The organism is Bradyrhizobium sp. WYCCWR 12699 (assembly GCF_032144035.1).
Classification (GTDB): domain Bacteria; phylum Pseudomonadota; class Alphaproteobacteria; order Rhizobiales; family Xanthobacteraceae; genus Bradyrhizobium.
The window spans coordinates 553,501-784,186 of sequence record NZ_JAVTJN010000039.1 but is presented as its reverse complement, the minus strand read 5'-3'; the positions used below and the strand labels follow the sequence as shown (position 1 = coordinate 784,186).

The following is a 230,686-nucleotide window of genomic DNA, read 5'->3' as shown; positions in this document are numbered from 1 at the left end:
GCAGTAGATCGGCTCCAGCGTGACGCGATCGTCGGCCGTGGTGTTGCCAAGCGACACGCCGAGCTTTGCTTCTGCGCGCGCGGCCAGCGCATCGCCGCCCGCGGCCTGGCAGGCCTCCGCGCGGCACAGCTTCAGCACGCGGCGGCCGGCCGGCTTGTGGCGGAAGTCGTGGTAGAACGTGAACACGCCATGCACTTCGGCGCGCGACAGATTGAGCGCCTGCGCCACCATCGGGATAGCGGCCTCCGGCACATAGCCGAAGGCTTCCTGCAACGCATGCAGGATGACGAGCGTCGCGCCCTCTTGGTTGGCATGTTCGGCGATGATCTCGCCGCCGCGCGTCTCGTTCCAAGGCTCAAAAAGCGCTGTCATTCTTCGTTCTCAACCTGAGCGTTTCCTCAGCGCAAACTAGTTGGAATCATTCGAAGATCAATAAAGCCGTCCCGTGCTGCGATTGCGAATTCAGATCGATTTGCAACCGCAATCGATCGATACGAATTGGTAATGAAAACTGGATCGGCTGCCGGTTTTCGCGTGTTGGTGCAGGCCAGGCGTGCTAGCTTGCATGCCACGATGGATCCGAGGGGACTGGCGGTTGATCGACAAGCTTGAACTATTGCTGGCGCTGGCGAAGGAGCGGCATTTCGGACGCGCAGCGGAGGTTTGCGGCGTGACGCAGCCGACGATGTCGACCGGGCTGAAACAGCTCGAGGAGATCCTCGGCGTGATGCTGGTCCAGCGCGGGTCGCGCTTCCAGGGCTTTACGCCGGAAGGCGAGCGGGCGCTCGACTGGGCGCGGCGGATCGTGGGCGATGCCCGCGCGATGCGCGAGGAGATCAACGGGCTGAAGCACCAGCTCTCCGGCGAGATCCGCATCGCGGCGATCCCGACCGTGCTCGGCATGGTGGCCGCGCTGACGACGCCGTTCCGTGCCAAGCATCCGGAAGTGCGCTTCCGCATCCAGTCCACCACCTCGTCCGAGGTGCTCGGGCTGCTGGAAAATCTCGAGGTCGATGCAGGGCTGACCTATATCGAGAACGAGCCGATCGGAAAGGTGCGGACCATTCCGCTCTACAACGAGAGCTATCGTCTTCTGACTGCGCCGGATGCGATGTTCGGCGACCGCGAGACGGTGACCTGGACCGAGGTCGGGCAGGTGCCGCTCTGCCTGCTGACGCCCGACATGCAGAACCGCCGCATCATCGACCGCGCGCTACGTTCCGTCGGCGCGGAGGCGACGCCGACGCTGACCTCGAACTCGCTGCTGGTGCTGTTCACGCATGTCAAGACGGGGCGCTGGGCGAGCGTGATGCCGGCCAAGCTCGCCGAGACGCTCGGTCTGTCCGACACGGTGCGCTCGATCCCGATCGTCGATCCCGACGTCAATTACAGCATCGGCATGGTCATCCCGCAGCGCGATCCGATGACGCCGCTGATCGCGGCGCTCGTCAATGTCGCACGGGAAGTGGCGCCGTCGCTGCAATTGTAGAGCAGAGTGCAGTTGAGTTGAATTAAGCGGCCGCGCGCTCGGTGCACCTCTCCCGCTTGCGGGAGAGGTCGGCGCAACGCGCCGGGTGAGGGTTCTCTCCTCTTGGGGGTTCTCGATTGCGGAGATACCCTCTCCCCAACCCTCCCCCGCAAGCGGGGGAGGGAGCGCACTTCCCTCGTTGCAGCTGTAGGGCCTCAGGCCGCGGCCGATATCCCGGACGCCGCCTTGATCGCGTCGCGCGGCAGGGTCACGCGCACGACGGTGCCGACCTCGAGCTTGGAGCGCAGCCGCATCGAGCCGCCGTGGAGCTGGGCCAGCGAGCGGGCGATCGCAAGGCCGAGGCCCGAGCCGTGATAGGTCTTGGTGAGCTGGCTCTCCACCTGCTCGAACGGGCGGCCGAGCCGTGCCAGCGAATGTGGCGCGATGCCGATGCCGGTGTCGGCGATCATCAGCACGATCCGGTCGTCGAGCTGCCGGCTGCGCACCACGACGCGCCCGCCGTCGGGCGTGAACTTCACCGCATTGGAGAGCAGGTTGACGATGATCTGCTTGGTGGCGCGGCGGTCGGCGACGACGGCGATGGATTTGGCGATGTCGGCGTCGAGGGTGATGTGCTTGTCCTGGGCCCGGCCGGTAACCACCCGCAGGGATTCCGCCAGCGTCCGCGACAGGTCGAGCTGTTCCATGTCGAGCTTCATGCGGCCGGCCTCGATCTTCGACATGTCGAGGATGTCGTTGATGACCTCGAGCAGATAGTGGCCGCTGGTCAGGATGTCCTGGCAATATTCCTGGTACTTCTCGCTGCCGAGCTCGCCGAACATGCCCGAGCCCATGATCTCGGAGAAGCCGATGATGGCGTTGAGCGGCGTGCGCAGCTCGTGGCTCATATTGGCGAGGAATTTCGACTTGGTCTGGTTGGCTTCCTCGGCGCGGGTCTTTTCGCGCTGGTATTTCTCGGCGAGGTCGGCGAGCTCGACCGCCTGGCGCTCCAGCGCGGCCTGCGAACGCTTCAGGTCGATGACGGTGGCGCGCAGGCGCAGGTCGTTGTCGACCAGCTTCTGTTCGTGCTCCTTGATGCGGGTGATGTCGGTGCCGACCGAGACGTAGCCGCCGTCCTTGGTGCGGCGCTCGCTGATGTGCAGCCAGCTGCCGTCGTCGAGCTGCGCCTCGAAGGTGCGCGCGCCGGGCCCTTGGGCGGCGGTCTCGTTGTGGCGGGTGCGCACCTCCGGCATGCGGCCGACCTCCAGCACGGTCTCGTAGGAGGTGCCGGGAATGACGGCGGTCTCGGGCAGCTTGTGCAGGCGCTGGAAGTGCGAGTTGCAGAGCACGAGGCGGTCGCTCGCGTCCCAAAGCACGAAGGCTTCCGGGATCGTCTCGATGGCGTCGCGCAGGCGAAGGTCGGCTTCCACCGTCTTCTCGGCGAGGCTCTTCTGCTCGGTGATGTCGACGGCGATCCCGATCAGGTGCACGCTGGAATCGGTGGCGCCGCGGGTCTTCTCGCAGCGGACGCGTAGCCAGATCCAGTGGCCGTCGACGTGCTGCATGCGGAAGGTCTGGTCGATGTGGTCGATCTTCTCGGAGATGAGCTGGTCGGCGATCGCGAACAGGTCGATGTCGTCGGACTTCACCAGCGCGTTGACCTCGCCGAAGGTGAGCAGCTCGTTGCGGCCGTCGAGGCCGAGCATCGAGAACATCGACTGCGACCAGAAGATTCGGCCGCGCGACAGGTCCCAGTCCCACAGCCCGCAGCGGCCGCGGTTGAGCGCGGTGTCGATACGTCCGCGCACGGCGTCGTTGATGAGGTCGCCCTCGCGGGCGCGGGTGGACTGCCAGTGGAAGGCGAAGCCGAGGATCAGGACGACGAATCCGGTCGTTGCCGACAGCGTCACCGAGAGCGCGGCGTCCGAGCCCCAGATCGGCTCGTTGCGCTCCTGGATCACGGTGACGAAACCGGGCATCGACTTGATCTGCCGCGAGGTCGCCATCGCGGCGTTGCCGTTCGGCAGCGTCATGTCGGAGATGTTGCCGTCGCGCGTCGGCGCCGCGAGCAATTGGGCCGTCGTGATGGCATCGAGCAGACGGTCGTTGCCCGAGGGGTCGCTGTCGACCGGAACGCGGGCGAGGACGCGGCGGTCGATGCCGGCCGAGGTGACGATGACGTGGCGACCCGAGGCCGTGCCCCAGGACGGGATCAGGTCCGGCAGCAGCGTCGGCAGGCTCTCGATGTTCTTCAGCCGCTCCTGGCGCACGGAGGTGAGGCGGTCGATGCGTTCGGCCAGCAGATCGGCGAGCGCCGAGATGTCGTGGCGTATCACCAGCCGCTTCTGGCGCGTCTGGTCGACGACCTGAACGAACGCGCCGAGACAGATCGTGATCAGGAAAGCGATGATCAGCGTCGGCACGGCGCGACGAAGCGCCGGCTCCGCGATCAAGAGCCGATGATAGGCAGGTTTCGCGATCGATTGCGCCAATCCTTTGATCGAATCGGATTGGACGCACGCGTTCGCGGCGTCTGCACGCGACATGCCTTCGGCCCCCTGAAAACCAGCTTGCAACTGAAGTCCGGAAGCAGCCCCACATCGCTTCCGAATCACAGCGATTTGAATCCAGTTTTCGCGGGCTGTCGAGAGTCAACGAATCGTTAACGCGAAATTATTCTTATCCAACGCGAGATTTGTGCATCGCGCGTCCGCAAACTCACGGGCGGGAGGAGTCCGAAACGGGAACGTGTGACTCCTCGCACATTCTTCGTGTCGTGCGCCTCGTCACGCGCGCGGCGGTTCGGCGTGACTGATGACGCGCTTGACGCTCGGGAACGCGCGCCGCAACGCGCGCTCGATCGCATCGACCTGCTCGTGCACCTTGATCACGCTCATCGAGGGTGTCGCGCGGCAGTGGAAGTTGACGATCTCGCCGGCATCGGTGTTGCGGACACGGACATTGTGGATGTCGTGGATCTCGCCGCCGGCGGCATAGTCCGCCAGCGCGGCGGCGATCGTCCGCACCCGCTCCGGCGCGGCATCGATGCCGAACGGAAGTTCCGGTTCCAGCGGCTCGATATGGACGTCGACCTCGACGTCCTCGCCGAACTCCACCTGAATGTTGCGCTCCAGCGTGTTGGCGATGTCGTGGGCGGCGTCGAGCTGCATGCCGCCATCGACCTCGAGGTCGATGCTGACGATCAGCTTGCCGCCGAGATCGTGCACCGTGACGTGGTGGATGGCGAGCCCCGAATTGCGCGCGATGACCATGATGCGGTCGCGCACGGTCTCGTTGTCGCGCGCCACGGGCACCGCAGCGAAAGTGAGGTCGGCATCACCGAAGGTCTTGGTGACGGCGGCCTGCGCGTTGCGCTTGATGTCCTCGACACGGTCGATCGGATAGGTCCGCGGCACCTTGGCGATGGTGTCGATGAAGGTCGTCGCCCCGACCATGCGTACGCGCAGGCGCTCGACGGCGATCACCCCGGGCACGCCGCAGATCGCGGCCGTGGCCTTTTCCTGCGCACCCTCGGGAGCGCGGTCGACCAGCGTCTGCACGGTCGAGCCGGCCATGCGCAGGCCGAGAGCCGCGATCATCACGGCGACCGCCGCCGCCGCCGCGGCATCGCCCCACCAGAAGCCGAGGGCGGCGAGGATCAGGCCCACGATCACGGCGAACGAGCCCATCACGTCGGATGCAAAGTGCAGCGCGTCGGCCGCGAGCGCCTGGCTCCGCGTCGCGCGCGCGGCGCGGTGCAGGGCTCGGGCGCGCCAGAGATTGACGATGATGTCGATCACCAGCACGACGAACGGCACGGCCGAAATGGTTGGCGGCGGCGCCCCCTCGCGGAGCCGGCTATACGCCTCGACCAGGATGCCGCCGGCGAGCACGTAGAGCAGGGCGGTGACGCCGAGCGCGGAGATGCTCTCCAGCTTGCCATGGCCGTAATGGTGCTCATCGTCCGCCGGCTTGTCGGACACCCGCACCACCGCCCAGGTGATGATGGTCGCGACCAGGTCGATCGAGGAATGCAGGGCCTCGGAGATCAGCGCGAGCGAGCCGATCGCGATTCCGACCACGAACTTGGCCGCCGCCATGGCGCCGCTGGCAAAGATCGAGATCGCCGCGACCGAGGTCTTGTCGTGCTGGGAGGTCATGGCGGGGGATTTAGCAGCCCGGGGCCGAACATCAAGCGGCGATCCACAGGAGTAGTCGCGAGTGAGTTGCAGGAGCGGGGCGATGTCATTCCGGGTTCGGTCCCGCGGACCGCCCCGGAATGACTTTCCTCACACCGTCACCACGATCTTCCCCAGATGCCTGTTCGCCTCCATGTGCTCGAACGCCCGGTCGATGTCGTCGAAGGAAAATACCTTGTCGATCGGCAGCTGCAGCTTTCGCGACTCCACCGCGCCCCAGATGTCCTTGCGGACCTCCGCGAAGATCTCGCGGACCTCCTCGATGGTGCGGGTGCGGAAGGTGACGCCGACATAGTCGATGCGGCGCGCCGCATGCAGGTCGAAGTTGAAATCGGCATGGGTGCCGCCGAGCCGGCCGACATTGACGATGCGGCCCTTCACCCTGGTCGCGGCGAGGTTCTGGTTGGCGACCTTGCCGGAGACCTGGTCGACGATGAGATCGACGCCTTCGCCGTTCGTCGCCTTCAGCACTTCGTCTACCCATTTGGGATCGGATGAGTCGACCGCGAGGTCGGCGCCATAGTCCTTCAGCCGGCCGCGCCGGATGGCATCGGTGGAGGAGCCGATCACGAGCTTTGCGCCCTTGAGCCTGGCGATCTGCATCGCCATCAGGCCGACGCCGGAGCTGGCGCCCTGGATCAGCACGCTCTGGCCTGGCTTGACCCCGCCGACAGTGACCACGGCGTTGTGCATGGTCGCGAGCGCGACGGGCAGGCTGGCTGCCTCCTCGAAATTCATGTTCGAGGGTGCGTGGAACAACCGGCCGTGATCGGCCAGCGTGTATTCGGCGAAGGCCGCGCCGCCCGAGCCCATGACGCGGTCGCCGATCTTGACGCCCTTCGCATCCGGCCCGAGCTCGGCGACCTCGCCCGCCCATTCCATCCCGAGCACGGTGCCGACGCCGCCGGCCGCGCCATGGGCGTGGCCCTTGCGCATGCCGGTGTCGGCGCGGTTGAGGCCGCAGGCGCGGACCTTGACGAGAACCTGCGTGCCTTTCGGCTTGGGTTGAGCGACGTCGGAAATCCGAGCGCCTTCAGGACCGTAGACATAGGCTTTCATGAAATCCTCTCGCCTCCTGAAGTGATTATTCCGCCGCTTCGCGTTGCGGCTGAACGATCATGCCTTCGAGCCGGCTGCGAATGATCGCCTCCGCCTCGCGCACGATGCGGGAGATGAGCTCGGCGCAGCTCGGGATGTCCTGGATCAGGCCCTGAACCTGGCCGGCCGACCAGATGCCTTCATCGGAATTGCCCGTCGCATAGACCATCTTGCCGCGGGCACCGGCGACGAGCTCGCGGATGTCCTCGAATTTTGCGCCTTCCTTCTCCATCGCGACCACCCTGGTCGAGATCTCGTTCTTGGCGACGCGCGAGGTGTTGCGCATGGTGCGGAAGATCAGCTCGGTCTCGCGCTCGTCATTGGCGACGATCTTCTCCTTGATGAGCTGGTGGATCGGGCTTTCCTTGGTGGCCATGAAACGCGTGCCCATGTTGATGCCGTCGGCGCCCAGCGCCAGCGCGGCGACGAGGCCGCGGGCATCGGCAAAGCCGCCGGAGGCGATCATCGGGATCTTGATCTTGTTGGCGGCGGCCGGGATCAGGATCAGGCCGGGGGTGTCGTCCTCGCCGGGATGGCCGGCGCATTCGAAACCGTCGATCGAGATGGCATCGACGCCCATGCGTTCGACCGAGAGCGCATGACGCACGCTGGTGCATTTGTGCACGACCTTGACGCCGTGCTTCCTGAACTCGTCGACATGCTCCTGCGGCTTGTTGCCGGCAGTCTCGACCACCTTGATGCCGCTCTCGATGATGGCGGCGCGGTACTCGGCATAGGGCGGCGGCTTGATCGCCGGCAGGATGGTGAGGTTGACGCCGAACGGCTTGTCGGTGAGGTCGCGGCAGCGCGCGATCTCCTTCCTGAGGTCCTCCGGCGTCGGCTGGGTCAGCGCCGTGATGAAGCCGAGCGCGCCGGCATTGGCAACGGCGGCGACCAGCTCGGCACGCCCGACCCACTGCATGCCGCCCTGGACGATCGGGTGCTCGACCCCGACGAGTTCAGTGAACCGTGTCTGCAGCATGATAAGTTTCCCCCAGCGATGGCCCGCAGGCTCTGTTGTCGGTTGATGCCGCAAGGATGCCGCCGGGGGTGGGAAAAGTCTATCAGCCGAGCGTGCGGTGGGGGCGGGGCGGCATGCGGGGGACGAGGAGATTCCGCGAGGCGGATAATTGGGGTGTGCCGCCTTTGCAGGAGCGTCCGCCAAGGCGACGCTGAGGCTGCTTTCTGGATTGCTTCGTCGCTACGCTCCTCGCAATGAGGGGAAAGCTACTCCGCCGACAGCCGCACCATCTGGCGGCCGCCGTTCATTTCCTTGAGGCGGTTGACGAAGTTTTCCGGGCGCTGCCAGCGGTTGGGGACCTCGAGGCCCATGAACTCGGCGATGTCGCCGATGAAGCCGGTGCAGTTGGCGGTCTCGGCGTTCCAGACCGGCGAGTTCGTCTGCAATTTCTTGATATAGGCGAACACGCGCTTGGCGTCGGCCTCGTTCAGATAGACGCGGTAGCTGGCGGTCAGATATTCCGGATCGAGATCGCCATAGCTCGCGCCGGTTTCCGACGGCACGAAGGTGATGTGGCCGAGCACGTAAGCGAGCGTGTCGCCGGCGGGCGTCAGCCCTGCGACCTCGACGGCCTTCTCGCTGGTCTTGCCGTACCAGACGAAGGCATGGCCCCAGCTCGCGGCCGTGCGGGCGCGGAAGTCAACGTAATAGGGACCTTTCTCCGCGCGCGCGAGCGAGCGCCGCGTCGATTGCGGCGCCGGCCGTGACGTGGAGTCGGTCGTGGCAAGCGCATTGGCCTCTGCAGTGCGCTTGTTGGCTTCGTGGGCCGAAGCCGAGGGCATCAGGCAGGCGATCATCGCCGCGAGAGCGAGCCCGGCAAGAATGCAGGATCCCGATCGATCAGGTTTGTTCGTCACGCTGTGCCCCTCGACTGTCGGCCGCTTACGCTGGTCTTGCGCGCTAACGCGTCAGTAGCGCGCCGCAACCGGGCCCGGCGCCTTGCCGATCGGGGCCTTTCCAACCGGGCTCTTGCCAATCGGCATCTTGCCGATCGGCGCCTGCTCGGAATAGACCGGCACGGGCTGGCGGCGCGGCAGATCCGCAGCGTTCGCGGCCGTCACCAGAGCAAGCGTGGCACCCAGAGCAATTACAATCTTCTTCACAGTGATACCCCTAGAAGGTTTGGCCCAAACACGGCCATGCCGTGCCCCCAGACACGCCTCACAAAAGGGCGTCCGAATGCGACCAAGTTGCGGCGCGCGCAGGGCGTGTCAGCGGCATATGTCTGACGCGCAAAGATGTGATGTGTCTGGATGTTTCGGAACGGCGTGAAGCGCCTCACCCGATCCGATTGAGGCCATTCCTGATCGTCGCGAAGATGCCGCCGATGTCCTTGCGCAGGGCGTCGAGCGCGTTGAAATTGTCGAAGATGCGGGCGAGGCGGTCTTCGACCTCGCGCTTGCTCCGGGTCAGGGTCTCGACGCGCGAGGCCAGCGTCACGTCGCCGTTGGCCTCGATCTCGCTGACGGTCTTGGCGAGGAGATCGCGGGTGGCGCCGACCTCCGCGATCATGGCCTCGATGCCGAACACCGGCGCCTTGAGCGGGACGAGGTCGGCCTGCGACTTCGACAGCTCCGTCTTGAACGCGTTCAGCGTCGCCAGTGTCTCCTGCAAGGCAGCCAGACGCTGGCGTGACTGGAGGACGAATTCGTTCAGCGCGTTCTGGCGGTCTGCGAGGGTCTTGCCGTCGGAATCGGTTTCGACGTCGGCGAGCGCGCGTTCGAGCTGGGCCTGGCGCTGGCCGAGCTCCTCGAAATCGAGCCGGATGCTTTTCAGGATGTCGAAGCTGTCGTCGATGCGGGCGAGGCGCTGCTCGATCTCGATCTTGTTCTTCGAGAGTGTTTCGACGCGCGTCGCGAGCGGCGTCTCGCCGCCGGTCTCAAGCTCGTCGATGGTCTTGGCGAGACGGTCGTGGCTGAGGCTGAGCTCGCCGATCAAGGCGTTGATGCCGGCATCCGAGGATCGCAGCGGCGCCAGCTCGGCGTGGGATCTTGCCAGATCCTCCTTGTGCCGGTTGAGGGTCGCGAATGTGTCCTGGACCGCGTTCACCCGCCCCAGAAGCGCCGACACGTCGCGCGCGATGTCCCGCTGCCGGTCGGCGAGGTTGTTCTTGCGGTCGTCGGTCTCGAGGTCGTGCAGCGAGCGTTCCAGCTGGTTCTGGCGGTCGCGGATCTCGGTGAAGACGGGCTCGACCGCGCGGCGCTGATCGGCGACCTTGCCGACCATCTCGCGCAGTGCCTGCTGGCGGCGGCGGATTTCGGCGAGCTGGTCGTGCATGTCGGTGGATTCGTTGCGGCCCTGCTGCAGCAGCGCGCGCCGCTCGGTCTCGCCGAGCTTGTCGTGGAGGGCGGAGACCGCTTCCCGGGGATCGTTCTCGATCAAATGCTGGACGGTGGCGTCGAGATGGTTCTGCAGGGCGTGGGCGACGACGACGTCCTCGCGGGTCTTCTTGAGACGGTCACGTAGCGTCTTCAGCCTGCGGTCCTGGCGTGACAGCCGCCAGGCAGACGCGCCGATCAGGCCCAGCGTCCCCGCCAGGATCGCGCCGACAGTGATGCGTTGCGGCATGGGAAGCCCCGCGAACCAGGCGGGCAGATGGGCAAAGTCGTAACCAAACGTCTGCTGGGCGAGAAACGCGATGACGGCCAGCAGCACCAACCAGGCAATCAGGAAAAACAGCCACATCGTGAATTCCTCACGCCGGCACACATTTTCGCCATGATTGCTATTGGAGAGCCGAACACCGCGCAAGGGGCTGTCGGAGGAGCATGATGCCTCGGGACGCGCGATCCACCGCTGATTGAGGGAAGGACGGCACGGCGGGGTGCCCCGGGTCTTCCCGCAGCGGTGGGGGCTCCGCCCCGGAATGACGGAGCGGGCATTTCTGTAGCCCGGATGGGCGCATGCGGGAGCATCGCGCGCGGGACGCGGACTACGCTACATTCCACGCAGATTTCGTTACTCGCCTAAGCCGCCGACGCGACGCGGCGCGCTCATTTGCCGAGGAAGCTCGCGCGTATCTTGTCGGCGAACCAGACGACGAAGATCGCGCCGAATGCGAGCGCAAAGTACAGAGCCGTCCACAAAAGTGCATTATTGGCATTTGTCATGGCGTCCTCCCTGGCATGAGACATCGATCTCTTGCCGGAAAGGATAGTGGCGGCCGGGACGGCGCGATTTGCGCAGGATCAATTTTGCCGCGCTGCGGCGACGATGGCGATAGCCTGTAGCCCGGATGGAGCGAAGCGCAATCCGGGACCTGTGCATGACGATGGACTGCCCCGGATTACGCTTCGCTCCATCCGGGCTACTCCATCCGGGCTACGGCATCGCAGCTACAGCCGAAACTCGTTGGTGAGCTCGCCGATGCCGTCGATCGCGACGGTCACAATGTTCACCTCCTCCTTCATCACCCCAACGCCGACCGAGGTGCCGACGGCGATGAGGTCGCCCGGGAGCAGGGTCATGTCATGGGAGATTTTGCTGACCAGCTCCTGCGCCGAGAAGATCATGTCGGAGATCGGATAGTTCTGCCGCTCCGCGCCATTGAGGATGGTACGCACCGTGAGCTTCGCCGGATCAAGGCCGGTTGCGATCACGGGGCCGAACGGGCCGTAATCGTCGATGCCCTTGGCGCGGGCCCATTGCGGGAAGGTGGGATCGCTGGTCAGGATGTCGTTGGCGGTGATATCGTTGACGCAGGTGTAGCCGAAGATGAAGCTGTCGGCTTCTGCCGGCGAGACGCGCGCGCAGGTCTTGCCGATGACGATGCCGAGCTCGCCCTCATAGGTGGTCTTGCCGTCGTAATAAGAGGGACGGCGGATCACGGCGCCCGGCGTCGTGATGCTCGTGGTTGCCTTGAGGAGATAGAGCGGCTCCGGCGGCTCGGGTTGGTTCAGCTTGGCGGCGAGCGCGTGGAAATTATTCCAGAGCGCGACGATCTTGCTGGGCGCGCAAGGCGCGAGCAGCTCGACCTCCGACAGCGCCAGTGTCCTGGCCGTGGCGGCATTGCGGCCGAACATCTCGCCCTCATGCACGCTGATGCCCGATGAGGTCAGGGTGCCGAAACCGGTCGTGCCATTATTCCGGAAGCGCAGCCACTTCTTGATCTCGCCAGCCATCATGCCACCGCCAGTGCGCGGGGATCTGCCGGCGTCGAGACGCCGTCATAGAGCCCGGCGATGCGGGCGCGCTGGGTCACCATCGCCAGCACCGAGTCGAGTGCGGGCGTCTGGATGCCGGTGAGGCGGCCCATCTCCTGCACGACGGTGACGAGCGGGTCGATCTCCATCGGGCGGCCGCGCTCGAGATCCTGGAGCATCGAGGTCTTGTGGGCGCCGACCTTGCGGGCGCCCTCGATGCGGCGCTCGACGTCGACGCGGAACTTGACCCCGAAGGTCTCGGCGATCGCCTGCGTCTCCACCATGATCGCGCGCGACAGCGCACGCGTGGACGGATCGGTGCAGATCACGTCGAGCGTTGCGTGCGTGAGCGCGCTGATCGGGTTGAAGCAGACATTGCCCCAGAGCTTCAGCCAGATCTCGTCGCGGATGCGGTCGAGCACCGGGGCCTTCAGCCCGGCGGCGACGAACAGATCGGCGAGGCGCTGCACGTCTGGTGTGACCTCGCCGGAGGGCTCGCCGAGCGGGAAGTTGTTGCCGTAGACGTGACGGATCACGCCGGGCGCCTCGAGCTCGGTGGCGGGATAGACGATGCAGCCGATGGCGCGCTCGGCGCCCAGCTCGCGCCACTGCCGCCCGCCGGGATCGATGCTCTCCAGCGTCGAGTTCTCGTATTGGCCGCCGTGCTTGTGGAAGTACCAATAGGGAATGCCGTTGACGGCGGTGACGATGCGGGTGTGCGGCCCGAGCAGCGGCTGCATCTTCTCGATCACGCCCGTGATCGAATGCGCCTTCAGCGTGATGATGATGTAGTCCTGCACGCCGAGCTCATTGGGGTCGTCGGTACAGCGCGGATGCACGGTGTGCTTCTCCTCGCCCGCGAGCAGCGTCAGGCCGTGCTCGCGCATGGCGGCGAGGTGCGCGCCGCGTGCGATGAGGCTGACATCGGCGCCTGCGCGTGCGAGCTGAACCCCGAGATATCCGCCGATCGCGCCGGCGCCGTAGATACAGATCTTCATGAAATCCTCGCGGAGGGAGCCGAAGTCGGATTTTTGGGACGAAAGATCCGGTCCGGCTCGGAAGGATCCGAGCCGGGGCCGGCAGTCGCAGGGGAAGGGTCGTATCGTTTAGGCGGCCGCTTGCGGCGTGCCGTTGAGGGCCTCGTCGATGGCAGCTGCGATGTCGCGCATGCTGATGACGGAGACGAGGCTGTAATCGTCGATCACCGGCAGGTGGCGGATGTGGTGCCGGTTCATCAGGTGGCGGACGTCATCGATCGTGTCGCTCGAGGTGCAGGACACCAGCTGCTGCACCGAGACGAGCTGCGAGACCTTGACGTTGACGGCGTTCGTGCCGTGCTCGGCGACGGCGCGCACCACGTCGCGCTCGGTGAACATGCCGACCGCGGTGTTACCCTCGGAGCGGACCACGTCCTTGACCACCAGTGCGCTGATGTTGTTGGCGCGCATCAGCTTGGCGGCGATACCCACCGTTTCGTTCATCCGCACCGTGACAACGCGCGGCGTCTTCTTGCGCAGAATGTCTCCGACCAGCATTGCAACCTCCCTGGGTGAATGTTGGGAGAAGTGTGGTATACATAATGCCAACCGTCAAGCATTGGATTTGGCCGATCCGAAAAATCTTGCGACAGCGATACTGACGTTTGCCGTCGAGACAAAAAGAAAAGGGGCGCATCGCTGCGCCCCTTCTCGTTGTCGCGAATGTGCGGCGGCTACGCCGTCTCGGTCTTTGCACTTGTCTTGGCACTGCCGGTGGCGGTCTCGGTGCTCTCGGCTTCCTTGCCGAGGATGAAGGAGCGGCGCAGCGGCTTGATCACGAACAGCGCCATCAGCGCCGCCGTCGCATTCAAGGCCACTGCGACCACGAACACGGCCTTCCAGCCATAGGCCGCCGAGATCACGCTTGCGAGCGGAACGAGCAGGGAGGCGGTGCCCTTCGCGGTGTAGAGCATGCCGTTGTTGGTGGTTGCGAATTTCGAGCCGAAGGTGTCGCCGCAGGTCGCGGGGAACAGCGAGTAGATCTCGCCGAACACGCCGAAGTAAACCGCGGTTGCCAGCACGAAGACGAGCGGGATGTGACCGTAGGCCGACAGCGTCAGCAGCATCAAGGCGGCGGTGCCGAAGGCGATGAACATGGTGTGCTCGCGGCCGATCGTGTCGGAGACGAAGCCGAAGAACGGGCGGCCGAAACCGTCGAAGATGCGGTCGAGCGAGATCGCGAAGGTCAGTGCCGCCATCTGGAAGCCGGCGAGCGTGACTGGCGTGCTCGCGATCTTGAAGTCGTGCGCGATCGGGGCGATCTGCGCCGCGGTCATCAGGCCGCCCGAGGCGACCATGACGAAGACGAGATACATCACCCAGAAAATAGGCGTCCGCAGCACTTGCGGCGGGGTGAAGTCGATCTTGGTCTGCGGCAAATTGAGCTGCTTCTTCTTCGGCGGGATCGAGAGCCGCGGCGGCTGGATGAAGAAGGCGAGCACGAACACGATCACGCCCTGGCCGATGCCGAAGGTGAGGAAGGCGTGCTGATAGCCGCTGGATGCGATCATGGCTGCGATCGGCACCACGGTGAGCGCAGCGCCCGCACCGAAGCCCGCGGCCGTCGCGCCGGCGGCAAGGCCGCGGCGATCGGGAAACCATTTCAGCGCGTTGCCGACGCAGGTGCCGTACACCGCGCCCGCACCCATGCCGCCGATGACCGCTGCCGCGTAGAGCAGCGTGAGCGAGTCGGCATAGGAGTTGAGGATCCAGGACAGCGCGATCATCACGCCGCCGAACATGATGACGATGCGCGGGCCGTATTTGTCGACGAACCACGCCTCGACCGGCACCAGCCAGGTCTCGGTGACGACGAAGATGGTGAAAGCGAGCTGGATCGCGGCGCGTCCCCAATGATGGGCGGCATCGATCGGATCGACGAACAGCGTCCAGCCATATTGCAGATTGGCGATCATCGCCATGCAGACGATGCCCATGGCGAGCTGGAACCAACGGAAACCGGTGCGAAGAGGCGCGGCCGTGACGGCGCCATCCGTGCTGGAAATCATCAAGAACCTCCCAACGCGCCTGATTGACTACGACTTGGGATTGCAAGATGACCCAGTGTCGCAAATGTTGTGGCTTATCGTCGCAAGCGCGGGGGAGAGCTTGGTATACCATATTCCAGAAAGCAAGTGCTAACTGCGGCGGATTGTCACAAATATTCGGTTCCAGCGGGGAGCGGGCGCCGCAAGCTTTCCCCAAACGAAAACGCCCGGCCGCAAGGCCGGGCGTCTGCTCGATGAAGCTGTGGTGGGGCGTCAGGCGACCGTCGATTTTGCGACGACGACCTTGCGCCAGGGCTTGAGCACCGCGATCGCCAGCAGCGAGGCCAGGATGTTGGCGCCGGCTGCGATGATGAACACGCTGTCCCAGGTGCCCGACGATTGCTGCATGTAGTTTGCGATCGGTACCAGCAGCGCGGCAGTGCCCTTGGCGGTGTAGAGCAGGCCGGCGTTGGTGGTCGCGAACTTGGCGCCGAATGTGTCGGTGCAGGTCGAGGGGAACAGCGAGTAGATCTCACCCCAGGCGAAGAACACGAAGCCCGAGAGCAGCACGAACCAGATCGGATCGTGACCCCAGAGGTAGAGCATCCAGATGCCGAAGCCTTCCATGCCGAAGGCGATGAACATCGTGTTCTCGCGGCCGATCATGTCGGAGATCCAGCCGAAGAACGGACGCGTCAGGCCGTTGAGCACGCGGTCGATCGTGGCCGCGAAGGTCACTGCCGTCATCGTCACCGCCATCAGCGTGACCGGCACGTTGTCGACCTTCCAGTCGGCCGCGATCGGCTTCAGGTTGGCCGTCACCATCAGGCCGCCGGCGCCGACGATCACGAACATGAAGTACATCAGCCAGAAGATCGGCTGACGCAGAACTTCGGTCGGCTGGTAGTTGCGGCGGGTCTGCAGCAGATTGGCGTTCGCCACCACGTTCGGCACCTGGCCCGCCTTCGGCGACAGCAGGAAGAAGGCGAGGATGCAGATGATGATGCCTTGGCCGAGGCCGAAATAGAGGAAGGTGGTCTGGAAGCCACTGTCCTTGATCATGGCCTGGATCGGCGCGACCGTCAGCGCAGAGCCTGCACCGAAACCTGCCGCCGTGATGCCCGCGGCGAGGCCGCGCTTGTCCGGAAACCACTTCAGCGCGTTGCCGACGCAGGTGCCGTAGACGCCGCCGGCCCCGATGCCCGCGACGATCATGCCGAGGTAATAGCCGTTGAGCGTGGTGGCCTGTGCGTTGATCGCCCAGCCGATGGCGCAGAGCACGCCGCCGACCAGCACGACGATTCGCGGACCGTATTTATCGACGAACCATCCTTCGATCGGCACCAGCCAGGTCTCGAACAGCACGAAGAGGGTAAAGGCCCATTGGATCGACGCGCGATCCCAGCCGAACTTCTTCTGGATGTCGGGGACGAAGAACGTCCAGCCGTATTGATAGTTGGCGATCATCACCATCGCGCCTACACCGATCGCCAGTTGCGCCCAGCGATACGTGTCGCTAACGCGCGCGGTAGTAGGGGCGGTTGCCTGCACCATGTCCGTCATAAAGCCTCCCGTGGCGCCTCTAATTTTTCTGCGAGCGCTGGAGAGGCATTCTTGTATGCATTATGCCAAGCTTCAAGCGCTGGTCCGGCCACCGTGCGCAAATGTCGCAGCCTTGTTCAGCGGCAACTGTGACTCGGAACAGCACAAGTAGAAATGGCCCCGTCGTGCGGGGCCATTCATCAAAAGTAGCATGTGGATCGTTCTGAAACCGTCGCGCTGCGTGGCAGCGCGGGAAAGTAACGGCTTACAGGCCGAAGCGCGGCAGGTCGCCGTTGTGGTTCGAGATCTCGGCGCTCGCCATCAGGAAGCTGTCGATCGCGGCCATCAGGCGGGCGAACAGCGAGGCGGAGGGGGCGAAAGCAACGGAAGCGGTCTTGGACATTGGAATTTCCTTTCTTGAGACGGTCAGTCTTGCGTCTCATGTCTGGGAACAATCTATGTATACCAGATGCCACTGTCCATGCGTTTGTTTGCATGGCAGCATGTAATACGCCGCATTGCAGCATAACGCCGGGTTAATGCGGCCGGTTCGGGCAAGAAATTGCCCATCTCAAGCCGCTGAGCGGGCCCTGCCATTGCCGAAAGGCGCGAAAGCCCGGGCGGAATCCCGGAATCTCGTCGCGGCGGGCGCCAGGCTCCGGCCGCACTGCAGCGGACGGGCTTGGCAGGACAAGTCAAAGCGGCTAGTGGTCCGCCCCCTTATCCAATCAACCGTCAGAGTGGTTCATGTCGAGCGCTTCGCCCGCCGTCTCGATCGGCATCGATTTTGGGACCAGCAATACGGTCGTCGCGCTCGCGGCGGACGACCGTCGGGTCGAGGCCATCCGGTTCGACCATGGCGGCCAGCGCCACAGCACCTATGTCTCGGCGCTGTGCTTCTGGGAGGACCGGCCGGGCGCCGGGGCCCAGGCCGAGGGCGGCCCGTGGGCGATCGAGACGTTCCTCGAAGGCCGCCACGTCTACCGGTTCCTCCAGTCGTTCAAGACTTTTGCCGCCAGCAGCAGCTTCCAAACCACCCAGGTGTTCCGGCAGCGCTTCAAGTTCGAGGACATCCTGGCGGCATTCCTGCGCACGCTGGCACGCCATGGCGGTGAGAAGTTCGGCTTCGAGGCGTCCAACATCACGGTCGGCCGGCCCGTGCGCTTTGCCGGCGGCAATCCGGATGAGGCGCTGGCCATGCAGCGCTACCGTGCCGCCTTCGAGCGCCTCGGCGCCGGCCACGCGCGCTATGTTTACGAGCCGGTCGGCGCCGCGTTCTCCTTCGCCCGAAAGCTCGAGCGCGATGCCACCGTGCTGGTTGCGGATTTCGGCGGCGGCACCAGCGATTTCTCCGTGATGCGCTTTTCGCGCAAAGGCGGTGCCCTTCGCGCCGAGCCGCTCGGCCATGCCGGCATCGGGATTGCCGGCGACACGTTCGACTACCGCATCGTCGATCACGTGGTCTCGCCGCGCCTGGGCAAGGGCTCCAGCTTCCGCTCCTTCGACAAGGTGCTGCCGATCCCCAGCGGTCATTATACCAACCTGGCCCGCTGGCATCAGCTGGCGATGATGAAGAGCAATGGCGATCTGCGCGAGCTCCGGGAGCTTGCGCGCACCGCGCTGAAGCCTGAACTGCTCGAGGATTTCATCACCATCGTCGATCTCGACCTCGGCTTTGCGCTGTACCGCGCAGTGTCCGACGCCAAGGTTGCGCTCTCAGCGCAGGACGAGGTGGATTTCCGTTTCAGAGGCGGCGGCGTCGATATCGGATCGACCGTCACGCGAAAGAATTTCGAATCCTGGATCGCCGACGACATCGCTCGCCTCGGCGCCACCGTCGACAAGGTGCTGGGCGAAGCCGGCATCACCGCGCGCGAGGTCGAGAAGGTGTTCCTGACCGGCGGCACCTCGTTCGTGCCGGCGGTGCGAAAATTGTTCGCCGAACGCTTCGGCAACGAACGGCTGATGTCGGGCGACCAGTTCGAGTCGATCGCCTACGGGCTCGCGCTGATCGGGCACAGTCCCGAGCCGGATCGCTGGACCGCCGATGGCGGGATCGGGAAGAAGGCGGGCGCATAGCGCTCGCTCCCATTCTCCGCCATTGCGGGCGCAGCGCCGTAGGGTGGGCAATGCGAAGCGTGCCCACGTCCTGTACGCGACCAGAGACGAATGGCGGGCGCGGCGCCAGTGCGCCTTGCCCGCCCTACCATACTGATGTCGCCGCTACTGATTGATCTCGGGCTCGACGAGCTTCGCCAGATTGCGCAGCGATTCCTGCCAGCCGAGATAGCAGGCCTCCGGCGGGATGACGTCGGGAATGCCGGCCTGCGTGATGTCGATCTCGGTGCCGACCGAAACTTTCTTCAGGATCACGGTGACCTGGATTTCGCCGGGCAGGTTGGGATCGTCGAACTTGTCCGTGTAGCGCAGGCGCTCGCCGGGCACGAGCTCGAGATATTCGCCGCCGAACGAGTGGCTGTTGCCCGTCGTGAAGTTCCGGAACGACATCTTGAACGTGCCGCCCACCTTGGGCTCGAAATGATGCACGGTGCAGGTGAAGCCGTTCGGCGGCAGCCATTTCGCCATAGCATCCGCTTCCAGGAAGGCGCGATAGACCTTCTGCGGGCTGGTGGCGAGAACGCGATGCAGGCGGATCGTGCTGGGCATGGTTGGCATCCTCATTGATTGATGGGCCCGAGATTGGCGTCTATGGCCCCTTCATGTCACGAGGACGAACGGGACACCGCCGATCCGACACGAGGTCTCGCGTTTTTTGGCGGGTGACCGGCCGCCGGCAATCTGCATCCGCTTCAAAACCGAAGCCACAATTCCGCTGTCCTTCTTCGTTCAACTCTAGCGCGAAACTAGGGGACTTCCGTTGCGCAGGATGCTTTGGGTTTTTGCCGTCATCTTCTGCTGTTTCACGTCGACCGCGGAGGCTGCGGGCATTCAGCTCCTTGAATCCGGCCCGGCGCTGTCAGGCGCGATCTGGTATCCGTGCGCGGCCGAGACGGCGCATGTGGCGTTGGGCAGCCTTGCGGTCGGTGCCGATTTCGACCTGAAGGGGGCGAGGGATTGTCCCGTCACAGGCGCGAAACTCCCGCTCATCATCTTTTCGCACGGTCGTGGCGGCTGGTTCGGCCAGCATCACGACACCGCGGAGGCGCTGGCTGATGCGGGCTTCGTCGTTGCGGCCATCAACCATCCCGGTGACACCGCAAACGATTCCTCGCGGCGCGATACGCTGTCCCTCTGGGGCTCGCGTCCGGCGGATATCGTTCGTTTGCTCGATTTCATGCTGAAGAACTGGAAGGACCGGGCGGTGATCGATCCCGCCCAGGTTGGGTTCTTTGGTTTCTCGAGTGGCGGTGCGACCGGCTTCGTGCTGATGGGGACCAAGCCGGATTTCGCGAGGATCGCCAGCTTCTGCAAGGAGACGAGCGGCGCTTGCGCGCAGCTTCACAATGGCGAGACGCCGCCCGAGCCGATCCAGGATGCGCGCATCCGCACCGCTGTCATCGTTGATCCCGCGCCAGGCACCCTGACGCGGGAGAATCTCGCCGTTGTCAAGGTGCCGTTCCAGTTCTGGCGCTCGCAGTTCGGCGGCCCCGGCGTCGGCGACGGCTCGGGCACGGAGCGCGTCGCGCAGGGATTGCCGGGCAAGCCGGAGATTCATGTCGTTCCAGCTGGCCACTTTGCGTTCCTCGCGCCGTGTTCGGCCGAGCTCGCGGCAGCCGTCCCCCGCATCTGTACCGACACGCCGGCCGGGTTCGACCGGGTGGGCTTTCATCGCGAGTTCAATGCAGCGGTGGTGAAGTATTTCCGCGATCAGCTCGGAGAGCACTAAGCTCGAAATCGGGATCAAACAAAAAGGCCGCCGAAACCGGCGGCCTTCGTCATTCGCTGTTGTGTCCGCTTACTCCGCGGCCTGCTTCTGCGGCGGGTCGAGTGCGCCGGACTTGTGGATCTCGGCGACCTGGTGGTCGCTGAAGCCGAGCACCGAGCGCAGGATCTCGTCGGTGTGCTCGCCGAGCAGCGGGGAGCGCTCCACCTCGCTCGGTGAATCCGACAGCTTGATCGGGTTGCCGACCGAGATGTACTTGCCGCGGGTGGGGTGATCGACCTCGACCACGGTCCCGGTCGCGCGAAGCGACTGGTCTTCGGCGATTTCCTTCATCGACAGGATCGGGCCGCAGGGGATGTCGTCCTTGTTGAGGATTTCCATCGCCTCGAACTTGGTCTTGGTCATCGTCCACTGCTCGATGCGGGCGAAGATCTCGTTGAGGCGCGGCAGGCGGGCCGCAGGCTTCGCGTAGTTCGGATCGGTCTTCCAGGTGGGCTCGCCGATCACGTCGCAGATCTTCTCCCAGACCGGAGCCTGGGTGATGAAGTAGATGTAGGCGTTGGGATCGGTCTCCCAGCCCTTGCACTTCAGGATGCGGCCGGGCTGGCCACCGCCCGAGTCGTTGCCGGCGCGCGGCACGGCATCGCCGAACGGAATGCCTTCGCCGAACTGGCTGTATTCCTTGAGCGGGCCGTGGGCAAGGCGCTGCTGGTCGCGCAGCTTGACGCGGGCGAGGTTGAGCACGCCGTCCTGCATCGCGGCGGTGACGCGCTGGCCCTTGCCCGAATGCGTGCGCTGATAGAGCGCGGTGACGATGCCCAGCGCCAGGTGCAGGCCGGTGCCGGAATCGCCGATCTGCGCGCCGGTGACGAGCGGCAGGCCGTCGCGGAAGCCCGTGGTCGAGGCGGCGCCGCCGGTGCACTGCGCGACGTTCTCATAGACCTTGCAGTCTTCGTACGGTCCGGGGCCAAAACCCTTGATCGAGGCGACGATCATCTTCGGGTTGATCGCCTGGATCTTCTCCCAGGGGAAGCCCATGCGGTCGAGCACGCCGGGGCCGAAATTCTCGACCAGCACGTCGCACTTCTTGATCAACTCGGTGAGGACTTCCTTGCCCTTGGGGTTCTTGGTGTCGAGCGTGATCGAGCGCTTGTTGTGGTTGAGCATGGTGAAATACAGGCTGTCCACGTTCGGGATGTCCTGCAGCTGGCCGCGGGTGATGTCACCCACGCCCGGACGTTCCACCTTGATCACGTCGGCGCCGAACCACGCCAGGAGCTGCGTGCAGGTCGGCCCGGACTGGACGTGAGTGAAATCGAGAATGCGAACGCCCGTGAGCGCTTTGGTCATCTTGTTGCTCCGTACTCTGTGTCTGCCCCTGCACCCGGCAGGGAATAAAGGGTTGAGGGGTGGACTTACTTCTTCTTCTGCAGAACGCTCTGCGGATTGAGGTTGCCGATGCGGCCGCTTTCCGAGCCGGCGGCCGGATCGATCACCGCGTTGATGAGCGTCGGCTTGCCGGACTTCATGGCCTCGTTGACGGCGCGCTTCAGCTCGTCGGGCGAGGTCGCGTTGACGCCGACGCCGCCAAAGGCTTCCATCATCTTGTCGTAGCGCGCGCCCTTGACGAACACTGTGGTCGCCGGATCGGAATTGGCGCCGTTGACGTCGGTGCCGCGATAGATGCCGTCATTGTTGAAGATGACGACGCAGATCGGCAGGTTGTAGCGGCAGATGGTCTCGACCTCCATGCCGGAGAAGCCGAACGCCGAGTCGCCTTCCACGGCCAGCACGGGATGGCCGGTCTCGAGCGCGGCCGCGATCGCCTGGCCCATGCCGATGCCCATCACGCCCCATGTGCCGACGTCGAGACGCTTGCGCGGCCGGTACATGTCGATGACGCCGCGGGCGAGATCGAGCGTGTTGGCGCCCTCGTTGACGAGGATCGCCTCGGGGTGCTCCTTGATGACGTTCTTCAGCACGCCGAGCGCGCCGTGATAGTCCATCGGCGATTTGTTGTTCATGAGCTTCGGCGCCATCTTGGCGACGTTCTCTTCGCGCTTGGACGAGATGGCCTTGGTCCAGTCGGCGGGAGGGGCGGTCCAGCCCGTTCCCATCGCCTGGTTGAAGGCGGAGACGACCGAGCCGATGTCGCCGACCACGGGCGCGACGATCTCGACGTTGGAGTCCATCTCACGCGGCTCGATGTCGACCTGGATGAACTTCTTCGGGGATTCGCCCCAGCTCTTGCCCTTGCCGTGCGAGAGCAGCCAGTTCAGCCGCGCGCCGATCAGCATGACGACGTCGGATTCCTTCAGCACCGTCGAGCGGGCCGCGCCGGCGCACTGCGGATGGGTGTCTGGGAGCAGGCCCTTGGCCATGCTCATGGGGAGGAACGGCACGCCGCTCTTCTCGACGAAATTCTTGATCTCTTCGTCGGCCTGCGCGTAAGCCGCGCCCTTGCCGAGGATGATGAGCGGACGCTTGGCGCTCTTGAGCACGTCGAGCGCACGCTTGACCGAAGCGGGCGAGGGGATCTGCGCGGGCGCCGCGTCGATCACCTTGACCAGCGACTTCTGGCCGGCATCGGCGCTCATGACCTGGCCGAACAGTTTTGCGGGGAGGTCGAGATAGACGCCGCCCGGACGGCCCGAGACCGCGGCGCGGATCGCGCGGGCGAAACCGATGCCGATGTCCTGGGCGTGCAGCACGCGATAGGCCGCCTTGCACAACGGCTTGGCGATCGCGAGCTGGTCCATTTCCTCGTAGTCGCCCTGCTGCAGGTCGACGATCTCGCGCTCGGAGGAGCCCGAGACCAGGATCATCGGGTAGCAGTTGGTGGTGGCGTGCGCGAGTGCGGTCAGACCGTTGAGGAAGCCGGGCGCGGAGACCGTGAGGCACACGCCGGGCTTCTTGGTGAGATAGCCGGCGATGCCTGCGGCGTAACCGGCGTTCTGCTCGTGGCGGAAGGAAATCACGCGAATGCCTTCGGCTTGCGCCATGCGGCCCAAATCCGTGATCGGGATGCCCGGCACATTATAGATAGTGTTGATGCCGTTCAGCTTGAGCGCGTCGATGACGAGATGGAAGCCATCCGTCAGTTCCTGCTCGGTGCCCGGTGCCTCGGACTTGGTCGCGGTATTCAGCATGGGCCTTCTCTCCCTGGTCTCAAGTAGCGGGGCGAATTGTTCGCCCTTCTGGTGAACGTTGCTAGGTGAACAGTTACGTGAACAATTCCTGGCCATGCGCTTCGACGTAAGCGGCAAGGCCGAGGGTGTGGTCGCGGGCGCGCTTCTCCGCAAGTTCGGTATCGCGCGCTTCGAGTGCTTCGATCATCGCGAGATGCTCGGGCAGCGAGGTCGCGGTGCGGTCCTTGCGTCCGATGGTCAGCTGGCGATAGCCGCGCACGTGCAGCAGCAGGTCATTGGTGAGATCGACCAGCACCGGCGATTCCGACAGCGAGATCAGCGCCTGATGGAAGGCGATGTTGGCGCGCGAATATTCCTCGACATGATCCTCGGGCAGGCGGTCCTTGCCGAAGTCCTTGAAATAGTCGCGCAGCGCCGTGATGTCCTTCTTGCGCGCGGTGGTGGTGATGAGGCGCGCGGCCATGCTCTCCAGCGCCGCCCAGGCGCGGATCATGTCGACGATCTCGCTCTTGGTCCGGCGCACCACCATGATGCCGCGGCGCGGAACCGTCTTCACGAAACCGTCCTGCTCGAGCATCGCGATGGCTTCGCGGATCGGGGTGCGGCTGACACCCAGGCGTTCGGACAGCGCGCGCTCGTCCAGCATCACCGGCTCGGGCGTCGAATAGATGTCCATCTTGAGGATGGCTTCCTTCAAGGCGTCATACGCCTTGTTCTTGAAGCTGCTCTCCGGGGCAATACGAACGATTGCGATGTCTGCCTCGGCCATGTTCGGCAACGCCTTGGTTGGTTTCCGTAGTGACACGACGAATCTCCTCCAGTGGGAGTCGTCTTTTACAGGAATATTAACGGGAAAGTTTTTGGCATACCACATGCCAGAATGTCAAGGCGGCTATTTTTTGCGGCGTTCTAAGCCATGCTGCAGCTTGACAAGTTGGCTTCTGGCATACCAAATGCCATCGCCAGCCATTTTTGATCCAAAGCGGCGGAGTAGTCTTGGGCTTTATGCCGCTCCGGCCCGCGACATGGAGCACAGCGCGGCGAATGGCAAGCATCACGGGCAGTCGCAAATACGCGCGCGCTTTGAAAAGAACGAACTGAGGTCAAGGGAGAAGCCACATGTCCAATTCCAAAGAAGCCGTCCGCAAGGTGCTTGACCAGGTCAAGGCGGACAACCGCACCAGCCTGACGGCCCCGGAAGGCAAGCTGGTCTGCGACGCCTACGGCATTCCGGTTCCGAAGGAGGGCGTGGCCAAGTCGGCGGGCGAGGCCGGCAAGATGGCCTCCTCGATGGGCTTCCCGGTCGTGATGAAGATCGTCTCGCCGGACATTCTCCACAAGACCGAAGCCGGCGGCGTCATCGTCGGCCTCAAGACGGCTGAGGACGCCGAAAAGGCCTACGAGACCATTCTGTCCAACGCCAGGAAGTACAAGGCTGACGCCAAGATCGAGGGCGTCCAGGTGCAGCAGATGCTGGCCGGCGGCACCGAAGTCATCGTCGGCTCGATCACCGACGGCTCGTTCGGCAAGCTGGTCGCCTTCGGCCTCGGCGGCGTGTTGGTCGAGGTGCTCAAGGACATCACCTTCCGCCTCGCGCCCGCGACCAAGGAAGACGCGCTGTCGATGCTCGACGGCATCCAGGCCCACGAGATTTTGAAGGGCGTGCGCGGTGGCGAAGCGGTGAACCGTACGGCGCTCGCCGACGTCATCGTCAAAGTTTCGCAGCTCGTCACCGATTTCCCCGAGATCGTCGAGCTCGACCTCAACCCGGTGTTCGCGACGGCGAAGAGCGCGATCGCGGCCGACGTCCGTATCGTCGTCGACTTCGCCTATGTTCCGAAGCCGAAGCCGCGGCCGACCGAAGAGATCGTCGCGGCGATGAGCCGCATCATGCAGCCGAAGGCCGTCGCCGTGGTCGGCGCCTCCGCCGAGGACGGCAAGATCGGCAACTCCGTGATGAAGAACCTCATCAACGGCGGCTACAAGGGCGACATCTATCCGATCCACCCCAAGGCCGCCGAGATCCTCGGCTACAAGGCCTACAAGAGCGTCAAGGACGTGCCCGGCGTGATCGACACCGCCGTGTTCGCGATCCCTGCCAAGTTCGTCGCGGCGGCGCTGACCGAATGCGGCGAGAAGAAAATCCCGGGCGCGGTGCTGATCCCGTCGGGCTTCGCGGAAGCCGGCGCGCCGGAGCTGCAGGCCGAGATCGTCGAGGTCGGCAAGAAGTACGACATCCGCCTGATGGGGCCGAATATCTACGGCTTCTATTATACGCCGGCCAATCTCTGCGCGACTTTCTGCACGGCCTACGACGTCAAGGGCCACGCGGCGCTGTCGTCGCAGTCGGGCGGCATCGGCATGGCCATCATCGGCTTCTCGCGTTCGGCGAAGATGGGCGTTTCGGCCATCGTCGGCCTCGGCAACAAGTCCGATATCGACGAGGACGATCTGCTCGCCTTCTTCGAGCAGGATCCGAACACGAACCTGATCGCGCAGCACTGCGAAGACCTCAAGGACGGTCGCGCCTTTGCGGAAGCGGCAAAGCGCGTCTCCAAGAAGAAGCCGGTCGTCGTGCTCAAGGCCGGCCGCACGTCGGCCGGCGCCAAGGCGGCCTCGTCGCACACCGGCGCGCTTGCCGGCAACGACAAGATCTACGAGGACGTGCTGGCGCAGTCGGGCGTGATCCGGGCCCGCAGCTTGCGGCAATTGCTCGAATTCGCCCGCGGCGTGCCGGTGCTGCCGACGCCGAAGGGCGAGAACGTGCTGATCATCACCGGTGCCGGCGGCTCGGGCGTGCTGCTGTCGGACTCCTGCGTCGACAACGGCCTGTCGCTGATGTCGATGCCGTCGGATCTCGATGCGGCCTTCCGCAAGTTCATCCCGCCGTTCGGCGCGGCCGGAAATCCTGTGGATATCACCGGCGGCGAGCCGCCGATCACCTACGTCAACACGGTCAAGCTCGGCCTCTCCGATGAGCGCATCCACTCGCTGATCCTCGGCTACTGGCACACTATCGTCACCCCGCCGATGGTGTTCGCCCGCAATATGGTCGAGGTGAAGAAGGAGATGGAGGCCAAGGGCTTCGTGAAGCCGATCGTCGCCTCGCTCGCGGGCGACGTCGAGGTCGAGGAAGCCGCCGAATATCTCTACCAGAACGGCATCCCGGCCTATGCCTATTCGACCGAGCTGCCGGTCGAGGTCCTCGGCGCCAAGTACAAGTGGGCGCGCGGGGCAGGGCTGCTCTGACGATCTTCGCCTCTCCCCGCTTGCGGGGAGAGGCCGGAATTTGCGCAGCAAATTCCAGGTGAGGGGTACTCTCCGCGAGTTTATCTGCCACTGTCCTTGCGGAGACTCCCTCACCCTGACCCTCTCTGAGCGAGCGAAGCTCGTCTCGGCCCCACAAGCGGGAAGAGGGGAAAGAAGAGATGCAGGTCGCGATGAGCAAGAACGTGATCCGGCGCAAATCACTTGAGCCTCGATCGTCATCGGAGGCTGACCATGACGCACGCGACGGCGGCGTGCAGTCGGTCGACCGCGCACTGTCGATCCTGGAAACACTGGCCGAGGACGACGAAGGCTACCGCCTCAGCGATCTCGCCATCCGCACCGGCCTGTCGGCCTCGACCGTGCACCGCTTGCTGGCGACACTGGAAAGCCGCCGCTTCGTCCAGTTCGACCGTGCAGCATCCAAATGGCACGTCGGCTCGCGCGCCTTCACGGTCGGCGCAAGCTTTGCGCGGCGGCGCAATTTCTCCACGCAGGCAATTCCCTACTTGCGCAAGCTGCGCGATCTCACCCGCGAGACCGCCAATCTCGCCGTCGTCGACGACGAATTCATCATCGTGCTGACCCGGATGGAGAGCCGCGAGATCATGCGCTCGCTGACCCAGGTCGGCGGCCGCGTCGCCATGGTGACATCAGGTGTCGGCAAGGCGGTGCTCGCGACCTATTCGGACGAGGACGTCGGCGCCGTCATCCGCCATCACGGCATGCCCCGCCTGACCGAGAAATCGATCGTGCGCCCGAGTGACCTGTTCAAGGAGCTCGAAAAGATCCGCAAGCAGGGGTTTGCGCTCGACGATGAAGAGGCCTGCATGGGCCTGCGCTGCATTGCTGCGGTGGTATACAACGACTGCGCCGAGCCGCTGGCGGCGATTTCGGTCTCAGGCATGACCAGCCGCCTGACCGACGACAGATTGCCGGAAGTGGGCCAAATCGTGCGCGACGTCGCCGGCGAGCTGACCCTTGCGCTCGGCGGGGTGATGCCGACGCCCCGCTAATTGGAAAATCCGGGCACTGTCGCTGGACAGCATCGGTCGTTTTGGCTGATATGCGACCAAACGACACAATGCGGCAAACGTCCGCATGAGCCTGGAGATGCCCAATGTTTCGATTTTCCACGCGCCTTGTCGGCGCAGCCGTCGCGCTGACCCTTGCGGCAGCGACGCCTTCTCTTGCCCAGCAGCTCGAACTTAAGCTGATGGCGCCGGCGGCTCCCGGCGGCGGCTGGGACCAGACCGCGCGCTCGATGCAGCAGGCGCTGGTGGCTTCGGGCGTCGCGCGCAGTGTGCAGGTCACCAATGTTCCCGGTGCGGGCGGCAGCGTCGGCATCGCCCAGTTCGTCAATGGCGCCAAGGGCGACGGCAACCAGATGATGGTCAACGGCTTCGTCATGGTGGGCGCGCTCGCCATGAACAAGTCGCCGGTGACGCTGGAACAGGTAACGCCGATCGCGCGTCTCACCGAAGAAATCCAGGTGATCGTGGTGCCCGCGAATTCGCCGATCAAGACCGCGCAGGATCTCGCTGCCGCGGTGAAGGCCGATATCGCCAAGGTGACCTTCGCCGGCGGCTCTGCCGGCGGCGTCGATCATGTGATGGCGGCACTGTTCGCCGGGGCCGTCGGCGCCGACGCCAAGAAGATCAACTACATCCCGTTCTCCGGCGGCGGCGAGTCGCTCGCTGCGATCCTCGGCGGCAAGGTCACCGCGGGCATTTCGGGCCTCAGCGAATATGAAGGTCAGATCAAGTCCGGCAAGTTGCGCGCGATCGGCGTGACCTCGGAGAAGCGCATCCCGGGCAGCGACATCCCGACCTTCAAGGAGCAGGGCATCGACCTCGTGATTGCCAATTGGCGCTCGGTGGTCGCGCCTCCCGGCATCACGCCGGAGCAGAAGAAGACCTTGAGCGACGCAGTCGAGAAGATGGTGAAGTCGGATGCCTGGAAGGAGATCCTCAAGCAGAAGGGCTGGGAGGATGCCTATCTCGGCGGCGACGCCTTCGCCGACTTCCTGAAGAAGGAAACCGTGCGGGTCACCGACGTGCTGAAATCGGTCGGCCTGGTCAAGTCATGACCTCGGGCGGTCCCACCCAGCCGCCGCGGCGCGTCGATCGCGCCGGTATCGTCATCGCTGCGCTGCTCGCCGTGCTCGCCGCGGTGCTGGTCTGGGACGCGCGCGGCCTGTCATCCACCGCGATGTACGGCATGGGGCCGGAGGCGATGCCGGTCGTGATCGCCAGCGGCCTTGCGCTGCTCGCGATCGGCAATTTCATCGACGCGGTGCGCGGCAATCTGCCGGCGCGCGAGAGCACCGATCCGGTTCCCGTGTTTCTGATCCTCGTCGGCCTGGCGCTGTTGATCGCCATCATCGGCTTCGGCGGCGGCTTTATCCTTGCGACCTCGGCGCTGTTCGTGACGACGTCGGCGGCCTTCGGACGCCGGGCCATCCTCGTCGACAGCATCATCGCCGTGGTGATGTCGACGCTCATCTATCTCGCGTTCGACCGATTGTTGACGTTGAGCCTTCCGACCGGCCCGCTGGAGCGACTGCTGTGATGGACACTTTTGCGGCGCTGGGGCACGGCATGGTCGTCGCCATTCAGCCGATCAACCTGCTCTATGCGCTGATCGGCGTGTTCCTCGGCACGGCAGTCGGCGTGCTGCCCGGCATCGGCCCCGCGCTGACGGTCGCGCTGTTGCTGCCGGTGACCTACAAGCTCGATCCCGGCGGCTCGCTGATCATGTTCGCGGGCATCTATTACGGCGGCATGTATGGCGGCTCGACCACCGCGATCCTGATCAACACGCCCGGCGAGAGCGCTTCCATGGCGACCGCGCTCGAAGGCAACAAGATGGCCAAGGCCGGCCGCGGCGGGCCGGCGCTCGCGACCTCCGCGATCGGCTCCTTTGTAGCCGGAACCATTGCCACCATCGGTCTTGCCTTCCTCGCGCCGTGGCTGGTCGATTTCGCCGTGCGCTTCGGCCCCGAGGATTATTTCGCGCTGATGTGCGTCGCTTTCGTCACGGTGTCGGCCACCTTCGGCGATTCCCCGATCCGCGGCCTGACCAGCCTGTTCATCGGTCTGACGCTCGGCCTCGTCGGCATCGACAAGCTGACGGGACAGGCGCGGCTCGCGTTCGGCGTCCCTGAATTGCTCGACGGCGTCGAGGTGACGACGCTGGCGGTCGGGCTGTTCGCGGTCGGCGAGGCGCTCTATGTCGCGTCGCGCCGCCACCACAGCGAGGAGAAGCTGGAGGCGGTGCGTGGCTCGCTGTGGATGACAAAGGAAGATTGGAAGCGCTCGTGGAAGCCCTGGCTGCGCGGCACCATGTTCGGCTTCCCGATCGGCGCGCTGCCCGCGGGCGGCGCGGAAATCCCGACCTTCATGTCCTATTCGACCGAGAAGCGCCTCACGAAGTACCCCGAAGAATTCGGCAAGGGGGCGATCGAAGGCGTCGCGGGGCCGGAAGCCGCCAACAACGCCTCCGCGGCCGGCACGCTGGTTCCGCTCTTGACGTTGGGGCTGCCGACCTCGGCGACGGCCGCGATGATGCTGGCGGGCTTCCAGCAATACGGCCTCAACCCGGGCCCGCTGCTGTTCGCCGAGCGGCCGGACCTCGTGTGGGGCCTGATCGCCAGCCTGTTCATCGCCAACCTGATGCTGCTGGTGCTGAATCTGCCGCTGGTCGGGCTCTGGGTGCGGTTGCTCGCAATCCCGCAGCCCTCGCTTTATGCCGGCATCCTCGTGTTCGCGACCATGGGCACCATCGCGGCAAAGCCGTCGGTGGTGGAATTGTCGATGCTATCAGGCTTCGGCGTGCTCGGCTTCTTGATGCGCCGGTTCGATTTTCCGATCGCTCCCGTCGTGGTCGGCCTGATCCTCGGCCCGATCGCTGAGAGCCAGCTGCGTCGCGCGCTCGCGATCAGCCTCGGCGATCCCATGACGCTGCTGCAGAGCCCGATCTCGGCGACGCTGCTCGGCGTCGCGCTGGTTGCGCTGCTGGCCCCATTCGTGCTGAAGGGGCTGGGGCGGTTCAAGGCGAACGAGGACTGACCGTCCTGGCGCACTTGTCGTCTCGTGTCGCGGCCATTCGTGGAGAACTGTCATGCCTTCCGAGCTCCGCTCGCCGCGTCTTGCGGTTCTGATCGACGCCGACAATGCCTCCGCGAAGATCGCGGACGGATTGTTCGAGGAGATTGCCAAGATCGGCGAGGCCAGCGTTCGCCGTATCTACGGCGACTTCTCCAATGCACGATCCAGGGGCTGGGCCGACATCCTGTCGAAGCACGCCATCATCCCACAGCAGCAGTTCGCCTATACGACAGGAAAGAACGCCTCCGACATCACGCTGGTCATCGACGCGATGGACCTGCTTCACAGCGGCCGGTTCGACGGCTTCTGCCTGGTGTCATCCGATAGCGACTTTACCCGCCTCGCGGCCCGCATCCGGGAGCAGGGCGTCGATGTCTTTGGGTTCGGCGAACAGAAGACACCGGAGAGCTTCAGACAGGCCTGCCGAAGGTTCGTCTACACCGAGAACCTCCTTGCCGGCACCGCGACCACCCAGGACGCAGCCTCGAAGTCTGCGCCGCTTCTGCCGCCCGATGCGGCCACGCCCATCATCAAGAAGGTCATCACCCAGATGGAAAGCGAGGACGGCTGGGTCGCGCTCCGTGAACTCGGGCAGCGGCTTGCCAACCTGGCTTCCGATTTCGATCCGAGAACGTTCGGTTTTCGCAAGCTGAGCGACCTCGTCCGGAAGACCAATTCGTTCGAGATCGATGAGACAAACGGGCGGTCGGTGCGGATCAGGGTCAAGGTTGCCGCGCCACCGCCGACAGCACAGAAGTCGCGCAGGCGTCCAAGGTCGAGGGCGGCAGGCGGTTCGGCGCCCAAGGCGTAAGCAGGGCGTGCCGTTATATTTGAGTTTGCCCGGTTTGGCGTAGGGCGTAACTATCGTTCGGCCGTAACGCCAAGCGAGGGTGCCCATGACCAAACTCACGCGCTTTTCCGTCGCGCCGCTGCACAGCATGACCCGGCGTCTGGCCGATGTGGCCTCGGCGCGCGTCGCGCCTAATCTCGTCGTCACCGGTGCGCAGGTGCTCTCGACTTATTCGGAGCGCATCCATGGGAACCGCGAGGTCTGGATATCAGGCGGCCGCATTGCGGCGGTGAAGCCGGCCGGCGCGGCGAAGAAGATCTGGAGCGGCGCTGCGACTTATGACGCCGCCGGCGGCATCGTCGCGCCGGGTCTGGTCGATCCGCACATCCATATCGAGTCCTCGATGGTGACGGCTTGTGCCTACGCCGAAGCGGCGCTGCTGAACGGCACCACCACGATCTTCTGCGACAGCCACGAGATCGGCAACGTCATGGATGTCGCCGGCGTCGAGGGGATGCTGGAGGACGCGCGGCAGGCGCCGCTCTCGATCTTCCTGACGGTGCCTTCGACTGTCCCTGCGACCTCGGCCGAGCTGGAGACCGCTGGCGGCGATCTCACACCGGACAAGATCGCCGGCCTGTTCGATCGCTGGCCGGAGGCCGTGGCGCTCGGCGAGAAGATGGATTTTGTGCCTGTTACGATGGGCGACGAGCGCAGCCACGCCATCCTCGCGGCCGCTTTGAAGCGTGGCCGTCCCGTCTCTGGCCACGTCTACGGCCGCGAATTCGTCGCGGCTTATGCGGCGTCAGGCGTCACCGACACCCACGAAGCGATCGACCGCGACATCGCTGACGATCTGCTCGACGCCGGCGTCTGGGTATTTTTGCGCGGCGGCCCGCCGACGACGCCCTGGCATTCGCTGCCGCAGGCGATCCGCACCGTCACCGAGCTCGGAGCCTCGCACAAGCGCACGGCGGTGTGCACCGACGACCGCGACGCCGACGATCTCCTGCTGTTCGGCCTCGACTGGGTGGTGCGCGAAGCGGTGAAGGCGGGGATGTCGCCGGAGCAGGCCTGGTCGATGGGCTCGCTGCATGGCGCGACGCGCTTCGCCATGGATGGCGACATCGGCGGGCTCGGTGGCGGGCGCCGCGCCGATCTCGTGCTGATGGACGATCAGCTCAAGCCGCAATGCACCTGGTACGGCGGCGAGCTCGTGGTCGAGCATGGCAAGATCACCGATAGCCTCGATCGGGCGCTGTCGCAGCGCTATCAATATCCCAAGGCGGCTTACGCGACCGTGAAGCTGCCGGAGAAGGTCAAGCTGACGCCGGAGCTGCCGGCGAAAGCCTGTACGGTCAACGCGATCAAGACCGCGCTGCCCGGCATCACGTTGATCCACGAGAAGGTCAAGATCGAGCCGGCCAAGGACTGGCCGGCGCTGTTTGAGCGCCATGGCCTCTGCTTCGTCGCGGTGGTCGAGCGCCACGGCAAGTCGGCTGGCAACGTCGCGCACGGCCTCTTGAAGGATTTTGGCCTGAAGCGCGGCGCGGTGGCCTCCAGCGTCGGCCACGACAGCCACAACATCATCGTCGCCGGCACCAACGAGCCGGATATGCAGGCGGCGATCGCCGCCATCAAGGCGCAGCAGGGCGGCGTCTGCGTCGTCGCCGACGGCGAGGTGAGGGCGCTGGTCGCGCTGCCGATCGCGGGCCTCCTGTCCGACAAGCGCGTCACGGAAGTGGCCGAAGACGTTAAGGCCCTGAAGAAAGAGTGGGCCAAGGCCGGCTGCACCATCCCCTACATGGGCTTCAATTTGATTCCGCTATCGGTCATTCCGGAAATTCGCATCACCGACAAGGGCCTCGTGCTGGTGCCGCAAATGGAGCTGGCGCCGCTGTTCGAGTGATGGCTTTCACGCGTGCCTCAGCCTAACTGACTGAAGCTGCCGCGATTTTTCCACGGCTGCCGCATCGTGGAAAATAAAATCGATCTCGTTGAGATCGTATGCTGCGCGCCCGATGATCTCGCTCGCTGACGCAACTCGAGCGAGGTCCGATATGGCGAAGATGCGAGCTATCGATGCTGCCGTGCGAATTCTGGAAAAGGAGGGCGTCTCCACCGCCTTCGGAGTTCCCGGGGCTGCGATCAATCCGCTTTACTCGGCGCTGAAGAAGCGCGGCTCGATCCGCCACATCCTGGCGCGGCATGTCGAGGGTGCCTCGCACATGGCCGAGGGCTACACGCGCGCCAAGGCCGGCAATATCGGGGTCTGCATCGGAACCTCGGGCCCGGCGGGCACCGACATGATCACCGGGCTTTATTCCGCGATCGCCGATTCCATCCCGATCCTCTGCATCACCGGGCAGGCACCGCGCGCGCGGCTCTACAAAGAGGATTTCCAGGCCGTCGACATCGAGTCGATCGCCAAGCCCGTGACCAAATGGGCGGTGACCGTGCGCGAGCCGGCGCTGGTGCCGCGGGTGTTCAGCCAGGCGTTTCATGTGATGCGCTCGGGCCGGCCGGGGCCGGTGCTGATCGACATGCCGCTCGACGTGCAACTCGCCGAAATCGAGTTCGACGATGAGACCTATGAGCCGCTGCCGGTCTACAAGCCCACCGCGACCCGCAAGCAGGTCGAGAAGGCACTGGAGATGCTCAACGCCGCCGAGCGGCCGTTGATCGTCGCGGGCGGCGGCATCATCAATGCCGACGCGTCGGATCTCCTGGTCGAATTCGCCGAGATCGCCAACGTGCCTGTGGTTCCGACCCTGATGGGGTGGGGCGCGATCCCCGACGATCACGTGCTGATGGCCGGCATGGTGGGGCTTCAGACCAGCCATCGCTACGGCAATGCCACGATGCTGGAGTCCGATTTCGTGCTCGGCATCGGCAACCGCTGGGCCAACCGCCACACCGGCTCGGTCGAAACCTACACCAAAGGCCGCACCTTCGTGCATGTCGACATCGAGCCGACGCAGATCGGGCGCGTGTTCAATCCCGATCTCGGCATCGTCTCGGACGCGAAGGCCGCGCTCGAGCTGTTCGTCACCGTCGCCAGGGAGTGGCGCCGGGTAGGCAGGCTTCGCGAGCGCCAGGCGTGGCCCGCTGCCTGCCGCGACCGCAAGAAGACCATGCTGCGCAAGAGTCATTTCGACAATGTCCCGATCAAGCCGCAGCGCGTCTATGAGGAGATGACCAAGGCCTTTGGTCGCGACACCTGCTACGTCACCGTGATCGGCCTGTCGCAGATCGCTGGCGCCCAGTTCCTCGGCGTCTATCGCCCACGTAACTGGATCAATGCCGGGCAGGCGGGGCCGCTCGGCTGGACCTTGCCCGCCGCCCTCGGCGTGCGTGCCGCGTGCCCGGATCGCGACATCGTCGCGCTATCGGGCGACTACGACTTCCAATTCCTGATCGAGGAGCTCGCGGTCGGGGCGCAGTTCAATCTGCCCTACATCCACGTCGTCGTGAACAACTCCTATCTCGGCCTGATCCGTCAGGCCCAGCGCGGCTTCGACATGGACTATCACGTCCAGCTCTCCTTCGAGAACGTCAATGCGCCGGAGCTCAACGGCTACGGCGTCGACCATGTCGCGGTCGCCGAGGGCCTCGGCTGCAAGGCGATCCGCGTCGCCGATCCGAAGGACGCACAGGCGGCATTTACGACCGCGCGCGAATTGATGGCCAAGCACCGCGTGCCTGTCGTGGTCGAGTTCATCCTCGAACGCGTCACCAACATCGCGATGGGCACCGAGATCGACAACATCGTCGAGTTCGAGGAGGTGCTGGATCTACCGCTCGACGAGGTCGGGACCGTCAGGCCCGGCGTGTTGCAGCCGGCTGAATAAGGGGAGAAGCATCATGCCGAAGTTTGCCGCCAACCTCACCATGCTCTTCAACGAGATGCCGTTCCTCGACCGCTTCGCAGCGGCGAAGGCGGCGGGCTTCTCGGGGGTCGAATATCTCTTCCCCTATGATTTCGACAAGGCGCAGCTGCGCGAGCAGCTCGAGGCCCACGAGTTGACGCAGGTGCTGCACAATCTGCCGGCGGGTAACTGGGCAGGCGGCGAGCGCGGCATTGCGATCCTGCCCGATCGCACTGCTGAATTCCGTGACGGCGTATTTCGTGCCATCGACTATGCCAAGGCGCTCGATTGCGAGCAGCTCAACTGCCTCGTGGGTATTGCGCCTGCCGACGCCGATCCGCGCGAGCTGAACGAGACGCTGGTCGGAAACCTGCGCTTTGCCGCCTCGACGCTGGCAAGGGAAAACATCAAGCTGCTGGTCGAGCCGATCAATACGCTCGACATTCCCGGCTTCTTCCTCAACGGCACCGAGCAGGCGATACAGCTGATCTCGGAGGTGCGGTCGAACAATCTGTTCGCCCAGTACGACATCTATCACATGCAGATCATGGAGGGCGATCTCGCCCGCACCATGCAGGAATATCTGCCGCAAATCGCCCATATCCAGCTCGCCGACAATCCCGGCCGGCACGAGCCCGGCACCGGCGAGATCAACTATCCCTTCCTGTTCCGCCATCTCGACGCGATCGGCTATCGCGGCTGGATCGGCTGCGAATACAAGCCGCGCACTACGACGCTGGAAGGGCTTTCGTGGCACGCCGCGCAGACGTTTGAGACGTAGGAGCTCGGGCTCAGATGCAGCTGCGATGACGGTGCGCTCCCGCGCCCGCAAGCGGGGGAGGTGTACCGAGCCAGTGGATACGACTTCGCCCAAATCGAGAGGAAACCCAGACATGATCGACATCGGCTTCATCGGACTTGGCACCATGGGACGGCCGATGGCCGGCCACCTCCTGAGCGCAGGCCATCGCGTTCTCCTGCACGACGTCGCGCCGGTTTCGCCGGAGCTGATTGCCGCGGGCGGCGTTGCGTGCAAGTCGGCCAAGGAGGTCGCGGAAGGGGCGGATGCCGTCATCATCATGGTGCCTGATACGCCGCATGTTGAGGCGGTGCTGTTCGGCAAGGACGGGGTTGCGAGCGGCATCTCCAAGGGCAAGATCGTCGTCGACATGAGCTCGATCTCGCCGTTGGCGACGAAAGAGTTCGCGAAGAAGATCGAGGCGCTCGGCGCGGACTATCTCGACGCGCCGGTCTCGGGCGGAGAGGTCGGCGCCAAGGCGGCGAGCCTCACCATCATGGTCGGCGGGCCGGAACGGGCCTTCAACACCATGGAGCCGGCTTTCGACAAGATGGGGAAGAACGTCACCCGCGTCGGCGCCAATGGCGACGGGCAGACGACCAAGGTCGCCAACCAGATCATCGTCGCGCTGACGATCGAGGCGGTGAGCGAGGCACTGCTGTTTGCATCGAAGGCCGGGGCCGATCCGGCGCTGGTGCGGCAAGCGCTGATGGGCGGATTCGCCTCCTCGCGGATCCTCGAAGTGCACGGCGAGCGCATGGTGAAGCGCAATTTCGATCCCGGCTTCCGCATCGAGCTGCACCAGAAGGACCTCAACCTCGCGCTGGAAGGCGCGCGCGCGCTCGGCCTGTCGCTGCCGAGCACGGCGGTCGCGCAGCAATTGTTCTCGGCCTGCGCCGCGCATGGCGGCAAGGGCTGGGACCATTCGGCGATGGTGCGGGCTCTGGAACTTATGGCGAGCCACGAGATCGCCGCAGCCTGAACTGTTACGCGGTAACAGTCTTCGTGTTTGCTGCGTCTTTCGCCACGGGGAACCGGAACAATGCTCCGGCCCCGCGGTTGAAGGCGCAGGACAATCACCGGAGACAAAACAACATGAAAACCCGTCTTGCGATTACGTTGGCTGCCGCGTCGCTGCTGGCGTCGAGCGCAGCCTTTGCCCAGTCGACGACCGAGCAGGGCGCCAGGGATGGCGCGCGTGCGGGCGGCGACATCGGCGGTCCGATCGGAGCGATGGTCGGCGGCACCGTCGGCGCGGCCGTCGGCGCCGGTCTTGAAATTCCAAATGCGGTCCTCGGCGGAATTCCTCGCAGCGACTCCGTCGTGGTCGAGGAGCGCGTCGTGGTCGGCGAGCCGCTGCCACCCACCGTCGTGCTGCGGCCCGTGCCGAACTACACCGAGTATCGCTATGCGGTCGTGAACGATCGCCGCGTGATCGTGGAGCCACGCACGCGCCGCGTCGTCAAGATCATCGACTGATCGGCAATTCCATATGTTGAAAGACGGGCCCTGCGGAGTGTCACTCCGCGGGGCCTTCGCTTGTGACGGCGGGGCCAGCGCGAAAGCGCGTCAGCAGCCAATCGGCCACGGCCGCGAGCGAAAAGCCGATGCAGGCGGTGAGCGCGTCGACCAGAAAATCCTCCAGCCGGGCATGGCGTCCGGGTGCCCAAAACTGCATCAGCTCGAGCACCCCGATCAGGACGATCGCGGCCGCTGTACTGAGCAGGCGCCGGCGCGGATAGGCGAGGCCGAAGGCCAGCCCCACCAGGATGAATGCGACTGCATGTTCGCCGTCCTGGCCGAGGTCGGAATGAGGCCGCAGGCCGGGGGGACCGAGGGTCGCGAAGGTCACGGCGGCCGCGAGCAGCCAGGCAAAGGAACGTATCAAAATGGACATCCGTTTCGCTTAGCACAGATCTGCGGCGGGCCGGTACAGTCCCTCCATCAGATCGCTGTGTAGTTAATGACGAAACGTTAAAGTGGCTCGCGCACGCCGAGCCCATGCATGAACCGCTCCCGGATCTGCACGGGATCACGCCTCGTGGCGCCGACGCCGGGCTTGTCGTCGATCCGGACCGCGATCAGGTGTGGCTCTGCGGCGGACATGGCCGCGTCAACCAGGCGTTCGAAATCCTCCTCGTCCGCAGCCCACGCGCTATTGGCAAGGCCGGAGCCGATCGCGATGGCAACGATGTCCGCGACGCCCGCCGCAGGTGTCGGCTGTGCGCCGGTAATCTGGTAGATGCCGTTGTCCATCACGATCATGATGAGGTTCTTCGGCTTCAACGCCGCAATGGTCGAGAGCGCGCCGAGCTGCATCAGCAGCGAGCCGTCGCCTTCGAGCGCGAAGACGCGGCGGTCGGGCTGCGCCAGCGCCACGCCGAGCGCGATCGGAAAGGCGAGCCCCATGCTGCCCAGCATGTAGAAATTCTGCGGGCGGTGGCCGGCGGCCCAGAGGTCGAAATTGGTGTTGCCGATGCCGCCGATCACAGCTTCCTCGTGCTTGAGCTTTGCGATCAACCGCGAGGTGACGTCGAAGCGGTTCATGACCTTGGTGTTGCGGGTATCCATCGCCAAACTCATTTGTCGAAGGTCTTGCCGCCGGTGAGCAGCGGGTTGAGGATCAGGGCCACCGGCGCCTGCGTCGTGACGGCCTGCTTGATCGAGCGGTCGGCGATGAATTCGAGCTCGTCGAGTCGCGTGATGGTGTGGTGCTCCAGCGCGAGCGAATCCAGCACCGGGCGCATGGTGCGGCAGACCAGCGACTGCCCGTAGTTGAACTCGCCGAGCGTGCCTCGTTCGGAGACGAACATGATCAGGGGAATCTGGTAGGGCACTGCGAGCGAGGCGAGCACGTTGGCGAGCGTCGCAAAGCCCGAGGTCTGCATAAGCACCGCGCCGCGCCGACCGCCCATCCAGGCGCCCGAGACGATGCCGACCGCCTCCTCCTCGCGAGCCGTGGCGAAGGTGGTGAAGAAGGGATCGGCGTGCAGATTCTTGATAAGCGGGGTCAGCACGCGGTCGGGCACGTAGGGGACAAGGCTGATCTCGTTCCGCTTCAGGGTTTGCAGGACGATGCCGTGCCAGCTTCGGTCGCTGGACCCTTGGGTCGCCTCGGGCGAAGTCTGCCGTTCCGCAATCGCCATTTGCGTTCTCCCTTGCGCCGCGCATGCTTCTTCCTTGGCCGCCGCGGCTGTCAGCCGAACTTGACGGAGCGGGCGGGATTGTCAACATGTCCGAGCCGGCACCGTGATCTGCGCCAGACGGCCTGCCATGGCCGGCACCGCCGTGTCATAAGCGGCGACAATTACAAAATGGGAGGGAGGCACGGACGGGCGCGGATCGCGCTGACCTTGCGGCCCCTCAAGAGAGCCGGAAGGGTCCTGATGTCCGTCAACAGCAAGCGCGTCTTCTACGTCAAATACCTGGCCAATCCGATCTATGTCGACATCCTGAAGGCGCGGCCCGACGTCCGGCTCGATCGGATCGAGAACGAGAGCCCTGAAGATTTCTACGCGCCGATCATGAGCGCGGCGCATGTCTACCAGATCGGCGCGGCCCGCGACGAACTCGCCCCGCATTTCCATGTCGATGCCGCCTTGCTGAAGCGCACGCCGAACCTGCTGCTTGTCTCCAGCAATGGCGCCGGCTTCGATCCCGTCGACGTTGAGGCCTGCACGGAGGCGGGCGTCCTGGTCGTCAACCAGTCCGGCGGCAACGCCCATTCGGTGGCCGAGCACGCGCTGGCGATGATGCTGACGCTGTCCAAGCGCATCATCCAGTCCGATCGCAAGCTGCGCCGGGAAGCCAACGTCAACCGCAACGAGCTGGTCGGCAACGAGGTCGAGCACAAGACCGTCGGCATCATCGGCCTCGGCAATGTCGGCCGCCGCATCGCCGCTTTGTGCAAGGGCCTGCTCGGCATGAAGGTGCTGGCCTATGACCCGTATCTGTCGGCCGAGGTGATGGCCGAGCGGGGCGGGGAGAAGGTCGAGCTCGACGAGCTCTTGCGCCGGTCTGAGTTCGTCTCGATCTCCTGTCCGCTCGACAAGGGCAGCCGCAACATGATCAGCACGCGCGAGTTTGCGCTGATGCAGCCGCATGCCTACTTCATTACCACGGCGCGCGGCTTCATTCACGACGAGGATGCGTTGCTCCAGGCGCTGCGCGACAAGCGCATCGCCGGTGCCGGCCTCGACGTCTGGTCCAAGGAGCCCCCGCCGCCGGAGCATCCGCTGCTCCAGTTCGACAACGTTCTGGCGAGCCCGCACACCGCCGGCGTCACCATCGAGGCGCGCCAGAACATGGGCCGGATCGCGGCCGAGCAGGTGCTGGACACGCTCGACGGCAAGCGCCCGCCACGCATCATCAATCCCGAGGTCTGGCCGCGCTATGCGGAGCGCTTCAAGCAGGCGTTCGGCGTGACGCCGGGATAGGAGCGCGAAGGGTCAGCGCGCTCCGATCATTGGTTACCGCGACGGAAAGGCAGGCGGCCACGGGCAGTTCGGGCATCGCTCCGACGTTTCCCGCAGCTTACGTGCCGTTGCGCGTTGACCAGGTCGACCAATCGAGCGGCTCGGCGCCGGGCGGCACGGTCGCGACGGTGTCGACGGTATCACCGAGCAACATCGCACAATCCGACCCAAGCGCTCCCTTCGCCAACCAGGATGGCCTGGTCGCCGCGCCGAATGTCGATATCGCCAGCGAATTCGTTCAACTGGCGGCCGCAAAGTACAGCTTCATTGCCAACGCAAAGGTCATTCAGGCCTACGCGGAAACGGAAAAGTCGCTGCTCGACATCACCACATGAGGGCGGATTGCTGCCCGAATGGGCGGCGGGAACTTTGCCAAGCCTTGATCCGCGTCAAAATCTCCTTTCCCCATCCGGCCTAAATGGGACTAGAGTGTCGCCGGGGCAGCAGGGAGGTCCCATGTCAACCTATGTCGTCAAGTTCATGAAGAATGTGCTCGGCGAGTACGGCCGGCAGAGCGAGATTTGCCAGGGTACACTGGAGATCGACGCCGCCGACGAGGACGAGGCCAAGGAGCGGGCGAAAGCGAGATTCTGCAAGGATCAGGCGCTGCATCACTGGTCGCTGCATGCCGACCGCATCCATGTGAGACCGGCCGATTATCCGTCGTGAGGCTCGTTGTTCGAGCAAGCAGGGCGCACCCTCAAGTGATTTGAGCCGCGGTCGACGCAGCTAGCGCTTGGCTTCGCCGAACACCACGATCGGCACCGCGCGGTTGACGATTTCGCGCAACGCGAAGCTCGACTGCACCCGCGCGACGCGCGGGAGGCGCGATAGTTCTGTGCGGTGGATACGCTCGAAATCCTGGATGTCGCGGGCCAGCACGATGAGGATGTAATCGTCGGTGCCCGACATCAGGAAGCAGCGCACGACGGAAGGGCATTTCACCACCTCCGCCTCGAAGGCCTTCAGCGCGTCGTCGCTCTGGCTCTCCAGCGCGATCCGGACCAGCACCGTGGTGGTGAGGCCGAACTGGGTGAGGTCGAGCGCGGCCTGGTAGGCCTGGATGTAGCCGTCGTCCTCGAGCGTCTTCTGCCGCCGGGCCAGCGCGGTGCTCGACAAGCCGATCTTGTTGGCGAGCTCGGTATGACTGGCGCGCGCATTGGTCGTGAGTTCCGCGAGGATCGCGAGGTCTTTCCGGTCGAGGGCCAAGGTTTGGTTTCCAGCGTGAAAGGACATTTCGGCGCCGGAAACCGGCGCGGGCTCAATGAAACTAGCGGATATTTGCACGAAACCAAACCTGCCCCGTCGCTACGATGAAGAGCGGAATCAATGCGTTGGCCAGGGAGAGCAAGATGCGCGTCGGTGTTCCCAAGGAGATCAAGGTGCAGGAATATCGCGTCGGGCTCACCCCGGGCGCCGTCCGTGAATATGTCGCGGCGGGTCATCAGGTAGAGGTCGAGACCGGCGCTGGCGCCGGCATCGGCGCGTCCGACGAGGTGTATCGGCGGGCGGGGGCCAGCATTGCCGACAGCGCCCGCGACATCTTTACCAGGTCCGACATGATCGTGAAGGTGAAAGAGCCGCAAAAAAGCGAGTGGGCCCAGCTCCGAGAAGGCCAGATTCTGTTTACCTATCTTCATCTTGCACCGGATCCGGAGCAGGCCAAGGGGCTGCTTGCCTCCGGCTGCACGGCGGTCGCCTATGAAACCGTCACGGACGCGAACGGCCACCTCCCGCTGCTCGCCCCGATGAGCGAAGTCGCCGGCCGCCTCGCCATCGAGGCCGCCGGCGCCGCGCTCAGGCGCTCGGCCGGCGGCCGTGGCCTGCTGCTGGGCGGCGTGCCCGGCGTGCAGCCGGCGCGCGTCGTCGTGCTTGGCGGTGGCGTGGTCGGAACGCAGGCGGCCCGCATGGCCGCAGGCCTCGGTGCCGAAGTCACCTTGATCGACCGCTCGATTCCACGCTTGCGCGAATTGGACGATCTCTTTGCCGGACGCGTGCGCACCCGCTTCTCGACCATCGAATCGGTCGAGGAGGAAGTGTTCGCCGCCGACGTCGTGATCGGCGCCGTTCTGGTGCCGGGCGCCAGCGCACCCAAGCTGGTGACGCGCGACATGCTGAAGTCGATGCGGCCCGGTGCCGTGCTGGTCGACGTCGCGATCGACCAGGGCGGCTGTTTCGAGACCTCGCATCCGACCACGCATGCCGATCCGACCTATGAGGTGGACGGCATCGTGCACTATTGCGTCGCCAACATGCCGGGCGCCGTGCCGGTGACCTCGAGCCAGGCCCTGAACAACGCGACGTTGCCGTTCGGCCTGACGCTGGCGAACAGGGGCTTTGCTGCGGTGCTGGAAAAACCGCATTTGCGCGACGGTCTGAACGTACATCGCGGCCGCATTACCAACAGGGCGGTGGCGGAGAGTCTCGGGCTGGATTTCGCGCCGGTGGAGAGCGGGCTGGCGGCATAAGAGTACACCTGTAGCTCCGCGGAGCCGGCGTCTTCTTATCCCTTCGTCACCCTGTATTGCCGCAGATCCGGATCGTGCGTCATGCGCCAATAGTCCACGAAGCGCCACGGCATCGCCGAGAACACACGGCCGCTCGAGTTGCGGTAATAGGTGCTCATGCCCGGATGCGTCCAGATCATCGCCTCGTGCTCGGCGTCGACCTTGCGGACATAGTCGTCGAGCACGTCCTGGCGGACGTCGATCGCGGCGACGTCTTGCTCGATCATGCTGGCGAGACAAGCGGCGATGTAGCGGCTCTGGCATTCGGACTGGAAGATGACGCTGCCACCATGGGCCGGGCCGGAGTTCGGCCCGAGCATGCAGAAGAAGTTCGGAAAGTCGGGCACGGTGAGGCCGAGAAACGCGGTCGGATTGTCGTTGGCCCAAGCCTCGCGCAAATCCTTGCCGTCGCGGCCGCTGATGTTGAGGCGGGCCGCCATTTCCGTCACCTTGAAGCCGGTCGCGACCACGATGATGTCCGCGGGACGATGCTTGCCGTCGGCGGTGACGATGCCGGTCTCGTCGAAATGGTCGATCGTGTCGGTGACGAGCTCGACATTGTCGCGCGTGAGCGTCTTGAACCAGTTGTTGTCGAGCAGGATGCGCTTGCCGTAGGGCGGATAGGTCGGCACGCATTTTTCAATCAGGTCGGGACGGCCTTGTAGCTCCGACAGGATAAGGTCCGTCAGCTCCTGGCGGTGCCGATCGTTGCCCTTGTTGACGGCGCGCTCGGGATGCGGCCAGGCCGGATCCTTGCGCAGGAAAGGCAAGAGGCCGTCGCCGTAGCGCCAGAACATGTTGAAGCGGTACCACTGCACATAGAACGGCAGATGCGCCAGCAGCCAGCGCGCGCCTTCGCTGATCGGATCGGCATAGCCCTTCACCGGCCGCGCCCATTGCGCGCTGCGCTGATAGACCGCGATCGAGGCGACGCGGCCGGCGACCGACGGCACCAGCTGCATCGACGTCGCGCCGGTGCCGATCACCGCGACATGCTTGCCGTCGAGCGTGATGTCGTCGGACCACAGCGCCGAATGCAGGATTTTTCCCTTGAAATGCTCCTCGCCCTCGAAATGCGCGCGAGAAGGATCGTTGAGCTGGCCAATCGCACTGACCAGCGCGGTGGATTCAAAGGTCTCTTCGCCGTTGCCCGTCTTGAGCGTCGAGATCCAGCGCTTCCTGCCCTCGTCCCAGCGCGACGAGGTCAGTTCGGTGTTGACGCGTAGATGTTTTCGGATGCCGTATTCGTCAGCGACCTTCAGCAGATAACCGAGCAGTTCCTCGCGCTGGCAGAAATAACGAGTCCATGCATTGGCCGAGCCGAACGAGTAGGAATAGGAATGGTTTGGCGTGTCGACGCCGCAGCCTGGATAGCGGTTGATCCACCAGGTGCCGCCAAGCTCGGCGTTCTTCTCGACGATGGTGTAGGGGATGCCGAGGTGGCCGAGCGCCACGCCGAGCGCGATGGCGCAGACGCCGGCGCCGACGATCAATACATGCTGCCCGGCGAGCTTGTCGTTCGACGGCTGCTTGGTCCAACGCGGCTCACGCGAGACAAAGCCCATCTCCTCGCGCATCAGCGGCGCATATTCCGGCGCGACGTTTTCGCCGAGACAGGCGCGCATCATCTTCAGCAGCAGCTCCTCGCCGGGGTCGGCGATGACGGGTTTTGGCGTGCCATTGACGAACAGCTCGACCACTGCGGCGCGGATTTCGTCCTGGATCTCCCGCGGCACCCCGGCCTCGGGATCGGGAATGAGGCGGATATCGCGCTTCGGCAAGTACGGCGGTGCGAGCCATTTCTCGTCCCCGGTCATGTGCACCAGCACCATCAGGAGACAGCGGATGTCGCCTTCCGCGATTGTCGAGGCAAGGTCGAGCCTGTGCGGAGATTCGATGTTCATGGCGTGTCTCCGAATCCGGTGAAGAGGCCGCGCGTCATCAGCTTGCGATAGGCGGAGATGACGTGCTCGGGCACGGCGGTGACGCCGTCTTGCGAATAGGAATAGCGGCGGCTGAGATAGCCGCGCGCGCCCATCAGCATGTGGACGATTGCCTCGAATTCCTCATCGCTATAATCGTGAATCGCGCCTGACGCGCGCGCCCGGCGCAGGATTCGGACATAGGCGACCGAAATGTTGTCGAGATGCTTCTGATAGCCGATGGGTGCGAAGAACTCGGCCTCGTTGAGGATGCGCAGGAATTCCGGCACCTCGCGGATGAAGTCGAAGAAGGCTGAGAAGCGCTCGATCTCCTGGCGCGCTGCATCCGCCGTGCCGGTGCGGGCGCGGATGAACTGGACCATGTCGAGGCCGATCTTCGGCAGCAGCTGGTCGAGCAGCTCCTGGCGGTTCTCGAAATGATTATAGAAGGTGCCTTGTGCGACGCCGGCCTGTTCCGTGATGCGGGCGACGGAGGCCTCCGCATAGCCATGCTTGCCGACGACCTTGGTGGCGGCCTCAAAGATCTTCTGCTTGGTCCAGGCGTTGCGCTCGACGCGGTTCAGCTTGGTCACCTTGGCGGTCGCTTGCCTCATTCAGACGTCTCCAACTCGGCGCGCAGCACGCGCTTGAGGATCTTGCCACTGGGATTGCGCGGAAGGCCGTCGCGGATCACCAGCTGCTTCGGCACCTTGAAGCTCGCCAGCCGCGCGCGGCAGTGCTCGGTGAGAGCAGGGAGCTCCAGTGCGGCACCTTCCGCCAAAACGACCACGGCGACCGGCCGCTCGCCCCAGCGTGTGTCGCGGAGGCCAATCACCGCGACTTCGCGCACCGCAGGCAATTCATAGATGACGCGCTCGACCTCGGAGGAGGCGATGTTCTCGCCGCCGGAGATGATCATGTCCTTCTTGCGGTCGGTCAGGTAGAGGAAGCCTTCCCCGTCGAGATAGCCGACGTCGCCGCTGCGGAACCAGTCGCCGAAGAAGGCGGACGCCGTCTTCTCCGGATCCTTCCAATAGCCGCGCGTAATCTTGGGACCGCGCAGGCAGATCTCGCCGGTGACGTTCGGCGGCAACGTCTTGCCGTCCTCGTCGCGGATTTCGATCTCGACATGGGCGATGGCGCGTCCGGTCGAGCCGATCTTCTCGATCTCGCGGCCGGCCTCCATGAAGGTGTCGCCGCCAACCGTTTCGGTGAGGCCATAGGCATCGATATAGCGCGCGTTCCGGAAATATTCGGAGAAGGCGCGGATGCGCATCTCCGGCGTCTTCTCGCCGCCGCCGATCGCCCATTTCAGGCTGGAGACGTCATAACAGTCACGCCTCGGGCAGGTCAGCATCGCCGTGGTCATCACGGGGGCGAACCAGGCGGCGTTGAGCTTGTCCTCGGCGATCGCCGCAAGTGTGCTCTCCGGTTCGAAATTGCGCTCGATGCGAATGAAGCCGCCATGCCAGAGCACGGCGATGCCGGGCAAATCGAGCGCGCCGACATGATAGAGCGGACCCACGACGAGCAGCCGCGTCTCGGCGCCAAGGCCGAGCGCGATCGTCTGGTCCGCGCACTTCCAGTAGAAATTGTCGTAAGAGAGCATCACGCCCTTGGGGCGGTCGGTGGTGCCCGAGGTGTACATCAGCCGCATCAGGTCGGATGGCGCGCAGCGATGCATCGGCGCGGGCGGCGCGTCGCCTGCGAGATGCGTGATGCTCTGCTGCGCGGTCTCGTCGAGCACGACCGTCCTTGTGCCCGCGGCGTTAGCGGCCAGTTCCTCGTCGACGATCAGAAGCCTCACGCCAGCATGGCTGGCGATGTAGCCGATCTCGTCGCGGGAGAGGCGGAAGTTGATCGGTAGGAACACCGCGCCGAGATGGCTGGTGGCGAAGACGAGCTCCAGGAACGCCGCGCTGTTCTTCATGAGCACGGCGACGACGTCGCCGGCGCCGATGCCTCGCGCAGCGAGCCAGCCTGCCACTGTTCGGACGCGCGCATCGAACGCCGCGTAGGAAATCTCCTCGCCGCGATATTTCAGCGCGGGCCGGTCCGGCGTGCGCCGGGCATGAAAGGCGATGAAGCTCGAAAGATTGATCATTTTGCGGATGTTGGGCCGGTTGCCGGCCTCGATTCCTCCCTCGATGAATTCTGACTCGTAATTCATCTTTGGCTTGACGTCACCCCCCGCCCTCTGAAATCCTTGAGAGCACGGAGACGAGACGATCTCCGGCAAGGGATCAGGAAAACGCCGACCCGAAAGAGGGAGGGGAAAATGACGAGAACCCGCAGTCCGGGGATCAGCCGCCGTTCAACACTGGCGCTGATGGGCGCCGGAGCGATGACGTTTGCCGCGCCCTGGGTGGCGCGCGCCCAAGCCAAGACCGTCAAGATCGGAATGCCGACGATCCTGTCGGGCCGCGTGGCGCAGCTCGGCACGTCCTCGCGCAATGCGGTGATGCTCGAGGTCGAGAAGGTCAACGCCGCCGGCGGCCTTGCCGGCCGGCAGATCGAGATGGTGATCCGCGACTCCAAGGGCCAGCCGCAGGAAGCCGCGCGCGTTGCGCGGGAGCTCGTCAACACCGACGGCTGCGAATTGCTGCTCGACGGCGAGGCGTCGTCCGGATCGTTCGCGGTGCACGAGGTCGCGCGCGATCTTGGCGTGCTCTGCATCCACACCTGCTCGGAAGCATCCTCGCTCACGGCCGATCCAAAGCAGCACATCCCCAACGCGTTCCGCTGCGTCCGTCAGGGCATTCACGATTCCATCGTGGGCGGCAGCTACGCCGCCTCGATCGCCAAAACCAAGGGCTTGAAGAAATGGGCGACCTGTTCCCCCGACTACGCCTATGGCCGCGACACCACCGGCGAGTTCACGCTGTACCTGAAGCGCTTTGCGCCTGACGTCGAGATCATCAGCGAGTCCTGGCCGAAGCTGTTCCAGCCCGACTACACCGAGGTGGTGACGAAGATTTTGCAGGCCAAGCCGCAGGCGCTGTACTCCTGCCTGTGGGGCGGCGATCTCACCTCCTACATCGACCAAGCCAACATCTACGCGATGTTCAATCAAATGGAGGTGTTCGCGGTCAACATGGCCGATTACACCGCGCTCACAGTGGTGAAGAACCTGCCCAAGGGCATCCATTCCGGCAATCGCTACATCAAGACGTTCCCGACCACGCCGGAGAACGCCGCCTGGGGCGATGCCTACAAGGCCAAGTACAACGAATACCCGACCAATTGGTCGTGGCAGAACGCGACCGCGGTGATGTTCCTGGCCGAAGCCGCCAAGAAGGCGAACTCCGCCGACGGCAAGAAGCTCGCGGAAGTGCTGAAGGGCCTCACCATCAAGTGCCCGTTCGGCGCGGACGGCACCGTGACGATGCGCGGCGACGACCACACCTTGGTCGGCTACGCCATCGGCTGGGGCACCACGATCCCGCAGGAGCCCTATGTGCCCGAGGTCAAGGCCGGCGACTGGAAGACGATTTTTGAGCTCGAGGCCGAGTGGAAGAAGAGCAAGGGCTACACCTGATCCGATGCGCGGCGGGGGCGGGTGACCGTCTCCGCCGTTTTCGTTTGTTCCTCCGCGCCGTCTTGGGCGCGCGACAATGAAAGTGCTTCCGTGGACATCGACGCGCTCGCCGGCTGCCTCGCCAGCTCCGCCTGCCTGGTGACGCAGACCACCAGCGGCCTCATCATCGGCATGCTGCTGTTCCTGGTCGCGGTCGGGCTGACCCTGATTTTCGGCGTGCTCAAGGTGGTCAATTTCAGCCACGGCGCCTTCTACATGTTCGGCGCCTATTTCGCGATGACGACGTATCAGCTCACGGGGAGCTTTGCCCTTGCGATGCTGGCCGGCGCAGCCGGCACGGCGATCCTCGGCCTGATCTTCGAGCGCGTGTTCATGAGCCGGGTCTATGGCGCCGACGTGTTGATGCAGCTCCTCGTCTGCTATGCCTTCGTGCTGATCTTCGACGATATCGTGCGCATCATCTGGGGACCCGAATTCAAGTCGATGGGCATGCCCTCGGCGTTCCAGGTGATGCCGCTGTTCATCGCCGGCGGCGTGGTGCCGCCTTATTATCTGCTGCTGATCGGCGTCGCGCTCGTCGCGGCGATCGTGCTCGGCATCGGGCTCTCGCGCAGCCGCATCGGCAAGGTGATCCGCGCCGCCGCGCATAATCCCGGCATGGTCTCCGCGCTCGGCATCAACACCGGCCTGATCTATGGCGGCGTGTTCGCGCTCGGCGGCATGCTGGCGGGCCTTGCCGGCGCGCTCGCAGCACCGGTGCGCTCGCTGACGCCGGGAATGGGATTTTCGGTGCTGATCGAATCCTTCATCGTCACCGTGATCGGCGGCATGGGCTCGATCCTGGGCGCGTTGATCGGCGCGCTGCTGCTGGGCCTCATCCGCTCGTTCGGCTCGCTGGGCTTTCCCTTGTTCACGGAAGGACTGATGTATCTGTTCATGGTGATCGTGCTGGTCTCAAAACCCACCGGCCTGTTCGGCAAGGAGGCGGCATGACCGAGCTCGAGGCCGGGCGTGCCGAGAGGTTGGTGCCAGTGCGCGGTGGCATCGCGCTTGGGCGCTATCGCGACGTCCTGATTGCGCTGCTCGCCTTCACGGTGCTGGCGAGCCTTCCGCTGTTGACGGGCAGCAAGGCGCTGCTCGATTTCGTGATCCGCTGCTCGGCTTACGGCCTGTTCGCGACGTCGCTCAATCTCCTGGTCGGCTACACCGGGTTGACCTCGTTCGGCCACGGCATGTTCTTCGGCCTTGGCGCCTACGGCTTCGGCCTGATCATGCAGAAGCTCGCCGTGCCCATTCCGGTCGCTTTCGTCGCGACGCTCGCGATCACGGCGATGGTCGCCGCTGTGATCGGCGCGATCTGCGTGCGGCTGAAGGAGATCTATTTCGCCTTCGTCACGCTCGCCTTCCAGATGCTGATCCACTCGACCATCCTGTCCTGGGCGTCCTTCACCGGCGGCGATCAGGGCCTGCGTGGCGGCATTCCGAGGCCTGCGTTTCTCGGCATCGACCTGTCCAACCACGTCCATCTGTATGTCACGAGCTGCGCGCTTTTGATCCTCGGCCTGCTGGCGATGCGGCAGATCGCGCAATCGCCGTTCGGATACACCTTGCGCATGATCCGCGACAATGCCGCGCGCGCGAGCTTCCTCGGCATCGACGTCTGGCGCGCCAAGCTCACCGTCTTCGTGCTGGCGGCGCTGTTCGCGTCCATGGGTGGCATAGTGATGGCGCTGTTCGTCTCGGGTGCCTATCCCGAGTTTGCCTACTGGACCATCTCGGGCGAAGGCATTTTCATCAACATGCTCGGTGGCGTCTCGACCTTCCTCGGCCCGATGGTCGGCACCGTGCTGCTTCTGCTGCTCAACGACACCGTCACGCGCGTCACCGAGTATCACGGCATCGTGCTCGGCGTGGTCATCCTGTTCTTCGCGCTGGGCCTGCGCAAGGGCCTGCTCGATTTCGTCGCCGAATGGGTGGCGCGCCGGCGCGAGACGGGCGAGGGGCGCTAGCCATGCTCGAGATCCGCAACCTCGCAAAGTCCTTCGGCGGCGTGAAGGCGACCAACGACGTCTCGCTCGACTTCCCTGACGGCTCGCTGACGGCGGTGATCGGCCCGAACGGCGCCGGCAAGAGCACGTTCTTCAACCTGATCACCGGCGCGCTCAAGCCTGACACCGGACAAGTGCTGCTCGACGGCGTCGATCTCGCCGGCCGCTCGCCGCCGGAGATCGTGCGGCACGGCATCGGTCGTGCCTTCCAGGTCGCCAGCATCTTCAAATCGCTGACGGTGCAGGAGACCATGCTCGCTGCTGTCAGCGCGGACCAGCGTTCATCCGCGGTGCTGCATAAACGCTTTCCGTTGCCGGAGACGCGGGACCGCGCCGAGCATGTCATGGAGCTGCTGGGGCTCGCAAGCAAACGCAATCGCACCGCGGCGACGCTGTCGCACGGCGACCAGAAGCTCCTCGACATTGCCCTTGCGCTGGTGCTCGAGCCGAAAGTGCTGCTGCTGGACGAGCCGACAGCCGGCATGGGACCGGAAGAGCGCTGGCGCATGATCGACAAGGTGCGGGAGCTCTGGGAGATCCAGAAGATCACGGTCGTCTTCATCGAGCACGACATGGACATCGTGTTCAAGATCGCGCCCAAAATCGTCGTGCTCTGCTACGGCCGCATCCTGGCAACGGGCACGCCCGACGAGATTCGCAACAACAGCGCCGTGATCGACGCTTATCTCGGCACCGAGCATGCGGGAGCGGCCGCATGAGTGCTGTCGTCATCGAAGTCGCCGATCTCGACGTCTATTACGGCACCAGCCAGATCCTGTTCGGTGTCGGCCTGACGGTGCGGCAGGGCGAGACCATGGCGCTGCTCGGCCGCAACGGCGCCGGCAAGTCGACGACGATGAAGGCGATCATGGGGCTGGCGCCACCACGGCGCGGCCGGGTGAGCCTGCACGGCGCGGTGATTTCCGGCCGCAAGCCGCACCACATCGCACGTGCCGGGCTCGGCTTCGTGCCGGAGGATCGTCAGATCTTCCCGGAGCACAGCGTCGAGGACAATCTGGTCATCGGGAAGAAGCGCGGGCCCGAGGGCCAGGACGAATGGCCGATCAAGCGCATCTACGACGTCTTCCCGCTGCTGGAGCCGCTGCGCCATCGCATCGCCGGGCGCCTCTCGGGCGGCGAGCAGCAGATGCTGGCGATCGCGCGCACGCTGATGGGCAATCCGGCGCTGCTGCTGCTGGACGAGCCGAGCGAGGGGCTCGCGCCGATCATCGTGCAGCGGATCGGCGAGCTGCTGCGGCAGCTCCGTTCACTGGGATCGACCGTGCTGATTGCCGAGCAGAACATGCATTTCTGCTTGGGCCTTGCGAGCCACGCCACGGTCATCGACAAGGGCCAGATCGTCTATGCCGCCGGAATCGACGAGCTCAAGGCCAACGATACCATCCGGCGGCGTTATCTGGCGCTGTAACGGGCGGACCGGTGCCCAAATAGGGCATCAGAAGAAAACTATTGTCTCAGGGGCCTCCGGCGGAAGGAGTTTCCCCTCCGGGAGGCAAAAACGCCAATCGCTTCCATTGCCGTTTTCGGCCGAAACGACGACATTCCCATCACGATTTGATGGATTGACGGTCATGGAACTCACCGGATTTGAGCCCTTCGGCGAGCAGCTGGTGTCCGCAACGGACACTCAGCCGAAGTCGCGTGCCTCCAAGCTCCTGCTGCGGGCCGGCACGACGGTGTTCTGGTCGCTGGTCGCGGGCATCGTGCTGGCGCGGGCGGCCTTCTTCGAGCCGGGTATCTATGACGGCTTCAGCCGGGTCGCTTCGCTGGCCAAGAGCCTGATCTTCTAAGGCCGCCTGATCTTCTCAGCCGCTTATTCCGGGCTGACGGCAGAACTTCCCTCGGCCCTGATATGCCGAAAACTTATTCCCCAATCGGATCGCCGTGCGTATAAATCTTTCTCCTCTGGGAGAGATTTGTGTCGCAGAATCAAGCATCCAGCCCGGCCGACGCCAAGCCGACCACTGCCATTAGCCGCGTCGTCGCGCTGATTCCCGGCATCCTCCTCTGCGTTGCCGTCGCTGGTGTCTCGGCCCTGCTCGAGCACCTGGAACTGGGCTTCTTCGAGCATCCATATGTCGAAGCGCTGGTGATGGCGATCCTGCTCGGCATGGCGCTTCGCAGCTTCTGGAAGCCCGCGCCGCGCTGGCAGGCCGGGATCGCCTTCAGCGCCAAACAACTCCTCGAAGTCGCTGTGATGCTGCTGGGGGCGTCGATCAGCTTCGCGGCCATCGCCGCCTCGGGTATCGCGCTTTTGGCCTCGATCGCCGCGGTCGTCGTGATCGCGCTCTGCGTCTCCTTCGGCCTCAGCCGCATGCTTGGCCTGTCGACACGTTTGTCGATCCTGATCGCCTGCGGCAACTCGATCTGCGGCAATTCCGCGATCGCGGCGGTGGCGCCGATCATCGGCGCCAACAACGACGAGATCGCGTCCTCGATCTCCTTCACCGCGATCCTCGGCGTGATGATGGTGCTGGGCCTGCCGCTGCTGATCCCGCTGCTGCATTTGTCCGCCACACAATACGGCATCCTTGCAGGCCTCACGGTTTATGCGGTCCCGCAAGTGCTCGCAGCGACGGTGCCGGCCGGGCTCGTCTCGACCCAGATCGGCACGCTCGTCAAGCTGATGCGCGTCCTGATGCTCGGGCCCGTGGTCGTCGGCCTGTCGCTCGTCGCCTCGCGCTGGCAGGCCGACGCCAAGAAGACCAATGTCGGCTTCTTCCGCCTGGTCCCCTGGTTCATCCTCGGCTTCCTTGCGCTGGCGACGCTGCGCTCGCTGGAGATCGTGCCGAGCACAGTGGTGGCGCCGATCACGAAGATCACTGGCTTCCTTACCGTGGTGTCCATGGCTGCACTGGGTCTCGGCGTCGACGTCCGCGTGCTCGCCAATGTCGGGGGCAGGGTGACGGCCGCCGTGACGCTGTCGCTGATGCTGCTGCTCGGCATCAGCATCGCGCTGGTCCACTGGTTCAAGTGATAGACGGGAAGCTGCCGTAGGATGGGCAATGGTGCGAAAGCGCCGTGCCCACGATCTCTCTGGTATCGCGACGGGTGGTGGGCAGGCTTTGCTCTGCCTGCCCTAAGAGACTGTCATCGTCGTACGCGGGAGAGCTAAATCAGAGCACATCCGCCAGCGAGTGCCCGTGCAGCTCGATGTTGAGCCCCTGCATGCCCATGTCGTTGATCTCACCGCCCATCGCCTTGAGGCTTTCCTCGCGGATCAGCGACATGAGGCCACGGCGGAGCGCCAGAAACTCCGACGACATCATCATGGATTGCTGGCGGGGCCGCTCCAGCGGGATCGGGATCTCCGCCTTGATCGAGCCGGGGCGCGCGGTCATGCAGTAAACGCGGTCGGACAGGAAGATCGCCTCGTCGATGTCGTGGGTGACGAACAGTACCGAGATCTTCAGCCGCTGCCACATATTGGTGAGGATCTGCTGCATGATGACACGAGTTTGCGCGTCGAGCGCGCCGAACGGCTCGTCCAGCAGTAGCACTTTCGGACCGGTGGCGAGCGCGCGGACGATGCCGACGCGCTGCTTCATGCCGCCGGAGAGTTTTTCCGGATAATGCTTCTCGAATGCCTCGAGCCCGGCGAGGCCGAGCAGCGTGCGTGCCGCCCGCTCGCGCTGCGAGCGCGGCATGCCGCGCATCTTCAGGCCGAACTCGACGTTCTCGCGCACCGTCTTCCAGGGAAACAGCGAATATTGCTGGAACACCATGCCGCGCTCGGCGCTGGGGCCGTTCACGCGCTCGCCGTCGACGGTGACGATGCCGGTGGTGGGCTTGAGGAAGCCGGCGACTGCGTTGAGCAGCGTCGACTTTCCGCAACCGGAGGGGCCGACGATCGAGACGAACTCGCCGGGCTTCACATGGATTTGCGTATCGGTGACCGCCTGTACCGGTCCCTCGATGGACTCATAGGCGAGGGAGAAGTTCTTGACCTCGATATGGCCCTTCGGCGTGGCCGCAATGATCTCGTTCACGTCGTCCTCCATGGCATCACCAAACGTCCGGCCCCCCGGATCAACATGCTCGATCCGAGCCCGAGCACGCCGATCGCGATCATGCCGAGCGCGATGTCGGCGTACTGGACCAGCGAATAGGCTTCCCAGGTGAAGTAGCCGATGCCGTATTGCCCGGAGATCATCTCGGCGGCGATCAGCGATACCCAGGCGACGCCCATGCCGACGGTGAGGCCGGTGAAGATGTGCGGCATCGACGCGGGGAAATAAACCTCACGGAAGATCGAACGCTCGCGCGCGCCGAGACATTGCGCGGCGCGGACCAGCACCGGATCGACCAGCGACATGCCGTGCAGCGTATTGACGAGGATCGGAAAGAACGAACCGAGGAAGGTGATGAAGACGATGCTCTGCTCGTTGGTCGGCCACAGCATGATCGCCATCGGCACCCAGGCGATCGCGGGAATCGGCCGCAGCACCTCCGCCACCGGGAAGATCACCTCGTGCACCAGCTTGAAGCGGCCCATGATCAGACCGAGCGGTACGCCGACGATCGCAGCCAGCGAGAAGCCGATGAAGATGCGCCGGCAGCTGAGCAAAATGTGTATCAGGAATTTGGGGTCGTGGATCGCCTTGGTGAAGCTTGCATAGACCGCGAGCGGCGAGGGTACGTTGGTGAAGCGTACGAAGAACACGACGCGATAGGTCGTGAGCAGGTGCCAGACCAGCAGGAATGCGACCAGCGAGATGACGCCGATGGCAGTCGCGCGCAGCCGGCCCTGGTTCAGCCGGTACCATCGCAGCGCGAGCGTGCCGAAAGAGGGCGGTGTTGCGGGAGGTGTGACGGCGGGCGCGAGGCCCGCCTCTGCAATGGCCGGTGCCGGCATGCTGTCCTCGGAATGTCTGAGGAGGGCGGGACTGCTCACGTCTTGCCTCCGCCGACGGCGATCTTCACTGCGTCATCGAAGCCGAGCACCTTGCCGCTGATCTTGGCGGCGTAGGCTTCGGCATCCTTCTTGAGAAGGAACGGGGCGACCTCGCCATTGCCGACCGCGAAGAAGGCCTGATCGGCGAACAGCTTGATGCCGCGGGTCGTATCGAAGACGTAGGCCACGTTGATCTTCTTGCCCTTGGCCTTGTAGTCAGCGTAGGCGCCAAGTGTGCAGGCGGCGGACGAGAAGGGCATGATGCCGGCATCATCCACCCAGACCTCGCCGGCCTTGCGGGGCTCGGTGATCGGTTTCTTGCAGAAGGAATCTTCGCCGGAAATCTCGTAATTCTTGGTGCTCGCAAGCTGTGTGTCGTAGTCGAACTTCATTTCGGCATAGGCCTTGCGGATGTAGCTGTCGTCGACCCATTTCCTTGGATCGAATTCCTTCATGCGGCCGAGGTTCTGGAGAACCTTCACGTCAGCCGTGGCCGCATCAATCAGAGCGGGCTTCACCGCCGGATCGGTGGTCATGTTGCCGCTCGGCCCCAGGAAAATGTAGACGACTTCCTTGTTGATGCCGGTCCATTCCTGGATTTTTCCGGCGGCGAGCTTGGGATCGTCGCGCAGCCACTGATTGGCGGCGATCAGCGCCTTGAAATAGGCAACGACGACCTCCGGATACTTTTCGGCAAAGTCGGTGCGGACCACGATGCCGTGGAACGTCGGCAAGTTCGTCTCGACGCCGTCGAAGATCTTTCGTGCGAAGCCGCGGAACGGCAGCAGCTCGGCAAAGGGGACGAAGTCGGCATGCGCGTCGATCTTCTTCTCCTGAAGATTGGTCGAGCCGACCTCGGGGCTCTGACTGACGAGCTGGAAGAAGTCCGATGCGTAGCCGCGATCCTGCATTGCTTTCAGCACCATGCCGTGTGCGGCGGAGCCGAAGGGAACGCTGACCAGCTTGCCCTTGAGATCGGCAAGATCGTAGTAGGAGGAGTCCTTGTGGACGACGAGGCCATTGCCGGAGCCTTCGAGGCTGTAGGCGGCGATGCCGATCAAGCGGCTCTTGCTCTCGGGGTTACTTTCGAAGGTGAAGCCGTTCACGATCAGCGGATAGTCGCCCATCATGCCGATCTGCAGCTTGTTCGCCATCATCGCATTGGTGACGGGCGGACCGGAGGTGAAGTTCTGCCACTCCAGCTCGAACTTGATGTTGGCGTACTTGCCGTCCTTCGGCAGGTACTTTTCGAGGAGGTGCAGCTGTCGGATGACGACGCCCGCAGTCACCGTGTTGGTCGTGGTGTCCTGCGTTCCGATGCCGAGCGTGACGGTTTCCGCGGAGGCTGGCGGCGCAGTTAGAAGCGCCAGCGACGTCACCGACATCGCGATTGAGAGCGTGGGAAGATGGCGGACCATTCTCATCCTCATTCGGTTGGATGTGCTGTGGTGGCCATGATTGGGTGAGGGAGGGGGCAGGGCAAATCCGGAATGGTGACCGCAGTCGATTAGTTGCCGGGAAAAGGTGATTGCATACTCCTTGGGCAGTCCTGCACTATAAAGCCGCTTGCCTGTGCAGCGGCCTTGGCCGCAAATTCGCCTAGTCAGATGCGTGACCACGCATCTCCTCCAATATGTCGGTCCGGCAGACCACGATCTGTGACCGCTTGGTCTGCACGATTCCCTTTTCCTGCATGCGCTTCAGGCTGATCGTGACCCATTGCCTGGTGGCGCCGACCATGTGGGCGATGTCGGCATGGGTGAAGGCGGCCGCGATCACGCGACCGTCGGCATCCTCGACGCCGTAAAGCTCGACGAGATGGAGCAAGAGATGCGCGAGGCGCTGGGTGATCGAGCGGGTCCCCAGCATCTGCGCCAGGGCGGAATAGCATTTGCCCTTGAAGGTAAGGCCTTCGATCAGGCCGATCGCGAGGTTCGGGATCTCGGCGGCGAGGGACCGAAGTTCCTTTCCGGGGAGGTGCACGACGCTGCAATTGCTGGACGCCACGCCGGACCATTGATGCACCGTGCCTTCGAAAACCTCAGGCCCGCCGACGAAATTGCCGACATGCCAGTAGGCGAGCGTAATCTCGCGCCCGAGCGGCGAGGTATAGAACACGCGGATGCGGCCGCTCTCGATCAGCCAGATGCCGTCATGCTTGCCACCCTGGCTGAACAGGGTTTGGCCGCGGTTCAGCACCTTTCGCCGCCCCTGTTTCAGTACTAACTCCCGCTCGCGCAGCGTGAGCTTGTCCATCAGCGGCGGTGGGCCGCCGATCCATTGCTGGTTCTCGGTGAGCAGCAGCGAGGAACTGCCCGCAGGCCGGACTGCGGGGGGGACGGTCCCGCGAACCACGTTTGCCGCCTGCAACATCATCTGCCTCCGGAACGTTCAAATCGTTCTAAAGACGAGCAATGTCCGTGCCAGATGGGGGGCGAGGTTTCCTCTGCCGTCATGTCCGGGGGCGTGTCCCGGGCATCCACGTTCTTGGACCAGCAGGAAATTTAGGGAGCCGGGACAAGCCCGGCCATGACGCCGGTTTGAGCAACCGAACGCTTAGGATGCAGGGTTGTCTGCTGCAGCCAGGCTCAGCAAATACGGCTTCGGGTAAATCCCCCGGTTGTGCCCATCCGAGAACGCGATGTTCAGCCCATAACCGAGATCGCCGATCTCGGTGATCGCAATGCCCGGGAACGTTTCCGGGAATCGACCGTCGAAGCGGGCGCGGGTGCAATGGGCGCATCTGCAGGAAAGGCGGAGCGTTTCGGCGGGTACGGCCAGTGCGTCATCCTGCGCAGTTCGGACGAGCAGCGATGCCAGATCGGCACTTGTTTCGTAGTCGGCAACGGTCGGTGCCACCAGGGTCATGGTCATGACAAACCTCCGGCTTCTTCCTACGTCGACGCGGAGCCGGACGAATAGCAACTAATTGCCGAAGCGGATGCGTGGTGCCGCCTTCAGGGCCTTCTGCTCGATCATCGCCCGCGAAATGTGAAACTAATCGACCGGGAATCTCACTTCCGAATTGCCGGACTCTCTTCTCTCCGTGACCTTGACGCCATCGAGAAGGAGAGATCATGAGCGCCTTTCAGAAGGAAACGGTTTTGTCGGTCAGGCACTGGACTGAATCCCTGTTCAGCTTCACCGCGACGCGCGATCCCGGCTTTCGATTCCAGAACGGTCAGTTCGCGATGATCGGGCTCGAGGTCGAAGGCAAACCGTTGATGCGGGCCTACAGCATGGCCAGCGCCAATCACGAGGAAGCGCTCGAGTTCTTCTCGATCAAGGTGCAGGACGGCCCGCTGACCTCGCGCCTGCAGAAGATCAGGGAGGGCGACGTCATCCTGGTCGGCCGCAAGGCCACGGGCACGCTGATCACCGGCAATCTCATTCCCGGCAAGCGCCTCTTGCTGCTCTCGACCGGAACGGGGCTCGCGCCGTTCGCCAGCCTGATCAAGGACCCCGACGTCTACGAGAATTACGAGACCATCGTGCTCGCCCATGGCTGCCGGCAGGTCTCCGAACTCTCTTATGGCGAGCACTTGGTCGAAGGCCTGCGCAATCACGAGTTCTTCGGGCCCCTGATCCGCGACAAGCTCGTCTACTATCCCACCGTCACCCGCGAGCCATTCAGGAATCGCGGCCGCATCACCGACTTGATCGCGTCGAACCAGCTGTTCGACGACATCGGCCTGTCAGGTCTCGATATCGAGACCGACCGCATCATGCTGTGCGGCAGCCCGGCGATGCTGGAGGAACTTCCCGCGATGTTTTCCGCGCGCGGCTTTGTCGAGGGCAATCACAGCCGTCCCGGCCATTTCGTGATCGAAAAGGCCTTTGTCGAGCGCTGAGGCGCAAATCGCGCCCTGGCGACAACTAATTGCTATCGCCGGGACGTCTGCTGAACAAATCTGATGCAAAGGCGCCGGACCTGCCGGCGAACCAGGAGCAAGTGATGTCACTAGATCAGATCGTCGACGGACTTTCGGAGGTTTCCTGCGATGTGCTGGTGATCGGCGGCGGCACGGCCGGCCCGATGGCGGCGCTGAAGGCGAAGCTGAAGAACCCGAAGGCCAATGTCGTCCTGCTCGAAAAGGCCAACGTCAAGCGCTCCGGCGCGATTTCGATGGGCATGGACGGCCTGAACAACGCCGTCATCCCCGGCTATGCGACGCCGGAGCAGTATACGAAGGAAATCACAATCGCTAACGACGGCATCGTGGACCAGAAGGCGGTCTATAAATACGCGCAGAATTGTTACTCGATCATCGAGGAGCTCGACAGTTTCGGCATCCGTTTCCTGAAGAATGAGAATGGCGACTACGCCGTCAAGAAGGTGCACCACATCGGCACTTACGTCCTGCCGATGCCGAACGGCGAGACCGTGAAGAAGGCGCTGTATCGCCAGCTCCGCCGCGCCCGTATCTTGATCTCCAACCGCTATATGGCGACGCGGCTGCTCAAGTCCGCCGACGGCCGCATCGCCGGCGCGGTCAGCGTCAACACCCGCACCGCCGAGATGCTGGTGATCAAGGCCAAGGCCGTCATCCTTTGCATGGGCGCTGCCGGCCGCCTCGGCCTGCCGACCTCCGGTTACATGTTCGGTACGTATGAAAACGCCGCCAATTCAGGCGACGGCTACGCCATGGCCTATCACGCCGGTGCCGCGCTCGCGAACCTCGAATGCTTCCAGATCAACCCGCTGATCAAGGACTATAATGGTCCGGCCTGCGCCTATGTCGCCGGCCCCTTCGGTGCCTATACGGCGAACAACGAAGGCTCGCGCTTCATCGAATGCGACTACTGGTCCGGCCAGATGATGCTGGAATTCTACAACGAGCTCCTGTCCGGCAAGGGCCCGGTGTTCCTCCAGCTCAAGCATCTGCATCCCGACACCATCTCCGAGATCGAATCCACGCTGCACAAGGTGGAGCGTCCGACGCGCGGTCTATTCCAGCAGGGACGCGGGGTCGACTATCGCAGCGAGTCGATCGAGATGCACATCTCCGAGATCGGCTTCTGCTCCGGCCACAGCGCCTCCGGCGTGTTTGTGGACGACAACGCCCGCACCACTGTGCCGGGCCTCTACGCCGCCGGCGACATGGCGAGCGTGCCGCATAATTACATGCTTGGCGCCTTCACCAACGGATCGGTCGCCGGCACTGACGCGATGGAGTACGCCGACAACCACGATTTTGCGGAGTTCGACGCCGCCGACATCGCGATGGAGCGCGATCGCGTGATGGCGCCGACCAAGCGCGAGGACGGCATTCCGCCGAACCAGGTCGAATACAAGACCCGCCGCCTCGTCAACGACTATCTCCAGCCGCCGAAAGTCACGCGCAAATACGAGCTCGGCATGCGCCGCCTCGCCGAGGCGCGGGAGGACATGCAGGAGCGCATGATCGCGCGCAACGCGCACGAATTGCTCCGTGCCCTCGAAGTGCAGTCGATCATGGACTGCGCCGACATGGCGGCGCACGCCTCGCTCTACCGCGAGGAGAGCCGCTGGGGCCTCTATCACTGGCGCACCGATTTCCCGGAGAAGGACAACGAGAACTGGTTCTGCCACACGTTGCTGTCGAAGCAGGACGGCAAGATGACCAGCGAGAAGCGCGCCGTGGAGCCCTATGTCGTGCCGATCGCCGACGACGAGAAGGATCTCTACGACAAGCAGCGCATCCGCGCCTCCGCCTGACCCACCGCGCCACAACAACAGGAGACATCACATGCCTCTCGCGTCCTATCAGACATCGGTTCCGGTGGTCGTCGACGACGCCAAGTGCATCGCCGACAAGGGCTGCACCGTCTGCGTCGACGTATGTCCGCTCGACGTCTTGCGCATCAGCGACATGACCAACAAGGCCTACATGGCCTATGACGAGTGCTGGTACTGCATGCCCTGCGAAGCCGATTGCCCGACCGGCGCCGTCACCGTCAATATTCCCTATCTGTTGAGGTGAACATGTCGAGCCCGTTCGAGTCCTACGACGACCTCGAAGACGCGAACGAGCGGCTGCAGGCTGCCGATCCCGCCGAACGCCGCGTCGCCATCATCGCGCTGGGCCATTCCGGCGATCCGGCCGCGGTCGGACATCTCGCCAACATGGTCGCCGACCCCGATGCAGGCGTGCGCCAGCAGGTCGCGATGGCGCTCGGCGAGTTCGACGGTCCGGAGGCGGCAAGCGCGCTGGTGAGACTGCTGGTCGACCCGGAGAGGATCGTCGCGGCGGCCGCCGCCGACAGCATGGCCGAGTTCAAGGATCCTGCTTGCGCGGGCGTGATCCTGCCGCTGGTGAAGCACGCCCACGCCTTTGTCCGCATGGGCGCGCTGCGCGCGCTCAAGGAATTGCGAAGCAAGGACACGCTAAAGCCGGCGCTGGAAGCGCTCCAAGACACGGACGCCGCCGTGCGCGTGCAGGCAATCGGCGTGATCGGTTTCCTCAAGCTGGAAGAATCTATTCCCGCGCTGACCGCGCTGATCAACGATCCCGACGCGCATGTCCGCCGTGCCGCCGTGAGCGCGCTGGCGTTCTCGCAGATGAAACCCGCGGCCGAGACCATCACCCGTGCGTTGAAGGATAGCGACTGGATGGTCCGCGAGATGGCCGCGGAAACGCTGGGCTTGAACGCCAATGGCGCGATCGCGGCCGACCAACTCATCGGCTCGCTCGCTGATGAATTCTGGCAGGTGCGGCTGAAAGCGATCCGCAGCCTTGGCCGGATGAAGATCGAGCGTGCAGTGCGGCCGATTGGCTATTGCGTCAATCACGACCAGGCTAACTTGCGTAAAGAAGCGGCCGCCGCGCTCGGCGAGATCGCCCATCCCGACGGCGAGGCGTTCCTCGCCGTGATCGCCGACGATCCCGATCCTGAAGTCCGCAAGAATGCGCGTTGGGCGCTGCAGCAGATCGCGGCGCGCAAGGCGCGAGCAGGCGCGTAAAGGCGAGGGCCGGACATAGCGGGCCCTTCGCGGCCGCTCTGGACTTCCCCCGCCAGACGTTTATTGGTCTTCGCCAATGGGATCAGCGGCTGCAAACGCGGCTGGTCCTTAGAAACAGCGAGGGCGCGGCCATGACGACATTGACGGTGAAGGACCTTCTCCCCGAGGATGGAACGAAGGGGACGCTGGTCGGCCGCGTCTGGTTACCACAGGTGAACGGTCCGGCCGTCGTCGCCGTGCGCGGTGATGGCGTCTTTGACGTCACGGCAAGGTTTCCGACCGTCAGCGCGCTGTGTGAGGAAGACAATCCGGCCAAGGCGCTTGGCTCGACCAAGGGCGAGCGCATCGGCGAACTCGAGGCGATCGTTGCCAACACCGCTCCCGACGGGCGTGATCCGAACAAGCCCTGGCTGCTCGCGCCTGTCGATCTCCAGACATTGAAGGCGGCCGGTGTCACCTTCGCGATCTCGATGCTGGAGCGTGTCATCGAGGAACGGGCCAAGGGCAATCCCGCCTCCGCCGAAGCCATCCGCAAAGAAGTGACGCGGCTGATCGGCGATGATCTGTCAAAACTCAAGCCGGGCTCGGATCAGGCCATGCACCTGAAGCAGGTGCTGATCGACCAGAACGCCTGGAGCCAGTATCTCGAGGTCGGCATCGGCCCAGATGCCGAGGTCTTCACCAAGGCCCCGACGATGTCGTCCGTCGGCACCGGCATGGATGCGGGCCTGCATCCGAAATCGACCTGGAACAATCCGGAGCCGGAGCTGGTGCTGTTCGTCTCCAGCCGCGGCAAGATCGTCGGCGGCGCGCTCGGCAACGACGTGAACTTACGCGACTTCGAGGGCCGTTCGGCGCTGCTGCTGTCGAAGGCCAAGGACAACAACGCGTCCTGCTCGATCGGCCCGCTGCTGCGCCTGTTCGACGACACTTTTACGCTCGACGACGCGCGCAAGCTGGACATCAGCCTGAACGTGAAGGGTACGGACGGCTTCGTCCTCGACGGTCATTCCTCGATCAGCAAGATCAGCCGCGATCCAACCGACCTCGTCGCGCAGACCATCGGCAAGATCCATCAATATCCCGACGGTTTTGTGCTTTTCCTCGGCACCATGTTCGCGCCGGTCAAGGATCGCGATGCGCCGGGGCAGGGCTTCACGCACAAGCGCGACGACATCGTTACCATCGCTGCGCCGGAGCTCGGCAAGCTGGTGAACCGCATGCGCACCAGCGACGAGTGCGAGCCCTGGACCTTCGGCATCGGCGCGCTGATGAAGAACCTGGCGCAGCGGAAGCTGATCTAGTTCTTCGCCTCTTCTTCCGCCTGCGGCGAGAGGCCGGCACGCGAAGCGTGGCGGGTGAGGGCGCTTTCCACGAGTCGTTTGGGCCGATAACGGCCGAACCTCCATCCCCGTCCTTGCGAGCGCAGCGAAGCAATCCAGAGTCTTTCCGCGGAGGGATTCTGGGATTGCTTCGCTGCGCTCGCTATCACGGGCAGAGAGCTCGCACGGCCGTTTATCTCCGTCGCTGCGGATGGGCGCCTGCACCCACCGCGCAAAATTCCCTTCATCTCCCCGTTGCATCTCTGGAACAAAGTCGCGCTGAGCGTGTCATAAAACCGCGCGCTCTCCCTCCCGCGCGTTTTTTCCTCCAAATAGTCAAATAATATGACTAGTCGGAACCCGCCTCCTATGGAATAGTGCCTCCCGCCGCCTAAAAGGCCGGCCTGCGGGTGCCATGTTACCAATCGGCGCCCCGGATAACATCTTGGGAGACACGCCTGATGACCCTCAAAGCCCTCTTTGCGGCCAGCGCCACGGCCGCCTTGCTGCTCGCGCTGCCTGCCAATGCCGGCCAGCTCACCATCGGCTTCTCGCAGATCGGATCGGAATCCGGCTGGCGCGCAGCCGAAACTTCGGTCTCCAAGCAGGAGGCCACCAAACGCCAGGTCAATCTCAAGATCGCCGACGCGCAGCAGAAGCAGGAGAACCAGATCAAGGCGATCCGCTCCTTCATCGCGCAGAACGTCGATGCGATCTTTCTCGCGCCGGTCGTTTCGACCGGATGGGACTCGGTGCTGAAGGAAGCCAAGGAGGCCAAGATTCCGGTGGTGCTGCTCGACCGCGATATCGATCCCTCCGGCAAGGAACTCTATCTCACCGCCGTCACCTCCGACAGCGTGCACGAAGGCGCGGTCGCGGGCGACTGGCTGGCCAAGACCGTCGGGACGAAGGCCTGCAACATCGTCGAATTGCAGGGCACGGTCGGCGCCAGCGTCGCCGCAAACCGCAAGAAGGGTTTTGACACGGCGATTGCCAAGCACGCCAACCTGAAGGTGGTACGCAGCCAGACCGGCGACTTCACCCGCGCCAAGGGCAAGGAGGTGATGGAGAGCTTCATCAAGGCCGAAGGCGGCGGCAAGAACATCTGTGCGGTCTATGCGCATAACGACGACATGATGGTCGGCGCGATCCAGGCGATGAAGGAAGCCGGCCTCAAGCCGGGCAAAGACATCCTCACCGTCTCGATCGACGCGGTCCCCGATATCTTCAAGGCGATGGTCGCGGGCGAGGCCAACGCGACGGTCGAGCTGACGCCCAACATGGCCGGTCCGGCCTTCGATGCCGTCGCGGCCTTCAAGGAGAAGGGCACCGTTCCGCCGAAATGGATCCAGACCGAATCCAGGCTGCTCACCGCCTCTGACAATCCGCAGAAGGAATATGACAGCAAGAAGGGGCTTGGTTACTGAGGCGGCGCATTGCCGGACCGCCGTCGTCCGGTGGTCCGGCAACCCGCTTCGAAACCGCCGCGCGAACGCATAGGCTGGATGTCCGCATCATTGGCGGGCACCCGTGGGAGTGATTTTTGCCATGCAGAACAGCCGTGATCCTGCTGCCCCCCTGCTGGAGGTGCGCGGGATCAGCAAGAGCTTCGGCGCCGTGCACGCGTTGCAGGAGGTCGACTTCACGCTGCGCGCCGGCGAGATCCATGCGCTGCTCGGCGAGAACGGCGCTGGCAAGTCCACGCTGATCAAGGTTGTCACCGGCGTGTTCCCGCGCGACTCCGGCATCGTCAGGATCGGCGGAGAAGAGATCGCGCCTCGCTCGGCCAAGGCGGCGCTCGCAGCGGGCATCGCCACCGTCTACCAGGAGGTCAATTTGCTGCCGAACCTCTCGGTAGCGCAAAATCTCTTCCTTGACCGCCAGCCGATGCGCTTTGGCATCGTGCGCGAAGGCGAGATGCGCCGTCGCGCTAAGGCGCTGCTTGCAGATTTTGGTCTCGACATCGACGTCGCCGCGCCGCTCGGCAGCTATTCCGTGGCCATCCAGCACGTCACCGCGATTGCCCGCGCTGTCGATCTCTCTGCGCGCGTGCTGATTCTGGACGAGCCGACCGCGAGCCTCGACCGCCACGAGGTCGAGATTCTCTTCGGCATCATGCGCCAGCTCGCGGGGCGCGGCATCGGTATCGTCTTCGTCAGCCATTTCCTCGATCAGGTCTACGAGATCTCCGACCGGATCACGGTGCTGCGCAACGGCCGCCTGGTCGGTGAGCGCGAGACCGCGTCCCTGGCGCGGCTCGAGCTGATCCGGATGATGCTCGGCCGCGAGTTGGCGGAGACCACCAGCGCGCGGGCGGCGGCGAGCGAACATGAAGTGCGCGAGGTCTGCGCGAGTTTTGAGAATTTTGGCAAGGCCGGTTACGTTGCGCCGTTCAATCTCGAGCTGCGTCATGGCGAGGTCGTCGGCCTTGCCGGACTGCTCGGCTCGGGCCGCACCGAAACCGCACGGCTGGTGTTCGGTGCCGAGCGCGCCGATCGCGGGCAGGCGAGGGTGGAAGGCGCGCCCGTCCGCCTTCAGTCGCCGCGCGACGGCGTCCGCCATGGCTTCGGCTATTGCCCGGAAGAGCGCAAGACCGACGGCATCGTCGCCGAGCTCACCGTGCGCGAGAACATCGTGCTGGCGCTCCAGGCCAAACGCGGCCTGCATCGCCCGTTGTCCCGCCGCGAGCAGGACGAGATCGCGCGGCGTTACGTCAAGATGCTCGACATCCGTCCGGCCGATCCCGAGCGTCCGGTCGGCCTGTTGTCCGGCGGCAATCAGCAGAAGGTGCTGCTGGCGCGCTGGCTCGCGACCTCGCCGCGGCTCCTCGTGCTGGACGAGCCGACCCGCGGCATCGACGTCGGCGCCCATGCCGAGATCATCCGGCTGATCCGCGAGCTCTGTGACGATGGCCTCTCGCTGCTCGTGATCTCCTCCGAGCTCGACGAGATCGTGACTTATTCGGACCGCGTCGTGGTGCTGCGCGACCGCGCCCATGTCGAGGAGCTCGCGGGCGAGGCGGTCGACGTCGGCAACATCCTCGCCGCCATCGCCGCCGATAGCGTCACTGTTGCGCTTGAGGCCCACACATGACAGCGCTGCTGCCGCGCCGCGGCCTCGCCCAGATCCTCGCGCTGATCGTCATCCTCGCGGTCGACCGCGTGGTGTCGCCGCAATTCTTCGACCTGCGCCTCCAGGACGGTCGTCTGTTCGGCAGCCTGATCGACGTGCTCAACCGCGGCACGCCGGTGGCGTTGCTCTCGCTCGGCATGGTGCTGGTGATCGCGACGCGCGGCATTGATCTCTCGGTCGGCGCGGTGATGGCCATCTGCGGCGCGATCGCCGCAAGTCTCGCCGACACTCACAGCCTTCCGGTGGTGCTGGCGGCCGCGCTGGGGGCGGGCCTTGTCTGCGGCCTCTGGAACGGATTTCTCGTCGCCGTGCTCGGCATGCAGCCGATCGTGGCGACGCTGATCCTGATGGTCGCGGGCCGCGGCATCGCCCAGCTCATCACCGAAGGACGCATCGTGACGTTCTCCTCGCCGGATCTGGTCTGGCTCGGGAATGGTTCGGTGCTCGGCCTTCCGGTGCCGGTCGTCATTGCCCTCGGTATGCTCATTCTCACTGGCGCTGTGGTGCGCGGCTCGGCGCTTGGGTTGCTCATCGAGGCAACGGGCGGCAACGCGCGCGCGAGCGAGCTTTCCGGCGTCGGCACCCGTGCGATGATCCTGTCGGTCTATGTCTGGTGCGGCGTCTGCGCCGCGCTCGCGGGTGTGATCGCGGCGGCCGACATCATGGGCGCTGACGCCAACAATGCCGGCTTGTGGCTCGAGCTCGATGCGATTCTGGCCGTGGTGATCGGCGGCACCTCGCTGTTCGGCGGCCGCTTCAGCCTCGTGCTCGCGGTGCTTGGCGCGCTGATCATTCAGACCATGAACACGGGAATTCTGCTGTCCGGCTATCCGCCGGAGTTCAACCTGCTGGTCAAGGCGGTGGTGGTGCTCGCGGTGCTGCTGTTGCAATCGCCGAAGCTGTCCGGCTTTGCCGGTATCGCCGCACGGCTGCGGAGGACGAAAGCATGAGAGGCCTGCCGCCCGTCCTCATCACCGCGATCGTGCTCGTGGCAGGCTTTGCGCTCTGCGCCATGCAGTTCCCCAACATCGCCTCGACCCGCGTGGTCGGCAATCTCCTGACTGACAATGCCTTTCTCGGCATCGTCGCAACCGGCATGACGTTTGTGATCATCTCCGGCGGCATCGATCTGTCGGTCGGCTCGGTGATCGGCTTCACCACGGTCTTCGTGGCGCTGGCGATCGAGCGTTGGGGCGTGCCGCCGCTGGTCGCCTTCGTCGCCATCCTCGCGCTCTCGGCGGCCTTCGGCGCGGCGATGGGCGCCGTCATCCATGTCTTCGACCTGCCGCCGTTCATCGTGACGCTCGCCGGCATGTTCCTGGCCCGTGGTGCCAGCTTCCTGCTCTCGACGGAATCGGTGCCGATCACGGCACCTGTCTATTCCACTGTATCCGACTTCGCACTGCGGATGCCCGGCGGCGGGCGATTGACTGCGGTCGCGATCATCATGCTGGTGATCGTCATCGGCGGCGCCTTGCTGCTGCATCTCACGCGGTTTGGCGCCAACGTCTATGCACTCGGCGGCAGCCGGGCGACCGCGAGCCTGATGGGCGTTGCCGTCGGCAAGATGACGGTGAAGATCTACATGCTGTCGAGCCTGCTCGCGGGCATCGCCGGCATCGTCTTCTCGTTCTACACCAGCGCCGGCTATTCGCTCTCCGCCGTCGGTGTCGAGCTCGACACCATCGCCGCGGTCGTGATCGGCGGCACGCTGCTAACGGGCGGGCAGGGCTCGGTGATCGGAACCTTCCTCGGCGTCCTGATACAGGGGCTGATCCAGACCTACATCAATTTCGACGGCACGCTGTCGAGCTGGTGGACCAAGATCGCGACCGGCGTGCTGCTGTTCGCGTTCATCGCCTTGCAGCAGGCCCTGGTCGCACTCGCGCGGCGGCCGGCGGCGAAACGCGCGGGAGCTGCCATATGACCTCGCGCATCGTCATCATCCCGACGCGGCGAGCCCACTCCAACCATGCGGAGGTGGCCCGCTCGATCGGCGTCGACATCATCGCCGGGCGCTATGCGGAAGGGACGCGCCTGCCGGGCGATGCCGAGATGATCGCGATGTTCGGCGTGTCGCGGCCGGTGCTGCGCGAGAGCGTGAAGACTCTCGTGGCCAAGGGCTTGCTCACCACCAAGGCGCGGGTCGGCACCGTCGTGCGCGAACGCGCGGCCTGGAACATGTTCGATGCCGACGTGCTGGCCTGGCATCTGGACGCCGGCATCGACAAGCGTTTCCTCAATGATCTCGCCGAGATCCGTCTCGCGGTCGAGCCGCGCGCGGCGATGCTGGCGGCCACGCAGCGGTCGGAGGAAGATCTCGTCGAGCTTCGCCGTTGCATGGACCATATGCGGCTTGAAGCGTCGGATTCGGTCGGCTTCGCCGATGCCGATCTCGCACTGCATGTCGCCGTGGCGCGCGCCTCGGGCAACCTCTTCATGCGCTCGATCGGACACGTCATCGAGGCCGCGCTGCGCGCTTCGTTCCTGCTGAGCGCGCCGGTCGAGCCGGAGGACCGCGACACCGTGCTGCTCTGGCACCAGAAGATCGTCGATGCCATCGCAGCGGGCGATGCCGAGGCTGCGTCGGAGGCGATGGTCTATGTCATTCACAACGGCATGAGGCGTCACGAGGGAACGGTGATCGAAACAGCCCCGGCGGACCCGCCGTCATCTGCGAATACGGGAGAGCAAGCGTGACCGAACTTCGCATCGCCATCGTCGGTTTCGGCAAGATCGCGCGCGACCAGCATGTCGGCGCGATTGCCGCGGTGCCCGGCGTGACGCTGGCGGCAATCGCCAGCCGCAACGCCTCGTTGCCGGGATTGCCGCATTTTGCGACCATCGAGGAATTGCTGGAGAAGGGACCGCCGATCGACGCGGTCTCGCTCTGCACGCCGCCGCAGGTAAGGCGCGCGCAGGCCGCGGCGGCGCTCGCGGCCCGCAAGCATGTCATGCTGGAGAAGCCGCCGGGTGCCGGCGTCGTCGAGCTCGACCCGCTGATCGCGATGGCGGCGGCGGCAAAGCGAACGCTGTTTGCGACCTGGCATTCGCGCTACGCACCGGCGGTCGAGCCGGCCCGGCAATGGCTTGCCGCGCGCCGCATTGCCTCCGTTCACATCAGCTGGAAGGAGGACGTCCGCGTCTGGCATCCCGGTCAGGGCTGGATCTGGGAACCGGGTGGCCTCGGCGTGTTCGATCCCGGCATCAATGCATTGTCGATCCTGACCAGGATCCTGCCGAAGCCGGTGTTCGTCACCGCGGCTGAACTTTCCTTTCCCGCCAATTGCCAGGCGCCGATCGCGGCAAACCTGACAATGACCGACATCGACGGCCTGCCTGCAACCGCCGAGTTCGATTTCCGCCAGACCGGGCCGCAAAGCTGGGATATCGTCGTCGACACCGATCGCGGCCGGATGACCCTGTCCAGCGGTGGCGCGCGCATGGCCGTTGACGGCAAGGTGCTTGCCGAAGCTCCCGATGAGGAATATCGCGGACTCTACCGGCGCTTCGTCGAGCTCGCGGCGACCGGCGCGAGCGACGTCGATCTGACGCCGCTTCGCCTCGTCGCCGACGCCTTCCTGCTCGGCAAGCGCACAATTGTCGAACCGTTCGTGGATTAGACATGGCTGGCTCAAAAATCGAAAGAGATGTCTTCGGAAGACTGCCTGATGGCCGCGACGTCGAGCGCATCGTGCTGCGCGGGGCAGGCGGGTTCGAGGCGCGCATCATCACCCATGGTGCGGTGCTCCAGGCGCTGATCGCGCCGGACGCGAAGGGCGGCCATGACGACGTCGTGCTCGGCCATGACGCGTTCGCCGGCTATCTCGCGGAACGAAAGTTCTTCGGCGCCACCGTCGGCCGCTACGCCAACCGCATCGCCAGGGGACAGTTTTCGCTCGATGGTGAGACGGTGCAGCTTGCCGTCAACAACGGGCCGAATGCGCTGCATGGTGGCCTCGATGGATTCGACCGCAAGCTCTGGGAGATCGTGGAGATCGACGAGGGCGCCGCGCCTGCGGTGACGCTGACCTATGTCAGCCCTCACGGGGAGGAGAATTATCCCGGCAAGCTCGACGTCCGCCTGACCTATCGCATCACCGGGCCGACCGAGCTGTCACTGAGCATGGAAGCGCGGAGCGACCGGCCGACCATCGTCAACCTGACCAACCACAGCTTCTTCAATCTCGAAGGCGCGACGTCAGGCATTCCCATTCTCGACCACTGCTTGACGGTGGCCGCCGAGCATTTTCTCGCCATCGATCCCACCGCCATTCCCTTGCCAGGGCCGCCGCGTCCCGTCGCTGGCACGCCGTTCGACTTCCGCGAATCTCGATCGGTCGGCGAGCGCATCCGGCAGGGCGATCAGCAATTGCAGAACGGCAGGGGCTACGACCACACCTATTGCCTCGGACGTGATGGCAAGCTCGCGCTCGCCGCGCGGCTGGAGGCGCCGCGCTCGGGGCGGATCATGGAGCTTTTCACCGACCAGCCCGGCCTTCAGGTCTATTCCGGCAATTATCTGGACGGCACGATTTCGGGGAAGGGCGGCAAGCTCATCCGGCAGTCGGATGCCATGTGCCTGGAGCCGCACATCTGGCCTGATGCGCCGAACCGACCGGATTTTCCGAGCCCGCGCCTCGATCCCGGCCAGGTCTATCGCCATCACACGGTCTATCGCTTTGCAGTGAGGACGCCATGATGGAGCAGGTCGTCACCTCCGTTCTCTCTAGCGATCCCTGCCATCTCGGCGAGGGTCCGACCTATGACGTGACCACCGATACCGCCTGGTGGTTCGATATCCGCGAGGGACGGCTGTTCGAGGCGCAGCTTGGCAGTGGCAACATCCGCACTCATGCGCTCGGCCGGATGGCGAGCGCGCTCGGGCGCATCGATGCCGAACGGCAGCTGATCGTCGCCGAGGACGGGCTTTACATCCGCAAGCTCGCCGACGGCGAGATGACGCTGTTCCTTCCGCTCGAGGCGGACAATCCCGTCACGCGCTCCAATGATTGCCGTGTGCATCAATCCGGCACGTTCTGGATCGGCACCATGGGCAAGAAGGCCGAGCCGAAGGCAGGCGCGATCTACGCGCTCCATCGCGGCAAGATCTCCACGCTGTTTCCCGGCATCAGCATTCCAAATTCGATCTGCTTCTCGCCGGATGGCGCCACCGGCTACTTCACCGACACCCCGCGCGCCGTGCTCTATGCCGTGCCGCTCAATCCCGCGACCGGCCTGCCGCGCGGCGAGCCGGAGGTGCTGCTGCGCCATACCGGCGTTGGCGGTCTCGACGGCTCGGTGTGCGATGCCGACGGGCAGATCTGGAACGCCTGCTGGGGCGCGAGCCGGATCGATGTCTATTCCCCGCAAGGCGAACGCCAGCGCTCGCTCAACGTGCCGGCCAAGCAGGCGAGCTGCCCGGCCTTCGTCGGCCCCGACCTGTCGCGCCTTCTCGTCACGTCCGCATGGCAGGATATGGACGCAGCCGCACGCGCCGCCGATCCGCAGGCCGGCTGCACTTTTCTACTGGAGGCCTCCGCGCGCGGTCGTGCGGAGCCCGACGTCAAGCTCGCATAGGAGACGACAAAGCAGCCCACGACCACGTTCGCGACGACACGAAGAAATAATCTGACACCCAAGGGAGTGAAACATGCTGAAACTGAAGACCACATTCCTCGCGCTGGCGCTGGCGGGCGCTGCGACGATGGCGACAGGTCTCGCCGCCTCCGCACAGGACAAGGCGACCGTCGGCATCGCCATGCCGACCAAATCCTCGGCGCGCTGGATCGACGACGGCAACAACATGGTCAAGGTGCTGAAGGAGCGCGGCTACAACACCGATTTGCAATATGCCGAGGACGACATTCCGAACCAGCTCTCGCAAGTCGAGAATATGGTGACCAAGGGCGCGAAGGCACTGGTGATCGCCGCAATCGACGGCACCACCCTGTCCGACGTGCTCAAGCAGGCCAAGGCAAAAGGCATCACCGTGATCGCCTATGACCGCCTGATCCGCGGCACGCCGAACGTCGATTATTACGCGACCTTCGACAATTTCCAGGTCGGCGTCTTGCAGGCGCAATCGATCGAACAGGGGCTCGGCCTGAAGGACGGCAAGGGTCCGTTCAACATCGAGCTGTTCGGCGGCTCGCCCGACGACAACAACGCCTACTTCTTCTACAACGGCGGGATGAGCGTGCTGAAGCCCTACATCGACAGCGGCAAGCTCGTCGTCGCCTCGGGCCAGATGGGCATGGACAAGGTCGCGACGCTCCGCTGGGACGGCGCCACCGCCCAGGCCCGCATGGACAATCTGCTCAGCGCCTATTACGGCAACAAGAAGATCAACGCCGTGCTGTCGCCCTATGACGGCATCTCGATCGGCATCATCTCCTCGCTGAAGGGCGTCGGCTATGGTAGCGCCGATCAGCCGATGCCGATCATTTCGGGCCAGGACGCCGAGGTGCCCTCGATCAAGGCGATGCTGCGCGGCGACCAATATTCGACCATCTTCAAGGACACCCGCGACCTCGCCAAGGTGACCGCCGACATGGTCGACGCCGCGCTCGCCGGCAAGCAGGTCACGGTCAACGACACCAAGACCTACGAGAACGGCGTCAAGACCGTGCCCTCCTACCTGCTCAAGCCGGTCGTGGTCTACAAGGACAATTGGGAGAAGGTCCTGGTCGAGAGCGGCTACTACAAGAAGTCGCAATTCCAGTAAGACGTTTTCTTCCCCTCTCCCCGCTTGCGGGAAGAGGGTAGGGTGAGGGGGAGCCTCCACGAGGACGATGGACATTGCTCCTGCGGAGACTCCCCCTCATCCGAAATCCGCGCGACGCGCGCATTTCGACCTCTCCCCGCAAGCGGGGAGAGGTGAGGTAACGGATGGGATATGACACGATGACCGCCATGCTGGAGATGCGCAACGTCAGCAAGAGCTTTGCCGGTGTGCAGGCGCTGCGCGACGTCAACTTCTCGGTTCACGCCGGGCAGATCCACGCGCTCGTCGGCGAGAACGGCGCCGGCAAGTCGACGCTGATGAAGGTGTTGAGCGGGGTCTATCCCGCCGGCGGCTACGAGGGCACCATCGTCTTCGACGGTGAGGAGCGGCGCTTTCGCGACATCAACGATTCCGAGGCGCTTGGCATCATCATCATTCATCAGGAGCTGGCGCTGATTCCGTTGATGTCGATCGCGGAAAACATCTTCCTGTCGCATCCGCCCTCGAAGCTCGGCGTGATCGACCGCGACGAGGTCTATCGGCGCACGCGCGAGCTGCTGGCGCAGGTCGGCCTCAAGGAATCCCCGGATACGCTGATCACCGATCTCGGCGTCGGCAAGCAGCAGCTGGTCGAGATCGCCAAGGCGCTGTCCAAACGGGTGCGAATGCTCATTCTGGACGAGCCGACCGCCAGCCTCAACGAGGCCGACAGCGCCGCGCTGCTCGAACGTCTGATGGTCTTCCGCGAGCAGGGCATCGGCTCGATCCTGATCTCGCACAAGCTCAACGAGGTCGCCAAGGTCGCCGACCACATCACCGTGCTGCGCGATGGCCGCACCGTCGACAGCATCGATTGCCGCAGCGAGCCGATCCAGGAAGACCGCATCATCCGCAGCATGGTCAATCGCGATATGGCGCACCGTTTCCCGGAGCGCAGCGTTAAGATCGGCGAACCCGTGCTCGACGTCGCGAACTGGTCGGTCTATCACCCGATCCATCCCGAGCGGCAGGTGATCAAGAACGTCAATTTCGGCGTCAGGCGCGGCGAGGTCGTCGGCATTGCCGGATTGATGGGCGCCGGGCGCACCGAATTCGCCATGAGCCTGTTTGGCCGCTCCTGGGGCACTGCGATCAGCGGCTCTCTCCGGCTCGAGGGCAGAGAGATGGTGTTGCCGAGCGTCGCGGCGGCGATCGACGCCGGCCTTGCCTATGTCACGGAAGACCGCAAGCAGCTCGGGCTGATCCTGGCCGACGACGTTCGCAAGAATATCACGCTCGCAAGCCTTGACCAGGTCGCGCCTAAACGGGTGATCGACGACATCGCAGAGCTGAAGATCGCCAGCGATTATCGCACCCGCATGCGCATCCGTTGCTCCGACGTCTACCAGGAGACCGGCCAGCTCTCCGGCGGCAACCAGCAAAAGGTGGTGCTGTCGAAATGGCTGATGACCGACCCGAAAGTTCTGATCCTGGACGAGCCGACGCGGGGCATCGACGTCGGTGCCAAATACGAGATTTACTGTATCATCAACGAGCTGGCGGAAGCCGGCCGCGGTGTCGTGGTGATCTCCTCGGAGATGCCCGAACTGCTCGGCATCTGCGACCGCATTTGCGTCATGAATGACGGCGCCTTCGTCGGGGAGTTCGCAGGCGCCGATGCGACGCAGGAAAAGATCATGCGCGCCATCATGCGCAACGAGCGAAACATTGGGAACGCCGCGCCCGCGGCCGCGGAAATGGGAGGAATGCAGCCATGACCGACAAGACGGTATCGCTGCCCGAGGAGCGCCGGCACGGCAGCTTCATCAAGAACAATCTGCGCAACTACGGCATGCTGATGTCGCTGGTCGCGATCATGCTGTTCTTCCAGGTCATGACGGGCGGCACGCTACTGCAGCCGCTCAACCTGACGAACCTCGTGCTCCAGAACAGCTACATCGTCATCATGGCGCTCGGCATGCTGCTGGTGATCGTCACCGGCCATATCGATCTCTCGGTCGGCTCGGTCGCCGGCTTCGTCGGCGCGGTCGCCGCCGTGCTGATGGTGACCTACAAGGTCGACTACACGCTCGCCTTCATCGCCTGCCTGTTGCTGGGCGCGGCGATCGGCGCGGCGCAGGGCTATTGGGTGGCCTTTTTCGGCATTCCGTCCTTTATCGTGACGCTGGCGGGCATGCTGGTGTTCAAGGGGCTCGCGCTTGCGGTGCTGCAGGGCCAGTCACTCGGCCCGTTCCCGGCGACCTTCCAGAAGCTGTCCTCCGGCTTCATTCCGGAGCTTCTGCCCGAAGCCGGCACGCTGCATCCGACCTCGATGCTGATCGGCGCCGTGCTTGCGCTCGGCCTCGTCTATGCCAGCGCCAAGGGCCGCTCGCGCGAGCAATCGCATGGCATCGAGGTCGAGCCTTATGCGTTCTTCCTGGGCAAGAGCGTCCTGCTCGCCTGCGCCGTGCTCTATTTCACCTATCTGATCGCCTCGCATCGCGGACTGCCGAACGTGCTGGTGATCATGACCGCGTTGATCGCTTTGTACGGCTTCGTCACCCGGCGCACCGTGATCGGGCGGCAGGTCTATGCGGTCGGCGGCAATGCGAAGGCGGCAAAACTGTCGGGCATCAAGACCGAGCGACTGACCTTCCTCACCTTCGTCAACATGGGCGTGCTCGCCGCGCTCGCCGGCCTCGTCTTCGCCGCGCGCCTCAACACGGCGACCCCGAAGGCCGGGCTCGGCTTCGAGCTCGACGTCATCGCCGCCTGCTTCATCGGCGGGGCCTCGGCCTATGGCGGAGTAGGGCGCGTCGGCGGCGCCGTGGTCGGCGCCATGATCATGGGCGTGATGAACAACGGCATGTCGATCCTCGGCATCGGCATCGACTATCAGCAGGTCATCAAGGGCCTGGTGCTGCTCGGGGCGGTGTGTATCGACGTGTATAACCAGCGGCGGTAGCCGCATTGACGGTCGCGTAGGTCAAAGGCGCACTTGCGCCGTGCCCACCAGCTGTCTCCGATCGAGAGGAATGGTGGGCACGCTCCGCTTTGCCCACCCTCCGACATTACTGCAACGGTGACTGCGTCGTGAACAGCACCGTCGCGATCGCGACAGAGAGGGTCACCGCCGAGACCGTCGCCACGGTCGACAGCACCCCCATGCGCCGGAGCGCGATGGCAAACACGATGATGATGGGGGTCGCGGTCAGCAGCCCGATTTGTGCATCGCTCATCGCATCGCTCACTGTTTTGCGGAACCGCTCTATATATCCACCCTATGACGGCGGGGCGGCCGGAACGTTGCGATAGCGCAAACGCGCCCCCGGCCGGTTGCACTATTTGTCGGGCGACAAAGTCAGAATCGCGCCGGTGGACTATCTGTTCGGCGACTTGATTTGGAAATCAGATGTCGGCGACGGATTGCGAACAAGCGGGAACCGGCTGGGGAATCCTGGAAGATCTTCCCGGCGATCCCATGATCTGGGTGCTCATCTTCAGCGAGCTAGCCGCCTTCGGCCTGTTTCTCGGCGCTTTCGTCATCGCCCGCGCGCTTCACCCGGCGCTCTTTGCCGCCGGACAGGCCACGCTCGACGCACACCTGGCGGGACTCAACACCATCGTGCTCGTGACCAGTGGCTGGGCCGCCGCGCGGGCAACGGCTGCTGCACGGGCGGGGGAAAGAGGGCGTGCGCGCGGTTGGCTGTTCGGCGCCATGGTCCTTGGCGGCGTCTTTATCGCGGTCAAGCTGACCGAATATGCCGGCGAGATCGCGCAAGGAAACGGCTTGGAGACCAGCCCGTTCTTCACGCTCTACTTTCTCCTTACCGGCTTCCATCTCCTGCATGTCGGCCTCGGCATCGTCATCCTGGCCGTGGTTTCCCGGGGTGCTCGGCCGGCGGGCGTGGAGACCGGAACCGCTTTCTGGCACATGGTCGATCTGCTCTGGATCGTCATGTTCCCCATCATCTATCTGGTGCACCCGTGATTCCCGATCGTCTCGACATCGCCTGGATGACGTTGATCGGCCTTGCGCTCGCGACCCTTCTGGTTCCGACGCTGGTGTCGCGCCCCTTGTTCGCCAATGCGTTGCTGCTGACCTTCGCCGCCCTCAAGGGCCGCCGTATCGTGCTCGATTTCCTCGATCTTCAATCGGCGCCGGCGCTTTGGCGGGGCCTCGTCAGTGCTTGGGTTGTCCTCGTGGTGCTGTTCGCCTGGCTCGCATCCGCCATTGTCGCCCTGATCTGATCGGTGGTTTGCGTATCGTCGCCATCGTTGCGCTTCGTCAAAGAGCGCTCCCTACCGATCGGCAATAAATAGCATCACAGATTCTCTCGACTCAAACCGGAAAGGATTGGCAATGGCTGAACGCCTGACCAAGTCGGCCGCGCGAAATGTGTTTTACGGCGGTTCGGCCTTTTTCTTCGCCATCTTCATAGGGCTGACGGCGCATAGCCATTACTACATGGCCACGACGTCCACGGACGCGACGACGCTGACGTCGTCGGTCGCTCGCGGCAAGCATGTCTGGGAGAAGAACTCCTGCATCAACTGCCACACGCTGCTGGGCGAGGGCGCCTATTTCGCCCCCGAGGTCGGCAATGTCTGGGATCGCTGGGGCGGCAAGGAGGATCCGGCCGCTGCACGCGAGACGCTGAAAGCCTGGATGCAGTCGCAGCCCTCGGGCGCAGAGGGGCGGCGGCAGATGCCGCAGTTCAACCTGACCGACCAGGAGCTCAATGATCTCGCTGACTTCCTGCAATGGGCCAGCACGATCAAGCGCCAGAGCTGGCCGCCGAACAAGGCCGGCTGAGCATGCCGCTTTCTTCTTAAGACAGAGAGAACCCGAGATGAAATATCAAACCCAGAAAGTCGCGATGCTGTATTTCTACGGCGCGCTGACCTTGTTCCTGGCCCAGGTCCTGTTTGGCCTGCTTGCCGGAACGATCTACGTCCTGCCCAATACCCTGTCGGTCATCCTGCCGTTCAACATCGTCAGGATGATCCACACCAACGCGCTGATCGTATGGTCGCTGATCGGCTTCATGGGAGCGACCTACTACCTGCTTCCGGAAGAGACCGAGACCGAGCTCTACAGTCCGCTGCTGGCGAAGATCCAGTTCTGGATGTTCTTCGGCGCTGCCGGCGTCGCCGTGGTCGGCTATCTCTTCCACTATCACGAGGGCCGCGAATTCCTCGAACAGCCATTCATCATCAAGGTCGGCATCGTCGTCGTCTGCCTGATGTTCCTGTTCAACGTCACGATGACGGCGCTGAAGGGCCGCAAGACCACGATCACCAACATCCTGCTGTTCGGCCTGTGGGGCGTCGCGATCTTCTTCCTGTTCGCCTTCTACAACCCGGCGAACCTTGCCGTCGACAAGATGTACTGGTGGTACGTCGTCCATCTCTGGGTCGAGGGCGTCTGGGAGCTGATCATGGCCTCCGTGCTCGCCTATCTCATGATCAAGCTCAACGGCATCGATCGTGAGGTCGTCGAGAAGTGGCTCTACGTCATCATCGGCCTTGCCCTGTTCTCCGGCATCCTCGGCACCGGCCACCATTTCTACTGGATCGGCGCGCCCGGCTATTGGCAGTGGATTGGTTCGCTGTTCTCCACGCTCGAGGTCGCTCCGTTCTTCACCATGGTGATCTTCACGGTGCAGATGACCTGGAAGGCCGGCCGCAAGCATCCGAACCGCGCCGCGCTGTTGTGGTCGGTCGGCTGCTCGGTGATGGCGTTCCTCGGCGCCGGCGTGTGGGGCTTCCTGCACACGCTGTCCTCGGTGAACTACTACACCCACGGCACCCAGGTCACCGCCGCGCACGGCCATCTCGCCTTCTTCGGCGCCTATGTGATGCTGAACCTGTCGGTGATGGCCTACGCGATCCCGCAGCTCAAGGGACGGGCGCCCTATAACCAGTGGCTCTCCATGACCAGCTTCTGGATCATGTGCACGGCGATGATGACCATGACCTTCGCGCTGACCTTCGCCGGCGTGGTCCAGGTCCATCTGCAGCGCGTGCTCGGCCAGGGTTACATGGACGTGCAGGACCAGCTCGCGATGTTCTACTGGGTCCGTCTCGGCTCCGGTGTGTTCGTGGCGATCTCCGCGCTGATGTTCGTCTGGGCCGTGCTGGTGCCGGGCCGCGAGAAGCAGGCGGTCATCCCCGCCGCTCTGCAGCCGGCCGAGTAAACCGCAAAGGGCGGCCGCGGTTCGCCGCGGCCGCCAGCTTCCTTGGAAATTCCGGAGAGACATCATGAAAGCTGCCCTTCACACGGTCACCTCGGCACCCGAATTGCCGGCCTATGTTCCGTCCGGAAACGAATGCCAGCTGTTCGAGCATGCCTGGCGGCGGCGTCTGCCGGTGCTGCTCAAGGGACCGACCGGTTGCGGCAAGACCCGCTTCGTCGCGCACATGGCGGCACGGCTGGGACTGCCGCTTCACACCGTCGCCTGTCATGACGATCTGACCGCTGCCGATCTCACTGGCCGCTATCTGCTCAGGGGCGGCGACACCGTCTGGACCGATGGTCCGCTGACGCGCGCCGTGCGCGAAGGCGGCATCTGCTATCTTGACGAGGTCGTTGAGGCCCGCAAGGACGTCACCGTCGTGCTGCATCCTCTGACCGACGATCGCCGTATCCTGCCGCTGGAGCGTACCGGCGAGGAGCTGGTCGCGCCGAACAGCTTCATGCTCGTCGTCTCCTACAATCCCGGCTACCAGACGCTGCTGAAGGCCCTGAAGCCCTCGACGCGTCAGCGCTTCGTCGCCATCGAATTCGATTTCCTCCCGCCAGAGCAGGAGATCGGCGTCGTGTCCGCCGAAAGCGGGCTGTCGCCGGAGCGCGTGCGGCCGCTGGTGGGGCTGGCTGGGCGGCTGCGCGCGCTCAAAGGCCACGATTTGGAGGAGGGCGTCTCGACCCGGCTCGTGGTCTATTGCGCGACGCTGATTGCCGCGGGCACGCCGCTCGCCGATGCCGTGCTGGCGGGCATGATCGAGCCGCTCACCGACGATTCCGACGTGAAGGCGGCGCTGCTCGACGTCGCACGCGCCGTCATCGGGTGAGGCCGCGCCGATGCTCGACTTCCTCGAACTGGAGGAGACGGTCGGCCGCGCCTGGCACAGGATGGTCGGCGGCACCGCGAGCTATCCGGTTCACGACGATCACGCCGTCGCATTGACCGAGGTGAGGGGCCGGCTCGCGGTGATGTTCCGTGCGCTCGGCGGCGAGACCGGGGTGCAGATCGCAAGCGCAAGCGCGCGAAAATCGGGGCATCGTCTCGGCTGGCGGCAGCGTATCGGCCTCGGCGACGAGCGGCTCGAGCAGCCGGGCCGTGACGCCGCGACCATCTTTCTTCCCGATCGCATCTCGATTTTTCCCGACCGCGCGTTGAACGCGGCGCTCTATCGCTGGCTTGCGGCGTGGTTCGCGGCCGCGCCGATCGAAACGATCACCGAAGCCGATCCGCTGCGGCGCGATCTTCTGGTGTTGCGCCGGGCCAGCGAGACGGCGGTCTGGGTGCTTACGCAATTTCCCGGGCTTGTTGCCGACTATGCGCAGCTCGCCGCGGCAACTGCCGAGGCCCGGCCGCGTCGCCCCCTGCCGCGCATCGAGCAGGAGGTCGAGCAGATCGTGCTGGCCCTGCTCGGAACCGGCAAGGCGCCTTCGGGCAGACTGTGGCCGGCGATGATGGGGACGGGCCCGCTGCCGGACAAGGCGCCGCCGGGCTATCATTCGATCCTGCCGTGCCCGCTCTGGGGGGATTGCTGGACGCGCGAGCTCTCGCCCGCGCATGCCGGCGAGGATGAATGCGCACCGGGCGCGGAAGCGGCGGCCGAGAACGATCGCAAGCGTTTTGCCGTCCGCGAGCGTGAGGACAATGCCAACCGCCGCGATCCCTTCGTGCTCAATCGCTTCGAGAAGATCCTTGCGATGGCCGAGATGGTCAATGTCGACCGTCCGGCCGATGACAGCGAGGACGAGGATGCGCAGAAGGCCGCCGACGATCTCGAGGAGATCACGCTCAGCCGCCGCACGGGCAAGCCGGCGAGCCGGTTCAAGTTCGATCTCGACCTGCCGCCGGAAGCCCTCGACGCCTCGAAGCTGAATGCGGACCTCACTTATCCCGAATGGGACTACCGCAGCGGCTCCTATCTGCCCGATCATTGCCGCGTGCTCGCAGCTGCGGCCTCCGAGCAGGGCGAGAGCTGGACGCCTGACGACGCCACGCGCCGGCACATTCGCCAGGTGCGCCGCCGCTTCGAGGTGCTGCGGCCGCGCCACGAGCTGATGCGCGCCCAGGCCGACGGCCATGACCTCGATCTCGACGCGCTGGTGCGTGCGCAATGCGATCTCCGTGCCGGCAGCGGCGGCAGCGGTCTCGATCGCATCCATGTCGCGATGCGCCCGCAAGGACACGATCTTGCCGTCACGCTGCTCGTCGACGTCTCGCTGTCCACGGACGCCTGGGTCGACGGCTACCGCGTGCTCGACGTCGAGAAGGAGGCGCTGCTGGTGCTTGCCCACGGGCTTTCGGCCTGCGGCGATCACCACAGCATCCTGACCTTCACCTCGCGCCGGCGGTCCTGGGTGCGGCTCGAAACCGTGAAGGCCTTCGGCGAGCCGATGAGCGGGACGGTGGAACGCCGGATCGGCGCGCTGAAGCCCGGCTATTACACGCGGATCGGCACGGCCGTGCGCCATGCCGCGGCCGAGCTCGCCCGCCAGCCGCAGCGCAAGAAGCTGCTGATCGTGCTCACCGACGGCAAGCCGAACGACGTCGACCATTACGAAGGGCGCTTTGCGGTCGAGGACACTCGCAAGTCGGTGCAGGAGGCACGCCGGCTCGGCATCGCCGCCTTCGGCGTGACGGTGGACGCAACCGCGCAATCCTACTTCCCGACCCTGTTCGGCCGTGGCGGCTACGCGATCGTCGGCAACATCAAGCGGCTGCCCGCGGCGCTGCCGGCGATCTACCGGCAGGTCGCGCATTAAGCGGGAAAGGCCGCGTCGTTTCGCTCCCGCGTGAGCTATTGCTCATATGTTGAGTATATGATCGTATGGCCGGATGGACCCCGGCCGGCCAAGACCCGATCTGATCATCTTCGATTGCGATGGCGTGCTCGTCGACAGTGAGCTGCTGAGCTGCCGGTGCCTGTCCGAGGTGCTGGCCGAGTTCGACATCGCGCTCAGCCCGCAGCAGGCGCTCGAACTCTTTCTCGGGCGCAGCACCAAGGCGATCGAGCAGCATTATCGTGATCTCGGGCAGATCGTGCCGGACGGCTTTCTGCCGCGCCTGAAGTCGCAAGTGCTGTCGACATTCGCAGCATCGCTGCAGCCGATCCCCGGCGTTGCCGGCGTGATCTCCGAGCTCCCCGTGCCGTTTTGCGTGGCATCGTCCAGCGACCTCGATCGCGTTGCGCTCTCCCTCGATGTCACCGGCCTGCGGGCGCATTTCGGCGACGGGCTCTACACCGCGCAAATGGTCAGGCACGGCAAGCCGGCGCCGGATCTCTTTCTCCTCGCGGCGGAGAAGATGGGGGTGCAACCCGCGCGCACGCTGGTGATCGAAGACAGCGTCAGCGGCGTTGCGGCGGGCAAAGCGGCCGGCATGACCGTCTGGGGATTTGTCGGCGGCAGCCATTACCGCGGCCGTGACGGGCGGGCTATATTGTCCGGCGCGGGGGCCGACCGGGTCTTCGCGCGCATGAGCGATTTCTGGGAGGCGTGAGGCCCGCATGGCCGCCGAGAACGACAGATCGCGACTCGACGATGCCGCGCGTGCCGGCTGGCTCTATTTCATCGCCGGTCACACCCAGGACGAGATCGCAAAGATGCTCCAGGTCTCGCGCGCCTCGGCGCAGCGGCTGGTCTCGTTGTGCCTCGCCGAGAGCCTCATCACCTTTCGGCTGGAGCATCCCATCGCCGCCTGCATGGAACTCGCAGCGCGCCTCAGGGAGCGTTTCGACCTTGCCCATTGTGAGGTGGTGCCGGCCGATCCGGCGGCGCCGCAGGCCACCGCAGGCATCGCGGAGCGCTGCGCCAATCTGCTCGACGCGACGCTGCGGTCGGAGACGCCCGTGATCGTCGCGCTCGGCACCGGCCGTGCCGTGCGCGCAGCGGTCGAGCGCGTCACGCCGATCGACCGGCCCAATCACCAGATCGTCTCGCTGGTCGGCAACATCTCCGCCGACGGTTCGGCGAGCTTTTACGACACCGTCGGCCGGCTCGCGGACCGCACGGGAGCGCGGCACTATCCGATGCCGCTGCCGTTCCTGATGTCGTCCGAGGACGAGCGCAACAAGATGGTCCGCATCGAGCCGATCGCCAAGGTGAAGGCGGTGGCAGCCAAGGCGGATTTGCGCCTCGTCGGCATCGGCCAGATGGACCAGAAGGCGCAGGTTCACATCGACGGCTTCGTCACCCGCGACGAGTTGTTCGAGATGATGCGGCTGGGCGCCATCGGCGAGATCACCGGCTGGGCCTATGACTCCAAGGGCCGCCTGCTCAAGGCCGGGACCAACAAGCGCCTCACCAGCATTCCGCCGGAAGTGCCGGCGAAGACCACGACGATCGGTGCCGCGGTCGGCGCAGCCAAGGTGCCGGCCATCGCGGCGGCGCTGAACGGCGGCCTGGTCAACGGGCTCATCACCGACGAGACGACGGCGCGGGCAATCCTGGAGCGGTAGGCGAAGTTAGCGCGGCAGCGGCGCTGCGCTCCCTCTCCCCGCAAGCAGGAGAGGGTGGAGCAAGCCGCGCGCCCGCCCGAGCCACTGCCGCCGCTCCGCGCTTTCACTCTCATCCCTGTCGCACCGCAGCACTCATAAGTTGCGCAAATGCGTGTGCGCCTGCTTGACAACAGTCGCCCTCTCGGTTGAACATACGCCCAACGCGTGGGCATATGCTCAAAACGCGAGTTGAGGGGAGGTCACCCGTGAAACACGTCCTGGGCGCCGTCTGCGGCGCGTCTGCACTTTTGCTGGCCGTCCCCGCGATGGCCGAAACCACCCTGACGATCGCCACCGTCAACAACGGCGACATGATCCGCATGCAGGGGCTGACGGCCGAATTCACCAAGAAGAATCCAGACATCACGGTGAAGTGGGTGACTCTGGAGGAGAACGTGCTGCGCCAGCGCGTCACCACCGACATCGCCACCAAGGGCGGTCAGTTCGACGTGCTCACCATCGGCACCTATGAGGTGCCGATCTGGGCCAAGAAGGGCTGGCTGGTGCCGTTGGCCAATTTAGGGGCCGATTACGACGTCGCCGACCTCCTGCCCAAGATCAAGGACGCAGTCTCAGTCGACGGCAAGCTCTACGCCGCGCCGTTCTATGGCGAGAGCTCGATGGTGATGTATCGCACCGACCTGTTCGAGAAGGCCGGCCTGAAGATGCCGGAAAAGCCGACCTGGGATTTCGTGGTCGATGCTGCCAAGAAGCTCACCGACAAGAGCGCCGGCACCTACGGCATTTGCCTCCGCGGCAAGGCCGGCTGGGGCGAGAACATGGCGTTCCTCTCGGCCATGGCCAATTCCTACGGCGCGCGCTGGTTCGACGAGAAGTGGCAGCCGCAGTTCAACACGCCGGAATGGAAGGCGACGCTGACGACCTACGTCAATCTGATGAAGGAGGCCGGTCCTCCCGGCGCGAGCTCCAACGGCTTTAACGAGAATCTGGCGCTGTTCAACGCCGGCAAGTGCGCGATGTGGATCGACGCCACGGTGGCGGCGTCCTTCGTCACCAACCCGAAGGATTCCAAGGTTGCCGACAAGGTCGGTTTCGCGCTGGCGCCCAACACCGGCCTCGGCAAGAACGCCAACTGGCTGTGGGCCTGGAACCTCGCGATCCCCGCCGGCTCCAAGAAGACGGAAGCTGCCGAGAAGTTCATCGCCTGGGCAACCAGCAAGGACTACACCAAGCTCGTCGCATCGAAGGAAGGCTGGGCCAACGTGCCGCCGGGCACGCGCACCTCGCTCTACCAGAACCCCGATTATCTGAAGGTCGCCCCGTTCGCGAAGCTGACGCTGGCCTCGATCGACGCGGCCGATCCGAACAAGCCGACGGTGAAGGCGGTGCCTTACGTCGGGGTGCAATACGCCGCCATTCCCGAATTCCAGGGCATCGGCACCCAGGTCGGCCAGCAGTTCTCGGCTGCGCTTGCGGGCTCGATGACGGTCGATGCCGCGCTGACCGCGGCGCAATCGGCGACCGAGCGCGAGATGAAGCGAGCCGGCTACATCAAGTGAACCCGAGCTCGACCTCCTGAGCTCAACTTGCGGCCATCCGCCGATCCCCGGATGGATGGCCGCCTTCTTCCCGAGGTTTCATTTTGACGCGTTTTCTTCCCGCGGACCCCTCGCACCTTCGCGCGAAAACGCTCTAAGGAGAAGTCAGGGATGGCAACGCGGCAGACGCAGTTCCTTGCGCGCTCGCTCCTGACGCCTGCGGTCGGGCTGCTCTTCATCTGGATGATCGTCCCGCTGGCACTGACGATCTACTTCTCGACGCTGCATTACAGCCTGCTCGATCCCGGCTCCGAGTCGTTCGTGGGCCTGGAGAACTTCCGCTACTTCCTCACCGATCCCGCCTTCCTGGCCTCGCTTCAGAACACGTTGGTGCTGGTCGGCTCGGTGCTGGCCCTGACGATCATGCTCGGCATCCCGCTCGCGCTGCTGATGGACCAGCCGGTGATCGGGCGCAATTTCGTGCGGCTGATGGTGATCGCGCCGTTCTTCGTGATGCCGACGGTCAGCGCGCTGGTCTGGAAGAATCTGTTGATGCATCCGGTGTCCGGCCTGTTCGCCTGGCTCGCCTCGGTGTTCGGATTGACGCCGGTCGACTGGTTCAACGACGTGCCGCTCCTTGCGGTGATCCTGATCGTGACGTGGCAATGGCTGCCGTTCGCGACGCTGATCCTGCTCACCGCGCTGCAATCGCTCGACGAAGAGCAGAAGGAGGCTGCCGAGATGGACGGCGCCAGCGCGGTCTCGACCTTCATCTACATCACGCTGCCGCATCTGGCGCGCCCCATCACGGTGGTGATCCTGATCGAGACCATTTTCCTGCTCACGGTCTTCGCAGAGATCTATGTCACCACGGGTGGCGGCCCTGGCCTGTCGACCACCAACATCGCCTTCCTGATCTATTCGCAGGCGCTGATTCAATACGATGTCGGCACGGCCTCGGCGGGCGGCCTCGTCGCGGTCGTGATCGCGAACATCGTCGCCTTCTTCCTGGTCCGCATCGTCGGCCGCAATCTGGAGGCGTGAGATCATGGCACGGAGGGCGACGACGCAGCAGGTGGTGGTCTCGACGATCGGGGCCTGGTTCTTCGGCTTCCTGATCTTCTTCCCGATCCTCTGGATGGTACTGGCGAGCTTCAAGACCGAGCTGGAAGCCTTTGCCATCCCGCCGTCCTTCCTGTTCTTCCACTGGACCACCGAGAATTACGCGACGGTGCAGGAGCGCAGCGACTATCTTCATCACGCGATGAACTCGATCATCATCGCCGGCGGCTCGACGCTCATCGCTCTCTTGATTGCCGTTCCCGCGGCCTGGTCGATGGCGTTCTCGCCGACCAAGCGCACCAAGGATATTCTGCTCTGGATGCTCTCGACCAAGATGATGCCGCCGGTCGGCGTGCTGGTGCCGATCTACCTGATCTACAAGTCCTTCGGTCTTTTGGATTCCCGCATCGGCCTCGTCTTCATTCTGTGCCTCGGAAACCTGCCGATCGTCATCTGGATGCTCTTCACCTATTTCAAGGAGATCCCGCGCGACATTCTTGAAGCCGCGCGCATGGACGGCGCCACCATCGGCCGTGAGCTGGTCTATGTGCTGACGCCGATGGCGATCCCGGGGCTGGCGTCCACGATGCTGTTGAACCTGATCCTCGCCTGGAACGAGGCGTTTTGGACGCTCAATTTGTCGACCTCGAACGCGGCGCCGCTCACCACCTTCATTGCCTCCTATTCCAGCCCGGAAGGGCTGTTCTGGGCAAAGCTGTCGGCTGCCTCGACGTTGGCGATCGCGCCCATTCTCGTCCTCGGTTGGTTCAGCCAGAAGCAGCTCGTGCGCGGGCTCACCTTCGGCGCGGTGAAGTAGAGGGGCTGCCGGATCATGGGTCAGATTACACTTCAAGGCGTGCAGAAATCGTTTGGCCCCGTGCACATCATCAAGGGCGCTGACTTGGACATCGCCGACGGCTCCTTCGTGGTGTTCGTCGGTCCGTCCGGCTGCGGCAAGACCACCTTGCTGCGGCTGATCGCCGGGCTCGAGGACGTCACCGGCGGCAACATCCTGATCGACGGCAGGAACGTCGTCGACACGCCGCCCGCCAAGCGCGGACTGTCGATGGTGTTTCAGTCCTACGCGCTCTATCCGCATATGAGCGTGCGCGGCAATATCGGCTTCGGCCTGAAGATGGCGGGACTGGCGAAAGACGAGATCAACCGCAAGGTCGAGGCCGCCGCCGCGACGCTGAATCTCACGCCCTATCTCGATCGCAAGCCGCGCGAGCTTTCCGGTGGCCAGCGCCAGCGCGTTGCGATCGGCCGGGCCATCGTGCGCGAGCCCAAGGCGTTCCTGTTCGACGAGCCGCTGTCCAACCTCGATGCTGCGCTGCGCGTGCAGATGCGCATCGAGGTGACGCGGCTGCAGAAGCAGCTCGGCACCACCGCGATCTACGTCACCCACGACCAGGTCGAGGCCATGACCATGGCCGACAAGATTGTCGTGCTCAACGGCGGCAAGATCGAGCAATACGGCTCGCCCCTGGAGCTCTACGAGCGGCCCGCGAATCTTTTCGTCGCCGGCTTCATCGGCTCACCCAAGATGAATTTCGTCACCGGCGAGCTCGCCCAGCAGCAGGGGGCGGCGACCATCGGCGTGCGGCCGGAGCATCTCAAGATCGAGCGCGACGGAGCGGACGGCTGGCAGGGCACGATCGCGGTCGCCGAGCATCTCGGCAGCGACACCTTTCTCTATGTCGATGCCGGCGCGCTCGGCATGCTGACGGCGCGCTATATCGGGGAATTGAGCCTGCACGCCGGCGACCGGGTCTCACTGGTGCCGGACCCCGCCCGCATTCACCGCTTCGATGCGAGCGGCAACGCGCTTCGGAACTGACAAGAAACGGAAAGACGACCATGTACCTGGAAAAATTCAAGCTGAACGGCAAGACCGCGTTCATCACCGGCGGCGGGCAGGGCATCGGCCTTGGCTGCGCGGAAGCGCTGGCTGAAGCCGGCGCCAAGGTGATCATCGGCGACCGCGACAGCAAGATCGCCGACAGCGCCAAGGCCAGCCTTAAGGCGAAGGGCTTTGACATCGAGACCGCGATCATGGACGTGACCGACACCAAGCGCGTGGCGGAGGTCGCCAACGACCTCGTCGCCCGCCACGGCAAGGTCGACATTCTCGTCAATAATGCCGGCATTGCCCGCAGCGAAACTCCGGCCGAAACCGTCACCGACGAGCACTGGCTCAACGTCATCGATGTCAATCTCAACGGCACCTTTTGGTGCTGTCGCGAATTCGGCAAGCATATGCTGAAGGCGAAGAGTGGCGCCATCGTCAATGTCGGCTCGATGTCCGGCTTCATTGTCAACAAGCCGCAGGAGCAATGCTTCTACAACGCCTCCAAGGCTGCCGTGCATCACCTGACCAAATCGCTGGCCGCCGAATGGGGCGCGCGCGGCATCCGCGTCAATGCGGTGGCGCCGACCTATATCGAAACGCCGCTCAACGCCTTCGTGAAGAGCAACGCCAAGATGTATGACGCCTGGATCGGCGGAACTCCGATGGCGCGGATGGGGCAGGTCGAGGAGATCGCCTCCGTCGTGCTGTTCCTCTCCTCGGAGGCCGCGAGCCTGATGACCGGCAGCATCGTGCTGGTGGATGGCGGCTACACTTGCTGGTAGGCTCACCGTCAAAACTGACGGAAAGCGACCGGGAGCGACAATGCCGCGAGCGTATATCGGCGTCGACGTGGGGACCACCAGCACGCGGGCCGGGGTGTTTGACGAGTCTGGAACACTGCTTGCAACCGCCCGGCATCCAATCCGGATCTGGCACGAGCCCGGCGACGTTGTCGAGCAGTCCTCGCAGGACATCTGGGAAGCCTGCGTCAGATCGGTGCGGGCTGCGGTGGCCGAAGCGTCGATCGCGCCCGACAGCATCGGCGGCATCGGCTTTGACGCCACGTGTTCGCTGGTTGTCCTCGATAGACAGGGCGAGCCGCTCACCGTCAGCGCATCCGGCGAGGCCGAGCGCAATGTCATCGTCTGGATGGATCATCGTGCCGTTGCCGAGGCGCGGCTGATCAACGAGACCGAGGACGCCGTGCTGCGCTATGTTGGCGGCTCGATCTCGCCAGAAATGGAAATGCCGAAGCTGCTATGGCTGAAGCGGCACCTTCGTGGGAGCTTCGACGCCGCCGGCCACTTCTTCGATCTCGCGGATTATTTGACCTGGCGCGCGACCGGCTCGCTGCAGCGCTCGACCTGCACCGTGACCTGCAAGTGGAACTATCTCGCCCATGACGGCGGGGGCTGGAGCGCGCAATTCTTCAAGCGCATCGGCCTGTCGGACTTCGTCACCGAGAAATACGCCCGCATCGGCACCGAGATCGTCGCCCCCGGCACGCGGCTTGGCGCCGGACTCACCCGCACGGCCGCGGCCGAACTCGACCTGCCAGCGGGCATACCGGTCGGCGCCTCGCTGATCGACGCCCATGCCGGCGGCATCGGCGCGATCGGCGGCCGCGACGGCGCGGGCGGGGCCAGCGATGCCTGCGACCGGCTCGCCTATATCATGGGAACGTCGGCCTGCATCATGGCGACGACGAAAGAACCGTGTTTCGTGCCGGGGGTGTGGGGACCTTATTACTCCGGCATGGTCTCGGACTTCTGGCTCAACGAGGGCGGCCAGTCCGCCGCGGGTGCGGCGATCGACCATCTCCTCAAGTCGCATCCCGGCCATGCCGAGGCCAGCACCGCGGCGCGCGGCGAGGGTCTCGAGCTCATCGACTTCCTCGAGCGCCGCATCATCGCGCGTACCGGCAGCGCCAGCCATGCTGCGCTGCTTGCCCGCGATATCCATGTGCTTCCCGAGTTCATCGGCAACCGCTCGCCCTACGCCGATCCCGATACGCGCGCGGTGATCGCGGGTCTCGATCTCGATACCGACATCGCCTCGATGGAGCGGCTGTTCGTCGCCGGCCTGTGCGGGCTCGCCTATGGTCTCGCCGAAGTGATCGAAGCCTTTGCCGCGCATGGCGTGCGCTCCAGCATCATGATCATGGGCGGCGGCGCCAGCCGCAGTCCGCTGGTACGGCAGATCATGGCCGACACGACAGGGCTTACCGTCGCGCTGCCGCAGACGAAGGAGCCGGTGCTGCTCGGTGCTGCGATGCTGGGGGCGGTGGCCGGCGGAGCCTACGCCTCGATCGGCGAAACCATGGCCAGGATGTCGGCGCTGGGCCGCAAGAGCGAGCCGACCGCGCCCGACATGGCGGCATTTCACAGGCGCAAGCGCGCGGTCTACAAGCTGTTGCGCGAGCTCGACCGCGGCAGCCGCGCGGCGATGGGCGACATCGCGAGAGGTTGAAAGACATGCTGATTGCCTGCGGCGACGCGCTGATCGATTTCGTGCCGACGCGAAGCGCCGAGGGGCGCGAGGCGGTGATACCGGCGGTCGGTGGTTCCTGCCTCAACGTCGCGATCGGGATGGCGCGGCTGGGCGCGCCGGCCGGCTTCGTCGGCGGCATCTCGACAGACTTGTTCGGGCGGATGATCGCAGATCATGCCGCGGCTTCTCACGTCGGTCTCAATCTTGCGACCCGCAGCGATCATCAGACCACGCTCGCTTTCGTCCGCATCGTCGCGGGCGAGTCGCATTACGCCTTCTACGATGCCGAGACCGCGACACGAAACTGGACCTATCGGCGTGGGTCCATTCCGTTCGACACGGTCGAGGCCGTCCATGTCGGCTCAACCACGCTCGTCAACGACCGGGGCGCAGCCGAGACCGAGGCGCTGATCGCGGATGCGCGCACGTCCTCGACGATCTCGTTCGATCCGAACTGCCGGCCCAATCTTGTCAAGGACAAGCCGGCCTATCTCGCGCGCATGGCGGAGTTTGCCGGTCACGCTGATCTCATCAAGATGTCGGACGTCGACTTCGCCTACCTCCATGGCGACGAGCCTTATCCGCAGCGCGCGCGCATGCTGCTCGGGCAGGGCACCAGTCTCGTCGTCATCACCCGCGGCAATCATGGCGCGATCGCGTGGCACGCGGGAGCAGGGCAGATCGAGGTCGCCGCGCCCAACGTCGAGGTTGCCGACACGATCGGCGCGGGCGACAGCTTTCAGGCGGCGCTGCTCTTTGCCCTGCACAAGCAGGGACGCATTGCACGGCAAGCATTGAAGGACATCAGTGCCGACGAGCTCCGTCGCGCCCTGTCCTTTGCCGCCAATTGCGCCGGCCTCACCTGCACGCGCCCGGGCGCCGATCCGCCCTGGAGCCATGAGATCAATTGGCGCTGGTAGCCCGCCTCACATCCGCGCGACGGCCTTCTCGGCGCATTTGAGAAACCTGGAGATCAGCGGGCTCTGTGAATCCCGTCGCCAGCACACCGCGATGTCGATGGAATCGCCGGCATCGCGCAGCGGCCTGAACACGATGCCGCTTGGCGCGCCGAGCTTGGCGCAGGCCGGCACGATCGCAAAACCTTCGCCGGCGAGCACCAGGCTCAGCGCCGAATGCACCGTCTCCACCCGGCTCGCAATCGGCATCACGATCTGATGCCGGCGCAGCAGGGCCGCGACTGCGGAGGAGGCGGGATCCTGCTCCGGCGGCGGCAACGCGATCAGAGGGCGGCCCTGCAACCGTTCCATCGGCACGGTGCCGAGCCGCGCCAGCGGCGAGCGGATCGGCGTGGCCAGCATGAAGGGCTGGGCACCGATCCGAGCCACCTGGATCTCGGGATGGTTGATGGCTGGCATGCACAGCGCAACCGTGACGCTGCGATCGAGCAGCCGGGCCTCGCGCGTCGATGCGCTGAGCTCGGCAAACTCGAGGTCGACACCGGGCACCGAGCGCCGCAGCTCGGGAATCAGCCGCGGCAGCATCGCATTCGCCAGCACGAACATGTACCCGACCGAGAGCCGCCCGCGCTTGCCGGCGGCGACCGCGCGCGCGGCTTCGGCGCCGTCGGCGGCCAGCGCCAGCGCCTCGCTCGCCCGCGACAGCAGCGCCTGGCCTGCCTCGGTCAGGTCCATGCCGCGGGTGCCCCGGCGGAACAGCGGCGCGCCGATCTCGGCCTCGAGCTTGCGGATCTGCACCGAGAGCGGAGGCTGCGCCATCCGCAGCCGCTCGGCGGCCTTGCCGATGCTGCGCGCCTCGGCGACGGCGACGAAATAGCGGAGCCGGCGAAGATCCATTGGCATACCGAAAACGTATGGGTTGGCGACCAAAATCGTATTGGACGGCCAGTTAACAAAACTGTCATTCTCGCTGTCAATGCTTTGGCCAACGAGGGCCAACTTCGGAGCGTGGTGTGACGATGAACGGCGATCCCTGTCTCCTGTCTGCAACCGAGCTGCGCGGCCTCATCGCCGCCAAACGCATTTCTCCGGTCGAGATCACCCGCGCCGTGCTCGCCCGCGCCGAGGCGCTGCAGGGCAAGTTGAACTGCTTCATCACGATCTGCGGCGACGAGGCGATGGCGCAGGCCCGCGCGGCCGAGCGCAAGGTGATGGCCGGCGAAGAGCTCGGCCTGCTGCACGGCATCCCCGTCACGGTCAAGGACATCGTCAACACCAGGGGCGTCAAGACCACCTTCGGCGCCGTTCCCTACAAGGACAATGTGCCGGCCGAGGACGCCGTGGCGGTGGCGCGGCTGCGCCGCGAAGGTGCGATCCTGATCGGCAAGACCACGACGCCGGAATTCGGCAGCAAGTGCCTGACGGATTCGCCGCTGTTCGGCCGGACCCGCAACGCGTGGGACGCCTGCCGCTCCTCCGGCGGCTCCAGCGGCGGCGCGGCGGTGGCGGTCGCCAGCGGCATCGCGCCGCTTGCGATTGCGACCGATGGCGGCGGCTCGACGCGGATTCCCGCCGCCTGCAATGGCGTGGTGGGTTTGAAGCAGAGCAACGGAGTGATCCCGCACAGCCAGGCGCTGGATGTTTTCGGCAACCAGACCTATGTCACGCCGACCACCCGCACCGTCGCCGACACCGCATTGATGATGCAGGCGATGGCCGGAGAGGATGCCTGCGATCCCTGGTCGATCGGCGTGCCCGTGCCTGACTTCATCGGCACGAGCGCGGCGGGCGGTGACCTGCGCGGGCTCAGGATCCTTTGCTGCCTGACGCCGCCGGGCCGTCCAGTGTCCGCTGAGGTCGCCGCCAATTTTAGGGCGAGCCTCGATCGGCTGGCGGGGTTAGGGGCGGAGCTCGAGGAATTCTCCGGCGAGGATTTCGACATCGAGCCGATCTGGCGTGCCATCAACCACACGGTCTGGCGCACGCGCTTTGCCAAGCTCGCTGCCGAGCACAAGGACGAGCTGAGCGAGGCCTTCCTCAAGCAGCTCGCGCTCGCGACCGAGGTCAGCGGCGTCGACTACCAAGACGCGATGTTCGCGCGTACCGCGCTGTTCCGCCGTGTGCAATCGTTGCTTGCGCGCGGGCATCTGCTGGCGATGCCCACCCTGACGCGGACCGCACTTCCGATCAGCCAGGACCTGTTCGGCAGCATCGAGATCGATGGCCGGCATTTCGACAGCGTCCGGCCACACTGGTTCCCCTGGACCATGCCGTTCAACATGACCGGCCATCCCGCGATCAGCCTGCCCTCAGGCTTTGCCCGTGACGGCTTGCCGATCGGCCTTCAACTGGTCGGCCGCTTCCGAGGGGACGCGGAATTGCTGCGCGTGAGCGCGCTGTTCGAGGCCTCGAGCGGCCTTCTGTCGCGCTGGCCGGAGTGACGACATGCCCACGCAGCAAAAGGGCCGTTGTCAAAGGACTTGCCTCCGGCGGCCGGACATGTTGATCGTGCCGCAAGTGAGCTTCGAGCCCGAGCGCGCATGAGCGTATTTGTCCTCCGACGTCTGGTGACCTTGCTGGCGACGCTGGTCGGCGCCTCGCTGATCATCTTCCTGGTGCTCGACGCGCTTCCCGGCAATGCAGCGCAGATGCTGATGGGCGCGGATGCCTCGCCGGATGCGGTCCGCGCGCTCACCGTCAAGCTCGGGCTCGACCAGCCCCTGGCGGTTCGCTATCTGCAGTGGATCAAGGGCCTCTTCGTCGGCGATCTCGGCAACTCCTATGTCTACGGCACGCCGGTTGCGAGCCTGATCGCGGAGCGGCTGCTGCTGACCGTTCCGCTCGCCATCATGGCCATGACGATCACGGTGACGCTGGCGCTCTCGGCCGGCATCTACACCGCCGCCAACCACAACAAGCTCGGCGACGTCGGCGTGATGTCGTTGACGCAAATCGGCATCGCGCTGCCGAATTTCTGGTTTGCGATCCTGCTGGTCCTCTTGTTCTCGGTGCGGCTGCAATGGCTCTCGGCGGGCGGCTTTGCCGGCTGGGAGGACGGCATCTGGCTCGGTATCAAGTCGCTGCTGCTCCCCGCCGTTTCGCTCGCGGTGGTGCAGGCCGCGATCCTCGCGCGCGTCACGCGTTCCGCCGTGCTGGAAGTGCTGCGCGAGGATTTCGTTCGGACGGCGCGCGCCAAAGGGCTCGGCAAGCGCGAAGTGCTGTGGAGCCACGTGCTGCGCAACGCCATGATCCCCGTGATGACGGTGATGGGGCTGCAATTCGCCAATCTGCTGGCCGGCACCATCGTGATCGAGAACGTGTTCTACCTGCCGGGCCTCGGCCGCCTGATCTTCCAGTCGATCGCCAACCGCGACCTGATCGTGGTGCGCAACTGCGTGATGCTGCTCGCGACCATGGTCGTCATCGTCAATTTCGTGGTCGACGTGCTCTATGCCTTCATCGACCCCCGCATCAAGGTTCACGACCTGTGAGCGAGCCCCTGATCATCGATGCACCGCTCGCGACGCGCCCGCTGCCGGCGCGGACGTTCTGGCGGCGTGCGCTGCGCCATCGCAGCTTCGTGCTCGGCGGCGCGCTGAGCCTTCTGGTGCTTCTCTCCGCGTTGCTGTCGCTGGTGTGGACGCCGTGGTCGCCCTACGAAATCGACATCGCCTCGAAGCTGCGGCCGCCGTCGGCAGCGCATTGGCTCGGCACCGATTCCTTCGGCCGCGACATCGTCTCGCTGCTGCTCGCCGGCGCCCGCTCCACCATCATGGTCGGGATCATCGCCGTCAGCATCGGTCTCACCTTCGGCGTCACGCTCGGCCTGATCGCTTCGGCGCGGCGCGGCTGGACCGAAGAGGTCATCATGCGGTTCTCCGACTTCACCTTCGCCTTTCCGGCCGTTCTGTCCGCGATCATGCTCGCCGCGGTGGTGGGGCCGGGCATGGTCACCTCGATCGTCGCGATCGGCATCTTCCAGATCCCGACGTTGACCCGGCTGACGCGCGGCTCGGCCAACGCGATCTGGGCGCGCGAATTCGTGCTGGCCGCGCGTGCGGCGGGGAAGGGGAAATTCCGCATCACCGTCGAGCACGTGCTGCCGAACATCCTGTCGATCCTGATCGTGCAGGTCACCATTCAGTTCGCGCTCGCCATTCTCGCCGAAGCGGCGCTGTCCTATCTCGGCCTCGGCACGCAGCCGCCGCAACCGTCCTGGGGGCGGATGCTGAACGATGCACAGACACTGCTGTTCCAGTCGCCGATGCTCGCGGTCTATCCGGGCGCTGCCATCGCGATCGCGGTGCTCGGCCTCAATCTGCTCGGCGACGGCTTGCGCGATCTGCTTGATCCCAGACTGGCGCGGGAGCGATGACGATGGCTGAGCGCTCCGATATGCCGCTGATCGAGGTCGACAATCTCGGCGTCCGCCTCAACACCAGCCGCGGGCCGGCGCAGGCCGTGCGCGGCGTCAGTTTCTCGCTCAAGCGCGGCGAGACGCTCGGGCTGGTCGGCGAGTCCGGTTGCGGCAAGTCCGTCACCGCAATGTCGCTCATGGGGCTGCTGCCTGATAGCGCCGTGGTCTCTGGCAGCATCAGGCTCGACGGCAACGAGCTCGCCGGGCTGCCGGATGCGGATTATTGCCGCCTGCGCGGCAACCGCATCAGCATGATCTTCCAGGAGCCGATGACCGCGCTCAATCCGATGCACACGATCGGGCATCAGGTTGCCGAGCCGCTGCGACGTCACAAGAAGCATTCGGCGGCACAGGCACGCCAGGAAGCCATTGCCTTGCTCGACCGCGTCGGATTGCCCGATCCCGCGAGGCGGGTCGATGCCTATCCGCATCAGTTTTCCGGCGGCCAGCGTCAGCGCATCACCATCGCGATGGCGCTCGCGTGCGAGCCAGATCTCTTGATCGCGGACGAGCCGACCACCGCGCTCGACGTCACCATCCAGGGCCAGATCCTCGACCTCATTGCCGACCTCGTCGAGGAACGCGGCATGTCGATGATCCTGATCTCGCACGATCTCGGCGTCATCGCCGAGAACGTGCAGCGCATGATGGTGATGTATGGCGGCACCGTCGTCGAGAGCGGACCGACCGACGAAGTCTTCCGCCGCATGGGCCATCCCTATACGCAAGGCCTGTTCCGCGCACGGCCGAAGCTCGGCGCGCGCAAGGGGACGCGGCTGATGACGATCTCGGGCACCGTGCCGGAGCTGGCTGACCTGCCGGCTGGGTGCACCTTCTCCGCGCGATGTCCGCTGGTGATCGATGCGTGCCGCGCCGCGCTGCCGCCGATGGTGGAGGTCGGACCTCGCCATGGCGTGCGCTGCGTCCGAACGGACGTCTCGATGGCAGAACGTGTTGGAGCGCTGACCGCATGACCGCCGCACCGCTTCTCGACGTCAGGGATCTCGAACAGCGCTACGCGCTGCCGCGGGAGAGCCTGTTTCGTCCGCCGGGGCAGGTGCGTGCGCTCAATGGCGTGAGCATGCAGGTTGCCGCGGGCAAGAGCCTCGGCGTCGTCGGCGAATCCGGGTCGGGGAAATCGACCTTCGCGCGGCTGGTGATGGCGCTGGAGCGGCCGACGTCGGGGCAGGTCGCGCTGCTCGGGCGCGATCTCAACCGCATTCCCGCGGATGAGCTGCGCCGCGCCCGGCGCGATTTCCAGATGGTGTTCCAGGATCCCTACGGCTCGCTCGACCCACGCCAGACCATCGCGCGCATCGTGGCCGAACCGCTCACCGTGCTGGAAGGCGCGGACCGCACCACCTTCCGCGACCGCGTCGCCGCCGTGCTGCGCCAGGTCGGCTTGCGCGATGCGGACATGGAGAAATATCCGCACGAATTCTCCGGCGGCCAGCGCCAGCGCATCGCCATTGCGCGCGCGCTGATCACCCAGCCCAAGCTGATCGTCGCCGACGAGCCGGTCTCCGCGCTCGACGTCTCGGTGCAGGCCCAGGTGCTGAACCTGATGCAGGATCTGCAGGAGCAGTTCGGCCTGAGTTATATCCTGATCAGCCATGACCTCGCCGTCGTCGACTATCTCTGCGACGAGGTTGCGGTGATGTATCTCGGCCGCATCGTCGAGCAGGGCCGCCCCGAAGACCTGTTCGAGCATTGCGCCCATCCCTATACGCGGGCGCTGCTGGAGGCCGTGCCGCGGGCGCGGGCCGTCGGCGGCCGGCGGCGGCGCGGCGGCCAGGCGATCGCCTCGCAATCGGCGGCGACCGCCGGATGCCCCTATGTCGCGCGCTGCCCGCTCGCCGAGCAGCATTGCCGAGAAGCCTTGCCTGCGTTACGCAAGGTCGGCGAGGGTCACCTTGCCGCCTGCCACAGGGCGGAGGCCGTGATGGCGTTGCCGCGGACGGCCATGGAAGGTTAGCGTCCCGAGCAGGATTGGCGTAGGCTTAGGATAAAAGCAGGCCGGGGAGTTACGCATGTTCAGGAAACTATCGATTGTCGCCTTTGCCGCCGCGTTGCTGGCAGCGCCCTTGCCGGTGCTGGCGCAAAGCAAGAAGGACAGCGTCGTCATGGCGATGGCGCTGGAGCCGCCGGGGCTCGATCCGACCAATGCCGCGGCTGCCGCGATCGCCGAGGTGACGCTCTACAACATCTACGAGACCCTGACCAAGATCAACGAGGACGGTTCCACCTCGCCGCTGCTGGCCGAGAGCTGGACCGCATCGCCCGACCTGAAGACCTATACGTTCAAGCTGCGCAAGGGCGTCAAATTCCACAATGGCGAGCCGTTCAATTCCGCCGCGGTGAAGTTCTCGTTCGAGCGCAACGCCGCGCCGAACAGCACCAACAAGGACAAGAGCCTGTACCAGGCTTTCGAGAAGGTCGAGACGCCCGACGCCGACACGGTCGTGATCACGGTGAAATATTCCGAGCCGAACCTGCCGTTCCTGCTCGGGCAGGCGGGCGGCTCGATCGTCGAGCCGAAGAGCGCGGCGACCAACGTCACCCAGCCGGTCGGGACCGGACCTTATCAGCTAGGGGCCTGGGCCAAGGGCTCCTCGATCACGCTGACCAAATGGGCAGACTATCGCAATGCCTCGGCGATCAAGCTCTCCAAGGTGACGATCCGCTTCATCTCCGATCCGGCGGCGCAGGTGGCGGCGCTGCTCTCGGGCGACGTCGATGCGTTCCCGCGCGTCGCCGCGGCGCGTGCCCTGGCGCAGTTCAAGGCCGATCCGCGCTTCACCGTTCTGGTCGGCGGCTCCAGGGCCAAGACCATCGTCGCGATCAACCACCGCAAGAAGCCGCTCGACGACGTCCGCGTGCGACGCGCCATCCTCGCCGCGATCGACCGCAAGGCGATGATCGACGGCGCCGTCGACGGTTTCGGTACGCCGATCGGCAGCTTCTACGTGCCTGGTGCGCTCGGCTTTGTCGACACCACGGGCGTCAACCCCTATGACCCCGAGAAGGCCAAGAAGCTGCTCGCTGAAGCCGGCGTCACCACTCCGCTGGAACTGTCGCTCAAGCTGCCGCCGCCGTCCTATGCGCGGCAGGGCGGTGAGATCGCCGCGGCCCAGCTCGCCAAGGTCGGCATCATCGCCAAGATCGAGAACGTCGAATGGGCGCAATGGCTGTCGCAGGTGTTCGCCGGCAACGGGCCGCACAATTTCGACCTCACCATCGTCAGCCACGTCGAGCCGTTCGACCTCGTCAAGATCACCGAGCCGGACTACTATCTCGGCTACAACAACGAGAAGTTCAACGCGCTCTACAAGCAGATCGTGTCGACGCCGGAGGAGGCCGCCCGCGCCAAGCTGCTCGGCGACGCCCAGCGCATGCTGGCCACCGACGCCGTCTCCGCCTATCTCTACCAGCCGCAGCTGATCACCATCACGGCCAAGAAGCTGAAGGGCGTCTGGAAGGACGTCCCGCAATACGAGAACGATTTCTCGACCTGGTCCTGGGAGTAGGGAACGCCCGATCAAGCCGACCTCGTCGCTTCAATTCTGGCCTCTCCCCATCGGGAGGGGCCAATCTTTTTGGCGTGTCCAAACAAGAATCTGAAAAACAACCCCATGCACAGTAGCCGGGCGTAGTCATTTCAATGGCTTGCGTCTTGCGCATTCAATGCTCGAGGCGATGCGCCGGGGCATTGATCCGTCGGACAAAACACCGGCAATCCAGCTCAGCGCGTCGGCCGTCGCCGTGCAGCGGGAACGCAGCGCGGTTCCCTGCGCCAATCAAACTCTCTCCCGAATTCCTGCAAATCTCCGCCATCTACCAAAGGTAGATTCGCTCCCGGTGAAGCGTGGTCAACAACGCGTCTTGCAAAAGGAAAGCATTCTGCAGGCGTCCGGCCCGCTTCCGACAATGAAATGGGAGTTACGCCATGCAGCATCTGCCGAACGACACCATCGACGTCCTGCTCGACCAGTTTGGTCAAATCGAAACCGTCTACGGCGATCCGAACTTTCCGACCACCACGGACGCTTGGGGCGGCAACGACACCGTGACGGCAACCGTCACCCAGCCCGAAGCCGATGTCACGATCTTCGGCGACGACAATACGACGTTGCATGGCCAGTCCCACGGCGGCAACGACACTCTGACTGTTAATCTGAACTACGGCTGGAACTCGTTCCTCGTGGTCGGCGATGCCCAGGCGATGACCGACGACGCCGAGGGCGGCAACGATACGATCGATGTCCAGGCCAGGGGGCTGTACACCGACGTCCATGTTTTCGGCGATGTTGCCGGCGACATGTCGGGCAACTCCCAGGGCGGCAGTGACACCATCACGGGGGCGGTGGGCTGGCGAAGCTACGACCATCTGTATGCAGGCGATGCCGGTGGTTCCATGAGTGGCACGGCCAAGGGCGGCAATGACACGATCGACATCGACGTGGACACTCTGCAGGGCTTTGCGACGGCCAGTGGCGATGCCATCGGCTCCATCGGCGGCGATGCGCATGGCGGTAACGACAACATCACCTTCAGTTTCGGCACTGACGTCGCCATGACAGGCGGATTTGGCTACGGAGATTCGGTGACCTCGCTGACCGACAATGCCAAAGGGGGCGATGACATTCTCACACTTGCGTTCGATGGCATCGACACCGTCCAGTTTGCGCACCCGGAGCTCTTCGGCGATGCACGGACCATGTCCGGCAATGCCCAAGGCGGTAACGATATTCTCACCGGCGGGGGGACCAACGATCACCTCTATGGAGATGCCGCGAACTATGCCCCCGCAACGCCGGGCTCGATCACCGGCGGCAGGGATATCCTCAACGGCGGCGCCGGCGATGATCAGCTTTCGGGCGGAGGAAACAGCGATACCTTCGTCTTCAACACCGGCTCCGGCAACGACCTGATCACCGATTTCGATCAAGGCAACAAGGCGCTCGGCAGTACCGTGACCGAGCACGATCTGATCAACGTGCAGAATTACGGGTTTGCGGACTGGACGGCGCTGTCGAAACTGATCAGCGACAACGACGCCGGCGATGCCGTGATTCATCTGTCGGCGAGCGATACCATCACGCTCGACGGCGTCCAGGCAGCGAACCTGCATGCGGCCGACTTCCTGATCTGAGCGAGTTGCTTCGGGCGCAACGACCTCGCCCCGCCGACAGCGGGGCGAGAGGTGGGTTCCGCCTTCGACGCCCGACAGGACCACCGCCTTCCCGCCTGGACGTGCCCCGCAGCCGCCAGGCGGAGCGGGTGTGCTCCACTGGTTCTGCGTTAACCATCATCGACGGTTTCAACCTGAACGCAATCGCTTCGAAGTTTCTTAAATTTTGCCGGGTTACCACTTCGGGCATGGTGACCTGGGGACGGATATGAGCAAGCGGGCCAAGCGCAAGAAGGCGGAAACGCTCGCAATACCCATGGCCGCGAGGGTTGCAATCGGCGCCGTGGCCGTCGCCGCATTGGGGTACGGCTTGCTCTCTCGCCCGGCGAGCGTGGCACCGGCACGGAAACCATCCGCACCCCAGGCCCAGGCCTCGTCAACTCCGGTTTACGTGGCACCTCCGGTTCATGCCTCGGCGCCGCCTCCGGCTCTAGTGCCGGCCCCGGCCCCGGCGCCCCTGGTCGAACCACCGAAAGCCGCTGAGGGTCCCGGCGCTCTTGTCCGCCAAGTGGTTGACTATGCCAGCCGTCAGGTGCCTGGCACCGTAATCATCGATACCAAAAACACGTTCCTCTATTTCGTCCTGAGCGACACGCAGGCATTGCGCTACGGCATCGGTGTCGGCCGCGAGGGTTTCACATGGTCCGGTGAACAGACCGTGGCTCGCAAAGCGGAATGGCCGGATTGGCATCCGCCCGCAGAGATGATTGGGCGTCAGCCTTATCTGCCGCGGTTCATGGCGGGCGGTCCCGGCAATCCGCTCGGCGCGCGCGCGATGTATCTGGGCGAGACCGAATATAGAATTCACGGCACCAACAAGCCCGATACGATCGGGAAGCGAGTTTCGTCCGGTTGTATCCGGCTGACCAATGAAGATGTCATGGACCTCTACGAGCGGGTGAAGGTCGGAGCGAAAGTGATCGTGCTTCCCGCGAGTGTTGCCCGTCGACCATCCCAGGGAACGCCGCCCGACGCCGCTTTCCGGTTGCCTGACCCTGCATCGCCGTCGAACCGGCCCTTGGCGGCCAACGCGCAGATGCTGTCATCCGGACCGAAGGTCGCCGAGGTCAAGTAATTCAGTCCTCGGTCCGCAACCGAGGCAAGGCGGCGGCGCAACGTTCGGAAACGATGCGCCGCTCCTCTCATGCGGCTTTCGCGTCGACATTGCCGATCCAGTCGCGGGCGAGCATCACGTCGGCTTGCGACAATTGATGGCCCGCCGGCAGCACCCTGTGGGTCACGCTCGCACCTGCTTGCGAGAGCAGGGCCGCAAGCCTGGCCGAATTGCCGGCCGGCACGATCGGATCGCCTTGCCCGGACAACAGCAGGACAGGCTTGCCTGCAAGATCGGCCCTTGGCGGATCCGACAGCGGCACCATCGCGCGCAGCAGGATCGCGCCGGCCAGCACGTCCGGCTTCAGCAGCAACAGCGCGGCTGCGATGTTGGCGCCGTTGGAGAAGCCGACCGCGACAGGCGCGGCGATGCCGTAGCGCTGCCGCGCCTCGCTCACGAAGTCGCCGAGCTCTTGCGCGCGGCGGCGCACATCGTCCTCGTCGAACACGCCCTCGGTGAGACGACGGAAGAAGCGCGGCATGCCGTGCTCGAGCACGCGGCCGCGCGGCGAAAGCAGGGCGGAGCCTGCTGAGATCATGCTGCCGAGCCTGAGCAGGTCGTTCTCGTCGCCGCCGGTGCCGTGCAGCAGCAGCAGCGGAGGGGAGCCCGCGCGGGTCGCGGGCTCGAAGCGATGGATGAAGGCGTTCTCGGTCATGACGCGGTCTCTTCCAGGCTCGGCAGCACACCCTCGATCTGCTTGCGCTGGTGCTCGAGGAAAACAGGCAGCTTGAGGTCGCGTCCCAGCGTCGCGACGGGCTCGTCGACGGCGAAGCCCGGGATGTCGGTCGCGATCTCGAACAGCACGCCGCCGGGCTCGCGGAAGTAGATCGAGCGGAAGTAATTGCGGTCCCGCTGCTCGGTCGGATGCAGGCCGTGATTGCTCACGAGCTTCTGCGCCATCCGGCCCTGCTCGGCATCGTCAGCCGCGCGGAACGCGATGTGATGCACCGAGCCGCCACCCTGATGCCCGCGCAGAAAGCCCTTGGCCTCGTAGATGTCGACGACGCTGCCCTCGGCATCGCCCGGGGCCTTGAAGCGGATCACCGAGCCTTCGCGGCCGGTCTCCTTGAAGCCGAACACGTCGGTGAGAACGGCGGCGGTCTTCGCGGCGCTGTCGAGCAGCAGCGTCACGCCGTGGAAGCCGCGGATGGCATGCTCGGCCGGCACGTCGCCATTGCTCCAACCGGGCTCATTCTCGGCGCCGGGAATGCCGACGAGGGCGAGCGCCATGCCGTCAGGATCGGTGAACGGCAGCACGGACTCGCCGAAGCGCTTTTCCAGTGCCTCGTAGGCGATGCCCTTCTCGGTGAAGCGCTGGGTCCAATAGCCGAGCGAGCGTTGCGGCACGCGGAAGGCGGTCTGATGGGTCTCACCGACGCCGCGGCGTCCGGGTGACACGCCAGCCCAGGGGAAGAAGGTCAGGATGGTGCCGGGGCGGCCGGTCTCGTCTCCATAATAGAAGTGATAGGTGCCGGGATCGTCGAAATTGACCGTCTTCTTGACGAAGCGCAGGCCCAGATCCCGTGTGTAGAAGCCGAAATTGCGGATGGGGTCGCCGGCGATCGCGGTGACATGGTGCAGTCCAGACATTGTCGTCCTCCAGAACTCGAGGAGCGGTTTTGCTCTCTGGGTGGAAATATTGTTCCGCTTTGGATTGGAGACAATCCATGCAAATATGACCGCTATGTCTACGATTTGGAAACAATCGGCGGAAGCGGCCTTTGGATAAGCTCGGCAGCCTCCGGGCCTTCGTGAAAGTGGTGGAAAGCGGCAGCTTTGCCGAGGCCGGTCGGCAGCTGCGGCTGTCGCGCTCGGCGATCAGCAAATACATCGCCGACCTCGAGGAAAGCCTCGGCGTCCAGCTCCTGAACCGGACCACGCGGCACGCCAGTCCGACCGAGAACGGCCAGCGCTATTTCGAACGCGCGCTCGTCATCCTCTCGGAGGTCGAGGCCGCCGACCAGGCGGTGACGCAGGCCCAGTCGGCGCCGCGCGGGCTGCTCCGCGTCAACGCGCCGATGTCGTTCGGCACGATGCGGCTCGGGCCGGTGCTCGCCGATTTCATGGCGCGCTTTCCCGACCTGCAGCTCCAGATCGTGCTCAGCGACGACCTGCTCGATCCGGTCCAGGATGGCTTTGACGTGACCTTGCGGATCGCGGAACTGGAATCCTCCAGCCTTATCGCGCGAAAAATCATGCCGGTGACGCGCATGATCTGCGCTTCGCCGGATTATCTGGCGCGGCATGGCACGCCGAAGCATCCGCAGGATTTGCGCGACCATGCTTCGTTGACCTACGGCTTCCTGCTCACCGGCAACCAGTGGAAGCTCACAGGCAGCGACGGCGATCATTGGATCCAGCCGGCCTGGTCGCTCTGCGTCAACAACGCCGAAGTGCTGCGCGACGTCGCGATCAAGGGCAGGGGACTTGCGCTGCTTCCGGAGTTCATCGCGGCTGATGCGTTGAAGAAGGGCGAGCTGCGGACGGTGCTGGACGACTATGCCGCACCGCCGCTCGCGCTCTATGCGGTGTATCCTCCGACGCGGCATCTGTCGGTGAAGGTGCGGCTGTTCATCGACTTCCTCGTCGAGCGATTTGGCCGCGAGGACGAGGGCACGCGGGCGCGCTGAGGACAACTCATGATCGCGCCTATGTCAGGCCTCGATTTCGAGCCGAACTTCCACATCCTCACCAATGCGGGCAAGCCTGCGCGCTCGTGTCTCCGCGATCGCTGATGAGAAATCGTGAGCCATCTGTATCACTTCGGGCGCCAACTCGCCCGTGTTCACGATTTTGATCACATAAGGCGGTTTGAGAGCGTTCATCCCTCCGCCAAAAATCGAGTCGAGAAATGCCCCCACAATATCGCCATGCCATTCTGGCGCTCCCATTGCAGCCTTGAGCGCTAGTCGAAAATCCTGAGCAGTTTTCCAACTGCTTGCATCGAGTTCTATGTCGTGCATGGCATACCAAGTGATTTGTCTAGCCGATCGACCGCTGTTCGGCCGGTGCGAGCAATTCGTCCAGCGCACTCATCGAGGCCTTCTGGAGCGCTGCGAGCTTTCCCGCGGCATCTTTGCATTCAGGCGCGGACAGCGAGGGGGCGGCGTCCTCGACCTCGCGGCAGCGCTCGAACAGGCTGACGAGGCCGAGCGCGCCGGCGGCGCTGCCGAGCTGGTGGCTGAAGCGCGCGAGCTGCTTGTGGTCGCCGGTCGCTGCGGCCCTGGTGATGTCCTCGATCAGTCTGTCGCTGGTTTCCTGCAGCAGATGATGCAGCTTTGCGATCTGGGTCGGGCCCAGCAGTTCCCTCTGGTCGTCGAGGAAGTCCCGGTCGATCAAGGCGCCCACGGCGAGCCGTGCCGTGGCCGGCGCGACGTGCGGATCGTCCTCGAGCGCCTCGCGCAGCGCGTTGACCAGGATCGGCTTGCTGACGATCTGGACGATGCCGGCGTCCGCGAGCCGTTCGCGCGCGCTGGTCGACACGTCCGCCGTGACGGTGATGATGCGCGGCGTGCTCGGCAGGCCGAGCTTGGCGATCCGCGACGCGGCCTCCACGCCGTCCATGTCGGGCATGTGCAGGTCCATCAGGATGACGTGGAATGAATGATCGCGGGCGAGCGCGACAGCCGATGCACCGTTCCTGGCGATCATGGGGTGATGGCCGAGCCGTTTCAGGATCGCCTCTCCGACCTCGCAATTGACGGGATCGTCGTCGACCAGCAGCACGTTGAGCGGCCGCGACGGTGGCGGGAGCGCGCCTTGCGCGACACCGCTTGCTGCCAGCTCCAGCGGCACTTCGAAGGTGAACGTGCTGCCCGCGCCCGGCGTGCTCGCAACCGTCAGCTCGCCGCGCATCAGGCGGCTGAGGCGCCGCGCGATCGCAAGGCCGAGGCCCGTGCCGCCGAACCGCCGTGCGATGCTGTCGTCGGCCTGCACGAAATCCTCGAAGATCCGCTCGTGCATGTCGGGGGCGATGCCGATGCCGGTATCGCGAACGGTGACGCGCAGCAGGACATGATCGTCGTGCCGCCCGGCGGCCGCGTTCACGGCAATCCCGCCCGACGGCGTGAACTTGATGGCGTTGCCGATGAGGTTGAGCAGGATGCGATTGAGCCTGACGGGGTCGCCATGCACCGAGGCATGGACCGACGCATCGCAGGCCAGGTCGAAAGTCAGCCCCTTGCCCAGGGCTTGCGGACGCATCAGCTCGGCGGCCGTCTCGATCAGCTGGTCGAGGCGGAAATTGCGCGGCTCGAGCGTTTCGGTGCTGGCTTCCAGGCGGGCATATTCCAGGACGGCGTCGACCAGCGCGATCAGCGTTTCGCCCGATGCGGCTGCGGTCGCGAGGTGGCGCCGCTGGGCTTCACTGATGCTGCCGTCGTCGAGCAATTGCAGCACGCCCATCACGCCGTTCAGCGGCGTGCGCAGCTCGTGGCTGACGACCGCGAGGAAGCGCGATTTGGTTTCGTTGGCCTGCACGGCGAGGCTGCGCGCGCGCTCGGCGGCATCGTGCTCGGCCAGGGCCTGATCGCGCGCTTTCTCCAGCTCGGAGGTGCGCTCGATCACCTTGCGCTCGAGCGTCGCATAGGATTCGCGCAAGTGCGCGGCCATGCGGTTGAACTGGTCGCCGAGCGCTTCCAGCTCGTCGCCGGTCTTGATCGCGAGCCGAAGGCCGAGATCGCCGCTCCCGATCCGCCGTGCGCCCTGCGTCAGGAGCTGGATCGGCCCCGTCATGCGCCGGCTGAGAAAGAGCGAGACCAGCACCGCACCGACCAGGAGGACGACGAGGAGGAAGGTCGAACGGCCGATCGATGCATAGATCGGCGCATAGGCTTCGCTGAGCGGCAGCTCGACGAACACCAGCCAGCCGAGCGAGGGGACCGTCGCATAGGTCGACAGCACGCGCTGGCCGGTCAGATCCTCCTTGACCAATCCGCCGGAGGGCGGCCCCACGCCATCGAGCGCAGAGCGGACGTCGGCATGGCCGGAGAGGTCGCTGCGCTGCAGGGCCCGCCACAAATCCGGATGCGCGATCAACACCCCCATGCGATCGACCACGTAGGCCTTGCCGGTGTTGCCGACCCTGATTCCGGTGACGAGGTCCCAGATGAAACGCAGATTGACCTCGGCGACGATCACGTTCGGATTGCGGCCGGTGCCGCGCGTGGCGAGCGTCATGAACGGCTCGGTGTCGGCGAAGAAGTAGACCGGCCCGTAATAAGCGCGGCTTTCGTTGGCGCCGCGGAAGGCGGGCGAGGCGGACAGATCGGCCTTGCTGCCGATCCTGTCCGCCACGCGGCGGGACACCCGGACTTGCTCGAGCCCGCGCGAGTCCAGCTCGGCGATCTCCGCGATGGCCGGCGACAGGCGCAGGAGACGGATGGCGTTCAGCCGCTCGTCTTCGTTGCTCGACAGCTCCGGCGGCAGGCGGGAGAGCCATCTGATCTGGTTCTCGATCTGGCCGACGAACTGGCCGATCTGGATCGCCGCGGATGCTGCCTGCTCGCGCTGGGTTGCCGCCAGAAGCTGCTTCTGCTCGCGATAGGAGAACCAGACGTCGAAGCCGGTGTTGATGGCGAGCGCGGCAAAGGCGAGGGCGAGGATCGAGTAGAGATATTTGCGGAACAGCCGGCCGGGAGGCGTCCGCAAATGTCCCTGGTCGATCGTCTCGTTCACTCGCGGATCTCGTCGGCACGCGCGAGCAGCGTGAACGGAATGGTCAATCCGAGCGTGCGAGCAACCGTGCGGTTGATCAGGAGCTCGTATTTCCGAGGCGATTGCACCGGAAGATCGCCGGCCTTGGTTCCGCGCAGGATGAGATCGACGTAATCGGCCGAGCGCACTTCCAGCGTCGGTCCGTAGCTCATCAATCCGCCGGCATCCATGAAGTAATGGAACGGATAGATCGTGGGCACGCGATACTTGTCCGCCGCGGCGACGACCGCCTGGCGGTTGACGACGAGGAAGCTGTCGACCAGCGCAATCATCGCCGCCTTGGGCGGTTCGGAGAAGCGCCTGACGGCATCTTCGATTTCCGCCGGCGCGCTCACGGGGGCGGCGAGGACCGACACCCCGGACTCCGCCGCCTCCTGCTCGATCGAGTCGAGGAAGAAGCGTCCCGCCCGAGGTGTGGTCGCCGGATTGAACAGGACACCGACGCGTGCAAGGTCGGGCACCGCCTCCCGGATCAGTTGCAGCCATTTGCCGCCCATCTCGGCGGTGCTGTTGGTGAAGCCGGTCACGTTGCCGCCGGGATGGGCGAGGCTTTCGACAAAGCCGTTGCCGACGGGATCATTGGCGGTGGCAAAGACGACCGGAATGGTCTTGGTGGCGGCAAGGACCGCCGCGGTTTCGACGGTGGATCCCGTCAGGATCACATCCGGCTTGAGGTCGAGCAACTCCTGAATGGCCGCCTTCAGCCGGTCCGGTGCGCCGAAGCTCGAACGGAGCTCGAGGCGGAAGTTGACGCCTTCGACCCAGCCGCGCTGCCTCAAGCCGACGATGAGGCCGCCGAGGCGCGAGGTCGCGCTGTCGATCATGGCCCGCTTTGTCAGCTCGTCGTCGAGCGGCAATGCAGTCAACGATGCGACGATCCGCATGCGATCTGACGCTGCGCCGAGCGCGATCCATCCTGCGGCGGTGGCTCCCGCAAGACGAATGAGGCCGCGGCGATCGACCGCGAAAGCGGAAGGCCGTCCGGTCATGGAGTTCTTTGCATGATGGCTTGCCCCAGTTCGGATGCTTAGCGCGATCGGCCGGCGTCCACAATTGATCAAAAAATGCGCTTGTGAATGTTCATTCGCAGCGTTTGGCAGCCCGATACCGTATTCCTACGCCGCCAAAGAGTCGCTGTTTCGAACTTGGTCTCCTCGGTGGCGTCTTGTAGCGCCTTATGGCGTTGCAACATTTTCCGCCTCTGTTGCGGTGAAGGTTCGGGGAAGTCGATTTCGCAGCTACCGATTTTTGAAGCGTTCTTTCAAGTTGTTTCGAAGGTTTTCGATGCGCAAAATCTATCTCGTTCCGGCCGTCGTCGGCCTGCTCACCTCGTTTGCTGCCGGGCCTCTCGCGGCCCAGGGCGCCGTGCCGAAGCAGAAGGCTGCACCGGCACCCAAAGCCGCTGCCGCCGGGGCTCCTTCCGCAGCCGGCACGGCCGTCGCCGCCGGGACGAATTCGGCGGAGGCACCAGGTGCGGACGACAAGATCAAGGCGATCGACGGCTTCCGCTCGGCGAAGTTCGGCATGAACGAGGCCGACGTCCGCGCGGCGATGGCGAAGGACTTCAGCGTCAAGCCCGAGGCCATCAAGGCGCAGGACAATGCGTCCGAGTTGACGCACAGCATCCTGCTGTCGGTTCCCGAGCTGCTGCCGAACGGCGGGACCGCCGAACTCTCCTACGTGTTCGGCTACAAGTCCAAATCGCTGATCCAGGTCGGCGCGGTCTGGTCGAAGGGGACCGACACGGCGATGACGCCGGAGAAGCTGTTCTCCAACGCCAACATCCTGCGCGCCCACTTCATGGGCGAAGGCTTCAAGCCCGACTCCATCGCGGTCAACATGCCCGTCGCCGGCGGCATCGTGATGTTCCGCGGCAGCGACGCCAAGGATCGCTCGGTGATCCTGTTGCTCCAGGGCACGTTCGAGAACAAGGAGAACAACCAACGCATGCTGACGCCGACCAGCCTGCTGCTGTTCTACGTGGCCGACGCCAAGAGCCCCGACATCTTCAAGCTGCCGCCCGGCCAGTTCTGATGCCGGGCGCCGACATTCTCCCACCTGGTTGTGGATCGGCGCCAATGCCGATGATGAGGATCTGACATGCGCGGGCCAGCTGCGACGCGAGGCAATGACGAGCTGACGACGCTGCGGAAGCTTTCCCGCTTCCGTTCGATGTCGCTGCTCTGCGCGATGCAGATGGTCTTTCTGCCGGTATACAGCGTTCGCGTCCGGGCGCAGACGGCGAACGTCATCCTCCCGGATGGGCGCACCGGGACCAGCCTTCAGACGTCCGGCAGCGTCACCAATGTCACGACGTCGACGGTCTCGGGCAACAACGCCTTCAACTCGTTCTCGCAGTTCAGCGTCGGGCAGGGCAATACGGTCAACCTGCAACTGCCGACGGGCACGCAAAATCTCGTCAACATCGTTCGCGACGCGCCGGTCTACGTCAACGGCACGCTGAACTCCTACATGAACGGTGCGATCGGCGGCAACGTCTACTTCGCTGATCCCAAGGGTTTCGTGGTCGGCCGCAGCGGCGTGGTCAATGTCGGCAGCCTCAACGTCTCGACGCCGACGCGCGAGTTCACGGACAGCCTGATCGGCGCGGGCGGGCAGGTCAACCAATCGGCGGTCGGCAACCTCATGGCGGGCTCGTTCCCGGTCTCGCCGGACGGCAATATCCGCATCTACGGCCGCATCAACGCCCAGGACGGCGTACGCCTGACCGGGCAGAACGTCTATGTCGGCGGCGCCAGCCAGCGCGACATCGCCAATCTCGACCATGCCGCGAAGTTCGCAGCCTCGGTCAATTCCAAGGGCCTGCGCAGCGCCAGCGCGATCACCGTCAGCAACGGCTCGATCCATATCGGCGCCGTCAACAACGCTCGCGTCAACGGGCGCCTGACCGCGCACAGCAAGACCGCGACGCCGAGCAACATCACCGTTCAGGCCGGCAACAATATCGATGTCGGCAAGAACGCCAGGCTGAACATCGCGAGCAAGACCGGCGATGCAGGCGAGATCCGCCTGAAGGCGACGCAGAACCTGACCGTGGCGGGCGGCGCCAGGTTCAATGCGAGTTCGAAGACGGGCAACGCCGGTCTCGTGGACTTCAGCGCGAACGGGATCATCGACGTGGGCAGGGGCGTTGCAATCAACCTTGCCGCGCCGAACGGCAAGGCGGGCACGCTGCTGTTCGATCCGACCGACGTGGTAGTCGGCGATGCCGGTCAGGGCGACACCGGCGTGACCCTGTCGAACAGCTCGGTCGCGAATGCGCTCGCGGGGCTCAGCGCCGGTGCCGACTATCTCATTCAAGCGGACAACTCCATCACGCTCGCCGCGCATGCGGTGATCGATGCCCGCCGCCTCGATGGCTCCGGCCATTCCACCGGCAACGCCAACAACGTCATCATCGATGCGCCGAACATCGATATCAGGAACGGGGCGCAGATCCTGGCGCAGTCCGTCAATTTCGGCGGGAGCAATTTCACCGACGGCAACGTCACGCTGAGAGCGACGGCGAGCGAGACGCTGATGTCGGGCCATGCCCACGCCACGACGGGCATCACGGTCGACGGCACGATCACCGGCGGTGCAATCAGCATCGGCGCGACATCGACGGCCACGGCAAGCTTCATCAGCTCGCTCGCTTCGACCTTCGCGCTGGTCGGCGAGTCCGTGCCCGGCATGATCCTGGGCCTCAACGGCGGCTATGTCGCGGCGACGGCGGCGGCAGCCGTGAACATCAATGGCCACGCCAGCATCTCCGGCAGCGGCGACGTGAGCATCCACGCGCACGGCTCAGAGCGCGCCGAGGATCCGGTCATTGCCTCCACGCTGCTGGGAGGATCGCCGGTGGGGGCCGCGGTCGTCGTCGGCAACATCGCCGGAAACGTATCGACCAACGTCGCGAGCAATGCCGCCATCAGCGCCGGGGGGCACCTCAACATCAAGGCCACGAACGATGCCACGATGAACGTCGCCGCCGTGTCGATGACCTCGAGCGCGGTTCTCGTGGCGACGGTCGCCTATTCGACGGCTTCGGTGAACACCGTCGCGAATGTCGAAACCGGCGCGCGCCTCTCTGCCGGCACGCCAGGCGGAGCATCGGGCGATCTCGCGGTAAGGGCGATCAACAACAACAGTTTCGTGACGTCCGCGACCGCGGTCGCACTCGACAATCCCCAGCTGAATGGCAACGTCGGCGGCGCCGTTGCGATCAGCAACATCAACACCTCCGCGAAGGCCAATTTGGGTTCATCGCTCGGCACCAGCACCGACAAGATGAACGGCACGGTGACCGTCGAGGCCCTTTCGAACACCATTTCGAATGCGACCTCCTCCTCGACCATCACCGGCACGCCGGCGCTGATCGCCGGCCTGCAGGGCGCGGCGGTCGTCGGCACCATGAGGCCTGATCTGTTTTCGCAGCAGTTCAGCACGCTCTTCCAGGCCAACCTCAACCTCAAGGCATCCGCAGCGCTGTCGCTGGCCAACAACACCGAGAGCGCGGCGGCATCGATCGCGCAAACCGCGAACGGCGGCGGCGCGCCCGCGATCTACACCACCGGCAACGTTGCCGTGGTCAGCAACGTCATCGACGTCGGCGTGCGCAGCATCGCGACCGCTTCGGCGATCACCTCCAGCCCGGTCGACGGCCAGTCCGTCACCATCGGCGCGGCGGTGGCCTGGGGCGACTTCACGCACAATTCGAACGCCTATGTCGGCGCGGGAACTGTGATCAACGCCCCCGAGATCGGCGTTTCCGCCAATACCTACATGCCGATCACCAACACCTGGACCAGATGGGCAGGACTCGGCGAGGTGCTCAGCCATCTCAACGGCAATCTGGGCATCGGCAGCAACATCCTGACCAGCTACGCCAATGCAACTGCCGACGCGGGCGATACGCTCGGTGTCGCCGGGTCGGTGAACTACTTCTCCGTCCATAACAATACCACCGCCTGGGTTGCGACCGATGCGGATCTCACCGCGACATGCACCATCGCGGCCTGCGGAACAGGGGCGTGGTCGGCTCCGTTGGACAGCGGTGCGAGGCAGGACTTCAACGCTACTCTTGCGATCATCGCCAACACCTCGTCGGCGTCGATCAATGCTGCAGGCAATGTCGGCACGCTCGGCGTCTTGCCGGGCAATACCGCGGGCGGGTCGTCGCTGGGCGGCGCGCTCAATCTGATCCGGTTCAGCAGCAAGACGATCGCGGGCGTCGCCGACGGCGCGAGCGTCAAGTCGGTCGACAACATCGCCGTCAACGCAGTCACGACCGACCAGTTCTTCGGTGTTGCGCCGACGTCCGGCAAGGCGGCGGGCTCGCTGGCGCTGAACGGCATCACCTCGATCGCGCTGGTGGACAACGTCACCCACGCCTCGATCGGATCGACCGCGACCGCGTGGGCGCCGACGATCAATCTCTACGCTGCGCAAGACCTCTCGATGTTGTCGGTGGCGGGTGCGGTGTCGGCCGGCGGCAATTCCGCGGTCGGCCTCGCGGTCGCCTATCTCGGCGCGAACGCCGACACGGCGGCCTATCTCGGCGAGAATCGCGACGACATCCGGTCCGGTCCCTTCAGCTCGAATGACCCGTTCTCGGGCAACGGCGGTGGAACCAGCTCGGTCCACGCCGATAATCTGACCATCTCGGCGACGACGTCAGGGCGCATCACGGCGGCCTCCGTCGCGGCTGCAATTTCGGATCCGGCCGTCTCCAGCTTCGCGACCAAGGCAGGGGCCCTGGGCTCCGTCGGGACGGGCGGTGTCGCCGGCGTCGCTGCCGGGGCGTCCAAGGTCAGCTCGAGTTCGGGATCGAGCACCAGCGGTTTCAGCATCGACCTCGCCGGCAGCTCGTCGGTGAGCGACGTCTCGCTCGGCACCAGCGCTTACATCTCGAATGGACGGGTGGACAAGTACACCACCGCGAGCGCGGTGACGACGAACACGATCGTCCAGGCGCTAAACGACACGATCCTCAACAACGGCGCGGGGGCCGCTGCGGCCAATCTGGCCGGTAACAGTTCGCCGGCCAGCGCCGCAATCGGCGGTGCCATCGCGTCGGCAATGTCAAGCAACGCCACGCGCGCCTATATCTCCAGCTCGACCATCAACAATCAGAGCTCGGTGACGGTTCAGGCGCTCAACGGCGGCTCGGAGACTGTCGTCGCGCTCGGGGTTGCGGGCTCGTCGTCAGCGAATGCGGTGGCGCTGTCGGCCTCCGTCGGCATCGTCACGGATAGTGCCAACGCCTATATCGAGAGCTCGACGATCACGGGCCAGTCGTCCGGCGTCAATCGCGCGCTCGAGGTCGATGCCTACCAGGCCACGAACGTCGCGATCGGCGGCGGCTCGCTCTATGTCGCGGGTGGCCAGGCCGGCATTGGTATCGGGCTCACCTATGCCTCGATCGCCGACCCCACCGGCGGAAACGCGACCGACGCGCACATCCGCAGCACCTCGATCTCGAACTACGACACGCTGCTGGTGATGGCTGACAGCGCCGGCGTGATCGCGGCGGGTGCGGCCTCGGGCGGGGCGGGATCCAACGGACTTTCCGGTGCGATCGTCGTCAGCGAGGTCACGCCGACCACGACCGCTTACATCGATAGCGGCGCGACGGTGAACATCAATGTCGGTGGCGTGACGGTGCTGGCGGACAGCGGCGCCGTGTCGGCGCTGGACACGGCGCTCGGCAACCTCGTCAAGAAGTCGAACAACAATCATCTCGCCTCGGATACTTGCACGGTCGCCGGCGGCACCGGTGGGCAGAACTGCATCGACTTCAGCGCGGCCGCGCTCAACGACGGCACGGGTAACGGTCCGGGCGCCAGCATCATCTCCGTTGCGGGCCTGATCCAGGCCGGCAAGAACAACGTCGGCGCCTCGATCGTCTACGACACCATCGCAACCACGCATTCGGCCTATATCGCCAACGTGCTGATGTCGGCCCCGGGCAATGTCCGCGTCAGTGCGGTCGATTCCTCGAAGATCCAGTCGGTTACGATCGGCTTCGGGCTCGCGACCGGACAGTTCGCCGGCGTCGGCGGCACCACGATCAGCTCGATCGCCAACACCGTTTCCGCGGCGATCGGCAACGGCCAGTCCAGCGCGTCGCAATCCTCCGTCACCGGCCGCAACATTTCCGTCAACGCGACGGACAATTCCAGCATCACCGGCACCGCCGCCATTGCGGGCGCCTCGACGCAAGGCAGCGCCGCGGGCCTGGCGCTGGTCTACAGCAGCATCGCCAACAACGTCAGCGCCGGCGTCACCGGCTCCAAGCTGACCGCCTCGGGCAATGTCGGGATCAATGCGAACTCGAATGCCAATATCTCGACGGTGGCAGTCGGTATCGCGATGTCCTCGCAGGTTGGCCTCGCCGGCTCGGTCGCGACCAATCTGATGGGGACCAACGTCACGGCGAGCATCACCGCCGCCGGTACCAACGGTATCAACGGGGCCGATGTCACCGCCACCAACAATGTCGGCGTGATCGCCGGCAACAACGACAAGGCGGCCGTGTTCGCCGGCGCCCTCTCGATCAGCAAGGGCGCGGCCGGCGGCGCGGGCTCGCTGGTGACCAACCAGATCACCGGAACGACTGCGGCCTATATCTCCGGAGCGAACACCAGAGTCGATGCACTCGGCACCAGCACCACCGATACGCTTTCGGTCAACAACGGCACGCTCGTCCACGCCTTCGACCTCGGCACCGCCCATGCGCCGAGCGACACGACGCCCGATCTCTCCGAGAACCAGGACAGCGTGCGCGGACTTGCCGTGGTGGCGAGCTCGCATCAGGCGGTCGTGACCAACGTCGCTTCGGTCGCCGCGAGCGGCGGCATCTCGATCATGATCAATCCCATCACCAACGTGATGAGCGGGGCGACGCGGGCCTATATCGACAGCGCGGCCATCGACACGCGCCTGACCTCCTCGACGCTCAAGCCGCAAATCGAAGTGGCGGCGTCGAGCTTCTCCTATTCTGGCGCGTTCGGCGCCGGCATCGCCTACGGCAGCAGTGGCGGCGGTGGCGCGACGATTGTCTCGACGACGATGTCGCGCGAGACCTTCGCCACTATCACCAATGCCACGATCGGCGGCGTGCAGTCGTCGAGCGAGACGGTCGGCGCCGTCACCGTCAAGGCCAACGCGGAGCAGGATGCGTCCTCGATCGCGATCGGCTTCAACACCGGCTCGGTCGGCCTCAACGTCTTCCAGGCAACCACGGAAGCCTATGTTGACGGCGGCGCGCTGACGGCCTCGTCTCTGACCGTGAACGCCAACAACAACACCGGCATCTTCTCCGCGAACGGCTCCGGAGCCTATGGCAGCCAGGCCGCGATCGGCGCGGCGTTCCTCGTGCAGGTCTCCTCGAACCGGACCCTGGCCTATGTCGGCGACGAGTTCCGCTATGAGGGCGGCACCGCGCCGCACACGACCGCGCTCAATTTGAGCGGCGCGCTCGACGTCGAGGCCAAGACCAAGAATCGTTTCGAGGCCTATGCGATCGGCGGCGCGCTCTCGACCGGCACGGCGGCGATCGCCGGCATGGCGAACATCGAGGTCGCCAACAACACCACCATCGCCGGTGTGTACGACACCACGCTGCAGGGGGTGACGGGCGGCGCGGCCGGTGCGGTGACGATCAACGCCAACGAAGACGTGGCGATCAAGGAGATCGCCGGCGCGCTTGCTGTGGGCGCCAGCGGGGCAGGGGTCGGCGTCGGCGCCGCGGCCAACGTCATCGTGTTCAAGAGCCGGACTGTTGCGGAGAGCTGGAACAGCAACCTGAATTCGTCCGGGGCGATCAACGTCACCGCGCTCAGCACCAAGGAGGTGCTGTCCTACGCGGTCACCGCCGGCATCGGCGGCAGCGTCGGCATCGGCGCGACCGTCGGCGTCATCATCATCGGCACCAATACCGCCGATGCCGACACCCAGGGCCAGCAGACCGGCCAGCTCAATCAGAACGGCAACGGCACCATAGCGTCCGTCAACAGCGGCACCAGCAGCACGCATGGCAGCAACGCCGTCGCGAGCGGCACGGCCGGCAATCCGAACAGCGCCAATGTCAGCTCGACCTATGATGTCAGTGGTGTGCTGAGCGGAGGCAGCGATGTCGTCGTCGCGCAGATCGCAGGCGGCCACGTCACGAGCACGACGCAGGTCAACGTCGTTGCGACCAGCGCCAACGCGGCCAAGATGTATCTGCTCGGCGCCGGCTTTGCGAAGAATGTCGGCATCGGTGCCGGCATCGGCTATACCAGCGTCAACAGCACCGTGGTGGCCAATCTGAGTGACTACGGTCGCAATCGTTCCGGGGTGCTGGAGGCGGCCGATACGCCCTTGGTCGTCTCGGCGCCTTCCGTCAGCGTCGCGGCGGCGGTCAAGGACGCCGATACCGGACCTTACAGCGGCAAGACCATCGACACCGAGGCGATCGCCGGTGGTGCGGCGCTTTACTTCGGCGCCCAAGCCGCCGTGGCGGTCGGCAATGTCACCAATACCGTGGCGGCGCTGCTCGGCGGTCAGATCATCGGCACGGGCGGGACCGGCGCTGCCGTCATGGCGCAGGATACTACGACGCAGGTGGTCTTCACGGGCGGTGTCTCCGCCGGTGCTGTCGCCGTCGGCGCTTCGGTCGCGACGGCTAGCCGGACCAGCTCGGTCGCAGCGCGCGTCTTGAACGGTGCCACCATCAGCACCTCGCAATTGTTGGTTGGCGCTGCCGGGGCAGGCACCCTGAGCACGACGGCAACCGCACTCGGCGGCGGCATCGTCGCCGGCTCGGGTGCGGACGCGGAGGCGACGGAGAACTCCTCGGTGCTCGCGGAGATCGGCGCCAGCGCCTCGATCACGACGTCCGCGAGCGGGATCGGCACGCTGGTGTCGGCAGCGATCGCGCCGAATCTGTCGAGCGAGGCGATCGGCGTTTCGGTCGGCGGCGGTGCCGTCGGCGTCGCCATCGCACAGTCCACGGTCGGCGCCACGGTGACGGCCGATGTCGGCGACGGCGTCAGCTTCTCGGGCGGTACGCTCGACGTGAGCGCCAAGGCGCTGGTTCCGACCAGTGGTACGACGACCTGGGCCAAGGCGCTCGCCGGCGGCGGCGGCTCGCTGATCGGCGCGCAGGGCAGCTACGCCAAGGCGTCGCAGAACGCGACCGTGAGTGCCTATGGCGGGGTGGGGATCAGGCTGCCCAACGCCAACGTGACCATCGAGGCTGAAAACGACAGCGCGCAATACGCCGAGGCGACCGGCCTTTCGACCGGGTTCCTGGCGCTCGGCGCCACCGTCGCGCAGACGTCATCCAGCGCGCACACCTATGCCTATCTGGGCGCGCCTGCGGACATGGATGGCCTCAACCACGGCAATTACACGGGCGTCCTCTGGATCAAAGCCACCGGCACGGATGCCAACCTGTCCAACGCGAAGGTCGGCGCGGGCGGCACCTATGCCGGCGCGGCGGCGGTCGCCACCACCAGCTCGACCGCGGTGACCAATGCGCGGTTCGACGGCGGTTCGACGGACGACACGCTCTATTTCGGCGGTTTCCGCATCGACGCCAAGCACACCACGAATTACCTCGCGAGCGGCGACGCCTACCAGGCGTCCACGGCCGGCGTGTCCGCCGGCAAGGCGCGGAACGACGTCGACTCCACCACCACGGCTGAGGTCGGACCGCATCTGATCATCAACTCGGCGGGCGGCGACATGGTCGTCATCGCCAACGACATCGTCAACCAGGCCGGCGGCGGTGCGCGTTCAGGCTCGGGCGGCTCGTTCTCGGGGGCAGCCGCGCTCAGCGAGTCCTATGTGACGCAGACCGTCACCACCAATATCGGCGCCGGCACGGTGTTGAGCCTCAACGACGATCCCAGGACCTCGACCGCGGTGATCAACATCGAGGCCTACAACACGCTGAACACCAACGACACCGCGAGCCTCGCCACCGCCAGCTTCTTCGCCGGCGGCGGCGCGGAATCCAACATGACGGCGAATGCCACGCTCGCGGTCAACATCAACGCCCGCCAGCTGTTCAGTGCAGGCAAGATCTATGTCGGCACGGCGGCGAAGATGGCGGCGTCCAACAATGCCAATGCCAGCCTCTACGGCGCGATCGCGGGCGTCGGCGCCAGCACCAACAGCTGGGTTCACGCCAACCAGTCCGTCAATGTCGGCGCGGGCACGAAGATCGTGGCCTGGCGCGACATCGCCATCTATGCCGGTCTGGCCGGCGACGGCTCGGTCTTCAGCAGCGTGCAGGCGACGGCGACGACGGTGGTCTACAACAACACCGCCATTCCGATCTCGACGCTGTACCGCGGAACCGCCAATGCCGACGACACCACGAGCCTGACGCTCGCGCCCACCTCGAGCGTGCTGGGCGCCCGAAATATCTATCTGGGTGCCACGCAGGGGCAGGTCACGGCCGTCGGCAACGGCAGCAACTACAATCCCTATCTCGATATCTTCAGCGCCAAGAACAGCGACAACCACAGCCACACCAGCGGCACCGGCGATGTCGCGCTCAACGGCCTCGTGGTCGCGGGCATCAACAACGATGTGACCATCACGATCGATCTCGGTGCGAGCACGCCGACCCTGAGCACGACCAGCCCTTACTCGGCGCTGACGCTCGAATCCGTTGCCGACGTCAATCACTTCAACCCGGTGATGAGCTGGAACCACCAGACGGTCCAGTACACCACCATCGGCAACTTCAATCCCTACCAGCTGGTGGTCAACCAGTTGGCGACGCTGACCGGCCTCTCCGAGGCACAGGTCCGCTCCCAGCTTGCGGCGGCGACAGCGACGAACCCGGCCACGATGTCGCCCTCCGGCACCGATCCGACCGGCGACATCCAGCGCCAGATCGACACGCTGATCAAGCAGGCGCCGTTCACCTCCGACGCGCCCGGCAACGCCTTCGCATTCGGCAACATCCTGGTCTCCGCCGGCAACGTCTCCATCCTGGCGCAGAAGCTGACCGGCAACAGCGGCACAAACCCGGCCGCGCCCGCGGTCATCGCCCGCAGCTCGCCCTTGATCAAGATCGAGAACAAGGGCCTCGACTTCATGAGCCTCGGCAACCTCACGGTCACCGATGTGAGCGGAGGCAACATCACCTATCGCCAGATCGACCATGTCGACCCGGATTCGCACTCCAACGTGACCTTCACCGCGATGCCGAGCGCCTCGCCGGTCATCGACATCTCGGCGACCTACAACCGCCTCGATCCCGACAGCGGCCAGGGCATCGACCAGAACGGCAATGTGCTGACCCGCACGCCCGATATCTATTTCAACGGTGCCGTCAACAATCCGAACGGCCTGCTCAAGGTCGTCAACAATCTCGGCAGTGTCGTCGCATCGCAGTCGCTCAGCGCCGCGACCGTGCAGATCGTGGTGCCCAAGGGCACGTTCACCTTCCTCGGCGGCATCGGGAGCTTCTACGACAGCAGCAGCGCCGTCACCTCGCAATGGGCCAGTACCGAAAACAGGCCGGAAGACGCGCTGACGGCGGTGATGACGGCGGCGACCTATCTCGGCGCCTATGGCGACTACTATACCGCTCCGCATATCGGTTCTGGAAGCGATCACCCTTACTTCTACTACTGCTGCGCCGACGGCAGCCACGGCATTTATCAACCCGTCGGCAACGCCGACGCCAGCACGATCTTCACCGCGCGCATGCTGATGACGTTTTACGACGGCACCTCGCTCTACTCCGCGATATTCCTGCCGATGGGCCAGGGCGCGCCCGGCAACGGCAATCCCAACGCCGGCAGCGTGCCGAGCGTCAGCACGCTCCAGCAGATCGAGGGGCCGACCAGTCAAGTCATCTCGACTGCGCCGTGGGAGAAGACGACCTACGACGGCCGCAACGTCTACGCGGATAGCGGTCCGTACAAGACGCCGTTCAACTGCGCGGGCTGCTCGGCCTTCTTCCAGGTCATCAATATCCAGCCGGATGCGATCACGCCGAAGACCGCTGAGACACCGACCACCGTGACGGATACCCGGACCATCAGCGCCCAGGCGGTGATCATTTCGGCGTCGGTGATCAACATCAACGGCACCATCCAGGCCGGCTCGAGCAGCAATTACTCGGTCAACATCGGCGCCGATGCGGCGCAGCAGGTCGCCAGTCTCAAGAACAACAGCGCCGCCTTCGCCCAGGCCCAGGCCAACGCGCGGAACGGCAGCTATGTCGACATCTCAGGGGCCAACCTGACGACCTCAGGCACCGGCGACGTCAAGATCGGGGTCAGGTACAACGCTCTGACCGACCAGTTCATCCTGAACGGCGTGGTGCAGGGCGCCGGCGGCTACGTCTATCTGAACGGCAAGATCATCTCGACCTCGACCGACAGCACCCAGACCCAGGGCAACATCGAGATCAAGGGCGGCGCCGGCACGATCACGGTCAACAACACCAGCGGACTTGCACTCGTCACCAACACCATCAATACCGGCGCCACCGCGCAAAGCGTGGTCGAGATCGTCGACCAGCTCCAGGGGAAGACGACGTGGTATGTCTACGATCCCAAGGCGGCGAGCAACCAGCAGGTAACGAAATACGAGACCAACAGCGTCACTGCGGCCGCGGTCGACCCGTCGATGATTACATCCAGGACTGGTACTGCAGGCATCCAGTACGCGACGCAGGCGAACACGCTCTATCAGTGGGTCGACACCGCGACACTGGATCGCCCGACCAACAGCACGCAGTTCGACTACGGCTGGCACTTCACGCCCAATCAGGCCACCGGGGCGAACTGGACCACCACGACCAGCCTGGTTTCCGGCGTGCAGGGCAGCAATTACCAAAAGGTCACCACTGCGACCGGCAGCTATCACTGGGCTGACGGCGTCGACTCGCAGGGCAATCCCAATCCGCTCGGCACGCATCCGGACAAGTGTTGCGGTGCGGACGCTCAATTCAATTGGTACCAGCAGATCTACGATCATTTGACGCTGACGCTGACCAACACGGTCAAGGCGTCGAATCCGATCAACATCAAGTTCACCGGCGGCGGCAATAGCGACGTCTTGGTCAATTCGACCGCCGGCATCGTCGTCAACGGGTCGATCAACAACCTTCAGGGCACGACGACGCTCAACGCCACCGGCACGAACTCGTCCATCACGGTCGGCGCCAATGCCAACAACCCGGTGATCTCGGGCACGAGCGTGACGCTTCGGGGTGACGGCGGCATCGGTACGCTCGGTGCCAACGGGGCTCCCGTCCAGGTGCAGCTCTATGGCGGCAGCCTGACTGCCAGCTCGATCGACCGCGACATCGCGATCTCGGCCATCGGCGCGCTGTCGATCAACCAGGTGAAGGTGAATTCGGCGGGCGCCACGCCGCAGGGCAACGTCTTCCTCTCGGCGACCGGCGACATCAACTCGGTCTCTGCCTACAACCCCGCCAATCCCGTCGTGATCGGCAAGAACATCGAGATCAACTCCACCTCCGGTGCGATCGGCGCGACGAGCGCCGTCGTCAACGGCGCGAGCACGCTGACCAACATCAATCCGCTGGTGATCCAGGCGTCGGGAACGGTTCAGGCCGGCGGTGCCGTCGATGGCGGCGTGCTCGACAGCACTTCTGCCACCGGCACCTACATCATCCAATCCAAGGGCGATTTGCGCCTCGGCACGATCCAGTCGACCGGCGGTCCGGTCTTCCTGGAAGCGGCGGGCGCCGACGGCAACCAGGCCAGCATCCTGAACGGGCGGGCGGCGGTCGGTCTCACCCCGGCGCAGAGCCAGCACCTGCAGGACGTCTGGGCGAGCCTCGATTTGCTCAGCGGCAACGCGGCCACCAACGCCGTCAACAGCTACCAGTCGATGGTGACGTCGGCCTACAACGACTATTTCCAGCTCAAGAACATCGCGTTCCCCAACGGCAGCACCTACGCCCCGACCTCGGTGGGGCTGACCGTGCTGCGGGCGCAGGTCGCCGCCAAGCTCGGCATCGATCCTGCCAACGTCACGGCGACGCAGATGAAGACCGAGGCCACGACGCGGTTCCTGCGGGATCAGTTCCTGCTCGGCAAGATCACCACCGACGAGCTCAAGAGCTCGCTGACGACCTTGCTCGGAACCGCCCCGGCTGATCCGCTGGCGACGCTGTTCGGCAGCTCGCTGTCGACGACGCTGTTCACCAAGCTGTTTGACGGCGTTTCGACGGCCAACCAGCGCTTGCCGAGCAACACGGCGCTGCAGACGGCGCTGAACACCTATGACGCGAGCTACAGCTATGTGCTGGCGTCGACCGAGCGGGTCTACAGCATCATCACCGCGGGTTCGCAGTGGACGCAGAGCCAGCTCGCCTACACGGTGTCGTCGTCGGCCGTCGGCGCGGCGCCGCCGCCGATCGACGACAACGTCATCGCCAATGTCAGCGCGAACCAGATCATGCTCTACGCGCCGCGCGGCTCGGTCGGCAATTCGGCCGCGCCCCAGATCTTCACCTTCACCAGCGTCGATTCCTCGTCGCTGACGCCGGAGCAGAGGGCATTGCTGGCGACGGCCGGTCCCGGCCAGCTCACCGTCGGCGCGGTCACGGACCCGACGACCCATGTCACGACCTATACGGTCAGCCTGTCGCAGCAGAACCTGGTCGTCGTCGACAATCCGATCGCGATCTCGGCCAAGGCGCTGACCAACATCTATCTCGGCAGCAAGAACAGCCTCGCGCTCGGCGGCGTCACCGCGAATTACGGCCCGATCACGGCCGCGCAGGCCAACGGCATCCAGGTGACCGGCCGCGGCGACGTCAAGCTCGATGCCGTCACCAGCATCTCCGCCAATGTGGGCGGCGCCGTGATCTCGGGCGACATCGCCAACCTGACCCTGATCGCCGAGCGCGGCAATGTCGGGGCTCCCTCGGGAACCGCCGGCAGCAATCCCGCCAACAATTCCAACGCGCTTCAGATCGCCTTTGCCGATCCGAGCCACGACCAGCTCGACCAGGTCTCGTCGGCGCAGGGCATCTATGTGAAGCAGACCACCGGCGATCTCATCCTCGGCAATATCTCCGCCGGCAATGCGATCCAGCTCGCTGCGACCGGCAGCATCTATGCCGAGGCCGATTTCACGGACCGCAGCGCGATCCATATCCTCGGCACCGACCTCGATCTGCGCGCGGGCGCCAGCATCGGCTTCAATGGCGGCGCCTTCCAGCCGCTGCAGGTGAACATCTCCGGCGCGGTGACCGGCTCGGCGGTGGGCGACCTCAGCCTCCTCGCGGTCACCGGCGATCTCGCGGTCGGCACCAGCGGCACCTCGGGCACGCTGACGGCCGGCGGCGCGCTGACGCTGAACGTGGCGCGCGGCGCGCTCACCCTCAATACCAGCATCACCAGCGACGGCCTGATGCAGCTGCTCGCCAATCGCGGCATGACCTTCGCGGCCGGCACCAGCGCGGCGCCGGTGGTTGCGACCAGCAACACTGATGGCGTGACGCTGGTGGCCGCGACGCTGTCGATGGGAGCCTATTCCGCCATCAACGCGCCCGGATTGATCTCCGTGACGACCACGGGCGATGCGACGCTTGGCCAACTGAATTCGTCGCTGTCCTACGCGGCCGCCTCGAACACCCCGTCGATCGTCGTCACCGCCGGCGGCGTCGCCTCGCTCGGAGCGATCATCGACAATGGCGACGGCCAGACCAAGTTCATCGCGTCCGGCGCGGGCGCCGAAGTATCGCTGAGCGCATCGAACGGCATCGGCAGCGCGACGGGCCGGTTCACCGCCGACGCCGCGCGGCTGTCCGCCAGCGCGAGCGCCGGCGGCATTTACCTGATGGCGCTGACCGACGCCGAGGTGAGCCTGCTGGCCGCAGTGAAAGGCAGCGTGGACATCGTCGGCACCGCCGGCCTGACGCTCGATCAGGTGTTGGCAGGTACCGCGACCGGCGCGAGCGGCAGCTTCAGTGCCGTCGCGAACAACGGCAGCATCGTGATCGGCACCGCCGACAGCAGCGGCTCGCAGACGGTCCACGCAACGCAGAACGTGACGTTCAAGTCGCTCGCGGCCAGTGGAGCTGCCGGCGACGTCGGCAACATCAACGTCACGGCCGACACCGGCTTCATCCTGGCGCAGACGGTGACGTCGGGCGGCCTGACCACGCTGGGCTCGGTCTCGGCCCATGGCTCGGCGAGCCTGGTTGCCGCCACGACCATCACCGGCAACACGCTCGCCGCCGCGACCGGCTCGGGCCTGCTGACCGCGGGCGGCGGCCCGATCAACTGGAACACGCTCAACGTCGGAGCCACGCTGGGCATGACGGCGTGGCAGGGCAGCATCATGGTCCAGACCGCGCAGAGCGGCGGTAAGCAGACCATCCACGCCCGCGACAACGTGACGTTCAACGCGCTGACGGCGACGGGCATCGATGGCGATGCCGGCAGCATCAACGTCACCGCTGACAGCGGCTTCATCCTGGCGCAGACGGTGACGTCGGGCGGGGCGACCACGCTGGGCTCGGTCTCGGCCCATGGCTCGGCGAGCCTGCTGGCCGCCACGACCATCACCGGCAACACGCTCGCCGCCACGACCGGCTCCGGCCTGCTGACCGCGGGCGGCGGCCCGATCAACTGGAACACGCTCAACGTCGGAACCACGCTGGGCCTGACGGCGGGGCAGGGCAGCATCATGATCCAGACCGCCCAGAGCGGCGGTACGCAGACCATCCGCGCCCGCGACAACGTGACGTTCAACGCGCTGACGGCGACGGGCATCAATGGCGATGCCGGCAACATCAACGTCACCGCCGACAGCGGCTTCATCCTCGCGCAGACGGTGACCTCAGGCGGCGTGCCGACGCTCGGCTCGGTCTCGGCCAACGGCTCGGCGAAGCTGATCGCCGCGGGCACCAACACCGGTCGTAACCTCACGGCCGCAACTGGCAACGCGGTGCTCAGCGGCACCGTCGTTCATTGGGACAATCTCAACGTCGGCGGCACGCTCGACGTCACCGCGACGACGGGAGGGATCACCGTCGGCACCGCCATCAGCGGCGGCACGCAGACCCTGCACGCGGTGAACGACATCGTCTTCAGCCAGCTCACCACGACGGGCATCCCGGGCGATGCCGGCGACCTCGAGGTCAAATCCGACACGGGCTCGCTCCGCGGCGGATCGATCTCCGCGAACGGCGCCACGCGTTTCGACGTGGCCGGATCTGTCTCGTTCGACCGGATCAGCGGCGACGTCGTCAAGATGACCTCGTCGGGTGACCTGACGATCGCCTGGGTCAGCGTCGTGAGGGAGCTCGACCTCGCGGCTGATACGATCAACGTCAAGGGCGAGCAGATCCGCTCCAACCCGGCCGTCCCGTTGATCCTGAACATCACCGGCTATAACGGCGGCGTCGCCAAATATGCCAACATCTCGATCGATCCCGACAGCATCATCATCAACCAGTTCAAGGTGGTCGACGCGACCTTCTGGACGGATGCGCCGGCGGTTTCGATCCTGAACGGCTATGTGCCGGGCCAGCTCATGCTCACCACGGCGACCCAGCAGGTGCTGCTGAACAACCGCACGCCGGCGCCGTCCAATTGGCCGACGCTGCAGCTCTACCAGCCCGGCGGCGTGTTCACGATGAGCCAGGTCGGCAACGCCAATGTCAGCAATGCCTATGTGGTGTTCTATACCGGCGACATCTCGGCGACCGTCACCAATTACGGTCCGACCCATACCTGCTGCAACGATTTCACCGGCGCGAGCATGATGCGCAACATCTCGGTCGACGGCGAGGGCAAGGAGAACATCGAGAGCTGGCTCGCGAAGAAGGACAGTGGAACGTTCTACCTGCTCGGCCTCTCCGGCCAGGCGCGTCTCGACGCGCTGCTGACGCCGCGGCCGGTCGAGACGATCGGCTCCGGTCCCGCCGTCAACATCGACGGCCTCAGCGACATGCGCAAGCTGCGCCAGAAGGGGCAGCGTGCGGGCCGCGCGGGCTGGAAGGACGCAAGCGTGCAGACGGCGAAGCCGGCCGTGAGCCGTCTCGCGGAGGCGTGGTAGAGAATGCGGGTTCTGAGGGCAGCTCTGGTGATCGGGCTTGCAGGGTCCTGCATTGCATCCGCGCGCGCGCAGTCGATCAATCCCGGCGTGATCCAGAACGACGTCGACCGCCAGCGCCGGCAACTCGAGCAGCAGAGCGCGCCGCCCAAGCTCACAGGGCCGGCGGTGATCGGTGGCGAGCGCGAGAAGTCCCAGCTCCTCAAGCCGGGCGGGCCGAAATTCCGCCTGCGCAAGGTCACGTTCGACGAATCCAAGTTCATCACGCCGGCAGAGCTCGACGAGATCGCGAAGAAATATGTCGGCAAGGACGTCGACATCGCCTCGCTGTTGCAGCTCGTGGCCGACATCAACGCCGTCTATGCCGCGCGCGGCATCGTCACGGGCATCGCGACGCTGCCCGAGCAGGACGCCAAGGGCGGCGTCGTCAGGATCAAGCTGACCGAAGGCCGGCTCCAGAAGACGACCGTCGAGGGCAACAAGCAGACCCGCACCGACTACATCCTTCAGCGCGTGAAGGAGCCCGAAGGCGAGGTGCTCGACGTTCCCAAGCTCAACCGCGACGTGATCTGGTTCAACCGGACCAATGACGTTCAGATCAAGGCATTGCTGCAGCCCGGCACGAGTTTTGGTCTCACCGACCTGCAGTTCGCCGTGATCGAGCCGCCGGTCGACACCTTGCAGCTCTTCACCGACAACCAGGGGGCCGAGAACACCGGGCGCTGGGAGGGCGGAGCCTTCTACAAGCGCCACGGCCTGTTTGGTGTCGACGACCGCCTGACCTTCTATGGCGTCCGCTCCGACGGCAATCTCAACGGCAATATCGCCTACAGCATCCCGGTCAATCCCTGGGGCGGCCGCGCCGGCGTCAGCTATACCGAAGGCAAGATCAAGATCGTCCAGGGACCGTTCGTCGCGCTCGACGTCACCGGTCGCTCGAGCCAGGCCGCGGTCAATTTCAGCCAACCGGTCTGGGTGACGCAGGACTGGCTGGTGCTGCTCAATGCGGCCTTGACCGAAGGCAAGACGGTCAGCCGCTTCGCAACTGTTGCCGTCACCGACGATCACTACGACAAGACCACCGCGGGACTCTCGGTGACCAAGTCCGGCAACACCTATTCGATCACGGTGTCGCCGGCCGTGAACTACGTCGCTTGGCATGATTACGTGCTCGGCAACAACCGCGCGTTCAACACCTTTACCGGCTCGCTGATCGCAACCAGCGCCGCGGGACCTCAGAACTTCAGCGCCAATGTGCTGGCGAGCTGGCAGTACACGCAGGAGAAGCTGCTGCCGGGCGACCAGATCTTCTCGATCGGCGGCCCCACCACCGTGCGCGGCTATCCCTCCAACGCGGCGTCCGGCGACAGCGGCTATTATTTCAACGCCGAGCTGCACTACAACTGGTCGCAATGGCTGAGGGGTTTCGACACCTACATCTTCACCGACTGGGGCGCGGTCTATTCGACCTTCCCGGGCGTCACCGAGATGGCCTCTGTCGGCGTCGGCTTCTCTTGGACCTACGCGCAATTCATGACGTTCGAGGCGAATTACGCCACGCCGCTGAAGATGGCGGTGTCCACCCAGCACCATTACGAGGCCTATGGTCGCGTCGTCTTCCGGCCGCTGTTGATGTTCCAGAAGCAGGACAGCGTGTGGCCAGCCGCTGCAGTCGCGCGAAAGTCATAGCCGTTCCGCCTGCCGGGCCGGACCGCAAATGACCCCGTCGGGAGAGATTTGACGGTTGCTTAAACCCGCGCCATGCGGTTGCATATGACATTGCAATCTACTCGGGACGGAAGCCGGCCCCACTTTTCGGGGCTGCGCCAGGGAGAGCATGTCATCCCGCGGCGCCGGCTCGTTCCATAACTGGTTGGCGGGGAAAAATGGTCGCAGCAGATCCGAATGCCGAGCAGGCCCCGGTGAGTCTCGAGCGCTATCGCTTGCGCCTCGGCTTCTGGCAGGCGATCTGGGGCACGCTGATCAGCGGCGGTGTCGCCGTCGCCATTCCGGCCGCGGTCGATGCCTACAAGGCGCGTCTCGATCTCAGGAAAGCGGAGCAGGAGGTCGCCCTCAAGCAGAAGGAGATCGAGAGCAAGGCTCAGGATCTCCACCAGACCTACATCTCGAAATTCATCGACACGGCCCTCAACCAGGACATCGAGCTGCGCCTGCGCTTCTCCGAATACTTCTCGTATGTCTCGGACAAGGACAGCAGGGAGCAATGGAGGCTCTATCACGACGGCTTGGAGAAGCGGCGCGACGCGATCAGACAGAGCATCAACGACAAGGAGATGGATGCTGCGCATCTGGGCGCGCATGCTCGACCGAGCGAAGCCGACCAGATCAAGCTTGCGGCCCTGCGCAGGGAGCTCGATTGGAACTATGCGGAGGTCGGATACGCGAGACAGGATAGCAACATCACCGTGCCGAGCCAACCGACTGTTGCCCCGAGGTTCGATCGGAAAGCGATCCAGTCGGAGGCTGAGCAACTCTTTGACCAAGCCACCCTCGATCCCCAACGCCTGTCCGATCTGGACAAGTTCGTTGGGCGCATCCAGGCCAACAAGGAGCGATATCAGTCCATCGAAACCAGGACGAGTGTGCCCTGGTACGTCGTGGGCTTGATTCACGCGGATACCAATTTCGATTTTTCGCGTCACCTGAACGGCGATCCGCTGTCGGCCAAAACCGTGAACGTCCCAAAGGGACGACCCTCAGGCGATCCGCCGTTCTCTTGGGAGGATAGCACGATCGACTATCTCACCCTCCTTGGTTGGCAAGGTCTCGATTGGTCCGGCATCGGAACGGTCTTGTACCGGCTGGAAAGCTTCAACGGGCTCGGCTATCGAAACCACAATGCCAGGTCGCCGTATGTCTGGGGCTGCACCAATTTGTACGTGTCCGGAAAGTTCGGACGTGACGCCACCTTTGATCCCAATTTGAAGGACATGCGATGCGGGGTGGGCGCGGCCCTGAAAATGCTCATGCAGCGCAAGATCGTCGAGCTGCCGTAGCGGATATCCCGTTCGTCTCAGCGCCGCAAGGTAAACTCGTCGGCGCCCCGCCGGTGCTCCCATTTCGCCTGTTCGAGCTCGGGTTGGTCGCATTCGACCTCGGGATAGCCGATGCAGAGATAGGCGATGAACTTCCAGGTCTCGGGCACGTCAAGAATGGCATGGATGCGATCCGGGTTGAGGATCGACACCCAGCCGAGGCCGATGCCTTCCGCGCGCGCGGCGAGCCACATCGCGGTGATCGCGGCAACGACGGAATATTCCGTGGTCTCCGGCATGGTGGCGCGGCCGAGGCCATGACCGGTGTCGCTGGCCTTGTCGGCGAACACGGCGAGATGGCCGGGCGCCTGTTCGAGGCCCGACAGTTTCAGCGTGGCATAACGCGCGGCACGCTCGCCGGAATAGCAACTGAGCGCATCGGCATTGCATGCCCTGAAGTCTTCGATCACGGCCCGGCGCCGTGCGGCATCGTCGACGATGACGAAGCGCCAGGGCTGGCTGAGGCCGACCGAAGGTGACAGGCAGGCGGTCTCGATCAGCCCTGCGATGGCGCCCTCCAGCAGCGGATCGCTGCGAAAGCGGCGGACGTCGCGGCGCCACACGAACAGCTCGTGCAATTGCCGGCGGAAGCTGTCGTCGAACTCGACCATGGGGTCAACGTCCGATCTGAAAGGCTGCGGCGACCAGCAGGATCAGGATTTCGCCGATCTGCTCGAACGCTCCGAGAATGTCGCCGGTCTGCCCGCCGATCTGGCGGATGGCCAGCCGTGCCAACGTCCATCCGGCGAGCGACAGCAGGACCAGGCCGACCAGCGCCTTGCCTGGCCCCAACGCCAGGGCGAGCGCGAGCGTTCCAACCGCGAAGGCGATGGCGACGCTGCGGCCCGGCGGCACGCCGGCGCTCGCTGACAGCCCGTCTGGCCGCGCGGGCGGCACCAGCGACATGAAGGCCGGCACGCCCGCGCGCGCCGCCGCATGCGCGGCGCACAGCGCCAGCGCGGCGGCGAAGGGATCGGCGATCGTCGCGAGCGCGCTCCAGCGCAGGCCGAACGACAAGATCAGCGCGCAAGCTCCGTACGTTCCGATCCGGCTGTCACGCATGATCTCCAGCTTGCGCTCGCGCGTGCGTCCGCCGCCAAGTCCGTCGGCGGTATCTGCGAGACCGTCCTCGTGCAGCGCGCCGGTGATGAGGGTGGTGGTCGCCAGGGCGAGCAGGGCAGCAAGGTTCGGTGTCAGCCCGCAACGGAGGGCGACCTTGTAGACGAAGGCGCCGGCAAGGCCGACCAGCAGTCCCGCGAAGGGAAGCGCCCAGGTCGCCCGCGCGATGGCGCCGTCAGCCGCCGGCTTCAACGATGCCACCGGGAGGATCGTGACGAACGACGCCGCCATCCTGAGATCGGCGACAATGTCTTTGAGGAGTTCTGCGCGCGGCATCATTTCAATTTCATCGGCAGGCCGGCGACGACGAACTCGACCTCGTCAGCGGCCGCAGCGATCATCTGGTTCATGATGCCGGCGGCGTCGCGAAAACTGCGCGCCAGTGCGTTGTCGGGGACAATGCCGAGGCCGACTTCATTGGTGACGAACACGACGGGGCTTTTCAAGCGGGGGAGGACGGCGGCGAGTTCGGTCACTTCATGCTCCCAGTCGCGCGTCGCATGCATCAGATTGGAGAGCCACAGCGTCAGGCAGTCCACGAGTCGTGCGCCGCCGCCGTCCGTCTCGGCCAGTGCGGACACGAGATCGAGCGGCACCTCGCGTTCGAGCCAGTCGGTTCCGCGCCGCGCGCGATGCTTCGCGATGCGCGCCTCCATCTCGGTATCGAGCGCCTCGGCCGTCGCGACATAGACCGGCTGGCCGGCAAAGGCGCGCGTGCGCATTTCCGCGCGCTTGCTCTTGCCCGATCGGGCTCCGCCCGTGATCAAGATGACGGCCATGAAACTCTCCTCGAGGGCCTGACTAACCATCAATCGCCGCCAAAGACAAAGCCGAAATCAGATGCGGAGGGGGTTGCGCTTGGCCCTCGCTTTGCGCAACAGGGGCGGGACAGGAGGCGGGATGGGCTTTGCGGGCGCGATGGTGGTGGCGATGGCGGTGGATGCCCTCCTGGGCTGGCCGTCATGGCTGTTCGCGCGGATCGGCCATCCCGTGACCTGGCTGGGGCGGCTGATCGGCGCCATCGATCGCAGCTGGAATCGTGCCTCCGATCCGCCGGCGCTCCGCCGCGCGGCCGGTATCGCCGGAGCGCTCTTGGTGATCGCAGCCGCCGTTGCGATCGGTTGGATGATTCAGGTCTTGCTGCCCGCGGGTTGGATCCAGATCGTGCTGGTCGGTGTCCTGGCCTGGCCCCTGGCCGCGCTGCGCTCGTTGCACGATCACGTCGCGGCGGTCGCGGCTCCGTTGCTGGCCGGGGACATTGCGTCCGCGCGCGAGGCGGTTTCGCGTATCGTCGGTCGCGATCCCGCGGCGCTCGATGAGGCCGGGATCGCGCGTGCGGCGATCGAGAGCCTTGCAGAGAACGCGTCCGACGGCATCGTGGCGCCGGTGTTCTGGGGCGCGCTGTTCGGATTGCCCGGCATTCTGGGCTACAAGGCGATCAACACGCTGGACTCCATGATCGGCCATCGCAGCGAGCGCCACGAAGCCTTCGGTTGGGCCGCCGCGCGCATCGACGATATCGTCAACTTCATCCCGGCGCGCCTGACCGGATTCCTGTTCGTGCTGCTGGCGCCGCGACGATCCGAAGCGCTGGCGTGCATGACGCGGGATGCGCGCCGTCACCGCTCGCCCAATGCGGGCTGGCCGGAAGCGGCCATGGCCGGCGCACTCGGTGTACGGCTCAGCGGCCCCCGCATCTATCACGGCAGCATCACGAACGAGCCCTGGCTCAATGAAGGCGCGCGCGATCCGCTGGCCGCGGATATCGGCGAGGGACTAACGGTTTACCGCCGCGCCATGTTGCTGCTGGCCGGCGTGCTTGCGATCCTGGCCTTCGCGTGAAAGAACGGGGCATGCGCGAGCACGGTGGAAATCTCGATCTGGCCCAGCAGCGTTTTGGCGGACGCGCTGAGGACTGGATCGACCTGTCGACCGGGATCAACCGGCTGCCTTATCCCGTGGGCGAGGTGACGGCGCGCGCGTGGACGGCGCTGCCGTCGCGAGCCGAAACCGACGCTCTGCATCAGGCCGCGCGGCACGCCTACCGCACACGCGCGCCGATCGTCGCACTTGGCGGCGCGCAGGCCGCCATTCAATTGCTGCCGCAGCTCATGTCGCCTGGCCGCGCGCGCATCTTGGCTCCGACCTATAATGAGTATGCGGGCGTGCTGTCGGCCGCGGGCTGGGATGTGCAGGAGGTCGGCGAGCTCGATGCGCTTGAAGGCGCAGACCTCGCCATCGTCGTCAATCCCAATAATCCCGACGGCCGGAATCATGCGCCAAAGGATCTGCTCGCACTGCTGCCGGGCGTCGGCCGTCTCGTGATCGACGAGAGCTTTGCCGATGCTGTCCCCGCATTGTCGCTTGCACCCGAGGCGGGTCGGCCTGGACTGCTGGTCCTGCGCTCGTTCGGAAAGTTTTATGGCCTGGCCGGCCTGCGGCTGGGTTTTGCGCTTGGCAGTGCGGCTGATGTGGCCAAGCTCGCGGCGGCTTCGGGGCCATGGCCGGTCTCAGGTGCAGCGATCGCCATCGGTTGTCGCGCGCTGCACGACGATGCCTGGGCCGAGGCCACGACCGCGCGGCTTGCGCGCGACTGCGTTCGTCTCGACGAGATGGCGCGGGCGCAGGGATGGCGGCTCGTCGGCGGCGCGTCGCTGTTTCGTCTCTACGAGACGCCGGACGCACGTGCTGCGCAGGAGAAGCTGGCACATCGCCATATCTGGTCGCGCGTGTTCACGCACAATCCGACATGGCTGAGGCTCGGCCTTCCCGGCAGCGAAAGCGAATGGTCGCGGCTCGGAGAGGCGCTAGCGTGCTAGCGCGAGCAGGTCTTCGACGTCGAGATGCTTTTCGATGTGATCGGCCAGCGCCTCGAGCGCGCTCTCGACCCGGGCCGTATACGGCTCGTTACCGGCGGGAATGTCGAGCTTTGCCAGGTACGCCTTGCGGAAATCATCCGAGGTGAACAGGCCGTGCAGATAGCTGCCCTGCACGCGGCCGTCGCGCGAGACCGCGCCTTCGCGCTCGTCGTTCAGCTTCGCGAAAGGACGTGCGCAATCGGGGCCGTCGGTGTGGCCGATGTGGATTTCGTACGCTTCGATCGGCTGCTGCGTGGCGGCATGCACGGCCGCGACACGCGTCAGCGTCTTCTGCGGACTCATCACCGTCTCCACATCCAGCAGCCCGAGCCCCGGCGTGTCGCCCGCGGGCCCTTCGATGCCGTCGGGATCGGCGACGCTGCGCCCGAGCATCTGGTAGCCGCCGCAGAGGCCGAGCACGTGGCCGCCCCGGCGATGATGCGCGAGCAGGTCGATGTCCCAGCCCTGCGCGCGCAGGAAGTCGAGATCGCCGCGGGTGGACTTCGAGCCGGGGATGATGACGAGCCTGACGTCGCCGGGGATTGCTTCGCCGGGGCGCACCATCACGAGATCGACTGAAGGCTCGAGCTTGAGCGGATCGAGGTCGTCGAAATTGGCGATCCGCGACAGCGCGAGGCACGCGATCTTGCACTGGCCCGGCTTGCGCGCGTCGCTGAGCCCCAGCGCATCCTCGGCCGGCAGCTCGCCGGCGCAGGCAAACCAGGGCAGCACGCCGAAACCGCGCCAGGCGGTTTTTTCTTCGATCAGCCTGTAGCCGTCGTCGAACAGCGTGGGATCGCCGCGGAACTTGTTGATGACAAAACCTTGGATCATCGCGGCATCGTCAGGATCGATCACCGTCTTGATGCCGACGAGCTGCGCGATGACGCCGCCGCGATCGATGTCGCCGATCAGCACGACGGGCACGTCGGCCTTGCGCGCAAAGCCCATATTGGCGATGTCGGCCTTGCGCAGATTCACTTCGGCCGGGCTGCCGGCGCCTTCGACCAGCACCAGATCGGCGCGCGCCTTCAGCCGCTCGAAGCTCTCCAGCACCGCGCCCATCAGCGAGGGTTTCATGGCCGCATAGTCGCGCGCGCGCGCCGTCGCGATGCGCTTGCCATGCACGATGACCTGCGCGCCGACATCGGTCTCGGGCTTGAGCAGCACCGGGTTCATGTCGGTGTGCGGCTCGACGCCGGCCGCGAGCGCCTGCAGCGCCTGCGCGCGGCCGATCTCGCCGCCATCGACGGTGACGGCCGCGTTGTTCGACATGTTCTGCGGCTTGAAGGGGAGCACACGCAAGCCCCGCCGCGTGAAGGCGCGCGCGAGACCGGCGACGATGAGCGACTTGCCCACGTCCGAGCCGGCCCCCTGAATCATCAGCGCCCGTGCCATCGACTTCAGAACTCGACGCCGGCCTGCGCCTTGATGCCGGAGCGGAAGGGGTGCTTGACCAGCGTCATCTCGGTGACGAGATCGGCGATCTCGATCAGCTCGTCCTTGGCGTTGCGCCCGGTGAGCACGACGTGAGTCATCGGCGGCTTCGAGGTCGTCAGGAACTCCACCACCTCGGCGATGTCGAGATAGTCGTAGCGCAGCGCGATGTTGATCTCGTCGAGCACGATCATGCGCAGGCTCTCGTCAAGGATCAGCTCCTTGGCCTTCTCCCAGCCGGCGCGCGCGGCGGCGATGTCGCGGGCGCGGTCCTGCGTCTCCCAGGTGAAGCCTTCGCCCATCGCGTGGAACTGGCAGAGCTCGCCGAAATGGCCGGTGAGCAGGCGCCGCTCGCCGGTGTCCCAGGCGCCCTTGATGAACTGCACGACGGCGCAGGGGAAGCCGTGCGCGACGCAGCGCACGATCATGCCGAAAGCCGAGGAGGACTTGCCCTTGCCGGCGCCGGTGTGGACGATGATGAGGCCCTTTTCGCCGCTCTTGGTCGCCATGATCTTGTCGCGGGCGGCCTTCTTCTTCGCCATTTTCTGGGCGTGCCTGACGTCGGTATCCTCGGTTGTTTGGGTATCCGGTTCAGGCGTCATGGGTCCCGGTCCTTCGGCTTGACAAGAGGCGGCCACCGGCAAATGGTGGCCCGGCGTTGGTTCCTGTCCTATGACAGGCGAAGAGGGAATGCGATAGGGTCCGAATCGGCAAGATTAGGGTCCAAAATGCAGCCGCCCCCGCGACCGTGACCGGAGAGATGCCCGAAGCCACTGATTCCCACGGGAATCGGGAAGGCGGGGATCGAAGGGCAAAACCCTGCTCCGCAAGCCGGGAGACCTGCCAGCGCGACGAGTTTTGGACCGGCGGACGGGGTGTTCCGCGACGGGGAAACGGGCCTTCTGAAGAATGGTCCGTGTGCCTCATCGCCTCCCGCTGATATCTGGAAGAGGCGATGACCGTCACACTTCATGTCTGCATCACCTGCCGTGCCGGCGAGACGCTCGGCGAAGGCGAGACGACGCCCGGCAAGCGCCTGCATGGTGCGATCCTCGAGGCCGGCGTGCCCGACGGCGTCAATGTGGTTCCCGTCGAATGCCTCTCTGCATGCAGCCAGGGCTGCTCGGTCGCGCTCAGCGCGCCCGGCCGCTGGTCCTATGTCTATGGCCGCTTGTCCGAGACGAATGCGCAGGACGTGGTCGCAGGCGCAGCGGCCTATGCGGCCGCGCCCGATGGCCTCGTGCCCTGGCGCAGCCGTCCCGAAATCTTCCGCAAGCAGTCGCTTGCCCGCATTCCCCCTGTTGCCGTCGTGCCGGAGGCCGCCGAATGAGCTCGCTCGCAAAAGTCCCTGTGACGGTGGTCACCGGTTTCCTCGGCTCCGGCAAGACGACGCTGATCCAGCATCTGCTCGCAAACCCCAATGGCAAGAAGCTCGCCGTGCTCGTCAACGAATTCGGCAGCGAGGGCGTCGACGGCGAGATCCTGAAGTCCTGCGCCGACGCCAATTGCCCCGAAGAGAACATCGTCGAACTCGCCAATGGCTGCATCTGCTGCACCGTCGCCGATGATTTCATTCCGACCATGGAGCAGCTCTTGGCGCGCCCGGTGCGGCCCGATCACATCCTGATCGAGACCTCGGGCCTGGCGTTGCCGAAGCCACTCTTGAAGGCGTTCGACTGGCCCGAGATCCGCTCGCGCATCACGGTCGACGGCGTGATCGCGCTGGCCGATGCCGAGGCCGTCGCGGCCGGCCGCTTCGCGCCCGATCCTGATGCGGTCGAAGCGCAGCGCGCGGCGGACGAAAATCTCGACCACGAGACGCCGCTGTCGGAAGTGTTCGAGGACCAGATCGCCTGCGCCGACATCGTGCTGCTGACCAAGGCCGACCTTGCGGGCGCCGCCGGGATCGAAGCAGCCAAGGCTGTGATCACCGCCGAGATGCCGCGCCGCGTGCCGATGCTGCCCGTCACTGACGGCGCGATCGACGCGCGCGTGATCCTCGGCCTCGGCGCTGCCGCCGAGAACGATCTCGCCGCACGTCCCTCGCATCACGACGGCGAGGAGGAGCACGAGCATGACGATTTCGCCTCCGTCGTGATCGATCTCCCTGAGGTCGCCGACATCGACGCGCTGGTCGCCTCGGTGCAGAAGCTGGCGCGCGAGCAGAACGTGCTGCGCGCCAAGGGCTATATCGCGGTCGCCGGCAAGCCGATGCGCCTATTGCTGCAGGCCGTGGGCGAGCGCGTGCGCCACCAGTTCGACAAGCCGTGGGGTGCAGGTCTCCGGCAATCAAAGCTCGTCGTGATCGGCGAGCACGGCGATATCGATGAGGCCGCCATCAAGGCAGGACTTGGTATTTCAAGGCTTGGCATCTGATGCACGTCGTCTTCCGCGAGAGCCGCGGTCTCGAGGAGACCGCGACGCCAAGAGACATCGGCCAGGACCCGGCCGATCTCGTGGTGCTCTCGTATTCGGATTCGGACCTTGCTGCCTTCGCAGCCGGCTGGCGCCGTGGCCGGAGCAGCCTGCCGTCGCTGCGGCTCGCCAACCTCGCCGAGTTGCGTCATCCGCTGTCGGTCGACACCTATATCGAGCGCACCTTGTTGCAGGCGCGCGGCATTCTGGTGCGGCTGATCGGCGGCGAATCCTATTGGCCATACGGCCTCGCGGCGCTTCAGCAACTGGCGAAGGATCGCGGCATCGTGCTCGCCGTGCTGCCGGCCGATGGCCGCGACGACGTCAGGCTCGATGCCTATTCGACGTTGCCGGTCTCGACGCTGCGGCGCCTCAAGGTGCTCTGCGACACCGGCGGCCCGGTCGCGGCGCAAGCGGCGATTGCGCAGCTGGCACTGGCCTCGGGACTTTATGCCGGGCCTGTTGTGGGCGACATGACCGTGCCCGAGATGGGATTCTACGATCCCGCGCGCGGTGTCATTGCTGCGCCGGCGGGCGGCGAGGGGAAGCCCCTCGCGCTGGTGACCTTCTATCGCTCCTATCTCACGGCCGCCGACACCGGCCCGGTCGACGCGCTGATCGCGGCGCTGCGCGAGAATGGTTTTGACGCGTTCGGCGCGTTCGTCACCTCGCTGAAGGCTCCGGGTGTCGCGGACTGGCTGCGCGCGTATCTTGCGACGAATCCTCCGGCGGCGATCGTCAACGCAACGGCGTTCTCCGCGATCGGCGGCGACGGCACGACGCCGTTCGATGCCGCATCGTGCCCCGTTTTCCAGGTCGCGCTGTCCACGGCGCGACGCGAGGACTGGGCGACCTCGTTGCGCGGCCTGTCGCCCGGCGATCTCGCGATGCATGTGGTGCTGCCCGAGGTCGACGGCCGGCTGTTCGCGGGCGTGGTGAGCTTCAAATCCGTCGCCGACCGTGATCCGGATTTGCAGTTCTCGCATCTGGCGCACAGGCCCGATGACGAGCGCGTGAAGGCCGTCGCCGCGCGCGTTGCGGCGTGGCGGCGCCTCGCGGAGAAGGCAACCGCCGAGAAGCGGCTGGCAATCGTGCTCTCGAACTATCCGGGGCGGCCGCATCAGATCGCGCACGCGGTCGGACTTGATGCGCTGGCTTCGGTCGAAGCCCTGATGTCCGATCTCGCCGAGGCTGGCTTCGACTTTGCACCGATTCAAGCTCTCGGTGAGACGCTGTTGACGCAAATTATGACGTGGAGCGTTGCCGACTACCGCACGGCGCTCTCGGGCCTGCCGCAATCCTTGCAGGACGATCTCGCGCAGGCCTGGGGCGCGCCGGAGAACGATCCAGGTTGTCGCAATGGCGCATTCCACTTCGCCGCGGTCCAATGCGGCCGCTCCATCATCGCGGTCCAGCCGGAGCGTGGCGATGCTGCCGCGCGTGATGCCGACTATCACGATCTCGCCCGCACGCCGCGCCATGCCTATGTCGCGTTCTATCTCTGGCTTCGGCTGCAGGGCTGTGATGCCGTTGTGCACATGGGCGCGCATGGCACGCTGGAATGGCTGCCCGGAAAATCCGTCGCGCTGTCGTCTGCGTGCTGGCCTGAGGCGCTGATCGGCGATCTCCCGATCATCTACCCCTTCATCGTCAACGATCCCGGCGAAGCCGCGCAGGCCAAGCGGCGCATCGGTGCCGTCACCATCGGCCATCTGCCGCCGCCGCTGGAAACGTCGGCCGTGCCGGAAGGCTTGCGCCGGCTCGAACGTCTGCTCGACGAGTATTCGACCGCCGATGGTCTCGATCCCGCGCGCCGCCAGCGGCTGATCGCGGCGATCCGCGACGAGGCGCGTGCGGCGGGCCTCGAGGACGATCTCGGCCTCGAGGCCTCGGCCGCGCCGGCCGAAGCCATTCCGCGGATCGATCGCTTCGTCTGCGATCTCAAGGAAAGTCAGTTCGGCGACGGCCTGCACGTGTTCGGCTGCGGCGCCTGTGGCGAGGCGGAGCGCGATGCGCTACGTGCCGCGCTTGCAGGGCAGCGTGTCGCGCCGGGGCCGTCGGGCTCGCCCTATCGCGGCCGCGCCGACGTGCTGCCGACCGGGCGCAATCTCTTTGCCGTCGACCCGCGCGCCGTGCCGACGCCGTCGGCGCATGCGCAGGGGATCAAACTCGCCGAGGAGCTGCTGCGGCGCCATTTGCAGGATCACGGCGACTGGCCGAAAGGCCTCGTCGTCGATCTCTGGGGCTCGGCGACGATGCGCACTGCGGGCGAGGAGTTCGCGATGGCGCTGCATCTGGCCGGCCTCGCGCCGCGCTGGGATCACGCCTCCGGCCGCGTCACCGGCTACGACATCATCGCGCCCGCCGAGCTCGGCCGTCCGCGCATCGACGTCACGCTGCGGGTGTCGGGCCTGTTCCGCGATGTCTTCGCAGGCCTTGCGCAATTGTTCGAGGCCGCTTCCGCGGCGCTTGCGGCGCGCGAAGACGAGGGCGAGGAGAATCCATACCGCCACCGCGCCTCGCGCGTGTTCGCGCCGCGGCCCGGACAATATGGCGTCGGCCTGTCGGCGATCCCCGATGCCTTCACGCCGGAGACGCGCGACGCTGCCGGCGAAGCCTGGCTGTCGGCCTCGTCATGGGCGTTCTCGGCGGATGGCGAGATGCAGCATGACCGCGCCGGCATCGAGCAGCGCCTCGCGGCCGCCGACGGGTTTGTCCATGTTCAGGATCTGCCGGAAACCGACCTGCTGCTCGCCGCCGATTATGCAGCGCATGAAGCCGGGGTTGCGGCGGCAGCCGTGCATCTCGGCGCGGCAGCGCCATCGCTCTATCACCTCGACACGACGCGTCCCGATCAGCCGCACGCGCGCACGCTGACGGAAGAGATATCGCGCGTCGTCCGCGCCCGCGCCGCCAATCCGGCCTGGATCGCCGGCATGATGCGTCACGGCTTTCGCGGGGCCGCCGAGATTACCGCAACGCTGGAGCACATGGCCGCCTTCGCGCATCTTGCCGGCGCCGTGCCCCCGCATCTGTTCGATCTCTATTACGACGCGACGCTCGGTCATGACGACGTCCGTGCCTTCATGGCGCGCGAGAACCCGGCGGCACTCACTGCTATGGAAACCTGTTTTGCGCGCCTGCACGATGCGGCGCTGTGGCAAACGCGCCGCAACTCGATCGCGGCGGCGCTGCGGGAGGCATCATGAGCGCGTCTGCGGTCAAGGGCTGGTGTCCCGGCGCGCTGCGCCCGATGCTGTCGGGCGATGGGCTCGTGGTGCGGGTTCGGCCGTTCGGGGGGCGGCTCGAAGCGCCACAGATCACCGGGCTTGCCGAACTCGCCGGGCAACACGGCAACGGCCTGATCGATGTGACGAGCCGCGCCAATCTCCAGATCCGCGGCGTCAGCGAGCAAAGCCACCGGCCGCTGCTCGACGGCCTTTCGCAACTCGCGCTGCTCGACCCCGACGCCGAGATCGAAGCCCGACGCAATATCCTGGTGACGCCGTTCTGGAGCGGCGGTGACGAAACCCAGTCGCTCGCCGCTGGGCTGGAGGTGGCGCTGGCCGATCGCGGCCTCGCGCTTCCCACCAAGTTCGGCTTCGCCATCGACGACGGACGGTCGCGGGTGCTCGCCGGCGATTCCGCCGACATCCGCATCGAGCGCGATCGCGCGGGCCGCCTTCTGGTACGGGCCGACGGCGCGCGGCTCGGCCGCTCCGTCGCGCGTGGAGAGGCCGTGAGCACGGCGCTGGCGCTCGCAAGCTGGTTCCTGGTCTCCGGCGGCGCGAAGGACGGGCGCGGCCGGATGGCAGCCCACATCGCCTCCGGCGCGGCGTTGCCGCCATCGCTGCGCGGCGAGACAGAGCCAGCGCCCGTGATGGCGGCGTCGCGGCCCGGCCAATATCCGCAAGGCGCTCTGGTCGGCGTCGCGTTCGGGCAGCTGCTGCACACGACGCTGCATCAGTTCGCCGGTTGCGGCCATGCGCTACGCATGACGCCCTGGCGGATGGTGCTCAGCGAAGGCAAGCGCGAGATGCCGAGCGGGGCAGGCCTCATCACCGAGCGCTTTGATCCCGCGCTGCGCGTCATCGCCTGCAGCGGCGCGCCGCGCTGCCGTGAAGCCCATGCCGATACCCGCGCGCTGGCCGCGGCGCTCGCGCCGCGCATCGCCGCCGACGCGCGGCTGCACGTCTCCGGTTGCGGCAAGGGCTGCGCCCATTCCGGCACGGCCGCCGTCACGCTGGTTGCGACGCGCGCCGGCTTCGATCTCGTCCGCGACGGCTCGATCCGCGATGAGCCGGTCCTGCGCGGGTTGAACGGCGCCGACATCGTCAGCGATCCCTCGATCCTCGTCGGAGGGAACTGATGCCGCACATTTACGAGACCGATGGCGCGGCGATCTACCGGCAGTCCTTCGCCACCATCCGGGCGGAGGCCGATCTTGCCCGCTTCACCCCGGACGAGGAGCAGGTCGTGGTGCGGATGATCCACGCCGCCGGCATGGTCGGACTGGAGGCGCACATCCGCTTCACGCCGGGCATGGCGACGACCGCGCGCGCCGCCTTGCTGAGAGGCGCGCCGATTCTGTGCGACGCGCGCATGGTTTCGGAAGGGATCACGCGCGCAAGGCTTCCCGCGGCCAATGCCGTCATCTGCACGCTCGGCGATGAGACCGTGCCCGCGCTCGCGCAATCCATGCGCAACACCCGCTCGGCCGCGGCACTCGAGCTGTGGCGGCCGCATCTGGACGGCGCGATCGTCGCGATCGGCAATGCGCCGACGGCGCTGTTTCATCTGCTCAACATGCTGGAGGATACAGACTGCCCGCGGCCGGCGGCGATCATCGGCTGTCCGGTCGGCTTCGTCGGTGCAGCCGAGTCAAAGGCGGCGCTGATGGTCGCTCCGCCGGCGCCGGCGCTGACCGTCGAAGGCCGCCTCGGCGGCTCCGCGATCACGGTCGCGGCCGTCAACGCGCTGGCGAGCCGGAGCGAATAGCGATGGGACGCATCATCTGCTGCGGTCTCGGCCCCGGTGATCCCGATCTGATGAGCGTGCGCTCGGATCGCACGGTGCGGGCTGCAAAGCACGTCGCATACTTTCGCAAGAAGGGCAGGCCGGGCCAGGCGCGGCGCATCGTCGAGGGCATGCTGGCGACTGACGTCACCGAATACCCCATGGAATACCCTGTCACGACCGAGATCGCCTTCGACAGTGCGGAATACGTCCAGCTGCTCGCCGGTTTCTACGACGAATGGGCGGAGCGCCTGGCGCGGCTTTCGCGTGCGGTCGACGTCGTCGTGCTCTGCGAGGGCGATCCTTACTTCTACGGCTCCTTCATGCATCTGCACACGCGCCTGCAGGGGCGTGTCGAGATCGAGGTGATCGCCGGCATTCCCGGCATGGTCGGCTGCTGGAACGGCGTCGGACAGCCGATCGCGCTTGGCGATGATGTGACGACCGTGCTGATGGGCACGCTTCCCGAAGGTGAGCTCGAGCGGCGCATGCGGGATTCCGATGCGCTCGTCGTGATGAAGACCGGCCGCAATCTGGCAAAGGTGCGCCGCGCGCTCGCATCTGCCGGCCGGCTGGACGACGCCTGGCTGGTCGAGCGCGGCACCATGCCGGGCGAGCGTGTGGTGCGGCTCGCGGAGATCGATGCCGCCGACTGTCCTTATTTTGCGATCGTGCTGGTGCACGGCAAGGGCCGGCATCTGGAAGCCGCCGAATGACGGGCACGCTGACCATCGCGGGCCTCGGGCCGGGCAGCGATGCGCTGGTGACGCCCGAGGTCACGGCCGCGCTTGCCGCCGCGACCGACATTCTCGGCTACGCGCCCTACGTCGCGCGCGTGCCGCCGCGTGCTGGGCTGAAGCTGCATCCCTCCGACAACCGCGAGGAGCTGCAGCGCGCGAGCGAAGCGTTGCGGCTTGCGTCCGAGGGTGGGCAGGTCGTCGTTGTGTCATCCGGCGATCCCGGCGTGTTCGCGATGGGCTCGGCCGTGTTCGAGGCCCTGGAGCAGGCGCCGCAATATCAGGCGCTGCCGATCCGCGTGCTGCCGGGGATCACCGCCATGCTGGCGGCGGCTGCGCGAGCCGGCGCGCCGCTCGGCCATGATTTCTGCGCGATCAACCTCTCGGATAATCTCAAGCCTTGGCCTGTGATCGAAAAGCGCCTGCGCCTCGCAGCGGAAGCCGATTTTTCGATTGCGATGTACAATCCGCGATCGGCGAGCCGGCCCGAGGGCTTTGGCCGCGCGCTGGCGGCGCTGAAGGAGGCCGGCTGCGGCGAGCGCCTCGTGATCTTTGCGCGCGCGGTCAGCGCGGCCGACGAGAAGATCGTGACCGTGACGCTGAACGAAGCGGCGCCGGAGATGGCCGACATGCGCACGCTGGTGATCGTCGGCAATTCGCAGACGCGCCGTGTCGGCCGCTGGGTCTATGCACCGAGGCGGGTCGAATGACCGAGCCACTGCATCACCTCAGCGACGCTCTCGACCCGTCGGCGCTCGGGCAGCGTCGGCCGCGAGATCATGACCACGGGAAGGCCGAGCATGCGGGCCGCGTCGACCTTCGCACGCGCGCCATCGCCGCCGGAATTGCGGGCGACGATCCACGCGATCTCGCGGGCGCGCAGCATCTCGAGCTCGCTGTGAAGCGTGAACGGCCCGCGCGACACGATCACGTCAGCGGCGAAGGGCAGGGCCGCCTCCGGCGGATCGACGAAGCGCAGCGTGTAGGCATGCTGCGGCTTCATCGCGAACGGCGCGATATGCTGGCGGCCGATGGCGAGGAACACGTTCGCGGGCGCCTCGGGCAGAGCGGCGGCGGCGGCACTGATATCTGCAACCTCGATCCAATTGTCCCCGGACATGCTGCCCCAGGGCGCGCGCTCCAGCGCGAGCAGCGGCGTCCCGGTGTCCGCGCAAGCTTCGAGCGCGTTGCGGCTCATCTCGGCAGCGAATGGATGCGTCGCGTCGATCACATGCGTGATGCGCTCGTCGCGGATGTAACCCGCAAGCCCGCTGACGCCGCCGAAACCGCCGATGCGGGTCGGCAGCGGCTGATCGGCCGGCACGTGAGTGCGACCGGCGTACGAATAGACGGCATCAATGCGTGCGCGCGCGACCTCGGCTGCGAGCGAGCTCGCGTCGGCCGTCCCGCCCAGTATGAGGGCGCGCATCATGGCTGATCCCTGGCTGACCATCATCGGTATCGGCGAAGATGGCCTTGCCGGGCTGTCGGAAGCAAGCCGAAAGGCGCTTGCCGATGCCGAAACCGTCTTTGGCGGGGAACGGCACCTCGCGCTCGCCGGCGTGGGCAGTCGCGGCCGTGCGTGGCCAGCGCCATTCGATGCCGGTGTCGTGCTGAGCTGCCGCGATCGGCCGACAGTGGTGCTCGCTTCTGGCGATCCGTTCTGGTACGGCGCAGGCGCTGTTCTCGCCGAGAGACTCGGTAGCGACGAGTGGATCGCGCATCCGGGACCGTCGACGTTTTCGCTCGCGGCTGCGCGCTTAGGCTGGCGGCTGGAGACCACGATATGCATTGGCCTCCATGCCGCGCCGTTCGAGCGTCTCGTGCCGCATCTGGCGCGAGACGCGCGCATCATCTGCCTGATGCGTGACGCAACGGCGGTTGATGCTCTCGCGAAATGGCTGACCGATCGCGGATGGGGCGCCTCGCTGATGTGGACACTCGAGGCGCTTGGCGGGCCACAGGAATATACGGACCAACATCGCGTCGACCTCTTTGCCGAGGAGGTGACCTCAAATCTGGTCGCGGTGGCTTTGTGGGCGAGGGGCACGCAAGGCATTCCCCGCAGCTCAGGGTTACCGGACGATCTGTTCGTCCACGACGGCCAGATCACCAAGCGCTCCGTGCGCGCGCTCGCGCTCTCGGCGCTGGCACCGCGTCCGGGCGAAGGGCTGTGGGATATTGGCGCGGGATCGGGGTCGATCTCGGTCGAGTGGGCGCTGTGCGGCGGGACGGCGACCGCCATCGAGGCACGCGAGGATCGCGTCGCGAATATCAGCAAGAATGCCGCTGCGTTCGGGCTGGCGCATCGGATCAGCGTCGTCACGGGGAAAGCGCCCGATGCGCTCGCTAAGCTGGAAGCGCCGGATGCCGTCTTCATTGGCGGCGGCCTCGATCGTGCGATGTTCGATGCCATCTGGTTGCGCCTCGTGCCTGGAATGCGGCTTGTTGCACATTCGGTCACGCTGGAAACCGAAGCGCTGCTCGGCGAGCTACAGCAGGGCCATGGCGGCGAGCTGATGCGGGTCGAGATCGCGCATTCCGCGCCGCTCGGCCGCTATCGTTCCTGGGAAGCTGCACGGCCTGTGGTGCAATGGAGTGTGACCCGATGAAAGTGGCTGGCTTCGGGTTCAGGAGAGATGTCACGCTGGCCTCGCTGCGCGATGCGCTGCGGGCGGCGGGCGGTCCCGAAGGTCTCGCAGCGATGGCGACTGTCAGCGACAAGGCCGACGCGGAGCCGCTAAAGCAGCTCGCGCGCGAGTGCGGTGTGCCGATCAAGGCTGTTCCGGCTGAGATGCTGGCCGGGATCGCAACGCCGAGCCAGTCGGATCTCGTGATGGAGAAGTTCAGGACCGGATCGGTCGCAGAAGCCGCGGCCCTCGCGGTGGCTGGCCCTCGCGCGCGGCTGATTGCGACGCGGGCGGTCTCGCAGGATCGCGCCGCAACCGCCGCAATCGCGGAAGGAGACGGCGCATGACGGTGCATTTCATCGGCGCCGGGCCCGGCGCGCCAGATCTGCTGACCCTCCGCGGCCGCGACCTGATCGCGGCCTGTCCGGTCTGTCTCTATGCGGGCTCACTGATCCCTGAGGGGGTGCTTGCGCATTGCCCTCCCGGCGCGCGCATCGTCAACACCGCGCCGCTGTCGCTCGATGAGATCATCGCGGAGATCGCCACGGCGCATGCCGAGGGCAAGGATGTCGCACGGCTGCATTCCGGCGATCTCTCGATCTGGTCGGCGATGGGCGAGCAGCTCCGCCGCCTGCGTGCGCTGGGCATTCCCTTTTCGGTCACGCCGGGCGTGCCGTCCTTCTCCGCCGCTGCGGCGGCGCTCGAGGCTGAGCTGACCCTACCGGGGCTTGCCCAGACGGTCGTCCTGACGCGCACGCCGGGCCGCGCCAGTGCAATGCCTGACGGCGAGAAGCTGGCCGCGTTCGCCGCGACCGGCGCGGTGCTCGCGATCCATCTGTCGATTCACCTGCTCGACCAAGTCGTCGCCGAGCTCACGCCGCATTACGACGAAAATTGTCCGGTCGCGATCGTCTGGCGCGCAAGCTGGCCGGACCAGCGTATCGTGCGCGCGACGCTCGGCACGCTCGATGCAGCAGTCGGCGCGGAGATGGAGCGTACTGCGCTGATCCTGGTCGGCAAGACGCTTGGCGCTGCGGATTTTGACGAGAGCCGCCTCTACGCCGCCGACTACGACCGTCGCTATCGGCCCGTCGGCATCGAGCCGCGCTTTCCGGAGGCGTCGTGATGGCGGTGGGCCTTGTCATCTCCGCGCCGGCCTCCGGCGTCGGCAAGACCACGCTGACGCTGGCGCTCGCACGCGCCTGGCGCCATCGCGGCCTGAATGTGCAGTGCTTCAAGAGTGGCCCCGACTACATCGATCCCGCCTTCCACGCGGCTGCGACGGGCCGCGCCTCCGTCAATGTCGATAGCTGGGCGATGGACCGCGGAACGATCGCCCATCTCGTCAGCCGCGGCGCGGATGCCGATGTCGTGCTCGCCGAGGGCTCGATGGGCCTGTTCGACGGCGTCGCCGCGCGCGGCGTCTGCGGCACCGGTGCTACCGCCGACATTGCGGAGATGCTGGGCTGGCCGGTGCTGCTGGTGATCGACCCCTCTGGACAGGCGCAGACAGCGGCGGCGATCGCCGCAGGCCTGCGTGATTACCGCGCCGGTGTGCGCCTCGCGGGCGTCGTGCTCAATCGTGTCGCCAGTCCGCGCCATGAAGACCTGGTGCGGCGTGCGCTCAATGATGCCGGCATCGCCGTGTTCGGCGCGCTGCCGCGCCATGCCGAGATCAGCCTGCCGAAGCGGCATCTCGGCCTGGTGCAGGCCGAAGAGCAGGCCGAGATCGGCAAGCTGATCGACGAAGCCGCGCGCTTCGTCGCCGAGCATGTCGATCTCGATGCCGTGTTGCGCTCCGCAGCCGGATGGTCGCCGCGGCCGGCCGCGGATGGCCTGAACGTGGTGCCGCCCGGCCAGCGCATTGCGTTGGCGCGCGATGCCGCGTTCTCCTTCGTCTATCCGCACATGCTGGAAGCCTGGCGCGCGGCGGGCGCCGAAATCGTGCCGTTCTCGCCGCTGGCCGATGAAACGCCGGACGCGAGCGCCGATGTGTGCTGGCTGCCGGGCGGCTATCCCGAGCTCCATGCCGGCAGGATCGCGGCCAATGCGCGGTTTCGCGAGGGCCTGCGCGCCTTCGCCGAAACGCGGCCCGTGCATGGCGAATGCGGGGGCTATATGGTGCTGGGAGCCGCTTTGACCGACGCGGACGGGATCCGCCATGAGATGACAGACCTGCTTGGCCTCGAGACCAGCTTTGCCAAACGCCGCATGCATCTGGGCTATCGCCTCGCGACGCTCGCCGCGCCGATGCCGGGACATCGCGCCGGGGCGCGTCTGCGCGGCCACGAGTTTCACTATTCGACCATTCTCGCCCAGCCTGACACGCCGCTCGCGGTCGTGCATGATGCGACGGGTGCAATCATCGCCGAGACCGGCTCGCTGCGCGGCCATGTCAGCGGCACGTTCTTTCATCTGATCGCGGAGGACCGGTGAACGGGTTCGTTTCCTTCATCTCCGCCGGACCCGGCGACCCTGAATTGCTCACGCTCAAGGGCGCCGCGCGGCTGCGCGAGGCCGACGTCGTGCTCTATGACGATCTCGCCTCGGGCGCGATCCTCGATCTCGCCCGGCCCGAAGCCAATCTCGTCGCGGTCGGTAAGCGGGCAGGGCGGCCTTCGACCAAGCAGCATCACGTCAACCGTCTGCTGGTCGACTATGCGGTAACGGGCGCGCGCGTGGTGCGGCTGAAGTCCGGCGATGCCGGGATATTCGGCCGGCTCGAGGAGGAGATCGAGACGCTGCGCGAAGCCGGCATCGGCTATGAGATCGTCCCCGGCGTCACCTCGGCTTGCGCCGCCGCGGCCCAGGCCGGCATTCCCCTGACAAGGCGCCACACCTCGCGCCGGGTGCAGTTCATCACCGGCGCGGACGTCACCGGCGAGCTGCCGCCGAACCTGAATTGGGGGGCGCTGGCCGATCCTGAAGCGACGACCGTGGTCTATATGGGCCGGCGCACCTTTCCGGCGCTTGCCGCAAAATTGATCGCGCACGGACTCGCCGCGGATACGCCGGCGCTGGTCGCCGAATCCCTCGGCCGTTCCGACGAGCGGTTGGTCCGCACCACCATTGCCGAGCTTGCCGAGCAGCTTGCCCGCGGCGGCGCCGCTTCCACCGCCGCCGTGATCCTGTTCGGCGCGCTGGCGGGGGATTATCCGTCGTGACGGCCGCGGCCGCCCTTCGCCTCTTGACGCAGGCGCGCCGAAAGGAGCACACAGGAGGGGCATGGTGCTCAACGCGGCGCAAAGCGCCGGAGCATAATCGGGAATGGGGATGGGCGGACCAAGTTGCGGCGCTCAAAACCCCAGCCGCCCCCGCGACTGTAAGCGGTGAGGGGCTCCGATCAGCCACTGGGCCGCAAGGCCCGGGAAGGCCGGAGAACCCAGTGAACCGCGAGCCAGGAGACCGGCCCTGCACGTTTTGAGGCCAAGGCCGTCGGGTGTGACGGCAGGAAGGATCTGAGCCATGCATATCGAACCCGGGATCGTGACGGGCGCCAAGCTCGTGTTGAGTTACGCAACCGGCATCGCCGCAGGCGGCGTTGCCTTGAAGCTCGCGGCCGAGACCGTACGCGAGCAGGGCATGACGTCGTTCGCCGCGCGCACCTTGGCCACGACGGTTCTCGTCTTCGTCTTCTTCGAGATCCTGCCGCACTTCCCGGTCGGCATCTCCGAGGTCCACTTCATTCTCGGCTCGACCTTGTTCCTGCTGTTCGGTGCGGCGCCCGCCGCCTTTGGCCTCGCGTTCGGCCTGCTGCTTCAGGGCGTGTTCTTCGAGCCGGCCGACATCCCGCAATACGGCATGAACGTCACGACGCTCCTGGTGCCGCTGTTCGCGATCCAGGCGATCGCAACGCGGATCATCCCGCGCAACACCGCCTATGTCGATTTGAAGTATCGCCAGGCGCTGGCGCTGTCGACGACCTATCAGGCCGGCGTGATCGGCTGGGTCGCGTTCTGGGCGCTCTATGGCTCGGGCTTTGCGATGAGCAACCTCGCCAGCATCGCGACGTTCGCCGCCTCTTACGCGCTGGTCATCGTGATCGAGCCGCTGGCTGATCTGGCCGTGCTGGCGCTGGCGAAGTCGCTGCGCGGCGTCACCGCGCCGGGCTTCGTCACCCCGCGCCTGCATAACGCGGCCTAAAGAGACAAGGGGCGGCCGTCATGGCCGCCCCCGGCGCCTGCGATGCTCACGCTTTCCCTGATCGGCATCGGTTGCGGCGATCCTGGCCAGCTCACGCGCGCCGCCGTTGAAGCCATCAACGCCGCCGATCTCGTCCTGATCCCGCGCAAGGGAACGGCGAAGTCCGATCTCGCCGATCTCAGGCGGACGATCTGCGCGGATGTCCTGACCAATCAAACGACGCGTATCGCCGAGTTCGATCTTCCCGTGCGCGACACCGAGGAAGCGGATTACCGCAAGGGCGTGGACGACTGGCACGATGCGGTTGCCGCGACCTGGTCGAAAGCGATCAGAGATCATCTCAAGGGTGAGGGCAAGGTCGCGCTGCTGATCTGGGGCGATCCCTCGCTGTATGATTCCTCGCTGCGCATTGCGCGGCGGCTCGATCCCTTGCCTAAAATCGAAGTCGTGCCCGGCATCACCTCGATCCAGGCGCTGTGCGCGGCCCATGCGCTGCCGCTCAACGACATCGGCGAGCCGTTTCTGGTCACGACGGGACGGCGCCTGCGCGAAGGCGGCTGGCCGCAAGGTGTCGACACCGTGGTGGTGATGCTCGACGGCGGCACGGCGTTCCAGTCGCTCGATCCTGATAGCCTCCACATTTACTGGGGCGCCTATCTCGGCATGCAAGATCAGATCATCCTATCCGGCGCGCTCGCCGAAATCGGCCCGCGTATCGTGGCCGTGCGCCAGGAGGCGCGCGCGCGCCACGGCTGGATCATGGACAGCTACATTCTCAAGCGTACGCGTTAAGCGAGGCAGCATGCTCCCCGACTGGGTCACCCAGAAATGCCCCGAGATCTCCGCGGTCCATCGCGACGCGGCGATCGCGCGTCAGGCGCAACTGACGAAGCCGACCGGCGCGCTCGGCCGGCTCGAGCAGCTCGCGATCGAGCTCGCGGGCTTGCAGGCCACCGAGCAGCCGCGCGCGGCGCGCGTGCCGATCGTCGTCTTCGCCGGCGACCACGGCATCGTCGCGCAGGGCGTGTCGGCCTATCCGCAAGCGGTGACCATCGCGATGATGGCGAATTTTGCCGCGGGCGGTGCCGCGATCTCGGTGCTGGCGCGCGAGCTCGGCTGCAGCCTGGAAGTGGTCGACGCCGGCACGCTTGCGCAGGAGGAGATGACGGGAATCGTCACCGACAAGTCGCGCCATGGCACGCGCGATTTCAGCGTCGAGGCCGCGCTCACACCTGCGGAACTGGCGTTCGCCTTCGAGGCCGGCCAGCGCGCGGTCGCGCGTGCGGCGGCCAACCCGCCTGATCTCCTGATCTTCGGCGAGATGGGGATCGGCAACACCACCACATCGGCAGCGATTGCCGCGAGCCTGCTCGGTATCAGCGCCGAGGAGATCGCGGGCAGCGGCACCGGCGTCGATGCCGCCGGCCGGGCGCACAAGGCGCGGGTGATCGACGCGGCGATCGCGCATCATGGCGTTGCAGGCGTTTCGCCCGAAAAAATCCTGTGCGCCGTCGGCGGTCTCGAAATCGCGGCGATCTCGGGCGCGATCATCGCGGCCGCGCAGCGCCGCATTCCCGTATTGATCGACGGCTTCATCGTGTCGGTCGCAGCGCTCGCGGCGGTGCGGCTGAATCCGTCGTGCCAGCCGTTCCTGCTGCCGTCGCATCAATCGGCCGAGCAGGGGCACCGGCTGGTGCTGCGCGCGCTGAACGTGCAGCCGCTGATCAGCCTCGATCTCAGGCTCGGCGAGGGATCGGGCGCCGCCATCGCGCTGCCCTTGGTGCGCAGCGCCTGCGCACTTCACAACGGCATGGCGACCTTTGCCGAAGCCAATGTGCCGGACAGGCCTAGCTGACCCGCTGATTGACCGAGACGACACGCCATCCGGTCGCGAGGCGATCGATCCGGGTCAGCGACAGCGGATCGATCACGAAGCGCAAGGCGGCTTGCGGCGTGAGATCCAGCGCGATGCAGAGCGCGGCGCGGATGGTGCCGGAGTGCACGACGAGCGTGGCCGGTCCGGCTCCGATCCGCGACAGGCCGAGCCGGACACGCGTGACTTGATCCGCAAAGCTTTCGCCGCCCGGTGGCCGCCCGCCGGCCGGATCATTCCAAAACTGGGCGTAAGTCTCGCCGCCGGTCGCAGCGAGCGCGTCGTGCCGATGGCCGGTCCAGTCGCCGAAATCCTGCTCGCGGAATTCGCTGACCAGCTCCGGTTCGAGCCCCAGCGCGCGCGCCGTCTCGACCGTGCGCCGCGACGGGCTGGCATAGCTTGCGGCATTCCGCGGCAGATGGCGCTGCAGCGCCTCCAATTGCGCGCGATCGCCGAGGTCGGCCGGTGCGTCGGCGGCGTGGATGGTGCCTTTGATGCCGTCGACCGGCGCATGCCGGATCAGCCAGAGGAAGGTCTCGCCTTCCATGCTCATCTCCAAGGAAGTTGGTCGCTGTGGCAATAACAGCGCATGGGATACATTGACTCCGTCGCGATGGTAATCCTAGATGCTCGCGACGGTTTCCCCGAGGGGGGATGAAAAGGGAATACGGTGCGGGGAAATTGTCCCCAATGCCGTGGCTGCCCCCGCAACTGTAAGCGGCGAATCTTGCATCACGAGCCACTGGGCATCTCGGTCCCGGGAAGGCGACGCAAGGTACTGACCCGCGAGCCAGGAGACCTGCCGCCAGCCGTGGTCACACGCGAAGATGTCGGTCGGGGAGTACAGACATTCGGCTTCATCGGACGGCTGCAAGGCCCAAGGTGAGACCTCGTTCGCTGTGACGTGCCACTGACGTCATACCGAGGTTTTGTGCCGTGTCTTCCATCCGCATCCTACGACCGCGTCGCTTCCTGATCGCCTCCGCAGCGCTCACGTTGGCAGTGGCCGATCTGCCCGCCGCGATGGCGCAGCAGGCTCGCGAACGGTTGCCGGCGGTCGAAATCTCGCCGGCCCAATCTCGCAAGCAGGCGAAGCCTGCTGGCCGGGAGGGGCAAAGCGCCCTCCGCGCGTCGTCGCGCAGATCCGCTGTGACGGCAGCGCCAAAGCCTTCGGTGCCGGGCGATGGCGTACAGACGCAGGCGGCGACACCGCTCAACAGCAATGCGGTGGCCGAAAGCGCCTCGCGGCTCGGCCTGACGGTGCGCGAGACGCCCGCGACCGTCGAGGTGATCTCGGCCGAGACCATGCGCGAGCAGGGCTATCGCACCGTGTCCGAGGTGGCGCAGGGCGCGGTCGGCGTCACCTCCGGGGATGCGCCGGGGGAGCCGGCGGGCTTCTCGATGCGCGGCTTCACCAACAGCCAGATCAACACGCTCTACAACGGCATCAAGATCGGCCCGCAGAACATGACCTCGCGGATCATGGACACCGCCAATCTGGAAGCCGTGGAGTTCTTGAAGGGACCGGCGTCCCTGATGTCGGGCGAGGGCGCCGCCGGCGGTGCGATCAATTTCGTTACCAAGCAGCCGCATACCGGACCGATCCGGAACGAGGCTGACTTCTCCTGGGATTCGCTGAACTCGTTCCGCGCGCATTACGGCTCGGGCGGCAGCACCAACGTGCAAGGCCTCGACTACCGCTTCGACATCAGCCGTTCCTCGCTCAACGGTTTTGTCGACGACACCAATACCAAGATGCTGGATGTGTCGGGTCAGCTCAACTACCGCATCTCCGACAGCCTCAAGATCTGGGGCGCGATCGAATATCGCGAGGATCGCGGCAAGGCCTATTGGGGCGCACCGCTTGTGCCGGTCGCCTTCAGCGGCTCGCATGCGACGAGCGGGATCGTCTCCGGCAATTACGTCTCGAACTACAACAAGACCAACCTCGGCGCCGTCACCATCGACGACCGCACCTTCAACACCAATTACAACGTTCTCGACAATCGCAACGTGGCGCAGGAAGTGTGGCTCCGCGGTGGCTTCGAGCTGAAGCTGGCGCCTGACCTCATGCTGAAGAGCCAAGCCTATGGCTACGGCGCCGAGCGCACGTGGTTCAACAATGAGGTTGAGGCGTTCAATTCCGGAACGAACCTGGTCGATCGCGAGCGCTTTTACGTCGCCCATAGGCAGCGTCTCGTCGGCAATGTCACAGACCTGATCTGGGACACAGACATCGCCGGCTTCGACAACCGGTTGGTCACGACGTTGTCTTCGAGCTATCTCGATTTCGTCAGGCCGGGCGCCGCCAATTTCCCCGGCGATTCCGTGTCCCTCGTCGATCCCAACCGCGGCTTCTACGGCACGCTCACGACCAAGCAGCAGACCGCCCGGATCGACAACGAGGCGCTGTCGTTCGAGGACCGGCTGAAGCTGACGCGAACCTTCTCGTTGATCGGCGGCCTGCGTGTCGAGCATATCGGGCTCGACCGCAATTCGACCGACGCGGCAGGGGTTGTGAACGCGGGTTTCCCTTACACCAAGGACTGGGCGCCGGTGACGGGACGCATCGGCTACACCTGGGAGGCCGTGCCGGGCCTGACCTTCTTCAGTCAATACGCCACCGGCGCGGACGTCTCGGCCAACAACATCTTCCTGCTTGGTCCGACCCAGCCGCTGGATCTCACCACCGCGCGCACCTACGAGACCGGCGTCAAGCACCTGTTCTGGGACAACAGGGCGGAATGGTCGTTCTCGGCCTACGACATCCTGCGCAAGAACGTCTATGCCGCCGCCGGCGGGCAGGCGCTCAATATCGCCGGGCGGCAGGAGTCCAAGGGCGTCGAGCTTGCCGCCTCGGTGCGTCCGATCGATCCGCTGCGGCTGTGGGGCAACATCGCCTATGTCGATGCGCGCTATGCCGATTACGACTTCGTCGGCGGATCGTTCTCCGGCAACACGCCGCCGAACGTACCGCGCATCGTCTCCAATGCCGGCGCATCGTATCGGTTCTTCACGCCCTGGCCGGTGGAGCTCGGAATCACCGGCCGCCACGTCGGCGACCGCTACAACACCGACGCCAACACGGTGACGATGAAGGCCTACACCGTCGCCGACGTCTACGCCTTCGTCGACATTCCCAAGACCGTGTTTGGTGCGGTCGACCAGGCCCGCCTGACCTTCCGCGTCCGCAACATCACCGACAAGCGCTACGCGATCTGGGGCGATCCGTTCTATCCCGACCAGATCCTGCTCGGCGCGCCGCGCACCTATGAACTCTCGGCGGCGTTCAAATGGTAGGGCGCTGACCGCATGATGGCCGCGATCGTCCTGCTGCATCGCTGGCTCGGGATCGCGTTCTGCCTGCTGTTCGCGATGTGGTTCGCGACGGGAATCGTGATGCACTTCGTTCCGTTTCCGTCGCTGACGGAAGCGGAGCGCTTTGCCGGCCTTGCGCCGCTGGACCGGACGGATGCGCGGATCGCGGTTGCCGATGCCGTCGTCGCGAGCGGAATCACGGACGCCACGCGTGTCAGGCTGATCCGGCGAAGCGATGGGCTCGCTTATGTCATTACGGGACCATCGCGCCTGCGCGCCGTGCGCGGCTCCGACGGGAGCGACGCAGAAGTGGTGTCCTCCGATGTGGCGCTCGCCATCGGGCGGGATCACGCCCGCAACCGCGGGCTCGATGCCGCGCACGCAACGTTGCTCGCGAAAGCGGATTACGATCAGTGGACCGTGCCGAACGGCTTCGATCGTCACCGGCCGTTGTTTCGCATCGCCCTCGGCGATGCCGCGGGAACGGAGCTCTATGTCTCCTCGCGCACCGGCGAGGTCGTCCTGGATACGACGCGAAATGAGCGCGGCTGGAATTGGGCCGGCAGCGTGCTGCACTGGATCTATCCGACGGTGCTGAGACGCAACTGGGCGCTGTGGGACGGCGTCGTCTGGACATTGTCGTTGCTGGCCCTGATCGCAGCCGTGCTGGGTGCGGCGCTCGGAATCGCGCAGATCAGGACGAGGAATGGCCGCCCCGCAACGCCTTATCGCGGGTGGCACGCATGGCATCACGTCCTTGGCCTTGCCGTGACGCTCTTCGTGCTCAGCTGGATCTTCAGCGGCTGGCTCTCGATGGACCATGGCCGGCTGTTCTCGCGCGGACAGCTGACGGGCTCGGAAGCTGGAGTCGCAGCCGCTGTGCCCGGCTGGACGGAGGCACTGTCGCTGGAGCGGACGCCGCTGACGTCATCGGTCTGGGAAGCCGAATGGTTCGGCTTCGATGGCGAGGTCTATCGTCGCGATCGGCTCGCGCTGGCTTCGCAGAAATTGATCAGGACCAAAGATACATCCGATGCGCGACAAGCCGGTGTCCTGAGCGCGGGCGAGGTTCGGGGCTTGACGTCCCGCCTTGCCAAAGATTGCGGCATCCCAGGCGTTTTGGCCGGCAATGATGATTATCCCGCGCGATCCGCTGTACCAAGTGCGCCGGTCTACCGGGCGCATTGCGGCGAGCTCTGGTTCGATATCGACGGCGCCGACGGCAATGTGCTGCAAAGGCTGGATGCCTCGCGGCGCGCCTATCGCTGGTTCTACGCCGCGCTGCATACGCTGGATTTTCCGATCCTCATGGCGCATCCGCTTCTGCGCGATATCCTGATCGTCGGGCTCTGTGCGCTCGGATTCGTGTTTTCCATGACCGGCGTCGTCATCGGCTGGCGGCGCCTGCGGCTTTCTCTGACGGTCTGACTTCAGGCGAACCAGCCGGCCCGAATGGCGGTGAGATCCCGCTGGCGAAGGTCCGGTTAGTGGCATACCATTTGCACGCCAATGGGTTCTGGTTTCACCTGCCCTTGGCCAATGATGGCCGGCATCACGGCATTACTGGGAGGACGTCATGGATCGCAGGACCGTATTGAAGGGACTTGCCGGCGCGGGCGGTCTGGCATTGACCGGCCTCTCGGCCCCGGCGATCGCGCAAGGCGCATCAGCCCGTACCCTCCGCTTCGTGCCGCAGGCCAATCTCGCCAATTTCGATCCGATCTGGGGCACGCAATATGTCGTGCGCAATGCCGCGGCGCTGGTCTGGGACACGCTTTACGGCATCGACGCGCAGCTGCAGCCGCAGCGCCAGATGATCGAGTCCGAGGAGACCTCGGACGACGGCAAGACCTGGACGTTCCGCTTGCGCCCCGGTCTCAAGTTCCACGATGGCGAGCCGGTGCTGGCCAAGGACGCCGTTGCCAGCCTGTCACGCTGGGCTGCGCGCGATCCGATGGGGCTGATGATCATCGCCATCCAGCAGGAACTGACGGCCGTCGACGATCGCACCTTCAAATGGGTCTTGAAGCAGCCCTTCCCGAAAATGCTCTATGCGCTCGCCAAGAACAACGCGCCGTGCTCCTTCATCATGCCGGAACGGATCGCCAAGACCGATCCCTTCAAGCAGATCACCGAATATGTCGGCTCGGGTCCAATGAAGTTCGCCAAGAGCGAGTGGGTCCCAGGCGCCAAGTCGGTGTTCGAGAAGTTCACCGATTACGTGCCGCGGCAGGAGAAGGCCTCCTGGCTCGCCGGCGGCAAGCAGATCCTGGTCGATCGCGTGGAATGGATCGTGATGCCGGACCCCGCGACCGCGGCGGCTGCCTTGCAGAACGGCGAGGTCGACTGGTGGGAGAACCCGATCGCCGATCTCGTGCCCGTCCTGAAGAAGAACAAGAACATCAGCGTCGACATCGGCGATCCCCTCGGAAATATCGGCTCGTTCCGCATGAACCATTTGTTCGCGCCGTTCAACGACGTGCGGGCGCGGCGCGCGGTGCTGATGGCGCTCAGCCAGGAAGACTACATGCGCGCGATCGTCGGCGACGACAACGCCTTGTGGAAGCCGCTGCCCGGCTTCTTCACGCCGGATACGCCCGTGTACAACGAGATGGGCGGCGAGATCCTGAAGGGCAAGCGCGACTTCGATGCCGCCAAGAAGCTGCTGGCCGAAAGCGGCTATTCCGGCCAGCCGGTGACGTGTCTCGTCGCGCAGGACCAGCCGATCACCAAGGCGCAGGGCGACGTCACTGCGGATCTGTTGAAGCGGCTCGGCATGAATGTCGACTTCGTCGCGACCGATTGGGGCACGGTCGGCTCTCGCCGTGCAGCGAAGACGCCGCCCGGGCAGGGCGGCTGGAACATGTTCCACAGCTGGCATGCCGGCGCCGACTGCATCACGCCCGCGGCCTACACCGCCATCCGCGCCAACGGCGACAAGGCCTGGTTCGGCTGGCCCAACAGCCCGAACACCGAGAAGGAGATCGCAGGCTGGTTCGACGCCAAGAGTGTCGAGGAAGAGAAGGCGGCGATCGGGCGGGTCAACAAGGCGGCGATCGAGGATGTCGTCTATGCGCCGACCGGCTTCTTCCTGACCTACACGGCGTGGCGCAAGAACGTCTCCGGCATCGCCAAGGGGCCGCTGCCGTTCTTCTGGGGCGTGTCGAAGTCCGCATGATGGTGTGCTGAAGCCAGATGCTCTCCTACATCCTCCGTCGCGTCGTCGCGACCTTGCCGGTGATGGCGATCGTCGCGCTGTTCGTGTTCAGCCTGCTCTACATCGCGCCGGGTGATCCCGCCGTGGTGATCGCGGGCGATCAGGCGAGCCCGGAGGATGTGGAGCGCATCCGCCAGAGCCTCGGCCTCGATCGTCCGTTCCTGGTGCAGTTCGGAAGCTGGGTCTGGCGCATCCTGCACGGCGATCTTGGCACGTCGATCTTCACCAATTTGCCGGTCTCGGCGATGATCGGGCAGCGGCTCGGACCGACGCTGTCGCTGATGATCGTCACGCTGCTGCTCACGATCGTGGTGGCGGTGCCGCTCGGCGTGGTGGCGGCCTGGAAGGCCGGCAGCCTGATCGACCGCGTCATCATGGGCTTTGCCGTGTTCGGCTTCTCGCTGCCCGTCTTCGTGGTCGGCTACATGCTCGCCTACATCTTCGCCCTCGAGCTTGAATGGCTGCCGGTGCAGGGCTACACGCCGCTCAATCAAGGCTTCTGGCCGTGGCTGGAGAATTTGATCCTGCCGGCCATCGCGCTCGGCTGCGTCTACATCGCCCTGGTCGCGCGCATCACCCGCGCGGCCATGCTCGAAGTGCTGCAGCAGGACTATATCCGCACGGCCAAGGCCAAGGGTTTGGGGCAAGGCGGCATCCTGTTCATTCACGCGCTGAAGAACGCGGCGGTGCCGATCGTGACCGTGATCGGCATCGGCATCGCGCTCCTGATCGGCGGTGCGGTGGTGACCGAGAGCGTGTTCGCGATTCCCGGCCTCGGCCGCCTCACGATCGATGCGATCCTGCGCCGCGACTATCCCGTCATCCAGGGCATCGTGCTGCTGTTCAGCTTCGTCTACGTCCTCGTCAATCTGATGATCGACGTCATCTATACGCTCGTTGACCCGAGGATTCGCTATTGACCGATACCACCGTCAATCCGCAATCGCTACCCACCGGCCTCGTCCTCGCGCCGCAATTGCCGGAGATTCTCCGGCCGGTCAGGATACGACGCGGCTTCGTCGGCCTGTTGCGCGGCCACCCCACGGTCGCGATCGGCGGCGCATTGCTGCTGACATTGGTGCTGATCGCGATTTTTGCGCCCTATCTTTGGACGGTCGATCCGACCGCGCTTGCGCCGGCCAAACGCACGCGGGCGCCGTCGGCTGATTTCTGGTTCGGCACCGACGTTCTCGGCCGCGACATCTATTCGCGTGTGCTGTTCGGCGCACGGGTTTCGCTCACGGTCGGCCTGTCGGTGGCGATTTTCGCCTCCGCGGCGGGGCTTGCCATCGGCATGGTCTCGGGCTTCATCCGCTGGGCCGACGGCATCCTGATGCGCTTCATGGATGGGCTGATGTCAATCCCGCCGATCCTGCTCGCCATCGCGTTGATGGCGCTGACGCGCGGCAGCGTCGGCAACGTCATCCTCGCCATCACCGTGGCCGAGATCCCGCGCGTCTCGCGACTCGTCCGCAGCGTGGTGTTGTCGCTCCGCGAGCAGCCCTATGTGGATGCGGCGGTCGCCTGCGGCACGCGCACGCCGATGATCATCCTGCGCCACATCCTGCCCAACACGGTGGCGCCGATGCTGGTGCAGGCGACCTATATCTGCGCCAGCGCCATGATCACCGAGGCGATCCTGTCCTTCATCGGCGCCGGCACGCCGCCGACCATTCCATCCTGGGGCAACATCATGGCCGAGGGCCGCGCGCTGTGGCAGGTCAAGCCCTACATCGTGTTCTTCCCGGCGGCGTTCCTGTCCGTCACGGTGCTTGCGGTAAACCTGCTCGGCGACGGCCTTCGCGATGCGCTCGACCCGCGCATGGCCAAGAGCCTGTGAGGGGCTGACTGCAATGGCCCTGCTCGAAGTCGAAAACCTCCAGACCCATTTCCGCACCCCCGGCGGCATCAACCGCGCCGTGGATGGCGTATCCTTCCACGTCAATGAGGGCGAGACGCTCGCCATCGTCGGTGAATCCGGCTGCGGCAAGTCGGTGACCTCGATGTCGCTGATGCGGCTGATCCCGGAGCCGCCGGGCAGGATCGCAGGCAGCATCCGCTTTGCGGGGAAAGATCTCCTCGAGCTCTCCGACCGCGAGATGCGCGCGATCCGTGGCAACGACATCTCGATGATCTTCCAGGAGCCGATGACGAGCCTCAACCCGGTTCTCACCGTCGGCCGCCAGATCCGCGAGACCTTGATGATCCATCAGGGCCTGGACAAGCAGGCCGCCGAGGCACACGCGATCGAGATGCTGACGCTGGTCGGCATACCCGAGCCGAAGCGCCGCGTGCGCGAATATCCTCACCAGCTCTCCGGCGGCATGCGCCAGCGCGTCATGATCGCCATCGCGCTCGCCTGCAATCCGAAGCTCCTGATTGCGGATGAGCCGACCACCGCGCTCGACGTGACGATCCAGGCGCAGATCCTCAAGCTGATGCTGGATCTCAAGCGCCGGGTCGGCGCGGCCATCATTCTCATCACGCACGACCTTGGCGTCGTCGCCGAGATCGCCGAGCGCGTCATGGTGATGTATGCCGGCCGCAAGGTCGAGGAGGCGCCGGTCGCCGAGTTGTTCCGTTCCCCCCGCCATCCCTACACGCAAGGCTTGCTGGGCGCCGTGCCGCGGCTCGGCTCCTCCCTGACGGGCACGGCACGACGGCTTGCCGAAATCCCCGGCCAGGTGCCCGACCTGCGCAAGCCGATCACCGGCTGCGTCTTCGCCGGCCGCTGCGCGCTCGCGACCGATCTGTGCCGGCAATACGCGCCGGGCCTCGAAGAGAAGGGGCCGCGCCACATCGCCGCCTGTCACTACGCGGCCAAGGGAGCGGTCGCGGCATGAGCCCTCCGTTGCTCCAGGTCAACGACCTCAAGAAGCATTTTCCGGTCAAGGCCCGTCTGTTCAGCCGCAAGCGTGAGTTCGTCTATGCGGTCGACGGCGTCTCCTTCGAGATCGCGCGCGGCGAGACACTGTCGCTGGTCGGCGAGTCCGGCTGCGGCAAGTCGACGGTCGGCCGCGCCATCCTGCGGCTGTTCGACATCACCGCGGGGCAAGTCATTCTCGACGGCCAGCGCATCGATGACGCCGCACCAAGCACGATACGTCAGATGCGCCGCCGCGTGCAGGTGGTATTCCAGGATCCGTTCTCGAGCCTCAACCCGCGCATGCGGGTGCGCGACATTCTCGCCGAGCCGATCCGCAATTTCGGCCTCGCCAAGTCGGCAGAGGATCTCGAGGTTCGCCTCACGGCGCTGATGGATACCGTGCGCCTGCCGCGCGAGGCGCTCCATCGCAGGCCGCACGAATTCTCCGGCGGACAGCGTCAGCGTATCGGCATCGCGCGGGCGCTCGCGGCGGAGCCGGAACTGATCGTGTGCGACGAGGCGGTCTCGGCGCTCGATGTCTCGGTCAAGGCGCAGATCGTCAATCTCTTGCAGGATCTGCAGAGCGAGTTCGGCCTAGCGCTCTTGTTCATCAGCCACGACCTCGCGATCGTCGAGCACATGACGCACCGCGTCGCGGTGATGTATCTCGGCAAGATCGTCGAGGTGGCTCCGCGCCGCGAGATCTTTGCCGCGCCGAGACACCCCTACACCAAGGCGCTGCTCTCGGCGGTGCCGCTGCCCGAACCGGGCGCCCAGCGCAATCCGATCATCCTGAAGGGCGACGTCCCCAGCCCGATCAATCCGCCGAAGGGCTGCCGCTTCCACACCCGCTGCCCGTTCGTTTTCGACCGCTGCCGGACCGAGGAGCCGGTGCTGCGCGCGGCCGGAGCCGAGCAGTGGGTGGCCTGTCATCTCGAAGACGGTGCCGCCGCAACGGGCAGCTGAGGACTGGGATTTTCGTCGGAAATTCGTCAACAAAAACAACCCCATTCTACTGTGCATGGGGTTGTTTTCGCGTTTTCGATTTGGCCGGCCTCAACCCTGCCGGCGCAGGAAGCCGGTGATGGTGACCTTTTCCCAGATCCCGGCCGCGGCAAAGGGATCGGCGCGGTTGAAAGCCTCGACCTCGCTGCGGCCGGGCGCCTCGATCAGGAACAGGCTGCCGATCATCGTCTGGCCATCGTCGGAGACGAGCGGCCCCGACACCACGATCTTGACCCCGAAGCGCGAAGTATCGCTCAGGAACGCCTTGTGGGCATCGTAATTGGCGAGCCGGGTCGGCAGCGCGCCGGCGCGGTCGACGGCGTGAATGGCGAACAGCATGGTGTCTCCGTGTCTTGCTTCAGTGTTGGGACGGCCGCCATGGCGGCCGTCCGGACGTGATGGGGAAAGTTACTTCGTGCCGAGCTTGCTGGCGTCCTCGAAGGTCGGGCATGTCCGCTGCTCCAGCGGCACGTCGAACGGCTGGTAATTGTCCTTGGTGATGACGGTCGGCTTCAGCACGATCTCGGCGATGACGGGCTGGTTGCGCAAGGCGCGGATCGCCATCATGGTGCCGAGGCAGCCTTGCGCAAATCCGTTGTAGTCGCCGCTCGCGAGCAGCTTGCCTGACTTGATCGCGTCGATCGCTTCCTTGGTGCCGTTGATGCCGATCACCTGCGCCTTGCGATTGGCGCCGTCGAGCGCCTCGATCGCGCCGACCGCCATGGCGTCGTTGGCGGCGAGCACGCCGTCGATCTGCGAATTCGACTGCATCAAATTCTCCATGACCTGGAGCGCCTGCAGCCGCTGATAGTTGCCGGGCTGCGAGGCCAGCAGCTTGGCGCCGGGCGCCTCCTTCAGCGCGTCGTTGAAGCCGCGGACGCGGTCGACATTGGTCAGCGAGCCCTTGACACCCTCGATGATGACTATGTTGCCCTTGCCGCCGAGTGTCTTCAGCAGGAAGCGTGCGGTCTCGAGGCCCAGGCTGTAATCGTCGGCGCCGATGAAGGACAGGAACTTGCCGCCCGCGGAGCGGTCGGTGATGTTGACGACGGGGATCTTGGCCTCGTTGATCTTCTCGACACCAGGCACCATGGCCTTGTAGTCGACCGGCGTGAACACGATCGCGCTCGGCTTCTTCACCACGACGTCTTCGATCTGGCTGAGTTGTTCGGGGATCGAGTCCGGCTTGGTCGGGATGTATTGCAGCGTCTTCGCATTCAGCGTCTTCGCCATGTTGTCGGCGCCGACCCGCACCGTCTGGAAGAACGGGTTGGTCTGGTTCTTGGTGAAGACGGCGATGGTCTCGCCGTCGGCCCGCGCTTGCGTGGTGAATGCCGCCGCCATCAGCAGCGGCAGCGTCAGATAGCCCAGTGTCCGTTTCATGTTGCCTCCATCCCTCGTTTTGCTTGTTGGAACTCTAAGAACTCATTGCGCGCGGCGGCGCGTCTTCATGTCGAGCCAGACCGCGAGAATGACGATGATGCCGGTGACGAGCGGCTGCCAATTGGCGCTGACCGAGAGCAGGTTCATGCCGTTCAGCACCAAGGTCAGGATCAGTGCGCCGATGAAGGTACCGAACACGGTGCCGACGCCGCCGAACAGCGAGGTGCCGCCGATCAGCACCGCCGCGATGGCGGGCAGGGTCAGGCTTTCGCCGATGTCGGCTTCGGCCGAATTGAGCCGCGACAGGAAGATGATCGAGGCGAGCCCGGCCATGATGCCTGAGACCGTGTAGACCAGCAGCAGGCGCCGCGCGACCGGAATGCCGGAGAGGCGGGCCGCGACCGGATTGGCGCCGATCGCATAGATCTCCTGGCCCCAGATCGTGCGTTGCGCGAAGAACGTTCCGATCCCAAGGAACACCAGCAGCAGATAGACCGGGATCGGCAGGCCGAACAGATAGCCGCTGCCGATCTGGCGGAAGCCCGCGGGGAAACCGTGCAGCGTTTCGCCCGCCATGTACCAGTAGGTGAGCCCGTTCAGCACCCAGAGCATGCCATAGGTGGCGATGAAGGAGGGGATGCGCAGCGCGGTGACCATGACGCCGTTGAGGAGGCCGACGATGCCGCCGCAGGCGAGCCCGGTGAGGATGCCGAGCGCCGGCGAGCCGGTCTTGTGGATCACGGTGCCGGCGATGCAGGCCGACAGTGCGACATTGGCGCCGACGGACAGATCGAGGCCGGCGGTCAGCACCACCAGTGTCAGGCCTGAGGCGATGAAGAAGGTCAGGCTCGCCTGCCGGAGCACGTTGAGGATGTTGCCGAGGCTCAGGAAGGAATCGCTGAGCACGGCGAGCACCGCGCAGATCAGCAGCGCCGCGAGCAGGCGGTAGAACACCTGGATCGCGTCTTGCGACAGGAAGGAGCGCGGCGGCATGATCGTCTCTTTGGTGATGTCCGTCATGCCCGGCTCCTGAGACCATCGAGGAACAGCGCGACGATGACGAGCACGCCGACGCTGGCGACCTGCACCGAGGATGGCAGCGAGATCAGGTTCAGCCCGTTGCGCAATACGCCGACGGAGAGGACGCCGAGCAGGGTGCCGAGCAGCCAGCCATTGCCGCGCTCGAAGGAGGTGCCGCCGACGGCGACCGCCGCGATGGCATCGAATTCGAGGCCGAGGCCTGCGGTCGGGTGACCGGAATTCATCCGCGCGGTCATCAACAGGCCGGCGATGCCGGCCATGGCGCCGCCGATCGCATAGACCGCGATCAGCAGCTTGTTCGGCGACAGGCCGGCATAGCGCAGCGCCTCGCGGTTGCCGCCGAGCGCGAAAATGTAGGTGCCGAAGCGGGTGTGATAGAGCAAGCCGTGGAACGCCGCGTAGGTCACCAGCGCCATGACGATCGGCACGGGAATGCCGAGCAGCGTCGCCGAATAGATGTCTCGCACGCTGTGGGGAATGCCGACCACGCTCTGGCCGTCGCTGACGATCAGCGACAGACCTTGCGCCATGCCGAGCGTGCCCAGCGTCGCGACGAAGGGCGGAATGCCAAGGATCGCCACCAGCCAGCCATTGGCGACACCGAAGGCTGCGCCGACGAGGAGGCCGGCGCCGAGGCCCAGCAGCATCGACTTGGTCGCGAGCGACACGATGGCGACGCACAGCGAGGTCAGCGTCAGCACCGCGCCCATCGACAGGTCCAGCCCCTCGGTCATGATGATCAGCGTCATCGGCAAAGCGAGCATGGTGAGGATTGTCGATTGCACCAGCACGTTGGAGAGGTTGGCGACCGACAGGAAGCCGGGTGCGATCGCGCCGAACAGGGCGATGAGCAGCACCAGCACGATGGCAACGCCGGGAATGCGCTGCAGTGGATTGGGCTGTGAGACGACCGCGGCTTCACGCATGATGCATCCCCAGGCGCACGATGTTTTCCTCCGTGAGTTCGTTGCGCGTCAGATGCCCGGCGATGCGGCCCTCGCGCATCACATAGGCGCGGTCGCAGACATGGCAGATCTCGACCTGCTCGGACGAGATCATCAGCGCCGCCGCGCCGTCGGCCACAAGACGGTCGATCAGCGCAAAGATCTCCGACTTGGCGCCGATGTCGATGCCGCGCGTCGGCTCGTCGAAGATGAAGAGCTTTGAGCCGGCCGCCAGCCATTTTCCGATCACGACCTTCTGCTGGTTGCCGCCGGAGAGTAGCCCGACGGTCTGCCGCGCGCTCGGCGTTGCGATGCGCAGCTGCCGGATCAGGCCGTCGGCGGTGCGTTGCGCGCCGCGCTGGTCGAACAGGCCGCTCGGAAACAGTTTGCGCAGCGCAGACACCACGAGATTGTCGCTGACAGAACGCAACAGCGCGAGGCCTTCGCTCTTGCGGCTCTCCGGAATCAGCGCGATGCCGCGGCGGGCTGCCAGATCAGGCTCGCCGGAAATCGCCTTGCCGTCGAAGATGATCTCGCCTGACGTGACGGGATCGGCGCCGAAGATGGCGCGCGCGACCTCGCTGCGGCCGGAGCCGACGAGGCCGCACAGGCCGACGATCTCGCCCCGGCGCACCTCGATGTTGATGTCGGAGATGCCGGTGGGCGAAGTCAGGCCTTTGACCTCCAGCAGCAGCTCGCCCGGCTTGTCGGCAAAGTGCCGGGGATAGGTCATGTCGACGTTACGGCCGACCATCATGCGCACGAGCTGGTCCGGCGTGACGTCGGCGGGCCTGACGCCGTCGATGCGGCGGCCGTCGCGCAGCACCGTGATGCGGTCGCCGAGCGCGAACACTTCGGCCATGCGATGCGAGATGTAGACGATGGACACGCCGTCGGCCTTGAGCCGTGCGATCAAAGCGAACAAGAGCTCTGTCTCGCGGTCGGACAGCGCCGCGGTCGGCTCATCCATGACGAGGATCCGCGCGTTTTGGCTGATCGCCTTGGCGATCTCGACCATCTGCTGCTGCGCGACGCCGAGCTTGTCGACGGTGGTGGAGGGATCGATGTCGAAGCCGATCGTGTCGAGCACGCGCCTGGCGTCGGCCAGGATCCTGCGGCGGTCGATGGTGCCGGGGATACGGCCCTTCGGCTCGCGCCCAAGGAAGATGTTCTGGGCGATGTCCAGATAGGGGACCAGCGAGAATTCCTGGAAGATCACGGCAATGCCGAGCTTCTGCGCATCCGCGGTCGAGGAGATCACGACCTTTTCGCCGTTGTAATAGAACTCGCCGGCATCGGCACGATAGGCGCCACACAGCACCTTCATCAGGCTCGACTTGCCGGCGCCGTTTTCGCCGAGCAGCATGTGGACTTCGCCGGGATACACTGCAAAGGACACGTCATCCAGCGCCTTGACGCCGGGAAACTCCTTGCTGATACCGCGCAGCTCCAAGAGCGGCGTGGGGGAGGTGACCTCGATCGGAAGCGCGTCGCTCATATGTTGGCTCCGCTCGCAAAGATCTTTCCGGGATTCATCAGCCCGTTCGGATCGAGCGCCCGCTTGATCGATCGCATCACGTCCACGGCCTCGCCGAGTTCGTCCGTGAGATAGTCGATCTTGCCGAGCCCGATGCCGTGCTCGCCGGTGCAGGTGCCGTCCATGGATATGGCGCGGGCGACCATGCGGGCCTGCAGCGCCTTGGCGCCTTCGGCTTCCTCCGCCCTGGCCGGGTCGATCAGGATCAGCATGTGGAAATTGCCGTCGCCGACATGGCCGACGATCGGCGCGGTGAAGCCGTGCTCGTCTGCGTCCCGCCGCGTCTCGGTCAGGCATTCCGCCAGCCTCGAGATCGGCACGCAGACATCGGTGATCACGGCGCGCGCGCCAGGCCGCAGGCCCAGGCCCGCATAAAGCGTGTTGTCGCGCGCGTGCCAGAGCCGGCTGCGGTCTTCCGGTGCCTTGGCCCAGGCAAAGCCATGGCCGCCGTGGTCGGCGGCGATCGCCTGTGCGGCTTCGGCCTGCTCGGCAACGGAGCTCTCGGAGCCATGGAATTCGAAGAACAGGGTCGGTGCCTCGCGATAGCCGAGCTTGGCGTAGGCGTTGATGCCGCGCATCATGACGTCGTCGAGCAGCTCGATGCGTGCCACGGGGATCGCGGACTGGATCACGGAGATCGCGGTATCCACGGCGTTGTGCAGGCTGTCGAAGCTGCAGACAGCCGCCGAGATCGCCTGCGGCACCGGATGCACCTTCAGCGTGATCTCGGTGATGACGCCGAGCGTGCCTTCCGCGCCGACGAACATGCGGGTCAAATCGTAGCCCGCGGCTGATTTCCGCGCGCGCCTGGCGGTGCGGATGATGCGGCCGTCGGCCAGCACCACCTCCAGCGCGATGACATTGTCCTTCATGGTGCCGTAACGCACTGCCATGGTCCCGGAGGCGCGCGTCGAGGTCATGCCGCCGATCGAGGCGTCGGCGCCGGGATCGATCGGGAAGAACAGGCCGGTATTGCGCAGCTCCGCATTGAGCTGCTTGCGGGTGATGCCGGGCTGCACCACGACATCCATGTCGCTGTCGTGCACGGCCAGCACCTTGTTCATGCGCGCGAAGTCGAAGCAGACGCCGCCCACGACTGCGGCCGCATTGCCTTCGAGCGAGGTGCCTGCGCCGAACGGCACGATCGGCATATTCGCACCAGCGCACAGCTTGACGATCTCGGCGACCTCCTGCGTCGTCTCGGGAAAGACGACGATGTCGGGCGGCAGGCTCCGGTAATGCGACTCGCTCTGCCCGTGCTGATCGAGCACGCCGCGCGCAACGCTCGCGCGCGGGCCGATCAGGCCGGTGAGGCGATCGGCCAATATGCTCGTGCTGACCCGCGGTCCCATCCTTGTTCCCTGTCTGCTCCCTGTTGCCGGACTCTTGTTCGGTCCGTCGCCGCCAAGCTTAGGCGGCTCTTGCGTTGCTCGCGACCTGCTTCAGGCCGAAATCGTAATTGAGGTGAAAATACTCACCGTCCACCATGCGACCATCCGGCGCACGGCCGGCGGGGTGACGGACGAACTCCCGGATCAGGCTGTCCTTGACGCCGAACACCACGTCGCTGTCGAGATATTGGTCGCCGGCAACGAACACGTGCGTGACGAGCTGCTCGAAACCGAGCGCCGAGATCATGAAGTGCACATGTGCCGGGCGCCAGGGATGGCGCCCCTGTGCCTCCAGCATGTCGCCGACCGGACCGTCATGCGGAATGGGGTAGGCGGCCGGCTTGATCGACCAGAAATGGAAGCGGCCGTTGGCATCGGTGTGGAAGCGGGCGCGCATGGCGAGATCGCCGATGCTGTCGAGTTGCTGCACGTCGTAATAGCCGTCATCGTCGGAGTGCCAGACATCGACGATGGCGCCCACGAGCGGCTTGCCGTCGACGGTCGAGACCGATCCAGTGACCAGCATCGGATCGCCCTCCATCGGGCCGGAGATATCGGCGCCGCTGTCCTTCTCCGGCGCGGCCTGCACGAAGAACGGGCCGAGCACGGTGGTCTCGGTCGCGCCCTCCGGCACCGGGTGATTGATGGCATCGACCAGCATGGAGACACCGAGCGTATCCGACAGCAGGATGAACTCCTGGCGCTTGTCGTTGCACATGTGGCCGGTGCGGGTCAGGAAGTCGATGCCGAACTCCCACTCCTTCTGGGTCGGACGCACCTCGCGGACGAAGGCGTGAAGATGACGCACCAGCGCTTCGCTGACCTCCTTGATCCGCGGATCGGTCGCGCCCGCGATCCGCTCCAGCACTGCTTCCGTGATCGTGGTCTCGTTGAAGTTACGCATGGGGCCTCCGAGGATCAGAGTTCGGGTTCGCCAAGGCCGGACAGCCGCTCGAGATGCTTGACGGTGGCGATGAAGTCGGTGTCGCCGTCGCCCTGGGCGACCAGCGAGCCATAGGTCTCGCGCACTTGCGCGGCGAGCTGAAGCGGCACGCCGACGGCGTGGCCGGCACCGAGAATGAGGTCGAGGTCCTTGGCCATCTGCTTGCAGGAGAAGGTTGACTCGAAGTCGCGGCTGCGCAGCGGTGCGGTCTTGTACTTCACCATGGGGGAGGCGACCGCGCTGTCGTCGAGAACCTTCAGGATATCCTGCCAGGCAATGCCGCCCTTGCGCGCCAGCGCGAGGCTTTCCGCCATCATCGCGGCCGACACCGCGATCATCAGGTTGACCGAGAGCTTTGCGTAGCGCGCTTCTTCGGCGGGCCCGAGATAGGTCTGGGCACGGGTGAAGGCCGCGAACAGCGGCTTGAGTTTCTCGAACGCGTCCTTGGGGCCCGAGACGAAGCAGGTCAGCGCGCCCGTGTGAACGATGCTGGCATTGCCGGAAACCGGCGAACGCAGATAGGCAATGCCGCGCGCCTGCGCGGCGGCTGCGACTTCGGTCGAGGCCGCGACGCTGACGGTACTGGTCTCGATGAGAACCGCTCCGGGCGCCATTGCGGCGACCAGGCCGGCGGAGCTGAGCAGCGCCCCGCGCAAGGCTGCATCGTCGGGCAGGGAGGTGACGACAGCGGCCTTGCCGCTGACGGCCTCGAACGGCGATGCCGCAGTCGCAATGCCTTGCGTGCGCGCCTCGTTGATCCGTGCCGCGCTCTGATCGAACGCGGTGACGGCGTAACCGGCCTGGGCCACGAGCGCCGACATCGGCAGGCCCATCTTGCCGATCCCGATGAAAGCGATGTTCTTCGAAGCGTCTGTCATTGTTATCGTCCGTTGGCGCCTTCAGGCGGCGCGTCCCTGTCGTTCGATGTCCTGCACCAGCCGCCGGCCCGATTGCGCCAGCAGCTCTTTCTTGGCCTCCAATCCTTCGACCAGCAGTCGGCCATTCCGCTTCTTCCAGGCGCCGCCGATCATGACGGCCTCGATGTTGGCAAGGCTTGTCTGCATCACCACGGTCGCGACGGGATCATGAACCGGGTGGAGATTGAGGTCGGAGGCGTTGATGATGACGAGGTCGGCGAGCTTGCCCGGTGTCAGCGATCCGATCTGGTTTTCGCGGCCGAGCATGCGGGCACCTTCCGTCGTGATCCATCGCAGCGCCTCGCGCACGGGAACTGTGGTCGTCGCCGGAATGCTGCCGCTGGTCTTGCGCGACTCGGCATTGTCGAGTGCCCGCTGCATCGACAGCGCGATGCGGGCGGCGGAGAAGAGATCGCCGGCCAGGATGGATTCGAGGTCGATGCCGATCGTCGGCCGCACTCCGCGCTTGAGCAAACGCCCGGTGATCGGAAAACCATGGCCCTGGATCATCTCGTTCTCCGGCGTCACCGAGAACGACACGCCAAGATCGACCATCCGGTCCAGCAACGTGTCCGGCAGGTCGTTGCCATGGACGATGTTGGTGCTCGAACCGACGAGGCCCGCCTCGATCAGCTTCTCCCAGCCGCCGGGCGTCTTGGCCGGGCCGCCGCCCTGGTGCATGGAGGCGATCAGGTTCAGTTCGCGCGCCAGACGGAAGTCCTGCACCGCAACGTCGAGTGTCGAATAATGCGGACCGAGAATGGCGAGCCCGAGCGTGACGAGGCCGTCGCGGTCGGCAAGGGGGCCCGCCAGCAGCCGCTCGACCTCGCGGCGCGGGTGTGGCACTTCCGAGAAATGCGGCTCGCCCGGCTTCGGCTCCGGCTTGGGCGAACCGTGGAAGAAGGCGGCGCGGATCCCGCTCTCGATCAAGCCGTGTACGGCAGCGTCGGTGTGATCTGGCGTCGGATTGTTGTGGCACCAGTCGACCAGCGTGGTGGTGCCGCAATTGATCTGGTTCAGTGCGCCGACGAGGGTTGCAATGTGGATATCTTCGGGCCGGAACACGGTCGCAAGGCCGGCATGCATGCGGCGGAAATATTCCAGCAGCGTCCAGTTCGCGGCGAAGCCGCGCAAGCCGGTCTGCCAGGTGTGCATATGCGCGTTGATCAGGCCGGGAATGACGATGCGGTCCTTGCCGTCAATGATCTCGACGTCTGTCGCGACGTCGATCGATGGCCGCACGTCGATGATGCGGCTGCCCTCGACCAGCACATCGCCGGTTGCGAGATCGCCGATCGCGTCATCCATGGTGATGACAATAGCGGATTTGATCAGCGTGCGCCGCATCGCCTCACGCCGCCGCTTTGACGGTGACGGGCGGCTCGCCGGCCCAGGCGCGTGCAATCACGTCGCGAATAATGTTGCGGTCGAGCGGCCGCGGATTCCAGTAGGGATTCGTCACCGCGAGATCGGCCGCCTTGTCGATGCCGGCTTCGGGCATGCCGATGTCGCGCAGCGCCAGCTTCGCGCCGAGCCGCTTGGCGAGATCGTAAAGACCTTGAGGTGCGTCAGCCGCGCCGATCGCGCGCGAGATGCGTGAAATCGCATCGGGCACGGCCGGGGCGTTGTAGGCGAGCGCATGCGGCAGCACGATGGTGTGGGTTTCGGCATGCGGCAGATCAAACGTGCCGCCGAGCGTATGGCAGAGCTTGTGATGCAGCGCCATGCCGACGGTGCCCAGACAAACGCCGCACAGCCATGCGCCATAGAGCGCTTCGGTGCGGGCCTCGCGGTCGTCGCTTTTCACGGCGATGGCGGGCAGGGCCCTCGCCAGGGCGCGAATGCCTTCTTCGGCCATCAGCGATGTCACGGGGTTGGCGTCGCGTGCGTACAGCGCCTCCACCGCATGCGCGATCGCGTTGATGCCGGATGTTGCCGCGAGGCTCGCCGGCAGCGTCAAGGTGAGATCGACATCGTAGATCACGGTCTCGGGCAGGATCGCCGCATCGCGCACCGTGGTTTTCAGGCCGTTCTCGGTCTGCCCGACGATCGGCGTCATCTCCGAGCCGGCATAGGTGGTGGGAATGCAGAGCTGGTTGATTCCGGTGCGCAAGGCCAACGCCTTGCCGAGGCCCGTGGTCGAGCCGCCGCCGAGCGAGACGACGCAGTCGGCCTCGCACGCCTGCATCGCGGCGAGCGCGCGCTCCGTGACCTCGACCGGCGTGTGCATGGTCGCGCCGGGAAAGATGCCGGCATAGAGCGGGCCGAGCGCCGCGCCGAGGCTCTTGCCCTGCGCCTCCTGCTGCGGCGTCGTCAGCACCAGCGCGCGCTTGCCACCGAGGCGCTCGACCTCGGCCTTGGCTTCAGTCAGCGTTCCACTGCCGAACACGACGCGGCAGGGCAGGTTTTCAAAGGTGAACGAACCGATCATGCGCCGGTCTCTTTGATGGGATAATCGACCTGGAAGCGCCCGATCCGCAAGTCGCCCAAGGCCTCGCGCACCCGCAGATGTTCCGGATGGCTGGCATAGGCGCTGAGCGCCGCCTGGTCGGTGAATTCGGAGAACAGAACGACGTCGCAGGCGTAATCGACCGCGCTGACATCCATGCCGACTTCGATATGGGTGAGGCCGTCGATCCGGCCCTTGAGGCCCTCGAACAGCGTCTTGACCTTGACCCTTGCGGCGGAGCGCTCCTCGGGGGTCTCCCCGCGCAGCCGCCACATCACGATGTGCCTGATCGGGCCCGACATTTCCTGATTTCCTCGCCTGTCGCAGTGTTTTGTTGAGAGCTATTTTGCCTTGCAGAAATCGGAAATAAAGGCCAAAATTTGTAAGTCTCTTTTCCGATATGCGCAAAAATGGACCGGCTGCTCCAACTCGAGGTCTTCTCCAAAACGGCCGAGCTCGGCAGCCTTTCCAAAGCTGCCGAAACATTGCGGATGTCGAACGCGGCCGCGAGCCGCCATCTCAGCGCCCTGGAGGAGCGGCTTGCGGTCCGGCTGATCGAGCGCAACACGCGCCGGCAATGGCTGACCGAGGCAGGGCAGGAGCTGTTGCAACGCTGCAGCACGCTCTTGAACGAACTCGCCGAAGCCGAGGACGCCGTCTCCGACCGTGCGCTGTCACCGAAGGGCATGCTGCGCGTCACGTCCTCGCTGTCCTTTGCGATGATCTATCTCGCGCCGATGCTGCCCGCCTTCCGCGCGCTCTACCCCGATCTCAGTGTGCAGATCATCAGCGCCAACCGCTATCTGGATTTCATCGAGGCCGGCATCGACGTCGCGATCCGCACGCGCGAGCACGAGCCGGATTCCAACATCGTCGTCCGCCGCATTGGCCAGATGCACCGTGTGCTCGCGGCGGCTCCTTCCTATCTGGAAAAGCACGGCCGGCCCGAGCATCCCGCCGATCTCGCCCGCCACGACATGCTGATCTACAATCTCGCCAACGATCCCTATTCGCTGCGGCTGAGCCAGGGCAGCACGACGCAGACGGTGCGGATCGCGCCGACGCTCGACAGCAATGACGGCCAGATCATTTGTGGTGCAGCGCGTGCGGGGCTCGGCATCCTGATCCAGCCGCTCTACATCGTGCAGGGCGATATCGCAGCCGGCCGGCTGGTGCCTGTCCTGAGCGACTGGCAGCTGCCGCTGCTCACCATGAACATCGCTTACCAGAACCGCGTCAGGCTGCCGGCCAAGATCAGGGTGTTCTCGGACTTCCTGGTCAGTCACATCCGTGAGCATTCAGAGCCGGGGATCTGGATCGACGCGGCGAAGTGAGCGGGAAGCATCCATGTATCTCGGCATCGATCTCGGCACCTCCGCAGTCAAGACGGTTCTCGTCGACGACACCCAGCGCGTGATCGCAAGCGCGAGCAGGCCGCTGACGATCGCCTCGCCGCAGCCGGGACATTCCGAGCAGGACCCTGCGCAATGGATCGATGCGGCCTTCGCCACGCTCGATGCGCTGAAGGCTTCGCATGGACAAGAGCTGGCGGCGGTCAAGGGCATCGGACTGTCCGGCCAGATGCATGGCGCCACGCTGCTCGACGCGGGCTTGAGACCCTTGCGGCCCTGCATCCTCTGGAACGACGGACGCGCCGCCGCGGAATGTCGTGTCCTGGAGCAACGCTGGCCCGCCTTGCGCGCGGTGACGGGCAACAAGGCGATGCCGGGATTCACCGCGCCAAAACTGCTCTGGATCGCGACGCATGAGCCCGACATCTTTGCCGCGACGAAGCTCGTGCTGCAGCCAAAGGCCTATCTGCGCCTGGTGCTTTCGGGCGAGGCCGTCGAGGATGTCTCGGATGCATCGGGATCCCTGTGGCTCGACGCTGCGCGCCGGGACTGGTCGGACGCCGCATTGGCCGCAACCGGCCTGACGCGCGAGCACATGCCGCGTCTGGTCGAAGGATGCGCGCCCGCAGCAAGACTGCGGAGCGAGCTGGCGCGGCGCTGGGGCATGACCGGGCGGCCGGTGATCGCGGGCGGTGCCGGCGACAATCCGGCGGGCGCCATCGGCATCGGCGCGATCCAGCCGGGAACCGCATTCATATCCTTGGGGACATCGGGTGCCCTGTTGGCACCGACCGCCACGATCGCCGCCAATCCGGACCGCGCGGTGCACACGTTCTGCCATGCCATCCCGGACATGTGGATACAGGCCGGCGCGATCCTGTCGGCCGCCTCCTGCCTGGCCTGGGCCGCGCGCCTGTTCGGTGTCACTGAGACCGAGTTGTTGGCGCCGCTAGGATCGCGCCCGCGGGCGCCGTCGCCGGTGAGCTTCCTGCCTTATCTCGCAGGGGAGCGGACACCGCATGACGATCCCGCCGTGCGCGGCATGCTCGATGGTTTGAGCCATGGCACCGATCGCAATGCGATCGTGCAGGCGGTGCTCGAAGGCGTTGCCTTCGCGCTGGCCGATTGCCGCGACGCGCTCTCGGATGCCGGCATCGCGATCGCGGAAGCCGACGTCATCGGCGGTGGATCGCGGTCGTCGTTCTGGCTCTCGGTCCTCGCAAACGTGCTGAATGTTCCCATCCACTGCTTTGCCGGCGGCGAGACCGGCGCGGCGTTCGGTGCGGCAAGATTGGGGCGGCTTGCTGTCACGGGTGAGGCAATCGCAACCGTGTGCACGCGACCGCAACGCGTCGAGACGTTCGAACCTGACACCGGGCTGACCGATGCTTACGCCGAACGGCTTCCCGCCTGGCGCGAACTGTATCGGCCGCGCCACTAGCATCGCCGTGATATCGCATTTCGCTGTGTTCGGTATTGCCCTGTGCCGCGGCCTTTTGTTTAATGCGTGAGCCGCGCTGACAAGAAGATCGAGACGCGGGTGGGAAACGCATTGTGCGTCGGGAGGCACGATGAACGCTCCGATCCTCGAGATGCGCGGGGTCTCCAAATCCTTCTTCGGCATCAAGGCGCTGCGTGCCGTCGATCTCACCGTCTATGCCGGCGAGATTCATGCCTTGATGGGTGAGAACGGCGCCGGCAAGTCGACGCTGATGAAGATCCTGTCCGGCGCCTACAAGCCTGATCCCGGCGGCGAGATCCGCATCGAAGGGCATCCGGTCCGGATTGAAGGTCCGCTCGGCGGCCGCGCGGCGGGCATCTCCATCATCTATCAGGAGCTGTCGCTCGCTCCCAATCTCAGCGTCGCCGAGAATATCTATCTCGGCCGCGAGATCTCGCGTTCAGGACTGCTGGCGCGCGGGGAGATGCGTGAGGGCGTCGGTCCCATTTTGAAGCGGCTTGGCGCAGACTTCCTGCCCTTGACGCTGGTCGCCCATTTGTCCATGGGCCAGCGGCAACTGGTCGAGATCGCCCGTGCCCTGCATGCGAGGTCAAAGATCCTGATCATGGACGAGCCGACCACCGCACTGTCGGCGGGCGAGAGCGCGCGGCTGTTCGCGCTGATCCGCCAGCTCAGGGCGGAGGGGCTCGCCATCATCTACATCTCGCATCGCATGGACGAGGTCTACGCGCTCGGCGACCGCGTGACCGTGCTGCGCGACGGCCGGCTGGTCGGCTCGCTCGACAAGCCCGAGATCCGTGCCGACACCATCGTGCGGCTGATGGTCGGGCGCGACGTCTCCTCGTTCTACAAGAAGGATCACGATCCCGACGCGGGGCGCGGACACCCCGTGCTCGCAGCGATCGACATGGCCGATGGCCAGCGCGTCAAGGGCTGCTCGCTCAGCGTGCACTCAGGCGAGGTGGTCGGGCTCGCCGGCCTGATCGGCGCCGGCCGCACCGAGCTTGCGCATCTCATCATCGGCGCACTGCCAAAGACCTCCGGCCGGCTCGAGCTGGAAGGACAGCCGGTCGAGATCCGCACCCCCGGTGAGGCGCTCGAGGCCGGCATCGCCTATCTGACCGAGGACCGCAAGGCACTCGGCCTGTTCCTGGATATGTCCTGTCTGGACAACATCAACCTCGCGGTGCTCGGCCGCGATGCCAAGCTCGGCTGGTTCTTGGACCGTGACAAGGCGCGCGAGCGCGCCGACCGGGCCTTCGCTGGCCTCAGCATCCGCGCCGCCAATGTCGGCGTCCCCGCCGGTGGCCTGTCCGGCGGCAATCAGCAGAAGCTGCTGCTGTCGCGGCTTCTCGCCATCGCGCCGAAGGTGCTGATCCTCGACGAGCCGACGCGTGGCGTCGATGTCGGCGCCAAGTCCGAGATCTATTCGATCATCGACAATCTGGCCAAGGCTGGCACCGCGATCCTCGTCATCTCGTCCGACCTGCCCGAGATCATCGGTATTTGCGACCGCGTCGCCGTCATGCGGGCCGGGCACATCGCCGGCGAGGTGAGCCGCGGACCCAGTTCGCCGCTGACACAAGAAGACATCATGGCGCTTGCCACGGGGATGGAGCATCTCGATGCCTGACAACGGTGCTGCGGAGGTCCAGTCCGCCCCGACGACGACCAACGGTGCTGCCGCCGAGACAAAGCGCCAGCGGGTGAGGATGCTGATCAGCGCGCTCGGCATGCTGCCGGTGCTGTTGATCCTCTGTATCGGCTTTCATTTTCTGTCCGAGGGACGCTTCTTCACCGGACAGAATCTCGGCATCGTGTTGCAGCAGGCCGCGGTGAACACCGTGCTCGCCGCGGGCATGACCTTCGTCATCCTCACCGGCGGCATCGACCTCTCGGTCGGTTCGATCCTGGCGGCCTCCGCGATGGCCGGGTTGACGCTGTCCAAGCTGCCGGAGCTTGGCATGCTGTGGCTGCCGGCCTCGCTGCTCACGGGCCTTGGCTTCGGCGTCGTCAACGGCGCGCTGATCGCGCTGCTCCGCCTGCCGCCTTTCATCGTCACGCTCGGCTCTCTCACCGCGGTGCGCGGCCTTGCGCGACTGCTCGGGGCCGACACCACCGTGTTCAATCCCGCCATCCCCTATGCCTTCATCGGTAACGGCTCGCTGACGCTCGTTCCCGGCGTCGCATCGATCCCGTGGCTCTCGGTGATCGCCTTGCTCGTCATCCTGGTCTCGTGGCTGGTGCTGCGCCGGACCGTGCTCGGCGTGCACATCTACGCGGTGGGCGGCAACGAGAGCGCGGCGCGGCTTGCGGGCATCAAGGTCTGGGCCGTACTGATCTTCGTCTACGGTGTTTCCGGGCTTTTCGCCGGGCTCGGCGGCGCCATGCAGGCGGCGCGGCTCTATGCCGCCAATGGTCTGCAGCTTGGCCAGTCCTACGAGCTCGACGCGATCACCGCCGTGATCCTCGGCGGCACCTCGTTCGTCGGCGGCATCGGCTCGATCTGGGGGACACTGGTCGGCGCGCTGATCATCGCGGTGCTGTCGAACGGCCTCATCCTCGTCGGTGTCTCCGACATCTGGCAATATGTGATCAAGGGCCTCGTCATCATTGGCGCCGTGGCGCTGGATCGGTACCGGCTGCAAGGCTCCGCCAGAACTTAAAGGCTCCGCCAAAACTTAAAGGCTCGGCCAGAACATGAAAGCTTCCGTTGCGGCAACTGGTCTGCCGCGCCGGGGACCAAGACAGACCAGGGAGGAAGTCCATGTTGAAGACGATCATGCTCGCCGGCGCCGCGACGGCGCTTGTTCTTAGCACCGTGCCGTCCTCGGCGAAGGAGCTCAAGTCGATCGGCGTCTCGCTGGGGTCGATGGGCAACCCGTTCTTTGTCGCACTGGCGAAGGGCGCCGAGTTCGAGGCCAGGAAGACCAATCCCAACGTGAAGATCACGGCGGTCGGCTTCGAATACGATCTCGGTAAGCAGGTCACCCAGATCGACAATTTCATCGCCGCCGGCGTCGATCTGATCCTGCTCAACCCCGGCGATCCCAAGGCGATCGGGCCGGCGATCAAGAAGGCGCAGGCCGCCGGCATCGTCGTCGTCGCGGTCGATACCGCGGCCGAAGGCGCCGATGCCACCGTGACCACGAACAACGTGCAGGCCGGCGAGATCTCCTGCCAGTACATCGTCGACAAGCTGGGCGGCAAGGGCGAGGTCATCATCGAGAACGGACCGCAGGTCTCCGCCGTGATCGACCGCGTCGTTGGCTGCAAGAACGTCTTCTCGAAGAATCCCGGCATCAAGGTGTTGTCCAACGACCAGGACGGCAAAGGCTCGCGCGAAGGCGGTCTCACCGTTGCTCAGGGCTATCTAACCCGCTTCCCCAAGATCGACGCCATCTTCGCCATCAACGATCCCCAGGCGATCGGCACCGACCTTGCGGCGCGCCAGCAGAGCCGAACCGGCATCGTCATCACCGCGGTCGACGGTGCGCCCGATATCGAGGCCGCGCTGAAAGATCCGCAGTCGCCGCAGATTCAGGCTTCGGCTTCGCAGGATCCGTTCTTCATGGCGCGCCGCGCCGTGCAGGTCGGTGTTGGTATCCTCAACGGCCAGAAGCCGGCCTCGACCGTCGAGCTGCTGCCGTCCAAGCTCGTGACCAGGGACAATGTCGCCGAGTACAAGGGCTGGACCTCCGATCGTTCGCAGTAAGCCTCCCTTGCTGAGGCGGCAAACCACGAATTGCGGGCGGTGTGTTTGATTCACGCCGCCCGTGGCGTCATGGCCGCAGGCTCGTGCTAAGGCGTGCACTGATAAATCCGGCCGGCCCGCGCGTGGGCCGTGTCCGTTAGTTTTTCAACACCGGACATGGCTAATGCGCCCTGGCCACGCCGCTGAGGGCCACCTCCAGACATCGCCGATGGGTATATGGAATCATCGTCCACCGCGGAGAACAGCAAGTGGCCCGAATAGAAACCTGCGTATGGATCGTAGCGAGTTTCATCATCCTTTTGGCCGCCACTTCCCTACGGGCTTTAGCAACACCAGAAGCGTCTGCATGCGGGTACCTCGCTGGTCTAATCGATAAGGCACCGCCAGGGCCGTTGTTCTTGCGCAGCTATCCGACCGTGGAATCGGGGCCTCTCCATGGCGCCGCATACCTTTATGACAATGCGGTGGCCGCCATCGCGTTGGTCGGTTGCGGTGAGCGAGACAAAGCGTCTCGAATCGGCTCGGCAATTCTCTGGGCCCTCGACAACGACCGCACCTGGCATGATGGCCGCCTCAGGAACGCTTACGCGGCGGGTGTGGTGGTGAACGGCCCCGCCAAACTTCCGGGGTGGTGGGACAATACTCAAAACAAATGGTTGGAGGATCGATATCAGGTGGGCAGCGATGTTGGTAACGTGGCATGGGCCATGTTGGCGTTGCTGTCGATCGATGGCGTAAACACCGGCTCTCGGTTCCGCGATGGCGCAGCGCGGCTTGGCGCCTGGGTCGCGCAATGGGCAGATACGCGCGGTACTGGCGGCTTCACGGGTGGTACGTTTGGGCACGAACCGACGCCGGAAGTGCGGACGTGGAAATCGACTGAACATAATACTGACCTCGCCGCCGCGTTTGGCCTTCTTGCGATCCGTACAGGCGATTCACGCTGGCGCGATATGGCAACGGTTGCCGAGTACTTCGTAAATGCGATGTGGGATCCAGGGTGCGCCTGTTTTGCTGCGGGGACCGCTGAAGACGGTGTCACGCATAATCCGATTGTGGCCCTGGATGCCCAGATCTGGCCTTTAACGGCGCTTCACGGAGCGGCCGGGAAATTTGCATCGGCAATGACGACCGCCGAACAGCGGATGAGTGTCGACGGAGGCTTTTCTTACGGTGAAGACCGGGATGGTGTGTGGACCGAAGGGACGGGCCAAATGGCTCTCTTGATGAAATTGCTCGGCAAGACCGAGAGGGCGGAATCGTTGATCTCTGTCATCGAATCCCAGAGGTCGCCCGATGGTGGGTTCTATGCCACGAGTGTCCGCGCGTTACCGACGGGGTTCGTGTTGGACACCGACCCGACCAAGCCGCGAAACTATTTCCGATTGTCACATCTTGGCGCAGCTTCGTGGGCAGCCCTCGCGGAACGTGGGTTCAATCCCTTTACGATGACAAAAGGACTCCCCTAGCCGAGCCGGAGTGCTTCTCGTCTCAGCCGCTTCGGTCTGGCTTGATTTCGATATGTCCGCAACGCTCACAAGCCGCCGGTCACCCTCGAGTGGCGGACTTCCGCTTTGCGTTGGAAGCGAACGTTCATGAGTACACGCCCTGATCTAATCCGCGTCAGCGTGCGGCGGAAGGATTGGCTCGCGCGGGCAACACACTCGACGGAGACTTGCTGGCAAAAGCGTTCGTCTTGGGCTGGACGTGCGATCCGTCGATCACCTCGAGCCGGCCGCAACGGTTCAGGGTGTGGAGCTTCCTGCCGGGCCATGCCGGTCCGGGCTTCAGCGAATGGCGCACGACCTGCCTGAAGGCGGTCGGCGACAACTCGACCACTTCCGCCAGCGCGAGTGCCGCGCCGTAGCCGTCGGTGCAGTTCTGCACCGGGCGCCACAATGTGTCGTTGATCGTGACGAAATTCCCCGCCGGCCGCGTGCTCGCGCGGTCGATCAGCACCGGGTTGCTGGCGTGCGGCAACCAGGGCCCCAGGAGGTGATCGGCATGATAGATCGCCAGCGAATCCGAGTAGCCGCCGGCTCCGTCGCGCCAGGCGCCGAACAGGTAATGCAGGCCGTTATGCCGCGTGATCGTGACGTCGGCCAGCTCGAGGCCTGACAGCAGCGTCGCGTGCCGCTCCCATTTGTCCGGGAACCGGACGCATTTGTAGAGGGCGACGTCCCCGTTGGTCGAGCTCTCCGGAATCATCCACAATGCGCCACCGTCTTCGATCAGAAACGGATAGGAGAGATGCCAGGGCTCCTCCAGCACCGGCACGGCTTCTCCCACCGGGCCGGCGTCGTTGAACTCGATCGCCGAGATGATGCCTTTTCCGACGCGGTGATCGAGATCTTCGAAGAAGACGAATGTTCGCCCCTGCCAATTGATCGGAAACGGGTCCGCGTAAAAGCGATGTCCTGGATCGGGAAGGACGTTCCAGCCCGGTCCGGACAGATCGCCAGTCTGCCAGACACCGGCACCGTCATTGAAGCGCCATCCGACATGCCAATGCGGGGCATAGCAGCAGAGGCGATAGATCTCCTTGGCTATTGAGACGGCAAGGCCACGTATGACGTAGCCAGCGGGGCCACGGCCCGAACCATGTCCAGCGCGGCGCGCCAGCTCCGGAACAATCCGCGGCCTTCCCGACAGGATCGCCGCCACCATGGTCAGGGTTCGCGCCATGACGGTTTCGAGCGCGCCGCTGAGCCCTGCGGCAATTTCACCGGATGGATGGCCGCGATCGAGGACTGAGCCGTCGATCTCGTTGACGATGGCGATCACCGGCAGGTCGCCGGCCAGAATGGCGGCGAGCGCGGCGTTCTCGCCGGCAACGCCATTGAACAGCGGACGGAGATACAGCCGGGCGGAGCTGTTCGGATCGCGCGCGCCGCCGGTGAAATCGACGACCACGTCGGCGCTCCCGGCATGAGCCTGCGTCCGCTCCGGAATGGCGTCCAGCCTGTTGGCGCCGCTGGGCTTGCCCTTGTGCAACACCACACGTTCGAGCTCGAACAGGGCGTCGAGACCTGCGGGCCGCGGCTCGGTCGTTGCCGCCCAGGCGATTTGAACCGGAACATCCCGGCCGTCGACCGACAGCGTCGCGCGGCCCATCCATCGCCGCGCGTATTCACGTTCACAGCGAAACTCGATGATCATGTCGAGCCCATCACTTCCAATCGTCCGGTCAAATGACCTGGTCGAGAATTCGAACGTATTCCTCCACCATGGCATCTACCGAATAGCGCAACCTCAGGCCTTTGGCGTTTTGTCGCAGCTCGCCGCTCAAATGCTGGTCCGTCAGCAGCGTCGAGACGGCTGCCGAGAGCTTCGCATGATCGGAGGCATCGACGAAGAGCGCGGTCGGCCTGCCTTCGTAAGACAGCACTTCGCGCAGGACGGGAAGATCGGTCACGACGGAGGGAACCCCGGCGTTCGCGGCCTCGACCGCAGCCAGGCCGAAAGTCTCGGCCTGCGTCGGGAACACGAACACGTCCAGGCAGGCGAGAAACTCCGCCATCCGGCTCGGGGGAATTTCTCCGAGCAGATGCAGCCTGTCCGACACCTTCAATTCGTCAGCCAGCCGCCTCAGCCGCGTCTCGTCGGCGCCCTGGCCGGCGAGCGCGAGATGCCAGGACGGTTGATCCGGCAGCAGACGTATCGCCATGTCGAGCCGCTTGTGCGGATGCAGCCGCGCTGCGCAGCCGAGCAAGACGCGATCGGTCGGCAGATTGAATCTCTGTCGGGCCGCGTCCTTCGACAGCGTGAGCGCCTTGTCGTCGAAGCCGTGCGGCACATGCACCATGCGCGAACGGTAGGCCGCGGGGTAGCGCGAATATTCGCGTTCCATGTCCTTCGAATTGAGCGTGATGCGGTCGAAGAAGCCGAGGCTGCCCATGACGATGTCGGCGGTGCGGACCGGCCGGCTCATCGCGAGCGCAGATGAAACCTGATTGGCAACGACAGGTGCGCGGCTGACGAGGTGCGCGATGCCGGCGCCAATGACGTTGCCGAAATGCTGGAACGTCAGAACGGCGTCGGGCCTGACCGTCCTGATATGGCGGGCGAGCGTCCACAGCATCCGCAGCAGCGCCAATGGATTGCCCGGCCGGCTCGGCGCGCAATAGAGCGTATCGGGCGGCTCATCGAAGGAATCCGATTTGCGGAAGAAGAAGAGATTGGTGACGCGGTAGCCGCGCGCGGTCAGCCCGGCGCCGAGCAGCCTGGAGATCTCCTGCGCGCCGGCGTTCTCGGCCTGGGTTTGCGCGAGAAGCACGTGCAGCTTTCGTCCGCTGCCGTTCGACTGCGCGGGTGCTGCCGCGGTCGTCTCGCCCAATTCCTTGTTTGGCTGATAGTGCAGCACGGATCCCGACCCGCTAGAGAAACGAAATCTTCACCTTCTTAACTCCGTACCTATCATGCGGGCATCGCGTGGACACCGACTAGAAACAAACGGAGTTAATGCAAGGCCCGGCCATCGCCATCGTTGGCGCAGCCATTTCACGGGTTCCCCGACACTGCGCAGCAAGCCTGTTAACCAATCGATCTTGCACGTCGCCGGCGCGTGAACCCGACCTACTCACCGGAGTCGGCGCCGCGAACCGCATAATTGCCGCGCTTCAATGCGCTGAAGCGCAGAAGCACGAGAATTGAAGGATCCACTCCCGTCCGGCGGCGGCAGAGCACGTTCAGGGCAATGGTCGCGAGCGCCAGCGACACCGTGGCGGAAATCGCAGCACCAAGCACGCCGAGCCAGGGGATGAGAACGAGAAATCCCGCAAGGCGCAGCGCGACGTTGGCCGCAACGACGGGAACATAGATTCGTTCATGGCCGGTCAGCTGCAGGATGGCAGCCGCCGGGCCGCCTGCAGCCTGGATGGCCGTTCCGATGGCGAGGACGATCAGGACCGAATGCTGTTCGGTGAAATGAGGTCCGAACAGGTTGAGGAGATAGGGGCCGCCGATCCAGATCGTGGCGAGCCCGGCGGCCACGCAAAGCGCGGTCACCTCCGCCATCAACCGCAAGGTTCGCTCGAACTCCCGATGGTTCTTGCTGAAATACAGCGAGGGAAGCCGGCGCGCGCCGAATGTGTACAGCGCCGCGGACACCATGGCGAATATGTTGGCGAGGCGCGAGGCGGCGAAGTAGATGCCGGCCGTCGCCGGATCCAGCATCCAGTAGACCAAGATGACGTCGAAATACTGGTTTGCGACCTCGAGGATGGACGCGAGCCAGAAGTGCAGGGCGCTCGATCGCCAGCGGGATGTCTCGGAACCCGCAGCGGTGCCGCGCAAATTCGGCAGAACGCGCGCAATCGAGATGATCTGCGCAGCCAGCCCGACCGACATGGCAATCGTCATCACGGCGATCAGCTCGGCGGGATCGAGCTGCCGATGACCGACCAGCATGACGAGCAGGAACAGGACGACGATGACCCGCCAGAAGAACTCGCGGTTTCCTTCGCCCATGAGAATGCTGACCAGCGAGCGTGCGATCTGGCTGCCAAGCATCACGCCGGCGTTCACGGCCGTGTACGCGGACACCGCGAGGATCAGCACCCACCAGTCGCCTCTCATGTTGGCCGCGATGGCAATCCCCGCGATCACGATCAGCATGGCGATCGAGGTGATCTTGAAGCTCGACAGCAGGACGCCTTTGGTGAGATCCGGCCTGTCGCCGACCTGATACTCGTTCAGGAAGCGCACCAGCAAGGATTCCTGGCCGACCAGTCCCACGACGGCGGCGATCTGGGCAACCGAAAGCCAGGTCGCAAAGATGCCGAAGCCATCGGGCGACATCGTTCGTGCCGCCAGCGAGAACAAAGCAAACGCGAGCGCGCCGCTGCCAACCTTGAGGAGGATGGTCCCGACGACACCGCGCGTGACGTCACGCCGCAGAAGCTGGAGGATGGATTCGATCATGGAAGTTTAGGGAGCTGCTTTCTCCTGAAGACGGCGCCGGCGACAAGCTAGCATGCCGAAAAAACACGAGTGTTAATGGGCGACATGCAGGATTCTGCCTTCGGCGACGATATCGCGGTGACGTCGCTTGCTTCACTGTGGAACATCGTCGTTCCCGTTGTCCCAAATCAAGCAAGGCCGGCTCGGACCGTCTGACGGCGTATCGCCGCAACGATGGCCGAGAAGGCCGAGATCAGCGGTCGGATGGCGAATGGCTCGCGGGATCGGCCACCAGAAACCGCAATTGACGGGGAATTCCCAGCAAGAGGCGTGCCGGCTTGTCGTCAGGATGAGCGGCCCTCCCGCCCGTTAACCTCGATATCGAGAAATGATCGCGTTTGGCCGCGTGATGCGACATCAGGCCGGAGAATTGCACGTGCGACTTTAGTTGACCGTGGGAGCCTAGATCATGACGGCGGACAAAACCGTGAACGAGCCGATCGTTGCGGACATCGCGATCGTCGGCGGCGGCCTTGCGGGATCGCTCGCGGCGGCCGTGCTGGCGCGGGCAGGGCATCGCATCGCCCTGATCGACAAGCGGGCGGTCTACCCGGACGAATTCCGGGTCGAAAAGATCGGCGGCCATCAATTGGCGATGCTGCGCAAGCTGGGCTTTCTCGATGCGCTCGAGAGTGTCGCCAGTCGATATGATCAGGTGCTCAATATCCGGGAAGGCAAGGTGGTCGACGTCAGTGTCGGTCAGGCCTACGGGTTTCCCTATGCCGATCTCGTGGCGATGGCGCGCAGCCAGATGCCCGATCCGTCCAGCCTGATCGTCGACGAGGTCGCCGCGATCAACTGCAGCGACGACGTCCAGCATCTCGAACTGGCCTCCGGACGGCGCGTGACCGCGCGCCTCGTCGTTCTCGCCACGGGCATGGCGGGAGCGCTCGGCTACAAGCTCGGCATCAAGCGGCGCGTGCTGGCCGAGCGCCACTCGGTCTCGTTCGGCTTCACGATTACCCGCCAGGACGGCCGCCCGTTCGATTTCGAGGCGCTGACCTGCTATGGCGAGCGCACGGCGGATGGCATCGACTATCTCAGCCTGTTTCCCGTCCGCGCCGGGATGCGGGCCAATCTTTTCATGTTCCGCGACCCGACCGATCCGATCATGCGCGAGCTGCGTCGCGAGCCGGAGGCGACCGTTTTGCGCCTGCTGCCGGGCTTGCGGCCCTATCTCGGCGATTTCCGCGTCATCGACCGGGTCCAGAACTGGGTGATGGATTTGACCGTCGTCGAAGGACATCTGCAGCCCGGAATCGTGCTCATCGGCGATGCGTTCCAGACCAATTGCCCCGCCGCCGGCACCGGTGTCGCGCGCCTCTTGGTGGACGTCGATCGTCTCTGCACCGAATATGCACCGCGATGGCTCGCGACATCAGGCATGGGCCAGGAGAAGATTGCGCAATTCTATTCCGATCGCGACAAGATCGCGGCGGATCAGCAGTCCCTGAAGATGGCGCGCTTCCGCCAGGCGCTGACGTCCCGCGACGATATCGGCTGGGACGTCCGGCGCCGCTTGCACTTCCTGCGGCGCAGCCTGGCGCACCGTGTCGATCAGATGCATCCGGGCTGGATTGGACGCGTTCGCGGCGCGCTGCGCGCCTGAGGCCTGCGCTTCTTTCGCCTGCCGTCGGTCAGCGGGTCGGCGTCGGCGTGCGGGCGGGCAGGAGCCGCAAATCCGATAATCGCTTGGCCGCGAGCTTGAGCCAGGGCGCCTGGTTCAGCGCGAACAGGGCGACGGCGCCCATTGCGCTGCCGGCCTGCGTGACCGCCCACATCGGCGACGGCTGTCCGCCGAACAATTTCTTGTAGGGCTCGTCACCAATGGTGAAATCGAGCATCTGATCGCCGCGCTCGATACAATCGCGTGCCACCTGCTCGAACATCAGCGCGCCCAGGGACTGGCTCTTGTATCCGGCGATGTCGAAGGCGCTCATGATGATGAGGAAGCTGTCGCGATGGCATAGTCCGAGCACGGCCGCAATCACTTCGCCGTCCATCTTCATGGCGTAGAGGCGCACGAAGCCGCCGAGACCACGCAGGGCCACGTCGGAGTAGAAGTCGAAATATTCGGGACGCTGCAGCAGGTCGCCGTCGCCCTGCGCCTGAAAGCGCGGGCCGCGAAACTTCTTCATCACCTCCAGTGCCTCGAGCACGGAAGCGTTGTCGTCGCAGCAAGCAAAGCTCAGCGCGCCCTTCTTCTGGAGCTGGCGAGATTTCTTTGCGAGCTCCTTCTGATAGGAGCGGTCGATCGCGCTGGCACGCCATTGCTCGAACGGCGCGACGAGAACCGTCGCGTAGGCATTGGTCTCCATCGAGACCCGGCGGGAGGCCCCGAGGAGATTTTCGATCGGAAGCCGCCCGTCGGGCAGCTTGGTCATGCGAAGCAGATCGAACGGACGAACGAGGCGCCTGATCTCCGCGCATGCATCGGCGTCGCCGAGCAGCCGCGCAAACACGTCCGGGCTGCAGACCGGGGCCAGATAGTCGGAGACACGCAGGTCGGCGAACTCGACGGTCCGGATCGGACCGCGCCGCATCCGGAGCAGGGGCAGCACCATCGCAAGCGTTCCCGTCGCGCGGTCACGGACCACGACGACCAGAGGTGTTGCACCGGCATTTGCAGCAAGCCGGGCATAAAGGCTGTGCAGCCAGATTGGATGCTGGAACGCGGTCGCCGCCGAGCGATCGAACAGCTCGGCGTACTCCTCGGACAAAAAGTCGAACGACTGCTCGATGACAATGTCGAAATCGTTGCTGGGCTTGTTCATGTGCAATCAGGGAAACCGGACAATTCGCGACCATCGATCGAGCCGTAGCTGGGCTTTATAGCAGGCTCGTTACGGGCTAGACACCAGCGGCCTGCGATTTGCATTAATGTGTTCAACCGCGTTCGTATCGTTACCAAACCCTTAATCCACCGATCGCGATCTCCTCGATCGTGCAAGATGGTCTCGTACGGTCCAGAACACGTCGACGATGTCCCTCTCACGACGAGAATTGCTCAATACGGCGGCACAGATCGCAACGCTGGCCGCCTGGCCCGGCGCCGCAGCCGCTGACGATTACCCCTCGCGGCCCATCAGGCTGGTCATTCCCTATACGGCCGGCGCCGCGGGCGATCAGATCGGCCGTCCCTGGGCCGACAGGATTGCTCCGCTGCTGGGGCCGGTCTATGTCGAAAATATCGGCGGCGCCGGCGGCGCGATCGGATCAGCCGCGGTGGCGCAGAGCGCGCCGGACGGCTATTCGCTGCTGCTCGGCAATGGCAGCACGCAAGTGATGATTCCCTTGTCCTCGGCGCAGCCGGCCTATGACGGGATTCGTGATTTCCGTGCCATCTACCGCCTGATCACCAGCACGCTCGCATTCGCGGTTCATCCTGCCTTGCCGGTCAAGGACCTGCGGGAGCTGATCATCTTTGCCAGGGCCAATCCCGGCAAGCTGTCCTATGGCACTCCGGGCGTCGGCACCGGCAATCACCTCGTCGGGGAGATGTTAAGGATGCAGTCCGGCCTCGCAGCGGATTTCATCCACGTCCCCTATCGCGGCATGGGGCCTGCGACCAACGACCTGGTGAGCGGCCAGATATCTTCGGTGATCGCGGTGGTCTCCAGCCAGATCCTGCAATTGCACTTTGCTGGCAAGCTGCGGCTGATCGCCGTGACGAGCGATCGGCGGTTGAACGGCGCGCCTGATATTCCGACGGTGATCGAGCAGGGCATGCCGGATCTCAGATATGCCGGCTGGTTTGGCTTGTTCGCTCCAAAAGCAACGCCGGATACGATCGTGGAGCGGATCGCTGCGGCGACGCGCACGGCGATGGCCGATCCAAAATTGCAGGAAAGCTATCGCTCACAGGGTCTGGAGCCGGACGTCGGTTCAGGTCCCGACAGGTTTCAGCGCCTGGTCGAAGACGAGCTGGCTCGCCTTGCTCCCATCGTCAAGGCGATCGGGCTGAAGCGCGACTGAGATCACGCTCCAAAACTTAGCGCGGCATTTGCAAGTGACGTGCTGTCGCAGATCCAAGCGCGCTGCGTCATTCTGCGCGACTGAGAAGCGTCCTTTGAAATCGTTCCAGATGCGCTGTCCACTGCAGTCATTGACGATCGAGACATTCTAAGTCGCCGCGCACGCATTTTCGTTGCCGTGATCATGGCCGCTTTCTAGAGAGGGCTATCGATGAGGGGCTTTCTGGAAATGCAGCGTGCGGGTGGAGTTGAGACGGTAGCGCGCTTCGGCGCGGCGCTGTTGGGTGGAGTGGCGTTGCTCACGTGGTTTGAATTGCCTGCTCGATCCCAGACAGCGCAAGGCGGCAGCTCCCTTCCACCCGTGACTGTCGAAGCCCCGGCCAAACAATCGGCCCGCCGCGCGCCGACCAGGCGAAACAACGCTCCGGTCCGATCGACGTCGCGGCGCGCCCCGCAAGCCCCAACGGTCGCAATGCCATCGCAGCCCGGTGTCGTTCCCGCCTTCGCCGGCGGTCAGGTCGCGCAAGGCGCGCGGCTGGGACTGTTCGGAAACACCGGCACCATGAAGTCGCCGTTCAGCGTGACGAGCTACACTGACAAGTTCATTCGGGATCAGCAGGCGGCAACGGGTGCGGACGCCCTCATCCTCGATCCGTCGGTGCGAAGTTCTCATCCCACGGGCGGCGTGGTGGACTCCTTCAACATTCGCGGGTTTCCGATCAACGAAGGCAACAACGGTGAGTTCGCCTTCGAGGGTCTTTACGGAATTGCGCCGACCTATCGCATCTTCACGGACTACGTCGAGCGCATCGAGGTGCTGAAAGGTCCTTCCGCTGCGCTCTCCGGCATGGCGCCCAATGGCGGCGTCATCAATGTCGTGCCCAAGCGCGCGGACGAGGACTTGACCCGCTTGACCGCAAGCTACGGCTCGACGGCCCGCTTCGGCGGGCATTGGGATGTTGCGCGTCGTTATGGCGACGGCAAGGAGTGGGGCGTACGCGCCAGCGGGAGCCTCCGCGACGGTGATACGCCCATCAACCGCCAATCCGAGACGACAGGTGTCGGATCACTCGCCCTCGACTATCGAGGGGAACGGTTCAGGTCCTGGCTCTATCTGATCGCGCAGACCGACCGGTTCGATGCGCCGTCGCGGCCCTTTTTGATGGCTTCCGGCCTGCAGGTGCCGAAGGCGCCGGATGGCCGGTTGAACGTGACCCAGCCCTGGGAATGGTCGCGCATCAACGATCAATCGGCCCTGCTGCGAACCGAGTACGACGTCAGCGACCAGGTCACGCTGTTTGCGGATGTCGGCGGCTCCAGGACGAATGTCGAGCGGTTCTTCGGTCTCCCAACCATTGTCAGCGCGAGCGGCAATACGACCTCGACGCCTCAGTACTTCGGCCTCAGCATCGATCGAACCACCTATGATGGCGGCCTTCGCGCCCGCTTCGACACCGGCTTCGTCCATCATGCTCTCGCATTCCAGGCCTCGGTCTATCATGACGCGCTGTACCGGCGGCTGACCAATGGTACTCTGGTCGCGTCGAACATCTACAATCCCACCGTCGCGCCAACCCAGTTCGCCAATGAGATCAGCGACCGGCCGCGGCTCTCTGACAGCCAGCTCACGGGGCTTTCGATTGCCGACACCATGTCCGTGCTCGACGAGCGCATCCTGTTGACCCTGGGTGTCCGGCGCCAGGGCATCGAGGCGAACAACTATGCCTCCAATGTCGGCACGCTGACGTCGTCCTATGACAGGAGCGCCGTTACGCCGGTGGTCGGCCTCGTCGTCAGGCCCGTGGAGAATATCTCCCTGTACGCGAACTATGTCGAAGGCCTCGCGCGTGGCGACGTGGCGCCGCAGACCGCGTCCAATTTCGGCGAGGTGCTGCGGCCCTACGTCGCCAAGCAGTACGAAGCCGGCGTCAAGGTGGATTTCGGCCGGATCGCAACAACCTTCAGCGCCTTCGAGATTTCGAAGGCGAGCGGCGAGCTGTCCGCCGGTCGCTTCGCGGCGACCGCCGAACAGCGAGTCCGTGGGCTCGAGTTCAACGTCTACGGCGAGCTCATGCAGGGCGTCCGCGTCCTCGGAGGCATCTCGTTGCTGGACGGTACCCTGACGAAGACCGCGGTCGCGACGAATGTCGGCAACACGCCGATCGGTGTTCCGAACGTCCAGGCCAATATCGGCGCGGAGTGGGATCTACCGTGGATGCGAGACCTCACGTTGAACGGAGCCGTCATCTACACGGGCAGGCAGTTCGCGGACTCCGCGAACAAGCAGCCGATTCCGGAGTGGACGCGGCTCGATCTCGGGGTCCGCTACACCACGGCGATCAACGGCAGGAAGACGGTGTTCCGCGCCAACATCCAGAACGTGACCGGTGAGAGCTACTGGTCGAGCGTGGCCTCGTTCGGTACGTTCTTTCTGGGAGCGCCGCGCACCTATCTGCTGTCGATGACCGTGGACATGTGATCGTCGCGCACGCGCTTGCGTCAAACGCAGCCCAGCATTCCGTTCCGGCGCCGTGACGCGCCGGACTGAAAAGTCTCCATGGAATCAACGGGGTGACTTCCGCCGTTGCCTGCTTTTCGGCCCGCCTGCCGAAAAGTCGCGCGGCCCTTGCTCTTGCCAGTATGAGGGTTCTTGATAAACCTCATACTGCGGGATCGGGTGGATGGAGCAGGCTTTGAGGCGGACTTTGCGGGCGATCGAACCGGGCACGCTGGTGCTGTTCGGAGGGCTGATCGCCGTCAACATCGCCGCCTGGGCCTGGGCCTTCGCGCTGTTCGGCGACCGGCCGACGGTGCTGGCGACGGCGCTGCTGGCCTGGGTGTTCGGCCTGCGCCATGCCGTCGACGCCGACCACATCGCCGCCATCGACAATGTCGTGCGCAAGTTGATGCAGACGGGCAGCGCGCCGCAGAGCGTCGGCCTCTATTTTGCGCTGGGTCATTCCACCGTGGTGGTGGTTGCAACCATCTTGCTCGCGCTCGGCGTGGTGAGCCTTGGTGGCGACAGCCTGCTCAAGGAGATCGGCGGTCTCATCGGCACGTCGGTGTCGGCGCTGTTCCTGCTGGTGATCGCAGCTATCAATCTCGTCATCTTCATCGGCCTGTGGCGGACGTTTCGCGCGGCGCGGGAGCAGGGCGTTCACGACGCCGAAGGGCTCGAGACGCTGCTCGCCAATCGCGGTTTCCTCGCGCGGCTGCTCGGGCCGCTGTTCCGGCTGGTCACAAAACCCTGGCACATGTATCCGCTCGGCTTCCTCTTTGGGCTCGGCTTCGACACGGCAACCGAGATCGGCCTGCTCAGCATCTCCGCCACCGAAGCCGCGCGCGGGGCGTCGATGGCAGATGTCCTGGTCTTCCCGGCGCTGTTCGCCGCGGGCATGGCCCTGGTCGACACCGCCGATTCCGCGCTGATGGTGAGCGCCTATCGATGGGCGTTCGTCGATCCCTTGCGCAAGCTCTGGTACAACCTCACGATCACCGGCGCCTCCGTGGCGGTGGCGCTGTTCATCGGTGGCATCGAGGCGCTCGGCTTGGCCGCGGACCGGCTCGGCCTGTCCGGGGGCGTGTGGATGCTGGTCGACGGCCTCAACGAGTCGCTCGCCAATGTCGGATTCGCCGTGATCGCGCTGTTTGCGATCGCCTGGCTGGTCTCGGTCGTACTCTATCGTCGCATCTTCGAGGGCGGTCGGCAGCAGGCCGCAACGAAAGCTCTGGCCTGCGCCGATGCGACCGAAGCGGCGTGAGCCCTGTCGTGGCGGCGCGCTGACGGCTCTCTCGGTGCTGGTGCTGCTCGCGGATGACGGCCGCGCCTTCGCGCAAAGCGGCAACGCCTCACGCGAGTTGCCGCCGATCGAGATCGGCGGCGAAGATTCGGCGCGCAGGAAGCTGGTCGCACCCCGCCGCACCGCCAAGCCGCCGGCGGCCGGCCGCCGCGTCTTCGTCGATCCAGCGACGGCGCAGACCCCCGATGGGCGCAGCGTTGCCTCCGGCGCAAAGAGCCAGCCCGGCATGGCCAGCGAGATCACCATCTCCGGCGAACAGCTCAATGCCCGCCCTTTCACGCGGCCGGGCGAGGCGCTCGAAGCCGTGCCAGGTCTGATGGTGACGCAGCATTCCGGCGAGGGCAAAGCCAACCAGTATTTCTTGCGCGGCTATAATCTCGACCATGGCACCGACCTTGCGATCAACGTCGACGGCGTCCCCGTCAACATGCGGACCCATGCGCACGGCCAAGGCTATGCCGATCTCAACTGGCTGATCCCGGAAACCATCGCCGCCGTCGATGTGCGCAAGGGGCCGTACTTCGCCGATGAAGGTGATTTCGCTTCGGTCGGCAGCGTCCATGTCGGCCTGATCGACCGTACCAAAGGACTGGCGCAGCTAAGCGTCGGCAGCTTCGGCTACCGCCGCCTGCTCGGCATGAATTCCGTGAAGCTCGAGGAGGGCGCGCTGCTCGTGGCTGGCGAGATCGGCACCTATAACGGGCCGTGGGACAATCCGGACAATGTGCGCAAGCTCAACGGCCTCGTTCGCTACAGCCAGGGCACCGCGACCGACGGCGTCTCCGTCACCGGCATGGCTTACACCAATGCATGGAATTCGACCGATCAGGTGCCGCAGCGCGCGATCGCGGCCGGCTTCCTCAACCGCTTCGGTTCCGAAGATCCGAGCGATGGCGGCAACACCAACCGGTTTGCGCTCTCGGGCCGCATCGCGCAGAGCGACGATCTCGGCTCCTGGAAGGCCAACGCCTATGTGGTGAAGAGCCAGCTCGATCTCTTCAACAACTTCACCTATTTCCTCAGCGATCCCGTGCTCGGCGACCAGTTTCATCAGCATGACGATCGCCTGATGCTGGGTGCCAACGTCTCGCGCACGCTGAACGGCTCGCTGGCCGGTCTGCCGATGCAAACGATCTTCGGCCTGCAATCGCGCTATGATGCGATCGACCTCGCACTCAGCAACACCTTCCGGCGCGGCTTCCTTGCCGACATCCGCAGCGACAAGGCTGGCGAGGGCAGCGTCGGCGTCTACGCCGAGAATACCGTGCGCTGGACCGATTGGCTGCGGACCAGCGTCGGCTGGCGCGGCGACTATTATGCCGCCGACGTCACCTCGCGGTTCAATGCCAACAATTCCGGCCGCGCGGACGCCGCGCTCGGCAGCCCGAAATTCAGGATGGTGCTCGGCCCGTTCCATCAGACCGAGTTCTTCCTCGGTGCCGGCTACGGCATGCACTCCAACGACGCCCGCGGCGCGACCACGACGGAAGACCCCAGCGATCCCGCAACGAGGCTGACACCGTCGCCGGTCCTGGTGCGGACCAAGGGAGCAGAGGTTGGCGTGCGCAGCAGGATCGTTCCCGGCCTCGACACCTCGCTCAGCCTCTTCATCCTCGATCAGGATTCCGAGATCTTGTTCTCCGGCGATGCCGGCGACACCTCGGCGACCCGCGCCAGCCGCCGCTACGGCTTTGAGTGGACCAACCACTACCGGCCCAACTCCTGGATCGACATCGACGCCGATCTCGCCATGACCCATGCGCGCTTCCGTGACTATGACAGCGAGCAGGCGGAGGTCTACGCCTCGCTCGCCGGCTATCCCGAGGCGCAGATCGGCAATGCACCCGGCAACTCCGTTCCGAACGCGCCTGCGATGGTGGCGTCGGCCGGCGTCACGCTGGGCGAGAAGACCGGCTGGTTCGGCGCCTTGCGCTGGCGCTATCTGGCGTCGAGTCCTCTGACGGAGGACAACGCATTCCGCTCCGCTGCGACCAGCATCTTCAACGGCCGCCTCGGCTATCGCATCGACAATGGCTGGCGTCTTCAGCTCGATGCGCTCAACCTGTTCAACACGAAGGCCAGCCAGATCACCTATGCCTACGGGTCGCTGCTCAAGACCGACACGCTCTATAACCTCTGCACATCGGGCGCCGCGCCAATGTCGGTCTGCCAGAATGGCGTGATGGATTACGTGCTGCATCCCGTGGAGCCGTTGACGTTCCGCCTCACCATCGCCGGGGCGTTCTAGGTTTTTTGGGGAGCGCAGGTCGATTGACTTGCCGATTGACCCCGCCCGTCATCCGGGAATGCCGGCGATGGCCTCCTAGGTTTACAGGAGGCAGATCTCGCGCGCGACTGCTACCTGAACGGTCGGCTGAACGCCAGGCAGGAGACAGGCATGCAGAGCGTCGTCCCGACATTGTCGCTGATCCTCACGGTCGTCACGTTCGGCAGCGGAGCGACGAAGTCCGTGGTGCCGAAGGAAATTGCCGCCGACGGAACGGTGGTTGCGAGCCTGCTGGCCGAGGGCGCGCAGACCTACGACTGCAAGGCCGGCAGCGACGGCAAGCTGGTCTGGACATTCCGCGAGCCGATCGCGACGTTGATTTCGGACGGCACCACGGTCGGTCGTCACTATGCGGGCCCGGTCTGGGAGAACGTGGACGGCAGCGCGATCACCGGCAAGGTCGTCGCCAGCGTTCCGGGCGCGACGCCGAATGACATCGCCTGGCTCAAGCTCAGCGTCGTCAGCACGCGCGGCGAGGGCGTGTTTTCGAAGGTGACGATCGTGCAGCGGATCGACACCCATGGTGGTGCCGTGCAAGGCCCCTGCGAGGCAACGGGCACCTCGCTCGTTGCTCCGTACTCCGCCACTTACGTCTTCGTGCGCGAGAGGAATTGAAGCGGTCGCGATGCGACAGCGACGTGGCGAAAATATCTCACCACGCGAGAATGGAGGGATCGCGGGTAGCAGTCTCCTAGGTTTGCAGGACGCGGGCGTCGTGCGCGACCGGTACGTGAATGGGCAACACGGAATCGAGTCACTCTGGAGCTGGAAATGCCACGTTTGGTCCAACGTCATGATCTGCTGCGCCGCCGCCTTGTCCGCCTGCTGCCGCTGATTGCGATAGCCGCATCTACGGACCGCGCCGCCGCGGCCTGCGACCCGGTCTCGCCGGTCGACCATGCGATCGTCACCTGTACCGGCGTGACGAACAACCAGAACGGGACTGTCGGCTATGGCTCCGCCACCGATACCGGCAACACCATCAACATCGTGTCAGGCGCTTCCGTGACAGGAGTTCTCGCTGGTCTGCAATTCCAGGACATTGTCAGGTTGGATAACTCCGGCACCATCTCGGTGCTGGACCCGAGCGGTGCCGCAATCGAAGCCCATGCGTTCGTCGACGTGACCAACGGGGCCGATGGGGTCATCACCGGCGGCTTCTTTGGAATCAAGGCAGGCAACACTGGCACCGCGATCATACACAACTTCGGTCGCATATCGAGTTTGGTCGGAATTCAGGCCGGAAACGTCAGCGTCGATAATGCGGGCGCCATCGCTGGAGGTAGCATCGGTGCCGGCATTGCCGCCGTCGCCGCCACGGTCAACAACACGGCGGATGGAACCATCTCTGGCGGAACCGGCATTTTCGCCGATACCGTCACCCTCTTCAACGCAGGGAGGATCTCAGGTCAACAGGATGGGATTTCTGGCGGCGTCGTCGACGTCGCGAACACGGGCAGCATCACTGGCGTGCTTATCGCTATTCGCGCTTCGACAAGTGCAACCGTCCAGAACAGCGGCCTCATCTCTGGCGGCGTCTTCGGACTTGCCGTCTTCGACGGCGCTGGCGTCCTAACCGGGAGGCTCGACGTCACGAATTCCGGGACCATCGAGTCCGGTGACATCACACTCTCGGCAAACGATGTCAGCGTGAGCACGTCAGGAACCATATCGGGGAGAAACCGGGCGATCAGCGCAATCAATGTCGACCTATTCAATTCGGGCACGATGTCGAGCGGCGAAGCGGTCATTTCAGGCGCCAATGCAAGGATCGTGAATACCGGGTCAATCCTGGGAGGCCAGTGGGGCATAGCGGCGGGAACGCTGAACCTCGCGAATTCCGGCACGATCTCGGGCAATATCGGCGTCGAGGCGGGCAATCCGGCCAACGGCACGAGCATCGACAATTCCGGCACCGTCATCGGCACCGGCGGCACAGCCATCAAGTTGAGCTCGACCGCCGACACGCTGACGCTGCGGCCGGGCTCGCACATCGTCGGCGTGGTCGACATGGGGCTCGGCAACGACGTCGTCAACGTCCTCGTCGCCGCGCCCAAGACACGGGTCTCGTCGCTGACAGCGGTGGAGCTGCCGTCCTTCGTCAACTTCACCGGTGTGCTCAACACCAGCTTTTCCAACGCCAACAGCAATCCCGCGGCCTCAGTCGGAACAACGCTCGCCACGCTCGATCCGACCGCGCTGGCGCTCGCCGATCGCGCGTTGATGGATTTCAGCGGCGGCGTGTCGTCGCTGGTGCAGGGCCGTCTTGGCGGCGTGCAGCCCTCTGCGAACGGCGCGATGATGGCGATGGCCTATGCGCCTGACAGCAGCCATGCCGGCGGCTTCGTCAAGGCGCCCGGCGCCGGCGGCTGGAGCGATGCGGCGCCGATCACGGTATGGGCCAACAGTTTCGGCGGCCGGCGCACCCAGGACGAGACGGCGGCCACGTTGCGCGCCACCAACACGGCCTGGAGCGCGGCGGTCGGGCTCGACCGCAGGATACGGCCGGACTGGCTGGTCGGCGCCTTCCTCGGCGGCGGCTCGGGAGCGCTGTCGGTCGATCTCGGCTCGCAGCGCGTCGACACGGATTATGTATTCGCGGGCGTCTACAGCCGCTTCGAATGGGCCGCGCAGTTCTTCGATTTCACCGTGCAGGGCGGCGGCTCCTCCAACAGGTCCAGCCGGCTGGTGCTGAACAACGGCGCCGCGGAGACGGCGCGGGCGACGTATGACGGCTGGTACATCAGTCCGGAACTCGCCTATGGCCGGCGCTATCAGATCGGCGACGGCTACCTGCTGACACCGACGGCGCGCGTGCGCTACGTCGCGGGCTTCTTCGACGGCTATGCCGAAGCGGGCTCGGCCCAGAACCTGGCGGTCCGCAGCCGCACGCTGCAGAACTTCGAGGAGCGTGGCGAGCTCGAACTGTCGCGTGCGACGAGCTTGTTCGGCGGCGACCACACCCTGAAGACCAGCGTGCACGGCGGCGTCATCGCGCAGCAGCGTGTCGGCGGCACCACGCTCAACACGGTGCTGATCGGGCAGGGCCTGTCGTTCGCAACACCCGGCCAGGCCAGCACGGTGGGCGCGGTGTTCGGCGCCGGCTTCGATTATCGCACGACCAGGAACGTCACGCTGTTCGGCGCCGTGAAAGGCGTCGCCATGTCGGACCAGAGCCGGATCGGCACCGCAAGAGGCGGCCTTCGCGTGTCGTTCTGAAACGGTTCCGTCATCGCCCAGAGGCCGGCGGTGACGCCCTCCAGGCCTTCGACGATGCGCCGCGCGATGAGCCCTCACATCTGCTTGAGCGCGAGGTGCACGGCTGCGACCTCCTAGGTTTGCAGGAGGCGGAGTGGCTCCGGCGGTGATAGTTGCGGAGACCGTCGCTCGTTGACGGCCTGCTCGCGGCCTCCTCGCGACGGTCATCCTCCGAACGGAGGATGACTGGGCGCCTGCGCCAAGTGAGTGTGAGCGGGCGGTTTGACATGAAAGAAGCGGACGATGATCGGGTTGGAAGGCTCCAAAGATGCGCCGGCTCCCCTGAAACGTGCGCGAAACCTGCGATCGGTCCAGACATTGTCCGTGCCAGTCAATTCCGGTGATCCGCGAGAGTTCGGCGATCTGATCGGCATCGTCTACGACGCCGCGATCGATCCTTCCCGGTGGGAGGAGGCCATCGCAAGAACCGCCCGGTTTGTCGGCGGCACCGGCGGCGGGCTGTTCTGCAAGGATGTCGGCGTCCAGCACGCGACCATCCCCCATAGCTTCGGATTTCAAAGGCCGCTGCCGGTGGAGCTGTTTCGCGAAATCTATCCGGCTGCCGCTGCGCATTTTCAAGGTGACCTCGAGGAACCGGTTGCGACCGCAGATATGATCCCGCTCGACGAACTCACCCGGACCGGCTTCTATCGTCAGTGGGCCGAACCTCAGGGCCTGGTCGACTTTCTCAGCGCAGTCGTCGACAGAACCACGATCAGCGCGGCGATATTCGGCGTCTTTCGTCATCAGGCACACGGCATCGCCGACGAGCATGCGCGGCGGCAGATGAAGCTGATCGCGCCGCATATCCGGCGTTCGGTATTGATCGGCAGGATGTTCGAGTTCAGGGCGGCGGAGGTCGCGACGTTCGTCGATACGCTCGACGGGCTCGATGCCGGCATGTTTCTGGTTGATATGGCGGGGCGCCTCATTCACGCGAATGCTGCCGGCAACGCGATTCTCGCCACATGCGCAGTTCTGAATTCCGTCGGCGGGCGGCTCGTTGCACGTGACACGCAGGTCGACCGGGCCTTGCGAGAGGTCTTCGCGGGCGCAGGGCAGGGCGACGCCGCGCTCGGGACCAGGGGCATCGCCATGCCGCTGACCGGCAGCGACGGCGAACGCTATGTTGCCCATGCGCTGCCCCTGACATCGGGTGCGCGTCGGCGCGCCGGCATCGTCCATACCGCCGTTGCCGCACTGTTCGTTCGAAAGGCGTTGCTGGCGATGCCCTTTGCGTCGCAGACGATCGGCAACGCCTTCAAGCTGACGCCGACCGAGCTCCGCGTTTTGCTTGCGGTCGTCGAGATCGGTGGGGTCCCGGAGATCGCCAACGCGTTTGGTGTTGCCGACACGACGATCAGGACGCATGTCAGCAGCCTGTTCGAAAAGACCGGCGCGGCGCGGCAGGCCGATCTCGTCAGGCTCGTGGCAGAGTATGCCACGCCGCTGGCGGGTTGAAGGCCTCTCCAGCCAAATTCTCGTGCATTCCTAGGACGACACGCCCCCGAGCAACGGCTCAGAATTGCCGGCGTCCGGTCGGCGCTGCTGACGGTCAGGCCGGCAATCCTGCATGTCATACAGCGAGGGCACAGCAATGAGCAGCGACGTCGTTACGGGCAAGGCTGCTGCCGAAAAGCCCGAGCAACGGACGGGGATCGCTGCAAGAGCAGTGATCTGTGCCTTTGCGGCGATGGGGCTCCTGTCGACCAATATCTTCCTCCCCTCCCTGCCGGCGATCGCGGTCGATCTCGGCGTGTCCAGCGCGGCCGTGACGTCGAGCATAACAGTGTTTCTGATCGTCTTCGCCGGAGGGCAGCTCATCGTCGGTCCGTTGTCGGACAGGCTCGGGCGAAAGGGTCCGATCGTTGTCGGGCTCTGCATCTTCGTGCTCGGGACGGCATGGTGCGCGTTGGCGGGGGATTTCCTGAACCTGCTGGTCGGCCGATCGGTTCAGGCGGCCGGAGTCTGCGCTGTTGCCGTCTTGTCGCGTGCGATCGCCCGGGACCTGTTCGACGGCCAGGCGCTGACCAGGGTGATGGCGTCGATCACGATCGCCACCGCGGCGGCCCCGGGTTTTTCACCGCTCCTCGGCGGCGCGATCGATCTTCTCCTCGGCTGGCGCTTTGCGTTCGTCCTTGTCGCGGCCAGCGCCGTCGGCGCAGGAGCGGCGTATGTGACCTTCGTCGGGGAAACCCTGGAGGTGGTCGGCGGCCCGCGCCATCCGCTCGAGATCATCCGCTGCTATCTCGGCTTGCTTCGAGACCCACGCTTCAGCGTGCCCGCAAGGACCGCAGGCCTTCTCATGGCCGGCTTGTACGCAGTCCTGTCGAGCGCGCCGCGGGTGCTTCTCGAGGGATTCGGTCTGTCGCCGATCGCTCTCGGCTGGTTGTTTGCGGGCGTCGTCTTCATCGTGTTCGGCGCCGGCCTGCTGGCACCAAGGCTGTCGGCCCGGTTCGGCCGCCAAGCTGCGATGTCGGCCGGTCTTGCTCTGGCCGCCGTTGCAGCGGTTGCGCTGCTCGGGCTGATGCTGGTCGGCGAGATCGCGCTGGGTTCATTTCTGATGATCGCTCCGGTTTTCCTGTTCGGGGTCGGCATTGCGAGCCCGCTTTCGAGCGCAGCGGCCCTGTCGCCATTCGCCGACAGGGCAGGCCAGGCGGCGGCGTTATTCGGCTGTTCGCAAATGGCGGGCGCGGCTTGTGGTGCCTCGCTTGCGGCCATCCTCTCCAGCGATCCGGTTCGGGGACTTACGGTCGTTCTTGCGGCGACATCTGTTGTCGCACTGCTGCTGCATGTCTTTTCGAGAACGTCGCGGCGGCTCATCCGCGATCATGCATAGCGTGCCGAACATCGTTTCTCCTGCGTATGGGACTTCAGGACCTTGACGCTGCGAACGCGCAGGAGTTTGCGCTTCCACAAAGAGCTTTGGAGGGAAATAGGTCGATTGTCGCATCGCGGCTATTCCGACGCGCCGACCGTGGAGCGCCGGGCGAGACGACCCTTCGGTGAATTGATCCAGCTCAAAATGTGACGCGATGGATGATCAATAGTCAGGCAGCAAGATCAAGCATCAGGGATGAGACGATGATGGCGCCCACTCCGGTTGATCTTGAGATCGCCGCGGAAATACCCGTCTTCAGCGGGCTCGAACCGCAAGAGCTCGCGGTCTTGCTGGGGCCCGCCAACATCTTCAACCTCCGTCCGGGTCATACGCTGTTTCGCCAGGGCGAGCCGGCCCAGGCCTTCTTTGTCGTCATGGATGGCTGGATCAAGCTGTACCGGGTCACCCCCGCCGGCGACGAGGCCGTCCTCAACGTACTCACCAGGGGTGAAAGCTTGGCCGAGGCGGTCACATTCACGGCCGGCCGCTATCCAGCTACCGCCAGCGCCGTCACTGCGGCCCGTGTGATGGTCATTCCGGCCGACCACGTCATCGCCTGCATTCGCCAGATGCCTGACGTCGCGATCGCGATGATCGCGTCGACGTCGCAACATCTGCATCGAATGGTTCAGCAGATCGAGCAATTGATGGCGCAGAGCGCCACGCAGAGAGTGGCCGAGTTTCTCGCCTCGCTCGCGCCGCGCTCCAGGGGGCCATGCACGATCACGCTGCCATACGACAAATCGCTGATCGCCGGCCGGCTCGGCCTGAAGCCGGAGTCGCTCTCGCGGGTGTTTGCCAAGCTGCGCATGGTGGGTGTCGATGTGCGCGCCTCGAACGTGGTGGTGCGCGACATGGCGCAGCTCTGCAAGCTCGTGGCCTGCGACCGGATCAGCGCGCGCTGCCCCGTGAAGCCGAGGATGATGTGCCCCGAACCGTCCGCCTCACGCGCGATGCGGCCCGAGGCGAAATCCGTGCCGGCGTGAACCACTCAAACAGGAGACGACGAAATGAGGCGTGTTTTGATCGCAATTGCAGTCGCTGCTGCTTCAGGCAGTGCTGCTTACGCGCAGGATGTGACGGCGGGCGCCACCGCGTTCAAGAAATGCGCCAGTTGTCACGACGTCGGCGCGACCGCGAAGAACAAGGTTGGCCCTGTGCTCAATGGTCTCGACGGCCGCAAATCGGGATCGATTGCCGGCTACAATTATTCCGACGCGAACAAGAGTTCCGGCATCACCTGGGATGAGGCGAGCTTCCTCGATTATATCAAGGATCCCAAGGCCAAGGTGCCCAACACCAAGATGGCGTTCGCAGGCATCAAGAACGAGGCCGAAGCCAAGAATCTCTGGGCGTTTCTCAAGCAATACGACGCCGACGGCAAGACGAAGTAATCCAAGACCAACTGGAGACCGGCGCGCATCGTCGCTCAGCCGACGATGCCGTCGTGTTGGCCGACGGCCCAGGTTGAGTGATGCCCGGCCGGATCGGTGGCCCAGATCGCGGTGCCGCTCAGCCGTGACAGCAAGGCCTCGATCTCCTCCGCGGACGCGATGGAAAGAGCCGTCGACAACGCATCGGCCATTGCGGCCGAGCGATGGTGCACGGTGATGGTGCGCCAATGCGCGGCGCTGCGGCCGCTGCGTGGATCAAACAGATGATGCGCCGTGCCTTCGGCACCGAGCACGCAGCCCGAGGCTTCGGAGGTGGCGAGGGCGCCTTCCGCCAGATGCAGCGGGGCGAAGCCGCTGCGCGCGATCAGCCATGGCGATCCGTCGCGCTGAGGGGCAAGCGCCCGCATCTCGCCGAGATCGACCAGGATGTTGCTGAACCCCTTGGCCGCCAGCAGTTCCGCCACGCGGTCGGTGACGTAACCCTGGCCGAGACCATTGAGCGTCAGGCGCTGGTTTTCGCCCAAACGAATTGAATCCGTTTCGAGCCGGATGCGCCGCCAGTCCACGGCCCGCCGCGCGTCGGCAAGGACGGCTTGCGGCGGCAGGCCGGTGTGGGTCTTGTCCGCGAACCAATCGACATGGGCTTCCCATAGCGCCTGCACGGTCGGATCGAACAGGCCGCCCGTGACATCCGCGATCTCCAGCGCCAGCGCCACGGCGCGACGCAGATCGCCGCCCGGCTCGGCGAGCGCGCCGGCACGATTGAGCCTGCACAGCTCCGATCCGGATTGGAACAGGCTCAGCGCTTGTTCCAGGCGATCGATCTCTGCCTCGACCAGCGCGGCGATGCTCCTTGCACTCTCGGGCTCGATGTCGCTGAACAGGATCCGCGCATCCGCGCCCATGGCGGTGCCCCGCCATTCGAAATCGGCTCGGGCCGGACGGGCAGGACCCGCGATGGCGACTGCGGCGGCCGATGCGAGGATCGTGATGGCGCGACGTCGTGTCGGATGATCAGGGAGCATCGTGTCTCCTCATGACGGCGGGGAGGGGGATGGCGGCAATGGCTGACGCCGCTGTGCGCGCTTCTTCAGATGAAGGCAGACGTCCTGGTCGAAATAATTGGCCTGGCACTTCAGGCAGTAGATGCATTCGTTGGGGTTGATCTGGCCGAGCGGATGAATTGCCTGCACAGTGCAGCGCCGTGCGCAGACGTGACATTCCGAACCGCATTCCCGGTAGCGCTTGAGCCATTCGAACATCCGCATCCGCGCCGGGATCGCCAGCGCCGCGCCGAGCGGGCAGAGATAGCGGCAGTAGAAGCGCTCGACGAACAGGCCGGCCAGCAGCAGCAATCCGGCGTAAACGCCGAACGGCCACTCCCGCAGGAACTTCATGGTGATCGCCGTCTTGAACGGCTCGACCTCGGCGAGCTGGAAGGCCGTCAGGATCGAGCGCAGCGAGATCGCGAGGATGGCGACGAACAGAACATATTTGATCATCCACAGCCGCTCGTGCAGCCCGAACGGGATCTCGATCTGCTTGATGCCGAGCCGGCGCGCGAGCTGATTGGTGAGTTCCTGCAATGTGCCGAACGGGCAGAGCCAGCCGCAGAACACGCCGCGCCCCCAGAACAGCATGCTGAATGCGACGAAGCTCCAGAGCAGGAACACCAGGGGATCGAGCAGGAACAGCTCCCAGCGGAAGCCGGAGAGCAGGGCGTGGATGAAGGTCAGGACGTTGACGACCGAGAGCTGCGCGTTGGCGATGAAGCCGAGGAACACCAGTGTCGTGAGCAGATAGAAGGTCCGGAGCCGGTAGTAAAACACGCCGTGTGCCGTCACCGCGTCCTGGAAGATCAGGATGCCAGCCAGCACCGTCAGCATCGCGCTGAGCACGCCGATCTCGTAGCGTCGCGCCCACCAGATCTCCTGCCACACCGTCTGGACCGGAGCGGGCGCGGCCGTCGTCGATGCCGCGGGCGGCTCGCTAGGTGCGGCGATCAAATAGCGATCGGGAATGCGATAATCGAGCGAGACCAGGGTGGGGCCGCTCGCTGCGGCGCCGGCGCCGAGATCGATGTCGAGCCGGAACGGCTTGGTCGAATCGAAGCCGCTCGCCTGTGGAATGCGGAACAGCGCGATCTCCCGCAGCTCCGGCGCGCCGGCGGCGTGCAGCGACTCCACCGCCGTATGATCGGCCGGCTTGAGACGCAGGGTCCGCGAATCCTGGACGATCTCGATCCGGGTGAAGGTCCCGGATTGGCGCCATTCCGTGCCCTTGAACGAATAGAGCCCGGATGCGCCGATCAGGAGCAGGTCGTCATCGGGGCCGATCTTCGCCGTCTCGCTTTCGTAAGTCCGCTGGCCGAGCAGGCTCTCGCCGATCGGCGGCGGCGTGGCGAGCGCCATCCAGAGATCGATGAAGGCCTTGTCGGGTTCATTGTCCCGCGTCCCGAGCAGCTTTGCCGCTTCGCCGCGGCTCACGAGCCGTCGCTGCACCGCGCCCTCGGCGAGCAGCGAGGACCAGGATAACCGGCGCAGGGTCTCGCGGTCGAGCCGCGCAGCCCGCTCCGGCGCATTGGTGCGGCTGCGCAGCACGGCGCGTGCCGAGCGCACGATCGCATCGCGGATCACGGTGCTCGTGATGGTCGCGCCGGCGACGGCGTGCGGGCCGCGCGCGGACTCTCCGGCGGGCTTGAGCGTGGTGCCGCCGCGCACGTCGAAGCCGCGGAAATTGGCGACATAGGCAGCGAGCGCATCGCGGGGAATCCCGATCACCAGGATCGGTTCTTCATGCGCGACAATCTCGGCGCCGGCGACGATGCCGTCGGGCGTCACGGCCGCGACGATGTCGAGCGGCCGGCCTGCGTAGCCGACAGAGCCGGAGACATCGAGGCTTGAAAAGGCGTAGCCGAGCAAGCGCCCGTCCGCGGCACGTACGATCGCCGCCGGCGGTTTGCCGTCGGCACGATCGATCACGACGGGCTCGGAGAAGAACCTCGCGGCGACGCTGAGATCGGCTGCGTTTGCAGCGCACACCATCGACGCGAGCGCCGCCAGCGCGGGCAGGACATGCCGTGCGGCGGCGGAGATGATTCCAGGCGATCGCATGCTGGGATCAGGCAGCGTTGTTGGCCGCGCGCATTGAGGTGGATCAATATTGCGATTAACCGCGGTCAAGGAGAGTTCGTCGAATTCCCTGCATAAGGCTCCCATCGGAATCTTATGCTGGAGGAATGTAATGCGAGGCCGAGCTTCCCTGTTTCCAAAGCTTGCGGGCGGCGTAGCCGCAGCGGGCCTTTTGCTTCTGAGTGCGACGACGGCCGGCTACGCGCAGCAGCAGGCCCCGGCGCCGAAACCTGCCGACGTCGAGCAGCACAAGACGACGCCGGGCGGCCAGTACCAGCCGAGCCTGGACGTTCTCGGCAAGGGCACGACCGAGCAGCCCGGCACCAAGCCGGGCGATCCCAACCTCACCAAGGCCGAGTTCGACAAGGCCAACCAGATCTATTTCGAACGTTGTGCCGGATGCCATGGCGTGCTGCGCAAGGGCGCGACCGGCAAGCCGCTGACGCCGGATCTCACCAAGAAGCTCGGCTTCGACTATCTGCGTGACTTCATCACCTATGGCTCGCCCGGCGGCATGCCGAACTGGGGCACCTCGGGCCAGCTCGAGGCGGCCGACATCGACCTGATGGCGCGCTACCTCCTGAACACCCCGGCGCAGCCGCCGGAGTTCGGCATGAAGGAGATGAAGGACAGCTGGAAGGTCCTGGTTCCGGTCGCGCAGCGTCCGACCAAGAAGATGAACAAGCTCGACATCGACAATCTGTTCTCGGTGACGCTGCGTGATGCCGGTGAAATCGCGCTGATCGACGGCGCCACCAAGAAGATCGAGCACATCATCAAGTCCGGCTATGCCGTGCACATCTCGCGTATGTCGGCGTCGGGCCGCTATCTCTACATCATCGGCCGCGACTCCAAGCTCAACCTGATCGACCTCTGGATGGACCCGCCGCAGACGGTGGCCGAGCTCAAGATCGGCACCGAAGCGCGCTCGGTCGAAACCTCGAAGTTCAAGGGCTATGAGGACAAGTTTGCGATCGCCGGAGCCTACTGGCCGCCGCAATACGTGCTGATGGACGGCGCGACGCTCGAGCCGATCAAGGTGGTCTCGACCCGCGGCATGACGGAAGATACGCAGGAGTATCATCCGGAGCCGCGCGTGGCCTCCATCGTGGCCTCGCACTTCAAGCCGGAATTCGTCGTCAACGTGAAGGAAACCGGCCAGGTCCTGCTCGTCAACTATCAGGATCTCAAGAACCTGAAGGTGACGTCGATCGAGGCCGAGCGCTTCCTGCATGACGGCGGCTTCGACAAGACCGGCCGTTACTTCCTTGTCGCGGCGAATGCTCGCCACAAGGTCGCGATCGTCGACACCAAGGAAGACAAGCTGGTCGGCGTCGTCGAAACCGGCGGCCAGACCCCGCATCCCGGACGCGGTGCCAACCTCGAGCATCCGAAGTTCGGGCCGGTGTGGGCGACGAGCCATCTCGGCAGCGAGCATATCTCCTTCATCGGCACCGATCCTGAGAAGCACAAGCAGTTCGCCTGGAAGGTCGTGCAGACGGTCGACGGGCAGGGCGGCGGGTCGCTCTTCATCAAGACGCATCCGAAGTCGGAGAACCTCTATGTCGACACGCCCTTGAACACGGACGCCGAGATTTCCTCGTCGGTCGCGGTGTTCAAGATCAAGGACCTCGCCAAGGAGAAGCCGACCTACAAGGTGCTGCCGATCGGTCAGTGGTCCGGCATCTCGGAAGGCGCGCGCCGCGTGGTGCAAGGCGAGTACAACAAGGACGGCACCGAGATCTGGTTCTCGGTCTGGAACAACAAGGCGCAGGACTCCGCCATCGTGGTCGTCGACGACAAGACGCTGACTCTGAAGACGGTCATTCGTGACCGGCGACTGGTCACCCCGACCGGCAAGTTCAACGTCTTCAACACCCGTAACGACGTCTACTGACAAGCATGGGCTGGTGCGGCGAGCGATCGCCGCACCAGCCTGCCTTTTCGCAGATGGTTTTCGGCGGAGCGCATCATGGCTGTTGGAAAGGTCTATCTCGTCGGCGCCGGTCCCGGTGACCCGGAGCTGCTCACGCTGAAGGCGGTCCGCGCGATTGGTGAGGCCGACGTCGTCGTCTATGACCGTCTGGTGCCGCCGGAGATCCTGTCGACCATCGCGGACGGGGTGCTGCAGATCAATGTCGGCAAGCAGGCGGCCCATCACCCGGTGCCGCAGGAGGAGATCAACGAGATGCTGGTCCGGCTGGCGCGCGCCGGCCGCACGGTCGTCCGGCTCAAAGGCGGCGACCCCTTCATTTTCGGGCGCGGCTCGGAGGAAGCAGCCGAGCTCGAGCTGGCAGGCATTGCCTATGAGGTGGTGCCGGGCATCACCGCGGCACAGGGCTGCGCCGCGGCCGCGCGGATGCCGCTGACGCATCGCGGCATGGCCTCCGGCGTGCGCTATGTGACCGGCCATCGCAAGGCGAACGAGCCGCTCGATCTCGACTGGAAGAGCCTCGCCGATCCCGACACGACGCTCGTCGTCTATATGGGCCTGGCCAATATTCCCGAGATCGTCCGCAATCTGATCGCGCAGGGATTGCCGGGAACCACTCCGGTGCTTGCGGTGTGTCAAGGTACGACGGCGCAGGAAAGCAGAATATGTGCTCCCCTGGAGGCGCTTCCGGTCGCTCTGAAAGACGTCTCCTTCAGCGGTCCCGTCCTTTTCATCATCGGAAAGGTCGCAGGGCTCGCGTCAGAACGGAGCGCGCGCAGCGATGCGGCAACTTGCGAGGCGATCTCAGTTGTGGCCTAGCGTCGCCTTGGCGTCAGTCGTTGCGATCGGGCCGGCCGCTGCGGGCGAAGCAAATGCCAATGCCGCAAGGCTCGCCAGCCTGGTGCGGCAGGACTGTGGCTCCTGCCACGGGCTGACGCTGAAGGGTGGGCTCGGCAAGCCGCTGACGCCGGACCATCTCAGCGCATGGAGCCGCGATCAGCTCGTCAGCATCGTCCTCGACGGCGTGCCGGGCACGCCGATGCCGCCCTGGCGCCCGCTGCTGAGCGAAGCGGACGTGCGGTGGATCGTAGAGCGCCTGCAGCAGGGAGATCTGCCATGAGAGTCATGGCGCGATGGTGTCTTGCGTTGTTGCTGCTGATGCCGATGCTCGCGAGTGCAGCCGAGCTGCGCGGCACGGGTAATCTCGGCCTCGTGGTGGAGCGGGCGTCGGGTTCGGTGCTGATCGTCGACGCCACCGAACGCAATTCGATCGGCCGTGTCGAGGGGCTCGGCGATCTCTCGCATGCCTCCGCGGTGTTTTCGCCGGATCAGCGCTACGCCTATGTCTTCGGACGTGACGGCGGCCTCACCAAGGTCGATATGCTCACGAGCACGATCGCCAAGCGCATCGTGCAGGCCGGCAATTCGATCGGCGGCGCCATCTCCGACGATGGTGCGCTGATCGCGGTCTCGAACTACGAGCCGGGCGGAGTGAAGGTGTTCGACGCCAGGACGCTCGATCCCGTCGCCAACATTCCGGCAATAGGTGAGGGCGGCAAGGCCTCGAAGACGGTCGGGTTGGTCGACCTGCCCGGACGGCGTTTTGCCTGGGCGCTCTACGACGCCGGCGAGATCTGGATCGCCGATCTCACCAATGTCGAAACGCCTGCAATCACCAGGCTGACCAATGTCGGCAAGCTGCCTTATGACGGCAACGTCACGCCAGACGGCCGCCATTATCTCGCGGGTCTGTTCGGCGAGGACGGCGTCGTGCACGTCGATACCTGGCGCGCGCCTCTGAAGGCCGAGCGCATCCTCAACGGCTATGGCCGCGGCCAGGAGGCGCTGCCGGTCTACAAGATGCCGCATCTGGAAGGCTGGGGCGCGGTGGGCGACAAGCTGTTGCTTCCCGCGGTCGGCCATCACGAATTGATCGCGGTCGATCTGCGCAGCTTTGCGGAGGTCGGACGCACCGCCACCCACGGACAGCCGGTGTTTGCCGTGGCGCGGCCGGACGGGCGCCATGTCTGGGTGAACTACGCGCACCCCTTCAACGACACGGTCGAGATCGTCGACACCGAGACGCTGAAGGTGATCCATCGCCTGACGCCCGGGCCTGCGGTGCTCCACATGGAGTTCACCCCGCGCGGCAACGAGGTCTGGGTCTCGGTGCGTGATGCCGATCGCATCGATGTCTACGACGCCACTTCTTTCGTGAAGAAGACGGAGATCCCGGCGCAGAAGCCGTCGGGAATCTTCTTCACCGCACGCGCGACGAGGATCGGACAATGACGCCAAGCTCCGTCGAACTCGCCCTGATTGATCGCTGGCAGCATGATTTTCCGCTTGTCGCGAAACCGTTCGAGATCGTCGGCCGTTCCGCCGCACTCGACGAGCAGGCGACGATCGGCGTGTTCCGCCGCATGCGGGCGCACGATCTGATCTCCCGCGTCGGGGCCGTGGTCCGCCCCAACACAGTGGGCGCGAGCACGCTCGCCGCGCTGCAGGTCCCGCCGGATCGTCTCGACCAGGTCGCCGAGATCGTCAGCCGCGAGCCGCTGGTCACGCACAATTACGAGCGCGAGCACGATCTGAACCTGTGGTTCGTGGTCGCCGGCGGCGATGCCGAGTCGATCACCGAGACCATCGACAGGATCGAGGCGCAGACGGGGCTGCCCGTCGTGGATCTGCCGATGGTGCAGGCCTATCATCTCGGCCTCGGCTTCTCGTTGCGCGAGCCGCGCGCGCAGAAGCGCACGGCGCCGGCTGCCGGGGACTATCGCCCCGATCCGCGCGACCAGCACATCCTCGCCGCGATCGAGAACGGACTGCCGCTGGTCGAGCATCCTTATCGTGCGGTCGCCGATCAGCTCGCGCTCGGCCAGGACGAGGTCATCGCGCGGCTGGAGCACCTGGTCGCCGCCGGCGTCGTGACGCGTTTCGGCTGCGTGGTCCGCCATGACAAGCTCGGCTTCCGGTCGAATGCGATGGCGGTCTGGAATATTCCGGACGAGATCATCGACGATGTCGCCGCGATTTTCGCCCGACATCCCAGCGTGACGCTGTGCTACCAGCGTCCGCGCCGGCCGACGGTCTGGCCGTACAACCTGTTTTGCATGGTGCATGCGCGATCGCGCGACGAAGCCTATGCCGCGCTCGACGAAGTGAATCTGCTCGCCGATACCGGCCTGATGCAACAGGCCGTGCTGTTCTCGAAGCGCTGCTTCAAGCAGCGCGGCGCGGTCTTCTCGCGGCCCAAGGACACGAATTGATGCGCGCGCTGGACCCGACCGAAAGGGCAATCATCAACGGCCTGCAGGGCGGCTTCCCCCTGACGCACCGGCCGTACCGCGATGCCGGCGCGCAGCTGGGATTGAGCGAAGGCGAAATGATCGAGGAGATCGGCAATCTGCTCGCCGGCGGGCAGCTCAGCCGCTTCGGGCCGCTCTGGAATGCCGAAGCCCTCGGCGGCGCCGTTTGTCTTGCCGCCATCGCCGTTCCGCCCGAACGGTTCGACGAGGTCGCCGGGCTCGTCAACGCCCATCCCGAGATCGCGCACAATTACCAGCGCGATCACGAGCTCAACATGTGGTTCGTCGTGTCGACGGATGCTCCCGAACGCATCGACCGGGTGATTGCGGAGATCGAGCGGGAGACGGGCCTTGCCGTGCGCGCGATGCCCAAGACGCGCGAGTTCTTCGTCGGTTTCCGCGTGGAGGTCTAGACATGCTCGATGCCATTGATCGCAAGCTGATCGCCGCCACGCAGGCAGGTCTTCCGCTCGTCGCCGAACCGTACCGCGCGCTCGCCGACGAGCTCGGCCTCGACGAGGCCGAAATCGTCCGCCGCCTCGCGCGTCTGCTCGACGACGGGGCGATCCGCCGCATCGGGGCGATCCCCAATCACTACGCGCTCGGCACCACCGCTAACGGCATGTCCGTCTGGGACATCGCCGATGAGGCCGTTGCCGATGTCGGCGCCAGGGTCGGTGCGCTCGATTTCGTCACGCATTGCTATGAGCGGCCGCGTCATCTGCCGCTCTGGCCCTACAATCTCTTTGCCATGGTCCATGGCCGGACGCGCGACGAGGTGAGGGCGAAGGTCGCCGAGATCGCCGTGCTGGTCGGTTCCGCCGCGCGGGCCCATGAGGTTCTGTTCTCGACCCGGATCTTGAAGAAGACCGGCCTTCGCATTGCCGCCTGACGACGGGAGCCGGTCATGTTTCGCCTCAGCCAATATTTACGCGAGCTGGACGAGCCGGCCCCGAGCGGGCCGGTTCGGCGGCCACCGGGACCGGTCGTGATCTGGAACCTGATCCGCCGCTGCAATCTCACCTGCAAGCACTGCTACTCGATCTCGGGCGACGTCGACTTTCCCGGCGAGCTATCCACCGCGCAAGTGTTCGGCGTGATGGACGACCTCAAGGCGTTCCGCGTGCCGGTGCTGATCCTGTCGGGCGGCGAGCCGTTGATGCGGCGCGACATCTTCGAGATCTCGGCGCGCGCCAAGGCGATGCGGTTCTATGTCGGCCTGTCGTCGAACGGCACCCTGGTCGACGCCGCCATGGCCGACCGCATCCGCGACATCGGCTACGACTATGTCGGCATCTCCCTCGACGGCATCGGCGAGACCCACGACCGCTTCCGCCGCAAGCAGGGCGCCTATCAGGAGGCGCTGAACGGCCTACGGCTGCTGCGCGACCGCGGCATCAAGGTCGGCGTCCGCTTCACCATGACGGAGGACAACGCGGCCGAGCTGCCGCGCCTGCTCGATCTGGTCGAGCAGGAGAACTTTCCAAAATTCTACCTCTCGCACCTCGTCTATGCCGGCCGCGGGAACAAGAACCGCGGCGACGACGCCATGTGGCAGACGACGCGCGATCGCATGGACATGGTGATCGCACGTGCCTGGCGCTGGGCGCAGTCGGGCAGCGAGATGGAGATCGTGACCGGCAACAACGATGCCGACGCTGTCTACCTGCTGCATTGGGCCGAGGGAACCGTTCCCGATCGCGCGGCGAGCTTGCGCGCAAAACTCGTGCGCTGGGGCGGCAATTCCTCCGGCGTCAACGTCGCCAATATTGACAATCTCGGCAATGTGCACCCGGACACGATGTGGTGGCACCATACGCTGGGCAACGTGAAGACGCGGGCCTTCTCCGAGATCTGGCCGGACACCTCCGATCCGATCATGGCGGGCCTGAAGCAGAAGCCGCGTCACGTCTCCGGACGGTGCGGCGGCTGTGCCTATTTCGACATCTGTAACGGCAACACCCGCGTGCGCGCCCAACGGATCACCGGCGACGCCTGGGCGGAGGATCCCGGCTGTTATCTCAGCGATGCCGAGATCGGCCTTGCGGGGCCAAGCGACCGGGTCAAGACCAGCATCTATCGCGGAACACGTCATGAAGCGCCGCTCTCTGTTTGATCGCATTCTGCTCGCTCTCGCGCTCCTCGTGCTGGCAGGTCCTGCGCGCGCCGAGCCGGATGCGGCAAAGCTGTTCGCGGACAATTGCGCCGAATGCCACGGCGCGGACCGGCTTGGCCGTCTCGGACCGGCGCTGCTCCCGGAAAATCTCGGCCGCATGATGGGTGCGCGGGCCGCCGCGGTGATTGCCGACGGACGGACCGCCACCCAGATGCCGGGCTTTTCCAATAAGCTCTCCAAGGACGAGATCGCGGCGCTCGTGGCCTATGTCTCATCGCCATTGCCAGCGGTGCCGGCCTGGGGCGCGGCCGAGATCGACGCCAGCCGCGTCGTGCATGCCAAGGCGCCGCCACTGGAGCGGCCACGCTTCGAAGCCGACCCGATGAACCTTTTCGTCGTGGTCGAGGCCGGCGATCACCACGCGACGATCCTGGACGGCGACCGCATCGAGCCGCTGGCGCGCTTCCAGACGCGTTTCGCGCTGCATGGCGGTCCGAAATTCACCCCCGACGGGCGCTACGTGTTCTTCATGTCGCGCGACGGCTGGGTCAGCAAATACGATCTCTGGACGCTGACCATGCTCACCGAGGTGCGCGCCGGAATCAATTCGCGCAACATCGCGATCTCGCGCGACGGCAAGCACATCGCGGTCGCCAATTATCTGCCGCACACGCTGGTGATGCTCTCGGCGGACGATTTGTCGGTCGAGAAGATCTTCGACGTGAAGGACCGCCTGGGGACGTCCTCGCGGGTCTCGGCGGTGTACCAGGCGCCCTCGCGCAACAGCTTCATCGCGGCACTGAAGGATGTTCCCGAGATCTGGGAGATCGCGACCGATCCGAACGCCGGCCCGGTCTATGCCGGCTTCGTGCACAGCCACGAGAAGGGCATGATCGAGGCGCTGCCGTCCTCGCAAGGGCTCTTCGCGCTGCGCCGGATCGAGACACCGGAGCCGCTCGACGACTTCTTCTTCGATCCGCCCTATCGCAATCTGATCGGCTCGGCGCGCGAGGGCAGGGCGATCGTGGTCAACCTGACGGTCGGGCGCGATATCAAGCAGCTCGATCTGCCGGGGCTGCCCCATCTCGGCTCGGGGATCTCCTGGACGTGGAACGGCCGGCTGGTGATGGCGACGCCGCTCTTGAAAGCCGGCAAGATCAGCGTGCTGGACATGCAGGACTGGTCGCAGATCAAGGTGATCGAGACGCCTGGCCCCGGCTTCTTCATGCGCAGCCACGAGAACACGCCCTATGCCTGGACCGACAGCATGATGGGCGCCGGCAAAGACACGCTCTCGATCATCGACAAGCGCTCGCTGGAAGTGGTCCGTCGCGTCACGCCGGAACCCGGCAAGACCGCTGCGCATGTCGAATTCGACAGATACGGGCGCTACGCTCTGGTGTCGATCTGGGAAGACCAGGGCGCGCTGGTGGTCTATGATGCGGCAACCTTTACCGAGGTGAAGCGTATTCCGATGTCGCGTCCTTCGGGCAAATACAACGTCTGGAACAAGATCACGTTTTCCGATGGCACCAGTCATTGAGCAGCCGGGCAGCGTCCCGTCGATCGCATTGCTGTTGGCAGCCCATGGCGAGCGGCGGCCGGGTGCCGGCAACACGGGCGCGTTCCAGCTTGCGCACGCGCTGGCTGCGCGCGGTCTGGTGGCCGAGGTCGCCGTCGGCTTCATCTCGGGCACACCAGGCATCCGGGAAGCCCTGGAGACGCTGACGGCCGGTCGAATCCTGGTCTATCCGCTATTTGCCTCCAGCGGCTATTTCACCCGGGACCGTCTGGTCCAGCTTCTCGACGAAGCCGGAGGCGATGGCCGCAGGATCGACATGCTGCCGCCGCTCGGGCTCGATCCGGGCCTGCCGGATTTGCTGTGCGATCAGGCCGTGGCTTGCGCGCGCGACCATGGTTTCGCGCCGGAGAACTGCACCTTCGTCCTGCTGGCGCACGGCTCGAAGCGCAATCCAGCCTCGCGCCAGGCCACCGAGCAGGTCGCGCGCGAGATCGAGACGCGGGCGGTCTGCCGGAAGGTCGTCGTCGCCTTCCTGGAAGAGCAACCGTCGCTCGAAAAGGCCGCGGCATCGATCAGCGGGCCCGCGATCGTCCTTGGCCTGTTCTCCGGCGAAGGCCTGCATGGCGCCAAGGATGCGCCGAAGCTGGTTGCGCGGCTCGGCCGCCGCGACATCGTGTTCGCGGGCATCATGGGCAGCGGGACTGGGATCGAGGACCTCGTCGCACGGGCGGTGATCGCGGCCCTGCAAGACGCAGGCGCGGTGCAGGTCGCGGAGCCGTCGTCGCTTGCGCCGGCGCCGGGAGGCTGGGCGGTTTCAGTCGATTGATGGCGCGGCGTTGCAGGAAAGGGACGAGAGATGACGGAGTATCTTGACGTCGATGTTCGTCCGATCCTGCGCGCCGGGGGCGAGCCTTTTTCGACGATCATGGCCGCTGTTGAAAGTGCAAAACCGGGCCAGGGCATCCGGCTGTACGCGCCCTTCAAGCCCGTGCCCTTGTTTGACGTGATGGCCGGCAAGGGCTTTGCCCATTCCGCTACGGAGATCGGCGGAGGCGATTGGCAGGTGCTGTTCACCCCGACCGGGGCACCTGCCGAAGCGCTGGCGCCGCAAGCGCGGCCCAGCATCCAATGGCCGGAGTCGAAGATCCGGCTCGACACCAGACAGCTCGATCCGCCGGAGCCGATGACCAAAATCCTCGCCGCGGCCGAGACGCTGGGGCCCGGAGAAACGCTGACCGCGTTCCTCAGCCGCGAGCCGATGTTCCTGTTCCCGCAGCTGGAGAAGAGGGGCTACAACTGGCTCGGCGGCTTTCTGCCCGACGGCGTGACCTACGAGCTGACGGTGCGGGCGCCGTCCGCCTCGTAGGGTAGGCAAAGGCGCACTTGCGCCGTGCCCACGAGCTCTCTCTCCGTCGCGAAAGATGCGTGGGCACGCTTCCGCCTTCGCTCTTCGAGCTACGGCGGACAAGTCGTTTTGCCCACCCTGCGGCACTGCGGCTGGGATATGCGCTTCAACATCGCGGGGCACTACCCCAGCCCCTTCCGAGGATTCAGGTATCGAAGCGCGAGCTTGATGAAGTTGTGCACCACCATCGACGTCTCGTCCGCCCTGAAGACCAGGAACACGTCGGCCGTGGGCGGCGAGGGTCTGACCGGACGGAATGCGATGTCGGCGGTGGTGAAGCGGGCAATCGACTGCGGCACGAGCGCCACACCGAAACCCGCGGCGATCAGGCTCGGGATCGACTGGGCGTCGACGACCTGCTGGGACACCTTTGGCAGGAAGCCGGCATCGACGCAGCACGTCTGCACGTATCGCGCGAAATCGGAGCTGTTGGGATCGAGGATGACGTGATCCTCGGACGCCAGTTCACCGAGGGCGATGCGCTTGCGGCGCGCCAGCTGATGGGTGCGGGGCATTGCGATGACGACCTCTTCCCGCCATGCAAGCTTGCTGGTCAGGTCGCGCTCGGTGGGAATTCCGCGGATGAGACAGATGTTGGTCGTGCGGCTGAGCAGCGCCGCGATCTGCAGGGCCGGCGCCTGCTCATGCACGGTCATCCTCACCTGCGGAGCGACCTTCCGATACGCGGCGAGTAGCTCTGCGAGACGGCCGCGCAGGATCGAGCCGGTCGCTCCGACATCCAGCGTTCCGATCAAGCCGGCGCCGATCGACCGTGCCTCGTCCTCCGCGGCCTTGACCTGTTGCAGGATGGCGCGGCCCCGCACCAGCATGGCTTCTCCCGCCTGCGTCAACTCCACCTTGCGGCTGGTCCTGTAGAGCAGCCGGGTCCCGAGCTCTGCCTCGAGGGCCTGGATATGTTGGCTGAGCGGCGGCTGCGACAGGTTCAGGCGCCGGGCGGCGAGGGTGAAGCTGCGCTCTTCGGCGACGGCGATGAAGTACCGAAGCTGGCGGAGATCCATAGTGAAAACCTATCAATCCTGTCGCTCTATATATTGGACTTAATGTCGCACCTGGTCAACGAATGACCGATGGAGCCTTCCACGCGTGCCGTCGCGGCGAAACGCTCCCTCCGCGGCGACCTCGCGTCGCTGCCAATGACAAGAATGGCGAAGGCTTCGGCCGACCAAGCCAGATCGACGTGCAGCGAGCGAGGAAATCTTCATGCCCAAGATCTTCAAGTCACTCTTCTTCCAGGTCGTCGTCGCGCTCGCCGCCGGCATTGCGCTCGGCGTCGCCTATCCGGACACCGCGGTGCAGCTGAAGCCTCTGGGTGACGGCTTCATCAAGCTGATCAAGATGCTGGTGCCGGTGATCGTGTTCTGCGTCGTCGTGCAGGGTATTTCGGCGGCCGGTGATCTTTCCAAGGTTGGAAGGGTTGGCATTCGTTCGCTCGTCTATTTCGAGGTCGTTACCACGGTCGCCTTGGTGTTCGGCATTGCGCTCGCCTATTATTTCCACCCGGGCGCCGGCATGAACATCGATCCGAAGGCGTTGGACGCCAAGGCGCTCAGCGGGTTCAGCCAGACGGCCGCCCAGGTCGCCGGCGGGGGTGTCTCCGAATTCCTGATGAAGCTCATTCCTTCGACGCTTGTGGGCGCTTTCAGCTCCGGAGACGTTCTGCAGGTCCTGATCGTCTCGATCATGTTCGGTTGCGCCGTTTCGCTGTGCGGCGAGCGCGCGAAACCCGTGGTCGAGTTCGTCGAGCGGGTGAACGAGATCATCTTCAAGATGATGAACTTCGTGGTCCGGCTCGCGCCGATCGGCGTCTTCGGTGCAATCGCCTTCACCGTGGGGAAATACGGCATCGGTTCGCTCAAGCAGCTCGGGGGCCTCGTTGCCCTGTTCTACCTGGCGGTGGTTCTGTTCGTGGTCGTCGTTCTCGGAGCGATCATGCGGCTCTCCGGGTTCAGCCTGTTCAAGTTGCTGGCCTATCTGCGCGAAGAGCTGTTGATCGTGCTCGGGACGGCCGCGGGCGACAGCGTGCTGCCGCAGACCATGCGCAAGCTCGAGCTGCTCGGGATCAAGCGATCGACCGTTGGTCTCGTGATCCCGACCGGCTACTCGTTCAATCTGGATGCGTTCTCGATCTACCTGACCCTGGCGGCAATCTTCATTGCACAGGCGACGAATACGCCGCTTGCCACGGGCGATCTCCTGGCCATCCTCGGCGTCGCCTTGCTCACCTCCAAGGGCGCTCATGGTGTGCCGGGCTCGGCCATCGTCGTCCTCGCTGCGACGCTCGCCGCCATTCCGGCCATCCCGGCGATTGGACTGGTGCTGATCCTGTCGGTGGACTGGTTCATCGGCATCGCGCGCGCGCTCGGCAACTATGTCGGAAACTGCGTCGCGACCGTCGTCGTCGCCTCGTGGGAGGGCGACCTCGATCACGCCAAGGCGCGTCGCATTCTGAACGGCGAGATTGATCCTTCGGTTGACAATCTGCGGGTCGATCCGGCTAATGCCGATGCTCCCGTCGCGGGCCTGCAGACCCTTTGAGCACGGTAGCGCTTGAGGCCCCCAATGGTGACACTCGCGATCGAGCCTTTGACAAAGCAGGCGTTCGCTCTGTTCGGAGACGTCGTTGAGACGGACGGGAAGACGCCCCTCTCGATCAACCAGGGCTACGCTCAGCGCTTCAACGGGCTCGCCAATATCGACGTTGCCGCGGAAGGCGGACAGGTCAACATCAGCTGGTTTGTCGCCTCGGTGCGGCCGGCGCCGATCGCGATCAGCCTGATGGAGCGCCATCCGCTGGGAAGCCAGATGTTCATGCCCTTGAACGGGGCGGACTGGCTGGTCGTTGTCTGCGCGGATCCGCACATCTCGTCGAGCTACCGGGCGTTCGCAGCAAAAGGCCATCAGGGCGTGAATTATGCCCGAAATTGCTGGCACCACCCGCTATTGGTGCTCAAGGACAGAAGCCCGTTCCTCGTCGTCGACCGCAAGGGTGAGGGCGACAATCTCGAAGAAGTGTGGCTGGGTGAGACGATACAGCTCGGTTTCAACCCAGCTGCAAGCTGATATATCCTGTCGATAACCCGAGGCTTGATCATGTCGTCGCGCACTTACCACATACCGCAGGGTGGCCTGCCGCCGCAGACGGATCTCCTGAGCGGTCGCGCGGTCTTCACCAACGCCTATGCTGTCATCCCGAGCGGCGTGCAACGCGACATCGTCGTCAGCTATTTGCCGCACTGGGACGACACGCGCGTCTGGGTGTTGGCGCGACCGCTCTCCGGCTTCGCCGAGACATTCTCCCACTATCTCATGGAGATCGCAGCTGGCGGAGGCAGCGACATGCCGGAACCGGACGATGATGCGGAGGGAGCGCTGTTCGTCGCGGGCGGCCAGCTGACCCTCAAATTGTCCGAGCGAGAATTTGAGCTGAGGCCTGGCAGCTTCGCCTATCTGCCGCCGCGCTGCGCCTGGAGCGTTCGCAATCGCGGCGAGGGTCCTGCGCAGGTTCACTGGATCCGCAAGCTGTATCAGCGCGTGCCGGGGTTGGCCGCGCCCGAAGCGATCGTTGTCAACGAGGACACGCTCGAACCGGTCGCAATGCCGGGCACGGAGGGTAGGTGGGCGACGACGCGCTTCGTCGACCCCGCCGACATGCGCCACGACATGCACATCACCATCGTGACGTTCGAGCCAGGCGGGACGATCCCGTTCGCGGAGACGCATGTCATGGAGCACGGCTTGTACGTGCTCGAAGGCAAGGCGGTTTACCGTCTCAACCAGGATTGGGTGGAGGTCGAGGCCGGCGACTACATGTGGCTGCGCGCCTTCTGCCCGCAGGCGTGCTACGCAGGAGGCCCCGGCCGGTTTCGCTACCTTCTCTACAAGGACGTCAACCGCCACATGAATCTGCGGCAGGGAGCTCCGCTGATCTAGTCCGGGCCGTGGCGCTGCGTCCCGCTGCGATCTAGTCGATCGCGGTGCGCGAGCGGCGGTGGCTGCTCTGAAGCTCGGGATAGCCGGTCAGCATCAGCTTGTCGGCGCGGACGCCCCAGCTCTCCAGACGGTCGAGGAAGCTCATGCCGAGCAAATTGGTCTTCATTTGCCCACGCTGAACGACGAGCGCCGGCACTGATTTTTCGACGAGATGGCCGACGGAGAGACGGTCGAGCGTGAGGCGGGCCGCCTTGGTATGGCCGCCCGCGGTTTCGAGATCGACATCGTATTCGAGCATCTCGAGGGGCAGCCCGATGGCTTTCGCGGTCTCCCAGGTCAGCACCACCGACGTCGCACCGGTATCGATCACCATTGGCGCCGCAACGCCGTTGATCTTGGCCTTGAGTGCAAATTCGCCGCCCTGGCCGCGCGGGATCTGCACCGCAGGGGCAAGCGCCACCGGCTGCGTGCGAAAGATGTGCGAGACCTTGTGGCTGGCGCGCGCGATCTGGTCGGGATCGCCATAGGCGACGACCGCGCCTGCCGTGCAGGCGAGCATGACGAGAACGAGCAGGAAGCGGATCATCGTGCGCCTCCGCAGGCGCGCAGGCCGGTCAGCCGCGTTGCGGCGATGGCGCTATCGGAGTTAGTCCGGCTTCCGTCATACGCGCCGGCAACCGAGCCATGACCGCGAGCCGTTCGGCACTTTCCATGGCGTGCCAGCGCGCGATCTCGGGCAAGGTCCGGCCGCAGCCGAAGCACAGCTTGGTCCTGGGATCGATCATGCAGACGGCGACGCACGGCGTTTCTTTGCTCATTAGGACATAGTGGGGGATGGTCGGGCATCTCTGCAAGCTTCTGGTTAAGAGCCGGTGCCGGCGCTCATGATCGGCTTGTGGCGCGGCCGACGCTTCTCGTCGGGCAGTACGGAACTCTCCGGCTGGAGCGGCGGCGAATCATCCGACAGCGGCGCAAGCGCGCTCATCACCCGCTCCGGCGGGAAGGTGACGATCACCTCGGTGCCGATGCGCAGCTTCGATTTCAGCGTGAACGTGCCGCCATGCAGGTCGATCAAATTCTTGGCGATCGGCAGGCCGAGGCCCGCGCCCTGTTCGGCCGATTTGATCGAGTTGGAGCCCTGGCCGAACGAGGCGAGCACGACCGGGATCTCGTCCTCGGGGATTCCGGAGCCGGTATCCTTCACCGAGAGATATTGCCCGCCCGAGGCGGTCCAGCCGGCCTTGAGCCAGATCTCGCCGCCCTGCGGGGTGAACTTGATCGAGTTGGAAATCAGGTTGAGCACGACCTGGCGGATCGCGCGCTCGTCGGCCCAGAGCCGCGGCATGGCCTGCTCGAACACTTCGTGGATGGTGATGCCGCGGCTCGAGGCACGCAGCTTCATCAAATGATGGCAGTCGGCGACGATGCCGACCAGCGACACTGCTTCCTCATTCAGCTCGTAGCGGCCGGCCTCGATCCGCGACAGGTCGAGGATCTCGTTGATGAGGTTGAGCAGGTGCACGCCCGAATTATGGATGTCTGCCGAGTATTCCTTGTAGACCGGCACCGCATGCGCGCCGAAGATCTCGCTCTTCATCACCTCGGAGAAGCCGAGGATCGCGTTCAGCGGCGTGCGCAGCTCGTGGCTCATCTGGGCGAGGAAGCGCGACTTGGCGACGTTGGCGGATTCGGCGCGGTGGCGGGCTTCATCCGAGATCGCCTTGGCTTGTTCGAGCTCGCCGATCAGGGCGTCCTTCTCGGCGCGCGCTTCCAGCGCGGCAAAGGTGGAGGAGTGCAGCCGATGCGCCAGCAGCACGAAATAGCCTTCGGCGGCGAGCGCGAGCGCGGCCAGGATGTAATTGTCCAGCGAGCCGGTCATCGCGAAGCTCAGCGCCATGGCGACCGCGACCGGCGCGGTGGCGGCAAGGGCTGCGATCGGCAAGTTTGCGGCGACCATGCTCGATACTGCGATCACCAGCAGCATCAGGAACATCATCAGCGTTTCCGTGACCATGTCGAGCACGGGATGGATCAGGATCGCCATCCAGCACAAGCCATAGAGCAGATCGAGCACGACGAAGCGCGTCCGCCATGCACGCGTCGCCGCAGGGGAAGAGGGCTCGGTCAGGAAGCGCCGGCAACTGCGGATCATCGCCGCGTGGATGCAGAGCATGCCGGCGGTCCAGGCGGCGGCGGGGATTGGCTGCATCCACAGGCCGAACAGCACGCCCGTCGCGACCACCAGCAGCATCACGACATAGGACGCCGACAGCCGCGTCTGGGCATATTGGCGCAGCATCTCGGCGTCGAACGCCGGCCGGGTTCCACTGGTCGACGTTAACTTATCGCGCGCCTCGCGCACCCGCTGCGCCGCAGCCCGTCGGCTGCTCGCCGATGGAGCGCTCACCGGCTCGGCCGGAAGCTGCACTACCTCTGGCTTTTCAGCGGGGTTACTCATCAAGCAACAACGATTCCTGCCCACGCCGGACGCGGGCCTTCTGCATTGTCTATCTCTGGCAAGAAATCCTTAAGAGGTGACTTAAGGAGCTAAAGAATTACGTTAACCCGGCGTTAATTTGGATCCCGCCTGCGCCGTTCAGTGCAGCGCCGCGTACTGCACGATGTAGACCATCGCACCCGCCAGATAGCCCACGAGCGCGGGGCCCGCGATGCGGCGGGCGTACCAGAAGAACTCGATCTTCTCGAGCCCCATGGCGGCAACGCCCGCGGCCGAACCGATGATCAGGATCGAGCCGCCGGTTCCAGCGCAATAGGCGATGAACTCCCAGAGGAAGCTGTCCGGCGGATATTGCACCAGATTGTACATGCCCATCGTCGCCGCGACGAGCGGCACGTTGTCGATGATCGCGCTCAACAGACCGAGCAGGATGACGATGATGTCGAGACGGCCGACCGTGGCGTCGAGCCATTTCGCCAACAATTCGAGGACACGGGCGTGCTCCAGGCAGGCGACGGCCATGAGGATGCCGACGAAGAACACGATCGAGCTCATGTCGATGCGCGTCAGCGCATGGACGAGGGTGAGGGGACGGCGCGCATCCTCGTCCTTGTGACGATGCACGACCTCGCCGACCAGCCAGAGGATGCCTAGCCCGAAAAGGATACCCATGAACGGCGCAAGGTGCGTTACGGCCTTGAAAACCGGTACGGCCACCAGGGTGCCGAGGCCGAGATAGAACATCAAATTGCGCTCGAACACCTCGACCCTGAGGGCCTGCTCCCGCCCTTGCAGCGGAGGGACGATCTCCTTGCCCCTCAGCGAATAGCCGATGATGAACAACGGAATCAGCAGGTTGAGCAGTGACGGCAGGAACACCGACTTCATGATGTTTACGGGAGTGATCTGGCCCCCGATCCAGAGCATCGTCGTCGTGACGTCGCCGATCACGGTCCAGGCGCCGCCGGCGTTGGCGGCGATCACGATGATGGAGGCGAACAGCAGGCGATCGCCCTTGTGGCCGATCAGCTTCTGGATCAGCGAGATCATCACGATGGTGGTCGTCAGATTGTCGAGGATCGCGCTCAGGAAGAACGTCACGAAGCCGATGATCCACATCAGCGTGGTCTGCTTCGTAGTGCGGATGACGGAGGTGATGACTTCGAAGCCGTTGTGGGCGTCGATCACCTCGACGATCGTCATGGCGCCGATCAGGAAAAAGACGATCTGCGCGGTCGAGGCCACGGATTCGTCGAGCTGGTGGTTGACGAGCGAGGCATCGCCGACGGACACCGCGTAGATGGTCCAGAGCAGGCCCGCTCCCAAGAGAGCCGACGCGCTCTTGTTGACGCCAAGCGGATGTTCGAGCGCGATGGCAGCGTACGCAACGATGAAAACGGCGGCGATCACGCTCAGCAAGTCAGTCCCCCCGGTGTTCGTTCTTCGGCTCAATGCGGGCCGCGTCGCGGCGCAGATGCCGCCTCGAGACCCGTGACGGTCGCGGCTGCCCGGCCGCGACCGCCGAGGCGTTCCTCAGCGCTGCAGGCGCGCGAGCAGGCTGGAGGTGTCCCAGCGCTTGCCGCCCATCTTCTCGACCTCGGAATAGAACTGATCGACCAGTGCGGTGACAGGCAGATTGGCGCCGTTGCGACGGGCTTCAGCCAGCGAGATCGAGAGGTCCTTGCGCATCCATTCGACCGCGAAGCCGAAATCGTACTTGTCCTCGTTCATGGTCTTGTAGCGATTCTCCATCTGCCAGGACTGCGCGGCCCCCTTCGAGATGGTCTCGATCACAGCGGCGACGTCGAGGCCGCTCTTCTTGGCGAAGTGGATGCCCTCGGAGAGACCCTGCACCAGACCGGCGATGCAGATCTGATTGACCATCTTGGTCAGCTGGCCGCTTCCGGCGGGCCCGAGCAGCTTGCACATCCGCGCATAGGAGGCCGTGATGATCGGCTCGGCGCCGGCATAGGCATCGGGCGCACCGCCGCACATCACCGTCAGCACGCCGTTCTCGGCGCCGGCCTGGCCGCCTGAGACCGGGGCATCGACGAATTTGAAGCCTGCTTTGGTGGCGGCTGCGTCCAGCTCACGCGCGACCTCGGCCGAGGCGGTGGTATGATCGACGAAGGTCGCACCCTTCTTCATGCCGGCGAAGGCGCCGTCGGCGCCGATCGTGACCGCGCGCAGGTCGTTGTCGTTGCCGACGCAGCACATCACGAAATCCTGACCTTCGGCGGCCGCCTTCGGGGTCGCTGCGGTCTTGCCGCCGAACTTGTCCGCCCATTCCTTCGCCTTGGCCGCGGTGCGGTTGTAGACGGTGACCTCATGGCCCCCTTTTTTCACGAGGTGTCCGGCCATGGGGAAGCCCATCACGCCGAGACCGAGGAAAGCGACTTTAGCCATGTGTGGTACCTTGTCCGTAGTTTTGAGATTTACGGTTGTAGCCGGGCGAGGGCGCCGGGCGGCACCCTCGAAGTTCCGCCGCGAGGGCGGATCGGAGGCGCACCATAAACCGTTAAGGGCGGAGGGCAACGGCTTCGTTTGGCGGCCTCCTGTGCTAGGATGGCGGACCTAAGGACTTCGAAAAAGGGAGCGAAACATGGCATCGGGCTTGGGCGGCGTGAGCGTTGGCGTCCTCGATCATTTCAACATCCGGACCCGGAATCTGGCCGAGACCGTCGGTTTCTACGAGGACGTGCTAGGCCTGGAAAAAGGCCCCCGGCCGAATTTCGCCTTCCCAGGTGCCTGGATGTACAGCGAGGGCAAGCCGGTGGTGCACCTCGTCGATATCTCGGCGACGGCGGAGCCGCAAAAGCCGGATTCCGGCGTCGTCCATCACGTCGCCTTCGCCAGCCGCGGCTTCGACGGCATGAAGCAGCGCCTGACCACCAAGGGCATGAAATTCGACTCCCGCCAGGTGCCCGGCGGCGAGCTTTGGCAGATCTTCGTCAACGACCCCAACGGGGTCATGATCGAGCTGAATTACGAGGCCGCCAGGGAGCAGGGAGCGGCGCCCGCCGAGATGGCTGACGATATCGGCAGGCAGTAGCCTTTTGGGCGTTTCCGCTCTAATGGGGCATCCCAGAGTCTCGAGCATGACCTTGCCGGAAAGCCGCTCCACGCTTTGCGCTGCTGCGGCCCTCCGGGTCCGGATCAGGCTCCGTCCAGGAGATGTACTTTGAGCGTGACGCAGCAACAGGTTCTCGACAGCCTCGCCAGGATCAAGTCGCCCCGCGGGGTCGCGCTCACCAATGCCAATGTGCTGAGCGCGATCAGCGCGTCCGACGGCAAGGTGTTCTTCTCGATCAATGTCGACGCCGCCGAGGCCAGGGCCTGGGAATCCATCCGGGCCGAGGCCGAGGCCGCCGTACGCGCCATCCCCGGCGTCACCACCGTGATGGTGGCGCTGACCGCCGAGCGCAAGCCGGGCTCCGCACCACCGCCGCCTCCGCAACCCAGCCGTGGCGCGCCGGGCGTGCAGCCGGTGCATGCCCACAAGCCGCCGCCGCAGGGCGGCGCCCAATCGCCCATGGCGCGGCAGTCGGAGATCCCCGGCGTCGCCGCCGTGATCGCAGTCGCCTCCGGCAAGGGCGGCGTCGGCAAGTCGACCACCGCGTTGAACCTGGCGCTCGGCCTGCGCGACCTCGGCCTCAAGGTCGGGCTGCTCGATGCCGACATCTACGGTCCCTCGGTGCCGCGGCTGACGGGCCTGCACGACAAGCCGGAGCTGAACGACGAGCGCAAGATGATTCCGCTCCGGCGTTTCGGCCTCGCCATCATGTCGATCGGCTTCCTGGTCGAGGAAGAGACCGCGATGATCTGGCGCGGTCCCATGGTGATGTCGGCGGTGACGCAGATGCTGCGCGACGTCGAGTGGGGCAAGCTCGACGTGCTGGTCGTCGACATGCCGCCGGGCACCGGCGATGCCCAGCTCACCCTGGCGCAGAACGTGCCGCTCAAGGGCGCGGTGATCGTCTCGACCCCACAGGATCTGTCCCTGATCGATGCGCGGCGGGGGCTTGCCATGTTCAAGAAGGTCAACGTGCCAGTACTCGGCATCGTCGAGAACATGAGCTATTTCCAGTGCCCGCATTGCGGCACCAAGTCCGACATTTTCGGCCATGGCGGGGCGCGGCACGAGGCCGAGAAGCTCAAGGTCCCGTTCCTCGGTGAGATCCCGCTGCACATGGCGATTCGCGCCACGTCGGACGCCGGCAATCCCGTCGTGGACAGCGAGCCGGACGGTCCCCATGCGGCGATCTACCGCGCCATTGCGGGGCAGGTCCGGGACCAGCTCAAGGGTGTCATCGCAGCGGCCTGAATTGGCCGCCCGCGGCGCGCGCCCTCATGACTTCTGGGGACATGCGACTTTCGTAGAGCCCCGTCATGCCATTGTCGCGTTCCGAAACCGGGCCGTCCGTGTTAAAGGCCCACCGCAGTCAAGCCCCTTCGGTTCGACGCGTCCCTGGCGCGTCGCCGGAATGAGCGGTGGCAAAAGAGAAGTTAAGGGGAAACGCCCCAGCAAGGAGAGACCTGAAGATGAAGCGTCGTGATTTTCTGAAAGTGTCGGCAGCAGGCGCGGCAGCGACCGCGGTGGCCTCGCCGGCGATCGCGCAGTCCTCGCCCGAGGTGAAGTGGCGCTTGACTTCGAGCTTCCCGAAATCGCTCGATACCATCTATGGCGGTGCCGAGCAGGTGGCGAAGTACGTCGCCGAGATGACCGACAACAAATTCCAGATCCAGGTGTTCGCCGCCGGTGAACTCGTTCCCGGCCTGCAGGCGCTCGACGCGACCTCCAGCGGCACGGTCGAGATGTGCCACACGGTGTCCTACTATTATGTCGGCAAGGATCCGACCTTCGCAATCTTCGCTTCGGTGCCGTTCGGCCTGAACGCGCGCCAACAGAATTCGTGGCTCTATCAGGGCGGTGGCAACGAGCTCGCCAACGAGTTCTTCAAGAAGTCGAACGTGGTCGGATTCCCGTGCGGCAACACCGGCACCCAGATGGGCGGCTGGTTCCGCAAGGAGATCAAGACCGTTGCCGACCTCTCCGGCCTGAAGATGCGCATCGGCGGCATCGCCGGCCAGGTGCTCCAGAAGGTCGGCGTGGTGCCGCAGCAGCTCGCCGGCGGCGACATCTATCCGGCGCTAGAGAAGGGTACCATCGACGCGGCCGAGTGGGTCGGGCCTTACGACGACGAGAAGCTCGGCTTCGCCAAGGTCGCGAAGTACTACTATTATCCGGGCTTCTGGGAGGGCGGTCCCACCGTCCACGCCTTCGCCAACCTGGAAAAGTTCAATGCGCTGCCCAAGAACTACCAGGCGATCCTCACCAACGCGACGGCCAATGCCAACACCTGGATGGCGGCGCGCTACGACATGCAGAACCCGACGGCTCTGAAGCGCCTGGTTGCCGGCGGCACTCAGCTTCGTCCCTTCACCAACGAGGTGCTGGAAGCCTGCCTCAAGGCGACCAACGAGCTGTGGGGCGAGGTCTCGGCCAAGAACGCCGACTTCAAGAAGGCGATCGACGCCATGCAGGCCTACCGCTCCGACGAATATCTGTGGTGGCAGGTTGCCGAATATACCTACGACAGCTTCATGATCCGCTCGCGCACGCGCGGCTGACGCCTAGATCTAAAGTCGCAAGACTAAAAGCCCGGCCTCCGTGGAGGCCGGGCTTTTTCTTTGCCGCAGTGCGATCGGGATGGCATTCGGTCCCGGCTTGCGTCATGCTGGTTCCAAGCCTCGGCAAGAAGGCCCACAATCACTGATACATCAGGGCAGGAAATCATGAAGAGAAGAGACTTCATCAAGGTCACAGGTCTTGGCGCGGCCGGCGCCGCCACGCTCGCGGCTCCCGCGATCGCGCAGTCGATGCCGGAAATCAAATGGCGTATGCCGACGAGCTGGCCGAAGTCGCTCGACACGCTGTTTGGCGGCGCCGAGATGATGTGCAAGATGGTCGCAGAGGCGACCGACAACAAATTCCAGATCCAGATCTTCGCGGCTGGCGAGATCGTGCCGGGCCTTCAGGTGCTCGATGCCGTGCAGAACGGCACCTGCGAAATCGGCCACACCGCGTCCTACTATTATTTCGGCAAGGATCCGACCTTCACCTTCGGTTCGGCCGTGCCGTTCGGCCCCAACATGCGCATCAACCAGGCCTGGTACATGCTGGGCGGCGGCCGCGACGTGCTCAACGAGTTCTACAAGAGCTACAACGTCGTCTCGCTGCTCGCGGGCAACACCGGTTGCCAGATGGGCGGCTGGTTCAGGAAAGAGGTCAATACGCCCGACGATCTCAAGGGCATGAAATTCCGCGTCGGCGGCTTTGCCGGCCGCGTGCTCCAGAAGCTCGGCGTGGTGCCGCAGCAACTCGCCGGCGGCGACATCTATCCGGCGCTGGAGAAGGGCACCATCGACGCCGCCGAATGGGTCGGCCCCTATGACGACGAGAAGCTCGGCTTCTACAAGATCGCGCCGCACTATTACTATCCCGGCTGGTGGGAGGGCGGGCCGATGCTGCTGGCCTTCGTCAACCTCGACAAGTGGAACGCGCTGCCGAAATATTACCAGAGCGTGCTGGAGCAG

The 230,686-nt window shown here is 65.2% G+C and carries 195 protein-coding genes and 3 riboswitches (2 of these 198 running past the window's edge); of the genes, 128 read left to right on the top strand and 67 right to left on the bottom strand.

Features of this window, described 5'->3' with window-relative positions; all coding sequences use genetic code 11:
* Positions 1 to 372: the 5' portion of a formate dehydrogenase subunit gamma gene (locus RPS27_RS34465; protein WP_211417599.1), read on the bottom strand. The gene continues 105 nt to the left of window position 1, outside the view; only the first 372 of its 477 coding nucleotides appear in the window; it begins with the start codon at positions 370 to 372; its stop codon lies beyond the left edge, outside the window.
* A gap of 223 nt (positions 373 to 595) precedes the next feature.
* Here RPS27_RS34465 and RPS27_RS34460 point away from each other — a divergent pair, with 223 nt between their 5' ends.
* Positions 596 to 1,489, top strand: coding sequence for a LysR family transcriptional regulator (locus RPS27_RS34460; RefSeq protein WP_194407209.1), 894 nt, complete (start codon positions 596 to 598; stop codon positions 1,487 to 1,489).
* Positions 1,490 to 1,683: 194 nt separating this feature from the next.
* Here RPS27_RS34460 and RPS27_RS34455 read toward each other — a convergent pair whose 3' ends face one another.
* The 13 genes from RPS27_RS34455 to RPS27_RS34395 form a co-directional block, all read right to left on the bottom strand.
* Entirely contained in the window at positions 1,684 to 4,014 is a 2,331-nt protein-coding gene (locus RPS27_RS34455; protein WP_211417598.1) for a PAS domain-containing sensor histidine kinase, read from the bottom strand.
* A gap of 240 nt (positions 4,015 to 4,254) precedes the next feature.
* Positions 4,255 to 5,628, bottom strand: a complete 1,374-nt coding sequence (locus RPS27_RS34450; protein ID WP_212067112.1) for a cation-efflux pump — start codon at positions 5,626 to 5,628, stop codon at positions 4,255 to 4,257.
* Between the two features lie 129 nt (positions 5,629 to 5,757).
* The gene (locus tag RPS27_RS34445; RefSeq protein WP_212067111.1) at positions 5,758 to 6,726 is read right to left on the bottom strand and encodes a zinc-binding dehydrogenase; all 969 of its coding nucleotides are present in this window, start codon (positions 6,724 to 6,726) and stop codon (positions 5,758 to 5,760) included.
* A 25-nt stretch (positions 6,727 to 6,751) separates the two neighbouring features.
* Positions 6,752 to 7,747, bottom strand: coding sequence for a nitronate monooxygenase family protein (locus RPS27_RS34440; RefSeq protein WP_212067110.1), 996 nt, complete (start codon positions 7,745 to 7,747; stop codon positions 6,752 to 6,754).
* Positions 7,748 to 7,992: 245 nt separating this feature from the next.
* Positions 7,993 to 8,643: a hypothetical protein gene (locus RPS27_RS34435; protein ID WP_211417594.1), complete on the bottom strand. Its 651-nt coding sequence runs from the start codon at positions 8,641 to 8,643 to the stop codon at positions 7,993 to 7,995.
* Positions 8,644 to 8,694: 51 nt separating this feature from the next.
* Positions 8,695 to 8,895 carry a hypothetical protein gene (locus RPS27_RS34430; RefSeq protein ID WP_049820038.1) on the bottom strand — a complete coding sequence of 67 codons (201 nt, stop codon included), beginning with the start codon at positions 8,893 to 8,895 and terminating at the stop codon, positions 8,695 to 8,697.
* A 169-nt stretch (positions 8,896 to 9,064) separates the two neighbouring features.
* A complete protein-coding gene (locus tag RPS27_RS34425) occupies positions 9,065 to 10,471 on the bottom strand; it encodes a hypothetical protein (protein ID WP_212067108.1) in 1,407 nt (468 codons plus the stop codon).
* 650 nt (positions 10,472 to 11,121) lie between these two features.
* A complete protein-coding gene (locus RPS27_RS34420; RefSeq protein ID WP_212067107.1) occupies positions 11,122 to 11,910 on the bottom strand; it encodes a fumarylacetoacetate hydrolase family protein in 789 nt (262 codons plus the stop codon).
* Complete coding sequence (locus RPS27_RS34415) at positions 11,907 to 12,926, bottom strand: 2-dehydropantoate 2-reductase (protein ID WP_212067106.1); 1,020 nt, start codon at positions 12,924 to 12,926, stop codon at positions 11,907 to 11,909. The genes RPS27_RS34420 and RPS27_RS34415 overlap by 4 nt, the downstream gene beginning before the upstream one ends.
* Positions 12,927 to 13,034: 108 nt before the next feature.
* Complete coding sequence (locus tag RPS27_RS34410) at positions 13,035 to 13,463, bottom strand: CBS domain-containing protein (protein ID WP_212067105.1); 429 nt, start codon at positions 13,461 to 13,463, stop codon at positions 13,035 to 13,037.
* A 176-nt stretch (positions 13,464 to 13,639) separates the two neighbouring features.
* The gene (oxlT, locus tag RPS27_RS34405) at positions 13,640 to 14,974 is read right to left on the bottom strand and encodes an oxalate/formate MFS antiporter (RefSeq protein ID WP_194407219.1); all 1,335 of its coding nucleotides are present in this window, start codon (positions 14,972 to 14,974) and stop codon (positions 13,640 to 13,642) included.
* A 252-nt stretch (positions 14,975 to 15,226) separates the two neighbouring features.
* Positions 15,227 to 16,516 carry an oxalate/formate MFS antiporter gene (oxlT, locus tag RPS27_RS34400; protein ID WP_211417589.1) on the bottom strand — a complete coding sequence of 430 codons (1,290 nt, stop codon included), beginning with the start codon at positions 16,514 to 16,516 and terminating at the stop codon, positions 15,227 to 15,229.
* Between the two features lie 244 nt (positions 16,517 to 16,760).
* Positions 16,761 to 16,898, bottom strand: a complete 138-nt coding sequence (locus RPS27_RS34395; protein WP_211417588.1) for a hypothetical protein — start codon at positions 16,896 to 16,898, stop codon at positions 16,761 to 16,763.
* 344 nt (positions 16,899 to 17,242) lie between these two features.
* Here RPS27_RS34395 and RPS27_RS34390 point away from each other — a divergent pair, with 344 nt between their 5' ends.
* Positions 17,243 to 18,574, top strand: coding sequence for an Hsp70 family protein (locus RPS27_RS34390; protein ID WP_212067104.1), 1,332 nt, complete (start codon positions 17,243 to 17,245; stop codon positions 18,572 to 18,574).
* A 144-nt stretch (positions 18,575 to 18,718) separates the two neighbouring features.
* Here RPS27_RS34390 and RPS27_RS34385 read toward each other — a convergent pair whose 3' ends face one another.
* The gene (locus tag RPS27_RS34385) at positions 18,719 to 19,162 is read right to left on the bottom strand and encodes an SRPBCC family protein (RefSeq protein WP_211417586.1); all 444 of its coding nucleotides are present in this window, start codon (positions 19,160 to 19,162) and stop codon (positions 18,719 to 18,721) included.
* 220 nt (positions 19,163 to 19,382) lie between these two features.
* Between RPS27_RS34385 and RPS27_RS34380 the strand changes: the two genes are divergently transcribed.
* A complete protein-coding gene (locus tag RPS27_RS34380; RefSeq protein WP_212067199.1) occupies positions 19,383 to 20,342 on the top strand; it encodes an alpha/beta fold hydrolase in 960 nt (319 codons plus the stop codon).
* A 69-nt stretch (positions 20,343 to 20,411) separates the two neighbouring features.
* Here RPS27_RS34380 and frc read toward each other — a convergent pair whose 3' ends face one another.
* From frc to RPS27_RS34365, 3 genes are all read right to left on the bottom strand, one after another.
* Complete coding sequence (frc, locus tag RPS27_RS34375) at positions 20,412 to 21,689, bottom strand: formyl-CoA transferase (protein ID WP_063195930.1); 1,278 nt, start codon at positions 21,687 to 21,689, stop codon at positions 20,412 to 20,414.
* Between the two features lie 65 nt (positions 21,690 to 21,754).
* Positions 21,755 to 23,488, bottom strand: coding sequence for an oxalyl-CoA decarboxylase (gene oxc / locus RPS27_RS34370; protein WP_194407223.1), 1,734 nt, complete (start codon positions 23,486 to 23,488; stop codon positions 21,755 to 21,757).
* 73 nt (positions 23,489 to 23,561) lie between these two features.
* Positions 23,562 to 24,257 (bottom strand): GntR family transcriptional regulator, encoded by a 696-nt coding sequence (locus RPS27_RS34365; RefSeq protein WP_200495029.1) that lies wholly within the window; start codon positions 24,255 to 24,257, stop codon positions 23,562 to 23,564.
* Positions 24,258 to 24,607: 350 nt separating this feature from the next.
* Here RPS27_RS34365 and RPS27_RS34360 point away from each other — a divergent pair, with 350 nt between their 5' ends.
* The 11 genes from RPS27_RS34360 (at position 24,608) to RPS27_RS34310 (ending at position 37,801) form a co-directional block, all read left to right on the top strand.
* Positions 24,608 to 26,737 carry an acetate--CoA ligase family protein gene (locus tag RPS27_RS34360; protein WP_212067103.1) on the top strand — a complete coding sequence of 710 codons (2,130 nt, stop codon included), beginning with the start codon at positions 24,608 to 24,610 and terminating at the stop codon, positions 26,735 to 26,737.
* A 191-nt stretch (positions 26,738 to 26,928) separates the two neighbouring features.
* Complete coding sequence (locus RPS27_RS34355; RefSeq protein ID WP_194408242.1) at positions 26,929 to 27,771, top strand: IclR family transcriptional regulator; 843 nt, start codon at positions 26,929 to 26,931, stop codon at positions 27,769 to 27,771.
* A 104-nt stretch (positions 27,772 to 27,875) separates the two neighbouring features.
* Positions 27,876 to 28,844 (top strand): Bug family tripartite tricarboxylate transporter substrate binding protein, encoded by a 969-nt coding sequence (locus tag RPS27_RS34350; protein ID WP_211417583.1) that lies wholly within the window; start codon positions 27,876 to 27,878, stop codon positions 28,842 to 28,844.
* Complete coding sequence (locus RPS27_RS34345; protein ID WP_212067102.1) at positions 28,841 to 29,326, top strand: tripartite tricarboxylate transporter TctB family protein; 486 nt, start codon at positions 28,841 to 28,843, stop codon at positions 29,324 to 29,326. Before RPS27_RS34350 ends, RPS27_RS34345 begins: the two co-directional genes overlap by 4 nt.
* Positions 29,326 to 30,825, top strand: a complete 1,500-nt coding sequence (locus RPS27_RS34340) for a tripartite tricarboxylate transporter permease (protein WP_313754980.1) — start codon at positions 29,326 to 29,328, stop codon at positions 30,823 to 30,825. Before RPS27_RS34345 ends, RPS27_RS34340 begins: the two co-directional genes overlap by 1 nt.
* 52 nt (positions 30,826 to 30,877) lie before the next feature.
* Positions 30,878 to 31,675: an NYN domain-containing protein gene (locus RPS27_RS34335; protein ID WP_212067100.1), complete on the top strand. Its 798-nt coding sequence runs from the start codon at positions 30,878 to 30,880 to the stop codon at positions 31,673 to 31,675.
* Positions 31,676 to 31,760: 85 nt separating this feature from the next.
* Positions 31,761 to 33,563, top strand: a complete 1,803-nt coding sequence (locus RPS27_RS34330) for an adenine deaminase C-terminal domain-containing protein (RefSeq protein ID WP_212067099.1) — start codon at positions 31,761 to 31,763, stop codon at positions 33,561 to 33,563.
* Between the two features lie 151 nt (positions 33,564 to 33,714).
* Complete coding sequence (gene gcl / locus RPS27_RS34325; RefSeq protein WP_212067098.1) at positions 33,715 to 35,505, top strand: glyoxylate carboligase; 1,791 nt, start codon at positions 33,715 to 33,717, stop codon at positions 35,503 to 35,505.
* 13 nt (positions 35,506 to 35,518) lie between these two features.
* Positions 35,519 to 36,304: a hydroxypyruvate isomerase gene (hyi, locus tag RPS27_RS34320; protein WP_212067097.1), complete on the top strand. Its 786-nt coding sequence runs from the start codon at positions 35,519 to 35,521 to the stop codon at positions 36,302 to 36,304.
* Between the two features lie 112 nt (positions 36,305 to 36,416).
* Positions 36,417 to 37,304 carry a 2-hydroxy-3-oxopropionate reductase gene (locus tag RPS27_RS34315; RefSeq protein ID WP_212067096.1) on the top strand — a complete coding sequence of 296 codons (888 nt, stop codon included), beginning with the start codon at positions 36,417 to 36,419 and terminating at the stop codon, positions 37,302 to 37,304.
* Between the two features lie 113 nt (positions 37,305 to 37,417).
* Positions 37,418 to 37,801: a DUF1236 domain-containing protein gene (locus tag RPS27_RS34310; protein ID WP_018315876.1), complete on the top strand. Its 384-nt coding sequence runs from the start codon at positions 37,418 to 37,420 to the stop codon at positions 37,799 to 37,801.
* Positions 37,802 to 37,841: 40 nt separating this feature from the next.
* Here RPS27_RS34310 and RPS27_RS34305 read toward each other — a convergent pair whose 3' ends face one another.
* The 3 genes from RPS27_RS34305 to RPS27_RS34295 all read right to left on the bottom strand — a co-directional run bounded on the left by RPS27_RS34305 (position 37,842) and on the right by RPS27_RS34295 (position 39,468).
* On the bottom strand, positions 37,842 to 38,219 hold the full coding sequence (locus RPS27_RS34305) for a VanZ family protein (RefSeq protein WP_211417575.1): 378 nt from the start codon (positions 38,217 to 38,219) through the stop codon (positions 37,842 to 37,844).
* A gap of 77 nt (positions 38,220 to 38,296) precedes the next feature.
* Positions 38,297 to 38,905: a thiamine pyrophosphate-dependent enzyme gene (locus RPS27_RS34300; protein WP_194407233.1), complete on the bottom strand. Its 609-nt coding sequence runs from the start codon at positions 38,903 to 38,905 to the stop codon at positions 38,297 to 38,299.
* On the bottom strand, positions 38,902 to 39,468 hold the full coding sequence (locus RPS27_RS34295) for a thiamine pyrophosphate-binding protein (RefSeq protein WP_211417574.1): 567 nt from the start codon (positions 39,466 to 39,468) through the stop codon (positions 38,902 to 38,904). Before RPS27_RS34295 ends, RPS27_RS34300 begins: the two co-directional genes overlap by 4 nt.
* Before the next feature lie 240 nt (positions 39,469 to 39,708).
* On the opposite strand from RPS27_RS34295, the gene RPS27_RS34290 reads away from it, so the two are divergent.
* The 3 genes from RPS27_RS34290 to RPS27_RS34280 all read left to right on the top strand — a co-directional run bounded on the left by RPS27_RS34290 (position 39,709) and on the right by RPS27_RS34280 (position 41,466).
* A complete protein-coding gene (locus RPS27_RS34290; RefSeq protein WP_212067094.1) occupies positions 39,709 to 40,758 on the top strand; it encodes a hydroxyacid dehydrogenase in 1,050 nt (349 codons plus the stop codon).
* 29 nt (positions 40,759 to 40,787) lie between these two features.
* Entirely contained in the window at positions 40,788 to 41,132 is a 345-nt protein-coding gene (locus RPS27_RS34285; RefSeq protein ID WP_249131795.1) for a flagellar basal body rod C-terminal domain-containing protein, read from the top strand.
* A gap of 121 nt (positions 41,133 to 41,253) precedes the next feature.
* The gene (locus tag RPS27_RS34280) at positions 41,254 to 41,466 is read left to right on the top strand and encodes a hypothetical protein (RefSeq protein WP_194407237.1); all 213 of its coding nucleotides are present in this window, start codon (positions 41,254 to 41,256) and stop codon (positions 41,464 to 41,466) included.
* A 60-nt stretch (positions 41,467 to 41,526) separates the two neighbouring features.
* Here the strand turns inward: RPS27_RS34280 and RPS27_RS34275 are convergent, their stop codons facing one another.
* A complete protein-coding gene (locus RPS27_RS34275) occupies positions 41,527 to 42,006 on the bottom strand; it encodes an Lrp/AsnC family transcriptional regulator (RefSeq protein ID WP_194407238.1) in 480 nt (159 codons plus the stop codon).
* Between the two features lie 143 nt (positions 42,007 to 42,149).
* Between RPS27_RS34275 and ald the strand changes: the two genes are divergently transcribed.
* The gene (gene ald / locus RPS27_RS34270; protein WP_212067093.1) at positions 42,150 to 43,265 is read left to right on the top strand and encodes an alanine dehydrogenase; all 1,116 of its coding nucleotides are present in this window, start codon (positions 42,150 to 42,152) and stop codon (positions 43,263 to 43,265) included.
* 35 nt (positions 43,266 to 43,300) lie between these two features.
* Here the strand turns inward: ald and RPS27_RS34265 are convergent, their stop codons facing one another.
* From RPS27_RS34265 to RPS27_RS34255, 3 genes are read right to left on the bottom strand one after another with little or no spacing between them, the layout of a single operon-like run.
* A complete protein-coding gene (locus RPS27_RS34265; protein ID WP_313754979.1) occupies positions 43,301 to 45,208 on the bottom strand; it encodes an NAD(P)/FAD-dependent oxidoreductase in 1,908 nt (635 codons plus the stop codon).
* Positions 45,205 to 45,840, bottom strand: coding sequence for a TetR/AcrR family transcriptional regulator (locus RPS27_RS34260; protein WP_212067091.1), 636 nt, complete (start codon positions 45,838 to 45,840; stop codon positions 45,205 to 45,207). Before RPS27_RS34260 ends, RPS27_RS34265 begins: the two co-directional genes overlap by 4 nt.
* Entirely contained in the window at positions 45,837 to 47,330 is a 1,494-nt protein-coding gene (locus tag RPS27_RS34255) for an AMP-binding protein (protein ID WP_212067198.1), read from the bottom strand. The genes RPS27_RS34260 and RPS27_RS34255 overlap by 4 nt, the downstream gene beginning before the upstream one ends.
* Before the next feature lie 174 nt (positions 47,331 to 47,504).
* On the opposite strand from RPS27_RS34255, the gene RPS27_RS34250 reads away from it, so the two are divergent.
* The 7 genes from RPS27_RS34250 (at position 47,505) to RPS27_RS34220 (ending at position 53,810) form a co-directional block, all read left to right on the top strand.
* A complete protein-coding gene (locus RPS27_RS34250) occupies positions 47,505 to 48,764 on the top strand; it encodes an ABC transporter substrate-binding protein (RefSeq protein ID WP_212067090.1) in 1,260 nt (419 codons plus the stop codon).
* A gap of 90 nt (positions 48,765 to 48,854) precedes the next feature.
* Positions 48,855 to 49,757, top strand: a complete 903-nt coding sequence (locus tag RPS27_RS34245) for a branched-chain amino acid ABC transporter permease (RefSeq protein ID WP_212067089.1) — start codon at positions 48,855 to 48,857, stop codon at positions 49,755 to 49,757.
* Entirely contained in the window at positions 49,754 to 50,773 is a 1,020-nt protein-coding gene (locus tag RPS27_RS34240) for a branched-chain amino acid ABC transporter permease (RefSeq protein ID WP_212067088.1), read from the top strand. Before RPS27_RS34245 ends, RPS27_RS34240 begins: the two co-directional genes overlap by 4 nt.
* 2 nt (positions 50,774 to 50,775) lie before the next feature.
* The gene (locus RPS27_RS34235; RefSeq protein ID WP_212067087.1) at positions 50,776 to 51,531 is read left to right on the top strand and encodes an ABC transporter ATP-binding protein; all 756 of its coding nucleotides are present in this window, start codon (positions 50,776 to 50,778) and stop codon (positions 51,529 to 51,531) included.
* Positions 51,528 to 52,241 (top strand): ABC transporter ATP-binding protein, encoded by a 714-nt coding sequence (locus RPS27_RS34230; RefSeq protein ID WP_212067086.1) that lies wholly within the window; start codon positions 51,528 to 51,530, stop codon positions 52,239 to 52,241. The genes RPS27_RS34235 and RPS27_RS34230 overlap by 4 nt, the downstream gene beginning before the upstream one ends.
* Before the next feature lie 163 nt (positions 52,242 to 52,404).
* A complete protein-coding gene (locus RPS27_RS34225) occupies positions 52,405 to 52,623 on the top strand; it encodes a hypothetical protein (protein WP_212067085.1) in 219 nt (72 codons plus the stop codon).
* Positions 52,624 to 52,751: 128 nt separating this feature from the next.
* Positions 52,752 to 53,810 (top strand): YeiH family protein, encoded by a 1,059-nt coding sequence (locus RPS27_RS34220; protein WP_211417563.1) that lies wholly within the window; start codon positions 52,752 to 52,754, stop codon positions 53,808 to 53,810.
* A gap of 139 nt (positions 53,811 to 53,949) precedes the next feature.
* Here the strand turns inward: RPS27_RS34220 and RPS27_RS34215 are convergent, their stop codons facing one another.
* The 5 genes from RPS27_RS34215 to RPS27_RS34195 all read right to left on the bottom strand — a co-directional run bounded on the left by RPS27_RS34215 (position 53,950) and on the right by RPS27_RS34195 (position 58,595).
* Positions 53,950 to 54,822, bottom strand: a complete 873-nt coding sequence (locus RPS27_RS34215) for an ABC transporter ATP-binding protein (protein ID WP_285812084.1) — start codon at positions 54,820 to 54,822, stop codon at positions 53,950 to 53,952.
* Positions 54,819 to 55,727, bottom strand: a complete 909-nt coding sequence (locus tag RPS27_RS34210; RefSeq protein WP_212067084.1) for an ABC transporter permease — start codon at positions 55,725 to 55,727, stop codon at positions 54,819 to 54,821. The genes RPS27_RS34215 and RPS27_RS34210 overlap by 4 nt, the downstream gene beginning before the upstream one ends.
* A complete protein-coding gene (locus RPS27_RS34205) occupies positions 55,724 to 57,145 on the bottom strand; it encodes an ABC transporter substrate-binding protein (RefSeq protein WP_313754978.1) in 1,422 nt (473 codons plus the stop codon). Before RPS27_RS34205 ends, RPS27_RS34210 begins: the two co-directional genes overlap by 4 nt.
* A 181-nt stretch (positions 57,146 to 57,326) precedes the next feature.
* Positions 57,327 to 58,103 (bottom strand): Crp/Fnr family transcriptional regulator, encoded by a 777-nt coding sequence (locus RPS27_RS34200; RefSeq protein ID WP_212067082.1) that lies wholly within the window; start codon positions 58,101 to 58,103, stop codon positions 57,327 to 57,329.
* 180 nt (positions 58,104 to 58,283) lie between these two features.
* Positions 58,284 to 58,595, bottom strand: a complete 312-nt coding sequence (locus RPS27_RS34195; protein WP_212067197.1) for a DUF971 domain-containing protein — start codon at positions 58,593 to 58,595, stop codon at positions 58,284 to 58,286.
* A 209-nt stretch (positions 58,596 to 58,804) separates the two neighbouring features.
* On the opposite strand from RPS27_RS34195, the gene RPS27_RS34190 reads away from it, so the two are divergent.
* The 16 genes from RPS27_RS34190 to mmsB all read left to right on the top strand — a co-directional run bounded on the left by RPS27_RS34190 (position 58,805) and on the right by mmsB (position 76,795).
* A complete protein-coding gene (locus tag RPS27_RS34190) occupies positions 58,805 to 59,578 on the top strand; it encodes a ferredoxin--NADP reductase (RefSeq protein WP_194407253.1) in 774 nt (257 codons plus the stop codon).
* Between the two features lie 104 nt (positions 59,579 to 59,682).
* Entirely contained in the window at positions 59,683 to 61,425 is a 1,743-nt protein-coding gene (locus tag RPS27_RS34185) for a fumarate reductase/succinate dehydrogenase flavoprotein subunit (protein ID WP_211417558.1), read from the top strand.
* 31 nt (positions 61,426 to 61,456) lie between these two features.
* Complete coding sequence (locus RPS27_RS34180) at positions 61,457 to 61,690, top strand: ferredoxin family protein (RefSeq protein ID WP_007593252.1); 234 nt, start codon at positions 61,457 to 61,459, stop codon at positions 61,688 to 61,690.
* A 2-nt stretch (positions 61,691 to 61,692) separates the two neighbouring features.
* On the top strand, positions 61,693 to 62,670 hold the full coding sequence (locus tag RPS27_RS34175; RefSeq protein WP_212067081.1) for a HEAT repeat domain-containing protein: 978 nt from the start codon (positions 61,693 to 61,695) through the stop codon (positions 62,668 to 62,670).
* A 131-nt stretch (positions 62,671 to 62,801) separates the two neighbouring features.
* Positions 62,802 to 63,974, top strand: a complete 1,173-nt coding sequence (locus tag RPS27_RS34170) for a fumarylacetoacetate hydrolase family protein (RefSeq protein ID WP_211417557.1) — start codon at positions 62,802 to 62,804, stop codon at positions 63,972 to 63,974.
* A gap of 479 nt (positions 63,975 to 64,453) precedes the next feature.
* Positions 64,454 to 65,419: a galactofuranose ABC transporter, galactofuranose-binding protein YtfQ gene (gene ytfQ / locus RPS27_RS34165; RefSeq protein WP_194407257.1), complete on the top strand. Its 966-nt coding sequence runs from the start codon at positions 64,454 to 64,456 to the stop codon at positions 65,417 to 65,419.
* A 121-nt stretch (positions 65,420 to 65,540) separates the two neighbouring features.
* Positions 65,541 to 67,085: a sugar ABC transporter ATP-binding protein gene (locus RPS27_RS34160; RefSeq protein WP_313754977.1), complete on the top strand. Its 1,545-nt coding sequence runs from the start codon at positions 65,541 to 65,543 to the stop codon at positions 67,083 to 67,085.
* Positions 67,082 to 68,074 carry an ABC transporter permease gene (locus RPS27_RS34155; RefSeq protein ID WP_212067079.1) on the top strand — a complete coding sequence of 331 codons (993 nt, stop codon included), beginning with the start codon at positions 67,082 to 67,084 and terminating at the stop codon, positions 68,072 to 68,074. The genes RPS27_RS34160 and RPS27_RS34155 overlap by 4 nt, the downstream gene beginning before the upstream one ends.
* Complete coding sequence (gene yjfF, locus RPS27_RS34150) at positions 68,071 to 69,051, top strand: galactofuranose ABC transporter, permease protein YjfF (RefSeq protein ID WP_211417554.1); 981 nt, start codon at positions 68,071 to 68,073, stop codon at positions 69,049 to 69,051. Before RPS27_RS34155 ends, yjfF begins: the two co-directional genes overlap by 4 nt.
* Entirely contained in the window at positions 69,048 to 69,824 is a 777-nt protein-coding gene (locus RPS27_RS34145) for a FadR/GntR family transcriptional regulator (RefSeq protein ID WP_212067078.1), read from the top strand. Before yjfF ends, RPS27_RS34145 begins: the two co-directional genes overlap by 4 nt.
* Positions 69,821 to 70,747, top strand: a complete 927-nt coding sequence (locus RPS27_RS34140; RefSeq protein ID WP_212067077.1) for a Gfo/Idh/MocA family protein — start codon at positions 69,821 to 69,823, stop codon at positions 70,745 to 70,747. The genes RPS27_RS34145 and RPS27_RS34140 overlap by 4 nt, the downstream gene beginning before the upstream one ends.
* A 2-nt stretch (positions 70,748 to 70,749) precedes the next feature.
* Complete coding sequence (locus RPS27_RS34135; protein ID WP_212067076.1) at positions 70,750 to 71,826, top strand: aldose epimerase family protein; 1,077 nt, start codon at positions 70,750 to 70,752, stop codon at positions 71,824 to 71,826.
* Complete coding sequence (locus RPS27_RS34130; protein ID WP_313755092.1) at positions 71,826 to 72,704, top strand: SMP-30/gluconolactonase/LRE family protein; 879 nt, start codon at positions 71,826 to 71,828, stop codon at positions 72,702 to 72,704. Before RPS27_RS34135 ends, RPS27_RS34130 begins: the two co-directional genes overlap by 1 nt.
* Before the next feature lie 73 nt (positions 72,705 to 72,777).
* Complete coding sequence (gene chvE, locus RPS27_RS34125; RefSeq protein WP_212067075.1) at positions 72,778 to 73,851, top strand: multiple monosaccharide ABC transporter substrate-binding protein; 1,074 nt, start codon at positions 72,778 to 72,780, stop codon at positions 73,849 to 73,851.
* 179 nt (positions 73,852 to 74,030) lie between these two features.
* The gene (gene mmsA / locus RPS27_RS34120; RefSeq protein WP_212067074.1) at positions 74,031 to 75,608 is read left to right on the top strand and encodes a multiple monosaccharide ABC transporter ATP-binding protein; all 1,578 of its coding nucleotides are present in this window, start codon (positions 74,031 to 74,033) and stop codon (positions 75,606 to 75,608) included.
* Positions 75,605 to 76,795, top strand: a complete 1,191-nt coding sequence (mmsB, locus tag RPS27_RS34115; RefSeq protein WP_211417549.1) for a multiple monosaccharide ABC transporter permease — start codon at positions 75,605 to 75,607, stop codon at positions 76,793 to 76,795. The genes mmsA and mmsB overlap by 4 nt, the downstream gene beginning before the upstream one ends.
* 106 nt (positions 76,796 to 76,901) lie before the next feature.
* Here the strand turns inward: mmsB and RPS27_RS34110 are convergent, their stop codons facing one another.
* Positions 76,902 to 77,069, bottom strand: coding sequence for a hypothetical protein (locus RPS27_RS34110; RefSeq protein ID WP_194407267.1), 168 nt, complete (start codon positions 77,067 to 77,069; stop codon positions 76,902 to 76,904).
* A gap of 173 nt (positions 77,070 to 77,242) precedes the next feature.
* Between RPS27_RS34110 and RPS27_RS34105 the strand changes: the two genes are divergently transcribed.
* From RPS27_RS34105 to RPS27_RS34035, 15 genes are all read left to right on the top strand, one after another.
* Positions 77,243 to 77,821, top strand: coding sequence for a cytochrome c oxidase subunit 3 family protein (locus RPS27_RS34105; protein ID WP_212067073.1), 579 nt, complete (start codon positions 77,243 to 77,245; stop codon positions 77,819 to 77,821).
* A complete protein-coding gene (locus tag RPS27_RS34100; protein WP_409517586.1) occupies positions 77,821 to 78,081 on the top strand; it encodes a cytochrome C oxidase subunit IV family protein in 261 nt (86 codons plus the stop codon). Before RPS27_RS34105 ends, RPS27_RS34100 begins: the two co-directional genes overlap by 1 nt.
* 112 nt (positions 78,082 to 78,193) lie before the next feature.
* Positions 78,194 to 78,646: a c-type cytochrome gene (locus RPS27_RS34095; protein ID WP_100177802.1), complete on the top strand. Its 453-nt coding sequence runs from the start codon at positions 78,194 to 78,196 to the stop codon at positions 78,644 to 78,646.
* Between the two features lie 37 nt (positions 78,647 to 78,683).
* On the top strand, positions 78,684 to 80,030 hold the full coding sequence (locus tag RPS27_RS34090) for a cbb3-type cytochrome c oxidase subunit I (protein WP_194407270.1): 1,347 nt from the start codon (positions 78,684 to 78,686) through the stop codon (positions 80,028 to 80,030).
* Positions 80,031 to 80,094: 64 nt separating this feature from the next.
* Positions 80,095 to 80,904 carry a CbbQ/NirQ/NorQ/GpvN family protein gene (locus RPS27_RS34085; protein WP_212067071.1) on the top strand — a complete coding sequence of 270 codons (810 nt, stop codon included), beginning with the start codon at positions 80,095 to 80,097 and terminating at the stop codon, positions 80,902 to 80,904.
* A gap of 10 nt (positions 80,905 to 80,914) precedes the next feature.
* Positions 80,915 to 82,834 (top strand): nitric oxide reductase activation protein NorD, encoded by a 1,920-nt coding sequence (locus RPS27_RS34080; RefSeq protein ID WP_212067070.1) that lies wholly within the window; start codon positions 80,915 to 80,917, stop codon positions 82,832 to 82,834.
* A 73-nt stretch (positions 82,835 to 82,907) separates the two neighbouring features.
* Positions 82,908 to 83,570 (top strand): HAD family hydrolase, encoded by a 663-nt coding sequence (locus tag RPS27_RS34075; protein ID WP_212067069.1) that lies wholly within the window; start codon positions 82,908 to 82,910, stop codon positions 83,568 to 83,570.
* 7 nt (positions 83,571 to 83,577) lie between these two features.
* A complete protein-coding gene (locus tag RPS27_RS34070; RefSeq protein WP_212067068.1) occupies positions 83,578 to 84,528 on the top strand; it encodes a sugar-binding transcriptional regulator in 951 nt (316 codons plus the stop codon).
* A gap of 245 nt (positions 84,529 to 84,773) precedes the next feature.
* Positions 84,774 to 86,087 (top strand): ABC transporter substrate-binding protein, encoded by a 1,314-nt coding sequence (locus tag RPS27_RS34065; protein ID WP_212067067.1) that lies wholly within the window; start codon positions 84,774 to 84,776, stop codon positions 86,085 to 86,087.
* 150 nt (positions 86,088 to 86,237) lie between these two features.
* On the top strand, positions 86,238 to 87,110 hold the full coding sequence (locus tag RPS27_RS34060; protein ID WP_212067065.1) for a carbohydrate ABC transporter permease: 873 nt from the start codon (positions 86,238 to 86,240) through the stop codon (positions 87,108 to 87,110).
* 4 nt (positions 87,111 to 87,114) lie between these two features.
* Positions 87,115 to 87,945, top strand: coding sequence for a carbohydrate ABC transporter permease (locus RPS27_RS34055; RefSeq protein WP_211417539.1), 831 nt, complete (start codon positions 87,115 to 87,117; stop codon positions 87,943 to 87,945).
* 15 nt (positions 87,946 to 87,960) lie between these two features.
* A complete protein-coding gene (locus RPS27_RS34050) occupies positions 87,961 to 88,968 on the top strand; it encodes an ABC transporter ATP-binding protein (protein ID WP_212067063.1) in 1,008 nt (335 codons plus the stop codon).
* A gap of 20 nt (positions 88,969 to 88,988) precedes the next feature.
* On the top strand, positions 88,989 to 89,762 hold the full coding sequence (locus RPS27_RS34045) for an SDR family NAD(P)-dependent oxidoreductase (protein WP_212067061.1): 774 nt from the start codon (positions 88,989 to 88,991) through the stop codon (positions 89,760 to 89,762).
* Positions 89,763 to 89,802: 40 nt separating this feature from the next.
* A complete protein-coding gene (locus tag RPS27_RS34040) occupies positions 89,803 to 91,449 on the top strand; it encodes an FGGY-family carbohydrate kinase (protein WP_313754976.1) in 1,647 nt (548 codons plus the stop codon).
* A gap of 5 nt (positions 91,450 to 91,454) precedes the next feature.
* On the top strand, positions 91,455 to 92,390 hold the full coding sequence (locus RPS27_RS34035) for a carbohydrate kinase (RefSeq protein ID WP_313754975.1): 936 nt from the start codon (positions 91,455 to 91,457) through the stop codon (positions 92,388 to 92,390).
* A gap of 6 nt (positions 92,391 to 92,396) precedes the next feature.
* Here the strand turns inward: RPS27_RS34035 and RPS27_RS34030 are convergent, their stop codons facing one another.
* Positions 92,397 to 93,284, bottom strand: a complete 888-nt coding sequence (locus tag RPS27_RS34030) for a LysR family transcriptional regulator (RefSeq protein WP_212067050.1) — start codon at positions 93,282 to 93,284, stop codon at positions 92,397 to 92,399.
* Positions 93,285 to 93,406: 122 nt separating this feature from the next.
* On the opposite strand from RPS27_RS34030, the gene RPS27_RS34025 reads away from it, so the two are divergent.
* The 8 genes from RPS27_RS34025 to RPS27_RS33990 all read left to right on the top strand — a co-directional run bounded on the left by RPS27_RS34025 (position 93,407) and on the right by RPS27_RS33990 (position 103,070).
* A complete protein-coding gene (locus RPS27_RS34025) occupies positions 93,407 to 94,828 on the top strand; it encodes an amidase (protein ID WP_212067195.1) in 1,422 nt (473 codons plus the stop codon).
* A gap of 99 nt (positions 94,829 to 94,927) precedes the next feature.
* The gene (locus tag RPS27_RS34020) at positions 94,928 to 95,878 is read left to right on the top strand and encodes an ABC transporter permease (protein WP_212067048.1); all 951 of its coding nucleotides are present in this window, start codon (positions 94,928 to 94,930) and stop codon (positions 95,876 to 95,878) included.
* Positions 95,875 to 96,762 (top strand): ABC transporter permease, encoded by an 888-nt coding sequence (locus RPS27_RS34015; RefSeq protein WP_194407283.1) that lies wholly within the window; start codon positions 95,875 to 95,877, stop codon positions 96,760 to 96,762. Before RPS27_RS34020 ends, RPS27_RS34015 begins: the two co-directional genes overlap by 4 nt.
* 2 nt (positions 96,763 to 96,764) lie before the next feature.
* Positions 96,765 to 97,778, top strand: a complete 1,014-nt coding sequence (locus RPS27_RS34010; RefSeq protein ID WP_212067046.1) for an ABC transporter ATP-binding protein — start codon at positions 96,765 to 96,767, stop codon at positions 97,776 to 97,778.
* Positions 97,775 to 98,779, top strand: a complete 1,005-nt coding sequence (locus RPS27_RS34005; protein WP_212067043.1) for an ABC transporter ATP-binding protein — start codon at positions 97,775 to 97,777, stop codon at positions 98,777 to 98,779. Before RPS27_RS34010 ends, RPS27_RS34005 begins: the two co-directional genes overlap by 4 nt.
* A 55-nt stretch (positions 98,780 to 98,834) precedes the next feature.
* Positions 98,835 to 100,331: an ABC transporter substrate-binding protein gene (locus RPS27_RS34000; RefSeq protein WP_212067035.1), complete on the top strand. Its 1,497-nt coding sequence runs from the start codon at positions 98,835 to 98,837 to the stop codon at positions 100,329 to 100,331.
* 419 nt (positions 100,332 to 100,750) lie between these two features.
* On the top strand, positions 100,751 to 101,956 hold the full coding sequence (locus RPS27_RS33995) for a calcium-binding protein (RefSeq protein WP_212067028.1): 1,206 nt from the start codon (positions 100,751 to 100,753) through the stop codon (positions 101,954 to 101,956).
* Positions 101,957 to 102,203: 247 nt separating this feature from the next.
* Positions 102,204 to 103,070, top strand: a complete 867-nt coding sequence (locus tag RPS27_RS33990; protein ID WP_212067026.1) for a L,D-transpeptidase — start codon at positions 102,204 to 102,206, stop codon at positions 103,068 to 103,070.
* A 67-nt stretch (positions 103,071 to 103,137) separates the two neighbouring features.
* Here the strand turns inward: RPS27_RS33990 and RPS27_RS33985 are convergent, their stop codons facing one another.
* Both RPS27_RS33985 and RPS27_RS33980 read right to left on the bottom strand, forming a co-directional pair.
* A complete protein-coding gene (locus RPS27_RS33985) occupies positions 103,138 to 103,764 on the bottom strand; it encodes an alpha/beta hydrolase (RefSeq protein ID WP_212067024.1) in 627 nt (208 codons plus the stop codon).
* Positions 103,761 to 104,699, bottom strand: a complete 939-nt coding sequence (locus RPS27_RS33980) for a ring-cleaving dioxygenase (protein ID WP_212067022.1) — start codon at positions 104,697 to 104,699, stop codon at positions 103,761 to 103,763. Before RPS27_RS33980 ends, RPS27_RS33985 begins: the two co-directional genes overlap by 4 nt.
* Positions 104,700 to 104,830: 131 nt before the next feature.
* Between RPS27_RS33980 and RPS27_RS33975 the strand changes: the two genes are divergently transcribed.
* Positions 104,831 to 105,739 carry a LysR family transcriptional regulator gene (locus tag RPS27_RS33975; protein ID WP_211417527.1) on the top strand — a complete coding sequence of 303 codons (909 nt, stop codon included), beginning with the start codon at positions 104,831 to 104,833 and terminating at the stop codon, positions 105,737 to 105,739.
* A gap of 24 nt (positions 105,740 to 105,763) precedes the next feature.
* Here RPS27_RS33975 and RPS27_RS33970 read toward each other — a convergent pair whose 3' ends face one another.
* From RPS27_RS33970 to RPS27_RS33960, 3 genes are read right to left on the bottom strand one after another with little or no spacing between them, the layout of a single operon-like run.
* The gene (locus RPS27_RS33970; RefSeq protein WP_212067020.1) at positions 105,764 to 106,072 is read right to left on the bottom strand and encodes a hypothetical protein; all 309 of its coding nucleotides are present in this window, start codon (positions 106,070 to 106,072) and stop codon (positions 105,764 to 105,766) included.
* A 19-nt stretch (positions 106,073 to 106,091) separates the two neighbouring features.
* Positions 106,092 to 108,785 (bottom strand): hybrid sensor histidine kinase/response regulator, encoded by a 2,694-nt coding sequence (locus tag RPS27_RS33965; protein WP_212067018.1) that lies wholly within the window; start codon positions 108,783 to 108,785, stop codon positions 106,092 to 106,094.
* A complete protein-coding gene (locus RPS27_RS33960) occupies positions 108,782 to 109,813 on the bottom strand; it encodes an ABC transporter substrate-binding protein (RefSeq protein WP_212067016.1) in 1,032 nt (343 codons plus the stop codon). The genes RPS27_RS33965 and RPS27_RS33960 overlap by 4 nt, the downstream gene beginning before the upstream one ends.
* Before the next feature lie 295 nt (positions 109,814 to 110,108).
* Between RPS27_RS33960 and RPS27_RS33955 the strand changes: the two genes are divergently transcribed.
* From RPS27_RS33955 to RPS27_RS33940, 4 genes are all read left to right on the top strand, one after another.
* The gene (locus tag RPS27_RS33955) at positions 110,109 to 110,858 is read left to right on the top strand and encodes a hypothetical protein (protein ID WP_211417523.1); all 750 of its coding nucleotides are present in this window, start codon (positions 110,109 to 110,111) and stop codon (positions 110,856 to 110,858) included.
* A 66-nt stretch (positions 110,859 to 110,924) separates the two neighbouring features.
* Positions 110,925 to 127,886, top strand: a complete 16,962-nt coding sequence (locus tag RPS27_RS33950; protein ID WP_212067014.1) for a leukotoxin LktA family filamentous adhesin — start codon at positions 110,925 to 110,927, stop codon at positions 127,884 to 127,886.
* A 3-nt stretch (positions 127,887 to 127,889) separates the two neighbouring features.
* Positions 127,890 to 129,572 (top strand): ShlB/FhaC/HecB family hemolysin secretion/activation protein, encoded by a 1,683-nt coding sequence (locus RPS27_RS33945; protein WP_212067012.1) that lies wholly within the window; start codon positions 127,890 to 127,892, stop codon positions 129,570 to 129,572.
* A 254-nt stretch (positions 129,573 to 129,826) separates the two neighbouring features.
* Positions 129,827 to 130,900 (top strand): hypothetical protein, encoded by a 1,074-nt coding sequence (locus RPS27_RS33940; RefSeq protein ID WP_313754974.1) that lies wholly within the window; start codon positions 129,827 to 129,829, stop codon positions 130,898 to 130,900.
* A gap of 17 nt (positions 130,901 to 130,917) precedes the next feature.
* Here the strand turns inward: RPS27_RS33940 and bluB are convergent, their stop codons facing one another.
* Genes bluB through cobU form a run of 3 tightly spaced genes read right to left on the bottom strand, consistent with a single transcriptional unit; the run spans position 130,918 to position 132,837 of the window.
* A complete protein-coding gene (gene bluB, locus RPS27_RS33935) occupies positions 130,918 to 131,550 on the bottom strand; it encodes a 5,6-dimethylbenzimidazole synthase (RefSeq protein ID WP_313754973.1) in 633 nt (210 codons plus the stop codon).
* A gap of 4 nt (positions 131,551 to 131,554) precedes the next feature.
* Positions 131,555 to 132,337, bottom strand: coding sequence for an adenosylcobinamide-GDP ribazoletransferase (gene cobS, locus RPS27_RS33930; protein WP_212067001.1), 783 nt, complete (start codon positions 132,335 to 132,337; stop codon positions 131,555 to 131,557).
* Positions 132,334 to 132,837: a bifunctional adenosylcobinamide kinase/adenosylcobinamide-phosphate guanylyltransferase gene (gene cobU / locus RPS27_RS33925; protein ID WP_212066999.1), complete on the bottom strand. Its 504-nt coding sequence runs from the start codon at positions 132,835 to 132,837 to the stop codon at positions 132,334 to 132,336. Before cobU ends, cobS begins: the two co-directional genes overlap by 4 nt.
* Before the next feature lie 121 nt (positions 132,838 to 132,958).
* On the opposite strand from cobU, the gene cbiB reads away from it, so the two are divergent.
* Positions 132,959 to 133,900, top strand: a complete 942-nt coding sequence (cbiB, locus tag RPS27_RS33920) for an adenosylcobinamide-phosphate synthase CbiB (protein WP_212066997.1) — start codon at positions 132,959 to 132,961, stop codon at positions 133,898 to 133,900.
* Positions 133,901 to 133,911: 11 nt separating this feature from the next.
* Positions 133,912 to 134,877 carry a threonine-phosphate decarboxylase CobD gene (gene cobD, locus RPS27_RS33915; RefSeq protein ID WP_212066995.1) on the top strand — a complete coding sequence of 322 codons (966 nt, stop codon included), beginning with the start codon at positions 133,912 to 133,914 and terminating at the stop codon, positions 134,875 to 134,877.
* On the opposite strand, the gene RPS27_RS33910 is transcribed toward cobD, so the two are convergent.
* Together RPS27_RS33910 and cobO are read right to left on the bottom strand one after the other, a co-directional pair.
* Entirely contained in the window at positions 134,866 to 136,314 is a 1,449-nt protein-coding gene (locus RPS27_RS33910) for a cobyric acid synthase (RefSeq protein ID WP_212066993.1), read from the bottom strand. The genes cobD and RPS27_RS33910 overlap by 12 nt on opposite strands.
* 5 nt (positions 136,315 to 136,319) lie before the next feature.
* Entirely contained in the window at positions 136,320 to 136,955 is a 636-nt protein-coding gene (gene cobO / locus RPS27_RS33905; protein ID WP_212066991.1) for a cob(I)yrinic acid a,c-diamide adenosyltransferase, read from the bottom strand.
* A gap of 40 nt (positions 136,956 to 136,995) precedes the next feature.
* Positions 136,996 to 137,216: riboswitch (cobalamin riboswitch) on the top strand.
* A 92-nt stretch (positions 137,217 to 137,308) separates the two neighbouring features.
* Between cobO and RPS27_RS33900 the strand changes: the two genes are divergently transcribed.
* Genes RPS27_RS33900 through cobJ form a run of 7 tightly spaced genes read left to right on the top strand, consistent with a single transcriptional unit; the run spans position 137,309 to position 145,231 of the window.
* Positions 137,309 to 137,683 carry a DUF1636 domain-containing protein gene (locus RPS27_RS33900; RefSeq protein WP_212066989.1) on the top strand — a complete coding sequence of 125 codons (375 nt, stop codon included), beginning with the start codon at positions 137,309 to 137,311 and terminating at the stop codon, positions 137,681 to 137,683.
* Positions 137,680 to 138,729 (top strand): cobalamin biosynthesis protein CobW, encoded by a 1,050-nt coding sequence (gene cobW / locus RPS27_RS33895; RefSeq protein WP_211418275.1) that lies wholly within the window; start codon positions 137,680 to 137,682, stop codon positions 138,727 to 138,729. The genes RPS27_RS33900 and cobW overlap by 4 nt, the downstream gene beginning before the upstream one ends.
* On the top strand, positions 138,729 to 141,977 hold the full coding sequence (gene cobN / locus RPS27_RS33890) for a cobaltochelatase subunit CobN (protein ID WP_212066987.1): 3,249 nt from the start codon (positions 138,729 to 138,731) through the stop codon (positions 141,975 to 141,977). Before cobW ends, cobN begins: the two co-directional genes overlap by 1 nt.
* A complete protein-coding gene (gene cobG, locus RPS27_RS33885) occupies positions 141,974 to 143,137 on the top strand; it encodes a precorrin-3B synthase (RefSeq protein WP_212066985.1) in 1,164 nt (387 codons plus the stop codon). The genes cobN and cobG overlap by 4 nt, the downstream gene beginning before the upstream one ends.
* Entirely contained in the window at positions 143,137 to 143,766 is a 630-nt protein-coding gene (locus tag RPS27_RS33880) for a precorrin-8X methylmutase (protein ID WP_212066983.1), read from the top strand. The genes cobG and RPS27_RS33880 overlap by 1 nt, the downstream gene beginning before the upstream one ends.
* Positions 143,767 to 143,768: 2 nt before the next feature.
* Positions 143,769 to 144,500, top strand: coding sequence for a precorrin-2 C(20)-methyltransferase (locus tag RPS27_RS33875; RefSeq protein ID WP_212066981.1), 732 nt, complete (start codon positions 143,769 to 143,771; stop codon positions 144,498 to 144,500).
* Positions 144,497 to 145,231: a precorrin-3B C(17)-methyltransferase gene (gene cobJ, locus RPS27_RS33870; protein WP_212066979.1), complete on the top strand. Its 735-nt coding sequence runs from the start codon at positions 144,497 to 144,499 to the stop codon at positions 145,229 to 145,231. The genes RPS27_RS33875 and cobJ overlap by 4 nt, the downstream gene beginning before the upstream one ends.
* On the opposite strand, the gene RPS27_RS33865 is transcribed toward cobJ, so the two are convergent.
* On the bottom strand, positions 145,207 to 145,953 hold the full coding sequence (locus RPS27_RS33865) for a cobalt-precorrin-6A reductase (RefSeq protein ID WP_212066977.1): 747 nt from the start codon (positions 145,951 to 145,953) through the stop codon (positions 145,207 to 145,209). The genes cobJ and RPS27_RS33865 overlap by 25 nt on opposite strands.
* Here RPS27_RS33865 and cbiE point away from each other — a divergent pair.
* From cbiE to cobT, 8 genes are all read left to right on the top strand, one after another.
* The gene (cbiE, locus tag RPS27_RS33860) at positions 145,952 to 147,133 is read left to right on the top strand and encodes a precorrin-6y C5,15-methyltransferase (decarboxylating) subunit CbiE (RefSeq protein ID WP_212066975.1); all 1,182 of its coding nucleotides are present in this window, start codon (positions 145,952 to 145,954) and stop codon (positions 147,131 to 147,133) included. The genes RPS27_RS33865 and cbiE overlap by 2 nt on opposite strands.
* Positions 147,130 to 147,498 (top strand): cobalamin biosynthesis protein, encoded by a 369-nt coding sequence (locus RPS27_RS33855; protein WP_211418267.1) that lies wholly within the window; start codon positions 147,130 to 147,132, stop codon positions 147,496 to 147,498. Before cbiE ends, RPS27_RS33855 begins: the two co-directional genes overlap by 4 nt.
* Complete coding sequence (gene cobM, locus RPS27_RS33850; RefSeq protein ID WP_212066973.1) at positions 147,495 to 148,277, top strand: precorrin-4 C(11)-methyltransferase; 783 nt, start codon at positions 147,495 to 147,497, stop codon at positions 148,275 to 148,277. Before RPS27_RS33855 ends, cobM begins: the two co-directional genes overlap by 4 nt.
* Positions 148,277 to 149,587, top strand: a complete 1,311-nt coding sequence (locus RPS27_RS33845; RefSeq protein ID WP_212066965.1) for a cobyrinate a,c-diamide synthase — start codon at positions 148,277 to 148,279, stop codon at positions 149,585 to 149,587. Before cobM ends, RPS27_RS33845 begins: the two co-directional genes overlap by 1 nt.
* Positions 149,584 to 150,315, top strand: coding sequence for a uroporphyrinogen-III C-methyltransferase (cobA, locus tag RPS27_RS33840; protein ID WP_212066963.1), 732 nt, complete (start codon positions 149,584 to 149,586; stop codon positions 150,313 to 150,315). The genes RPS27_RS33845 and cobA (RPS27_RS33840) overlap by 4 nt, the downstream gene beginning before the upstream one ends.
* A 45-nt stretch (positions 150,316 to 150,360) precedes the next feature.
* Positions 150,361 to 150,580: riboswitch (cobalamin riboswitch) on the top strand.
* Positions 150,581 to 150,616: 36 nt separating this feature from the next.
* Positions 150,617 to 151,294, top strand: coding sequence for an energy-coupling factor ABC transporter permease (locus tag RPS27_RS33835; RefSeq protein ID WP_212066961.1), 678 nt, complete (start codon positions 150,617 to 150,619; stop codon positions 151,292 to 151,294).
* Between the two features lie 42 nt (positions 151,295 to 151,336).
* Positions 151,337 to 152,086 (top strand): precorrin-6A synthase (deacetylating), encoded by a 750-nt coding sequence (gene cobF, locus RPS27_RS33830; protein ID WP_212066951.1) that lies wholly within the window; start codon positions 151,337 to 151,339, stop codon positions 152,084 to 152,086.
* A gap of 10 nt (positions 152,087 to 152,096) precedes the next feature.
* Entirely contained in the window at positions 152,097 to 153,149 is a 1,053-nt protein-coding gene (gene cobT, locus RPS27_RS33825; protein ID WP_212066949.1) for a nicotinate-nucleotide--dimethylbenzimidazole phosphoribosyltransferase, read from the top strand.
* On the opposite strand, the gene RPS27_RS33820 is transcribed toward cobT, so the two are convergent.
* The gene (locus RPS27_RS33820; RefSeq protein ID WP_313754972.1) at positions 153,142 to 153,714 is read right to left on the bottom strand and encodes a histidine phosphatase family protein; all 573 of its coding nucleotides are present in this window, start codon (positions 153,712 to 153,714) and stop codon (positions 153,142 to 153,144) included. The two genes, cobT and RPS27_RS33820, sit on opposite strands and share 8 nt — an antisense overlap.
* Before the next feature lie 72 nt (positions 153,715 to 153,786).
* A riboswitch (cobalamin riboswitch) is annotated at positions 153,787 to 153,989 on the top strand.
* A 114-nt stretch (positions 153,990 to 154,103) separates the two neighbouring features.
* Here RPS27_RS33820 and RPS27_RS33815 point away from each other — a divergent pair.
* The 7 genes from RPS27_RS33815 (at position 154,104) to RPS27_RS33785 (ending at position 163,534) form a co-directional block, all read left to right on the top strand.
* Positions 154,104 to 156,467: a TonB-dependent siderophore receptor gene (locus RPS27_RS33815; RefSeq protein WP_212066940.1), complete on the top strand. Its 2,364-nt coding sequence runs from the start codon at positions 154,104 to 154,106 to the stop codon at positions 156,465 to 156,467.
* 12 nt (positions 156,468 to 156,479) lie between these two features.
* Positions 156,480 to 157,913 (top strand): PepSY domain-containing protein, encoded by a 1,434-nt coding sequence (locus tag RPS27_RS33810; protein WP_212066938.1) that lies wholly within the window; start codon positions 156,480 to 156,482, stop codon positions 157,911 to 157,913.
* A gap of 148 nt (positions 157,914 to 158,061) precedes the next feature.
* The gene (locus tag RPS27_RS33805) at positions 158,062 to 159,663 is read left to right on the top strand and encodes an ABC transporter substrate-binding protein (RefSeq protein ID WP_194407325.1); all 1,602 of its coding nucleotides are present in this window, start codon (positions 158,062 to 158,064) and stop codon (positions 159,661 to 159,663) included.
* Between the two features lie 17 nt (positions 159,664 to 159,680).
* Positions 159,681 to 160,622 carry an ABC transporter permease gene (locus tag RPS27_RS33800; RefSeq protein WP_194407326.1) on the top strand — a complete coding sequence of 314 codons (942 nt, stop codon included), beginning with the start codon at positions 159,681 to 159,683 and terminating at the stop codon, positions 160,620 to 160,622.
* Complete coding sequence (locus RPS27_RS33795; protein WP_211418257.1) at positions 160,619 to 161,542, top strand: ABC transporter permease; 924 nt, start codon at positions 160,619 to 160,621, stop codon at positions 161,540 to 161,542. The genes RPS27_RS33800 and RPS27_RS33795 overlap by 4 nt, the downstream gene beginning before the upstream one ends.
* Positions 161,543 to 161,555: 13 nt before the next feature.
* Positions 161,556 to 162,545 carry an ABC transporter ATP-binding protein gene (locus tag RPS27_RS33790; protein ID WP_211418256.1) on the top strand — a complete coding sequence of 330 codons (990 nt, stop codon included), beginning with the start codon at positions 161,556 to 161,558 and terminating at the stop codon, positions 162,543 to 162,545.
* The gene (locus tag RPS27_RS33785; RefSeq protein ID WP_212066936.1) at positions 162,542 to 163,534 is read left to right on the top strand and encodes an ABC transporter ATP-binding protein; all 993 of its coding nucleotides are present in this window, start codon (positions 162,542 to 162,544) and stop codon (positions 163,532 to 163,534) included. Before RPS27_RS33790 ends, RPS27_RS33785 begins: the two co-directional genes overlap by 4 nt.
* 90 nt (positions 163,535 to 163,624) lie before the next feature.
* Here RPS27_RS33785 and RPS27_RS33780 read toward each other — a convergent pair whose 3' ends face one another.
* From RPS27_RS33780 to RPS27_RS33730, 11 genes are all read right to left on the bottom strand, one after another.
* Entirely contained in the window at positions 163,625 to 163,912 is a 288-nt protein-coding gene (locus RPS27_RS33780; protein ID WP_212066934.1) for a YciI family protein, read from the bottom strand.
* Between the two features lie 69 nt (positions 163,913 to 163,981).
* Positions 163,982 to 164,956, bottom strand: coding sequence for a sugar ABC transporter substrate-binding protein (locus RPS27_RS33775; RefSeq protein WP_212066932.1), 975 nt, complete (start codon positions 164,954 to 164,956; stop codon positions 163,982 to 163,984).
* Positions 164,957 to 164,998: 42 nt separating this feature from the next.
* Complete coding sequence (locus RPS27_RS33770; protein WP_194407332.1) at positions 164,999 to 165,976, bottom strand: ABC transporter permease; 978 nt, start codon at positions 165,974 to 165,976, stop codon at positions 164,999 to 165,001.
* Positions 165,973 to 166,923, bottom strand: coding sequence for an ABC transporter permease (locus RPS27_RS33765; RefSeq protein WP_211418254.1), 951 nt, complete (start codon positions 166,921 to 166,923; stop codon positions 165,973 to 165,975). The genes RPS27_RS33770 and RPS27_RS33765 overlap by 4 nt, the downstream gene beginning before the upstream one ends.
* Positions 166,916 to 168,439 carry a sugar ABC transporter ATP-binding protein gene (locus RPS27_RS33760; RefSeq protein WP_212066930.1) on the bottom strand — a complete coding sequence of 508 codons (1,524 nt, stop codon included), beginning with the start codon at positions 168,437 to 168,439 and terminating at the stop codon, positions 166,916 to 166,918. Before RPS27_RS33760 ends, RPS27_RS33765 begins: the two co-directional genes overlap by 8 nt.
* Complete coding sequence (locus RPS27_RS33755) at positions 168,436 to 169,830, bottom strand: FAD-linked oxidase C-terminal domain-containing protein (protein WP_212066928.1); 1,395 nt, start codon at positions 169,828 to 169,830, stop codon at positions 168,436 to 168,438. Before RPS27_RS33755 ends, RPS27_RS33760 begins: the two co-directional genes overlap by 4 nt.
* A gap of 58 nt (positions 169,831 to 169,888) precedes the next feature.
* Positions 169,889 to 170,773 carry an intradiol ring-cleavage dioxygenase gene (locus RPS27_RS33750; protein ID WP_212066920.1) on the bottom strand — a complete coding sequence of 295 codons (885 nt, stop codon included), beginning with the start codon at positions 170,771 to 170,773 and terminating at the stop codon, positions 169,889 to 169,891.
* Positions 170,774 to 170,787: 14 nt separating this feature from the next.
* Positions 170,788 to 171,690 carry an NAD(P)-dependent oxidoreductase gene (locus RPS27_RS33745; protein ID WP_212066918.1) on the bottom strand — a complete coding sequence of 301 codons (903 nt, stop codon included), beginning with the start codon at positions 171,688 to 171,690 and terminating at the stop codon, positions 170,788 to 170,790.
* Positions 171,691 to 171,711: 21 nt separating this feature from the next.
* Positions 171,712 to 173,076 carry an amidohydrolase family protein gene (locus RPS27_RS33740; protein ID WP_212066910.1) on the bottom strand — a complete coding sequence of 455 codons (1,365 nt, stop codon included), beginning with the start codon at positions 173,074 to 173,076 and terminating at the stop codon, positions 171,712 to 171,714.
* Positions 173,077 to 173,080: 4 nt separating this feature from the next.
* Positions 173,081 to 174,160, bottom strand: coding sequence for a maleylacetate reductase (locus RPS27_RS33735; RefSeq protein WP_212066908.1), 1,080 nt, complete (start codon positions 174,158 to 174,160; stop codon positions 173,081 to 173,083).
* Positions 174,157 to 174,480, bottom strand: coding sequence for a Dabb family protein (locus RPS27_RS33730; RefSeq protein ID WP_211418247.1), 324 nt, complete (start codon positions 174,478 to 174,480; stop codon positions 174,157 to 174,159). The genes RPS27_RS33735 and RPS27_RS33730 overlap by 4 nt, the downstream gene beginning before the upstream one ends.
* Before the next feature lie 108 nt (positions 174,481 to 174,588).
* Between RPS27_RS33730 and RPS27_RS33725 the strand changes: the two genes are divergently transcribed.
* The 6 genes from RPS27_RS33725 (at position 174,589) to RPS27_RS33700 (ending at position 182,176) form a co-directional block, all read left to right on the top strand.
* Entirely contained in the window at positions 174,589 to 175,512 is a 924-nt protein-coding gene (locus RPS27_RS33725; RefSeq protein WP_212066906.1) for a LysR family transcriptional regulator, read from the top strand.
* A 13-nt stretch (positions 175,513 to 175,525) separates the two neighbouring features.
* A complete protein-coding gene (xylB, locus tag RPS27_RS33720; RefSeq protein WP_212066904.1) occupies positions 175,526 to 176,971 on the top strand; it encodes a xylulokinase in 1,446 nt (481 codons plus the stop codon).
* A 130-nt stretch (positions 176,972 to 177,101) separates the two neighbouring features.
* Positions 177,102 to 178,625, top strand: coding sequence for a sugar ABC transporter ATP-binding protein (locus RPS27_RS33715; RefSeq protein WP_212066902.1), 1,524 nt, complete (start codon positions 177,102 to 177,104; stop codon positions 178,623 to 178,625).
* Entirely contained in the window at positions 178,618 to 179,658 is a 1,041-nt protein-coding gene (locus RPS27_RS33710; RefSeq protein WP_211418243.1) for an ABC transporter permease subunit, read from the top strand. Before RPS27_RS33715 ends, RPS27_RS33710 begins: the two co-directional genes overlap by 8 nt.
* Before the next feature lie 101 nt (positions 179,659 to 179,759).
* Positions 179,760 to 180,707, top strand: a complete 948-nt coding sequence (locus RPS27_RS33705) for an ABC transporter substrate-binding protein (protein ID WP_212066900.1) — start codon at positions 179,760 to 179,762, stop codon at positions 180,705 to 180,707.
* Positions 180,708 to 181,105: 398 nt separating this feature from the next.
* Entirely contained in the window at positions 181,106 to 182,176 is a 1,071-nt protein-coding gene (locus RPS27_RS33700) for a hypothetical protein (RefSeq protein WP_249131791.1), read from the top strand.
* A 154-nt stretch (positions 182,177 to 182,330) separates the two neighbouring features.
* On the opposite strand, the gene RPS27_RS33695 is transcribed toward RPS27_RS33700, so the two are convergent.
* The 3 genes from RPS27_RS33695 to RPS27_RS33685 form a co-directional block, all read right to left on the bottom strand.
* Positions 182,331 to 183,866, bottom strand: coding sequence for a hypothetical protein (locus tag RPS27_RS33695; RefSeq protein ID WP_212066898.1), 1,536 nt, complete (start codon positions 183,864 to 183,866; stop codon positions 182,331 to 182,333).
* 28 nt (positions 183,867 to 183,894) lie between these two features.
* On the bottom strand, positions 183,895 to 185,070 hold the full coding sequence (locus tag RPS27_RS33690) for a glycosyltransferase family 4 protein (RefSeq protein ID WP_212066896.1): 1,176 nt from the start codon (positions 185,068 to 185,070) through the stop codon (positions 183,895 to 183,897).
* Positions 185,071 to 185,282: 212 nt separating this feature from the next.
* A complete protein-coding gene (locus RPS27_RS33685) occupies positions 185,283 to 186,629 on the bottom strand; it encodes a lipopolysaccharide biosynthesis protein (protein WP_211418239.1) in 1,347 nt (448 codons plus the stop codon).
* A gap of 448 nt (positions 186,630 to 187,077) precedes the next feature.
* Here RPS27_RS33685 and RPS27_RS33680 point away from each other — a divergent pair, with 448 nt between their 5' ends.
* Entirely contained in the window at positions 187,078 to 188,277 is a 1,200-nt protein-coding gene (locus tag RPS27_RS33680) for an NAD(P)/FAD-dependent oxidoreductase (protein WP_212066894.1), read from the top strand.
* Positions 188,278 to 188,305: 28 nt separating this feature from the next.
* Here the strand turns inward: RPS27_RS33680 and RPS27_RS33675 are convergent, their stop codons facing one another.
* Positions 188,306 to 189,442 carry a GNAT family N-acetyltransferase gene (locus tag RPS27_RS33675; RefSeq protein WP_212066886.1) on the bottom strand — a complete coding sequence of 379 codons (1,137 nt, stop codon included), beginning with the start codon at positions 189,440 to 189,442 and terminating at the stop codon, positions 188,306 to 188,308.
* Between the two features lie 208 nt (positions 189,443 to 189,650).
* On the opposite strand from RPS27_RS33675, the gene RPS27_RS33670 reads away from it, so the two are divergent.
* The 10 genes from RPS27_RS33670 (at position 189,651) to RPS27_RS33625 (ending at position 204,262) form a co-directional block, all read left to right on the top strand.
* A complete protein-coding gene (locus RPS27_RS33670; protein WP_212066884.1) occupies positions 189,651 to 190,643 on the top strand; it encodes a Bug family tripartite tricarboxylate transporter substrate binding protein in 993 nt (330 codons plus the stop codon).
* 471 nt (positions 190,644 to 191,114) lie between these two features.
* Entirely contained in the window at positions 191,115 to 193,121 is a 2,007-nt protein-coding gene (locus RPS27_RS33665; protein ID WP_313754970.1) for a TonB-dependent siderophore receptor, read from the top strand.
* Between the two features lie 202 nt (positions 193,122 to 193,323).
* On the top strand, positions 193,324 to 194,403 hold the full coding sequence (locus tag RPS27_RS33660) for a HoxN/HupN/NixA family nickel/cobalt transporter (protein WP_212066880.1): 1,080 nt from the start codon (positions 193,324 to 193,326) through the stop codon (positions 194,401 to 194,403).
* On the top strand, positions 194,384 to 196,690 hold the full coding sequence (locus RPS27_RS33655) for a TonB-dependent receptor (protein ID WP_212066878.1): 2,307 nt from the start codon (positions 194,384 to 194,386) through the stop codon (positions 196,688 to 196,690). Before RPS27_RS33660 ends, RPS27_RS33655 begins: the two co-directional genes overlap by 20 nt.
* Positions 196,691 to 196,840: 150 nt before the next feature.
* Positions 196,841 to 197,344, top strand: coding sequence for a DUF3455 domain-containing protein (locus tag RPS27_RS33650; protein ID WP_212066870.1), 504 nt, complete (start codon positions 196,841 to 196,843; stop codon positions 197,342 to 197,344).
* A gap of 156 nt (positions 197,345 to 197,500) precedes the next feature.
* Positions 197,501 to 199,948, top strand: a complete 2,448-nt coding sequence (locus RPS27_RS33645) for an autotransporter outer membrane beta-barrel domain-containing protein (protein ID WP_212066868.1) — start codon at positions 197,501 to 197,503, stop codon at positions 199,946 to 199,948.
* A gap of 651 nt (positions 199,949 to 200,599) precedes the next feature.
* On the top strand, positions 200,600 to 201,448 hold the full coding sequence (locus tag RPS27_RS33640) for a LuxR C-terminal-related transcriptional regulator (RefSeq protein WP_313754969.1): 849 nt from the start codon (positions 200,600 to 200,602) through the stop codon (positions 201,446 to 201,448).
* A gap of 136 nt (positions 201,449 to 201,584) precedes the next feature.
* Positions 201,585 to 202,826 carry a Bcr/CflA family efflux MFS transporter gene (locus RPS27_RS33635; protein ID WP_212066864.1) on the top strand — a complete coding sequence of 414 codons (1,242 nt, stop codon included), beginning with the start codon at positions 201,585 to 201,587 and terminating at the stop codon, positions 202,824 to 202,826.
* 245 nt (positions 202,827 to 203,071) lie between these two features.
* Complete coding sequence (locus RPS27_RS33630; RefSeq protein ID WP_313754968.1) at positions 203,072 to 203,854, top strand: Crp/Fnr family transcriptional regulator; 783 nt, start codon at positions 203,072 to 203,074, stop codon at positions 203,852 to 203,854.
* 24 nt (positions 203,855 to 203,878) lie between these two features.
* Positions 203,879 to 204,262 (top strand): cytochrome c family protein, encoded by a 384-nt coding sequence (locus RPS27_RS33625; protein ID WP_211418227.1) that lies wholly within the window; start codon positions 203,879 to 203,881, stop codon positions 204,260 to 204,262.
* 35 nt (positions 204,263 to 204,297) lie between these two features.
* Here RPS27_RS33625 and RPS27_RS33620 read toward each other — a convergent pair whose 3' ends face one another.
* On the bottom strand, positions 204,298 to 205,287 hold the full coding sequence (locus tag RPS27_RS33620) for an FAD:protein FMN transferase (protein WP_212066862.1): 990 nt from the start codon (positions 205,285 to 205,287) through the stop codon (positions 204,298 to 204,300).
* A gap of 9 nt (positions 205,288 to 205,296) precedes the next feature.
* The gene (locus tag RPS27_RS33615) at positions 205,297 to 207,375 is read right to left on the bottom strand and encodes a NosR/NirI family protein (protein WP_212066860.1); all 2,079 of its coding nucleotides are present in this window, start codon (positions 207,373 to 207,375) and stop codon (positions 205,297 to 205,299) included.
* 130 nt (positions 207,376 to 207,505) lie between these two features.
* On the opposite strand from RPS27_RS33615, the gene RPS27_RS33610 reads away from it, so the two are divergent.
* The 11 genes from RPS27_RS33610 (at position 207,506) to RPS27_RS33560 (ending at position 217,641) form a co-directional block, all read left to right on the top strand.
* A complete protein-coding gene (locus RPS27_RS33610; protein WP_283818370.1) occupies positions 207,506 to 209,290 on the top strand; it encodes a nitrite reductase in 1,785 nt (594 codons plus the stop codon).
* A gap of 75 nt (positions 209,291 to 209,365) precedes the next feature.
* Complete coding sequence (gene cobA / locus RPS27_RS33605) at positions 209,366 to 210,145, top strand: uroporphyrinogen-III C-methyltransferase (RefSeq protein WP_212066858.1); 780 nt, start codon at positions 209,366 to 209,368, stop codon at positions 210,143 to 210,145.
* 7 nt (positions 210,146 to 210,152) lie between these two features.
* The gene (locus RPS27_RS33600; RefSeq protein ID WP_249131787.1) at positions 210,153 to 210,446 is read left to right on the top strand and encodes a c-type cytochrome; all 294 of its coding nucleotides are present in this window, start codon (positions 210,153 to 210,155) and stop codon (positions 210,444 to 210,446) included.
* Positions 210,443 to 211,618 (top strand): cytochrome D1 domain-containing protein, encoded by a 1,176-nt coding sequence (locus tag RPS27_RS33595; RefSeq protein WP_283818369.1) that lies wholly within the window; start codon positions 210,443 to 210,445, stop codon positions 211,616 to 211,618. Before RPS27_RS33600 ends, RPS27_RS33595 begins: the two co-directional genes overlap by 4 nt.
* Positions 211,615 to 212,598 (top strand): Lrp/AsnC family transcriptional regulator, encoded by a 984-nt coding sequence (locus tag RPS27_RS33590; RefSeq protein ID WP_212066854.1) that lies wholly within the window; start codon positions 211,615 to 211,617, stop codon positions 212,596 to 212,598. Before RPS27_RS33595 ends, RPS27_RS33590 begins: the two co-directional genes overlap by 4 nt.
* The gene (locus RPS27_RS33585) at positions 212,598 to 213,050 is read left to right on the top strand and encodes an Lrp/AsnC family transcriptional regulator (RefSeq protein ID WP_212066852.1); all 453 of its coding nucleotides are present in this window, start codon (positions 212,598 to 212,600) and stop codon (positions 213,048 to 213,050) included. Before RPS27_RS33590 ends, RPS27_RS33585 begins: the two co-directional genes overlap by 1 nt.
* A 2-nt stretch (positions 213,051 to 213,052) precedes the next feature.
* Positions 213,053 to 213,529 (top strand): AsnC family transcriptional regulator, encoded by a 477-nt coding sequence (locus RPS27_RS33580; RefSeq protein ID WP_212066850.1) that lies wholly within the window; start codon positions 213,053 to 213,055, stop codon positions 213,527 to 213,529.
* A 15-nt stretch (positions 213,530 to 213,544) separates the two neighbouring features.
* Positions 213,545 to 214,753, top strand: a complete 1,209-nt coding sequence (nirJ, locus tag RPS27_RS33575) for a heme d1 biosynthesis radical SAM protein NirJ (RefSeq protein ID WP_212066848.1) — start codon at positions 213,545 to 213,547, stop codon at positions 214,751 to 214,753.
* A complete protein-coding gene (locus tag RPS27_RS33570) occupies positions 214,731 to 216,296 on the top strand; it encodes a cytochrome D1 domain-containing protein (RefSeq protein ID WP_212066846.1) in 1,566 nt (521 codons plus the stop codon). The genes nirJ and RPS27_RS33570 overlap by 23 nt, the downstream gene beginning before the upstream one ends.
* Positions 216,280 to 217,101, top strand: coding sequence for a CbiX/SirB N-terminal domain-containing protein (locus tag RPS27_RS33565; RefSeq protein WP_212066844.1), 822 nt, complete (start codon positions 216,280 to 216,282; stop codon positions 217,099 to 217,101). The genes RPS27_RS33570 and RPS27_RS33565 overlap by 17 nt, the downstream gene beginning before the upstream one ends.
* A 30-nt stretch (positions 217,102 to 217,131) precedes the next feature.
* Positions 217,132 to 217,641: a DUF2249 domain-containing protein gene (locus tag RPS27_RS33560; RefSeq protein WP_212066837.1), complete on the top strand. Its 510-nt coding sequence runs from the start codon at positions 217,132 to 217,134 to the stop codon at positions 217,639 to 217,641.
* 161 nt (positions 217,642 to 217,802) lie between these two features.
* On the opposite strand, the gene RPS27_RS33555 is transcribed toward RPS27_RS33560, so the two are convergent.
* Positions 217,803 to 218,699 carry a LysR substrate-binding domain-containing protein gene (locus tag RPS27_RS33555; protein WP_194407417.1) on the bottom strand — a complete coding sequence of 299 codons (897 nt, stop codon included), beginning with the start codon at positions 218,697 to 218,699 and terminating at the stop codon, positions 217,803 to 217,805.
* 202 nt (positions 218,700 to 218,901) lie between these two features.
* Here RPS27_RS33555 and dctA point away from each other — a divergent pair, with 202 nt between their 5' ends.
* Genes dctA through RPS27_RS33540 form a run of 3 tightly spaced genes read left to right on the top strand, consistent with a single transcriptional unit; the run spans position 218,902 to position 221,631 of the window.
* Positions 218,902 to 220,236 (top strand): C4-dicarboxylate transporter DctA, encoded by a 1,335-nt coding sequence (dctA, locus tag RPS27_RS33550; RefSeq protein WP_212066835.1) that lies wholly within the window; start codon positions 218,902 to 218,904, stop codon positions 220,234 to 220,236.
* 24 nt (positions 220,237 to 220,260) lie between these two features.
* Complete coding sequence (locus RPS27_RS33545) at positions 220,261 to 220,761, top strand: ureidoglycolate lyase (RefSeq protein WP_211418215.1); 501 nt, start codon at positions 220,261 to 220,263, stop codon at positions 220,759 to 220,761.
* 30 nt (positions 220,762 to 220,791) lie between these two features.
* Positions 220,792 to 221,631: a bifunctional allantoicase/(S)-ureidoglycine aminohydrolase gene (locus tag RPS27_RS33540; RefSeq protein ID WP_194407420.1), complete on the top strand. Its 840-nt coding sequence runs from the start codon at positions 220,792 to 220,794 to the stop codon at positions 221,629 to 221,631.
* Positions 221,632 to 221,662: 31 nt separating this feature from the next.
* On the opposite strand, the gene RPS27_RS33535 is transcribed toward RPS27_RS33540, so the two are convergent.
* The 5 genes from RPS27_RS33535 to RPS27_RS33515 all read right to left on the bottom strand — a co-directional run bounded on the left by RPS27_RS33535 (position 221,663) and on the right by RPS27_RS33515 (position 226,495).
* Positions 221,663 to 222,217, bottom strand: coding sequence for a TIGR02281 family clan AA aspartic protease (locus RPS27_RS33535; RefSeq protein WP_211418213.1), 555 nt, complete (start codon positions 222,215 to 222,217; stop codon positions 221,663 to 221,665).
* A 28-nt stretch (positions 222,218 to 222,245) separates the two neighbouring features.
* Positions 222,246 to 222,449 carry a DUF1289 domain-containing protein gene (locus RPS27_RS33530; protein ID WP_211418212.1) on the bottom strand — a complete coding sequence of 68 codons (204 nt, stop codon included), beginning with the start codon at positions 222,447 to 222,449 and terminating at the stop codon, positions 222,246 to 222,248.
* Between the two features lie 44 nt (positions 222,450 to 222,493).
* Entirely contained in the window at positions 222,494 to 224,089 is a 1,596-nt protein-coding gene (locus RPS27_RS33525; protein ID WP_211418211.1) for a sensor histidine kinase, read from the bottom strand.
* A gap of 138 nt (positions 224,090 to 224,227) precedes the next feature.
* Positions 224,228 to 225,508 (bottom strand): sodium:proton antiporter NhaD, encoded by a 1,281-nt coding sequence (gene nhaD, locus RPS27_RS33520; protein ID WP_212066833.1) that lies wholly within the window; start codon positions 225,506 to 225,508, stop codon positions 224,228 to 224,230.
* Between the two features lie 114 nt (positions 225,509 to 225,622).
* Positions 225,623 to 226,495: an NAD(P)-dependent oxidoreductase gene (locus RPS27_RS33515; protein WP_194407425.1), complete on the bottom strand. Its 873-nt coding sequence runs from the start codon at positions 226,493 to 226,495 to the stop codon at positions 225,623 to 225,625.
* A 208-nt stretch (positions 226,496 to 226,703) separates the two neighbouring features.
* Here RPS27_RS33515 and RPS27_RS33510 point away from each other — a divergent pair, with 208 nt between their 5' ends.
* The 4 genes from RPS27_RS33510 to RPS27_RS33495 form a co-directional block, all read left to right on the top strand.
* Positions 226,704 to 227,141 carry a VOC family protein gene (locus RPS27_RS33510; protein WP_194408252.1) on the top strand — a complete coding sequence of 146 codons (438 nt, stop codon included), beginning with the start codon at positions 226,704 to 226,706 and terminating at the stop codon, positions 227,139 to 227,141.
* Between the two features lie 129 nt (positions 227,142 to 227,270).
* Entirely contained in the window at positions 227,271 to 228,413 is a 1,143-nt protein-coding gene (locus tag RPS27_RS33505; protein ID WP_211418209.1) for an Mrp/NBP35 family ATP-binding protein, read from the top strand.
* Between the two features lie 218 nt (positions 228,414 to 228,631).
* Complete coding sequence (locus RPS27_RS33500) at positions 228,632 to 229,720, top strand: TRAP transporter substrate-binding protein (RefSeq protein WP_211418208.1); 1,089 nt, start codon at positions 228,632 to 228,634, stop codon at positions 229,718 to 229,720.
* A 165-nt stretch (positions 229,721 to 229,885) separates the two neighbouring features.
* Positions 229,886 to 230,686, top strand: partial view of a TRAP transporter substrate-binding protein gene (locus RPS27_RS33495; protein WP_212066831.1) — the 5' portion only. Its footprint extends 288 nt past the window's final position; the window shows 801 of its 1,089 coding nt (coding positions 1-801); it begins with the start codon at positions 229,886 to 229,888; its stop codon lies off the right edge, out of view.

What these genes read in the sequence shown, in the direction of transcription:
- RPS27_RS34455 (WP_211417598.1), bottom strand. Translation starts at nt 4,014, where the DNA reads ATGTCGCGTGCAGACGCCGCGAACGCGTGCGTCCAATCCGATTCGATC.
- RPS27_RS34450 (WP_212067112.1), bottom strand. Translation starts at nt 5,628, where the DNA reads ATGACCTCCCAGCACGACAAGACCTCGGTCGCGGCGATCTCGATCTTT.
- RPS27_RS34445 (WP_212067111.1), bottom strand. Translation starts at nt 6,726, where the DNA reads ATGAAAGCCTATGTCTACGGTCCTGAAGGCGCTCGGATTTCCGACGTC.
- RPS27_RS34440 (WP_212067110.1), bottom strand. Translation starts at nt 7,747, where the DNA reads ATGCTGCAGACACGGTTCACTGAACTCGTCGGGGTCGAGCACCCGATC.
- RPS27_RS34425 (WP_212067108.1), bottom strand. Translation starts at nt 10,471, where the DNA reads ATGTGGCTGTTTTTCCTGATTGCCTGGTTGGTGCTGCTGGCCGTCATC.
- RPS27_RS34420 (WP_212067107.1), bottom strand. Translation starts at nt 11,910, where the DNA reads ATGATGGCTGGCGAGATCAAGAAGTGGCTGCGCTTCCGGAATAATGGC.
- RPS27_RS34415 (WP_212067106.1), bottom strand. Translation starts at nt 12,926, where the DNA reads ATGAAGATCTGTATCTACGGCGCCGGCGCGATCGGCGGATATCTCGGG.
- RPS27_RS34410 (WP_212067105.1), bottom strand. Translation starts at nt 13,463, where the DNA reads ATGCTGGTCGGAGACATTCTGCGCAAGAAGACGCCGCGCGTTGTCACG.
- oxlT (WP_194407219.1), bottom strand. Translation starts at nt 14,974, where the DNA reads ATGATTTCCAGCACGGATGGCGCCGTCACGGCCGCGCCTCTTCGCACC.
- oxlT (WP_211417589.1), bottom strand. Translation starts at nt 16,516, where the DNA reads ATGACGGACATGGTGCAGGCAACCGCCCCTACTACCGCGCGCGTTAGC.
- RPS27_RS34395 (WP_211417588.1), bottom strand. Translation starts at nt 16,898, where the DNA reads ATGTCCAAGACCGCTTCCGTTGCTTTCGCCCCCTCCGCCTCGCTGTTC.
- RPS27_RS34390 (WP_212067104.1), top strand. Translation starts at nt 17,243, where the DNA reads ATGTCGAGCGCTTCGCCCGCCGTCTCGATCGGCATCGATTTTGGGACC.
- RPS27_RS34385 (WP_211417586.1), bottom strand. Translation starts at nt 19,162, where the DNA reads ATGCCCAGCACGATCCGCCTGCATCGCGTTCTCGCCACCAGCCCGCAG.
- RPS27_RS34380 (WP_212067199.1), top strand. Translation starts at nt 19,383, where the DNA reads ATGCTTTGGGTTTTTGCCGTCATCTTCTGCTGTTTCACGTCGACCGCG.
- frc (WP_063195930.1), bottom strand. Translation starts at nt 21,689, where the DNA reads ATGACCAAAGCGCTCACGGGCGTTCGCATTCTCGATTTCACTCACGTC.
- oxc (WP_194407223.1), bottom strand. Translation starts at nt 23,488, where the DNA reads ATGCTGAATACCGCGACCAAGTCCGAGGCACCGGGCACCGAGCAGGAA.
- RPS27_RS34365 (WP_200495029.1), bottom strand. Translation starts at nt 24,257, where the DNA reads ATGGCCGAGGCAGACATCGCAATCGTTCGTATTGCCCCGGAGAGCAGC.
- RPS27_RS34360 (WP_212067103.1), top strand. Translation starts at nt 24,608, where the DNA reads ATGTCCAATTCCAAAGAAGCCGTCCGCAAGGTGCTTGACCAGGTCAAG.
- RPS27_RS34355 (WP_194408242.1), top strand. Translation starts at nt 26,929, where the DNA reads ATGAGCAAGAACGTGATCCGGCGCAAATCACTTGAGCCTCGATCGTCA.
- RPS27_RS34350 (WP_211417583.1), top strand. Translation starts at nt 27,876, where the DNA reads ATGTTTCGATTTTCCACGCGCCTTGTCGGCGCAGCCGTCGCGCTGACC.
- RPS27_RS34345 (WP_212067102.1), top strand. Translation starts at nt 28,841, where the DNA reads ATGACCTCGGGCGGTCCCACCCAGCCGCCGCGGCGCGTCGATCGCGCC.
- RPS27_RS34340 (WP_313754980.1), top strand. Translation starts at nt 29,326, where the DNA reads ATGGACACTTTTGCGGCGCTGGGGCACGGCATGGTCGTCGCCATTCAG.
- RPS27_RS34335 (WP_212067100.1), top strand. Translation starts at nt 30,878, where the DNA reads ATGCCTTCCGAGCTCCGCTCGCCGCGTCTTGCGGTTCTGATCGACGCC.
- RPS27_RS34330 (WP_212067099.1), top strand. Translation starts at nt 31,761, where the DNA reads ATGACCAAACTCACGCGCTTTTCCGTCGCGCCGCTGCACAGCATGACC.
- gcl (WP_212067098.1), top strand. Translation starts at nt 33,715, where the DNA reads ATGGCGAAGATGCGAGCTATCGATGCTGCCGTGCGAATTCTGGAAAAG.
- hyi (WP_212067097.1), top strand. Translation starts at nt 35,519, where the DNA reads ATGCCGAAGTTTGCCGCCAACCTCACCATGCTCTTCAACGAGATGCCG.
- RPS27_RS34315 (WP_212067096.1), top strand. Translation starts at nt 36,417, where the DNA reads ATGATCGACATCGGCTTCATCGGACTTGGCACCATGGGACGGCCGATG.
- RPS27_RS34310 (WP_018315876.1), top strand. Translation starts at nt 37,418, where the DNA reads ATGAAAACCCGTCTTGCGATTACGTTGGCTGCCGCGTCGCTGCTGGCG.
- RPS27_RS34305 (WP_211417575.1), bottom strand. Translation starts at nt 38,219, where the DNA reads ATGTCCATTTTGATACGTTCCTTTGCCTGGCTGCTCGCGGCCGCCGTG.
- RPS27_RS34300 (WP_194407233.1), bottom strand. Translation starts at nt 38,905, where the DNA reads ATGAGTTTGGCGATGGATACCCGCAACACCAAGGTCATGAACCGCTTC.
- RPS27_RS34295 (WP_211417574.1), bottom strand. Translation starts at nt 39,468, where the DNA reads ATGGCGATTGCGGAACGGCAGACTTCGCCCGAGGCGACCCAAGGGTCC.
- RPS27_RS34290 (WP_212067094.1), top strand. Translation starts at nt 39,709, where the DNA reads ATGTCCGTCAACAGCAAGCGCGTCTTCTACGTCAAATACCTGGCCAAT.
- RPS27_RS34280 (WP_194407237.1), top strand. Translation starts at nt 41,254, where the DNA reads ATGTCAACCTATGTCGTCAAGTTCATGAAGAATGTGCTCGGCGAGTAC.
- ald (WP_212067093.1), top strand. Translation starts at nt 42,150, where the DNA reads ATGCGCGTCGGTGTTCCCAAGGAGATCAAGGTGCAGGAATATCGCGTC.
- RPS27_RS34265 (WP_313754979.1), bottom strand. Translation starts at nt 45,208, where the DNA reads ATGAACATCGAATCTCCGCACAGGCTCGACCTTGCCTCGACAATCGCG.
- RPS27_RS34260 (WP_212067091.1), bottom strand. Translation starts at nt 45,840, where the DNA reads ATGAGGCAAGCGACCGCCAAGGTGACCAAGCTGAACCGCGTCGAGCGC.
- RPS27_RS34255 (WP_212067198.1), bottom strand. Translation starts at nt 47,330, where the DNA reads ATGATCAATCTTTCGAGCTTCATCGCCTTTCATGCCCGGCGCACGCCG.
- RPS27_RS34250 (WP_212067090.1), top strand. Translation starts at nt 47,505, where the DNA reads ATGACGAGAACCCGCAGTCCGGGGATCAGCCGCCGTTCAACACTGGCG.
- RPS27_RS34240 (WP_212067088.1), top strand. Translation starts at nt 49,754, where the DNA reads ATGACCGAGCTCGAGGCCGGGCGTGCCGAGAGGTTGGTGCCAGTGCGC.
- RPS27_RS34235 (WP_212067087.1), top strand. Translation starts at nt 50,776, where the DNA reads ATGCTCGAGATCCGCAACCTCGCAAAGTCCTTCGGCGGCGTGAAGGCG.
- RPS27_RS34230 (WP_212067086.1), top strand. Translation starts at nt 51,528, where the DNA reads ATGAGTGCTGTCGTCATCGAAGTCGCCGATCTCGACGTCTATTACGGC.
- RPS27_RS34225 (WP_212067085.1), top strand. Translation starts at nt 52,405, where the DNA reads ATGGAACTCACCGGATTTGAGCCCTTCGGCGAGCAGCTGGTGTCCGCA.
- RPS27_RS34205 (WP_313754978.1), bottom strand. Translation starts at nt 57,145, where the DNA reads ATGGTCCGCCATCTTCCCACGCTCTCAATCGCGATGTCGGTGACGTCG.
- RPS27_RS34200 (WP_212067082.1), bottom strand. Translation starts at nt 58,103, where the DNA reads ATGATGTTGCAGGCGGCAAACGTGGTTCGCGGGACCGTCCCCCCCGCA.
- RPS27_RS34195 (WP_212067197.1), bottom strand. Translation starts at nt 58,595, where the DNA reads ATGACCCTGGTGGCACCGACCGTTGCCGACTACGAAACAAGTGCCGAT.
- RPS27_RS34190 (WP_194407253.1), top strand. Translation starts at nt 58,805, where the DNA reads ATGAGCGCCTTTCAGAAGGAAACGGTTTTGTCGGTCAGGCACTGGACT.
- RPS27_RS34185 (WP_211417558.1), top strand. Translation starts at nt 59,683, where the DNA reads ATGTCACTAGATCAGATCGTCGACGGACTTTCGGAGGTTTCCTGCGAT.
- RPS27_RS34180 (WP_007593252.1), top strand. Translation starts at nt 61,457, where the DNA reads ATGCCTCTCGCGTCCTATCAGACATCGGTTCCGGTGGTCGTCGACGAC.
- RPS27_RS34175 (WP_212067081.1), top strand. Translation starts at nt 61,693, where the DNA reads ATGTCGAGCCCGTTCGAGTCCTACGACGACCTCGAAGACGCGAACGAG.
- RPS27_RS34170 (WP_211417557.1), top strand. Translation starts at nt 62,802, where the DNA reads ATGACGACATTGACGGTGAAGGACCTTCTCCCCGAGGATGGAACGAAG.
- ytfQ (WP_194407257.1), top strand. Translation starts at nt 64,454, where the DNA reads ATGACCCTCAAAGCCCTCTTTGCGGCCAGCGCCACGGCCGCCTTGCTG.
- RPS27_RS34160 (WP_313754977.1), top strand. Translation starts at nt 65,541, where the DNA reads ATGCAGAACAGCCGTGATCCTGCTGCCCCCCTGCTGGAGGTGCGCGGG.
- RPS27_RS34155 (WP_212067079.1), top strand. Translation starts at nt 67,082, where the DNA reads ATGACAGCGCTGCTGCCGCGCCGCGGCCTCGCCCAGATCCTCGCGCTG.
- yjfF (WP_211417554.1), top strand. Translation starts at nt 68,071, where the DNA reads ATGAGAGGCCTGCCGCCCGTCCTCATCACCGCGATCGTGCTCGTGGCA.
- RPS27_RS34145 (WP_212067078.1), top strand. Translation starts at nt 69,048, where the DNA reads ATGACCTCGCGCATCGTCATCATCCCGACGCGGCGAGCCCACTCCAAC.
- RPS27_RS34135 (WP_212067076.1), top strand. Translation starts at nt 70,750, where the DNA reads ATGGCTGGCTCAAAAATCGAAAGAGATGTCTTCGGAAGACTGCCTGAT.
- RPS27_RS34130 (WP_313755092.1), top strand. Translation starts at nt 71,826, where the DNA reads ATGGAGCAGGTCGTCACCTCCGTTCTCTCTAGCGATCCCTGCCATCTC.
- chvE (WP_212067075.1), top strand. Translation starts at nt 72,778, where the DNA reads ATGCTGAAACTGAAGACCACATTCCTCGCGCTGGCGCTGGCGGGCGCT.
- mmsA (WP_212067074.1), top strand. Translation starts at nt 74,031, where the DNA reads ATGACCGCCATGCTGGAGATGCGCAACGTCAGCAAGAGCTTTGCCGGT.
- mmsB (WP_211417549.1), top strand. Translation starts at nt 75,605, where the DNA reads ATGACCGACAAGACGGTATCGCTGCCCGAGGAGCGCCGGCACGGCAGC.
- RPS27_RS34110 (WP_194407267.1), bottom strand. Translation starts at nt 77,069, where the DNA reads ATGAGCGATGCACAAATCGGGCTGCTGACCGCGACCCCCATCATCATC.
- RPS27_RS34105 (WP_212067073.1), top strand. Translation starts at nt 77,243, where the DNA reads ATGTCGGCGACGGATTGCGAACAAGCGGGAACCGGCTGGGGAATCCTG.
- RPS27_RS34095 (WP_100177802.1), top strand. Translation starts at nt 78,194, where the DNA reads ATGGCTGAACGCCTGACCAAGTCGGCCGCGCGAAATGTGTTTTACGGC.
- RPS27_RS34090 (WP_194407270.1), top strand. Translation starts at nt 78,684, where the DNA reads ATGAAATATCAAACCCAGAAAGTCGCGATGCTGTATTTCTACGGCGCG.
- RPS27_RS34085 (WP_212067071.1), top strand. Translation starts at nt 80,095, where the DNA reads ATGAAAGCTGCCCTTCACACGGTCACCTCGGCACCCGAATTGCCGGCC.
- RPS27_RS34080 (WP_212067070.1), top strand. Translation starts at nt 80,915, where the DNA reads ATGCTCGACTTCCTCGAACTGGAGGAGACGGTCGGCCGCGCCTGGCAC.
- RPS27_RS34075 (WP_212067069.1), top strand. Translation starts at nt 82,908, where the DNA reads ATGGACCCCGGCCGGCCAAGACCCGATCTGATCATCTTCGATTGCGAT.
- RPS27_RS34070 (WP_212067068.1), top strand. Translation starts at nt 83,578, where the DNA reads ATGGCCGCCGAGAACGACAGATCGCGACTCGACGATGCCGCGCGTGCC.
- RPS27_RS34060 (WP_212067065.1), top strand. Translation starts at nt 86,238, where the DNA reads ATGGCAACGCGGCAGACGCAGTTCCTTGCGCGCTCGCTCCTGACGCCT.
- RPS27_RS34055 (WP_211417539.1), top strand. Translation starts at nt 87,115, where the DNA reads ATGGCACGGAGGGCGACGACGCAGCAGGTGGTGGTCTCGACGATCGGG.
- RPS27_RS34050 (WP_212067063.1), top strand. Translation starts at nt 87,961, where the DNA reads ATGGGTCAGATTACACTTCAAGGCGTGCAGAAATCGTTTGGCCCCGTG.
- RPS27_RS34045 (WP_212067061.1), top strand. Translation starts at nt 88,989, where the DNA reads ATGTACCTGGAAAAATTCAAGCTGAACGGCAAGACCGCGTTCATCACC.
- RPS27_RS34040 (WP_313754976.1), top strand. Translation starts at nt 89,803, where the DNA reads ATGCCGCGAGCGTATATCGGCGTCGACGTGGGGACCACCAGCACGCGG.
- RPS27_RS34035 (WP_313754975.1), top strand. Translation starts at nt 91,455, where the DNA reads ATGCTGATTGCCTGCGGCGACGCGCTGATCGATTTCGTGCCGACGCGA.
- RPS27_RS34030 (WP_212067050.1), bottom strand. Translation starts at nt 93,284, where the DNA reads ATGGATCTTCGCCGGCTCCGCTATTTCGTCGCCGTCGCCGAGGCGCGC.
- RPS27_RS34025 (WP_212067195.1), top strand. Translation starts at nt 93,407, where the DNA reads ATGAACGGCGATCCCTGTCTCCTGTCTGCAACCGAGCTGCGCGGCCTC.
- RPS27_RS34020 (WP_212067048.1), top strand. Translation starts at nt 94,928, where the DNA reads ATGAGCGTATTTGTCCTCCGACGTCTGGTGACCTTGCTGGCGACGCTG.
- RPS27_RS34010 (WP_212067046.1), top strand. Translation starts at nt 96,765, where the DNA reads ATGGCTGAGCGCTCCGATATGCCGCTGATCGAGGTCGACAATCTCGGC.
- RPS27_RS34005 (WP_212067043.1), top strand. Translation starts at nt 97,775, where the DNA reads ATGACCGCCGCACCGCTTCTCGACGTCAGGGATCTCGAACAGCGCTAC.
- RPS27_RS34000 (WP_212067035.1), top strand. Translation starts at nt 98,835, where the DNA reads ATGTTCAGGAAACTATCGATTGTCGCCTTTGCCGCCGCGTTGCTGGCA.
- RPS27_RS33995 (WP_212067028.1), top strand. Translation starts at nt 100,751, where the DNA reads ATGCAGCATCTGCCGAACGACACCATCGACGTCCTGCTCGACCAGTTT.
- RPS27_RS33990 (WP_212067026.1), top strand. Translation starts at nt 102,204, where the DNA reads ATGAGCAAGCGGGCCAAGCGCAAGAAGGCGGAAACGCTCGCAATACCC.
- RPS27_RS33985 (WP_212067024.1), bottom strand. Translation starts at nt 103,764, where the DNA reads ATGACCGAGAACGCCTTCATCCATCGCTTCGAGCCCGCGACCCGCGCG.
- RPS27_RS33980 (WP_212067022.1), bottom strand. Translation starts at nt 104,699, where the DNA reads ATGTCTGGACTGCACCATGTCACCGCGATCGCCGGCGACCCCATCCGC.
- RPS27_RS33970 (WP_212067020.1), bottom strand. Translation starts at nt 106,072, where the DNA reads ATGCACGACATAGAACTCGATGCAAGCAGTTGGAAAACTGCTCAGGAT.
- RPS27_RS33960 (WP_212067016.1), bottom strand. Translation starts at nt 109,813, where the DNA reads ATGACCGGACGGCCTTCCGCTTTCGCGGTCGATCGCCGCGGCCTCATT.
- RPS27_RS33955 (WP_211417523.1), top strand. Translation starts at nt 110,109, where the DNA reads ATGCGCAAAATCTATCTCGTTCCGGCCGTCGTCGGCCTGCTCACCTCG.
- RPS27_RS33950 (WP_212067014.1), top strand. Translation starts at nt 110,925, where the DNA reads ATGCGCGGGCCAGCTGCGACGCGAGGCAATGACGAGCTGACGACGCTG.
- RPS27_RS33945 (WP_212067012.1), top strand. Translation starts at nt 127,890, where the DNA reads ATGCGGGTTCTGAGGGCAGCTCTGGTGATCGGGCTTGCAGGGTCCTGC.
- bluB (WP_313754973.1), bottom strand. Translation starts at nt 131,550, where the DNA reads ATGGTCGAGTTCGACGACAGCTTCCGCCGGCAATTGCACGAGCTGTTC.
- cobS (WP_212067001.1), bottom strand. Translation starts at nt 132,337, where the DNA reads ATGATGCCGCGCGCAGAACTCCTCAAAGACATTGTCGCCGATCTCAGG.
- cobU (WP_212066999.1), bottom strand. Translation starts at nt 132,837, where the DNA reads ATGGCCGTCATCTTGATCACGGGCGGAGCCCGATCGGGCAAGAGCAAG.
- cbiB (WP_212066997.1), top strand. Translation starts at nt 132,959, where the DNA reads ATGGGCTTTGCGGGCGCGATGGTGGTGGCGATGGCGGTGGATGCCCTC.
- cobD (WP_212066995.1), top strand. Translation starts at nt 133,912, where the DNA reads ATGCGCGAGCACGGTGGAAATCTCGATCTGGCCCAGCAGCGTTTTGGC.
- RPS27_RS33910 (WP_212066993.1), bottom strand. Translation starts at nt 136,314, where the DNA reads ATGGCACGGGCGCTGATGATTCAGGGGGCCGGCTCGGACGTGGGCAAG.
- cobO (WP_212066991.1), bottom strand. Translation starts at nt 136,955, where the DNA reads ATGACGCCTGAACCGGATACCCAAACAACCGAGGATACCGACGTCAGG.
- RPS27_RS33900 (WP_212066989.1), top strand. Translation starts at nt 137,309, where the DNA reads ATGACCGTCACACTTCATGTCTGCATCACCTGCCGTGCCGGCGAGACG.
- cobW (WP_211418275.1), top strand. Translation starts at nt 137,680, where the DNA reads ATGAGCTCGCTCGCAAAAGTCCCTGTGACGGTGGTCACCGGTTTCCTC.
- cobN (WP_212066987.1), top strand. Translation starts at nt 138,729, where the DNA reads ATGCACGTCGTCTTCCGCGAGAGCCGCGGTCTCGAGGAGACCGCGACG.
- cobG (WP_212066985.1), top strand. Translation starts at nt 141,974, where the DNA reads ATGAGCGCGTCTGCGGTCAAGGGCTGGTGTCCCGGCGCGCTGCGCCCG.
- RPS27_RS33880 (WP_212066983.1), top strand. Translation starts at nt 143,137, where the DNA reads ATGCCGCACATTTACGAGACCGATGGCGCGGCGATCTACCGGCAGTCC.
- RPS27_RS33875 (WP_212066981.1), top strand. Translation starts at nt 143,769, where the DNA reads ATGGGACGCATCATCTGCTGCGGTCTCGGCCCCGGTGATCCCGATCTG.
- cobJ (WP_212066979.1), top strand. Translation starts at nt 144,497, where the DNA reads ATGACGGGCACGCTGACCATCGCGGGCCTCGGGCCGGGCAGCGATGCG.
- cbiE (WP_212066975.1), top strand. Translation starts at nt 145,952, where the DNA reads ATGGCTGATCCCTGGCTGACCATCATCGGTATCGGCGAAGATGGCCTT.
- RPS27_RS33865 (WP_212066977.1), bottom strand. Translation starts at nt 145,953, where the DNA reads ATGATGCGCGCCCTCATACTGGGCGGGACGGCCGACGCGAGCTCGCTC.
- RPS27_RS33855 (WP_211418267.1), top strand. Translation starts at nt 147,130, where the DNA reads ATGAAAGTGGCTGGCTTCGGGTTCAGGAGAGATGTCACGCTGGCCTCG.
- cobM (WP_212066973.1), top strand. Translation starts at nt 147,495, where the DNA reads ATGACGGTGCATTTCATCGGCGCCGGGCCCGGCGCGCCAGATCTGCTG.
- RPS27_RS33845 (WP_212066965.1), top strand. Translation starts at nt 148,277, where the DNA reads ATGGCGGTGGGCCTTGTCATCTCCGCGCCGGCCTCCGGCGTCGGCAAG.
- RPS27_RS33835 (WP_212066961.1), top strand. Translation starts at nt 150,617, where the DNA reads ATGCATATCGAACCCGGGATCGTGACGGGCGCCAAGCTCGTGTTGAGT.
- cobF (WP_212066951.1), top strand. Translation starts at nt 151,337, where the DNA reads ATGCTCACGCTTTCCCTGATCGGCATCGGTTGCGGCGATCCTGGCCAG.
- cobT (WP_212066949.1), top strand. Translation starts at nt 152,097, where the DNA reads ATGCTCCCCGACTGGGTCACCCAGAAATGCCCCGAGATCTCCGCGGTC.
- RPS27_RS33820 (WP_313754972.1), bottom strand. Translation starts at nt 153,714, where the DNA reads ATGGAAGGCGAGACCTTCCTCTGGCTGATCCGGCATGCGCCGGTCGAC.
- RPS27_RS33810 (WP_212066938.1), top strand. Translation starts at nt 156,480, where the DNA reads ATGATGGCCGCGATCGTCCTGCTGCATCGCTGGCTCGGGATCGCGTTC.
- RPS27_RS33805 (WP_194407325.1), top strand. Translation starts at nt 158,062, where the DNA reads ATGGATCGCAGGACCGTATTGAAGGGACTTGCCGGCGCGGGCGGTCTG.
- RPS27_RS33800 (WP_194407326.1), top strand. Translation starts at nt 159,681, where the DNA reads ATGCTCTCCTACATCCTCCGTCGCGTCGTCGCGACCTTGCCGGTGATG.
- RPS27_RS33790 (WP_211418256.1), top strand. Translation starts at nt 161,556, where the DNA reads ATGGCCCTGCTCGAAGTCGAAAACCTCCAGACCCATTTCCGCACCCCC.
- RPS27_RS33785 (WP_212066936.1), top strand. Translation starts at nt 162,542, where the DNA reads ATGAGCCCTCCGTTGCTCCAGGTCAACGACCTCAAGAAGCATTTTCCG.
- RPS27_RS33780 (WP_212066934.1), bottom strand. Translation starts at nt 163,912, where the DNA reads ATGCTGTTCGCCATTCACGCCGTCGACCGCGCCGGCGCGCTGCCGACC.
- RPS27_RS33775 (WP_212066932.1), bottom strand. Translation starts at nt 164,956, where the DNA reads ATGAAACGGACACTGGGCTATCTGACGCTGCCGCTGCTGATGGCGGCG.
- RPS27_RS33770 (WP_194407332.1), bottom strand. Translation starts at nt 165,976, where the DNA reads ATGACGGACATCACCAAAGAGACGATCATGCCGCCGCGCTCCTTCCTG.
- RPS27_RS33765 (WP_211418254.1), bottom strand. Translation starts at nt 166,923, where the DNA reads ATGCGTGAAGCCGCGGTCGTCTCACAGCCCAATCCACTGCAGCGCATT.
- RPS27_RS33760 (WP_212066930.1), bottom strand. Translation starts at nt 168,439, where the DNA reads ATGAGCGACGCGCTTCCGATCGAGGTCACCTCCCCCACGCCGCTCTTG.
- RPS27_RS33755 (WP_212066928.1), bottom strand. Translation starts at nt 169,830, where the DNA reads ATGGGACCGCGGGTCAGCACGAGCATATTGGCCGATCGCCTCACCGGC.
- RPS27_RS33750 (WP_212066920.1), bottom strand. Translation starts at nt 170,773, where the DNA reads ATGCGTAACTTCAACGAGACCACGATCACGGAAGCAGTGCTGGAGCGG.
- RPS27_RS33745 (WP_212066918.1), bottom strand. Translation starts at nt 171,690, where the DNA reads ATGACAGACGCTTCGAAGAACATCGCTTTCATCGGGATCGGCAAGATG.
- RPS27_RS33740 (WP_212066910.1), bottom strand. Translation starts at nt 173,076, where the DNA reads ATGCGGCGCACGCTGATCAAATCCGCTATTGTCATCACCATGGATGAC.
- RPS27_RS33735 (WP_212066908.1), bottom strand. Translation starts at nt 174,160, where the DNA reads ATGATCGGTTCGTTCACCTTTGAAAACCTGCCCTGCCGCGTCGTGTTC.
- RPS27_RS33730 (WP_211418247.1), bottom strand. Translation starts at nt 174,480, where the DNA reads ATGTCGGGCCCGATCAGGCACATCGTGATGTGGCGGCTGCGCGGGGAG.
- RPS27_RS33725 (WP_212066906.1), top strand. Translation starts at nt 174,589, where the DNA reads ATGGACCGGCTGCTCCAACTCGAGGTCTTCTCCAAAACGGCCGAGCTC.
- xylB (WP_212066904.1), top strand. Translation starts at nt 175,526, where the DNA reads ATGTATCTCGGCATCGATCTCGGCACCTCCGCAGTCAAGACGGTTCTC.
- RPS27_RS33715 (WP_212066902.1), top strand. Translation starts at nt 177,102, where the DNA reads ATGAACGCTCCGATCCTCGAGATGCGCGGGGTCTCCAAATCCTTCTTC.
- RPS27_RS33710 (WP_211418243.1), top strand. Translation starts at nt 178,618, where the DNA reads ATGCCTGACAACGGTGCTGCGGAGGTCCAGTCCGCCCCGACGACGACC.
- RPS27_RS33705 (WP_212066900.1), top strand. Translation starts at nt 179,760, where the DNA reads ATGTTGAAGACGATCATGCTCGCCGGCGCCGCGACGGCGCTTGTTCTT.
- RPS27_RS33695 (WP_212066898.1), bottom strand. Translation starts at nt 183,866, where the DNA reads ATGATCATCGAGTTTCGCTGTGAACGTGAATACGCGCGGCGATGGATG.
- RPS27_RS33685 (WP_211418239.1), bottom strand. Translation starts at nt 186,629, where the DNA reads ATGATCGAATCCATCCTCCAGCTTCTGCGGCGTGACGTCACGCGCGGT.
- RPS27_RS33680 (WP_212066894.1), top strand. Translation starts at nt 187,078, where the DNA reads ATGACGGCGGACAAAACCGTGAACGAGCCGATCGTTGCGGACATCGCG.
- RPS27_RS33675 (WP_212066886.1), bottom strand. Translation starts at nt 189,442, where the DNA reads ATGAACAAGCCCAGCAACGATTTCGACATTGTCATCGAGCAGTCGTTC.
- RPS27_RS33670 (WP_212066884.1), top strand. Translation starts at nt 189,651, where the DNA reads ATGTCCCTCTCACGACGAGAATTGCTCAATACGGCGGCACAGATCGCA.
- RPS27_RS33665 (WP_313754970.1), top strand. Translation starts at nt 191,115, where the DNA reads ATGCCATCGCAGCCCGGTGTCGTTCCCGCCTTCGCCGGCGGTCAGGTC.
- RPS27_RS33660 (WP_212066880.1), top strand. Translation starts at nt 193,324, where the DNA reads ATGGAGCAGGCTTTGAGGCGGACTTTGCGGGCGATCGAACCGGGCACG.
- RPS27_RS33655 (WP_212066878.1), top strand. Translation starts at nt 194,384, where the DNA reads ATGCGACCGAAGCGGCGTGAGCCCTGTCGTGGCGGCGCGCTGACGGCT.
- RPS27_RS33650 (WP_212066870.1), top strand. Translation starts at nt 196,841, where the DNA reads ATGCAGAGCGTCGTCCCGACATTGTCGCTGATCCTCACGGTCGTCACG.
- RPS27_RS33645 (WP_212066868.1), top strand. Translation starts at nt 197,501, where the DNA reads ATGCCACGTTTGGTCCAACGTCATGATCTGCTGCGCCGCCGCCTTGTC.
- RPS27_RS33640 (WP_313754969.1), top strand. Translation starts at nt 200,600, where the DNA reads ATGATCCCGCTCGACGAACTCACCCGGACCGGCTTCTATCGTCAGTGG.
- RPS27_RS33635 (WP_212066864.1), top strand. Translation starts at nt 201,585, where the DNA reads ATGAGCAGCGACGTCGTTACGGGCAAGGCTGCTGCCGAAAAGCCCGAG.
- RPS27_RS33630 (WP_313754968.1), top strand. Translation starts at nt 203,072, where the DNA reads ATGATGGCGCCCACTCCGGTTGATCTTGAGATCGCCGCGGAAATACCC.
- RPS27_RS33625 (WP_211418227.1), top strand. Translation starts at nt 203,879, where the DNA reads ATGAGGCGTGTTTTGATCGCAATTGCAGTCGCTGCTGCTTCAGGCAGT.
- RPS27_RS33620 (WP_212066862.1), bottom strand. Translation starts at nt 205,287, where the DNA reads ATGCTCCCTGATCATCCGACACGACGTCGCGCCATCACGATCCTCGCA.
- RPS27_RS33615 (WP_212066860.1), bottom strand. Translation starts at nt 207,375, where the DNA reads ATGCGATCGCCTGGAATCATCTCCGCCGCCGCACGGCATGTCCTGCCC.
- RPS27_RS33610 (WP_283818370.1), top strand. Translation starts at nt 207,506, where the DNA reads ATGCGAGGCCGAGCTTCCCTGTTTCCAAAGCTTGCGGGCGGCGTAGCC.
- cobA (WP_212066858.1), top strand. Translation starts at nt 209,366, where the DNA reads ATGGCTGTTGGAAAGGTCTATCTCGTCGGCGCCGGTCCCGGTGACCCG.
- RPS27_RS33595 (WP_283818369.1), top strand. Translation starts at nt 210,443, where the DNA reads ATGAGAGTCATGGCGCGATGGTGTCTTGCGTTGTTGCTGCTGATGCCG.
- RPS27_RS33590 (WP_212066854.1), top strand. Translation starts at nt 211,615, where the DNA reads ATGACGCCAAGCTCCGTCGAACTCGCCCTGATTGATCGCTGGCAGCAT.
- RPS27_RS33585 (WP_212066852.1), top strand. Translation starts at nt 212,598, where the DNA reads ATGCGCGCGCTGGACCCGACCGAAAGGGCAATCATCAACGGCCTGCAG.
- RPS27_RS33580 (WP_212066850.1), top strand. Translation starts at nt 213,053, where the DNA reads ATGCTCGATGCCATTGATCGCAAGCTGATCGCCGCCACGCAGGCAGGT.
- nirJ (WP_212066848.1), top strand. Translation starts at nt 213,545, where the DNA reads ATGTTTCGCCTCAGCCAATATTTACGCGAGCTGGACGAGCCGGCCCCG.
- RPS27_RS33570 (WP_212066846.1), top strand. Translation starts at nt 214,731, where the DNA reads ATGAAGCGCCGCTCTCTGTTTGATCGCATTCTGCTCGCTCTCGCGCTC.
- RPS27_RS33565 (WP_212066844.1), top strand. Translation starts at nt 216,280, where the DNA reads ATGGCACCAGTCATTGAGCAGCCGGGCAGCGTCCCGTCGATCGCATTG.
- RPS27_RS33560 (WP_212066837.1), top strand. Translation starts at nt 217,132, where the DNA reads ATGACGGAGTATCTTGACGTCGATGTTCGTCCGATCCTGCGCGCCGGG.
- RPS27_RS33555 (WP_194407417.1), bottom strand. Translation starts at nt 218,699, where the DNA reads ATGGATCTCCGCCAGCTTCGGTACTTCATCGCCGTCGCCGAAGAGCGC.
- dctA (WP_212066835.1), top strand. Translation starts at nt 218,902, where the DNA reads ATGCCCAAGATCTTCAAGTCACTCTTCTTCCAGGTCGTCGTCGCGCTC.
- RPS27_RS33545 (WP_211418215.1), top strand. Translation starts at nt 220,261, where the DNA reads ATGGTGACACTCGCGATCGAGCCTTTGACAAAGCAGGCGTTCGCTCTG.
- RPS27_RS33540 (WP_194407420.1), top strand. Translation starts at nt 220,792, where the DNA reads ATGTCGTCGCGCACTTACCACATACCGCAGGGTGGCCTGCCGCCGCAG.
- RPS27_RS33535 (WP_211418213.1), bottom strand. Translation starts at nt 222,217, where the DNA reads ATGATCCGCTTCCTGCTCGTTCTCGTCATGCTCGCCTGCACGGCAGGC.
- RPS27_RS33530 (WP_211418212.1), bottom strand. Translation starts at nt 222,449, where the DNA reads ATGAGCAAAGAAACGCCGTGCGTCGCCGTCTGCATGATCGATCCCAGG.
- RPS27_RS33525 (WP_211418211.1), bottom strand. Translation starts at nt 224,089, where the DNA reads ATGAGTAACCCCGCTGAAAAGCCAGAGGTAGTGCAGCTTCCGGCCGAG.
- RPS27_RS33515 (WP_194407425.1), bottom strand. Translation starts at nt 226,495, where the DNA reads ATGGCTAAAGTCGCTTTCCTCGGTCTCGGCGTGATGGGCTTCCCCATG.
- RPS27_RS33500 (WP_211418208.1), top strand. Translation starts at nt 228,632, where the DNA reads ATGAAGCGTCGTGATTTTCTGAAAGTGTCGGCAGCAGGCGCGGCAGCG.